Origin of the sequence: Kitasatospora sp. GP30 (genome assembly GCF_029892145.1) — a bacterium.
GTDB classification, from domain to species: domain Bacteria; phylum Actinomycetota; class Actinomycetes; order Streptomycetales; family Streptomycetaceae; genus Kitasatospora; species Kitasatospora acidiphila.
The window spans coordinates 226607-426527 of record NZ_JARZAH010000004.1; the positions used below are offsets into that span (position 1 = coordinate 226607).

177 protein-coding genes, 4 pseudogenes and 2 CRISPR repeat arrays (1 of these 183 only partly in view) are annotated in these 199921 nt (G+C 71.2%); of the genes and pseudogenes, 111 read left to right on the forward strand and 70 right to left on the reverse strand.

Translation table 11 applies throughout. From position 1 onward, the window contains the following. Together P3T35_RS09095 and P3T35_RS09100 are read left to right on the forward strand one after the other, a co-directional pair. Positions 1 to 19: the 3' portion of an AzlC family ABC transporter permease gene (locus P3T35_RS09095; RefSeq protein ID WP_280705160.1), read on the forward strand. 626 nt of this gene lie to the left of the window's left edge; only the last 19 of its 645 coding nucleotides appear in the window; its start codon lies off the left edge, out of view; its stop codon occupies positions 17 to 19. Further along, positions 12 to 344 carry an AzlD domain-containing protein gene (locus P3T35_RS09100; RefSeq protein WP_101383802.1) on the forward strand — a complete coding sequence of 111 codons (333 nt, stop codon included), beginning with the start codon at positions 12 to 14 and terminating at the stop codon, positions 342 to 344. Before P3T35_RS09095 ends, P3T35_RS09100 begins: the two co-directional genes overlap by 8 nt. Here P3T35_RS09100 and P3T35_RS09105 read toward each other — a convergent pair. The 3 genes from P3T35_RS09105 to P3T35_RS09115 form a co-directional block, all read right to left on the reverse strand. Further along, the gene (locus tag P3T35_RS09105) at positions 341 to 1300 is read right to left on the reverse strand and encodes an alpha/beta hydrolase-fold protein (RefSeq protein WP_101383803.1); all 960 of its coding nucleotides are present in this window, start codon (positions 1298 to 1300) and stop codon (positions 341 to 343) included. The genes P3T35_RS09100 and P3T35_RS09105 overlap by 4 nt on opposite strands. 90 nt (positions 1301 to 1390) lie before the next feature. Continuing rightward, positions 1391 to 2668, reverse strand: a complete 1278-nt coding sequence (locus P3T35_RS09110; RefSeq protein WP_280704940.1) for an MFS transporter — start codon at positions 2666 to 2668, stop codon at positions 1391 to 1393. Between the two features lie 104 nt (positions 2669 to 2772). Then, positions 2773 to 3234 (reverse strand): MarR family winged helix-turn-helix transcriptional regulator, encoded by a 462-nt coding sequence (locus P3T35_RS09115; RefSeq protein WP_101383804.1) that lies wholly within the window; start codon positions 3232 to 3234, stop codon positions 2773 to 2775. Positions 3235 to 3311: 77 nt separating this feature from the next. Here P3T35_RS09115 and P3T35_RS09120 point away from each other — a divergent pair, with 77 nt between their 5' ends. Further along, positions 3312 to 4244, forward strand: coding sequence for a zinc-binding dehydrogenase (locus P3T35_RS09120; RefSeq protein ID WP_101383805.1), 933 nt, complete (start codon positions 3312 to 3314; stop codon positions 4242 to 4244). Here the strand turns inward: P3T35_RS09120 and P3T35_RS09125 are convergent. Then, the gene (locus P3T35_RS09125) at positions 4230 to 5636 is read right to left on the reverse strand and encodes a lipase maturation factor family protein (protein ID WP_101383806.1); all 1407 of its coding nucleotides are present in this window, start codon (positions 5634 to 5636) and stop codon (positions 4230 to 4232) included. The genes P3T35_RS09120 and P3T35_RS09125 overlap by 15 nt on opposite strands. 122 nt (positions 5637 to 5758) lie before the next feature. Between P3T35_RS09125 and P3T35_RS09130 the strand changes: the two genes are divergently transcribed. From P3T35_RS09130 to P3T35_RS09145, 4 genes are all read left to right on the forward strand, one after another. Beyond that, positions 5759 to 6865 carry an aminopeptidase P family protein gene (locus P3T35_RS09130; protein ID WP_101383807.1) on the forward strand — a complete coding sequence of 369 codons (1107 nt, stop codon included), beginning with the start codon at positions 5759 to 5761 and terminating at the stop codon, positions 6863 to 6865. Between the two features lie 76 nt (positions 6866 to 6941). Further along, entirely contained in the window at positions 6942 to 7508 is a 567-nt protein-coding gene (efp, locus tag P3T35_RS09135; RefSeq protein WP_101383808.1) for an elongation factor P, read from the forward strand. 2 nt (positions 7509 to 7510) lie between these two features. Beyond that, entirely contained in the window at positions 7511 to 7948 is a 438-nt protein-coding gene (gene nusB / locus P3T35_RS09140) for a transcription antitermination factor NusB (RefSeq protein ID WP_101383809.1), read from the forward strand. Between the two features lie 132 nt (positions 7949 to 8080). Next, complete coding sequence (locus tag P3T35_RS09145) at positions 8081 to 8926, forward strand: thioesterase family protein (protein WP_101383810.1); 846 nt, start codon at positions 8081 to 8083, stop codon at positions 8924 to 8926. A 127-nt stretch (positions 8927 to 9053) separates the two neighbouring features. Here P3T35_RS09145 and P3T35_RS09150 read toward each other — a convergent pair whose 3' ends face one another. After that, positions 9054 to 9557, reverse strand: coding sequence for a transcriptional regulator (locus P3T35_RS09150; RefSeq protein WP_030056198.1), 504 nt, complete (start codon positions 9555 to 9557; stop codon positions 9054 to 9056). A 326-nt stretch (positions 9558 to 9883) separates the two neighbouring features. On the opposite strand from P3T35_RS09150, the gene pyrR reads away from it, so the two are divergent. The 14 genes from pyrR (at position 9884) to P3T35_RS09220 (ending at position 26467) form a co-directional block, all read left to right on the forward strand. Next, positions 9884 to 10516: a bifunctional pyr operon transcriptional regulator/uracil phosphoribosyltransferase PyrR gene (gene pyrR, locus P3T35_RS09155; protein ID WP_101383811.1), complete on the forward strand. Its 633-nt coding sequence runs from the start codon at positions 9884 to 9886 to the stop codon at positions 10514 to 10516. Between the two features lie 9 nt (positions 10517 to 10525). Then, positions 10526 to 11527, forward strand: a complete 1002-nt coding sequence (locus tag P3T35_RS09160; RefSeq protein WP_101383812.1) for an aspartate carbamoyltransferase catalytic subunit — start codon at positions 10526 to 10528, stop codon at positions 11525 to 11527. A gap of 86 nt (positions 11528 to 11613) precedes the next feature. Next, a complete protein-coding gene (locus tag P3T35_RS09165; RefSeq protein ID WP_101385482.1) occupies positions 11614 to 12906 on the forward strand; it encodes a dihydroorotase in 1293 nt (430 codons plus the stop codon). A 32-nt stretch (positions 12907 to 12938) separates the two neighbouring features. After that, positions 12939 to 13478, forward strand: a complete 540-nt coding sequence (locus P3T35_RS09170; protein ID WP_280705164.1) for a hypothetical protein — start codon at positions 12939 to 12941, stop codon at positions 13476 to 13478. Beyond that, on the forward strand, positions 13475 to 14632 hold the full coding sequence (gene carA, locus P3T35_RS09175; protein WP_101383813.1) for a glutamine-hydrolyzing carbamoyl-phosphate synthase small subunit: 1158 nt from the start codon (positions 13475 to 13477) through the stop codon (positions 14630 to 14632). The genes P3T35_RS09170 and carA overlap by 4 nt, the downstream gene beginning before the upstream one ends. Next, the gene (gene carB / locus P3T35_RS09180; RefSeq protein WP_101383814.1) at positions 14625 to 17933 is read left to right on the forward strand and encodes a carbamoyl-phosphate synthase large subunit; all 3309 of its coding nucleotides are present in this window, start codon (positions 14625 to 14627) and stop codon (positions 17931 to 17933) included. The genes carA and carB overlap by 8 nt, the downstream gene beginning before the upstream one ends. Before the next feature lie 59 nt (positions 17934 to 17992). Next, on the forward strand, positions 17993 to 19087 hold the full coding sequence (locus P3T35_RS09185) for a quinone-dependent dihydroorotate dehydrogenase (protein ID WP_101383815.1): 1095 nt from the start codon (positions 17993 to 17995) through the stop codon (positions 19085 to 19087). Between the two features lie 48 nt (positions 19088 to 19135). After that, the gene (gene pyrF, locus P3T35_RS09190; RefSeq protein WP_101383816.1) at positions 19136 to 19984 is read left to right on the forward strand and encodes an orotidine-5'-phosphate decarboxylase; all 849 of its coding nucleotides are present in this window, start codon (positions 19136 to 19138) and stop codon (positions 19982 to 19984) included. Between the two features lie 291 nt (positions 19985 to 20275). After that, positions 20276 to 20602, forward strand: a complete 327-nt coding sequence (mihF, locus tag P3T35_RS09195) for an integration host factor, actinobacterial type (RefSeq protein ID WP_035840782.1) — start codon at positions 20276 to 20278, stop codon at positions 20600 to 20602. Between the two features lie 105 nt (positions 20603 to 20707). Then, positions 20708 to 21265 (forward strand): guanylate kinase, encoded by a 558-nt coding sequence (gmk, locus tag P3T35_RS09200; protein WP_101383817.1) that lies wholly within the window; start codon positions 20708 to 20710, stop codon positions 21263 to 21265. Positions 21266 to 21299: 34 nt separating this feature from the next. Then, positions 21300 to 21566: a DNA-directed RNA polymerase subunit omega gene (gene rpoZ / locus P3T35_RS09205; RefSeq protein ID WP_035840778.1), complete on the forward strand. Its 267-nt coding sequence runs from the start codon at positions 21300 to 21302 to the stop codon at positions 21564 to 21566. 80 nt (positions 21567 to 21646) lie between these two features. After that, a complete protein-coding gene (gene coaBC / locus P3T35_RS09210) occupies positions 21647 to 22867 on the forward strand; it encodes a bifunctional phosphopantothenoylcysteine decarboxylase/phosphopantothenate--cysteine ligase CoaBC (RefSeq protein WP_180356746.1) in 1221 nt (406 codons plus the stop codon). A 226-nt stretch (positions 22868 to 23093) separates the two neighbouring features. After that, positions 23094 to 24290 (forward strand): methionine adenosyltransferase, encoded by a 1197-nt coding sequence (gene metK, locus P3T35_RS09215; protein ID WP_101383819.1) that lies wholly within the window; start codon positions 23094 to 23096, stop codon positions 24288 to 24290. A gap of 95 nt (positions 24291 to 24385) precedes the next feature. Next, positions 24386 to 26467, forward strand: coding sequence for a primosomal protein N' (locus P3T35_RS09220; RefSeq protein ID WP_101383820.1), 2082 nt, complete (start codon positions 24386 to 24388; stop codon positions 26465 to 26467). Positions 26468 to 26576: 109 nt separating this feature from the next. Here P3T35_RS09220 and P3T35_RS09225 read toward each other — a convergent pair whose 3' ends face one another. Continuing rightward, positions 26577 to 27107 (reverse strand): hypothetical protein, encoded by a 531-nt coding sequence (locus P3T35_RS09225; protein ID WP_101383821.1) that lies wholly within the window; start codon positions 27105 to 27107, stop codon positions 26577 to 26579. Positions 27108 to 27241: 134 nt separating this feature from the next. Between P3T35_RS09225 and def the strand changes: the two genes are divergently transcribed. From def to P3T35_RS09245, 4 genes are read left to right on the forward strand one after another with little or no spacing between them, the layout of a single operon-like run. Beyond that, the gene (def, locus tag P3T35_RS09230; RefSeq protein ID WP_101383822.1) at positions 27242 to 27787 is read left to right on the forward strand and encodes a peptide deformylase; all 546 of its coding nucleotides are present in this window, start codon (positions 27242 to 27244) and stop codon (positions 27785 to 27787) included. A gap of 55 nt (positions 27788 to 27842) precedes the next feature. After that, the gene (gene fmt, locus P3T35_RS09235) at positions 27843 to 28778 is read left to right on the forward strand and encodes a methionyl-tRNA formyltransferase (RefSeq protein WP_101383823.1); all 936 of its coding nucleotides are present in this window, start codon (positions 27843 to 27845) and stop codon (positions 28776 to 28778) included. 52 nt (positions 28779 to 28830) lie between these two features. Continuing rightward, a complete protein-coding gene (locus tag P3T35_RS09240) occupies positions 28831 to 30261 on the forward strand; it encodes a transcription antitermination factor NusB (protein WP_101383824.1) in 1431 nt (476 codons plus the stop codon). Between the two features lie 47 nt (positions 30262 to 30308). Next, positions 30309 to 31073: a nucleotidyltransferase domain-containing protein gene (locus P3T35_RS09245; RefSeq protein WP_280704953.1), complete on the forward strand. Its 765-nt coding sequence runs from the start codon at positions 30309 to 30311 to the stop codon at positions 31071 to 31073. Between the two features lie 7 nt (positions 31074 to 31080). On the opposite strand, the gene P3T35_RS09250 is transcribed toward P3T35_RS09245, so the two are convergent. Next, the gene (locus tag P3T35_RS09250) at positions 31081 to 31467 is read right to left on the reverse strand and encodes a RidA family protein (RefSeq protein ID WP_101383825.1); all 387 of its coding nucleotides are present in this window, start codon (positions 31465 to 31467) and stop codon (positions 31081 to 31083) included. Between the two features lie 136 nt (positions 31468 to 31603). Then, positions 31604 to 32359, reverse strand: a complete 756-nt coding sequence (locus tag P3T35_RS09255; protein WP_101383826.1) for a TetR/AcrR family transcriptional regulator — start codon at positions 32357 to 32359, stop codon at positions 31604 to 31606. 129 nt (positions 32360 to 32488) lie between these two features. Between P3T35_RS09255 and P3T35_RS09260 the strand changes: the two genes are divergently transcribed. The 3 genes from P3T35_RS09260 (at position 32489) to P3T35_RS09270 (ending at position 35409) form a co-directional block, all read left to right on the forward strand. Then, positions 32489 to 33520, forward strand: coding sequence for an ATP-binding cassette domain-containing protein (locus P3T35_RS09260; protein WP_101383827.1), 1032 nt, complete (start codon positions 32489 to 32491; stop codon positions 33518 to 33520). Then, positions 33520 to 34311, forward strand: coding sequence for an ABC transporter permease (locus P3T35_RS09265; RefSeq protein ID WP_101383828.1), 792 nt, complete (start codon positions 33520 to 33522; stop codon positions 34309 to 34311). The genes P3T35_RS09260 and P3T35_RS09265 overlap by 1 nt, the downstream gene beginning before the upstream one ends. Before the next feature lie 126 nt (positions 34312 to 34437). Beyond that, positions 34438 to 35409, forward strand: coding sequence for an aldo/keto reductase (locus P3T35_RS09270; RefSeq protein ID WP_101383829.1), 972 nt, complete (start codon positions 34438 to 34440; stop codon positions 35407 to 35409). 129 nt (positions 35410 to 35538) lie between these two features. Here P3T35_RS09270 and P3T35_RS09275 read toward each other — a convergent pair whose 3' ends face one another. After that, on the reverse strand, positions 35539 to 36393 hold the full coding sequence (locus P3T35_RS09275) for an SDR family NAD(P)-dependent oxidoreductase (RefSeq protein ID WP_101383830.1): 855 nt from the start codon (positions 36391 to 36393) through the stop codon (positions 35539 to 35541). 80 nt (positions 36394 to 36473) lie between these two features. Between P3T35_RS09275 and P3T35_RS09280 the strand changes: the two genes are divergently transcribed. From P3T35_RS09280 to P3T35_RS09300, 5 genes and pseudogenes are all read left to right on the forward strand, one after another. Continuing rightward, positions 36474 to 37298 (forward strand): class I SAM-dependent methyltransferase, encoded by an 825-nt coding sequence (locus P3T35_RS09280; protein ID WP_101383831.1) that lies wholly within the window; start codon positions 36474 to 36476, stop codon positions 37296 to 37298. 121 nt (positions 37299 to 37419) lie between these two features. After that, positions 37420 to 38103, forward strand: coding sequence for a ribulose-phosphate 3-epimerase (gene rpe / locus P3T35_RS09285; protein ID WP_101383832.1), 684 nt, complete (start codon positions 37420 to 37422; stop codon positions 38101 to 38103). 69 nt (positions 38104 to 38172) lie between these two features. Continuing rightward, a complete protein-coding gene (locus tag P3T35_RS09290) occupies positions 38173 to 39135 on the forward strand; it encodes a pirin family protein (protein ID WP_101383833.1) in 963 nt (320 codons plus the stop codon). 422 nt (positions 39136 to 39557) lie between these two features. Further along, positions 39558 to 39869: pseudogene (locus tag P3T35_RS09295) on the forward strand (uracil-DNA glycosylase); the annotation flags it as partial. Positions 39870 to 40465: 596 nt separating this feature from the next. Further along, on the forward strand, positions 40466 to 41791 hold the full coding sequence (locus P3T35_RS09300) for a hypothetical protein (RefSeq protein WP_143676994.1): 1326 nt from the start codon (positions 40466 to 40468) through the stop codon (positions 41789 to 41791). A gap of 377 nt (positions 41792 to 42168) precedes the next feature. Here P3T35_RS09300 and P3T35_RS09305 read toward each other — a convergent pair whose 3' ends face one another. The 3 genes from P3T35_RS09305 to P3T35_RS09315 form a co-directional block, all read right to left on the reverse strand. Next, positions 42169 to 43224: a DUF4365 domain-containing protein gene (locus P3T35_RS09305; protein ID WP_101383834.1), complete on the reverse strand. Its 1056-nt coding sequence runs from the start codon at positions 43222 to 43224 to the stop codon at positions 42169 to 42171. A 112-nt stretch (positions 43225 to 43336) separates the two neighbouring features. Then, positions 43337 to 44044: an HNH endonuclease signature motif containing protein gene (locus P3T35_RS09310; RefSeq protein WP_101383835.1), complete on the reverse strand. Its 708-nt coding sequence runs from the start codon at positions 44042 to 44044 to the stop codon at positions 43337 to 43339. A 139-nt stretch (positions 44045 to 44183) separates the two neighbouring features. Further along, positions 44184 to 44765, reverse strand: coding sequence for a hypothetical protein (locus tag P3T35_RS09315; RefSeq protein ID WP_280704963.1), 582 nt, complete (start codon positions 44763 to 44765; stop codon positions 44184 to 44186). Positions 44766 to 44852: 87 nt separating this feature from the next. On the opposite strand from P3T35_RS09315, the pseudogene P3T35_RS09320 reads away from it, so the two are divergent. Next, positions 44853 to 45246, forward strand: a pseudogene (locus P3T35_RS09320) (aminotransferase class I/II-fold pyridoxal phosphate-dependent enzyme); the annotation flags it as partial. 443 nt (positions 45247 to 45689) lie between these two features. Further along, entirely contained in the window at positions 45690 to 47096 is a 1407-nt protein-coding gene (locus P3T35_RS09325; RefSeq protein ID WP_143676995.1) for a hypothetical protein, read from the forward strand. Positions 47097 to 47202: 106 nt separating this feature from the next. Here the strand turns inward: P3T35_RS09325 and P3T35_RS09330 are convergent, their stop codons facing one another. Further along, the gene (locus tag P3T35_RS09330; RefSeq protein WP_101383838.1) at positions 47203 to 47970 is read right to left on the reverse strand and encodes a hypothetical protein; all 768 of its coding nucleotides are present in this window, start codon (positions 47968 to 47970) and stop codon (positions 47203 to 47205) included. Positions 47971 to 48003: 33 nt separating this feature from the next. After that, positions 48004 to 50174: direct repeats of the CRISPR family, unit length 28 nt; unit sequence GGAACACCCCCACGTCGGTGGGGAGGAC. Between the two features lie 176 nt (positions 50175 to 50350). Here P3T35_RS09330 and cas3 point away from each other — a divergent pair. Continuing rightward, positions 50351 to 53215 (forward strand): CRISPR-associated helicase Cas3', encoded by a 2865-nt coding sequence (cas3, locus tag P3T35_RS09335; RefSeq protein WP_101383839.1) that lies wholly within the window; start codon positions 50351 to 50353, stop codon positions 53213 to 53215. Between the two features lie 188 nt (positions 53216 to 53403). On the opposite strand, the gene P3T35_RS09340 is transcribed toward cas3, so the two are convergent. Beyond that, a complete protein-coding gene (locus P3T35_RS09340) occupies positions 53404 to 53586 on the reverse strand; it encodes a hypothetical protein (RefSeq protein ID WP_101383840.1) in 183 nt (60 codons plus the stop codon). Between the two features lie 320 nt (positions 53587 to 53906). Here P3T35_RS09340 and casA point away from each other — a divergent pair, with 320 nt between their 5' ends. The 8 genes from casA to P3T35_RS09380 all read left to right on the forward strand — a co-directional run bounded on the left by casA (position 53907) and on the right by P3T35_RS09380 (position 61844). Beyond that, entirely contained in the window at positions 53907 to 55490 is a 1584-nt protein-coding gene (gene casA / locus P3T35_RS09345; RefSeq protein ID WP_101383841.1) for a type I-E CRISPR-associated protein Cse1/CasA, read from the forward strand. Between the two features lie 170 nt (positions 55491 to 55660). Then, positions 55661 to 56842: a type I-E CRISPR-associated protein Cse2/CasB gene (casB, locus tag P3T35_RS09350; RefSeq protein WP_180356748.1), complete on the forward strand. Its 1182-nt coding sequence runs from the start codon at positions 55661 to 55663 to the stop codon at positions 56840 to 56842. A 40-nt stretch (positions 56843 to 56882) separates the two neighbouring features. After that, positions 56883 to 58016 carry a type I-E CRISPR-associated protein Cas7/Cse4/CasC gene (gene cas7e, locus P3T35_RS09355; RefSeq protein WP_101383843.1) on the forward strand — a complete coding sequence of 378 codons (1134 nt, stop codon included), beginning with the start codon at positions 56883 to 56885 and terminating at the stop codon, positions 58014 to 58016. Continuing rightward, entirely contained in the window at positions 58013 to 58792 is a 780-nt protein-coding gene (cas5e, locus tag P3T35_RS09360) for a type I-E CRISPR-associated protein Cas5/CasD (RefSeq protein ID WP_101383844.1), read from the forward strand. The genes cas7e and cas5e overlap by 4 nt, the downstream gene beginning before the upstream one ends. Further along, a complete protein-coding gene (gene cas6e, locus P3T35_RS09365) occupies positions 58789 to 59442 on the forward strand; it encodes a type I-E CRISPR-associated protein Cas6/Cse3/CasE (protein ID WP_101383845.1) in 654 nt (217 codons plus the stop codon). The genes cas5e and cas6e overlap by 4 nt, the downstream gene beginning before the upstream one ends. Before the next feature lie 56 nt (positions 59443 to 59498). Then, positions 59499 to 60431, forward strand: a complete 933-nt coding sequence (gene cas1e / locus P3T35_RS09370; protein WP_101383846.1) for a type I-E CRISPR-associated endonuclease Cas1e — start codon at positions 59499 to 59501, stop codon at positions 60429 to 60431. Position 60432: 1 nt separating this feature from the next. Next, on the forward strand, positions 60433 to 60759 hold the full coding sequence (gene cas2e / locus P3T35_RS09375; protein WP_101383847.1) for a type I-E CRISPR-associated endoribonuclease Cas2e: 327 nt from the start codon (positions 60433 to 60435) through the stop codon (positions 60757 to 60759). A gap of 17 nt (positions 60760 to 60776) precedes the next feature. Continuing rightward, positions 60777 to 61536: a CRISPR direct-repeat array (repeat unit 29 nt; unit sequence ATGGTCCCCGCCGACGCGGGGGTGTTCCG). A gap of 116 nt (positions 61537 to 61652) precedes the next feature. Continuing rightward, entirely contained in the window at positions 61653 to 61844 is a 192-nt protein-coding gene (locus P3T35_RS09380; protein WP_101383848.1) for a helix-turn-helix domain-containing protein, read from the forward strand. Between the two features lie 54 nt (positions 61845 to 61898). Here the strand turns inward: P3T35_RS09380 and P3T35_RS09385 are convergent, their stop codons facing one another. After that, a complete protein-coding gene (locus P3T35_RS09385) occupies positions 61899 to 63053 on the reverse strand; it encodes a tyrosine-type recombinase/integrase (RefSeq protein WP_280704972.1) in 1155 nt (384 codons plus the stop codon). A gap of 95 nt (positions 63054 to 63148) precedes the next feature. Between P3T35_RS09385 and P3T35_RS09390 the strand changes: the two are divergent. After that, positions 63149 to 63313, forward strand: a pseudogene (locus tag P3T35_RS09390) (pirin-like C-terminal cupin domain-containing protein); the annotation flags it as partial. 616 nt (positions 63314 to 63929) lie between these two features. Here P3T35_RS09390 and P3T35_RS09395 read toward each other — a convergent pair. The 6 genes from P3T35_RS09395 to P3T35_RS09420 all read right to left on the reverse strand — a co-directional run bounded on the left by P3T35_RS09395 (position 63930) and on the right by P3T35_RS09420 (position 69546). Then, entirely contained in the window at positions 63930 to 64262 is a 333-nt protein-coding gene (locus P3T35_RS09395) for a nuclear transport factor 2 family protein (protein ID WP_101383850.1), read from the reverse strand. A 309-nt stretch (positions 64263 to 64571) separates the two neighbouring features. Continuing rightward, a complete protein-coding gene (locus P3T35_RS09400; protein ID WP_101383851.1) occupies positions 64572 to 65132 on the reverse strand; it encodes a hypothetical protein in 561 nt (186 codons plus the stop codon). Between the two features lie 270 nt (positions 65133 to 65402). Beyond that, positions 65403 to 65978, reverse strand: coding sequence for a DUF6529 family protein (locus P3T35_RS09405; RefSeq protein WP_280704974.1), 576 nt, complete (start codon positions 65976 to 65978; stop codon positions 65403 to 65405). Beyond that, positions 65975 to 66550 (reverse strand): isoprenylcysteine carboxylmethyltransferase family protein, encoded by a 576-nt coding sequence (locus P3T35_RS09410; protein WP_101383852.1) that lies wholly within the window; start codon positions 66548 to 66550, stop codon positions 65975 to 65977. Before P3T35_RS09410 ends, P3T35_RS09405 begins: the two co-directional genes overlap by 4 nt. A 6-nt stretch (positions 66551 to 66556) precedes the next feature. Beyond that, positions 66557 to 67048, reverse strand: coding sequence for a 3-oxoacyl-[acyl-carrier-protein] synthase III C-terminal domain-containing protein (locus P3T35_RS09415; protein WP_280704976.1), 492 nt, complete (start codon positions 67046 to 67048; stop codon positions 66557 to 66559). 1217 nt (positions 67049 to 68265) lie between these two features. After that, positions 68266 to 69546 (reverse strand): ROK family transcriptional regulator, encoded by a 1281-nt coding sequence (locus P3T35_RS09420; RefSeq protein WP_218976738.1) that lies wholly within the window; start codon positions 69544 to 69546, stop codon positions 68266 to 68268. 182 nt (positions 69547 to 69728) lie between these two features. On the opposite strand from P3T35_RS09420, the gene P3T35_RS09425 reads away from it, so the two are divergent. The 11 genes from P3T35_RS09425 (at position 69729) to P3T35_RS09475 (ending at position 81783) form a co-directional block, all read left to right on the forward strand. Then, positions 69729 to 71039 carry a sugar ABC transporter substrate-binding protein gene (locus P3T35_RS09425; RefSeq protein ID WP_280704977.1) on the forward strand — a complete coding sequence of 437 codons (1311 nt, stop codon included), beginning with the start codon at positions 69729 to 69731 and terminating at the stop codon, positions 71037 to 71039. Positions 71040 to 71180: 141 nt separating this feature from the next. Next, a complete protein-coding gene (locus P3T35_RS09430) occupies positions 71181 to 72134 on the forward strand; it encodes a sugar ABC transporter permease (RefSeq protein ID WP_101383855.1) in 954 nt (317 codons plus the stop codon). Beyond that, positions 72131 to 73024: a carbohydrate ABC transporter permease gene (locus P3T35_RS09435; protein WP_101383856.1), complete on the forward strand. Its 894-nt coding sequence runs from the start codon at positions 72131 to 72133 to the stop codon at positions 73022 to 73024. The genes P3T35_RS09430 and P3T35_RS09435 overlap by 4 nt, the downstream gene beginning before the upstream one ends. 11 nt (positions 73025 to 73035) lie before the next feature. Continuing rightward, positions 73036 to 75030: a hypothetical protein gene (locus tag P3T35_RS09440; protein WP_101383857.1), complete on the forward strand. Its 1995-nt coding sequence runs from the start codon at positions 73036 to 73038 to the stop codon at positions 75028 to 75030. A 330-nt stretch (positions 75031 to 75360) separates the two neighbouring features. After that, complete coding sequence (locus P3T35_RS09445; protein ID WP_101385487.1) at positions 75361 to 76239, forward strand: SIS domain-containing protein; 879 nt, start codon at positions 75361 to 75363, stop codon at positions 76237 to 76239. Then, positions 76236 to 77162, forward strand: a complete 927-nt coding sequence (locus P3T35_RS09450) for an ROK family protein (RefSeq protein ID WP_280704978.1) — start codon at positions 76236 to 76238, stop codon at positions 77160 to 77162. The genes P3T35_RS09445 and P3T35_RS09450 overlap by 4 nt, the downstream gene beginning before the upstream one ends. Beyond that, positions 77159 to 78091 carry a 1-phosphofructokinase family hexose kinase gene (locus tag P3T35_RS09455; RefSeq protein ID WP_101383858.1) on the forward strand — a complete coding sequence of 311 codons (933 nt, stop codon included), beginning with the start codon at positions 77159 to 77161 and terminating at the stop codon, positions 78089 to 78091. Before P3T35_RS09450 ends, P3T35_RS09455 begins: the two co-directional genes overlap by 4 nt. Further along, positions 78091 to 78936, forward strand: coding sequence for a class II fructose-bisphosphate aldolase (locus P3T35_RS09460; protein ID WP_101383859.1), 846 nt, complete (start codon positions 78091 to 78093; stop codon positions 78934 to 78936). Before P3T35_RS09455 ends, P3T35_RS09460 begins: the two co-directional genes overlap by 1 nt. A gap of 302 nt (positions 78937 to 79238) precedes the next feature. After that, positions 79239 to 79526 carry a hypothetical protein gene (locus P3T35_RS09465; protein WP_101383860.1) on the forward strand — a complete coding sequence of 96 codons (288 nt, stop codon included), beginning with the start codon at positions 79239 to 79241 and terminating at the stop codon, positions 79524 to 79526. Further along, positions 79519 to 80571, forward strand: a complete 1053-nt coding sequence (locus P3T35_RS09470) for a polyprenyl synthetase family protein (RefSeq protein ID WP_101383861.1) — start codon at positions 79519 to 79521, stop codon at positions 80569 to 80571. The genes P3T35_RS09465 and P3T35_RS09470 overlap by 8 nt, the downstream gene beginning before the upstream one ends. 42 nt (positions 80572 to 80613) lie before the next feature. After that, the gene (locus P3T35_RS09475) at positions 80614 to 81783 is read left to right on the forward strand and encodes an oxygenase MpaB family protein (protein ID WP_101383862.1); all 1170 of its coding nucleotides are present in this window, start codon (positions 80614 to 80616) and stop codon (positions 81781 to 81783) included. A 197-nt stretch (positions 81784 to 81980) separates the two neighbouring features. Here the strand turns inward: P3T35_RS09475 and P3T35_RS09480 are convergent, their stop codons facing one another. Beyond that, positions 81981 to 82985 carry a pyridoxal-phosphate dependent enzyme gene (locus P3T35_RS09480; protein WP_101383863.1) on the reverse strand — a complete coding sequence of 335 codons (1005 nt, stop codon included), beginning with the start codon at positions 82983 to 82985 and terminating at the stop codon, positions 81981 to 81983. 616 nt (positions 82986 to 83601) lie between these two features. On the opposite strand from P3T35_RS09480, the gene P3T35_RS09485 reads away from it, so the two are divergent. Continuing rightward, the gene (locus tag P3T35_RS09485) at positions 83602 to 84684 is read left to right on the forward strand and encodes a serine hydrolase domain-containing protein (RefSeq protein ID WP_280704980.1); all 1083 of its coding nucleotides are present in this window, start codon (positions 83602 to 83604) and stop codon (positions 84682 to 84684) included. Between the two features lie 70 nt (positions 84685 to 84754). On the opposite strand, the gene P3T35_RS09490 is transcribed toward P3T35_RS09485, so the two are convergent. Continuing rightward, positions 84755 to 85378 (reverse strand): TetR/AcrR family transcriptional regulator, encoded by a 624-nt coding sequence (locus P3T35_RS09490; RefSeq protein WP_101383865.1) that lies wholly within the window; start codon positions 85376 to 85378, stop codon positions 84755 to 84757. Positions 85379 to 85479: 101 nt separating this feature from the next. Between P3T35_RS09490 and P3T35_RS09495 the strand changes: the two are divergent. Both P3T35_RS09495 and P3T35_RS09500 read left to right on the forward strand, forming a co-directional pair. Next, positions 85480 to 85884 (forward strand): annotated as a pseudogene (locus P3T35_RS09495) (cupin domain-containing protein); the annotation flags it as partial. Between the two features lie 99 nt (positions 85885 to 85983). Beyond that, complete coding sequence (locus tag P3T35_RS09500; protein ID WP_218976824.1) at positions 85984 to 86805, forward strand: alpha/beta hydrolase; 822 nt, start codon at positions 85984 to 85986, stop codon at positions 86803 to 86805. 144 nt (positions 86806 to 86949) lie between these two features. Here the strand turns inward: P3T35_RS09500 and P3T35_RS09505 are convergent, their stop codons facing one another. Continuing rightward, on the reverse strand, positions 86950 to 87276 hold the full coding sequence (locus tag P3T35_RS09505; RefSeq protein ID WP_101383867.1) for an antibiotic biosynthesis monooxygenase family protein: 327 nt from the start codon (positions 87274 to 87276) through the stop codon (positions 86950 to 86952). 91 nt (positions 87277 to 87367) lie between these two features. Then, positions 87368 to 87742, reverse strand: coding sequence for a nuclear transport factor 2 family protein (locus P3T35_RS09510; RefSeq protein ID WP_101383868.1), 375 nt, complete (start codon positions 87740 to 87742; stop codon positions 87368 to 87370). Between the two features lie 136 nt (positions 87743 to 87878). On the opposite strand from P3T35_RS09510, the gene P3T35_RS09515 reads away from it, so the two are divergent. The 3 genes from P3T35_RS09515 to P3T35_RS09525 all read left to right on the forward strand — a co-directional run bounded on the left by P3T35_RS09515 (position 87879) and on the right by P3T35_RS09525 (position 91684). Then, positions 87879 to 88697: a MerR family transcriptional regulator gene (locus P3T35_RS09515; RefSeq protein ID WP_101383869.1), complete on the forward strand. Its 819-nt coding sequence runs from the start codon at positions 87879 to 87881 to the stop codon at positions 88695 to 88697. A 108-nt stretch (positions 88698 to 88805) separates the two neighbouring features. After that, positions 88806 to 89219, forward strand: coding sequence for a hypothetical protein (locus P3T35_RS09520; protein ID WP_280704984.1), 414 nt, complete (start codon positions 88806 to 88808; stop codon positions 89217 to 89219). A 2-nt stretch (positions 89220 to 89221) separates the two neighbouring features. Further along, positions 89222 to 91684 (forward strand): DUF4132 domain-containing protein, encoded by a 2463-nt coding sequence (locus P3T35_RS09525; protein ID WP_101383870.1) that lies wholly within the window; start codon positions 89222 to 89224, stop codon positions 91682 to 91684. A gap of 70 nt (positions 91685 to 91754) precedes the next feature. On the opposite strand, the gene P3T35_RS09530 is transcribed toward P3T35_RS09525, so the two are convergent. Then, a complete protein-coding gene (locus P3T35_RS09530) occupies positions 91755 to 92804 on the reverse strand; it encodes an NlpC/P60 family protein (protein ID WP_101383871.1) in 1050 nt (349 codons plus the stop codon). 238 nt (positions 92805 to 93042) lie between these two features. Between P3T35_RS09530 and P3T35_RS09535 the strand changes: the two genes are divergently transcribed. Next, positions 93043 to 93822 (forward strand): polysaccharide deacetylase family protein, encoded by a 780-nt coding sequence (locus P3T35_RS09535; protein WP_143676997.1) that lies wholly within the window; start codon positions 93043 to 93045, stop codon positions 93820 to 93822. A gap of 139 nt (positions 93823 to 93961) precedes the next feature. Beyond that, on the forward strand, positions 93962 to 94996 hold the full coding sequence (locus P3T35_RS09540) for a GntG family PLP-dependent aldolase (RefSeq protein WP_101383873.1): 1035 nt from the start codon (positions 93962 to 93964) through the stop codon (positions 94994 to 94996). A gap of 30 nt (positions 94997 to 95026) precedes the next feature. Here the strand turns inward: P3T35_RS09540 and P3T35_RS09545 are convergent, their stop codons facing one another. The 15 genes from P3T35_RS09545 to P3T35_RS09615 form a co-directional block, all read right to left on the reverse strand. Next, a complete protein-coding gene (locus P3T35_RS09545; RefSeq protein ID WP_101383874.1) occupies positions 95027 to 98347 on the reverse strand; it encodes a non-ribosomal peptide synthetase in 3321 nt (1106 codons plus the stop codon). A 37-nt stretch (positions 98348 to 98384) separates the two neighbouring features. Continuing rightward, positions 98385 to 99893 (reverse strand): MFS transporter, encoded by a 1509-nt coding sequence (locus tag P3T35_RS09550; protein WP_101383875.1) that lies wholly within the window; start codon positions 99891 to 99893, stop codon positions 98385 to 98387. Positions 99894 to 99967: 74 nt separating this feature from the next. Beyond that, complete coding sequence (locus P3T35_RS09555) at positions 99968 to 102400, reverse strand: amino acid adenylation domain-containing protein (protein WP_143676998.1); 2433 nt, start codon at positions 102398 to 102400, stop codon at positions 99968 to 99970. Further along, complete coding sequence (locus tag P3T35_RS09560) at positions 102397 to 105585, reverse strand: alpha/beta fold hydrolase (RefSeq protein WP_101383876.1); 3189 nt, start codon at positions 105583 to 105585, stop codon at positions 102397 to 102399. Before P3T35_RS09560 ends, P3T35_RS09555 begins: the two co-directional genes overlap by 4 nt. A gap of 99 nt (positions 105586 to 105684) precedes the next feature. Continuing rightward, positions 105685 to 106767, reverse strand: coding sequence for a winged helix DNA-binding domain-containing protein (locus tag P3T35_RS09565; RefSeq protein WP_101383877.1), 1083 nt, complete (start codon positions 106765 to 106767; stop codon positions 105685 to 105687). A gap of 79 nt (positions 106768 to 106846) precedes the next feature. Further along, positions 106847 to 107497, reverse strand: coding sequence for a 4'-phosphopantetheinyl transferase superfamily protein (locus P3T35_RS09570; RefSeq protein ID WP_101383878.1), 651 nt, complete (start codon positions 107495 to 107497; stop codon positions 106847 to 106849). A 47-nt stretch (positions 107498 to 107544) separates the two neighbouring features. Beyond that, complete coding sequence (locus P3T35_RS09575) at positions 107545 to 111570, reverse strand: non-ribosomal peptide synthetase (protein ID WP_101383879.1); 4026 nt, start codon at positions 111568 to 111570, stop codon at positions 107545 to 107547. Between the two features lie 70 nt (positions 111571 to 111640). After that, complete coding sequence (locus P3T35_RS09580; RefSeq protein ID WP_101383880.1) at positions 111641 to 112156, reverse strand: flavin reductase family protein; 516 nt, start codon at positions 112154 to 112156, stop codon at positions 111641 to 111643. Beyond that, entirely contained in the window at positions 112153 to 113745 is a 1593-nt protein-coding gene (locus tag P3T35_RS09585) for a tryptophan halogenase family protein (protein ID WP_101383881.1), read from the reverse strand. The genes P3T35_RS09580 and P3T35_RS09585 overlap by 4 nt, the downstream gene beginning before the upstream one ends. Positions 113746 to 113808: 63 nt before the next feature. Continuing rightward, positions 113809 to 115017, reverse strand: a complete 1209-nt coding sequence (locus P3T35_RS09590) for a cytochrome P450 (RefSeq protein WP_101383882.1) — start codon at positions 115015 to 115017, stop codon at positions 113809 to 113811. A 2-nt stretch (positions 115018 to 115019) separates the two neighbouring features. After that, the gene (locus tag P3T35_RS09595) at positions 115020 to 115220 is read right to left on the reverse strand and encodes an MbtH family NRPS accessory protein (RefSeq protein ID WP_101383883.1); all 201 of its coding nucleotides are present in this window, start codon (positions 115218 to 115220) and stop codon (positions 115020 to 115022) included. Further along, positions 115217 to 115987, reverse strand: a complete 771-nt coding sequence (locus P3T35_RS09600; RefSeq protein ID WP_143676999.1) for an alpha/beta fold hydrolase — start codon at positions 115985 to 115987, stop codon at positions 115217 to 115219. Before P3T35_RS09600 ends, P3T35_RS09595 begins: the two co-directional genes overlap by 4 nt. Beyond that, entirely contained in the window at positions 115977 to 117743 is a 1767-nt protein-coding gene (locus tag P3T35_RS09605) for a non-ribosomal peptide synthetase (protein WP_101383885.1), read from the reverse strand. Before P3T35_RS09605 ends, P3T35_RS09600 begins: the two co-directional genes overlap by 11 nt. Beyond that, positions 117740 to 119263 (reverse strand): aldehyde dehydrogenase family protein, encoded by a 1524-nt coding sequence (locus P3T35_RS09610; RefSeq protein WP_101383886.1) that lies wholly within the window; start codon positions 119261 to 119263, stop codon positions 117740 to 117742. The genes P3T35_RS09605 and P3T35_RS09610 overlap by 4 nt, the downstream gene beginning before the upstream one ends. Before the next feature lie 11 nt (positions 119264 to 119274). Beyond that, a complete protein-coding gene (locus P3T35_RS09615) occupies positions 119275 to 120078 on the reverse strand; it encodes a BTAD domain-containing putative transcriptional regulator (RefSeq protein WP_101383887.1) in 804 nt (267 codons plus the stop codon). Positions 120079 to 120374: 296 nt separating this feature from the next. Here P3T35_RS09615 and P3T35_RS09620 point away from each other — a divergent pair, with 296 nt between their 5' ends. Then, positions 120375 to 123530 carry a non-ribosomal peptide synthetase gene (locus tag P3T35_RS09620; protein WP_143677000.1) on the forward strand — a complete coding sequence of 1052 codons (3156 nt, stop codon included), beginning with the start codon at positions 120375 to 120377 and terminating at the stop codon, positions 123528 to 123530. A gap of 86 nt (positions 123531 to 123616) precedes the next feature. Further along, entirely contained in the window at positions 123617 to 124981 is a 1365-nt protein-coding gene (glyA, locus tag P3T35_RS09625) for a serine hydroxymethyltransferase (RefSeq protein WP_101383889.1), read from the forward strand. A gap of 21 nt (positions 124982 to 125002) precedes the next feature. On the opposite strand, the gene P3T35_RS09630 is transcribed toward glyA, so the two are convergent. Continuing rightward, complete coding sequence (locus P3T35_RS09630) at positions 125003 to 126004, reverse strand: helix-turn-helix transcriptional regulator (protein WP_180356749.1); 1002 nt, start codon at positions 126002 to 126004, stop codon at positions 125003 to 125005. A gap of 392 nt (positions 126005 to 126396) precedes the next feature. On the opposite strand from P3T35_RS09630, the gene P3T35_RS09635 reads away from it, so the two are divergent. Both P3T35_RS09635 and P3T35_RS09640 read left to right on the forward strand, forming a co-directional pair. Beyond that, positions 126397 to 126591, forward strand: a complete 195-nt coding sequence (locus P3T35_RS09635) for a hypothetical protein (protein ID WP_101383891.1) — start codon at positions 126397 to 126399, stop codon at positions 126589 to 126591. Between the two features lie 30 nt (positions 126592 to 126621). Continuing rightward, a complete protein-coding gene (locus P3T35_RS09640; protein WP_280704999.1) occupies positions 126622 to 128076 on the forward strand; it encodes a cation:proton antiporter in 1455 nt (484 codons plus the stop codon). 108 nt (positions 128077 to 128184) lie between these two features. Here the strand turns inward: P3T35_RS09640 and P3T35_RS09645 are convergent, their stop codons facing one another. Both P3T35_RS09645 and P3T35_RS09650 read right to left on the reverse strand, forming a co-directional pair. Then, positions 128185 to 129216: a helix-turn-helix transcriptional regulator gene (locus P3T35_RS09645; protein WP_101383892.1), complete on the reverse strand. Its 1032-nt coding sequence runs from the start codon at positions 129214 to 129216 to the stop codon at positions 128185 to 128187. 144 nt (positions 129217 to 129360) lie between these two features. Further along, positions 129361 to 130095 carry an alpha/beta fold hydrolase gene (locus tag P3T35_RS09650; RefSeq protein ID WP_101383893.1) on the reverse strand — a complete coding sequence of 245 codons (735 nt, stop codon included), beginning with the start codon at positions 130093 to 130095 and terminating at the stop codon, positions 129361 to 129363. 95 nt (positions 130096 to 130190) lie between these two features. Here P3T35_RS09650 and P3T35_RS09655 point away from each other — a divergent pair, with 95 nt between their 5' ends. Beyond that, on the forward strand, positions 130191 to 131153 hold the full coding sequence (locus P3T35_RS09655) for a YafY family protein (RefSeq protein ID WP_280705005.1): 963 nt from the start codon (positions 130191 to 130193) through the stop codon (positions 131151 to 131153). Between the two features lie 66 nt (positions 131154 to 131219). On the opposite strand, the gene P3T35_RS09660 is transcribed toward P3T35_RS09655, so the two are convergent. Beyond that, entirely contained in the window at positions 131220 to 132176 is a 957-nt protein-coding gene (locus tag P3T35_RS09660) for a YihY/virulence factor BrkB family protein (protein WP_101383895.1), read from the reverse strand. Between the two features lie 244 nt (positions 132177 to 132420). Here P3T35_RS09660 and P3T35_RS09665 point away from each other — a divergent pair, with 244 nt between their 5' ends. From P3T35_RS09665 to P3T35_RS09715, 11 genes are all read left to right on the forward strand, one after another. Continuing rightward, on the forward strand, positions 132421 to 134193 hold the full coding sequence (locus P3T35_RS09665) for a hypothetical protein (RefSeq protein WP_143677001.1): 1773 nt from the start codon (positions 132421 to 132423) through the stop codon (positions 134191 to 134193). A 41-nt stretch (positions 134194 to 134234) separates the two neighbouring features. Beyond that, positions 134235 to 135899 (forward strand): AMP-binding protein, encoded by a 1665-nt coding sequence (locus P3T35_RS09670; RefSeq protein WP_180356750.1) that lies wholly within the window; start codon positions 134235 to 134237, stop codon positions 135897 to 135899. Further along, positions 135896 to 136501, forward strand: coding sequence for a GNAT family protein (locus tag P3T35_RS09675; RefSeq protein ID WP_101383898.1), 606 nt, complete (start codon positions 135896 to 135898; stop codon positions 136499 to 136501). Before P3T35_RS09670 ends, P3T35_RS09675 begins: the two co-directional genes overlap by 4 nt. A 73-nt stretch (positions 136502 to 136574) precedes the next feature. Continuing rightward, positions 136575 to 137294, forward strand: a complete 720-nt coding sequence (locus P3T35_RS09680) for an alpha/beta hydrolase (protein ID WP_101383899.1) — start codon at positions 136575 to 136577, stop codon at positions 137292 to 137294. Positions 137295 to 137299: 5 nt separating this feature from the next. Beyond that, the gene (locus P3T35_RS09685; RefSeq protein WP_101383900.1) at positions 137300 to 138256 is read left to right on the forward strand and encodes a cupin-like domain-containing protein; all 957 of its coding nucleotides are present in this window, start codon (positions 137300 to 137302) and stop codon (positions 138254 to 138256) included. Next, the gene (locus tag P3T35_RS09690) at positions 138253 to 139455 is read left to right on the forward strand and encodes an ATP-grasp domain-containing protein (protein ID WP_280705008.1); all 1203 of its coding nucleotides are present in this window, start codon (positions 138253 to 138255) and stop codon (positions 139453 to 139455) included. The genes P3T35_RS09685 and P3T35_RS09690 overlap by 4 nt, the downstream gene beginning before the upstream one ends. Next, positions 139452 to 140669, forward strand: coding sequence for an MFS transporter (locus P3T35_RS09695; RefSeq protein WP_101383901.1), 1218 nt, complete (start codon positions 139452 to 139454; stop codon positions 140667 to 140669). Before P3T35_RS09690 ends, P3T35_RS09695 begins: the two co-directional genes overlap by 4 nt. Before the next feature lie 152 nt (positions 140670 to 140821). Beyond that, positions 140822 to 142054 (forward strand): ATP-grasp domain-containing protein, encoded by a 1233-nt coding sequence (locus P3T35_RS09700; RefSeq protein WP_101383902.1) that lies wholly within the window; start codon positions 140822 to 140824, stop codon positions 142052 to 142054. Positions 142055 to 142218: 164 nt separating this feature from the next. Beyond that, positions 142219 to 142485 (forward strand): metal-sensitive transcriptional regulator, encoded by a 267-nt coding sequence (locus P3T35_RS09705; protein ID WP_101383903.1) that lies wholly within the window; start codon positions 142219 to 142221, stop codon positions 142483 to 142485. Between the two features lie 198 nt (positions 142486 to 142683). Next, positions 142684 to 143331 carry a hemerythrin domain-containing protein gene (locus P3T35_RS09710; protein ID WP_143677003.1) on the forward strand — a complete coding sequence of 216 codons (648 nt, stop codon included), beginning with the start codon at positions 142684 to 142686 and terminating at the stop codon, positions 143329 to 143331. Between the two features lie 184 nt (positions 143332 to 143515). Beyond that, positions 143516 to 145561, forward strand: a complete 2046-nt coding sequence (locus tag P3T35_RS09715) for a transglycosylase domain-containing protein (protein WP_280705012.1) — start codon at positions 143516 to 143518, stop codon at positions 145559 to 145561. Between the two features lie 69 nt (positions 145562 to 145630). On the opposite strand, the gene P3T35_RS09720 is transcribed toward P3T35_RS09715, so the two are convergent. The 5 genes from P3T35_RS09720 to P3T35_RS09740 form a co-directional block, all read right to left on the reverse strand. After that, positions 145631 to 146902: a hypothetical protein gene (locus tag P3T35_RS09720; RefSeq protein ID WP_101383905.1), complete on the reverse strand. Its 1272-nt coding sequence runs from the start codon at positions 146900 to 146902 to the stop codon at positions 145631 to 145633. A 143-nt stretch (positions 146903 to 147045) separates the two neighbouring features. Then, on the reverse strand, positions 147046 to 147783 hold the full coding sequence (locus P3T35_RS09725; RefSeq protein ID WP_101383906.1) for a TIGR03943 family protein: 738 nt from the start codon (positions 147781 to 147783) through the stop codon (positions 147046 to 147048). Further along, positions 147780 to 148820, reverse strand: coding sequence for a permease (locus P3T35_RS09730; RefSeq protein WP_280705015.1), 1041 nt, complete (start codon positions 148818 to 148820; stop codon positions 147780 to 147782). The genes P3T35_RS09725 and P3T35_RS09730 overlap by 4 nt, the downstream gene beginning before the upstream one ends. 250 nt (positions 148821 to 149070) lie before the next feature. After that, positions 149071 to 150717 carry an APC family permease gene (locus P3T35_RS09735; RefSeq protein ID WP_101383907.1) on the reverse strand — a complete coding sequence of 549 codons (1647 nt, stop codon included), beginning with the start codon at positions 150715 to 150717 and terminating at the stop codon, positions 149071 to 149073. A gap of 253 nt (positions 150718 to 150970) precedes the next feature. Then, positions 150971 to 151867: a LysR family transcriptional regulator gene (locus tag P3T35_RS09740; RefSeq protein ID WP_280705018.1), complete on the reverse strand. Its 897-nt coding sequence runs from the start codon at positions 151865 to 151867 to the stop codon at positions 150971 to 150973. 223 nt (positions 151868 to 152090) lie between these two features. On the opposite strand from P3T35_RS09740, the gene P3T35_RS09745 reads away from it, so the two are divergent. Both P3T35_RS09745 and P3T35_RS09750 read left to right on the forward strand, forming a co-directional pair. Then, a complete protein-coding gene (locus P3T35_RS09745; RefSeq protein ID WP_280705020.1) occupies positions 152091 to 153491 on the forward strand; it encodes an MFS transporter in 1401 nt (466 codons plus the stop codon). Between the two features lie 262 nt (positions 153492 to 153753). After that, positions 153754 to 155214 carry a N,N-dimethylformamidase beta subunit family domain-containing protein gene (locus P3T35_RS09750; RefSeq protein ID WP_180356751.1) on the forward strand — a complete coding sequence of 487 codons (1461 nt, stop codon included), beginning with the start codon at positions 153754 to 153756 and terminating at the stop codon, positions 155212 to 155214. A gap of 11 nt (positions 155215 to 155225) precedes the next feature. Here the strand turns inward: P3T35_RS09750 and P3T35_RS09755 are convergent, their stop codons facing one another. Further along, positions 155226 to 155933, reverse strand: coding sequence for an HAD family hydrolase (locus tag P3T35_RS09755; RefSeq protein ID WP_101383910.1), 708 nt, complete (start codon positions 155931 to 155933; stop codon positions 155226 to 155228). A 34-nt stretch (positions 155934 to 155967) separates the two neighbouring features. Between P3T35_RS09755 and P3T35_RS09760 the strand changes: the two genes are divergently transcribed. Further along, positions 155968 to 156924 carry a phosphotransferase gene (locus tag P3T35_RS09760; RefSeq protein WP_101383911.1) on the forward strand — a complete coding sequence of 319 codons (957 nt, stop codon included), beginning with the start codon at positions 155968 to 155970 and terminating at the stop codon, positions 156922 to 156924. Here the strand turns inward: P3T35_RS09760 and P3T35_RS09765 are convergent. The 5 genes from P3T35_RS09765 to P3T35_RS09785 form a co-directional block, all read right to left on the reverse strand. Further along, positions 156921 to 157658, reverse strand: coding sequence for a GNAT family N-acetyltransferase (locus P3T35_RS09765; RefSeq protein WP_101383912.1), 738 nt, complete (start codon positions 157656 to 157658; stop codon positions 156921 to 156923). The two genes, P3T35_RS09760 and P3T35_RS09765, sit on opposite strands and share 4 nt — an antisense overlap. Positions 157659 to 157706: 48 nt before the next feature. Continuing rightward, on the reverse strand, positions 157707 to 158549 hold the full coding sequence (locus tag P3T35_RS09770) for a class I SAM-dependent methyltransferase (RefSeq protein WP_101383913.1): 843 nt from the start codon (positions 158547 to 158549) through the stop codon (positions 157707 to 157709). A 2-nt stretch (positions 158550 to 158551) separates the two neighbouring features. Continuing rightward, positions 158552 to 159685, reverse strand: a complete 1134-nt coding sequence (locus P3T35_RS09775) for a serine/threonine protein kinase (protein WP_101383914.1) — start codon at positions 159683 to 159685, stop codon at positions 158552 to 158554. 24 nt (positions 159686 to 159709) lie between these two features. Continuing rightward, complete coding sequence (locus tag P3T35_RS09780) at positions 159710 to 161398, reverse strand: carbamoyltransferase C-terminal domain-containing protein (protein ID WP_180356752.1); 1689 nt, start codon at positions 161396 to 161398, stop codon at positions 159710 to 159712. Positions 161399 to 161756: 358 nt separating this feature from the next. Next, positions 161757 to 162869: a hypothetical protein gene (locus P3T35_RS09785; RefSeq protein ID WP_101383916.1), complete on the reverse strand. Its 1113-nt coding sequence runs from the start codon at positions 162867 to 162869 to the stop codon at positions 161757 to 161759. 238 nt (positions 162870 to 163107) lie between these two features. Between P3T35_RS09785 and P3T35_RS09790 the strand changes: the two genes are divergently transcribed. Genes P3T35_RS09790 through P3T35_RS09800 form a run of 3 tightly spaced genes read left to right on the forward strand, consistent with a single transcriptional unit; the run spans position 163108 to position 165117 of the window. Beyond that, positions 163108 to 163728, forward strand: a complete 621-nt coding sequence (locus P3T35_RS09790) for a glycosyltransferase (RefSeq protein WP_101383917.1) — start codon at positions 163108 to 163110, stop codon at positions 163726 to 163728. Then, positions 163722 to 164027, forward strand: a complete 306-nt coding sequence (locus P3T35_RS09795) for a galactosyltransferase-related protein (protein WP_101383918.1) — start codon at positions 163722 to 163724, stop codon at positions 164025 to 164027. Before P3T35_RS09790 ends, P3T35_RS09795 begins: the two co-directional genes overlap by 7 nt. Further along, positions 164017 to 165117 (forward strand): radical SAM protein, encoded by a 1101-nt coding sequence (locus P3T35_RS09800; protein ID WP_101383919.1) that lies wholly within the window; start codon positions 164017 to 164019, stop codon positions 165115 to 165117. The genes P3T35_RS09795 and P3T35_RS09800 overlap by 11 nt, the downstream gene beginning before the upstream one ends. A 29-nt stretch (positions 165118 to 165146) precedes the next feature. Here P3T35_RS09800 and P3T35_RS09805 read toward each other — a convergent pair whose 3' ends face one another. The 3 genes from P3T35_RS09805 to P3T35_RS09815 are packed head-to-tail and all read right to left on the reverse strand — an operon-like array spanning position 165147 to position 167733. Beyond that, positions 165147 to 166202 carry a galactokinase gene (locus tag P3T35_RS09805; RefSeq protein ID WP_101383920.1) on the reverse strand — a complete coding sequence of 352 codons (1056 nt, stop codon included), beginning with the start codon at positions 166200 to 166202 and terminating at the stop codon, positions 165147 to 165149. After that, positions 166199 to 166693 (reverse strand): NUDIX domain-containing protein, encoded by a 495-nt coding sequence (locus P3T35_RS09810; protein WP_101383921.1) that lies wholly within the window; start codon positions 166691 to 166693, stop codon positions 166199 to 166201. Before P3T35_RS09810 ends, P3T35_RS09805 begins: the two co-directional genes overlap by 4 nt. A gap of 44 nt (positions 166694 to 166737) precedes the next feature. Beyond that, positions 166738 to 167733, reverse strand: a complete 996-nt coding sequence (locus P3T35_RS09815) for an NAD-dependent epimerase/dehydratase family protein (protein WP_348533404.1) — start codon at positions 167731 to 167733, stop codon at positions 166738 to 166740. A 356-nt stretch (positions 167734 to 168089) separates the two neighbouring features. On the opposite strand from P3T35_RS09815, the gene P3T35_RS09820 reads away from it, so the two are divergent. After that, the gene (locus tag P3T35_RS09820) at positions 168090 to 170084 is read left to right on the forward strand and encodes a hypothetical protein (RefSeq protein ID WP_143677004.1); all 1995 of its coding nucleotides are present in this window, start codon (positions 168090 to 168092) and stop codon (positions 170082 to 170084) included. A gap of 36 nt (positions 170085 to 170120) precedes the next feature. On the opposite strand, the gene P3T35_RS09825 is transcribed toward P3T35_RS09820, so the two are convergent. Then, positions 170121 to 170960 (reverse strand): SAM-dependent methyltransferase, encoded by an 840-nt coding sequence (locus tag P3T35_RS09825; RefSeq protein WP_101383923.1) that lies wholly within the window; start codon positions 170958 to 170960, stop codon positions 170121 to 170123. Positions 170961 to 171387: 427 nt separating this feature from the next. Between P3T35_RS09825 and P3T35_RS09830 the strand changes: the two genes are divergently transcribed. From P3T35_RS09830 to P3T35_RS09850, 5 genes are all read left to right on the forward strand, one after another. Next, the gene (locus P3T35_RS09830) at positions 171388 to 171549 is read left to right on the forward strand and encodes a hypothetical protein (RefSeq protein WP_180356753.1); all 162 of its coding nucleotides are present in this window, start codon (positions 171388 to 171390) and stop codon (positions 171547 to 171549) included. A gap of 93 nt (positions 171550 to 171642) precedes the next feature. Further along, positions 171643 to 173622 carry a RiPP maturation radical SAM C-methyltransferase gene (locus tag P3T35_RS09835; protein WP_280705061.1) on the forward strand — a complete coding sequence of 660 codons (1980 nt, stop codon included), beginning with the start codon at positions 171643 to 171645 and terminating at the stop codon, positions 173620 to 173622. After that, entirely contained in the window at positions 173619 to 174194 is a 576-nt protein-coding gene (locus P3T35_RS09840) for a DUF5825 family protein (RefSeq protein ID WP_101383925.1), read from the forward strand. Before P3T35_RS09835 ends, P3T35_RS09840 begins: the two co-directional genes overlap by 4 nt. Before the next feature lie 152 nt (positions 174195 to 174346). Further along, positions 174347 to 175330, forward strand: coding sequence for an aminoglycoside phosphotransferase family protein (locus P3T35_RS09845; protein WP_101383926.1), 984 nt, complete (start codon positions 174347 to 174349; stop codon positions 175328 to 175330). Between the two features lie 90 nt (positions 175331 to 175420). Then, positions 175421 to 176041: a TOPRIM nucleotidyl transferase/hydrolase domain-containing protein gene (locus P3T35_RS09850; RefSeq protein WP_101383927.1), complete on the forward strand. Its 621-nt coding sequence runs from the start codon at positions 175421 to 175423 to the stop codon at positions 176039 to 176041. Between the two features lie 121 nt (positions 176042 to 176162). Here the strand turns inward: P3T35_RS09850 and P3T35_RS09855 are convergent, their stop codons facing one another. Both P3T35_RS09855 and P3T35_RS09860 read right to left on the reverse strand, forming a co-directional pair. Beyond that, the gene (locus tag P3T35_RS09855) at positions 176163 to 176381 is read right to left on the reverse strand and encodes a DUF397 domain-containing protein (protein WP_101383928.1); all 219 of its coding nucleotides are present in this window, start codon (positions 176379 to 176381) and stop codon (positions 176163 to 176165) included. Further along, positions 176378 to 177271, reverse strand: a complete 894-nt coding sequence (locus P3T35_RS09860) for a helix-turn-helix transcriptional regulator (protein WP_101383929.1) — start codon at positions 177269 to 177271, stop codon at positions 176378 to 176380. Before P3T35_RS09860 ends, P3T35_RS09855 begins: the two co-directional genes overlap by 4 nt. 320 nt (positions 177272 to 177591) lie before the next feature. On the opposite strand from P3T35_RS09860, the gene P3T35_RS09865 reads away from it, so the two are divergent. The 4 genes from P3T35_RS09865 to P3T35_RS09880 all read left to right on the forward strand — a co-directional run bounded on the left by P3T35_RS09865 (position 177592) and on the right by P3T35_RS09880 (position 179760). Continuing rightward, the gene (locus P3T35_RS09865) at positions 177592 to 178161 is read left to right on the forward strand and encodes an ATP-binding protein (RefSeq protein WP_180356754.1); all 570 of its coding nucleotides are present in this window, start codon (positions 177592 to 177594) and stop codon (positions 178159 to 178161) included. A gap of 220 nt (positions 178162 to 178381) precedes the next feature. Then, positions 178382 to 178888: a hypothetical protein gene (locus tag P3T35_RS09870; protein ID WP_101383931.1), complete on the forward strand. Its 507-nt coding sequence runs from the start codon at positions 178382 to 178384 to the stop codon at positions 178886 to 178888. A gap of 92 nt (positions 178889 to 178980) precedes the next feature. After that, the gene (locus tag P3T35_RS09875; RefSeq protein WP_180356755.1) at positions 178981 to 179433 is read left to right on the forward strand and encodes a GNAT family N-acetyltransferase; all 453 of its coding nucleotides are present in this window, start codon (positions 178981 to 178983) and stop codon (positions 179431 to 179433) included. A 63-nt stretch (positions 179434 to 179496) separates the two neighbouring features. Continuing rightward, a complete protein-coding gene (locus tag P3T35_RS09880) occupies positions 179497 to 179760 on the forward strand; it encodes a DUF397 domain-containing protein (RefSeq protein WP_101383933.1) in 264 nt (87 codons plus the stop codon). Between the two features lie 174 nt (positions 179761 to 179934). Here the strand turns inward: P3T35_RS09880 and P3T35_RS09885 are convergent, their stop codons facing one another. Next, the gene (locus P3T35_RS09885) at positions 179935 to 180996 is read right to left on the reverse strand and encodes a hypothetical protein (RefSeq protein ID WP_180356756.1); all 1062 of its coding nucleotides are present in this window, start codon (positions 180994 to 180996) and stop codon (positions 179935 to 179937) included. 162 nt (positions 180997 to 181158) lie between these two features. Between P3T35_RS09885 and P3T35_RS09890 the strand changes: the two genes are divergently transcribed. Together P3T35_RS09890 and P3T35_RS09895 are read left to right on the forward strand one after the other, a co-directional pair. After that, positions 181159 to 182034: an NAD-dependent epimerase/dehydratase family protein gene (locus P3T35_RS09890; RefSeq protein ID WP_101383935.1), complete on the forward strand. Its 876-nt coding sequence runs from the start codon at positions 181159 to 181161 to the stop codon at positions 182032 to 182034. A gap of 86 nt (positions 182035 to 182120) precedes the next feature. Beyond that, entirely contained in the window at positions 182121 to 183644 is a 1524-nt protein-coding gene (locus tag P3T35_RS09895; protein ID WP_101383936.1) for a S53 family peptidase, read from the forward strand. Between the two features lie 60 nt (positions 183645 to 183704). Here P3T35_RS09895 and P3T35_RS09900 read toward each other — a convergent pair whose 3' ends face one another. Both P3T35_RS09900 and P3T35_RS09905 read right to left on the reverse strand, forming a co-directional pair. Further along, a complete protein-coding gene (locus tag P3T35_RS09900; protein ID WP_101383937.1) occupies positions 183705 to 184466 on the reverse strand; it encodes an SDR family NAD(P)-dependent oxidoreductase in 762 nt (253 codons plus the stop codon). A gap of 51 nt (positions 184467 to 184517) precedes the next feature. Then, positions 184518 to 185657, reverse strand: a complete 1140-nt coding sequence (locus P3T35_RS09905) for an acyl-CoA dehydrogenase family protein (RefSeq protein WP_101383938.1) — start codon at positions 185655 to 185657, stop codon at positions 184518 to 184520. Between the two features lie 107 nt (positions 185658 to 185764). Here P3T35_RS09905 and P3T35_RS09910 point away from each other — a divergent pair, with 107 nt between their 5' ends. Then, positions 185765 to 186367, forward strand: a complete 603-nt coding sequence (locus tag P3T35_RS09910) for a TetR family transcriptional regulator (RefSeq protein WP_101383939.1) — start codon at positions 185765 to 185767, stop codon at positions 186365 to 186367. 63 nt (positions 186368 to 186430) lie between these two features. Here the strand turns inward: P3T35_RS09910 and P3T35_RS09915 are convergent, their stop codons facing one another. The 5 genes from P3T35_RS09915 to P3T35_RS09935 form a co-directional block, all read right to left on the reverse strand. Next, the gene (locus P3T35_RS09915; protein ID WP_101383940.1) at positions 186431 to 186865 is read right to left on the reverse strand and encodes a nuclear transport factor 2 family protein; all 435 of its coding nucleotides are present in this window, start codon (positions 186863 to 186865) and stop codon (positions 186431 to 186433) included. A gap of 25 nt (positions 186866 to 186890) precedes the next feature. Next, positions 186891 to 187172, reverse strand: coding sequence for a metal-sensitive transcriptional regulator (locus P3T35_RS09920; RefSeq protein ID WP_101383941.1), 282 nt, complete (start codon positions 187170 to 187172; stop codon positions 186891 to 186893). A 176-nt stretch (positions 187173 to 187348) separates the two neighbouring features. Further along, complete coding sequence (locus tag P3T35_RS09925; protein ID WP_101383942.1) at positions 187349 to 187675, reverse strand: cation transporter; 327 nt, start codon at positions 187673 to 187675, stop codon at positions 187349 to 187351. 127 nt (positions 187676 to 187802) lie between these two features. Next, the gene (locus P3T35_RS09930) at positions 187803 to 188690 is read right to left on the reverse strand and encodes a M56 family metallopeptidase (RefSeq protein ID WP_280705097.1); all 888 of its coding nucleotides are present in this window, start codon (positions 188688 to 188690) and stop codon (positions 187803 to 187805) included. Beyond that, complete coding sequence (locus P3T35_RS09935) at positions 188687 to 189055, reverse strand: BlaI/MecI/CopY family transcriptional regulator (RefSeq protein WP_101383943.1); 369 nt, start codon at positions 189053 to 189055, stop codon at positions 188687 to 188689. The genes P3T35_RS09930 and P3T35_RS09935 overlap by 4 nt, the downstream gene beginning before the upstream one ends. A 202-nt stretch (positions 189056 to 189257) precedes the next feature. Here P3T35_RS09935 and P3T35_RS09940 point away from each other — a divergent pair, with 202 nt between their 5' ends. The 12 genes from P3T35_RS09940 to P3T35_RS09995 all read left to right on the forward strand — a co-directional run. Continuing rightward, positions 189258 to 190532, forward strand: a complete 1275-nt coding sequence (locus P3T35_RS09940) for an aminotransferase class I/II-fold pyridoxal phosphate-dependent enzyme (protein ID WP_101385498.1) — start codon at positions 189258 to 189260, stop codon at positions 190530 to 190532. 122 nt (positions 190533 to 190654) lie between these two features. After that, on the forward strand, positions 190655 to 191158 hold the full coding sequence (locus tag P3T35_RS09945) for a MaoC family dehydratase (RefSeq protein ID WP_101383944.1): 504 nt from the start codon (positions 190655 to 190657) through the stop codon (positions 191156 to 191158). 50 nt (positions 191159 to 191208) lie between these two features. Beyond that, positions 191209 to 192030 carry an SAM-dependent methyltransferase gene (locus P3T35_RS09950; RefSeq protein WP_101383945.1) on the forward strand — a complete coding sequence of 274 codons (822 nt, stop codon included), beginning with the start codon at positions 191209 to 191211 and terminating at the stop codon, positions 192028 to 192030. 33 nt (positions 192031 to 192063) lie between these two features. Further along, positions 192064 to 193104 (forward strand): class I SAM-dependent methyltransferase, encoded by a 1041-nt coding sequence (locus P3T35_RS09955; protein ID WP_101383946.1) that lies wholly within the window; start codon positions 192064 to 192066, stop codon positions 193102 to 193104. A 59-nt stretch (positions 193105 to 193163) separates the two neighbouring features. After that, positions 193164 to 194063: a diiron oxygenase gene (locus tag P3T35_RS09960; protein WP_101383947.1), complete on the forward strand. Its 900-nt coding sequence runs from the start codon at positions 193164 to 193166 to the stop codon at positions 194061 to 194063. An 87-nt stretch (positions 194064 to 194150) separates the two neighbouring features. Continuing rightward, the gene (locus P3T35_RS09965) at positions 194151 to 195005 is read left to right on the forward strand and encodes a hypothetical protein (RefSeq protein ID WP_101383948.1); all 855 of its coding nucleotides are present in this window, start codon (positions 194151 to 194153) and stop codon (positions 195003 to 195005) included. A 1-nt stretch (position 195006) separates the two neighbouring features. Continuing rightward, the gene (acpS, locus tag P3T35_RS09970; RefSeq protein ID WP_101383949.1) at positions 195007 to 195423 is read left to right on the forward strand and encodes a holo-ACP synthase; all 417 of its coding nucleotides are present in this window, start codon (positions 195007 to 195009) and stop codon (positions 195421 to 195423) included. Positions 195424 to 195485: 62 nt separating this feature from the next. Further along, complete coding sequence (locus P3T35_RS09975; protein WP_101383950.1) at positions 195486 to 195728, forward strand: acyl carrier protein; 243 nt, start codon at positions 195486 to 195488, stop codon at positions 195726 to 195728. 107 nt (positions 195729 to 195835) lie between these two features. Then, positions 195836 to 197029 carry a methionine adenosyltransferase gene (gene metK / locus P3T35_RS09980; protein WP_101383951.1) on the forward strand — a complete coding sequence of 398 codons (1194 nt, stop codon included), beginning with the start codon at positions 195836 to 195838 and terminating at the stop codon, positions 197027 to 197029. 53 nt (positions 197030 to 197082) lie between these two features. Then, positions 197083 to 198066, forward strand: coding sequence for a carbohydrate kinase family protein (locus P3T35_RS09985; RefSeq protein WP_101383952.1), 984 nt, complete (start codon positions 197083 to 197085; stop codon positions 198064 to 198066). Continuing rightward, on the forward strand, positions 198063 to 198986 hold the full coding sequence (metF, locus tag P3T35_RS09990; protein ID WP_101383953.1) for a methylenetetrahydrofolate reductase [NAD(P)H]: 924 nt from the start codon (positions 198063 to 198065) through the stop codon (positions 198984 to 198986). The genes P3T35_RS09985 and metF overlap by 4 nt, the downstream gene beginning before the upstream one ends. Positions 198987 to 199007: 21 nt before the next feature. Beyond that, positions 199008 to 199921, forward strand: a 914-nt coding sequence (locus P3T35_RS09995) for an adenosylhomocysteinase (protein WP_280705129.1), incomplete at its 3' end; no start/stop codon positions are given.

Here is a 199921-nt window from a genome sequence, read left to right on the forward strand (position 1 = left end):
GAGGCCCTCCGATGCCTGACACCCGCTACCTGCTGCTGGCCGTCGCCGTCCCGGCCGCCATCACCTGGGCGCTGCGGGCGCTGCCCTTCACCGCCCTGGCACCCTTGCGCGCCAGCGCGATCGTCCGGTACCTCAGCGCCCGCATGCCCGCCGGTGTCATGGTGATCCTCTTCGTCTACTGCCTGCGGGACGTTCCGCTGTCCCGGCCGCACGCCGCCGCCGCGCCGCTGGCGGCCCTGGCCGTCACCGTCGCGCTGCACCTGTGGCGCCGCAACGCCCTGCTGAGCATCGCCGGCGGCACCGCTGTCAGCGTGGCCCTGGCCAGCACCCTCTTCGCCCCCTAGGCAGCGGCGAGGGCGTGCCCCAGCAGCGCCAGCGCGTCGGGCAGCACCCGCCGCCAGAAGCCGTCCGTGTGCTCCCCGTCGGGGAAGTGCCCCTCGCGCGCCCGCGCCTGCCGCGCGACCTCGCGGGCGGCCGGGCAGAACGGGTCCTCCTGGCCGCACCACACGCCGAGCGAACCGGTCCGCATCCCGTCGAGGCGGAGCGTCGGCTCATGGGCCCGCCAGTCCGCCTCGTCGGCGTACCCGCCGGTGGTGCGGGCGTCCGCCCAGGTGCGGAAGACGGCCGGGCTGAGCAGTGCCACGGCGTCCAGGTTGCGGCCGCCCCCGGTGCGCCCGATGGCGTACTGCAGGGCGCCCGAGCCGCCCATGGAGATGCCCAACGCGGCGCGCGGCGTGGGCAGTTGACGGGCGTGCAGCCAGCCGGGGAGCTCCTCGCGGAGCATCGCCTGCGGGTCGTCGCCGTCGCCCGGGGAGCGCTGGTGCCAGTAGCCGGCGTCCCCACCGTCCACCGCGACGACGGCGAACGGCGGCACGCCGGCCTTGACCGCGGCCGCCAGGAACCGCGGCGTCCCCAGCGCCACCATGCCCCGCGCGTCGTTCCCGCGCCCGTGCAGCATCACGCAGACCGGCAGCCCGGCGCTCGCCGCGGTGCCGGGCGGCAGCATGGTCACCAACGTGACCTCCCGACTCCGGGCCGCCGAGCGCACCTGCTCGATGCGCACCGGCCCCGGCGCCACGTCCGGCACCGTGCCGTCCGTCCCGGTCAGTCCCAGCACCCTCTTCAGCGCCACCCCGCCGGGCAGCCACCCGGCGAGCATCCCGCCCCCGGCGGCAGCCCCGAGCAGCACACCGCCGCCCACCACCCCGCCCCCGAGCCGCAGCGCCCGCCGCCGCGACACCGCGCGATCGGCGGGCTCCGCCGACGCCTGCTCGGTGGCGCTGTCCATACCTGTGGTCATGCCTGTCGGCCTCTCCCCGTCGCTACCGTGGCCAGCAGTGTTCGATCATGCAGCATCCGGGTTGCCCGCCGCACCCGCGCAAGTCCGCCGCTACGCCTTCACCGCTACCGGCCCGCCCACCGTCACCCCGGCCATCGCGCCCAACCGCCGCAAGCAGACCCGCCGTTGCACCATGCCCAGCCCCGCGAGCGCACCGCCCAGTGCCAGCCAGCCCACCGGGCCGCCGGCGAAGACGGCGCCGGTCAGCAGCAGCGGACCGGCGGCCTTCTCGATGGACTGGGACATGCCCGCGACGCCGAGGTAGGAGGCGCGGGCCTGGGTGGGAGCGAGGGAGACGGCCAACTCCCAGGAGCTGATGGAGCGGAGGAGTTCGGCGAGGGTGGTGAGGACGGCGGCCGCCGACAGGGCGATGACGGCGGTCCAGGCGCGGGCGCCCGTGGTGAGGGCGATGAGGGCGCAACAGACCAGCATGGCAAGGCCGATGAGGGCGACGGAGGTGGCCGGGCGGCGCGCGGTGCGGGACGCCCAGGTGGAGAAGCGGAGTTGGAGGACGACCACCAGGACGGTGTTGATGATGAGGAACGCCGGGACGAAGGCGTGCGGGGCGCGGGTGTGGTGGATCAGCCAGAGCGGGAGGCCGACGTTGAGCACCGCGTCGTCCAGGTTCATGGCGATGTCCAGCAGGACGAAGAGCAGGTAGCCGCGGTCGCGCCAGGGGTTGGGGCCCTGCGTCGGCTCGTCAGCGGGTGCGGCGTGGGCGGAGACCCCCGGCACGGGGCTGGTGAGTCGGACGAGCAGCGCCGCCGCCACGAACGAGAGCGCGTCGAAGAGGATCAGTGCCCGGTAGGCGTCAACCGTCCCGATCGCCAGCCCGATTGCCGCGATGCCCGCGCCCACCGCGTAGCCCGCGTTGGCGACGCTGCGGAACAGCGCCTGGTACACGGCCCGCTGCTCGCCCGCGACTTGGGTGGCGAAGAGCATCTCCAGGGTCTTCGCCGAGCGCTCACCCAGGCTGGTGATCGCCACCAGGGCGAGCAGGGCGCCGAAGCTGTGGGCGACCAGCATGAGCGCCACGGTGGCCAGCCGCAGCAGGTGGCTGGCCATCAACAGCCGCCGCACGGGCTGGCGTTCGGCCAGGCGCCCGGCGATGGGGGAGCCGGCTATGCCCGCCACCGCGGCGACGCCGAGGAGCAGGCCGACCTGGCGGGCGTCCAGGTGGGCGACGAAGGTGAAGTAGAGCACCGAGGCGGCCGCCCAGACGCCGGTGCCGGTGCGGTCCACGCCTTGTGCGGTCAGCATCAGCCGGGCGTCCCGTCCGCCCGGTGGCCGGCGCAGTTGGGCCAGCAGTCCTTCGTTCTTCGCGTGCATGGCTACCCCCGATCAGATCGTTCGCGGAGCAGCCTGCCGAAATATATTCTTGATGTCAAGATACTTGATGTCGAGAGAGGCTCATCTCGGGGCCTCGGGTCATCTCACCCCGTGCGCCCCTCGATCACCCTGGCCACCAGCGCCAGCAGCGTCTGCTGCTCCGCCGGGGCGAGCGGTGCCAGCAGCTCCTCGTTCGCCGCGTCCGTCCGTGACCGCAGTCGCGCCAGCAGCTCCGCGCCCTCCGGCGCCAGGGTGATGGCGTTCTTGCGCGCGTCGCGCGGGTCCTTGCCGCGCACGATCAGGCCCCGGGCCTGCAGGTCGTTGATGATGCCGACCATGTCCTTGGGGTCGATCCGCACCGTGCGGGACAACTCCGCCTGGGCGAGCGGCTCGAACTCGGCGACGGCGCAGAGCACGGCGTGGTGGCCGAGTTTGAGCTCCTCCTCGGCGAGGGCGTCGGCGACCAGGTGGTGGCCGAGTGCGCCGGCCCGGCCGAGCAGCCAGCTGGGGAGGGTCTGGAGGCGGGTGAACGGGGTGTCGGTCGCGGGGGCGGCGGGGTCAACCATGGGGTCATCCTAAAACCGTTGGAGGTCCCAATGAATCCTGCTATCGTTGGGATCACCAACGAAAGGGGGAGCGCACCATGCGCAAGGTCAGGTTTCACCAGTACGGCGGGGCCGAGGTGCTGCGGCTGGACGAGGTGGCCGAGCCGCAACCCGGGCCCGGCGAGGTGCTGGTCCGCACCGAGGTGGCAGGCGTCAGCCTGATGCTCCTCAAGATGCTCGACGCGGCCGGCGGCGCCCCGCTGCCCGGTTCGCCGGGCGGGGGCTTCGTAGGGCGGATCGAGGCGGTCGGCAGCGAGGTGGCCGGCTACCGGGTGGGCCGGCGGGTCGGCGGGATCGCGGCCGACGTGTTCGCGGACCGGCTGGTGGCGATGCCGGCGACCATCACCCCCGTGCCCGAAGAAGCCGACGCCGCCGAGGCGCTGGGGCTGGTGCACGGCGGCTTGGTGGCCCTCGCCGCGCTGCGGACCGGGGAGCTCAAGGAGGGCCAGGAGGTGCTGGTGACCAACGCCGCCGGCGGGGTCGGCCATCTGATCGTGCAGCTGGCCAAGGCGCTCGGCGCCGGCCGGGTGGTGGCCGCGACGTCGGCCCCCGAGCGCAAGGCCGACTTCCTGCGCAGCCTGGGCGCCGACGAGGTGGTCGGGTACGAGCAGCAGGGTTGGGGAGCGCCGGTCGATCTGGTGCTGGAGGGTGCCGGCGGCGCGGTGCTGCCCAAGGCGCTTGCCGCGCTGCGCCCGTTCGGCCGACTGGTCACCCTGGCCGGATACGGCGGCACCCTGGACGCGGGTGCGGTGCTCGGTTCGATGGCCACCGTCACCGGGCTGTCCATGGGGCAACTCGCTCGAAACAAGCCGGAGTTGGTCGCCGAGATGCGCGCCGAGCTGTGGCAGCTCCTCGCCGCGGGCAAGGTCCGTCCGGTCTGCGTGGAGTTCCCCCTGGAGCGCGCCGCCGAGGCGGTGGCCCTGCTGGAGCAGCGGGCGGTGCTCGGCAAGCCGGTGCTACGAGTCCAGTGACCCCATCGGCGCCAGATACGTGCGCAGCGGCTCCCGGTGCCACCAGGCCCCGCTGGCCCGTCGCTCGGCGCGCGTGGTGAACCGGTAGCGGTAGAGCACCGCGCGGACCCAGCGCGGCGGGTGGTCAGGGAACGGGTTGTGCCGCAGCAGCCGCAGCGTCGCCGGGTCCCCGGCGAGCAGCCGGTCGGCGAAAGTGCGCAGCCAGGGGCGGGCGTAGGAGGGGGAGATGCCGGCGAACCACATCAGCCAGTCGAGCCGCAGGTGGTACGGCGCGTACTGGCGCGGGCGCCGGCGTACATCCCCCGGCTTGCCCTTGAACCCGTACTCCCGCCAGACGCTGTCGGCCGTCGGCACGGCGTCCTCGGTGCCCTCCAGCACCACCTCGAACCGGATCCGGTTGATGCTGCCGAACGCGCCGTAGGTGTTCACCAGGTGCAGCCGGTTGAACGAGAAGTTCATCAGCTGCTCGCGGGAGAGCAGATTGCGGGCCGGCCACCAGCTCAGCACCACCACCAGTGCGGTGAACAGCAGCACCAGCACCTCGAACCAGATCGGCGCCGACCGGCTCCCCGAGGTCCCGCCCGGCAGCCGCAACGCGCTGAAGGCCAGCGTGATGGTCAGCCAGTTCAACCAGGCGAAGTTCCCGGAGACCACCAGCCAGAGCTGGGTCGCCACCATGGCCCCGGCCGCGACCGAGGCCACCGGCTGCGGGGTGAACAGCAGCACCGGGAAGCCCAGCTGCGCGACATGGTTGGCGGCCACCTCGACCTTGTGCAGCGGCAGCGGCAGATGGTGGAAGTACCAGCTGAACGGGCCGGGCATCGGCTGGGTCTCGTGGTGGTACTTGAGGCAGGTGAGGTCGCGCCAGCAGCGGTCGCCGCGCAGCTTGATCAGCCCGGCCCCGAACTCCACCCGGAACAGCAGCCAGCGGAACAGCAGCAGCACCGTGAACGGCGGCGCCACCTTGGCATTGCCGAGGAACACCGCCAGCGAGCCGGCCTCCAGCAGCAGCGACTCCCACCCGAACGAGTACCAGGTCTGCCCGACGTTGACGATCGACAGGTAGAGGACCCAGAGCAGCGCCCACAACAGCATCGAGGCCCACAGCGGCACCAGGTCGGCCAGCCCGGCGCAGATCGCGGCGGACAGCGCCGCGCCGCCCCAGGACACGGCGGCGAAGAACCGGTCCGAGTAGTGCCACTGGAACAGGGTCGGCGCGTCCCGCCAGCCGCGGTAGCGCAGGTAGCGGGGGATCGGCAGCAGGCCGTGCTCGCCCAGCAGGGCCCGGAACTGCCGGGCCGCCGCCAGGAAGCCGACCAGGTAGACGGCGGCCAGCAGCCGCAGCAGCACCAGCCGGCTGAGCGCGTACCCGGGCGCGGTGAACCACTCCACGCGCCCATCCCACCACCCTGCGCCGCGCCGCCCGGGCCACCGCGCCCGGCGTCCCCGGAACAGCCGCCCGCCCGGCGCACCACAACAGGCGCCGGTGCGGCGCGCTTCGTAGGCTGAAAGACATGTCCGATGCGCACGCGGTCCGCCGGGATCGGCTCCTGGAGCACTGCAGTGCCGCCGGGATGGACGCGGCGCTGATCACCAGCCCGGCCAACGTCCGGTATCTGACCGGCTGCACCCCCTGCGGCGCCAGCCTGCTGGTCACCCGGGAGCGGGCGCTGCTGGCCCTCCCCGCCGACCTGCCGCCGGAGGACAACGGCGAGTTCGTCTACCCGGTGGACCTGCCGCTGCAGAGCGCGGCCGCCGACCAGGACACCGCCGAACTGGCCGCGATGGCGGCCGCCGGCGACCGGGTGGGCGAGCTGGCGGTGGAGGAGCACGATCTGACGGTGCGCCGGTACCGGGAGGTCGCCGACCGGGCCCCGGGGGTGCGGCTGCACGACCTGGGCCGCACCGTGGAGCGGCTGCGGGTGGTCAAGGACGAGCAGGAGATCGCCGACCTGCGGATCGCCGCCGAGATCGGTGACCAGGCGCTGGGCGAGCTGCTGGAGTCGATCCTGGTGGGCCGCACCGAGCGGCACCTGGCGATGGAGCTGGAGCGCCGGATGGTGGACCACGGCGCGGACCGGGCCGGCTTCCCGGTCTCGGTCGGCACCGGCAGCCACTCCGGGCAGGCCGACCACCGGCCCACCGACCGACGGGTCGAGGAGGGCGACTTCCTGACCGTCTCGCTCGGCGCGCAGTACCGCGGCTACACCGTGCGCAGCACCCGGACCTTCGTGATCGGCGCGGCGCCGGCGGGCTGGCAGGTGGAGCTGCACCGGCTGGTCTTCGAGGCCCAGCGGGCGGCCCGGGAGGTGCTGGCCCCGGGGGTGCCGTGCAGCACGCCGGACCGGGCGGCGCGCGAGCTGCTGGGGGAGGCGGGCTACCGGGAGGACCGGCCCAGGCCGTTCGGACACGGTATCGGCCTGGAAGTCCGGGAGGCGCCGCAACTGGGCCCCAGCGAGACGGGTAAACTGGACAATCGCGTGCCGGTCACCGTTGGTCCCGGGGTTCACCTTCCGGGCCGCGGCGGGGTCCGGATCGAGGACACGCTCGTCGTGCGCCCCGTTGCCGAGGGCGGGCCCGAGCTGCTCACCATCACCACCAAGGAGCTCCTCGCCCTGTGACCGCCGGGTCTCCCGGTCGGGACAGGCGCGCACCCCTTGGTTCCTTGACAAGCTATATCCAGGAGTAAGTGCGCCCGTGGCTTCCACGAACGATCTCAAGAACGGCATGGTCCTCAAGCTCGACAACGACCAGCTCTGGTCCGTCGTCGAGTTCCAGCACGTCAAGCCGGGCAAGGGCCCCGCGTTCGTGCGCACCAAGCTCAAGCACGTGCTGAGCGGCAAGGTCGTCGACAAGACGTTCAACGCGGGCACCAAGGTCGAGACCGCCAACGTCGACAAGCGCGACATGCAGTACTCGTACAAGGACGGCGAGCAGTTCGTGTTCATGGACATGGACACCTACGACCAGCTGATGATCAGCCCCGAGGTCGTCGGCGACGCCGCCAAGTACCTGCTGGAGGGCTTCAACGCCCTGGTCGCCGTCTACGAGGGCAACCCGCTCTACATCGAGCTGCCGGCCGCCGTCGAGCTGGTGATCGAGTTCACCGAGCCCGGCCTGCAGGGCGACCGCTCCACCGGTGGCTCGAAGCCGGCCCGTCTGGAGACCGGCGCCGAGATCCAGGTGCCGCTCTTCATCAACCAGGGTGAGAAGATCAAGGTCGACACCCGCGACGGCAGCTACCTCGGCCGGGTGAACAAGTAACCGTGGCGTCTGCACGCACCAAGGCGCGCACGCACGCCTTCCAGATCCTCTTCGAGGCGGACCACCGGGACGTCGACCCGCTCTCGGTGCTCGCCGACTGGGTGGCCCGGGGCCGCGAGGCCAAGCCGGGCGAGAGCGTCCCGAAGGTCGCCGAGTACACCATGCAGCTGGTCGAGGGCTACACCCGGCACGCCCGCCGGATCGACGAGCTGATCGCGACCTACGCGGTGGGCTGGACGCTGGACCGGATGCCGCTGGTGGACCGCAACGTCCTGCGGCTCGGGGCCTACGAGCTGATCTGGGAGGACGGCGTCCCGGACGCGGTCGTCCTGGACGAGGCGGTGGAGATCGCCAAGGAGTACTCCACGGACGAGTCCCCGGGCTTCGTCAACGGAATGCTGGCCCGGTTCCAGGAGAACAAGGCGTCGATCCGCCGCTGAGGCAGCCTTCGGCAGTGGCCGCCGGACCCCGCACGGGGTTCGGCGGCCGTTGCGTTTCCGGGGGCATTGCGCGCTCGGGGGGCTGGCGTAAGCTGCCTACTGGCCGGTAACTTATTCGAAGGGCGGCACCCCATGACCACCGTGACCAGCAGCGAGTTCGACCGGGCGATCGCCCTCGGCCCCGACGGCCCCGACGCCCCCGGTCGCTACAGGGGGGAGCTGGGCGCCGGCTGGCAGATCGGCGGCGGGATCAACGGCGGGCTGCTGCTGGCCGTGGCCGCCAACGCGCTGCGCCAGGAGCTGCCCGGACACCCCGACCCGGTCTCGATCAGCGGCTACTACCTCTCCACCTCGCGGCCCGGCCCGCTGAGCGTGCAGACCGAGGTGATCCGGCGCGGGCGGGGCCTGTCCAACGCCACCGCCTCGCTCAGCCAGCTCGACGAGGACGGCCACCCGGCGGAGCGGCTCAGAGTGGTCGCCGGCTACACCGACCTGGCCGCCCTGGACGGCGAGGTGCGCACCTCGGCGGTGCCGCCGCAGCTGCCGCCGCCGGAGCAGTGCGTCGGGCGGGAGCACATGCCGATGCCGATCACCCCGGACCTGGCGCTGCTGGAGCGCTTCGAACTGCGCCTCGACCCGGCCACGGTCGGCTGGGCGGTCGGCCAGCCGTCGATGAACGGGCGGCTCCAGGGCTGGTTCCGGCTGGCCGACGGCCGCGAGCCGGACCCGCTGTCGCTGCTGCTGGTCGCCGACGCGCTGCCGCCGGTCACCTACGACCTCGGGTTCCCCGGCTGGGCGCCGACCGTGGAGCTGACGGTGCACCTGCGGGCGGTGCCGGCCAAGGGCTGGCTGCGGGTCAGCCACGGCACCCGCAACCTGGCCGGCGGCTACTTCGAGGAGGACTGCGAGATCTGGGACGAGGCGGGCCGGCTGGTCGCCCAGTCCCGCCAGCTGGCCCGGGTGCCCCGGCAGGCGTAACGCACCCCGGGCGCACCGGTGCGCCCGCTGCGCACCACGTGCGCCCGGCGCACGGGGAACGACAACGGCGCGGCCCCTCAGGACCGCGCCGTGACGTTTCTTCAGAAGCGTGCGAACCGACGCCAGGTCAGCTCGCGTCCTCCTCGCGCACCGCGCGGCGCGCGTCGGGGTTGAGCACGCCCCAGCTGATCAGCTGCTCGGTGAGGATCGAGGGGGACTGGTCGTAGATCACGGCCAGGGTGCGCAGGTCGTCCTGGCGGATCGACAGCACCTTGCCGTTGTAGTCCCCGCGCTGGGACTGGATGGTGGCCGCGTAGCGCTGCAGCGGGCCGGCCTTCTCGCTCGGAACCTGGGTCAGTCTCTCCAGGTCGAGGACCAGGCGCGGCGGCGGCTCGGCCGCACCGCCCGGGGTGCCGCCGGGCAGCAGCTCCTGCACGGGGACGCCGTAGAACTCGGCGAGCTCCGCCAGGCGCTGCACGGTCACAGCACGGTCGCCGCGCTCGTACGAGCCGACGACAACCGCCTTCCAGCGGCCCTGGGACTTCTCTTCGACGCCGTGCAGGGAGAGCCCCTGCTGAGTGCGGATCGCGCGGAGTTTTCCTCCGAGCTGCTTCGCGTAGTCGCTGGACATTGATCTCCCCGGCCGAATGTTGCTGGTTGCATGGTGGTCACGGAGGAGTGAGGAATGCCCTGACTGCCCGGGTGTCCTACCGGCCGGTACGACGCCCGTTCCGTAACTCACTGTGAGGTTACGTAGAGTGAGGTCGGTGCGTCAAGCCGAATGGGGCAGTCGTGCGAACCGGCCGCTACCTCTGCGTGAACACGACACGAAGCGTGGCGGGCTCGGCACGATCTCCCTGGTAGAATGACTGAGGCGTCCGCCACGTAACCGGACGGCCACCATCAGACATCCTTTAAGGCCCGTCCCGTGAGGCGGGGAAGGAGGTCCGCTTCGGCATGACCACAAACGATTCACCGCGTCCGCCGCACCAGGTGCTGGACGGCGCGGACATCTCCCGGGTGATCACCCGGATCGCGCACGAGATCGTCGAGCGCGCCAAGGGCGCCGAGGACGTCGTGCTGCTGGGCATCCACACCCGCGGCGTGCACCTGTCCCGCCGCCTGCAGGCCAAGCTGACCCAGATCACCGGCCGCGAGATCCCGCTGGGCACCCTCGACATCACCATGTACCGCGACGACCTGCGGCTGAAGCCGGCCCGCGCGCTGGAGCACACCGAGATCCCCGCCGGCGGTGTCGACGGCAAGCTGGTGATCCTGGTCGACGACGTGCTGTTCTCCGGCCGCACCGTGCGCGCCGCCCTCGACGCCCTCGGTGACATCGGCCGCCCCCGCGCCGTGCAGCTCGCCGTGCTGGTCGACCGCGGCCACCGCGAGCTCCCGATCCGCGCCGACTACGTGGGCAAGAACCTGCCCACCTCACTGCGCGAGGCCGTGCAGGTCCGGCTCGCCGACAGCGACGGCCAGGACGCCGTGCTGGTCGGCGACCGCGACTATCCGCCCGCGTCGCGCTCCGCGCGCCAGGAGAGCACAGCCCAGGCACTCGCCGCCGATCCGACCCGCCCGGAGTAGAAAACCCCCGTGAAGCGTCACCTCGTCTCCGCCGCCGACCTCAGCCGCGACGACGCGCTGCTGATCCTGGACACCGCCGAGGAGCTCGCCCAGCTCTCCGGACGGGCCGTCAAGAAGCTCCCCACGCTGCGCGGCCGCACCGTCGTCAACCTGTTCTTCGAGGACTCCACCCGTACCAAGACCTCCTTCGAGGTCGCCGAGAAGCGCCTCTCGGCCGACGTGATCAACTTCGCCGCCAAGGGCTCCTCGGTCTCCAAGGGCGAGAGCCTCAAGGACACCGCGCTCACCCTGCAGGCGATGGGCGCCGACGCCGTGGTGATCCGCCACCACGCCTCCGGCGCGCCGGCCCGGCTCGCCCAGTCCGACTGGCTGCACGGCAGCGTGATCAACGCCGGCGACGGCACCCACGAGCACCCCACCCAGGCCCTGCTGGACGCCTTCACGCTGCGTCGGCACCTCAACCCGGGCCTCGGCAACGACCTCAGCGGCCGCCGGGTGACCATCGTGGGCGACGTCCTGCACAGCCGGGTCGCCCGCTCCAACGTGCTGCTGCTCAACACCCTGGGCGCCGAGGTCACCTTCGTGGCCCCGCCCACCCTGATCCCGATCGGCATCGAACCCAATTCCAAGACCGGCGGAGCCGGGTGGCCGTGCGAGGTCTCCTACGACCTGGACGCCGCACTCGCCAAGACCGACGCGCTGATGATGCTCCGCGTCCAGCGCGAGCGGATGAACGCCGCCTTCTTCCCGACCGAGCGCGAGTACGCGCGCCGCTACGGGATGAACGGCCGGCGCCTGGCCCGCCTGCCCGAGCACGCCGTGGTGATGCACCCGGGCCCGATGGTCCGCGGCATGGAGATCACCGCCGAGGTCGCCGACTCGCCGCGCTGCACCGCGGTCGAGCAGGTCGCCAACGGCGTCTCGATCCGGATGGCCGTCCTGTACCTCCTGCTCGGCGGAGCCACCCTCGCCGACATCCCCAGCACCAACCAGAGTGAGGCCGCAAAGTGAGCGAGCGCAGCGAGCGAACCAATGAGAGCAGCGACCCCAGCGGAGCGGCCGCCGAGCTCCAGCGAGGTGGCCGGTCCACTTCGTACCTGATCCGCAACGCACAGATCCTCGGCGGCCCGGCGCAGGACATCCTGATCGCCGACGGCACCTTCCAGCAGATCGGCACCGGCCTGACCGCCGAGGCCGACGTGGAGATCGACGCCACCGGCCTGGTCGCGCTGCCCGGCCTGGTCGACCTGCACACCCACCTGCGCGAGCCCGGCCGCGAGGACGCCGAGACCGTGCTGACCGGCACCCAGGCGGCCGCCAAGGGCGGCTACACCGCCGTGCACGCGATGGCCAACACCTTCCCGGTGGCCGACACCGCCGGTGTGGTCGAGCAGGTCTGGCGGCTCGGCAAGGAGTCCGGCTACTGCGACGTGCAGCCGGTCGGTGCCGTCACCGTCGGCCTGGAGGGCAAGAAGCTCGCCGAGCTCGGCGCCATGCACGACTCGGCCGCCGGCGTGCGGGTCTTCTCCGATGACGGCAAGTGCGTGGACGACGCGGTGATCATGCGCCGCGCGCTGGAGTACGTGAAGGCCTTCGACGGCGTCGTCGCCCAGCACGCCCAGGAGCCGCGGCTCACCGAGGGTGCCCAGATGAACGAGGGGCAGGTCTCCGGTGAGCTCGGGCTCGGCGGCTGGCCGCCCGTCGCCGAGGAGTCGATCATCGCCCGCGACGTGCTGCTGGCCGCGCACGTCGGCTCCCGGCTGCACGTCTGCCACGTCTCCACCGCCGGCTCGGTGGAGATCATCCGCTGGGCCAAGGCCAAGGGCTGGGACGTCACCGCCGAGGTGACCCCGCACCACCTGCTGCTCACCGACGAGCTGGTCCGCAGCTACGACCCGGTCTACAAGGTCAACCCGCCGCTGCGCACCGCCGAGGACGTGCAGGCGCTGCGCAAGGCGCTGGCCGACGGCACCATCGACGCGGTGGCCACCGACCACGCGCCGCACCCGGCCGAGGACAAGGACTGCGAGTGGGCCGTGGCCGCGATGGGCATGGTCGGCCTGGAGACCGCGCTCTCCGTGGTGCAGCAGGCGATGGTGGACACCGGCCTGCTGAACTGGGAGGGCGTCGCCGACCGGATGTCGCACCGCCCGGCCCGGATCGGCCGTCTCGCCGGCCACGGCCGTCCCGTCTCGCTCGGTGAGCCGGCCAACCTGGTGCTCTTCGATCCCGCGTACCGTGGCACCGTGAACCCCGAGAGCTTCGCCACCCGCAGCCGTAACACCCCCTACCGCGGCCTTGACCTGCCCGGTCGCGTGCACGCCACCTTCCTGCGCGGCACCGCCACGGTGCTGGCCGGCGAGCTGGTCGAGCCGGGCGAGCCGGCGTGAGCGGCACGCTCCTAGCCGGCACGCCGCTGATGATGCACAAGGCGCAGGTGCACAACTGGCCCGCGTACATCGGCTGGTCGGTCGGCCTGCTGATCCTGGTGGCGCTGATCTACTGGCTGATGCGCCAGGGCTGGAACTGGCGGCGCACCCTGCAGTCCGACCTGCCGGAGCTGCCCACCGTGCCGGCCGAGCCCGGCGCCACCATCCTGGAGAGCAAGGGCCGCTACCACGGCACCACCACGGCCGGGAACTGGCTGGACCGGGTGGTGGCGCACGGCCTGGGCACCCGCAGCCTGGCCGAGCTGACCCTGACCGAGCGCGGGCTGCTGGTCCGCCGCCCGGGTGACGTCGACCTCTGGCTGCCCGCCGAGGAGCTGACGGGCGCTCGGACCGACTCCGGCCACGCCGGCAAGGTGGTCCCGGCCGGCCTGCTGGTGGTCGGCTGGCGGCTCCAGGGCAAGGAGCTGGAGTCCGGTCTGCGGCTGGACCACCCCGACCAGCACGCGGCCTGGGTCACGGCCATCGAACAACTCGCACCACGTACGAAGAAGACGGAAGGCGTAACACCATGACCGCACCTGCCCCCACCAAGCCGCGCTCCTGGCGGGAGCGTGTGCCTGCCGTGCTGGTCCTGGAGGACGGTCGCACCTTCCGCGGTGAGGCGTACGGCGCGATCGGCGAGACTTTCGGCGAGGCGGTCTTCAACACCGGCATGTCCGGCTACCAGGAGACCCTGACCGACCCGTCCTACCACCGCCAGGTGGTGGTCATGACGGCCCCGCAGATCGGCAACACCGGCTGGAACGACGAGGACGACGAGTCCAAGCAGATCTGGGTGGCCGGCTACGTGGTCCGCGACCCCGCCCGGGTGGCCTCCAACTGGCGGGCCAAGCGCTCGCTGGACGAGGAGCTGACCAACCAGGGCGTGGTCGGGATCAGCGGCATCGACACCCGGGCCCTCACCCGCCACCTGCGCGAGCGCGGGGCGATGCGGGTCGGCATCTTCTCCGGCGAGCGGCTGGCCGAGCCGGCCGAGCTGCTGGCGCGGGTGCAGCAGGCGCCCGAGATGAAGGGCGCCGACCTGTGCGCCGAGGTCGCCACCACCGAGACCTACGTGGTCCCGGCGATCGGTGCGAAGAAGTTCACCGTCGCCGCCGTCGACCTCGGGATCAAGGGCATGACCCCGCACCGGATGGCCGAGCGCGGCATCGAGGTGCACGTGCTGCCCGCGAACGCCACCGCCGAGGACATCTACGCGGTCAACCCGGACGGCGTCTTCTTCTCCAACGGCCCGGGCGACCCGGCCACCGCCGACCACCAGGTCGCGGTGCTGCGCGAGGTGCTCGGCCGCGGGACCCCGTTCTTCGGGATCTGCTTCGGCAACCAGATCCTCGGTCGCGCCCTGGGCTTCGGCACCTACAAGCTCAAGTACGGCCACCGCGGCATCAACCAGCCGGTGCAGGACCGCACCACCGGCAAGGTCGAGGTCACCGCGCACAACCACGGCTTCGCCGTGGAGGCCCCGCTGGACAAGGTGAGCGACACCCCGTTCGGCCGCGCCGAGGTCTCCCACGTCTGCCTCAACGACGACGTGGTGGAGGGCCTGCAGTGCCTGGACACCCCCGCATTCAGCGTTCAGTACCACCCCGAGGCCGCCGCCGGTCCGCACGACGCCGCGTACCTGTTCGACCGCTTCGCCCAGCTCATGGAGGGCCAGCGTGCCTAAGCGCACCGACATCAAGTCCGTTCTGGTCATCGGCTCCGGCCCGATCGTGATCGGCCAGGCGGCCGAGTTCGACTACTCCGGCACCCAGGCGTGCCGCGTGCTGCGGGCCGAGGGCCTGCGGGTGATCCTGGTCAACTCCAACCCGGCCACGATCATGACCGACCCGGAGATCGCCGACGCCACCTACGTCGAGCCGATCACTCCCGAGTTCGTCGAGAAGATCATCGCCAAGGAGCGCCCCGACGTGCTCCTGCCGACCCTGGGCGGGCAGACCGCGCTCAACACCGCGATCGCCCTGCACAAGGCCGGCACGCTGGAGAAGTACGGCGTCGAGCTGATCGGCGCCAATGTCGAGGCGATCAACAAGGGCGAGGACCGCGAGCTGTTCAAGCAGGTCGTGGAGGCCGTCAAGGCCAAGATCGGGCACGGCGAGTCGGCCCGCTCGGTGATCTGCCACTCGATGGACGACGTGCTGGCCGGGGTCGAGACCCTCGGCGGCTACCCGGTCGTGGTCCGCCCGTCCTTCACCATGGGCGGCGCCGGCTCCGGCTTCGCGCACGACGAGGAGGACCTGCGCCGGATCGCCGGCCAGGGCCTGGCGCTCTCGCCGACCACCGAGGTGCTCCTGGAGGAGTCCATCCTCGGCTGGAAGGAGTACGAGCTCGAGCTGATGCGCGACAAGAACGACAACGTCGTGGTCGTCTGCTCGATCGAGAACTTCGACCCGATGGGCGTGCACACCGGCGACTCGATCACGGTCGCGCCGGCCATGACGCTCACCGACCGCGAGTACCAGATCCTGCGCGACATCGGCATCGCGGTGATCCGCGAGGTCGGCGTCGACACCGGTGGCTGCAACATCCAGTTCGCCGTCAACCCCGACGACGGCCGGGTCATCGTCATCGAGATGAACCCGCGCGTCTCCCGCTCCTCGGCGCTCGCCTCCAAGGCCACCGGCTTCCCGATCGCCAAGATCGCCGCCAAGCTGGCCGTCGGCTACACCCTGGACGAGATCCCCAACGACATCACCGAGCAGACCCCGGCCTCCTTCGAGCCGACCCTCGACTACGTGGTGGTCAAGGTCCCGCGGTTCGCCTTCGAGAAGTTCCCGAGCGCCGACGCCACCCTCACCACCACCATGAAGTCGGTCGGCGAGGCCATGGCGATGGGCCGCAACTTCCCCGAGGCGCTCAACAAGGCGCTGCGCTCGCTGGAGAAGAAGGGCTCGCAGTTCACCTGGGTCGGCGAGACCGGCGACAAGGCCGAGCTGCTGACCAAGGCCAAGGTGCCGACCGACGGCCGGATCAACACCGTGATGCAGGCGATCCGGGCCGGTGCCACGCCGGGCGAGGTCTTCGACGCTACCAAGATCGACCCCTGGTTCGTCGACCAGCTGTTCCTGCTCAACGAGATCGCCGAGGAGCTGGCCGCCGCCGAGCTGCTCGACCCGCAGCTGCTGCGGCACGCCAAGCGGCACGGCTTCTCCGACCAGCAGATCGGCGAGATCCGCGGCCTCAAGCCGGACGTGGTCCGCGAGGTGCGGCACGCGCTCGGAATCCGCCCGGTTTTCAAGACCGTTGACACCTGCGCCGCCGAATTCGCCGCCAGGACCCCGTACTTCTACTCGTCCTACGACGAGGAGAGCGAGGTCGCACCGCGCACCAAGCCCGCGGTGATCATCCTGGGCTCCGGTCCGAACCGGATCGGCCAGGGCATCGAGTTCGACTACTCCTGCGTGCACGCCTCCTTCGCGCTGGCCGACGCCGGGTACGAGACCGTGATGGTCAACTGCAACCCCGAGACCGTCTCCACCGACTACGACACCTCCGACCGGCTGTACTTCGAGCCGCTCACCCTGGAGGACGTGCTGGAGATCGTGCACGCCGAGGAGCAGGCCGGACCGGTCGCCGGCGTCATCGTCCAGCTCGGCGGCCAGACCCCGCTCGGCCTGGCCCAGGCGCTCAAGGAGAACGGCGTGCCGATCGTCGGCACCCAGCCCGAGGCGATCGACCTGGCCGAGGAGCGCGGCGCGTTCGGCCGGGTGCTGCGGGACGCCGGCCTGCCGGCTCCCAAGCACGGCACCGCCTTCTCCTTCGAAGAAGCCAAGGCCATCGCCGACGAGATCGGCTACCCGGTGCTGGCCCGCCCCTCGTACGTGCTCGGCGGGCGCGGCATGGAGATCGTCTACGACGAGGCCAGCCTCGCCTCCTACCTGGAGCGGCACGCCGGCCTGATCTCCGAGCACCCGGTGCTGATCGACCGCTTCCTGGACGACGCGGTGGAGATCGACGTCGACGCGCTCTACGACGGCACCGAGCTCTACCTCGGCGGCGTCATGGAGCACATCGAGGAGGCCGGCATCCACTCCGGCGACTCCGCCTGCGCGCTGCCCCCGATCACCCTGGGCGGCTTCGACATCAAGCGGCTGCGGGCCTCCACCGAGGCCATCGCCAAGGGCGTTGGCGTGCGCGGCCTGATCAACATCCAGTTCGCGCTGGCCGGTGACATCCTCTACGTGCTGGAGGCCAACCCGCGCGCCTCCCGCACCGTGCCGTTCACCTCCAAGGCCACCGCGGTGCCGCTGGCCAAGGCCGCCGCCCGGATCTCGCTGGGCGCCACCGTCGCCGAGCTGCGCGCCGAGGGCCTGCTCCCGGCCGAGGGCGACGGCGGCACGCTGCCCGCCGACTGCCCGATCTCGGTCAAGGAGGCCGTGATGCCGTGGTCGCGGTTCCGCGACGTGCACGGCCGCGGCGTGGACACCGTGCTCGGCCCGGAGATGCGCTCCACCGGTGAGGTCATGGGCATCGACAAGGTGTTCGGCACCTCCTACGCCAAGGCCCAGGCCGGCGCCTACGGCTCGCTGCCGACCAAGGGCCGGGTGTTCGTCTCGGTCGCCAACCGCGACAAGCGCAACCTGGTCTTCCCGGCCCGGGCGCTGGTCGAGCTGGGCTTCGAGGTGCTCGCCACCGCCGGCACCGCCGAGGTGCTGCAGCGCGCCGGCATCCCCTCCACCCAGGTGCGCAAGCACAGCGAGGGCGTCGGCCCGAACGGCGAGCGGACCGTCGTGCAGCTGATCCACGACGGCGATGTCGACCTGATCATCAACACCCCCTACGGCACCGGCGGCCGCATGGACGGCTACGAGATCCGCACCGCCGCCGTGGCCCGCGGCGTGCCGTGCCTGACCACCGTCCAGGCGATGGGCGCGGCGGTCCAGGGCATCGACGCGCTGACCCGCGGCGACGTCGGGGTGATGTCGCTCCAGGAGCACGCGGCGCTGATCAACTCCGCCCGCAAGTAGCCCGATCCTGAATGGGGGGCACCGAGTGTGGTGCCCCCCATTCCCATGCGAGGAGCCCTGTGTACAAGCTTCTGTTCAACCTGGTCTTCCGGAAGATGGACCCCGAGAAGGCACACCACCTGGCGTTCTTCTGGATCCGGCTGGCCGCCTCGGTGCCCGGCCTGCGGCAGCTGGTCACGCTGGTGCTGGCCCCCAAGGACAAGGCGCTGCGCACCAATGCGCTCGGCCTCGACCTGCCCGGCCCGTTCGGTCTCGGCGCCGGCTTCGACAAGAACGCGATCGGCATCGACGGGCTGGCGATGCTCGGCTTCGACTACGTCGAGATCGGCACCGTGACCGGCGAGCCGCAGCCCGGCAACCCGGCGCCGCGGATGTTCCGGCTGGTCGAGGACCGGGCGCTGATCAACCGGATGGGCTTCAACAACCAGGGCTCGGCACGGATCGCGGCCCGGCTGGCGCAGCGCCAGCGCGGCTCGATGTCGCCGGTGGTCGGCGTCAACATCGGCAAGACCAAGGTGGTCGAGGAGGCCGACGCCGTCTCGGACTACGTCAAGAGCACCGAGCGGCTGGCCGGGCACGCCGACTACCTGGTGGTCAACGTCTCCTCCCCGAACACCCCGGGGCTGCGCAACCTGCAGGCCGTCTCGCACCTGCGCCCGCTGCTGACGGCGGTGCGGGAGGCCGCCGACGAGGCGACCGCCCACCATGTGCCGCTGCTGGTGAAGATCGCCCCCGACCTGGCCGACGAGGACGTGGACGCGGTGGCCGACCTGGCGCTGGAGCTGGGCCTGGACGGCATCATCGCCACCAACACCACGATCGGGCGCGAGGGGCTGCGGGCCTCGGCCGCCGAGGTCGAGGCGATCGGCATGGGCGGGCTCTCCGGCGCGCCGCTCAAGGACCGTTCGGTGGAGGTGCTGCGGCGGCTGCGGGGGCGCACCGACGGCCGGCTGGTGCTGGTCTCGGTCGGCGGCATCGAGACGGCCGAGGACGCCTGGCAGCGGATCCTGGCGGGCGCCGACCTGGTGCAGGGCTTCAGCGCCTTCATCTACGAGGGCCCGTTCTGGATGCGCCGGATCCACAAGGGCCTCTCCTCCCGGCTGCGCAGGCACGGCTACCAGAGCATCACCGAGGCGGTCGGCGCCGGAGCCTGACGGCCCGAGATCGCACCCATCCCCTACAACCCCACCGTGAAGGACGCCATGACCACCCCCTTCGACTCCAACTCCTTCGGCGGGCGCCTGCGCCACGCCATGGACGAGCGCGGCCAGCTCTGCGTCGGCATCGACCCGCACGCCGCCCTGCTCTCCGCCTGGGGCCTGGGCGACGACCTGGCCGGCCTGGAGACCTTCAGCCGCACCGTGGTCGAGGCGCTGGCCGACCGGGTGGCGGTGCTGAAGCCGCAGGCCGCGTTCTTCGAGCGGTTCGGCAGCAAGGGTGTCGCCGTGCTGGAGCGCGCCGTGGCCGACGCCCGGGCGGCCGGCGCCCTGGTGCTGATGGACGCCAAGCGCGGCGACATCGGCTCCACCATGGCGGCCTACGCCGAGGCGTTCCTGAGCCCCGGCAGCCCGCTCTTCTCGGACGCCGTCACGGTCAGCCCCTACCTGGGCTTCGGCTCGCTGCAGCCCGCGCTGGACCTGGCCCGGGCGAACGGCTGCGGCGTCTTCGCGCTGGCCCTGACCTCCAACCCGGAGGGCTTCGAGGTGCAGCGGGCCACCGGCCCGGACGGCGTGAGCGTGGCGCAGCAGGTGCTGAACCGGCTGGCCGCCGAGAACGCCGGTGCCACCCCGCTGGGTTCGTTCGGCGCGGTGGTCGGTGCCACGCTGGCCGACGCCGGGGTGGACCTGGCGATCAACGGCCCGCTGCTGGCCCCCGGGATCGGCGCGCAGGGGGCCACGATGGCCGACCTGCCCCGGGTCTTCGGCGCCGAGGTTCCGGCCGTGGTGCCCAGCGTCAGCCGGGACGTGCTCAAGCACGGGCCGTCGGTCACCGGCCTGCGGGACGCCGCCCAGCGCTTCATCGACGAGATCCGGGCCGTATCGGCGATGTGAGGGCTGTCACACTCGGCTGGCAAAGTCGGTTCAAACCGGGCCGTTTTCTCCCGAAAAGTCCTGGCCTACCTGTGCTGACCAGGACTTTTCGGCTTCTTTTCCTGACGTGGGCGCACAATGCGGGTAGTGTCCGGCGGTAGATGCCCTCGGCGGGGCGAAATCTCGCTGCTCTCGCAGGTCAGAGCGGCTGGATCGCCCTGCGGTCATCGCCCATGACGGGCGGTGGCAGGCATCTGGTTCAACCCCAATGTCCTAGCACTTCAATTCCTTCCAGACCCTGAGGTGAACGGCGTGGCTCTTCCGCCCCTTACCCCTGAACAGCGCTCCGCCGCGCTGGCCAAGGCCGCCGAGGCTCGCCGGGAGCGCGCCGAGGTGAAGAACCGGCTCAAGCACTCGGGCGCATCCCTGCACGAGGTCATCAAGGCCGGCAAGGCCGACAACGAGGTCATCGGCAAGATGAAGGTCTCCGCACTGCTGGAGAGCCTTCCCGGTGTCGGCAAGGTCCGTGCCAAGCAGATCATGGAGCGCCTGGGCATCTCCGAGAGCCGGCGTGTCCGTGGTCTCGGTACCAACCAGATCGCTTCGCTGGAGCGGGAGTTCGGCGGCACCGCGTCCTGACGTCGGTGTCCTGAACGTCCTGATGTCGGCGTCCTGAGCGTTCTGACGTCGGTGTACTGAACCCCGGTGTTCTCCGGATCGTCCAGGATCCGGGATAATCGGTGCATGAGTGAGCGTCCGCGGCTGACCGTGCTCTCCGGCCCCTCCGGGGTCGGCAAGAGCACGGTCGTCGCCCATTTGAGGCAGCAGTTCCCCGAGGTGTGGCTCTCGGTCTCCGCGACCACCCGGCGCCCGAGGCCCGGCGAGCAGGACGGGGTCCAGTACCACTTCGTCGACAACGACGAGTTCGACAAGCTGATCGCCAACGGCGAACTGCTGGAGTGGGCCGTCTTCGCGGGGAACCGGTACGGCACCCCCCGGGCCGCCGTCGAGGCCAAGCTGGACCGCGGTGAGCCGGTCCTGCTGGAGATCGAGCTGCAGGGGGCCCGGCAGGTGCGGCAGTCGATGCCGGAGGCACAGCTGGTCTTCCTGGCTCCGCCGAGCTGGGAGGAGCTGGTGCGCCGGCTGACCGGCCGCGGCACCGAGCCGCAGGACGTCATCGACGAGCGGCTGGCCGCCGCCCGCGTCGAGCTGGCCGCCGAGCCGGAGTTCGACACCACGCTGGTCAACACCTCGGTCGAGCAGGTGACGGCCGAGCTGCTAGCCTTGCTCGGTGTAGTCTGACCTTTTGTTTTCCACCCTTTCGGAAGGTTTTCGCGTGTCCTCTTCCATGACCGCGCCCGAGGGCATCATCAACCCGCCGATCGACGAGCTGCTTGAGGCCACGGACTCGAAGTACAGCCTGGTGATCTACGCGGCCAAGCGCGCTCGCCAGATCAACGCGTACTACTCCCAGCTCGGCGAGGGCCTGCTGGAGTACGTCGGCCCGCTGGTCGACACCCACGTGCACGAGAAGCCGCTGTCGATCGCGCTGCGCGAGATCAACGCCGGCATGCTGACCGCCGAGGCGGTCGACGCGGCCTGACGGCCTTTCAAGGGGCCCACCGGATCCGTCCGGTGGGCCCCTTGCTGTTTCCCGCCCGGGGCGGGCTCTATGGTGAAGGCGTGAGCGAGACTTCTCCCCAGAGCCAGCCCCGTGTCGTCCTCGGCGTGAGCGGCGGGATCGCCGCCTACAAGGCCTGTGAGCTGCTGCGCCGGTTCACCGAGTCGGGCCACCAGGTGACCGTGGTGCCGACCGCGGCCGCACTGCACTTCGTCGGCGAGGCGACCTGGGCCGCGCTGTCCGGGCGCCCGGCGGCCACCGAGACCTGGGAGCGGGTGCACGAGGTCCCGCACGTGCGGATCGGGCAGAACGCCGACCTGGTGGTCGTCGCCCCCGCCACCGCCGACCTGATGGCCAAGGCGGCCCACGGCATGGCGGACGACCTGCTCACCAACACCCTGCTCACGGCCCGCTGTCCGGTGGTCTTCGCGCCGGCGATGCACACCGAGATGTGGGAGCACCCGGCCACCCAGGAGAACGTCGCCACGCTGCGCCGGCGTGGTGCCGTGGTGCTGGAGCCGGCGGTCGGCCGGCTGACGGGCAAGGACACCGGCAAGGGCCGGCTGCCGGACCCGGACGCCATCTTCGCGGCCTGCCGCCGGGTGCTGGTCCGCGGCGTCGGGGAGGCCGACCTGGCCGGGCGGCACGTGCTGGTCTCGGCCGGCGGCACCCGCGAGCCGCTGGACCCGGTGCGGTTCCTGGGCAACCGCTCCTCCGGCAAGCAGGGTTACGCGCTGGCCGCCGCCGCGGCCGCCCGCGGGGCCCGGGTCACCCTGCTGTCCGCCAATGTGTCGCTGCCCGCGCCGGCCGGGGTCGACGTGATCCCGGTCGCCACGGCCCTGGAGCTGCGGGAGGCGGCTGTCAAGGCGGCGCCCGAGGCGGACGTGGTGGTGATGGCGGCCGCGGTCGCCGACTTCCGACCTGCCGCATATGCCACTGGGAAGATCAAGAAGGTCGAGGGCGAGGAGCCGGCGCCCGTCGCCCTCGTCCGCAATCCGGACATCCTGGCCGAGCTGTCCGCCGACCGCACCCGTCCGGGGCAGCTGGTGGTGGGCTTCGCCGCCGAGACCGACCAGGTGCTGGCCCATGGCCGGGCCAAGCTGGCCCGCAAGGGCTGCGACCTGCTGGTGGTCAATGAGGTCGGCGACGGCAAGGCCTTCGGTACGGATACCAACGAAGCGGTCATCCTGGGTGCGGACGGCAGTGAGACGCCAGTGCCGCCCGGCCCCAAGGAGGAGCTCGCGGACGCGATCTGGGACCAGGTGGTGGCCCGGCTCGGCTGAGCGGGGGAGCGGTGGATGCCGGGGCGGCCGACGGTTCCCGGGTGTGCGGGGCCGCCCCGGGTGATCGTTTTCACGACCACTGGCTGAGACGACCGCGTGAACTGGCCGGTAGTGAGTATTGAACGCCGATAGCTGACCGTTACACTCCAAGGCATCAAGTCTTTCCGGATGCCCCGGTCCCGACCGGGGCATTCAGTCAGCAGCCGCTGCAACCCCAGGGAGCGCTGTGTCTCGCCGCCTGTTCACCTCGGAGTCCGTCACCGAGGGGCACCCCGACAAGATCGCTGACCAGATCAGCGACACCATTCTCGACGCCCTGCTGAAGGACGACCCGACCTCCCGGGTCGCCGTCGAGACCCTCATCACCACCGGCCAGGTGCACGTCGCCGGTGAGGTCACCACCAAGGCCTACGCGCCGATCGCGCAGCTGGTCCGGGAGAAGATCCTGGAGATCGGCTACGACAGCTCGAAGAAGGGCTTCGACGGCGCCTCCTGCGGCGTCTCGGTCTCGATCGGCTCGCAGTCGCCGGACATCGCCCAGGGTGTCGACACGGCGCACGAGCACCGCGTCGAGGGCGACGTCGACGACGAGCTGGACCGCCAGGGCGCCGGTGACCAGGGCCTGATGTTCGGGTACGCGTGCGACGACACCCCCGAGCTGATGCCGCTGCCGATCACCCTGGCGCACCGCCTGGCCCGCAAGCTGACCGAGGTGCGCAAGAACGGGACCATCCCGTACCTGCGCCCGGACGGCAAGACCCAGGTCACCATCGAGTACGACGGCGACCGGGCCGTGCGCGTGGATACCGTGGTCGTCTCCACCCAGCACGCGTCCGACATCGACCTGGACTCGCTGCTGGCGCCCGACATCCGCGAGTTCGTGGTGGAGCCGGTGCTGCGCGAGGTCGGCATCGACACCTCCGACTACCGGCTGCTGGTCAACCCGACCGGCCGCTTCGAGATCGGCGGCCCGATGGGCGACGCCGGCCTGACCGGCCGCAAGATCATCATCGACACCTACGGCGGCATGGCCCGCCACGGTGGCGGCGCGTTCTCCGGCAAGGACCCGTCCAAGGTCGACCGCTCGGCCGCCTACGCGATGCGCTGGGTCGCCAAGAACATCGTCGCCGCGGGCCTGGCCCGCCGCGCCGAGGTCCAGGTGGCCTACGCGATCGGCAAGGCCGAGCCGGTGGGTCTGTTCGTGGAGACCTTCGGCACCGAGACCGTCCCGGTGGCGACGATCCAGGCGGCCGTCACCAAGGTCTTCGACCTGCGCCCGGCCGCGATCATCCGCGACCTCGACCTGCTGCGGCCGATCTACGCCCAGACCGCCGCCTACGGCCACTTCGGCCGCGAGCTGCCGGACTTCACCTGGGAGCGGACCGACCGCGCCGAGGCGCTGAAGGCCGCCGTCGCGGGCTGAGCCCCCGTCCGAGCCGTACCGTGGTGGCCGTCCCCTGCCGAGGGGGCGGCCACCGCCGTTGTCTGTCCGACCGCTGTGGTACCACTGAGACCGAGATGAGCAGCGAGAACGCCCCCGAGAACGGGCAGCCGGAGCAGTTGGCGCTGATCCGCGAAACGGTCCGCCGGGCCAAGCCGCGCACCTGGCGGGGGGCGCATCTGGCCGAGGAGCTGCCGGTCGCCCGGGTCGTGGTGGACAAGGGCCTGCTCCACCTCGACCGGTACTACGACTACGCCGTCCCGGTGGCCATGGCCGAGGCCGCGCAGCCCGGGGTGCGGGTGCGGGTGCGGTTCGGGGCCCGCATGACCTCCGCCGGGCGGCGCGAGGGCGGCGAGCTGCACGACGGGTTCATCGTGGCCAGGCTGCCCGCCAGCGACTACCCCGGGGTGCTGGCACCGCTGGCGCAGGTGCTGTCGCCGGAGCGGGTGCTGACACCCGCGCTGCTGGGGCTCAGCCGGACCATCGCCGACCGCTACGCCGGCACCCTGGCCGACGTGCTGCAACTAGCCGTGCCGCCACGGCACGCCAAGGCCGAGGCCGAGCCGTCACCGGCGCCGCTGCCGCCGCCCCCGGTGCCCGACCCGGGCAGCTGGCGGCGCTACCAGCAGGGCCCGGAGTTCCTGGCCGCACTGGCCGGCGGGCACGCGCCGCGCGCGGTCTGGACGGCGCTGCCCGGGCCGACCTGGCCCGAGGAGATCGCCCGCGCGGTGGCCGGCACCCTGGCCGGCGGGCGCGGCGCCCTGGTCGTCCTGCCGGACGGGCGGGCGGTGGCGCGCGTCGACAAGGCGCTGGTTCGATTGCTGGGCGACTCGGACCGCCACGTCGTCCTCACCGCCGACCTCGGGCCGCGCGAGCGCTACCGGAACTGGCTCGCCGTCGGCCGGGGCTCGGTGCACGCCGTGATCGGCACCCGGGCGACCGTCTTCGCGCCCGTGCACGACCTCGGCCTGCTGGTGGTCTGGTCGGACGGCGACAGCAGCCACAGCGACCCGCGCGCCCCGCACCCGCACGTCCGCGAGGTGGCGCTGCTCCGTGCGGCCGAGGAGGGTGCGGCCGTGCTGGTCGGCGGCCTGTCGGCGACCGTCGAGGGCGCCCAGCTGCTGGCCACCGGCTGGGCCCGCCCGCTGGTCGCCGAACGGGCCGTGGTGCGCGCCACCGCCCCCCAGGTGCGCACCGTGACCGACACCGACCAGGCCCGGGACGCGGCCGCCCAGGCCGCCCGGCTGCCCACGGTGGCCTGGCAGGCCGCCCGCGAGGCGCTGCGCTCCGGCCCGGTCCTGGTGCAGGTGCCCCGGCGCGGCTATGTGCCCCGGCTGGCCTGCGAGCGCTGCCGCGAACCCGCCCGCTGTGCGCACTGCGCCGGACCGCTGGAGGCCGTGAGCGCCGGGCAGGCATTGCGCTGCGCCTGGTGCGGGGTCGAGGAGGCCGACTGGCACTGCGTGGAGTGCGGGTCCTTCCGGCTGCGGGCGCAGGTGGTGGGGGCGCGGCGGACGGCGGAGGAGCTGGGCAAGGCGTTCCCCGGGATCCCGGTGCGGACCTCGGGGCGGGAGGCGGTGCTGGCCGAGGTGTCGGGGGAGCCGGCGCTGGTGATCTCCACGCCGGGGGCCGAGCCGGTGGCCGAGGGCGGCTACGCGGCCGCCCTGCTGCTGGACGGCTGGGCGCTGCTGAACCGCCCCGATCTGCGCGCCGCCGAGGAGGCGATGCGGCTCTGGCTGGCGGCGGCCGCGCTGGTGCGGTCGGCGGAGGAGGGCGGAACGGTGGTGGTCGTGGCCGAGCCGACGGCCCGCCCGGTGCAGGCGCTGGTCCGCTGGGACCCGCTCGGGCACGCCGAGTCGGAGCTGGCGGAGCGGGCGCAGCTGGGTTTCCCGCCGGTCTCCCGGATGGCCTCGGTCACCGGCACGCCGAGCGCGGTCGAGGATCTGCTGGGCGTGGCCCGGCTGCCGGAGGGGGCCGATGTGCTGGGCCCGGTGCCGCTGCCGCCGCTGCGGGGTGAGGAGCAGGAGCGTGCGCTGCTTCGGGTGCGCCCCGGGCAGGGCGGTGTGCTGGCGGCCGCGTTGAAGGCGGCGCAGATCGCGCGGCTGGCGCTGCGGGGGTCGGAGCCGGTCAAGGTGCGGATCGATCCGCCGGACATCGGGTGACGCCTGCGCGGGGAGTCGACGGCTAGCGAGCGGGTGTCGCCTGCGCGGGAAGTCGGGTGAGCCGACTTCCCGCGCAACTCTCGTCAGGCCAACGGGAACTGACGCCTCGTCAGCTGTGCACCCCGTGCCGGTCCAGCCCGCCCTGCCGGGCCGCCGGGACGGTGCGCGCCAGGCCGCCGGGTGCCGGCTGCGGCGCCTCGTCGTCACGCGGGGCGCTGGTGGGGGGCAGCGGCGCCCCCGCGCCCGGGCCACCCGGCAGCGCGCCACCGGCCGCGCCCAGCAACTCGGAGGCCGAGCGCCGCATCCCGTACCGCCGGTGCACCGCCTGCTTGGTCACCCCGAGCGCCGACCCCACCGAGTCCCAGGAGAACCCCAGCGCCCGGTCGAACTCCACCGCCGCCGCGACCAGCGTCTCCACGCTCTCCCGCAGCTCCTGGGCCAGCCGGACGGTCGGCGCGGGCGCCCGCCCGTAGACCACGAAGCCGCCGGAGCTGCTGGGGCGGCGCGGGCGGTAGACATTGCCCAGCTGGGCGGTGAGGGTGCGTAGGGCGTCCACCTGGCGGCGGACGCGTTCGATGTCACGCACCAGCAGGTGCAGGCTGGCCCGCGCCCGGGTGTCGTGGTTGATCTGCTCGGCCATTGTGCTCAGGCCACCTTCCGGAGTGACTCTCCTTGTTGGTCAATCTCACTTGACCAACGCGGGACCATGCCCCGGGGTCACGCGTACCGCACCAACTAGACTGACAAGCTGTGCCGTCTGAAAGGGAGCTGCCCGTGGCGATCCAGCCGATCCGGATCTTCGGCGACCCGGTGCTGCGCGCCAAGGCGCAGCCGGTGACCACCTTCGACAAGGAGCTGCGCACCCTGGTCAAGGACCTCACCGACACCATGCTCGATGCCCCGGGTGCCGGCCTGGCAGCCCCTCAACTGGGCATCTCGCTACGGGTGTTCACCTATCACGTGGACGGCGTCACGGGGCATCTGATCAACCCCGACCTCAGCCTCAGCGAGGACGAGCAGGAGGGCCCCGAGGGCTGCCTCTCGCTGCCCGGTCTGCGGTTCGACACCCGGCGCGCCCACGGCGTGGTGGCCCGCGGCTTCAACGAGTACGGCGACCCGGTGGCCATCGAGGGCACCCAGCTGCTGGCCCGCTGCATCCAGCACGAGACCGACCACCTGGACGGGATCATCTTCATCGACCGCCTCGACCGGGAGCTCCGCAAGGAGGCGCTGCGCGCCATCCGCGAGGCCGACTGGGGCGGGCAGCCGGCCCCCGAGGTGCGGATATCCCCGCACAGCACCTTCGGCCCGATCAGCTGAACCCTTCCTGACCCACCCCTGCTACTGCTTCTGCCACCTCTGAAAGGCCGTCATCTTGCGTCTCGTCTTCGCCGGCACCCCCGACGTCGCCGTCCCCGCCCTGGAGGCCCTGCTGGCCTCCGACCGGCACGAGGTGGTCGCGGTGGTCACCCGGCCCGACGCCCCCGCCGGGCGCGGGCGCAAGCTGGTGGCCAGCCCCGTCGGGCAGCGGGCGGCCGAGGCCGGGATCGAGGTGCTCAAGCCGGCGAAGCCCAGCGACCCGGAGTTCCTCGCCCGGCTGACCGAGCTGGCGCCCGACTGCTGCCCGGTGGTCGCCTACGGCGCACTGCTGCGCGAGCCGGCCCTCGCCATCCCCAAGCACGGCTGGGTCAACCTGCACTTCTCGCTGCTGCCCGCCTGGCGCGGCGCGGCGCCCGTGCAGCACGCCGTGCTGGCCGGCGACCAGGTGACCGGCGCATCGACCTTCCTGATCGAGCGCGGTCTCGACTCCGGCCCGGTCTACGGCGTGATCACCGAGGAGGTCCGGCCCACCGACACCAGCGGCGGGCTCCTCGACCGGCTCGCCCGGTCCGGCGCCGGCCTGCTGGCCGCCACCATGGACGGCATCGGGGACGGCACCCTGATCGCCCGCCCGCAGCCCGTCGACGGCATCACCCTGGCCCCGAAGATCACCGTCGAGGACGCCCGGATCGACTGGTCCCACCCCGCCCTGCGGATCGACCGGGTGGTGCGCGGCTGCGCCCCGGCGCCCGGCGCCTGGACCACCTTCCGCGGCGAGCGGCTGAAGGTCGCGGGCCCGGTCAAGCTGCTCCCCGGCCAGACCGAGCTGGCCGCCGGCGTGCTGGCGGTCGGCAAGAACAGCGTCCGGGTCGGCACCGGCAGCCACGAGATCGAGCTCGGCGAGGTGCAGCCGCAGGGCAAGAAGGCGATGCGGGCGGCCGACTGGGCGCGCGGGGCCCGCATCGAGAGCGGTGAGCAGCTCGGGGACTGATCGTCGCCGTACAGTTGACCTCGATAGCGCCGCAGCACATTAAGGCATCACCGTGAGCACACCCAGCGCCAAGCGCCCCGCCCGCCCGCACCGCCGCCCCAAGAAGGACCCGGCCCGGATCACCGCCTTCAAGGCCCTGCGCGCCGTCGACGAGCGCGACGCCTACGCCAACCTGGTGCTGCCGCCGCTGCTGCGCGAGGCCGAGAAGCAGGGCATGGAGCGGCGCGACGCCGCACTGGCCACCGAACTGGTCTACGGGACGCTGCGCCAGCAGGGCAGCTATGACGCGATCATCGCCGCGTGCATCGACCGCCCGCTGCGGGAGGTCGACCCGCCGGTGCTCGACGTGCTGGCGCTCGGCGCCCACCAGCTGCTCGCCACCCGGATCCCGACCCATGCGGCGGTCTCCGCGACCGTCGAGCTGGCCCGGGTGGTGCTGGGCGACGGGCGGGCCAAGTTCGTCAACGCGGTGCTGCGCCGGATCAGCGCACAGGACCTGGACGGTTGGATCGCCCAGGTCGCCCCGCCGTACGAGGAGGACGCCGAGGACCACCTCGCCGTGGTCCACTCGCACCCGCGCTGGGTGGTCGCCGCGCTCTGGGACGCGCTCGGTCGCTGGCAGCCGGACACCGCCGGGCGGGCCGCGATCGAGGAGCTGCTGCGGGCCGACAACGAGCGCCCCGAGGTCACGCTGGTGGCGCGGCCGGGGCGGATCGCGGTCGAGGAGCTGGCCGAGCAGGTGGAGGCCGGTTCCGCGGGCCGCTGGTCGCCGTACGCGCTGCGCCTGGCCGAGGGCGGGGACCCGGCCGAGCTGACGGCCGTGCAGCAGAACCTGGCCGGCGTGCAGGATGAGGGCAGCCAGCTGGTCGCGCTCGCCCTGGCCAACGCACCGGTGGAGGGCGGCGACCGGCTGTGGCTGGACGCCTGCGCCGGCCCCGGCGGCAAGGCCGCGCTGCTCGGCGCGCTGGCCGCCGGGCGCGGCGCCGCCCTGGTGGCCTCGGAGCGGCAGCCGCACCGGGCCCGGCTGGTGGCCCGCGCCCTGGACGGCAACCCCGGCCCCTACCAGGTGATCACCGCCGACGGGACCAAGCCCGCCTGGCGGCCCGGCAGTTTCGACCGGGTGCTGGTCGACGTGCCGTGCTCCGGGCTGGGTGCGCTGCGCCGCCGTCCCGAGGCCCGCTGGCGCCGGCGCCCCGAGGACATCGCCGGATTCGGCCCGCTGCAGCGGGAGTTGCTGCGCTCGGCGCTGGCGGCGGTGCGGGTCGGCGGCGTGGTCGGCTATGCCACCTGCTCGCCGCACCTGGCGGAGACCCGCAGCGTGGTGGACGACGTGCTGCGGGACCGGGGCGACGTCGAGTGGGTGGACGCCCGCCCGCTGCTGCCGGGCGTGCCAAGCCTCGGCGACGGGCCGGACGTTCAGCTCTGGCCGCATCTGCACGGCACCGACGCCATGTATCTGGCGCTGTTGCGACGAACCTCCTGACGCAGCCTCACCCCCTCCCGTAAGGTGAGCCGGGAGGGGGTTCTTTCGTGGACAGTCGATCGGATGCCGCGACGGATCGGCTGGTCCGCCGGTTCGCCGAACTGCTGGGCGCGGCGCTGCCGTTGACGGCGCTGTGGGCGCACGGGTCGCTGGCGCTCGGCGACTACCAGCCCGGGCGCAGCGACCTGGACCTGCTCGCGGTGCTGGAGCGGGCGCCGGACGCCGCCGAGCGGGCCCGACTGGTCGAGCTGCACCGGCAGTTGGAGCGGGAGTCACCGCTGGCCGAGAAGCTGCACTGCTCCTATCTGCTGCCGGACCGGCTGGCCGACCCGGCGCTGAAGCATCTCACCTGGGCGCACCGGGAGTTGTTGGAGCGGCCGGTGACACCGGTGACCCGGCGCGAGCTGGAACTCGGCGGCCGCTGCTATCTCGGCCCGGCACCGGGGGAGTTGCTGCCCCCGGTGGGGGAGGCGGAGCTGTCCCGGTCCATCCGGGCCGACCTCACGGAGTTCTGGCTCCCCGCCACCGCGTACTGGCTCCGCTGGCGGCGTGACGACTGGGTGGACGTCGGGCTCTTCACGTTGGCCCGGGCGAGCGTCACCCTGCGGGACGGCAGGTTGCTGACGAAGAGTCAGGCACTCGAAGTACTACCGGAGTTCGGCGTCTCGACGGAGCTGCTGGCGGATGTGCGCCGACGCCGGCACGGGCAGCCGGTGGCGACCGGGTGGCGCTGGCAGTCGCGGCGGGCGGCCGAGACGCGGCGGGTGATGCGGCGCGGGATCGGCCAGGTCATGGCCGATCACCGCTCCTGACCGCGGATCAGCCGCGACGGCGGGCGTAGACCTCGATCTCGATCTTCATCCGGGGGTCGGCCAGCCCGCAGACCATCATGGTGGCAGCCGGCTTCACCTCGCCGAAGGCCTCGCGCAGCACCGGCCAGCAGGGCTCGAAGTCGGCGCGCTCGGGCAGCAGGTAGCGGACCCGGACCACATCCCGGAAGTCGCAGCCGGCCTCGGTCAGGGCCGCGCCGATGTTGCGCAGGCACTGCTCCGCCTGCTCGGTGACGTCGGGGGATATGGTCATGGTGGCGTAGTCGAACCCGGTGGTGCCGGAGACGTGCACCCAGTCGCCGTCCACCACGGCGCGGGCGTAGCCGATCTGCTCCTCGAAGGTGGAACCGCTGAGAATTGCGCGTCGCTCAGTCATGATCACGACGCTAGGGGAGGGGCGGGCGCGCGGTCCAGCGTTCTCGGTGTTGCGCGCCTAACAGTCGTTCAACAGTTGCACGACAGCCGCACGAAAGGCGCACGAACGGCGCGCGAAAGGCGCACGCCCATGACGGTCAGGCCTGGAACAGTACGGTGAGCAGCCGGTCGAGGAAGCGCTCGAACGAGGCGCCGGCGTCGGGCGGTGGACCGCCCGAGCCCAGTGCGGCCGTCAGGTTGGGGTAGCCGCCACCGGCTGCCACCTGGCCGAGGTAGCCGGCCAGTTCGAGCTGCCAGCGCTGCGGACTGGTGGCGGCGGCCGTGGTGGCGCGCTCGAAGTCGGCGAACTGGCAGACCGACCCGTTGAGCATGGCCAGCGCCTCCATCTTGGCGCCGCCGCTCAGCTCGAACCCGGCCACCGCGCCGAGGAAGAACTCGGTGACGCGCAGGCTGTTCGGTCCGATCGACGGCCGCTGGCGGATGACGGTGGTCACCCAGCGGTGCCGGCGCAGGATGTCCATCTGCTGGTGGGCCAGCATCCGCAGGTCGGCCCGCCAGTCGCCGCTCGGTGCGTCCGGCAGCTGGTACTCGGCGACCACCGCATCCAGCATCAGGTCGAACAACTGCTCCTTCTTGGGCACGTAGTTGTAGAGAGACATGGTGCCCGCGCCCAGCTCGGCGGCGATCCGACGCATCGTCACCGCCTCCAGTCCCTCGGCGTCGGCCAGGGCGACCGCCGCCGCCGCAATGGAGGCGCGGCTGTGCGCGGGGCGCGGCCCGCGGCCGGCCCGCTCGGGGCGCAGCCAGATCAGTTCGGGGCCCGCGTCGGAGCGGGTGGGGTGGGCCGAGTCCGCTGGTTCTGCGGAGTCGGCTGGGGTCTTGCGGGACGGCACGGACGATCACCTCGGGCCCCATCTTACGAAGTCGATCGCCATGCGCGGGGTTAACCCCGTACCACGTACGTAGTACGATGCTTGCACAAGCGCTTCTACGTACGATGTACTTAGAGAGAGGGCAGAGCCATGACCCACGAACCCGCCGCAGCCGCCGACCTCGCCGTCCGGGCCCAGGGCCTGGTCAAGCGGTACGGCAGCACCACCGCGCTGGACGGCCTGGACCTCGCCATCCCGGCCGGCACCGTCTACGGCCTGCTCGGACCCAACGGCGCGGGCAAGACCACCGCGGTGCGGATCCTCGCCACCCTCGCTACTCCGGACGAAGGAAGCGCCACCGTGGCCGGCTACGACGTGGTCCGGCAGGCCGAGCGGGTCCGCGGCAGCATCGGCCTGGCCGGCCAGCACGCCGCCGTGGACGAGGGCCTCACCGGCCGCGACAACCTCCACCTGGTCGGCCGGTTCCACCACCTCGGCGCCCGCGAGGCCCGCCGCCGCAGCGCCGAACTGCTGGAGCGGTTCGACCTCGCCCACGTCGCCGACCGGCTGGTGCGCGGCTACTCCGGTGGCCTGCGCCGCCGCCTGGACCTGGTCGCCTGCCTGGTGACCCGCCCGCCCGTACTCTTCCTGGACGAGCCCACCACCGGCCTCGACCCGCGCAGTCGCGGCGAGATCTGGGACGCCGTACGGGAGTTGACCGAGACCGGCACCACCGTGCTGCTCACCACCCAGTACCTGGACGAGGCCGACCGGCTCGCCGACCAGGTACTGGTGATCGGCCAGGGCCGGGCGATCGCCGACGGACCACCAGAGCGGCTCAAGGCCTCGATCGGCGCCCGGGTCGAGGTGGCCGTTGGCAACGCCGCCGAACTACCGGAAGCCCAACGGGTGTTGGCTGCGCTGACCGAAGGCGAGCCGATCGCCGATCCGCACCGCCTGCTGGTCGAGGTGATCTCCCGCCCCGGCGTCGAGGTCTCGCTGCCCACCGTGGTGCGGGAGTTGGACGCGGCCGGCGTCACGGCCCGTGACGTCGCGCTGCGCACGCCCACCCTGGACGACGTCTTCCTGGCGCTCACCGGCGCCGACAGTGCCGTGGCGGGCGCCGCCGACGGCGACACCGACGGCGCTGCTCACAGCCGTGCGGCGGAGGTGGCGGCCTGATGAGCAGCCTCGTCCTGCGCCCCACCGTCGACGCCGCCACCTCGGCCCGCCGGATCCTGCTGCACTACCGCCACTCGCCCGGCCTGGTCGCCGCCTCGCTCGCCGTGCCGGTGGTGATGGTGGTGGTCTTCGGCTATGTCTTCGGCAGCGCGATGACCGTGCCCGGCGGCAACTACCGCGAGTTCCTGATGCCCGGTCTGCTGGCGATGACCGCCGTCAACGGTCTGATGCCCACCATGGTCGGCACCGCGCGCGACCTGGACCGGGGCGCGGCCGACCGGATCCGCTCGATGCCGGTCTCGCGCGGCGGCGTGCTGCTCGGCACCGCGCTCGCCGACCTCATGGTCAGCGTGGTGGTGATGGCGCTGCTCGCCGCCGTCGGCCTGGCCACCGGCTGGCGGGCGCACCGCGGCATCGACCACGCGCTGGCCGGGTTCGGCCTGCTGCTGCTCTTCCGCTTCGTGATGACCTGGTTGGGTACCTGCCTGGGCTTGCTGGCCGGCCGGGAGGAGGTGGCCGGTCAACTCTCCATCCTCACCTTCCCGGTGGCGATGGTGACCAATACGTTCGTGCCCACCGCCGGGATGCCCGGCTGGCTGCGGGTGGTCGCCGAGTGGAACCCGGTCAGCTCGCTGGTCGCCGCCTGCCGTGAACAGTTCGGCAATCCCGGTGGTGCGGCCACCGGTTGGCCGCTCCACCACCCGCTGGTGGCCTGCCTGGGCTGGACCGTGCTGCTGCTGGTGGTCTGCACGCCGCTGGCCGTCCGGGCCTACAGCCGGCACGGCCGCTGACCACTGAGAGGCCATCAGGGACCGGCTCGTCAAAGCCCGGTCCATGAAGGACCCGTTCGGCAAAGACCGGTTCATCGACGAGCAAGTCCCCTGGACAAAGCGGTCGGTGCGCCCGAGGCTTGGATCATGGAATACACCTACCTCGGCCGCACCGGCCTCAGCGTCTCCCGGCTCTGCCTCGGCACCATGAACTTCGGTCCGCAGACCGAGGAGGCCGACGCCCACCAGATCATGGATGCTGCCCATGGGCTGGGCATCAACTTCTTCGACACCGCCAACGTCTACGGCGCGGTTCGCGGCGAGGGCATCACCGAGCAGATCATCGGTCGCTGGTTCGCCCAGGGCGGCGGCCGGCGCGAGAAGACCGTGCTCGCCACCAAGCTCTACGGCCCCACGGGCGACTGGCCCAACCAGCGCGGCGTCTCGGCCCTGGCCATCCGCCGCGAGGTGGAGGCCAGCCTGCGCCGCCTGCAGACCGACCACATCGACATCTACCAGATGCACCACATCGACCGTCAGACTCCGTGGGAGGAGGTCTGGCAGGCGATGGAGACCCTGGTCGCCCAGGGCAAGATCCTCTACGTGGGCTCCAGCAACTTCGCCGGCTGGCACCTCGCCCGCGCCCAGGAGGCCGCACGGGCCCGGAACTTCCTCGGCCTGGTCAGCGAGCAGTCGCACTACAACCTGCTGAACCGCGCGGTCGAGCTGGAGGTGGCGCCGGCCGCCGAGTACTACGGCATCGGGCTGATCCCGTGGTCCCCGCTGGGCGGCGGGCTGCTCGGCGGGATGCTGGGCAAGGAGCAGCAGGGGAAGCGCCGGCAGGGCGAGCGCGCGGTGGAGCAGTTGGAGAAGCACCGCCACAAGATCCAGGCGTACGAGGACCTCGCCGCGGAGCTCGGCCACCAGCCCGCCGACCTCGCGCTCGCCTGGCTGCTCAGCCGCCCGGCCGTGACCGCACCGATCATCGGCCCGCGCACCATCGAGCAGTTGAACGGCATGCTGGGTGCCCTCGATCTGACGCTGGACCAGAAGACCCTGGACCGGCTGGACGAGATCTTCCCCGGCCACAAGACGGCGCCGGAGGACTACGCCTGGTGAGCCGGATGCGGGGCTCGGCCGCTGGGCCCGGCCGCTGGGCGCGGCCGGGGGTGCGGCCGGGGTGCGGGTCCGGGATGCGGGCGGGCGGCCCGGCCGTTGCCAGGGTCGGGTCAGCCGTGCTGCGGGAGGCTAGAAAGCGAGCGCTTTGGCGACCAACTCCGCCGAGAGCGCCCGCAACTGCTGCCTGGCCCCGGGGTCGTAGGCCTGGGCATGGGCGCGGGTCGGCTGGGTGCCGTTGAAGTAGCGGCCGCCGACCGCACCGGCCTCGCCGGTCACCAGGCGCATGGTCGCGTCGACCCCCTCGTCGACCGTGCTCCACGGCTCGACCCCGGCCTCGCGGACCATGGTGGTGGCCATGTAGCTGGCCGGGTGCAGCGCGTTGACGCTGACCGCGGACCCCTCGGCGGCCAGCCGCTCGGCCAGATCGAAGGTGAAGAGGATCTGGGCCAGTTTGGCGCGGCAGTAGGCGGTGCCGCCATTGAAGTCGCGGGTCAGCTGCGGGTCGGCGAAGTCGATCGGCGCCTGTCCGGCTGACGAGACGTTGACGATCCCCGCCCGGCTTTCGCCCGAGGGGATCCTCGTCGCCGGCGCGGCCCTGAGGCGGTCCAGCAGGCGGTTGGTCAGGTGGTAGCCCGCCAGGTAGTTGACGGCGAACAGCAACTCATAGCCATCTGAGCTGAGTTGGCGCTCGGCGCCGGGTGCGCCGCCACCGATGCCGGCGTTGTTGACCAGGACGTCCAGCCGGTCGAAGTCGCGCAGCACGGTATCGGCGAGCCGGTCGACCTGGCGCAGCTCGGCGAGGTCGGCCAGCCGGATCTCGGCGGCGCCGCCCTTGGCGCGGACCTGGCGGGCGACCTCGGCGGCCCGCTGCTCGGAACGGCCGTGCAGGATCAGCAGGGTGTCCGGCGCGGCCAGGCGCAGAGCCAGGCCGCGGCCCAGTCCGTCGGTGGCGCCGGTGATCAGGATGGTGCGGGGGGATGACACGGTTTCAGCTCCCGGAAGCACACAGTTTCGAGTCAGTATGTATCGTAAGGCTACAGCCAAGGGACGTGGTGGGGATTTTCATGGACATCGCACACGCCGACCCGCGACTCGCCGCCGCCTATGAGCGCGGCAACGACCTGCCGGGCGCCTCACTGCGCGCCTGGGCCCACCTGATAACCAGTCAACTCGTCGATGCAGACCGCATCCTGGAGGTCGGCGCCGGCACCGGAATCTTCTGCGCCGCACTGGCCGAGCAGGTGCCGCAGGCCGAGATCGTCGGCGTCGACCCGAGCGAGCCGATGCTCGCCGAGGCCGCCCGGCACCACGGCCACCCCCGGGTCCACTACCGGCTCGGCACCGCCGACGCCCTGCCGCTGGACGCCGGCAGCTGCGACGCGGCGCTGCTCTCCCGCGTGGTGCACCACCTGCCCGACCGGCCCGCCGCCGCTCGCGAGCTGGCCCGAGTGCTGCGCCCCGGCGGGCGCGTGGTGATCCGCACCACCGTGCGCGAACGCCTCGACTCCCCGGTCTACCGCTACTGGCCCGAACTGCTCACCCACGACGCCCGGCGCTTCCCCGCCGAGGCCGAGCTGCTCGCCGACTTCACCGGCGGCGGCCGGTTCGCGGTGACCCGGGTGTTCTCGTTCGCCCAGCCGATCGCCCGCAACCTGGCCGAGCTGCGCGACCGGTACGCGCTGCGCGCGGAGTCCAAGTTCGGCGTGCTGAGCGAGGCCGAGTTCGCGGCCGGCCTGGCCCGCCTGGACGCGGCGGTCTCGGCGGCGCCCGTTGCTGGAGCCGATGGAGCCGATGGAGCCGATGGAGCTGGTGGACCTGCTGAACGTGAGGGAGAAGTACTCGAACGATATGACGTTGTGGTGCTGGAACGGGCCGCTGAGCCGGCCTGACCGGACCCGTTCGCGGCCGCCGGCCCGGTTCGGGAGATGATGGGACCGGGCCGGCCGACCCGGCGGGCCCAGTCGCCGAGATCCCGCCGACACCGTGCAGACATCGTGAGGTTCAACCGCCATGGCCCAGATCAGCCCCAGCATCCTGTCCGCGGACTTCGCCCGCCTCGCCCAGGAGGCCGAGGCGGTGCGGGGTGCCGACTGGCTGCACGTCGATGTGATGGACAACCACTTCGTCCCCAACCTCACCCTGGGCGTCCCGGTGGTCGAGTCGCTGGCCCGCGCCACCGACACCCCGCTGGACTGCCACCTGATGATCGAGCAGCCCGACCGCTGGGCCCCGCAGTACGTCGAGGCCGGCGCCGGCTCGGTCACCTTCCACGTCGAGGCCGCCGCCGCACCCGTCCGCCTGGCCCGTGAGATCCGCGCCATGGGCGCCCGTGCTTCGATGGCGCTCAAGCCCGCCACCCCGATCGAGCCCTACGAGGACCTGCTCCCCGAGCTCGACATGCTGCTGATCATGACCGTGGAGCCCGGCTTCGGCGGCCAGGCCTTCCTGGACATCATGCTGCCCAAGATCCGCCGCACCCGGGAGCTGATCAGCAAGCACGGCCTCAGCCTCTGGCTCCAGGTGGACGGCGGGGTCTCGGCCGGCACCATCGAGCAGTGCGCCGAGGCCGGTGCCGACGTCTTCGTCGCCGGCTCCGCCGTCTACGGTGCCGCCGACCCGGCCGAGGCCGTCCGCGCCCTGCGGGCCCAGGCCGAGACGGCCACCGCGTCCGCGCCCTGGGCCTGCGCGCACTGATTCCCCGCCCCGCTCCTCAACGCTGCCGTCATCCCGGCTGATCAGCCGTCAGCTGGTTACCGTAGTACGGTGAGCAACCTCGATCTCAAGCCCACGACCACCCTGTGCGGCGGCGACGCGAGCGCCGGTCCGACCCGCGATCTGCTGACCGGTCGGACCGTGCAGCTCGGCGAGAGCACCCAGGTGCGCCGCCTGCTGCCCACCCTGGGCCGCCGAATGGTGGGCGCCTGGTGCTTCGTCGACCACTACGGCCCCGACGACATCGCCGACGAGCCGGGGATGCAGGTCCCACCCCATCCCCACCTGGGACTTCAGACCGTCAGCTGGCTGCACGACGGCGAGGTGCTGCACCGCGACAGCCTGGGCAGCCTGCAGACGATCCGCCCGCGTGAGCTCGGCCTGATGACCTCGGGCCGGGCCATCTCGCACTCCGAGGAGTCGCCGCGCGAGCACCCGCGCCTGCTGCACGGCGCCCAGCTGTGGGTGGCCCTGCCCGACGCCCACCGGCACACCGCCCCCGCCTTCGAGCACCACCCCGAGCTTCCCACCGTCGACATCGCCGGCCTGCACGGCACCGTGATCCTCGGCTCCGTCGAGGGCGCCGCCTCACCCGGCACCACCTACACCCCGCTGGTCGGCGTCGACTTGGCCCTCACCGAGTCCGCCACCCCTCGACTGCTGCCCCTGGAGCCCGAGTTCGAGTACGCCGCCCTCGCGATCAGCGGCAGCGCCGACGTCGACGGCGTCCGCCTGGAGCCCGGCTCCCTCCTCTACCTCGGCTGCGGCCGCCGCCAACTCCCGCTCCTGGCCCGCACCGACGCCGCCCTGCTGCTGCTCGGCGGCGAGCCGTTCGAGGAGCAGCTGCTGATGTGGTGGAACTTCGTCGCACGCTCCGGTGAGGAGATCGTACAGGCACGAATGGACTGGGAGAAGGGGGTCAGGTTCGGCGAGGTGCACGGGTACGCGGGGGAGCGGCTGCCAGCTCCGGGGCTGCCGTCGACTCCGCTGAAGCCTCGCGGAAGAGCGCGCTGACCATGGGAAATGCCGCATCGACGGGTGCGCTGAGGCAAGCGTCCGACCGGCGATGCTGTTGTCATCCAGGGCTGCCGCACGGTGTGCGTGTGACTCCGTGATGAGCCAGGAGCCAGGTGTCTGCGGAAGTTGAATTGTTCTCAGGTTTACTCGCGTAGAGCAGGGTTTGCTCGTACTGATGCTGACTTTTTGCTGACTTTCCTGATGGGGCATCAGGTTATTGGGCTGGACCTCTAAGGGATTCACGGTCAACGCCGGAGCGGCCTGCTTGGAGGGCCGGCTGAGCCGCCGCGCTCTCCAAGGAAGGACATCGCCGGTGGTGGCGATAGGGGGCTCGATCCGCGGTTCCCGGCCAGGGTGCAGAACCAGGACGTGGCCCGGAGGGACGCGCTCGATGCCGCTGAAAAGGGGTCTACGGCTGGGTGCTGTTGCTGAACCGGGCGCTGACCACGGCGCCCGGCAGACCGGCGGCGTACCGGGGTAAGGGGTGGGAGGAGGTCACCGAGCAGGCTATCCGCGCCCTCGTGGCCCGAGGCGGCCCGCTGGTGGCGATCCTGTGGGGCCGCGACGCCCGCAATTTGCGCCCGCTGCTGGGCCAGGTGCCGGCGATCGAGTCGGCGCACCCGAGCCCGATGTCGGCGGACCGCGGCTTCTTCGGCTCGCGCCCGTTCAGCCGCGCCAACGACCTGCTGGGCAAGCAGGGCGCGCAGCCCGTGGACTGGCGTTTGCAGTAGATCGTGGACAGCAGCAGACGGGGCCTGGCCCGCTGGCAAGTCGAGAGGGCCCGGACTTCCCGTCCGCGAACCACCACCTTCTCCACGTTGATGAGCCCACTTTGATCACTGGCGGGTCACCGTCCGCCGCCGCAGTAGCGGTGGCGAAGTTCCTTCCACGTGGGCTGGCGGTTCTTTTGGCGCAGCCATCGTCCGACCGTCTCCGACACTGATGGAGCCCGCGTAGATGACGCGGGCTCCATCGAGTCTGGACATGCTGGCCCGGGTCGTGTGGCCACCACGTGGGGCCTACTTGCCGCCTCGGCGCTTCAGCGCCTTCGCAGCAGCTGCCATGCAGCCGATGATGGCTGAACCCAGAAGCTCAGCGGGCAGGTGAGTGAGGAGACCCTCGTACACGAGAGCGAGTCCGTGGTGCATCTGACGAGACCTCCGTGGTCCGTCGCCTTCAGGTCGAGCACCACCATGGCCCTGGCTCCTGTGGGGTTGAACGCTCCAGGACGGGGGTCAACATCTTTGGATAGCTCCCCACGACCTTGGACAAGATGGCAAGCTGAGCGGACAAGACTGGACGGTCGTGGACAGCGGGGGAAGTAGCGGTGGGAAAACCGGGGCATCTGAAGAGGCCGGCGCTGGTCGCTGGGCCGCTCAAGGTCCTGAATGACGCGCTCCACGAGTTGCACCTCAAGGCCGGCAAGCCGTCGCTGACTGAGATGGTTCGCTTGGTATCAGTGAGTCGCTCGCGTAGCGGCATCCACGGCGCCTTTTCCGGGGATACTTTGCCACGTCGCGACACGGTCGATGCGCTGGTAGGACTGCTCTGCCAACGGGCGCGTGGCTTGGACGTTGAGGCAGAGCTCAACCGATTTGATCACCTGTGGCAAGCCGCAGCTCAGTCGGCGTCAAATGCTGAATCCGCAGCGGAGAGTGGTTCCCGTCAGGTAAGTGAGAGCCGACCCAGGCGAGCGCCCGTGGTGCCCAGTGTGCGCGAGGTAGAGATTCTGGCAGAAAGGCTGACAACTCTCATTAGCGAACATGCCGGTCTTGGCATTGATGACTTTGCGAATATTGTTCAATTGAGTGATGTGGTGACCAGGGAGTATGTCAGCGGAGATCGCATTCCGCCGCAGAGCTTCCTCGACTCGCTGCTCTCTGTGCTCCGCCTCACCAGTAATCTTGATATTTGGACCGTTCAGAAGGACCTGCAGGCTCTGCGCCTTGGGGCAATTAGGGCCAAATATTCACGCGGTGATATCCACTCGTTTCAGCAGCGCATAGCTGAAGTCGATCCAAGCTCCGACACTAGGCGCGAACTTGAGGGACTGATTCAGGCTATCCAGGGTCCTGTCATACCTGCACCGCCTGCGCTCGCGGTGGTAGCGGTGGTCGAGTTGTCGATGCTCTCGTCTTTGGCGAGAGTTGAGCAGGTAGCCGCCATGCAGGCGCTGCGAGGCATCGTGTTCCAATCCTTGATCCAATATCGGCTTGGAAGTGACTTCGAACTGCAGAGTCGCGGTGACGGGTTCCTGGTCGTTTTCAGTGGCGCAGTTTCATCCAGGGAGCTGGCCTCATCGTGGGTGAACCAAATCTGGCAAGAGCTTGAGAATGTGAATGTTTCGCTCAGTCGTCCGATCTCAGTGAGGGCTGCGCTCGTAGAGGGCGCTGTCGAGCGCGGCGATCACGGCGCGTTTGGTAGTGCAGTGGTAGGCGCTTCCCGCCTCGTGAACACGGAACCTCTGAGAGACATGAGCGCACAGGAAGGCTGTGAACTGGCAGTAGCCGTTACAGACGACCTCTATCAACTGATGAGCGAGCCGGGATCGTCTGAGGGGTATATCCGGGTAGGGGTCGCAGCTAAGGAATGGGCCGCTAGTGTCTGGCTACGCTCGTTCGAGCGGCTTGGTCCGCGTCCTGGCCAAGGCTGAGCGGTCCCCACCTGTAGGGGTGGAGTCGCAGATGAAGCTATCCCTTCCCGAGAAGCTGATGTGCTGTCAGTACCTGTTGCTAGCCTGGACAACGGCATTGTCCGAAGGAGGGTGAGTGTGGGCAGCGGGCACCATGTGCGACGGCAGCTCGACCACGAGTTCTTTCAGCGCGTGCTGGGCAGCCGGGTAGCCGGAGCACCATCCAACGTGGTGGTGGATTGAGATTCCCCCGAGGTGCGGAAGGTGCTGACATGCATTCTGTTTGTCAACTATGCGAGCCGCCATGGACAGGCGGCGCGTAGCGCGAGCGCGCATCCCTCAAAGATAATTGAGCGGCCCGATCTGCGCGACCTACGGGCACTGATGCCCGCGCAGAATTAGTCAGCACCCTCTGGAAGGCCCTTTGGGTAGGCCTTACGCAACCTTCTCCTTCGAGCAGCTTCCTTTTCGGCATAGAACGCACCGAGATAGAGGATCAGCGCTTGAGCGATCACAGGCATCATCCAGACAAATACTTCACAGAATATTGAATTGACTGGCCATACCGTAATTTCTTCTCCCACTCCCACGTACCAGCCGCATGCTAGTAGGAGGTGGGCCGACCACGAGATCAGTCGGCCCCGTTTCCTTTCGGGGTCCGTGATGCCCGCCCTGTAGAGGTAGGAAACGGTCCCATAGAATGCGACCAGCCAGATCAATCCATTGCTTAGCCAGTCATCGCTCTCGCGGGCTGCGGCCTTGTATAGACCTGGACCAGCCATGGCAAATGCACAGAGCAGGACAACGCCGAAAGACACTTTGGCCGCTTGGCTGTCGAATCGGGGGTGACGTTCGTGAAAGTCGACGGAGGCAACCCCTAGCTCATACGGAATCCCCCCGATCGGTGCCTGGGAAACCGCCCTGTGACTGCCAAGCCGTCGCAGCACAATTCCGACTGACTGTCGCAAGCTCCTCGGAACATCGGTCCTTGCCCCATCACGCACCTCTATAAAGCGTGACACGCTGGCTACAAAATGATCCACAGTGGCCGCGTCAAGGATTTCATCCTCACCAATCGGGACGCTCTTAGGAGTCTCGCCCCGGCCAACCCGATCCAGGAGGTACTCGGTCATATTCACCCAGAAGAGCTTGCGAAGCTCTGGGTCATAGACCACGCCGATTACTGGAATTCGGCTCAGGGTCCAGTCTCTGAGGTGATGACGGCATGGGATTCCATACCCGGCAGGGCGCCTGTAAGCCTTACCGCTCTTCACCTGGACAGCTACGATTTCGCCGGTCCGCTCTCCGAGCCTGGTGAAGCTCAGGTAGCAGTCCTCACCCTGGTCGTTTCCACCGTCGATTTCTTGAACGATGTGACCGGCAGACTCCATCAACGAGCGAAACTCGTTTACCCCAGCCCTTTCAGTCACCCTTGTGGTGCGTACCTTGGTCATCGTGGCTCCCCCACGGCTAGTGCTCCGGCTGGCCTCATAGTATGGGCAATGGCTGACACGGGGTGGGGGTTTCTATTGGAGCGCGCGCATTGACGGATATTGTGATGATTGATCAATAGAGTTTCCCAGTCCCTCCGAGCGAAAGGGGAGAGCCCTTGGCCTTCCGATCAATCCGCTGCGGCAAGTCATCGACCTGCAGCCCGAGCTGGCCGCAGACAACGCGGTGGAGTTCCTGCTCGATCTCAGCGAGCTCACCGACGTCATGCTGTGTGGCGCCGGCATGGGTGCTCGGCCAACGTCCGTCCACCACATCGTCTGCCCAGTACTTAACCCAGTGGCAGAGGACCCCTGCTTGCCACGAAACCTCCTCTGCAGTGACCTCGCGGAGGCCGGTCAAGGCGTGCTGAACTTGCCCAGCGTTGAGACCGCAGGCGGCAACGAGTTCGGACCGCAGTAGATCTGGGTCCTCTGCGACGTCGGCCAACTCGATCGCAGTCACAGAGGTGACCCAAAGGTCGATCGCCGTCTGAAGGCTTCGATAGGCATCCAGCAGCTGAATCCGCTCCATCGATCTTCGCAGGCCAGCCTTGTAGTCGCGCATCGCCGGCCGGTCGATCTGACCTCGGTCGAAGCGCGCGTGACAGGTCGGACAAAGTGCAATCATGTTGCTGAAATCGTGCATCCGTACCTTTGCCCATGGAACTATGTGGGCCAGCTCCACGGGCGCCGCCCGACAAGTAGGTATCGCGCAGCGATGCCCGGCTTCCACCAGGAGCGCACGCTGCAGCTCACGCGGCACAGCAGTTCTTCTGGCAGGCATGCAGAGATGCTACTCAAGTGGACTGACATTCAAGGATCTTGGCCAGGCGTCAGCAACTCAATCTGGCCATTCCCCAGGCCGAAGGGCGACGTGGGCGCAGGCTCGCCCTGTTGCGGGCTGACAGCCTCCTCGGGCAGCGTCAGGAGTCAGCGCTCTGCGAACCCATCCGGCGAGCGAGGCGCGCGGCCGTCTCCGGCGCCACCAGTTCTACTCGACGCCGGAACACCCCCTTGACCACGAAGAAGCACGAGAGCTTGCTGCGCGGGCCGATCTCGCGGCACTCGTACAGGCCCTTGCCGTTGAGCTGCCAGCCGTGCGGCGGACCGCTCCGGTTGAGGAACGTGCGCGCGTACACGTACCGCTCGTTCGTGCCGCGGATCTTGGCCACCCAGCCGCCCATGGCGTCGCAAGTGACGCGCTCGGGCGTGATGGACACCTCGGGGAACGGGGCTGAGGGATCAGCGGTGGCGATGTCGAGGGGCCGGTCGAGCAGCGCGGTGGAAGCTGCGGTCTGTTCGGCGGTGGCGTGCCGGGTGCACACTCCGGGGTGCGGGCCGACGCCGTACCAGGGCATCTGCGGAAGGCGGCAGCGATTTCCCGCCTTCGTCATCGCCGTGCACTGGCCCACGCCCTCCCCCAAGCTCTTCCGCCCCACCAGTCGTTGAACGACTGCGGCCCTGTGAGCTCGCTGATCGATCGAGGGACACCAGAGCTTGTCCATCGCTCTTCAGGCATCAGAGGAGGCCTGACCACGAGACATGGGAGCCGCAACGGGCGCGAGGCGCTGTTGAACCGCCGGCTGACGGGCATGGGGACGACGATCTTCGTGGAGATGTCCGCCCTGGCTACGGCCACCCGGTCGATCAACCTCGGGCAGGGCTTCCCGGACACCGATTGGCCGGGCGCCGTCGCCGAGGCCGCAGCCCAGGCCGTGCTGGAGGGCCACGGCAACCAGTACCCGCCGGGGCTTGGGAACCCCGAGTTGCGGGCGGCCATCCGAACACCAGCAGCTGCACTATGGGTTGGCGTACGACCCCGACGGCGAGGTGCTGGTCACCGCCGGCGCCACCGAGGCGATCGTGGCCTTGCCGCTGGCGCTGATGGAGCCCAGCGACAGGGTGATCGCCTTCGAGCCTTTCTGCGACTCCTACGCCGCCTGCAGCGCCGACGCCGTGCGGGTGCCGCTGACCGTGCGTCGCCCATTGAGGCAGCGAGCTGCCTGGTAGCTCTGACTGGCTCCGGCGAGACCGCTCTGAGCGGTCTCGCCGGGCGTTGCTCAGGACCGCATGTACTGGCCGCAAGGCAGCGTTGCACCGCACTGGCAAGGCCGCTGCCTTGGACGTTCCCGATGCAGCACGGTGGCCCATTTGATCAGGCCGTCACCAGCGAAGCAGCCACTCACCGAGTGCACGAGCCAAGCCTGCACATGCGCCGCGGAGCGCGGCCGACATCAACGGGCGGCGCTCAACATGCCCACACGAATCCTGGACCGACATCGAACCTCCTTGAAGTAGCCTCCGGTTGAGGCAGTAACTACGTTGGTGGCCCCCAGAAGTGATGGAGCAACTTCTTACAGTTCTTGACGACGGCAGACACCAAACCTGCGGTGCGGGACCGCGGGGACGATCTTCACGATAGGAGCGACGTGCCTGGCATTCAGATGCCCGGAGAGAGTGAACTTCCTGCTGGGCCGCGGCGTACGTTGGTGGCTGCCCTGCATGAGCTGTACGGCGCGGCCGGCAAGCCGTCGACGCGGTGGATCGCGGCTACCTTGCGGAGCCGCGACGATCTTCCTGGAACTCTCAGCCACGCAGCTGTCAGTGAAGTCCTGCGGGGCGCAGGCGGGTTGCCCGCCTGGCCCAGGTTCGAATCCCTGGTGACGATTCTGGCGGAGAGCTCCGTCAGGCACGTTGAAGTCAGGGAAACCGTGCTGAATTTTCAGCGGCTGTGGTTGGCAGCCGATACGGATCAAGGCCCGGGGAAGCCGAGCGGTACTACCATCGCGGTCGGTTCGGTGATCGATGGCCCCGACTTGCCGCTATTGTTTGGCAGACTGGAAGCTATCGCCACGGATTTCCTTGAGCTTCTTCAGGGTGACGACCCTTGGTTTTCAACCCTCCAGACAGAAGGAGTGGCGGCGCTTGCCCAAAGACTGGCCGCCGAATGCGACGACGAGGGCGCGGAAGTACTACTGGAAGCCGAACAGCTACCTCTCGAGTCGCTATGGAAGGGTGCTGATGAGCAGCCCATGGCGTTGGATCTGTTCATCCTCGCCGCTGCCGCCCTGCGCCCGTCTCAGGACCTGATCGAGGCTACGATCCGTTTTGGTGATGCGGGGCGCTCATCATGGAGCATGAATGCGACTTTCGCAATGGCGGGGTGGTCCATGCCTACCAAAGAGGTAGCCCTCCTTATGCGGCGCCTTAAATCTCGGGATGCTACTGCTCTCCTCCTTATGGCCAGTGTCGGCTGTTGCCTTCGGTCCACGGTAGGGCTGGCAGAAGTTATCGACCTTCTCTACAAGATGGGCCCTGGTGGTGCTTCTGACTTTGTGCGCCGGATCATCCTGATGAAGCCCATTGATCTTCTCTTGCCGCTGGTACGGGAGCTTCGCGAGATTGGTAACGGAAAGATTGCTGACTCGCTTCTCTGGGAAGCCTCAAGAAAACCGTCGGAAGAAGTTGCCGCCTTGCTGGCGATCCTGAGAGATGAATATCGGCAGCATGATTCCCGATGCTTGATTGAGTCGGCTGCTTGGCGCTCGCCGACAGATATCTGCACCCTTGTTGACGTCTTCCGTGCAGCTGGACGAAAGCAGGCGGCTGAAGACCTCCTTGGAGCTGTGCTCCGCACCGGACCGGTTTACGCCGTGGGGGCGATCGAGTACTTCCGTGAAGTCGGCCGCAATACGGACCTGCGTCACATTCTCTCTGGGGTTATTCACCAGTTTGCACAGGCTGAGATGGTAACAGCGCTTGAGCTAATTGGATTCTCGGAAGAAGCGGAAATTATCCAGGCCTCGCAAAACTATGTGCATCGAGTCACCGTATAGCGGACTACAGTGACGCCTCGAATCTATGAGTGACCGCACGGTGTAGGTGTCACGGAGATGGCCGGACCGTTATTCGTGCGCCAAGTCTCGGGCCGCTATATACACTTCAGGCTGCGATGTCGGTCCAGCGGCGACAGACGTCAGCGATAGTGACGAGGCTCTGATACTCGGCATCGTTGCTGTCGAGCACTGGCTGTTGATCGGAGACGCGCTTGTTCAGCCAGTCGATGAGTTGCTCACGACCGACTTGGGAGACGACGGGTGTCCCCCAGAGGTGGTAACCGGTCTGGACGGGGGTCCGCAGGGCGGCGTCCAGATCCTTGATGACCTTACGGGCGCTGGCCACGGAGGCGGGTGTTTCAAGGACGGCAAGGGCCGTTTGAGTCTGAGCCACCCGGTCTGCGATGAGGGTGCAGACCTTCCTGACTCGCTGGTGCACCTTGAAGATGAAGGCCGTAGTAGCGACGATCACTCCGGCCGGCCAGGCAAACGGCACGCGCTGGCCACCCGAGTGCTCGATGGACGCCACGATGACCATCACCCCGAACGCGAAGACGGGCATGAACCCCGCGTGGATGAGCGCTGCGCGCCGCAGTCGCCAAAGCAGTTGGCGCTCCTCGACGGCGGTGACGTTGGGCTCGGTCAGCGAGGCCCCGGAGCGCATGGCCAAGGCGAGACCGAACGCCAAGGTGCCCATGTTGTAGCTCTCTCCTTCAGCTCCTGCCACGACGATGCTGAGGCCCACCGCGAGGACGAAGGCGATGTAGGCCCACGCGGGCACTCGATCCCTCAACCACTCCAACGCGGTGCTCCACCACGCGGGAACCGTCAACAGCAGCATCGTGCCCTGGGCGAGGAAGATCGCGGAGGCCATGCAACTTACAACCGTGAGCAGGGGTGTTGCGTGAGGAACACCCCCACGTCGGTGGGGAGGACCCTGTCGGGAGCCCGGCCGCGTACTCGACGAACTGGAACACCCCCACGTCGGTGGGGAGGACAGACCAGGGGTGCCGTGGATGACGTCCATGGACGGAACACCCCCACGTCGGTGGGGAGGACGACGCTGCCGGGGTACTCACGCATACCCCGACGGGAACACCCCTACGTCGGTGGGGAGGACCCTCATCCAGACCGGTCATCAGCGCCGCGAACCGGAACACCCCCACGTCGGTGGGGAGGACCCGTTAAGGGCGTACAGAGCCTGCGGGTCTACCGGAACACCCCCACGTCGGTGGGGAGGACCACACCGAGGTGCCCACCCCGGTGCACACCGCCGGAACACCCCCACGTCGGTGGGGAGGACCTCGGGCCGCCACAGCGCCGCAGGTCCCCACTCGGAACACCCCCACGTCGGTGGGGAGGACGCCAGCTGGTCACCCCAGCCCTCGGGCGCCGCCGGAACACCCCCACGTCGGTGGGGAGGACTCCGGTGCTCGGCATGGTCCGCCTGTGGGCGGCCAAGACCGGAACACCCCCACGTCGGTGGGGAGGACCTGGTAGCTGGTGGCCAGCTGCTCGTGTTCGGCGGAACACCCCCACGTCGGTGGGGAGGACTAGGCGATCGTCGGGCCGTACCACTCGATCAGCGGAACACCCCCACGTCGGTGGGGAGGACTAGTCGTCGTCCTCGCACTCGCGCTTGCGCTTCGGCACACCCCCACGTCGGTGGGGAGGACGATCGTCTTCGGTCACACCTCATGCACTTGAGTGGAACACCCCCACGTCGGTGGGGAGGACCGTGGCAAGCCCCTCGGACGCCGATGACACCTCGGAACACCCCCACGTCGGTGGGGAGGACGGCGCTGAAGCAGGGCGTCGCGCGGGCCGAGGAGGAACACCCCCACGTCGGTGGGGAGGACGTCTTCGTGAACACCCTGATGCTCCAGGCCGTCGGAACACCCCCACGTCGGTGGGGAGGACGCGCTGCTCTCGAATCCCCGGACCAGCGGCATCGGAACACCCCCACGTCGGTGGGGAGGACACGGTGGAAGGTGCGGGCCGGCTCGCCGAACACGGAACACCCCCACGTCGGTGGGGAGGACAGGCGGTCGGTAGCGACGCCTGGCTGCTCCAGCGGAACACCCCCACGTCGGTGGGGAGGACCCCACTGCTGCGGCCAGCGCCGCGGGCGGCTGCGGAACACCCCCACGTCGGTGGGGAGGACTCCTACTCGGCGATCGCGGCCGGCACCGGGAACGGAACACCCCCACGTCGGTGGGGAGGACTCGGCTATGGAAGAGAAACCGAGCGATCTCGAAGGAACACCCCCACGTCGGTGGGGAGGACCCTGTGCTACGGCTCCGGCTCGGACCACGTGGAGGAACACCCCCACGTCGGTGGGGAGGACCCCCAGAGAAGAGAAGTGATCCTGCGGTACTCCGGAACACCCCCACGTCGGTGGGGAGGACCCAAGAGGCAGGGGCAGTCGCGGGGCGGGTGCGGAACACCCCCACGTCGGTGGGGAGGACTGACGTGTTGCTCGCTGCGATCGTTCAGCGGCCGGAACACCCCCACGTCGGTGGGGAGGACTCTCGGAGGCTGGCCGACACGCGGTCGCCCGACGGAACACCCCCACGTCGGTGGGGAGGACCACCTTGGTTATCTTGGCCGAGGCCCATCTGCCGGAACACCCCCACGTCGGTGGGGAGGACTCGCTGGGCAAGCCGAGGAATTCGAGGCCGCGCGGAACACCCCCACGTCGGTGGGGAGGACCCGTAGAACTCGGCTCCGACCACCCTCGTTGGCGGAACACCCCCACGTCGGTGGGGAGGACGGTCATCAGCCCGTTGGCTGACAGACCGGGTACGGAACACCCCCACGTCGGTGGGGAGGACGCCGTCGATGCAAGCCCCCAGGGCCTCGCCGGCGGAACACCCCCACGTCGGTGGGGAGGACGACTGCTCCAGCCGCAGGACGTCGGCGCTCACCGGAACACCCCCACGTCGGTGGGGAGGACGAACGGCTGCCGCTGTCCGACGGCGCGGGCGGCGGAACACCCCCACGTCGGTGGGGAGGACTCCCGGGGGCACTTGCTCTGGTGCTCGGTCCGCGGAACACCCCCACGTCGGTGGGGAGGACACTTCCTGACCTGCGGCTTAGCGAGGGCTTTGCTTGTTCTTTGCTTACCTTCGCTTGGGCCTGGGGCGGGGAGGTGGCGGGTGCACCAGGTCAACTTACCGGTTCTGTCCCGGCGGTTGTCGGTAGCAAGTGCTTGGATTCGTGCCGGTGGGTTGGACGCCTGTGGGGGGTGCTCGATGACTCGTGGGGAGCATGAGCTTCTGGATGAGTCGGCGTGGGCGAAGGCGAAGGGGCTGGATCCCGCGTATCCGTGCTATCCGTTGGCGCGGCACTTGTTGGATGCCGCGGCGATGGCTCTGTGGCTGTGGGATCACTACCTGTCGGAGAACCAGCGGCGTTGCATCGCTGAGGGGCTCGGATTGGCGGGCGATTTGGCGCACGCTCGGACTGTCACCGCGTTGTGTGCGGGGTTGCATGACATCGGGAAGTTGTCCGGGTTCCAGTTCTGTGCGGCTCGTGGCCGCGATGGGCTGAGCGGGGAACTGGCGCAGGACGTGGGCCTGATCGGTGATGAGCGGCTCGGCCATGACGAGGTGGGGATGCTGTGCACCGGGGCGGTGCTGTCGGCTCTGGGGTTCGAGGATGATGGTGAGTTCGGTGCTGTTCAGCGGATCGCGGAGGTCATCGGCGGGCATCACGGTCGGTTCCGCAGGTACGTGACCGCCGGTTCTCGTCGGCAGTTGCTGGCGGGGGGTGCTGCATACGTGCGGCAGCGTGCGGCGCACGCCCGAGTGGTCCATGAGCTGCTCGGGTCGCCGAAACAGCCGACGGAGTTCACCGCATCCGCGGCGGTGTTGGTGACGGGGGTAGTGATCCTCGCTGACTGGCTGGTCAGCCAGGAGGACTACCTGAGGGGCCGTCAGCGTTCGCTGGATGTGTCGTTGGCGCGGCATTTCGCGCGGTCCTGCCAGGATGCCAAGGAGCTCGCTCGAACGGCCGGGCTGGTTCCGGTCGAGCTGACGCGTGTGGGGTTCGCACGGGCCTACGGCATCAACGGTGAGCCGAATCCTTTGCAGCGCTCGGTGATGCAGGAGCTTGCGCAAGTCGTCGCCGCCGGTGTGGGGAGTGGCAAGGCGGGGATCCTGTTGGTGACGGCGGCGCCAGGCGACGGCAAGAGTGAGGCGGCGCTGGAGGCTGAGCGGGTGCTGTCCGCTGCCTTCGGTACGCGGGGGTTCGCGTTCCTACTGCCGACGATGGCGACGAGCGACCAGATGCATGGCCGTGTCGCAAAGGCGCTTGTCCGCCAGGGCGGTGGCGATGGCGGTGGGCTGACGCTGACCCACAGCATGGCATGGCTGAGTGCCGCCTATATGGACGAGGAACTGGACGCCGGGGGAGCAGTCCTCGTCGGCGATGACACCCACGTGGAGGGCGCGCGTGCCTCCCGGGAGCAGGTGGCAATGCGTCCGCGCCAGTGGTTGCGCGGAGCGAAGCGGGCGCTGCTGGCCCAGTACGCGGTTGGCACGGTCGACCAGGCACTGATGAGCGTCCTGCCGGTGCGGCACAACGCGCTTCGCCTGCTGGCACTGTCTGGCAAGACGTTCATCGTGGATGAAGCTCACGCCTACGACCCTTACATGCAGGTGTTGTTGGGGCGGTTGCTGAACTGGCTGGGTGCGTACGGCGTGCCGGTCGTCCTGCTGTCGGCGACCTTGCCGGCCTCGATCAGTGACCGGCTGATCAAGGAGTACCTGCGAGGTGCCGGGCGGCGGCCGAGCACGCTGAAGACGCGTTCGTTCCGCGCGCCGTACCCGGGTTGGCTGTATGTGGACGCTGCCAGCGGCGAGAGCACCGCAATCTCCGATGGCTGTCGCCAGGAGCAGGCCCAAGAGCGACCGATGGACCTGGCCGTGCACGTGGAGAGCGTGGTTCATGGTGCAGACAGCGCACGTGGGCGGCTGAAGGTCATCGCGAGGCACCTGGACCCGCTGGTGGCGAGCACGGGATGTGCGCTGGTGGTCTGCAACACCGTGCCCGACGCGCAGGAGACCTACGCCTGGCTCACGGAACGCTACGCCAGCCACGGCTTGGCGCAGGAGGACCTGTTGCTGCTGCACGCCCGCTTCCCGGGCGACGTGCGTGAGGAGCGCACCAAGAAGGTCACTGATGGCATGGGCCGGCCCGGGCCACGCCCCAGTCGGCGAATCATCGTGGCCACCCAGGTCGTCGAACAGTCCCTCGATCTCGACGCCGACTTGGTGATTAGCGACCTGGCCCCGCTGGCGCTGCTGCTGCAACGGGCTGGGCGCTGCTGGCGGCACGAGGCCCACTGGTCGAAGCACGGTTACCCCTTGGGCACGCCGCGCCCGGATTGGGCGCAGAACGCCGGGCCGCGCCTGGTGGTGCTCGATCCGCTGGCCGACTGCGGGGCGGTTCCAGTGCAGTGGGGCGAGGTGTACTCGGAGTACCTGCTGCGCGCGACGTCGCTCACCCTGGCGAAGGCCGGCCGGGAGTCCTTTGCGATTCCGGGCGATGTCCAGGACTTGGTCGAAGAGGTGCACGGTGACGACCAGGACCGCTTTAGCTGGGACCATCCGCGGCAGCCGGCAGCGTGGTCCGCTCATACCGGAAAGAGGATGGCGGAGCAGGGCATGGGGGAGATGGTCGCCATCCCACGTGCACAAGGCGTCGGCGACCTGGCGGAGTTGCACCACTTGGAGGGTACGGAAGACGAGTGGGAGGCATCGACCCGCCTGGGTGCGGATGCGGTGCGGCTGCTCTGCGTCTACCAGCACGAGAACGGGGCTGACCTCACCCTCGATAGTGCCGGAAAGCAACCGCTGCCCAAGCCCGACAGCCAGGGCCGCATGGCGCTGTCCGATGTGCGCAAGCTGATGAGCCGGACCATCCCCGTGCGGGCGGACTGGTTCAAGGGCTGCGCGGACGAGCACCAGGTGCCCAAGGGCTGGTTGGAACACCCCATGCTCAGTGAGCTTTTGATGCTGCGCCAGCCAGTGCAGGCAGGTGGTGTGGTCCAGCCGGTGCTGGTCGGGGCCAAGCGCCTGTGGCTGGACGAGCAGCTCGGGTTGGTTCGCCGATGAGGTCCGGGGTCGCCGGAATCCCGGCGACCCCGAGGCGTGTGACCTCGACCTGGACGGCTGAGACCAGACGCCTGGTCCCCCACTTCGGTGGGGAGAGCGACAGCGCGCTGGCGCACCCGCGTCCGTCGAGTGAAACACCCCCACAGCGGCGGGGATGAATGACCGGATGGTGAACTGTCCGGTTGAGGCTATCGCACCCGTCGGAACGCCTCGGCGAGGCCGAGGAGGACGGCGCCGCACGTGGTTCCAACCGCAGGCGCGGGCTGCACCACGATGATCACGATGGCCACCAACGCGACTACGAGCAGCGCGATGATGGCAGGCGGCCACGGGTGGTCGAGCGATTGCATGAACGATGAGGACGGCTGCATGGCGCGGGCTCCTGTCGGTCGGCTCAGCCAGGACTGAGCATCTACATGACGGTCCGTCACAGAGGTGAAGTTATGGCACCGTGAGCTCCCAAGTCGAGTCGATCATCTCCCCCGCCCTACGGGCCCACCCCCATCCGTCGAGCTTCTTCATCCCCTGACCTGCGGGAATTCCTCGCCTGCTCGGTAGATTTGAGTGAACGGAGGACGACTGTCAGTCAGGTGTGGTTCCCTAGCGACACTGCCGGGGCGACCGCCGTTGGGAGTGGCAGCGGCATGCCTGCGTGCAGGTGGCTGCTGGTGGTTCGGGAGGACAGCGCGAGATGCCTGACGGGTTTGATCTGCGGGATGAGCCGTGGATTCCGGTGCGGTTGGGGAGTTCATCGGTTGAGGTGGGGCTGCGGGAGTTGTTCCTGCGGGCCCACGAGATCGAAGACCTTGAACTTCCGATTCCGCCAGCAGCGTCTGGGCTGTTACGGCTCCTGGCCGCGATGACGGTGCGGATCGCCTCGCACGACGGGGTGTTCCTGGACGACGAGGACCTGGCTGAGGATGCCGTGCAGTGGCGTCGGCTGCGGGGACGGGTTCTTGCGCTGGGCCGATTCGATCCCGAGGCGGTGAACTGCTACTTCGATCGCAAGGAACTGGCTGGCCGGTTCGACCTGTTCGACTCCGAAGGGCGGCCCTTCCTGCAGGACCCGCGCCTGCGTGCCGAGTGCGTGGATGCGAAGGGCAAGCCGAACCCCTCGGGCGTGAACAAGCTGATCCTCGGCCGCCCCACCGGGGTCAACGGCGCGGTGCTGTTTGGGCACTTCACCGATACCGCACCGGTGCCGGTTCGCGCGGCGGAGGCGGCTTGGCACCTGATCGCGCAGCTGTACTACGGCCCGTCTGGGCAGTGCACACCGCGCCGGATCACCGCGGACAAGCCTGGCAACGGAGACGCGGGGCCGCTGCGCAAGACGGTGTCCTTTCACCCGTGGGCGCCGCGGTTGTTCACCACGCTGGTGCTGGGGGTGCCAGCCCGCGGCCCGGGGATGGAGGCCGCCGATCTCGACTTCTGCCCATGGGAGGACGAACTCTCCGATCCGCTGGGCGTGTTGCCGCCTCCCGGGTGGCCGGTGCGGCTGTTGACCGGGAGGGCCAGGCACGCCGTGCTGCTCGAGCCCACCGAGGACCGCACCCACGTGCGGGATGCCTACATCACGTGGGCCACGCACCAGCCTGCCGTGGCGGCGAGGGATCCGTACGTGATCCTGGACATGCCCAAGGCCGGCGGCGCACCGTTCCCGCGTGCCGCCGACGCGCAGCGGGCGCTGTGGCGGGACTTGGATGCTCTGTTGCTGCGCACCACCGACGGTGAAAGCAGCAGGCCGTGGATTCTGGACAGCCTGCCGCGCGATCTCATTCAGCAACTGCGGGTGCGCGCTTACGGGTTCGACCAGGACGGGCAGCAGCGCGATCGCGGCTGGTTCGAGGCGACCACCCCGCCGGTGCTCGACTGGCAGGAGGAAGTCAACGACGAGATGGCCTATCGGGTGAACCGCTGCCACCGCGTGGCCGAGGAGGTTGGGGGCCGTCTCGACTTCGCGGCGAGGCTGGCCTGGAAGCTGGCCACCGAACCCGGTGACGACCCGTCGGCGAAGGTAAAGCTGAACCCGAAGAAGCCCGGACCGTGGGCCAAGGCCGCCACGCGCGGCTTCTGGCCGGCCGCAGAGCGGGTCTTCTGGCAGCTGGCGAGCCCGGAGCAAGTGGAGGAGGAACCACACCGGCTGTTCGTGGATGCGGCGCTGACCGCGCTGGACGACGCCATCGGGACGACCCGCAGTGACCTTCGGGTGGCTCGCGCCCGCAACCGTGCCCGATCCCTGCTGCTCGCGCTGCTTCCTCCCGATACGTCGCAGTGACTGCGAAGTCCACCCGCTGGACGACGCCATCGGGACGACCCGCAGTGACCTTCGGGTGGCTCGCGCCCGCAACCGTGCCCGATCCCTGCTGCTCGCGCTGCTTCCTCCCGATACGTCGCAGTGACTGCGAAGTCCACCTTCAACTCTCCCGTATGTCTTGGAGTCCCGGGATGACGTCCACCTCCACCAATCCGTCGTCGAGCACGCACCATCCGCCCGCCCCTCGCCGCCCTGAGGACCGCTTCGTCGATGACATCCTCGACCTGTGCGAGGGCACGCGGGCACGCGCGGACCTGCGCAGCGGCCTGGGGCGCCCGCTGGAGCGCTGTGGGCGCATGGACCGTTACCTGGCGCGGCGCCTGAGCACCGCGATGAGTCCCGAGGCCGTGCGAGCCCGCTACGTGCTCGCCGCGCTGATCGCAGCCCGGCCACGTTCTGCCCGTGAGGCGAAGACGACCGCACCCTCCGGTACAGTCCTGATGCTGGACTGGCCGGCCCGCAGGGCGCGTGCGAATCTGGGGGCGTCGCTCGCAAAAGCTGTTAACGACGGCGTCGTGAAGCCAGGTTCGGTCGAGGACGACCTGCTTGCGATGGCCTACATCAGCCTGGATGGGGTCTACCAGCGGCTACCCGGACTCACCGAGCGCCTCCAGACGAAGGACATCGCCATCGACTGGGCCGTGCTCCTACGCGACTTGACGTTCTGGGCCAGCGACCGGGACGCGGTCGTGACCAGCTGGCAGACGGCGTATTACCAGGCATGCAGTCGCACCGAGCCGGCTGAGTCGCAACCCGTCAAGCGCCAGCCTGCGGACTTCGTCGACCGAGTGATCGACTTGTGCGCGGGGAGTACCGCCGCACGGTCCGACCTGGAGACGGGACTTGGTTTGCCGGTGGAGCGCTGCCATCGGATGCACCGCCACCTCATCCCGCTCCTGCCCGAACGCCTGCATCCGGATGACCGGCGCGCCCACTACGCGACCGCCGCGTTGATTGCCTCACGCCCGCCCGCCGCTCGCCGTCCGACAGCAGCCGAAGAGGCGACAGCGCCGGCGCACCGGCGCCGCCTTGATCTGGGGGCCTGCCTGGCCCACGCCGTGCGCGATGGTGTCTTCAAACCCGAGTCCGCAGAGCGGGACCTGCATCTGCTGTCCCGCCAGAACCTCCCCGCCCTCCACGAACGCCTTCCCGCTCTGGCCCGCCGCCTGCAGGGCAAGCGCATCCGCGTCGACTGGGACCGCCTCTTGGACGACCTCGCGTGGTGGAGCCGTGACTACGAACAAATCGCCGCGCGCTGGATGGACAGCTACTTCCTCATCCGCAGCCGCGACGAGCGCAAGAACGCCCAGTAGCAGCAGTAGTAGGACGAACAGCCGTATAGGAGAACCATCAATGTCCCTGTTCCTCGACCTGAGTGCCATCCAGTCGGTGCCCGCCGCCAACCTCAACCGTGATGATCTTGGTTCACCCAAAACCGTCCAGTACGGCGGCGCGACCCGTATCCGGGTTTCCAGCCAGTCCTGGAAGCGGGTCATCCGCCATGGCGTCGAGGCGGACCTGGGGGAGCGCGCGGCCCGTACCCGCCTGGTCCCGGTCAAGGTCAAGCAGGCTCTGGAGAAGGCAGGATGGCCCACCGAGCTGGCCGAGTTCGCCGGCTCCCAGGTTGCCGCGAGCGCCGGCAAGAAGGGGCTGGGCACCGAGCAGGCCGGCCACACCTCCGTCCTGCTGTTCCTCCCCGAGGCCGGCATCACGGAACTGATCGCCCTGTGCGAGGAACACCGCGCGGCGCTCGAGCAGGGCCGCGGCAAGTCCAAGCCCGGTCAACTTCTGCCCACCGCCCAGGTGGAGGAGATCCTCAAGCGGCGCACCGCCTCCATCAGCCTGCTCGGCCGCATGCTCGCCGAACTGCCCGGAGCGAACGTCGACGGAGCCGCTGGCGTCGCCCACGCCTTCACCACCCACGCCAGCGAACCCCAGCGGGACTACTTCACCGCTGTCGACGACTGGCTCGGCCAGGACGACACCGGCAGCGGCCACTTGGACACCAGCGAGTTCAGCGCCGGCGTCTTCTACCGCTACGCCACCGTCAACATCACCGACCTGCTCACCAACCTCGACGGTGACCGCAAGGCCGCCCGCACCGTCCTGGCCTCGTTCACCGAACAGTTCCTGATGTCCTTGCCGCAGGCGAAGAAGAACAGCACTGCCCCGCACACCATCCCCGACCTCGCCTACCTGGCCGTGCGCACGCACCGCCCGCTGTCTCTCGCAGGCGCCTTCGAAGCCCCGGTCAAGGCCGACACCAGCGGCGGGTACTCCGCCCCCTCCCGTGCGAAGCTGGCCGAGTACGCCACCCACCTCAACCGCCTCACCGCAGGCCGCAACCGCCGCTTCCACGGACACGCCTCCATCGACCCCGACCCGCTGCCGGGCCTAGGTCACGCTCACCCGTCCTACCCCGAACTGATCGAGGGGGCCGTCGACGCTGCCCTGCCCGAGACCCCGCAGAGCGGCGAGCAGCAGTGACCGGCCTGCTGCTCCGCCTGGCTGGCCCCCTGCAGTCCTGGGGCGAGCGCTCCGCCTTCAACCCGATCCGCGACAGCGCCCCCTTCCCCACCCGCTCCGGCCTGATCGGTATGTTCGCCGCCGCCGCAGGCCTGCACCGCGGCGCCGACCTACACCGATACCGCGACCTCGAATTCACCGTACGCATCGACCGCCCCGGCACCCCGCTCACCGACTTCCACACCGCCGGTGGCGGCCTGCCCAAGGACCAGACCGCAGCCACCAGCGGCGGCGACCACAAGGGCGACGCCGTGGTCACTCACCGCCACTACCTGGCAGACGCCGTCTTCACCGTTGCCGTCACCGGCCCAGGCGACACCATCGCTGACATCGCCACCGCGCTCCAACGCCCCCACTGGGCCCCCTACCTCGGGCGACGCTCCTGCGTCCCCGACGAGCCCCTGCTGCTGCGTCCCCACGTCGACAACCCCGTCGAGGAACTCCTCGAACGCGTCCCGCTCAGCACTCACCCCACCCGCCAACCGCGCCACGACCAGGACACCATCCCAGTCGAGTTCATCTGGGAGAACCACCCCGACCCCCTGCCCCAGAACGCCGTCGCGCTCACCATCTACGACAACCCCACCACCTTCGCCCAACACAACCGCGCCCACGCCAAACGCCAACTGCACCGCACCGCCTGCCACTTGCCCGCCCGCCTAGCCGCGGACACCACCACCCCCGTCTTCCAGCGACTGTTCGCCTACATGCACCACGAAGAGGAAGTACCGGCATGACCCCCGCCGCATCCCTGGCGCGCATCCAACTCAACACCCGCAGCCGCGACGTCCAACGCGACCTGCGCGACGCCACCCAGATGCACAAGACCCTCATGCGCCTGGTCCCCGACCACCTCGGCGACACCGCACGGCGCACCGCCGGCCTCCTCTTCCGCGTCGAGGAATCAGAACGCGAGGTCACCCTCCTCGTTCAGGCCACCACCCCCCTGGACGCCTCCCGCCTGCCCGACGGATACGGCCACACCCAGATCAAAGACCTCGCACCGATGTTCCGCGCCCTGCGCCAGGGAACCGCCGTGCGCTACCGCGCCGTCACCAACCCCGTCAAACGCGAACGCCTCTCCCTGGATCAGAAGGGCCAACGAGGCCGCATCACACCCCTGACCGGCCCCGAAGCCGACCAGTGGTGGGCCCGCCGCGCCACCGAGGCCGGCCTGCACCTGCACACCCTCCAGGCCACACCGCTCAACCCCGTTCGCCCCAACGACAAGAGCGCACCACCCATGCGGCACAGCCTCATCCGCTACGACGGCACCGCCACCGTGACCGACCCCCACACCCTCGCCACCACGATCCTCACCGGCATCGGACGCGGCAAGTCCTACGGCGCCGGCCTGCTCAGCCTCGCCCCGGCCACCACCGCGTGAGCGCACCCCGACGCGGCGGCGAGGCCCGACGACGCCTCGCCGCCCCCACCCTCGCCATGCTCCCACGCGTCGCCGACTCCCTGTCCTTCCTCTACCTCGACATGGTCCGCATCGTCCAGGACGACACCGGCGTCTGCGCCCAGATCAACGTCAACGACGACCGCACCGACACCGTCTACATCCCCACCGCCGCCATCTCCTGCCTCCTGCTCGGCCCCGGCGTCTCCATCACCACCCGCGCCCTGACCACCCTCGCCCGCCACAACACCAGCGTCATCTGCACCGGCGCCGGAGGCGTGCGAGCCTACGCCGGCATCCTGCCCGACTCCCTCACCACCCACTGGCTCGAACAACAAGTCACCGCCTGGGCCGACCCCGACAAGCGCCTCGACGTCGCCACCCGCATGTACCGCAAACGCTTCCACGAAGAAGTGCCCCAGGGCACCACCCTCGCCCAACTGCGCGGCCTCGAAGGCCAACGCATGAAAGCCCTCTACCGCCTCCTCGCCCAACAACACGGCATCGGACGCTTCCGCCGCAACTACCACCCCGACCAGTGGCACACCCAAGACCCCGTCAACCTCGCCCTGTCAGCCGCCAACACCTGCCTCTACGGGATCGTCCACGCCGCCCTCCTCGCCGTCGGCTGCTCGCCCGCTCTCGGCTTCGTCCACACCGGCACCCAGCACGCCTTCGTCTACGACATCGCTGACCTATACAAGGCAGAGACCACCCTCCCCGTCGCTTTCGCCCTCCACGACTCCGCCCAGCCTGAACAGGACGCTCGCCGCAAGTTCCGCGAAGAACTACGCCTCCTGCGTCTGCTGCCCCGCATCGTCCAGGACATCCAGGCCCTCCTGAGCCCGGCGGCCGACACCGAGGAGGACACCCGCTCGGAGCGACACGACGTCCGCCTCGTTCACCTCTGGGACCCCGACGAGGGAGTCCTTCCGGCCGGCGTCAACTACGCTAATGAAAGCGGACTTTGACATGGCCTCCATGGTCGTCATCGCCACCACAGCTGTTCCGGACCACCTTCGCGGAGCACTCAGCCGCTGGACCATCGAGGTCGTTCCCGGCATCTTCGTCGGCACCGTCTCAGCCCGCGTCCGCGACGAACTCTGGCGCGCCGTCACCGACACCGTCGGCGACGGCGCTGCACTCCTCGTCCACCCCGCCCCTACTGAACAGGGCTATGCGATCCAGACCGCAGGCGCCCGCCGCCGCATCCCCATCGACTTCGATGGCCTGACACTCATACGGATGACCGGCACAACGCCACCCATCCAGGTCAAGAAAGAGCAAAGCGCTCGCTAAACCGCAGGTCACGAAGTATGGTCCCCGCCGACGCGGGGGTGTTCCGCCGCCTCCCTGGGGAAGGGGAGACGGCTTCTGATGGTCCCCGCCGACGCGGGGGTGTTCCGGTGACCGGGGTCAGGAAGCTCGGCCCGTGGCTATGGTCCCCGCCGACGCGGGGGTGTTCCGGCGGCCAAGTTGGTGGTGATCGTGGCGTGGAGATGGTCCCCGCCGACGCGGGGGTGTTCCAATCAAATACGACGTCAGCCTCACCGCCACCTTATGGTCCCCGCCGACGCGGGGGTGTTCCGTCCGCCTAACGCAGTTCGGCCGGGCCCCCTGATGGTCCCCGCCGACGCGGGGGTGTTCCGTCGGCTGGGCCGTTGTCGCCCGGACCGGAGCGATGGTCCCCGCCGACGCGGGGGTGTTCCGAGTGCGGCGTTGGGGCCGCGTTGGCGCAGGGTATGGTCCCCGCCGACGCGGGGGTGTTCCGAATCCCCGACCCATGCCGCCTTAAGGTCGGGAATGGTCCCCGCCGACGCGGGGGTGTTCCGCGTTGAGGAGTGGAAGGGCGCCGGGGAAGCCCATGGTCCCCGCCGACGCGGGGGTGTTCCGAACACCGATCTCTCCACGGTCGTGCAGCAACTGTGGCCCCCGCCGACGCGGAGGTGTTCCGTCGCTCTCCTCGTCACCGGCCGCGTGGGCGAGGTGGTCCCCGCCGACGCGGGGGTGTTCCGTGGGCCGCGCTCCTGGTCGGCCTGGTCGTGCTGTGGTCCCCGCCGACGCGGGGTGTTCCGCTAAGCGGCCGGTCGGGTCTCGGGCTTGGATGACTGGATATCACAGTAATTCAGCACTACCAAGTCTCTGATCCGCACCGAAGATCCTCGGCACATACCAGCGCCGAGGAGCCCCCGTTGCCTGAGCAGTTCATGAGCGTCAAGCAGACCGCCGAGTACCTGAATATGTCCGTGGCCTGGGTTTACCGTGAAGCCGCCAGCGTCGGCCTGATGCCGTACCGGTTCGGGGCAGGACGGAACGCCAAGCTGCAGTTCAAGATCTCGGAAGTTCAGGCGTGGGTGAAGCAGCAGAGGCTGCCCGCTGCGTGAGTCAGTGACAGCAAGGCGGAGGGCCAACCCATCAGGGCTGGCCCTCCGCATTGGTCAGGCAGCGAGCCCGAGGTCGAGGACCTGGGCCGCGCGGCCGATCGAGCCGGGCATCAGGTGGCGGTAGATCTTGAAGGTGACGTCGATGCTGCGGTGGCCCATCCACTCGGCGACGTCGGTGATCGGGATGTTGTTGCCGAGGCAGTTCGAGGCGAAGAAGTGGCGCAGGCCGTACATGACCATGCCCTCGGGGAGGTCGACCAGGCCGGAGTCCTTGATCCTCCGCCACTGGTTCTCGATGGTCCACCACTGCATGGGCCGTGAGATGTCAGTAGGGCGGCGGAGGAGGTACCCGTCGACGGTCCCGTAGATGTCGGCGTACCACTCGATGGTCTGCCTGGTGTAGGCGGGCAGCGGGACATCGCGGTACTCGCCGTCCTTGCGGTGCTTCAGTCGCGCGAAGGTGTGGGTGGTGTGGTTGACCTGTTCGTGGACCCGGTATATGTCGTCCGCGACAATGTTCTTGACGTTGACGGCATACGCCTCGCCGTTGCGGAGGCCGCATCCGCTCATGAGGTCGGCCACCACGCGGAACGCGTCGTCACCTGCGGTGCGGAGCTCCTTCACCTGGTCGACCGACGGGATCACTGCCCGCTTGGGGTCGTACTGGGGCGGCTTGACGCCGTCGAGGGGGTTGTCCTCGTAGAGGCCGAGTCGGTGTGCGTCCAGCAGGATGGCCTTCAGCTTGTCGAAGGTGTTGGCCTGCGTGGCAAGGCCGGTGCCGTTGCGCTCCATGGTTCGGATGAACGCCTCGACGACCTTGTGGTCGAACGTTCCCATCCGACGACTTCCGAACTCCGGGAGCAGATGATGCGTCAGGAGCGAGTCGAGGTGCTGCAGCGAGCTCGGGCTCAGGTGCCGCTGGCCCTTCTTCCAGTCCGCGACGTACTCCGAGAACGGCATGCTGCCGTACTTCTGGATGCGCTCGGCCTTGCGCTGGCTCAGCGGTGAGTTCTTCCGGCCCTGGTACACCTCGGCGAGTCGGGTCTTCGCCTTGGTCTGGTCGCTGAAGCCGCCCTCCTCGGTCTGGCGGCCGGCTGCGTTGCGGTAGCGGATCTTGTACTCGTGCGGGCACTTGCTCCACCGCGACTCGGGGTGCTCGCACTCCTTGAAGAACGTGCCCATGCCGCGGATGAGGTTGGTGGTTGCCATGATCGGTTCGAACTCCCCGGAGTCTTGCTGACACTTTGCTGACTCCGGAGGGTGCGTCAAGCCCCTGACCTGGGATAAACCGCCAATCCCGTGGTATGTGGTGGAACTTCGTCGCCCGCTCCGGTGAGGAGATCGCCCAGGCGCGGGAGGAGTGGGAGCGGGGGGACCGGTTCGGGGATGTCCACGGGTACGCGGGGGAGCGGCTGCGGGCGCCGGAGCTGCCGGCGGTGGGGCTGAAGCCGCGAGGGAGAGTGCGCTGACCTGCGAAAAAATGTGTGATGGGGCGGCTGGCATGGGGCGGTGAGCGGCGGGTGGGTGGTTGCCGTTGAGGAGTGTCAGCGGGGCGCCCGGGACCCGTTCGCCTCGCCCGGCTGGCTCATCTGGTCAGGCCTGACTAGAACCAGAGACATGAGCACTGCCGACAAGGTCGAATCAGGCGACGAACCCGCAGGCCGGAGAGCGGCCCTCCGATGCGACCTGTGCGGAGCCCCTCCCACGAACGATCCTGAGATCTTCGCCCTGGTCCTGGATTCCTCGTTCATTCACAGCACCGACCAGAGGTTCGACGGGCAACGCTTCCTGACGTCCTGTGGCCGCGTGCACCTCGCCACCCTCGTGGAGCGATACAAGCGACGGCCGTTCATCGAGGAAGAGCTGTGGGCCGGCCAGGTCACGAGGGCGGCCGACTGGCTCAGTCACCTGCGCACCCCCTACGACCTCGAGTTCCTTGCGGAGGTCGCGTGCGTGACGCGGGACGAACTCCTCCGTGCCGCCCGCTGGACCATCGACCAGCGGGAGCGGCAACCCGCAGCCGCCGGTGCAAGCCTTCCTGGACCTACGAAGAGCGGCGCGATCCCTGGCGAGTCGGTGCGCGGGTCAGGCCCAGAAGTCGTTGCCGATGTCCAAGTCCTCGACGCATTCGTCCAGGTCGGTGACCTTCTCACCGACGATCTCGAACATGATGCCGCCGTCGGCGTCCAGCTTCTTCCCGCCCCGCTCGGCGGTGGCGTGGTGCACGGACATCACGTGGCCCCGGCCGTCGGCGAACAACTGCCGCACCTCGACCCTGAAGGATCCGGCAGTCTCGACGCCGAGCTGCTGGTAGTACCCCAGAACTGCGGTCAGCCCCTTGTGGTCGCCGGCGAGGGGGTGGCTGCCGGGGACGTGGTGGGTGACGTCCTTGGCGAGGATCTCGGATAGTGCAGTCATGTCCCCCGGGAGAAGGCGTCGTACCTCCAGCTTGTGACTGCGGCGGCGGGCCCAACGATCCGGAGCGCGAGCACTGGGCCCAGGCGCGGTGCCGATTTGCGGAGCGTTGCGGTCAGCCTGTTGCCATGCAGCAGGCCAGGGACTGGAAGGCGGTGATCTCGGAATGGACGCGGTGGGCGAGCAGGCTCACACCCTGCACCATGTGAACGAGCATCCGGTGATCGCGCAAGAGCAGGGGTGTCCCGCTGGGGCCCGTGCAGGTCAGCGGAGGGAGCCGAGTTCCGAGCCCCAGAGGTTCAGGATCGGGCCTCAGTAGCCGCCACCGCCGCCGCTGGAGCTGGCAGATGGTGAGGCCGACGCGGAGGCCGTGCTGGTGACCGCGTTGCCGCTGGGACTGACCACGTACCACAGGGCACCGAAGGCATTGACGCCCTGACCGTTGGTTTCTCCGGGCTTCGTGTCCTCGAAGAAGTAGTACAGCGGGTGGCCGTTGTAGGTCACCTGGGTCGTGTTGTCCGTTCGGGTGGTCGTTCCGACCAAGGACGCGGTCACTCCGCTGTTGTTGGGTGTCCCGGCCGTGATCTGCGGCGGCCAGTTCTGCGTACAGGGGCCGTAGCAGGTCGAGGTCGTCCCGGTATCGGCCTTGAACAAGTACAGCGTCCTGCCGGAGCCGTCGACCAGGATCTGTCCGAGTGGCGAATTCGCCGTCTTCACCGTGGCGGCTCTGCCGCTGGGAGCGGCAGAGCCGGCGGTGGTTGCCGGGGTGGTCGCGGTCGGGGTCGAGGAAGACTTGGTACCGGAACTGCTGCACCCGGAGACGCAGGCCGCAACGGCGGCCATACCGACGGCGAGGGTGATGACACGATTCATTGGCAGACCTCTTGGGCTCTGGGGATGCGGTGACGCTGGTCGACCGGACCGCCGGCGGCGAGTCTCCGAATTACGTTACGCAGCGACGCCCGACTCGCTTTCATGCGCGATCCGGCCCGCGCCGACCTTCACTCGTGCGGGTGACCAAAAAGGCAGCAGCAGCGTTCGACTGTTCAACTCGGGCGTCTATGGGTCCTGGGAGGACAGCGCTGCGGACAGGACCGATCGGCTGGATTCTGATCACACCGAAGGGCCTGCGGGCCTTCGATTTCAGAACCCTGGCACGTGGAAGCCGTCGAAGAACCACAGCGCGCTCGTGTACCAGACGACGACAACAGTCACCACCAGCGTGCCGCCTGCCAGTGGCAGCAGCCAGCCCGCCAACCGCCGAGAGCGGACGAATACCATCTTGGCCGCGAACGCTCCGTAGAAGAAGCACGCGCAGAGGGAGTGGATCGCGGCGCGAACGGGGGTGAGCTCGACTCCGTAGGTCTGAATGCAGTGGGCGGTGATGGGGAGCGTGCCCACGAACGCAAGTGCCCCGATAGCCCGGTGGGTGCGCGGGACGGCCGTTGGGACTGCCGGAACGCTCGCTGTGCCAGGAAGCCGACGGTACATCCACAGCGCCAGCACGAGCTGGACGATCGCCAGTGCGAGGATCGCCGTAGCCAGCCGGGCCTTGAGCCGGACCGCGTCCGTCAGGTGCTGCCCGAACAGCCCTGCCGCGTAATTCGGCGTGACATTGCGGCCGATCAGGAACAAGGCCAGTGTCACGGCGACAGCCAGACCGACCGCCAGCCCCAGTGCGGTGATCTGCCGGGTCCTTCGCTTCGCGTTCCCGTTCACGCCACGCCCCCCAACCGGTCGGCCGTGCGCTCGGTGGCCGTCGCTGAGGAGGATGCGAACTCGGCGTGGGCGGACTTCAGGGCGGCGTTCTCCCAGCGCAGCCGGGTGGCGAGCAGTGGCAGGTCCAGCAGGGTGAAGGCGGTGGCGGTGAGCCAGGCGCCGTGGACGAGGGGCAGGGCGGCGCCTTCGACGACGACGGCGAGGTAGTTGGGGTGGCTGAGCAGCCGGTAGGGCCCCGAGGTGACCAGGGGGAGTCCGGGGACCGCGATGACCCGCGTGTTCCAGCGCGGCCCGAGGGCGGTGATGCACCACCAGCGCAGCGCCTGGGCGCCGAGCGTCAGGGCGAGCATCGGCCAGCCGAGGGCGGCCAGGAACGGGCGGTCGGCGAGGCGGACTTCGGCCAGGCAGCCGGCCAGCAGTCCGGCGTGGAGCAGGACCATCACGGGGTAGTGGCCGCGGCCGTACTCGACACCGCCGCGCGCACGGCTCCAGGCCGCGTTGCGGCGCGCGACGGCGAGTTCGGCGAGGCGTTCGGCGGCCACCAGGAGGATCAGCAGGGTGTAGGGGAGCATCCGGGCCTACCAGCGGAGCGGGACGAGTTCGGAGCAGAAGCCCGCTCCCATGGCGAGGAGCAGACCGGGAGTGCCGGGCGGTGCCGGGCGCAGCGCGAGGGTGTCGCGCAGGATGTGCAGGAGCGAGGCGGAGAAGAGGTTGCCGACCCGGGCCAGTGAACGCCGTGTCAGTTCCAGTGCCTGGGAGTCGAGTCCGAGTGATTCGCGCAGGGCGTCCAGGGCCTTGGGCCCGCCAGGGTGGGCGACCCAGCCGGTGACGTCCGGCGGCTTCAGGTCGTGCTCGGTGAGGAAGGAGCGGACGTCCTCGCCGACGGGCAGGCGGACCAGCTCGGGCAGTTCGGCGCCGAGTGCGATCGTGAAGCCGGCGTCGCCGATGTCCCAGCCCAGCGCCCGTTCCCCGTCGGGGGGCAGGCAGATCGCCGCGAGGGCCTCGGTGATCTGGCCTTGCTCGTACCGGTACGGCGGGAGCACTCCGTGGACGGCGGCGACCCTGGTCATCGGGCAAGCATAGGCTTGATCTGAGCATTCATCATGAATAGTCTGCATTCGGCAGTTTGCCCGATATGGCATGAGGGGCGTGCACACCGCAGGGCCCGGTACGCGCCCGAAGCCCCAGCCGTGGTGTCGCGTCCAGGGGCGGGTGGGCGGGTGGGCCGGTCTGCGGACTGCCGGCCGCCTCCCGTGCCGTGTGGCTCCCGATGTCGACTCCAGGTTGTGCGACACGCAAGGGACTCGCCGGCCCTTGCTCGATGTCTGCGGCGAGAGCCCGGTCGGGCCGTCCAGGCGGATCGTGGTCACGCGCCGGCCGCAGCATCGATGACCGAGCCGACGCACCGTAGCTCCCCGGTGGTCCGGTCTGCGCTCAGCGGTGCCGCCTCTGCGGACGGGCTCCGGTGCCTCCCCGTGCGGGTGCCCGTCGATCCTCCTGGTCAGTAGCCGCCGCCCTGGCGATGGGTATGCCGATCGAGCGTTCGGTCGGCGCATGGTAGCCATGTGTAGAGGTGTCATGTACGCTGCGTTTCTGCTGGCGCGGAATGACGCGCGGGTTCGGCCGCCGCCCCGTGGGGGGAGCGTCGGCCGGACCCTGCAGCCCAGTTGGGGCCCGGTTGCCATTCTGTGGGGGAGTGGGACCGGGCCCACTGGCTGGCTTCGCTGAGCGACGTGCCGGTGCGTGGGGAGGTGGGATGCGGCTTTTGGATGGCGCGAGCGCGAGCGCGTCCGCCGGCCGTGGAGGCCGCAGCCGACCTGGCACCGGGGAGGCCGAGCCCATCCGGGGGATCGAGATGGACCGGGTGGACGTGCCGCGCGCCAGGGCCGCCGCGGGCGCGGGCGGCTGGTTCCGCGAGGTGGGTTCGTGGCCGCACAAGAGATCCTCATCGGGGGTCCGCGTGCTCGCGGGTGGCCGGGGACATCCCTGCGCCGACGGGTGACGGTCGGAAAATGCCGACCGGCAGCCGCGAGTGCCGAGGTCGGACAACGGAGCGTGATCCGCGGTGCGCCGGGTGCCGAGTCCTCATCGGGCCTGAGTGGGGGATCCTTCCGGTTGCGCGCTGCCGGGGGAGGGGGCGAGCGCGTCCGACAATTAGTTCCGCCAGAATCCGAACTTATCGGTCTCGATGTCAACTCTCGTGCCGAGAATTGGCCCCACGGTGATCCGATGGTGATCAAGGGCGGCCGGTTGCCGTATGACCGGCGATCCGGCCGGGGATCGCACGTCAGTGCTGAGCCGGCGTCATGACCCGGATGGGATCCTGGTAGACGGCGTCCAGGGCGAGCAGGGCGCCGCCCCGGGTCGTGCCGGTCAGGCCGGTGCTCGACAGGACGATCTCGCAGCCTTGGACGTTCGGGGCCATCGCACGCTCGCTGACCTGGGCAGTCACGCTCTCGATCAGGTAGTCGCCGAAGAACGCGAAGTGGCCGCCGAGAACCACCAGCCGGGGGTTGAGGATGTCGGCCAGCAGGGCGAGTCCCGGAGCGAGGTTGTCGGCGATCCGCTGCAGCGCCTCCAGCGTGCGGGCGTCCCCGGCGCCCGCCCGGCGGCGCAGCTCGGCCAGCCGCTGCTCCAGGTCGATCATCGGGTCCCAGAGCGGATCGCCGGGGTCGGCGGCGTACCGCAGCAGGGCACCGCGGCCGATGGTGGTCTCCCAGCAGCCGCGCCGGCCGCAGGCGCACAGCTGCTCGGACGGCACCAGCGGCAGGTGGCCGACCTCCCCGGCGTACCCGCCGGCGCCCCGCAGCAGTTGCCCGCCCGCGATGATGCCGACGCCGACCCCGGTCTGGCCGGTGACGAAGACGAGGTCGCGGACGTTGTCGGCGGAGGCCGTCACGTACTCGGCCAGGGCGCCGAGCTTCGCGTCGTTCTCCAGGTGCATCTCGGGGGCGCCCGGGCCCAGGCGCTCGCGCAGGCCGGCGATCGCGGGCACGTCGCGCCAGCCGATGTTGGAGGCGTAGGCGACGGTGCCGGTGTCCAGGTCGGTGGCGCCGGGGGTGGCCAGGGTGACGCCGACCACGCGCCCGCCGTCGACGCGCAGTTCCTCGATGCCCTGGGCGATGAGCCGGGCGGTGGTGTCCAGGGTGAGGTCGGGGCCGGCGGCCCGGACGTCGAAGGGGATCCGCTGCTCGGCGGTGGTCTCGCCCTTGAGGTTGAGGGCGAGCAGGCTGACGTAGTCCACGTTGATCTCGGCGCCGACGCCGTGGACGCTGCTGCCGTCGATCTCCACGGCCTGCCCGGGTCGGCCGACCGTGCCGCGGTCCCGCTCGGCCCGGCCCTCGCGGATCAGGCCGCCCTCCAGCAGTTCGGCGGTCAGGTTGGAAACCGTCGCCTTGGGCAGGCCGGTGTCCTCGGAGATGCGGGCGCGCGAGCGGGGGCCGTCGTCGCGCAGGAGGCGCAGCACCATGCCGAGGTTGGCCCGGCGCGCCGAGGAGCGGTCCCGGGCGACGGCGGGCCCCGCCATGGCCAGATTGCGTACGCCCGACCCCTGCGGTGCTGCCTTCACGGACTGCTCCTTTCGTGCGTCCACCCCCGAGATCGGCGGGGTGAGGGCTTCGTGACCTGTGGCCGAGCCCACTGGAGGCCCCCTGCCCCCGCCTCTTGACTTTAGCAGCTTTAGTTCAAACAATAACCGAACGAATTTGTCTGGGTTCCCGCTACCCCCCACCCGGGTCCGAGGAGACACACGTGAAGGCAAGACCAGTTTCGATGGCCGCCGCACTCGCGGTCGTGACGGCGGCGGCCCTCGTCGCCGGCTGTTCGTCCAGCTCCAAGGGCGGGTCCAGCGCCGCGTCGGGTCCGGTCAAGCTCGATTTCTGGGGCTGGGCGCCGGGCTACGACCAGGTGGTGGCCCAGTTCAACAAGAGCCACCCGGACATCCAGGTCACCTTCGACAAGACCGCCTCCGGCACCAAGGGCGGTTACACCAAGATGCTCACCGCTGCCAAGGCCGGCAACGCCCCGTGCCTGGCCCAGGTCGGCTACGAGACCCTGCCGAGCTTCGCCGCCGCCGGCGCCCTGGAGGACGTGACCAAGTACGCCTCCGACGCCAAGTCCCAGTTCGCCGAGTGGACCTGGAACCAGGTCAGCGTCGAGGGCCACACCTACGGGATACCGGTGGACACGGCGCCGATGGCGCTGATGTACCGCAAGGACCTGTTCGCCAAGTACGGCATTGACAAGCCGCCGGCCACCTGGGACGAGTACGCGGCCGACGCCGCCAAGGTGCACCAGGCCGACCCGAGCGTCTACCTCGGTGACTTCGGGAACGACGCCTACAACTACGCGGGCCTGGCCTGGCAGACCGGGGCCAAGTGGTTCGGCACCGGCAACGACCAGTGGCAGGTGTCCCTGAACAGCGCCGACAACCAGAAGGTCGCCACCTACTGGCAGGGCCTGCTGGACAAGAAGCTGCTCAAGACCGACCCCAGCTACGACCCCTCGCTCTACAAGGACATGGCGGACGGCAAGATCCTCTCCGACGTCAACGCCGTCTGGGACGCCCCGATCATCGCCAGCAGCGTGAAGGGCGGTGCCGGCCAGTGGGCGGTTGCGCCGATGCCCGTCTGGGGCGCGGCCAACCCGGCCTACGGCAACGACGGCGGCTCGGCCACCGCGATCCTCAAGGGCTGCGCCCACGCCAAGGAGGCCACCGAGTTCGCCACCTGGATGAGCACCGACGCCGACAGCGTCAGCAACCTCATCAAGGTCACCGGCATCTACCCGGCCGCCACCTCGGGCCTGTCCAACCCCGCGCTGTCCGCGCCGGACGCGTTCTACGGCAACCAGGTCATCTACGACGTCTTCAAGGCCGAGGCCCCCCATGTCGCCACCAGTTGGCAGTGGGGTCCGACCATGACCCAGACCGCCACGGACCTCGGCGACGGCCTCGGCAAGGCGGGCACCGGCGGCACCACCCTGCCGAACGTGCTCGCCGACGTGCAGGGCAAGACCTTGGCCGGCATGAAGCAGCAGGGTCTGACCGTCGCCGGCGGCTGACGGCCCATCGACCGGCCTCGCACCATCCCTGACCCCGACCGGTGCGGGGCCCACCTCCCACCAGCTCCACGCCGCCTGCTCCCCCGGACGGCGTGGGCTGGTCGGGCCCGGCTCGTCCGATCAACGAGAGGCAAGACCCGCATGACAACCGCCCTTGCCGGGCGGACGGCACCGCAGGACACGGGTGGCAAGCCGGCCCGGCCGACCCGGCGCGCGCGGCGCCAGGCCCGGACCGTCGCGCTGTTCCTGACCCCCTTCCTGGTGCTGTTCGCGGCGATGTACCTGGCGCCGATCGGCTACACCGTCTACCAGAGCCTCTACCGGATGCACCGCTCCGGCCTCGGCCTGTCCGCGCCCACCCAGAGCTTCGCCGGGCTCGCCAACTACGCCACCGCGCTGGGCGACAAGGACTTCCGCGGCTCGCTGCTGCGAGTGCTGCTGATCGGCGTGGTCCAGGTGCCGCTGATGCTGCTGCTGGCCCTGGCACTGGCGCTGCTGCTGGACGCCAAGTCGACGCTGTTCAAGCGCTTCTTCCGCCTCGCGTTCTTCCTGCCCTACGCCCTGCCCGGCGTGGTCGGCGCGATCATGTGGTCCTACCTGGTCGCCCCCGGCCTGAGCCCGATCACCGCCGCAGCCCACCACCTGGGCCTGCACCTGAACCTGACCTCGGACAGCATGCTCGGCCCCGTCATCGGCAACATGCTCACCTGGGGCTGGACCGGCTACAACATGCTGATCATCTACTCGGCGCTTCAGTCCATCCCGGCCGAGCTCAGCGAGGCGGCCACCATGGACGGCTGCTCGGCCCTCGCGATCGCCTGGCGCATCAAGGTGCCCATGGTCCGCCCGGCCCTGGTGCTCACCACGGTGTTCTCCATCATCGGCACCGCCCAGCTCTACAACGAGCCCGCCATCCTGCACAACGTCGCCCCCAACCTGCCCAGCACCTACACCCCGATCTACGCCGCCTACGACGCCGTGGACGCCAACAACTTCAACGCGGCCGCCGCCGAGTCGGTCATCCTCGCGCTGCTCGCGTTCGTGCTCTCCTTCGGCTTCCTCAAGCTCGTCCAGCGCCGCGGAGCCGCCCTGTGAGCACCACGACACCCACCCGGCCAAGCGTCTCGGGCACGTCCCGGACGAACCGTCAGCCCGTCTCGCGCTGGCTGGTGCTCGGCGTGCTGCTGCTCGCCTCGGTCTACTTCCTCGCACCCGTCTGGTGGCTGCTGGTCTCCTCCACGAAGACCAGTAGCGACCTCTTCAGCGGCAACGGCTTCTGGTTCGGCCACTTCGCCCTGTTCGGCAACCTGCACGAGGTGTTCACCCACGACGGCGGCATCTACTGGCAGTGGCTGGGCAACAGCGCGATCTACGCCGTCGGGGGAGCGGGCGTCAGCACCCTGATCTCCGCCATGGCGGGCTACGCGCTGGCCAAGTACACGTTCCGCGGGCGGGAGTTCACCTTCAGCACGGTCCTCGCGGCCGTGCTCGTTCCGCAGCCGCTGCTCGCCGTACCGCTCTACCTGATGTTCTCCCAGCTGCACCTGGTCAACACCTACTGGGCGGTCCTGCTGCCCAGCATGGTCAGCCCGTTCGGCGTCTACCTGGCGCGCATCTACGCCGCGTCCTCGGTGCCCGACGAGATCATCGAGGCAGGCCGGATCGACGGCGCGGGCGAACTGCGCATCTTCGCCACCATCTCGCTGCGGGTGATGGGCCCCGCGTTGGTCACCATCTTCCTGTTCCAGTTCGTGTCGATCTGGACCAACTACCTGCTGCCCGTACTGATGCTCGCCGACGACCACCTCCAGCCGGTCACCGTCGGCGTGGTCGGCTGGCAGGCCCAGCGCGCCATCGGCCCCTCGGCCGTGCCGTTCAACATCGTGATCACCGCGGCCATGGTCTCCGCCATCCCGCTGGTCATCCTGTTCCTGTCCCTGCAACGCTTCTGGCGCTCCGGCCTGACCGCCGGCAGCGTCAAATGAGGAGGCCAGGCGTGCCCGCCCGGTACCATCTGCGATTCCAGCTCCACCCCGGCCCGGACACCGCCGAACACGCCGCCGAACTCGCCGCGTTCTGCCGGGAGGCGGGCATCGACGAGGCCGTCCTGCTGCTGGGGGCCGAGGAGTTGTACGCGGGCCATCCCTTCGGCACGGCCGAGGACCGCCTGTACGACACGGCGGCGACGGCCGCCAAGATCCTGGGCGACGCCGGGCTCGGCATCAGTCTCAACCCCTGGGTCACCGCAGGTCACGCCGACCGTGGCCGCACCGACCGCCTCGGCTTCGCGCCCGTGGTCGGCCCGGACGGCACGGTCGCCGCCAGCCAGGCCTCCTTCGCCTGCCCGCGCTGGCGCGCCTGGATCGCCGCCCACTACGCGCGGTACGCCGACCTGGGTTTCCGGGTGCTGTGGCTGGAGGACGACTTCCGCTACCACAACCACGCGCCGCTCCCGTGGGGCGGCGGCTTCGAGCCGCTGATGCTGGAGCGGTTCGCACGGCTTGCCGGGGAGGAGGTGACCCGAGAGCAGCTGGTCGCCGCCATCACCGCGCCTGGGGAGCCGCACCCGTGGCGGGCGCTGCTGCAACGGGTCTGGCGGACCGCCCAGTTGGAGGCCGCCGCAGAGGTGGCCGCAGCCGTTGCGGAGCGCTCGGGCGGGCGCACGCAGCTGGGCCTGATGAGCTCCGAACCGGGGGTGCACTCGGTGGAGGGCCGCGACTGGCGGGCCCTGTTCGAGGCACTCGGCATCGACCGGCAGGTCTCGCACCGGCCGCACTTCGCCCGCTACGGCGACGCTCCCGGGCGTGAACTCAGCTTCTCCGTCTGGATGCTGGAGCTCCAGCGGGCGCTGCGGCCGCGCCACGTGCGCAGCGAGCCGGAGATCGAGAACTGGCCGCACACCGCCTGGTCCAAGTCCGACACGCAGACCTGGTCGGAACTGGTCGCCGCCCAACTCGCCGGCTCGCACGCGATGTTCCTCAACGTCCACCCGATGCAGTCCGGCCGCGCCCAGCGCTTCCCCCGGGTCGCCGACATGCTGCGGCGCTCCCGACCGGCGCTCGACTGGCTCGCCGAGCGGCAGCCGGGCGAACCGCACACCCACGGCGTCGGTTTGGCCGTGCACCAGGGCGCCGCCGCCCAGGTGCGCACGACGCGCGGCGGCGACCTCGCCGAACTGGCCGTCGACCCGGGCCCCGCCGCGGACTTCCTGCTGCGCTACGGCGTCCCGGTCACCGCCGAGGACGCCCCGGTCCGGGTGCTGTTCGGGCAGCTCGCCTGGGCCTTCGACGACGACGAGCTGCGCCGGATGCTCGCCGGTGGCCTGCTGCTGGACGGCACCGCCGCGCACATCCTCACCCAGCGCGGGTTCGCCGAGCTGATCGGCGCCACCGTCGCCGAGCTCGCCGGCCGGGAGGAACCCTCCGCGTCGGGCCCGTACGCGCTGGAGCAGGTGGTCCGGCCGTCCGACGAGGGCCGGGGAGCCTTCCTCAGCGTCAACGTCCAGCCCGCTCTGGCCCGCCTGCTGCCCGCCACCGACGCCGAGGTATGGACCGAGATCCTCACCCCGGACCGACAGACGTGGGGCGCGGGTCGGTATGTCTTCACCAATGAACTCGGGGGCCGAGTCGGCGTGTTGGCGGCTACTGCCGTCGAGCTGCTGCCGTTCGACGACGACGGGCAGCGCCTGGTGCATGCCATGGTCCGCTATCTGGAAGGCGAGACGCCGACCCTGCCGCTGGTCACCGGTGGACCGCACCTGATCCCGCATCTGACCCGCACCGACGACGGCTGGAGTCTGGCGGTCGCCAACGGCAGCGCCGACCCGGCACGGCCGCGCGTGGTCCTGCCCGGCGGGTGGGACAGCACCGTCTCCACGCTGCTCGCCCCGCTCGCCGAGCCCGTTGCCGCGCTCGCGACCGTCGACGGTCCGACGCTGGAGCTCGGCCAGGACCTGCCGCACCGCGGTTGGCTGGTCGTCGACTGGCATTAGCGGCTCCGGGACTTCTCGTCGAGGAGCCTCCCGAGCGGGTTCCCTGTCAGGCCCGCCGTGGAGCCTGGCAGGCCTGGCCGCACCCTGGTCGTCGGGGTGCGGCCAGGCCCGCTGTGCGATGTCGATCCATCCGCCGGGCTACCCGCGGCGCACGTCGATCTGGATGACGTCGATGCGGTCCCGCTGGCTCAGGAGGTCGAGCAAGTGCGGCAACCGCTGAGCCTTGAGCCTGGCGAGCTCCTCTGCGGATTGATCACAAGTGCTTGATTGGGCTATAAAACGAGCATCAATGAACGTGTGATGCGCACTATGCGCCAGAAGGAGACCGAGATGAGCCACGTCGAGCAGGAGATCGCCAGCCAGCCGGAGTGCTGGCGCCGGGCACTGGAACTGGCGCCCGCCGGTCTGCCGGAGAAGGGCGAGCGGGTCGCCGTCATCGGCTGCGGCACCTCGCTGTACATCGCCCAGGCCTACGCGTCGCTGCGCGAGCGCGCCGGCCTCGGGGAGACCGACCCGTTCGCCGCCTCCGAGTTCCCGGCGGACCGCCGCTACGACCGGGTGGTGGCCATCACCCGCTCCGGCACCACCACCGAGGTGCTCGCCGCCCTCGCGCAGGCCCGGGCGGCCGGCATCGCCACCACGGCGATCACCGGTGACCTCGCCACGCCGATCAGCTCGGCCGCCGACACGGTGATCGACCTCGAGTTCGCGGATGAGAAGTCCGTCGTGCAGACCCGGTTCGCCACCACCGCCCTGGTGCTGCTGCGCGCCCACCTGGGTCTGGTGCCGGCCGACCTGCCCGAGCAGGCCGAGCGCGCGGTGACCGCAGAGCTGCCCGAAGGCGCCGCCGAGGCAGGCCAGTTCACCTTCCTCGGCACCGGCTGGACCGTCGGTGTCGCCAACGAGGCGGCCCTCAAGATCCGTGAGGCGTCGGGTAGTTGGACCGAGTCCTACCCGGCCATGGAGTACCGGCACGGCCCGATCAGCGTCACCGGCCCGAACAGTGTCACCTGGTTCTTCGGCGAGCCACCGACCGGCCTGCTCGACCAGGTCCTGGCGACCGGCGCCATCGCGTCCGTCTCCGACCTCGACCCGCTGGCCGACCTGATCCGCGCCCAGCGCCTGGCCGTCGAGTTGGCCAAGGGCCGCGGCCTGGACCCCGACCAGCCGCGCAATCTCACCCGCTCGATCGTGCTGCCCCAGCCGTGACAGCCACCGCCACGACCATCGCCCTCGACATCGGCGGCACCTACATCAAGGGTGGCGTCGCCGGGCCCGACGGCATCCTGCGGCACACCGAGCGCTGGTTCACCGGCGCCGACCGTGGCCCGGACGCCGTCCTGGAGACCGTGATCGCGGCGGCCGCCCAACTCGTGCGGGAGCACCGCCCGTCGGCGGCGGGCATCGCCGCGCCGGGCATCGTCGACGAACTCGCCGGCGTGTCGGTCCTCGCCGCCAACCTCGGTTGGCGGCATCTGCCGGTGCGCGGCTGGCTCACCGACGAGCTGGGCCTGCCGGTAGCGCTCGGACACGATGTGCGGGCCGGCGGCCTGGCCGAGGCCCGGCTCGGCGCCGGACGCGGCAGCCGCAACTTCCTGTTCGTCCCCGTCGGCACCGGCATCGCCGCGGCCCACATGGTCGACGGGTACGCACAGATCGGCAGCCACAGCCGGGCCGGCGAACTCGGCCACCTGGTGGTCCGGCCCGGCGGCGAAGCCTGCCCGTGCGGTGGCCGCGGCTGCCTGGAGACCATCGCCTCCGCCGCCGCCATCGCCCGCCGCTACGCCCACGCCACCGGGGAGACGGACGCCACCGCCAAGGACGTCGGCGAACGCGCCGCCGCCGGCGATCCGGCCGCCGCCACCGTCTGGCGCGAGGCCATCGAGGCCCTCGCCGACGGACTGGCGGCCGCCATCACGCTGCTCGACCCCGAACGCATCGTCATCGGTGGCGGCCTCGCCCGCGCCGGCGAGCCGTACTTCGCCCCGCTGCGCGCGGCCGTGGCCGAGCGGCTCAGCTTCCAGACGATGCCGCAGATCGTGCCGGCCGAACTCGGCCACCAGGCCGGCTGCCAGGGTGCCGCCCTGCTCGCCCACGACCTGCTGGACGAAGACGGAACGGCCGCCCCGTGATCCTGACCGTCACACTCAACGCCGCCCTCGACATCACCTACCACGTCGACCGGTTGCGCCCGCAGGGCAGCAACCGGGTGCACACGGTGGCCGAGCGGGCGGGCGGCAAAGGCGTCAACGTCTCCCGGGTGCTGCATGCGCTCGGCCACCGGACCGTCGTCACAGGCCTCGCCGGCGGCGCGGCCGGGAGCGCGCTGCGGCGCGAACTCGCCACCGCCCGGCTGCCCGAACAGCTGCTGCTGATCGACGGCGAGAGCCGCCGCACGGTGGCCGTGGTCGACGAGAGCGCAGGCGACACCACGATCCTGCTCGAACCCGGCCCAGTGGTCCGGCCCGACGAGTGGGAGCGGCTGCTGGAGCACCTCGACCGGCTGCTGCAGGGTGCCGCGGCCGTCGTGTTCTCCGGCAGCCTGCCACGCGGCGTACCCGAGGACGCGTACGCCCAACTCGTCCGTCTCGCAGCCGGGCACCGGGTGCCGGCGGTGCTGGACGCCGACGGCGCCGCCCTGCGTTCGGCGCTGCCGGCCGGCCCCGCACTGATCAAACCCAACGCCGACGAGCTCGCCGCCACCACCGGGCTCGCCGACCCGGTCGCCGCGGCGCAGGCCCTGTTGGCCGCCGGGGCCGAGGCGGTCGTCGCCTCCCTCGGCCCGGACGGCCTCATCGCCGTGACCCCGCAAGGGAGTTGGCAGGCCAGGCCGCCCGAGCGGCTGGCCGGCAACCCCACCGGAGCAGGCGACGCCGCCGTGGCGGCACTCACCGTCGGCCTGGTCGCCGGTGCGGCCTGGCCCGAACGGCTGGCCGACGCCGTGGCGCTGTCCGCGGCCACCGTCGCCGCTCCCCTGGCCGGCGACTTCGACCTCGACGTCCTCCGCCGGCTGCGGCCACTGGTCGACGTCGGCCCGCTCAGCGAACCAAGGAGCCCGTGATGCCCCTGACCGGAACCGGCGCCATCGTCACCCCCGCGGCGAGCGCCGCGCGCGGTGTCGGCGCGTTCAACGTCATCCAGCTCGAACACGCCCAGGCCATCGTGGCCGGCGCCGAAGCCGCCGGCGCCCCGGTGATTCTGCAGCTGAGCGAGAACGCCGTCCGCTACCACGGCGGCCTCGCACCGATAGCCGCCGCGACGCTGGCCACCGCCCGCGCCGCCGCCGTTCCCGTCGCGGTCCACCTCGACCACGCCACCAGCGCCGACCTGGTCGGCGAGGCCGTCGAACTCGGCTTCTCCTCCGTCATGTTCGACGCCTCCGCCCTCGACTACGAGGACAACGTGCGCACCACCGCCGAGGTCACCGCGCGCTGCCACGCGGCCGGCGTCTGGGTGGAGGCCGAGCTCGGCAAGGTCGGCGGCAAGGACGGCGTTCACGCCCCCGGTGCCCGTACCGACCCCGGGGAGGCGGCCGCGTTCGTCGCCGCCACCGGCGTGGACGCGCTCGCCGTGGCGGTGGGCACCTCGCACGCGATGCTGACCCGCGACGCCGCCCTCGACTTCGACCTCATCACCGCGCTGCGCGACGCCGTCCCCGTGCCGCTGGTCCTGCACGGCTCGTCCGGCGTGGCCGACGAGCACCTGACCCGGGCGGTCGACCACGGCATGACCAAGGTGAACATCGCCACCCACCTCAACCAGGTCTTCACCTCGGCCGTCCGCCAAACCCTCGATGACAACGCCAAGTTGGTGGACACCCGCCGCTACCTTGGCGCCGGCCGCACCGCCATGGCCGCCGAAGTCACCCGCCTGCTCGGTGTGTTGAAGGCCGGCGTGACAGGCTGACAGCCGCCGCGCGGGTGGCAGCCCAGTGGGCCGCGGCGGCGAAGGCTGAGCTCGACCACCCGTGAGCGCCCGTGTCCATCAGGCAGACGCAGATTCAGGGGGACCGCGGGTCGCGCAGGGCCGCTCTGTCCGCTGCGGCCATATCACATAGCGTTCCTCGTTGGCGTGCTTTGCCTGGGACATAACTGGTTCGGATGACTCCCTGGGTGATCGGTTCCCTGTCGGGGCATCGTCACTGATGCTTGCGGGTGCCGTGCGGCGGTAAGCCGCCGTAGCCGTGCCTTCGGGGAGGTGGGGGAGTCGTGTCAGCAGACGAGAGTGCGGGAACGCGCGCCGAACGGGGGACCGAGGCGGTCCAACTCCTGGCCGGTGTCATCGATGTGGGACTGGAACAGGCCGAGGGGCTGCTGCGCCGGATGCGCGGCCTGCTCGGCCGCTCCGACCTGCACGAGGTGGCAGCGGACGGGCAGGAGGAGTTGCGGGCACGCGGCGAACTGCTGCTGGGCCGTCTCGCCCCCGCCTCCGAGTCCCACCTGGAGGCCGTGGCACGGCGCGCGGCAGCCTCCCGCCGAAGCTCTCCCGATGCCTGAGCTGCCACCGGGCCCGGCGCTCAAGTCGCGGGTCGACGAGGTCCTTGGCCGCTTCGTCCGGGAGGAGACCGAGCTGCTGGTCGCCATCGACGCCCAGCTGAAGCCGGTGGCAGAGCAGTTACGCGCGGCCGTGGCGGAGGGCAAGCGGTTGCGCGCCGCGTTCGCCTACTGGGGCTGGCGGGCCTCGGGCCAACCGGACAGCACCGCGATGGTGCGGGCCGCGGCGGCGATGGAGCTGGTGCACGCGGCGGCCGTGGTCCACGACGACCTGATCGACGACAGCCCGATCCGCCGCGGCGTACCCACCGCGCACCTGGCCCTGCGCCACGCGGTCGCTGACGCGCCGGGGCGCGAGGCCCAGGGCAGGTCACTGGCGATGCTGGTCGGCGATCTGCTGATGTCCTGGGCCGGGCAGCTGTTCGCCACCTGCGGGCTGCCCGCCGCCTACCTGGCACGGGCCCGCCCCCTGTGGGCCACACTCGCCCGCGAACTGATCGCCGGGGAGTGCATGGAGATCCTGCGCACCCGGTCAACGCCCAGCGCGGAGAGCTCACTTGAGGTCATCCGCTACAAGACCGCGAAGTACACCGTGGAACACCCCCTGCACCTGGGCGGCCGCCTCGCCGGCGCACCGCCCGCACTACTGGAGGCCTTCACCGCCTACGGGGTGCCGCTGGGCGAGGCGTTCCAGCTTCGCGACGACCTGCTCGGCGTCTTCGGCGACCCGCAGCGCACCGGTAAGTCCAACCTGGACGACCTCGTCGGCGCCAAACCCACCGCATTGCTCGCCCACGCCCTCACCGGTGCGACACCCTCCGACCGCGCACACCTGCGGGCCAGGCTGGGCCGAGACGACCTCAAGTCGGCGGAACTGGACCAGCTGCGGGAGATCATGGAGCGCTCCGGGGCGCGTGCCCGCGTCGAGGAGATGATCGCCCAACGAGCGCTGGCCGCCCGCACCGCACTTGAGCGGGCAGCCCTCCCGCCGCAGGCAGCCGGCGCCCTGTCCGACCTGATCGCCGCGGCGACCGCCCGAACGTCCTGACACCGCAGAGACCGAGCAGACACCGAACGAGGGGGCACACCCATGACCGTGACACCCGAAGCGATGGACGCCCTGCGCCTGACGGGTGACCCGCTGGCCGATGCCGTGGTGGACGAGCTGTTCGAGCGCGGTGACACCGGCAAGTTCAACACCCTGATGCGCTGGTTCGCCCAGAGCGGCCAGCCGCTGCCCGACGACGTCCCCGAGGAGGCCCGCGACTACCTGCACACCACCGCCACCCCACCCGACTGGGTCGACTGGGACCGGATGGAGAAGGCCAGGCTGTTCTTCATCCGCAACAACGTCCACATCTCCACCGCGCTGTCCTTCGCCTCGATGCCCGCCTGCTACGTCGTCCCGCACGTCGCCCGCCTGCTCAGCGCCACCCACTCACTCGACTACCCCTCCAAGCGGATGGCCGAGACCGGCCAGTTCACCCTCTACCTGATGCGGCCCGACGCCTTCGAAGCCGGCGGCAGGTTCATCCCGGCCGCCCAGAAGGTCCGCCTGCTGCACGCCTCCATCCGCCACCACCTGCGCCGCGAGAACCTCTGGGACGAAGCCGCCCTCGGCGTGCCGATCTGCCAGGAGGACATGATCGGCGGGCAGATGATGTTCTCCATCCAGGTGCTGGACGCCCTGCACCGGATGGGCATCCACATCTCCAACGAGGGCGCCGAGGCCTACTTCTACGCCTGGCGCGTGGTCGGCGCGATCCTCGGTGTCGACCCGCAGGCCGCCCCCGCCGACCTGGCCGAGGCGCGCGACTTCTCCGACCTCTACATGGCCCGCCACATGGGCCCGTCCGACGAAGGCGTCAAGCTCACCCGCCAACTCATCGACCTGTACGAGCAGGTCGTCCCCGGCACCCTGCTCGACCCGGTCGTCCCCGCCCTGATCCGCTACCTGGTCGGTGACACCTGCGCCGACTGGCTCCAAGTACCGCGCTCCACCTGGGACAAGGCCATCACCCTCGCCCCCACCCTGCTCGGCATCCTCGAACGCATCGAGGACTCCTCCCCCCTCGGAGCCTGGGCACTGGACCGCCTCGGCGACCTCACCACCCGCTTCGAACTCAGCTCCCTCACCCGCGGCCGCGTCATGCAGTACGCCATCCCCGAGCACCTCCACGACGAACACGGCGTCACCTCCACCAAACACCGCACCGACCCCTGGACCCCACCCCCGCTCTCCACCCGACTCCGTGGCTGAGCGGCCCCGGCGATCATCCAACTCTCATGGACGGCTGTGCGGTCGATACAGCTGTACCGCCCGAAGTGCAGGGGGCAGGCGGTCGCGTTGTACCGGAGCGACGATCGGCGATCCCCCGTTCGCAGTTGGCGTTCATCCAGGAAGCGCCGGATCGGCCGGGGCCCCGCACTCGCGGGCTTCGGCCGGTCCGGTGCCTGCTATCTGGGGCCGAAGGTGTTGAGGAAGAGCACCGGCTCGTCGCCGAAGCGCCCGGAGGCGTCGAGGTCGAGGAGCGCCGCTAGGGCCTTGGCGGTGTAGGTGTGTTCGAGTGCCAGCCCCGCGTCGGAGGCGGCGCGGTTGAGTGCTGCGGTGGCTTCGGCGGTGGGGTGGGCGTAGCCGGGACCGAGCCAGCCGCGGTCGAGTCGGATGTCGTCCGAGCCGAGGCCGAGTGGCGGCAGGGCGGCGCCCCGACCGCGGAGCAGCGCCTCGGCCTTGCGGGCCAGCGCGTTGAGCGCTGTGCCGTCCAGGCGCAGGGTGTCGTTGACGACGATCCCGAGGACGCGGGTGCGCAGGCCGGCCAACCGCAGCCCCAGGGCCAGGCCGGCGGCGGTGCCTCCCGAGCCGACCGCGGTCACGACCCAGCCGGGCTCGGGCAGCAGCCCGTTCGACACCTGCGCGGCCAGCTCCAGCGCGGTTTCGACGTACCCGAGCGTGCCGAGCGGCGAGGATCCGCCGGCCGGGAGGAAGTACGGGAGGGTGGGGCCTCGCATCGAGGAATGGCGTACGAAGAGCCAGGGGGCGGCGAGGATCAGGCGGGTCTTGGTGTGCAGGAAGTGCAGGGTGGCGCCGGATGCGCGAAGGCGCCGGAGCTGGGCCCGGGTGTGATCGTCGACCGGATGGTCGATCAGGGCGAGGGCGACGGTGAGGCCCTGCTCGGGGGCGTAGAGTGCCGCCGCCAGACCCCAGTTGGTGCCGAGGCCGCCGACGGTGAGGAGGGTCCGGGCACCGCGCCGGTGGGCTTCGGGTAGCAGCCATTCCAGCTTGCGGACCTTGTTGCCGCCCCATCCGCCGTGCCCGTACCCGCTCTCGTCCTTCAGCCAGAGCGGAGACCGGCAGCCGAGCCCGGCCAGAGGCCGCACCGGCGTCGGCACGTCGCCCAGCGGGAGGTGCGGCAGCGACTCGGCCAGTTCAGGCCAACGCTGGTGCAGCAGCGGACGCGTCATAGGACCGACGATACGGGAGGAGCGGCCCGCCGAGGAGAGTGGTCTGTCGCCCCAGGGTGGCACGGGCCTGCCGGGTAAGCGGGGGAGATCTTCACCTGGACCGGCGATCCGCCCTTGCCCTGTGGCCCGGTGCGCTTGCACCGGGGCACACGGTCGGTTGCCGGGGCGACGCAGGAAGGGTGCGCCGACCTCGGCAGCGTGGCCTCGCCGCCCAGGTGTCCGGCGGGCGGTCAGGGGGTCGGCAGCTCGAACCCGAGGGCGGTCAAGGCCTCTTGGGCGGCCTGCTGGTCCTGCTGGTAGCTGCCGCCGGAGATTCCCGCCCATCCCTTCTGGCCGGGGGTTATCCCCCTTGTCAGAAGGGGGACTTGCCCCAGTCCCCTCCGTCCGGCCGGGCGGGAGACTGGCGTTCGACACCGAGGACGCCAACTCAGAGGGGCAGTAGTCATGTTCGAGCAATTTCGGGTAGCGCGCCGCCGGTCGGCCGCGGTGCTCGCACTCGCCGGCCTGCTCGGCGGCTCCCTGGCGGTGGGGGGGGGGGGGGGGCCGGGGCCCCCCCCCCCCCCCCCCCCCCACCGCCGCGGACCCCACGGGCCTGGCGGCCCTCGCGCAGCAGGTCGTGGACGCGGGCGCGCCGGGCGTCGTCGTGCGCGTCGAGGACGGACACGGCCGGGTGACCGAGATCGTCCGCCAGGCGGCCTGGGCCCGCGCCGACGCCGGGCTCGCGGTGGCGGACCAGTTCCGGATGGGCTCCAACACCAAGACCATGGTGGCCACCCTGGTCCTGCAACTGGTCGCCGAACACCGCGTCAACCTGACCGACACCGTGGAGAAGTGGCTGCCGGGCCAAGTCCCGGGCGGCCGCGCGATCACCGTGCGGATGCTGCTCGACCACACCAGCGGCCTGTTCGACATCACCCACGACCCCGCGGTGCTGGCCGCCTTCCTCGGGCAGGACGCGCACCAGTGGACCCCGCGCGAGCTCCTGGCCGCAGGTGTGCGGCACGCGCCGCTCTTCCCGCCCGGGCGTCAGTTCTCCTACAGCAACACCAACTACATCGCGCTCGGCCTGATCCTGGAACGGGCCACCGGCCGGTCCCTCGGCACGCTCGTCCAGCAGCGCATCGCGCGCCCGCTCGGCCTGACCCACACGTACCTGGCCGACAGCCCGGCCACCAGCTCCCGCCAGGCCCACGGGTACGAACCCGACGCGGCCCACCTCGCCCTGTACCTGCCGCCCGGGGTGCCGGCCGGGACCTCGTTCGCGGGCCCGGCGCGCGGTGCGTGGGTCGACACCACGGCGATCAACCACAGCACGCTGTGGGCGGCCGGCGGCATCGTGTCCACCGCCGCCGACTGGGCCCGCTTCGACCGGGCCCTGCTGTCCGGCAGGCTGCTGCCCGCCGCTCAGCTCGAAGAGATGAAGGCCACGGTGCCCGAGGACCCGAAGGACCCGTCCGGGAACGGCTACGGGCTCGGGCTGCGCAAGGTCGTCTTCCCCTGCGGCACGGTGTGGGGCCACGACGGCCAGGCGGCCGGATACAGCAGTGTCGCCTACACCGACGCGGCGGGGCGGGGCACGGTGACGATCCTGGTCCCCACCATCTTCGGGCTGGCCGCCCCCGCGGCAGGCGCCGCCGAACAGGCCCTGGAACAGGCGGCGGTCTGCACGGTGCTCGGCGAACCGGGCCCTCGGGCGTAGCCGCGCACCGGGTCCGTCGATGCTGCGGTGACCGATGGGCGGCGCGGCGGGGCCGGGCCGGGGCGGTGGGTCAGGTCGGGTCGGTGCCGAGGGTCGCGCGGGTGAGCGTGGTGGCGGTGTGGACCGCGCTGGCGATGGCCTCCTCCGCGTCGAGGCGGAGCAGGTCGGTGAGGGTGAACAGGGTCTCGGCGCTCATCACGACGGCGAGGTCCCGCTTCAGCTGAGCCAGCGCGGCGGGGTCGGCGCCGGGGGCCTCCGCGACGGGGGCGAGTGCGTGGTCGATGAGCCCGATCCGCAGGGCGGGGCGGGCGGCGGCGGCCTCGGGGCGGGTGATGGTGGCCGCGATCATGGCACGGGTGGCGCCCTGGTAGGCCAGAACGTGCCGCAGCAGGTGCTCCGTCGCGGCGGCGACGCGCGCCACCGGGTCGGTGGAGTCGGCAACGGCGCGGAGCGCCTGCTCCGGGGTGGGCCATTCGTCCGCCATCGACTCCCGGAGCAGGCTGGCCAGATCGGGGAAGTAGCGGTAGGCGGTGGCCTCGGAGACCAGGGCCGCCTTCGCGACCTCGGGCATGGTCACCTCGTGCCCGGTGCGCATCAGCTCGGCCGCGGCCGACACGATCGCCGCGCGGGTTCGCAGCTTCTGGTTGGTGCGGCCCTTCGCGCCCTGACGTGTCTTCGGTTCCGTCTCCTGCATGGCGCCACTCTAGCAAGTGGACTCCAATGATGAGAGAGCACTTGCACGATGGAATGCGACAGTCCTACAGTCATGAGAGTCAGCTCTCACGAAGGATGGCCATGACACCAGACGTCTCCGTCGTCGCTCCCGGCGGCGGCGAGGTGATCGACCTCGGGCAGGCCCGGATCCGCATTCTGGAAGACGGCACCACGACCGCACACCGGCTCGGGATCGCCGAGATCACGATCCCCGCGCACACCCAAGGGCCGCCCCAGCACCGCCACGCCCAGCACGACGAGGGCTTCTACGTGGTCTCCGGCGCCGCCCGCTTCACCGTCGGCCGCGATGTGCACGAGGCGCCGGCCGGAACGATGGTCATGGTCCCCCCGGGCGCTCCGCACACCTTCGCCAACCCGGGCGACCAGCCGCTGGTCATGATCAACACCTTCACCCCGGACCTGTACGTCCAGTACTTCCGCGACCTGCGGGACATGATCACCGGCGGCCGGGCCATGACCCCGCAGAACATGGCCGAAGTGATGGACCGCTACGCCACGACCGCCGTACCCGATGCCGGCGGCCCGCTCGCCGCACCCACGATCGAGCAGAAGGAAGCCGACCCGATGACCGTCTCCGCCCCGACCAGCACCACCCGCACCATCGAGCTGCACCACGGCCCGAGCGTCACCGTCCAGGAGTTCGGCGAGCACCGCGCCGGCACCGGCGTGCTGATGCTGCACGGCGGCGCCGGCCCGCGCTCGATGGCCGGCTTCGCCGCCGGCATGTCCCAGCGCGCCCACGTGGTCGTCCCGACCCACCCCGGCTTCGACGGCACACCCCGCCCGGAGGGAACCGACACCGTCGCCGACCTGGCCTGCGCCTACCTCGACCTGCTCGACGAACTCGGCCTGGACGAGGTGATGGTCGTCGGCAGCTCGGTCGGTGGCTGGATCGCGGCCGAGATGGCACTGCGCGACAACCGCGGCAGGATCAGCTCGCTGGTCCTGCTCGGCGCCACCGGCATCACCCCCGAACCCCCGCTGGCCATCGCCGACCCCGCCGACCTCGGCCCGGTCCGCACCGGCGAACTGGCCTTCCACAACCCCGACTTGCGCCCCAACCCGGCCGCGCTCGGCGACGAGCAGAAGGCCGCCATGGCCGCCAACCAGCACACCCTGGCCGTGTACGCCGGTGACCCGTTCTGCCACGACCCGAAGCTGCGCGGCCGCCTGCACCGCGTCGGCGTCCCGGTCCTGGTGCTCGCCGGCGAGCAGGACGGCATCGTCCCGCTGGAGTACGAGCGCGCCCTGGCCGACTCCTTCCCGCGCGCCACCTTCCGCCCGATCCCCGAGGCCGGGCACTTCCCCCACCTCGAGCAGCCGGACGCGGTTTCCAGCGCCATCGGCGACTTCGTCGCCACCGAGCTCAAGCCCGAAGGCGACTGACGGTCAACCGTCGCGGCCGGCTGCCGCACGCTCCGTGCGCCAGACCGGCCGGGTCCGACCCGCGGCGCCGCGGGCCGTCCCGGCGCGTTCGCGGCCGGCAGTGCATCCTCGCACGCAGGCCGGACCCTCCGGGCGAGCCGGCTGTCAATGGTCCTCCGTACGGGCCGCGATGCCGTGGCCGTGGTAGACCTCGTCGTAGTAGTGGAGCACCAGGGGGCGGGTGAGCATCGCCTCGAAGGTGGCGGTGAAGCCGTGCTCGGTGCGCCAGGCGAGGTAGTCGGTGTAGTTGTGCCGCTCGGTCCACCGGGTCAGGCCCGCGACGTGGTCGGGGTCGTCCTGGTCGCGCAGGATGCGGATGTCTTCGCAGCCCTCGTGCTTGAGGCTCTCGCCCAGGATGTCCAGCAGCAGCTTCGCGACGTCGTCGCCGCGGCCGGGCTGGGAGAAGAACTCGGCGATGACCAGTGTGCTCATGGGTGCTCCCTGGAAGGAGTGGGTGCCGGCCGGCCGCCGGGGGAGCAGCCGGCCTTCGGCTGACCGGGGCCGGGTCGGCGCGGGCTTGCCCTCAGTAGGGAGCCGGCGCGTTGTGCAGGATGATCAGGGAGCTGATCTTGCCGTCGACGACCGTGAGGTAGCTGGTCAGGATCAGCTCATCGGGGAGGTTCGTCTTGTCGTACTCGCCGTCGTACCGTGCGCGCACGATCGTCAGGGACCCGTGGGGCACGACCTCGGTCACGTCCATGGTGACCTTGTCGTCGACCAGTTCGCGGCGCGCCCAGGCGCGGATCGACGCGGGGCCGGCGAATTCGCGGTGCACGTCGTTGACCAGGGCGTCGTCGGAGAAGGTCGCCATGATCGCATCCACGTCGAAGGCGTTGACCGCGGTGATGTAGGCGGCGACGACCTCGGGCAGCGTGTCGACCGGGTGGGTGGTGTTCATGGGGTGCTCCCTCGTTGACGTGTTGACTTCGGAGCGATGGGGTCCGTACTGCCCATGCTGGGCGCTACCCGCGCGGGAGGGTCAACGGTCGTCGTGTGCTGGACCCTCCGGTAGGGGGAGGGTCGATACTGGCGCCATGCACACAGGCCTGACGGTCGGCGAGTTCTCCCGCGTGACCCATCTGAGCATCAAGACCTTGAGGCACTACCACGAGGTGGGGTTGCTCGCGCCGGCCGACGTCGACCGGGGCACCGGCTACCGGTACTACTCCCTTGAGCAGGTGCCGACCGCGCAGGTGATCCTTCGTCTGCGCGACCTCGACATGCCCGTGGCGGACGTGAAGGCCGTGCTGGCCGCACCGGACGTGAGTACGCGCAACGAACTGATCAGTGCCCATCTCGCGCGGTTGGAGGACCGGCTCGTCCAGGCCCAGAGCGCCGTCGAGTCGCTGCGCGAGCTGCTGGCCCGGCCGGACGACGCGCTCAGTGTCGAGTACCGCACAGTCCGCGAGCAGCCGGCGATCGGGATTCGCGAGGTCGTCGACCGACGGGACGTGGTGAGCTGGTGGCAGGGCGCCCTCGGCGAACTGCACGGCTTCGTCACCGCCCAGCGCCTGCGCCGCACCGGGCCGATCGGCGGGCTGTTCGCGAGCGAGCTGTACCAGGACGAGCGCGGTGAGGCGATGGTGTTCGTCCCGGTCGACGCGGACGCGCACCTGGTCGGCCGCATCGACTCGCTGCTCGTGCCCGGTGCGGAGCTCGCGATCGCCGTCCACCGCGGGTCCCTGAACAGCATCGACCTCACCTTCGGTGACCTGGGCGTCTACGCCGCGCGCCACGAGATCGGCGTCGACGGCCCGCTGCGCGAGTACTACCTGCGCAGTCCCCTCGACGGGTCCGACGAGGACGATCTGGTCACCGAGGTCGGCTGGCCCATCTTCCGCTCCAACGGCTAGCGTCCGTGCCGCGGCGGCGGCCAGGACGTCGCGGGCGCGGCAGGGCCTGACCACCCGCGACGGCGTGGCCCTGGAGAACGGCAGGCCACGGCGGTCGCGTTGTCACTGGTGGCCCGTACTGTCGGCGGCATGGCAATCGTGATGTTCGTCGACGAGACGACTGCGGGGGACCGCAGCGACGGCTGGGACCTGGAGATCGCCGAGGAGCGGCTCACCGTGGGTGAGTTGATCCGGCGTCGGGTGTTCCAGGAGGTCGCCGAGTACAACGCGCGCACACCGCAGGTGTTCCAGGGGCTCGTGCAGCCCGACGACGCCGAGCGCGTGCTCAACGGGTACGTGCTGCGCACCCCCCGTCGGATCGATCCCGAGGCGCAGACCGAGCTGGCGCTCAAGGCGTTCGCGGGCAATGGATTCCTCGTCCTGGTGGGGGACCGTCAGGTCACCGACCCGGCCGAGGAGATCGAGCTCGCGCTCGGCACGGAAGTCACGTTCCTGAAGCTCGTGGCGCTGGTGGGGGGATGACGATGGGGGAGGCCGAAAAGCTCAGGATGCTGATCCGGCAGCGCGCCGCCGCGGGGGAGTCGACCGAGCTCGCCGTCGAGCTGCTCAAGGCCGCGGCCGTCAACCGGGGCAGCTGGACCGGGGTGCTGGCCGACGTGCCCGACGAGCTGCGCGCGTTGCCGCCCGAGGCCCGCAGGGCGCTCGCCGATGCCCTGGTGGCGCAGTACCACTCGGCCGAGGCGGGCCCGGTCGCCCGCGGCAACGCCCTGACCCTGGTCGGTGTCGTCGCGCGTGGCCTGCCCGGCGACCGGCTCTCGGTGGAGCGTCTGGAGGCGCTCGACGAACTCGGCCGCCAGAACTCCTTCTGGTACGGCAGGCGCTACGAGGTCCTCGCCGAGGCCGAACTCGCCGCCGGGCGCGCCCTCGCGCCCGCCGTCGTGGCCGCCTTCCGGCGCTCGGCCCTGGACGCGTACCGGGACGAGTCGGTCACCGCGCTGGCCCGGAAGCTCACCGAGCCCGTGCTCAACGTCGGCGAGGAGTGGGCCGAGCAGGCCATGCGGGACACCCGGGGCGCCCCCGGCTGGCAGGCCCTGCTGCGGCACGCGACGACCGCCACCGCGGCCAAGCCCACCCGCACCTGGGAGCAGCAGGCCCGCGCCCTGATCGAGCCCCTCGGCGCCGACCTGGTCCGCTCCACCGTGCTGCCCTGGCTCACCCTGGTCGGCCGCCGCACGTTCGCGCTGGAGCGGCGGCAGTACGAGGCCGACATCAACAACGCCTACGACCCCTGCAACGCCAACACCCTGCGCGGACTGAGCTGGCTGCTCGCCCTGCTGCCGCCGCACCCGGACACCGCCCGTGCGCTCGGAGCGCTGGTCGAGACCTCGCTCAAGAAGGTCGCCGGGCTGGGCCCGCGCAACCCGAAGGTCGCCAACGCCGGTGTCACCGCGCTCTCCCGCATCGACGGCGGACCCGCCCTCGCCGAACTCGCCCGCCTGGCCGCCCGGGTGACCTACAAGGGCACGGCGAAGCTGCTCGACACCGCCTTGGAGAGCCGGGCCGAGGCGCTGGGTCTGTCCCGCGAGGAGATCGAGGAACTGGCCGTCCCCGCCTACGGATTGACCGAGGTAGGCCGCGCCGAGCGGCAACTGGGCGAGGCCACCGCCGTCCTGGAGGTCCAGAGCGGCAGGGCGGTCGTCGGCTGGCGCAACGCGGCGGGCAAGACGACCAAGAGCGTGCCCGCCGCCGTGAAGCGCGACCACGCCGAGGAGCTCAAGGAGTTGAAGGCGGCGGTCAAGGACATCGACAAGATGCTCGCCGCCCAGAGCGAGCGCCTCGACCGGCAGTTCCTCGCCCGCCGCAGCTGGCCGTTCGCCGCCTGGCGCGAGCGCTACCTCGACCACCCCCTGATCGGCACCCTGGTCCGCCGGCTGCTGTGGACGGTCGACGGCACGACCGTCGGATTCGCCGACGGCGAGCTGCGCACCCTCACCGACGACCCGGTGCGCGAAGGGGCCGAGGTCCGGCTCTGGCACCCGGTGGGCCACGAGCCCGCCGCGATCGTGGCCTGGCGCGACTGGCTGGAGCGGCACGGGATCACCCAGCCGTTCAAGCAGGCCCACCGCGAGGTGTACCTGCTGACCGACGCCGAGCGCACGACGGGCAGCTACTCCAACCGCTTCGCCGCCCACATCCTGCGCCAGCACCAGTTCAACTCACTGGCCGCGATCCGGGGTTGGCGCAACAAGCTGCGGCTGATGGTCGACGACTCGGCCCCGCCCGCCACCCGCGAGCTGCCGCAGTGGGGGCTGCGCGCCGAGTACTGGATCCACGGGGAGGGCGACGGCTACGGCGAGGACACCACCGAATCCGGCAGCTATCTGCGCCTGAGCACCGACCAGGTCCGCTTCTACCCGATCGACGCCCCGGAGAACTCGGCGCACTGCTACGGCGGCGAGTACCAGATGTGGCTGGGCAACGGTGCCGACCCGGTGGACTCCCTCCCGCTCGCCGACATCCCGCCCCTGGTGCTGTCCGAAGTCCTGCGCGACGTCGACCTGTTCGTGGGTGTGGCCAGCGTCGGCAACGACCCGACCTGGCAGGACGGCGGACCCGAGGGGCGCTTCCAGGAGTACTGGACGCGCTACGGCTTCGGGGAGCTCAACCAGAGCGCCGAGACCCGCCGCGTGCTGCTGGAGCGGCTGATACCCAGGCTGGCTATCGGCGACCGCTGCACCATCGAGGGCCGCTTCCTGCACGTGACGGGCGAGCGCCACACGTACAAGATCCACCTCGGCTCTGGCAACATCCTGATGACGCCGGACGACCGGTACCTGTGCATCGTTCCAAAGGCCAACCCGGGCGCCGCGCAGACCGGGTACCTCCCCTTCGAGGGCGACCGGACGCTGGCGGTGATCCTCAGCAAGGCGATGCTGCTGGCCGATGACACGAAGATCACGGACCCGACGATCCTGAGCCAGCTGTAGCGGGCCGCGGCGGCCGTCGCGGGCCGGCGGCGGTGGGACGCCGGCGGCCCCCAGGTCCGGTGCCGAGCGGTCAGATCCGGCGGATGGTGGCGATCGGCATCGCGTCGGCCGGCATGATCCGCACCACGGCGCCGGCGTGCGGCGCGTGCACCACTTCGCCGTTGCCGATGTACATGCCCACGTGGCCCTCGGGGCCGTCCTCGGCGTTGTAGATCACCAGGTCGCCGGGCTGGGCCTGGGCGAGGCTCGGCACCGCCGTGCCCACCGTGGCCTGCTCCTGCGAGGTGCGCGGCAGCGAGACGCCGGCCTGCGCATAGGACCACTGCATCAGGCCCGAGCAGTCGAAGGTGGTCGGGCCGGTGTGACCCCAGACGTAGGCGTCGCCGAGCCGGGTCAGCGCTTGCTGCACCGCGACTCCCGCCTGGCCGGAGGCCGGCGGCAGGTTGGCGAGGTCGGCCCGACTGCTGCTGCGGGACGCCGTGCCGCCGTCGGCCTGGTCCTGGGCCGCCTGCAGGGCGGCCCGCTGGCTCGCGGTGAGGGAGTCGAGCAGCGTCTGGGACTGCTGGAGCTTGGTCTGCACCTGGGCCTTGGCGTTGTTCAGCGCGGTGGTGTTGGTGTCCAGCTGGGCGAGCGTGCTCGCGGCGTCCTGCTTCTGCTGGTCCAGGGTGCGCTCGGCCTGCTGCAGGGCCTTCAGTGCCTCGGCCTCGCTGATGTTCGCCTGGCGCTGGGTGGTGGCCTGGTCGAGGTAGCCGTCCGGGTTGGAGCTGAACATCAGCTCGACCGACGGGTCGAGCCCGTCCTGCATGTACTGCTGACCGGCCACCGCGCCCAGCCCCTCCTCCAGCTGGGTCACCTGGGCCTGGGTGCGGGCCACCTGGTCCTGGAGCTGGGAGGCCTGCTGGCGCAGCGCGTCCGCCTTCTCCTTGGCGCCGTCGTACTGCTCGGTGGCGTGCTCCGCCTGCGCGTTCAGGCCGTCTATCTGCGTCTTGACGTCGTCGACGGACGGCTTCGGATCGGCCCAGGCGCTCTGCGCGGACAGGGCGACCGTGGCAGCGGCCGCAGCAGTGAGCACCAGGACCCGGGCCTGGCTCGGCTGCTTCGGACGGCGGTGGGACGCCACAGCGGCTCCTTCTTCCCGAGGGGTCGCTCGGTCGAGTGAGTCGGCCGGACGAGCGGTTTGACGTCAGACCATACTGCTCCTGTGATGATCGGGCCAGCTCGCCCCCGGGGAACTCACCGGTCGAACGAGTCCGCTGAGTTCGCGTCAGCAGCCGCCGGATTGAGCTGTCCGGGCGGATCAGCCGGACCTCGCGGTGTGCCTGCTCATCGGGGCACGCTTCTGGACCAACACTGGGCCGATGCGAGAGATCCGCCTGCCGTTGTCCCGCCGCCGCTTCCTTGCCGTGGGTACCACGGCCCTGCTGGGCCTCGGCGGTCCGCCGGGCCGGGCCGCCGCCAGGACCGTCCAGGTCCCGCAGCCGGAGTACGAGGTCCACGCCGGCCCGAACGTGATGGCCCTCACCTTCGACGACGGCCCCAGCCCGCAGTACACCCCGCAGGTGCTGGACGTGCTGCGCGACCACGGCGTCAAAGCGACGTTCTTCGTGTGCGGCGACAACGTCGTGGAGTATCCCGCCGTCATCCGCCGGATGGCCGCCGAGGGACACACGATCGGCAACCACACCTGGTCCCACCCCGACCTCCCGGGCCTGTCCGCCGACGACATCCGCGACCAGATCCAGCGCACCCAGGACGCCATCACCGAGGCCTGCAGCCGGAGACCGGTGCTGTTCCGCGCTCCCTACGGCGACTTCTCCGACACCACGCTGGCCGTCTGCGCCGACATGGGCCTGCGCCCGATCTCCTGGTCGGTGGACCCCGAGGACTGGGCCAACCCCGGCACCGACACCATCGTCGACCGGGTCCTCGCCGGCGCCGCGACGGGTGCCATCGTGCTGGACCACGACGGCACCGAGGGCGGCGACTCCGATCCCGCCCCCGGCAGCGGGGGCGACCGCTCCCAGACCGTGGCCGCCTTGGGCACCTACCTGCCCAAGCTGCTCGCGGCCGGCTACACGTTCACCACACCCGACGCCCACCCACCGCTCCCGATCAAGCTCCAGCACCGCAGCGCCTGAACCGCGCCTCGCCGAGCAGCCGTAAACCTGACGGAGTCCCTGGGTGCGGGCGGTGCGGGGGGATCGGCGAGGCGGGCTTCCGGAGACAATGCCGTGCGGGTGAGCGGCAGGGTGCCGGGAGAAGGGGAGCTGGTGCGAGATGGGCTGGTCGGGGGAGCTGGTCGACCTTCGGAGTGACACCGTCACCAAGCCGTCGCCGGGCATGCGGGCGGCGATGGCCGAGGCGGAGGTGGGGGAGGACGTCTACGGCGAAGACCCCACCGTCAACGCGCTGCTGGCGGAGGTCAAGGAGCTGTTCGGCTTCTCCGGGGCGCTCTTCATGCCGTCCGGGATCATGGCCAACCAGATCGCCGTGCGTCTGCTGGTGCAGCCCGGGCAGGAGCTGGTCTGCGACTCCGAGGCGCACCTCGTCTCCCACGAGGGCGCCGGGCTGGCCTGGCACGGCGGGATCCAGACCCGCACGGTCTTCGCCGAGCGCGGCCTGATCGAGCCCGGAGAGCTCCGCAAGGTGCTGCGGGTCGGCAACCCCTACACCGTCGGAACCACGGCGGTCGCGCTGGAGCAGACCCACAACCGGGGCGGCGGCTCGGTCTACCCGCTCGACACCCTGCGCCGGATCCGGGCGGCCGCCGGCGAGGTCGGGGCCGCCGTGCACATCGACGGCGCCCGGATCTGGAACGCCCACATCGCCAACGGCGTGCCGCTCGCGGAGTACGGCGCGCTGGCGGACACCATGTCCGTCAGCTTCTCCAAGGCGCTGGGCGCGCCGATCGGTTCGGTGCTCCTCGCCGATGCCGACCGCATCGACACCGCGCGGTGGCTGCGGCAGCGGCTGGGCGGCGGGATGCACCAGTCCGGGCTGCTCGCCGCCGCCGCCCGGTACGCCCTCGCCCACCACCTGCCGAGCATCGCCACCGATCACGCCAACGCGGCGCTGCTGGCGGACCGTCTGGCCGGGGCGGGCTGCCGGGTCCGTCCGGTGGAGACCAACATCGTGCTGCTGGACGTCCCCGGCGCGCCCGAGCTGGCGGCCCGGGCCGCCGAACACGGGGTCCTGGTCTCGGCGTTCGGACCGGAGCTGATCCGCCTGGTGACGCATCGCGACGTCCGGCAGCGGGCCTGCGAGCGGGCCGCCGAGGTGCTGCTGGCCGCCGGCGCCGCCGGCCCCGAGTAGCGGGACCGCGCGCACCGGCGGTTCAGCGCCTCAGTGCTCGTCGAGCAACTCGGCCAGCAGGTCGGCGACTTCCTGGTCGGTCAGCTCCGCCACCTGCCTGCCGAGGTCGGCCAGCTCCTCGGGCGGCAGGGCGGTGTCGACCAGCTCCGCCAGCCCGGCGATGGTCGGGGCGGCGAAGAACGCGTCGAGCGGGACCTCCACCCCGAACTCGTCCCGTACCCGGTGGAGCAGCCGTACCGCGAGCAGCGAGTGGCCGCCGGCGGTGAAGAAGTCCTCCCGCACCCCGATCCGGCTGCGGCCCAGCAGGTCGTGCCACGCGGTGGCCAGCTGCGCCTGGGTGGGTGTGGCCGGGGCCTCGTAGCGCTCGCCGGGATCGTCCTCGGTGAGCGGCAGGGCGTCCAGTGCCTTGCGGTCCACCTTGCCGCTGCCGTTCAGCGGGAAGTCGCGCAGCAGGACCACCCGGGACGGCATCAGGTACTCGGGCAGCAGGCCCCGGGCCGCCGACTTGAGTTCGGCCTCGGTCACGTCCGCGCCGCAGCGCACATAGGCCACCAGCCGCCGGTCGTCCTCGGCGAAGGTCTTGGGCAGCACCACCGCCTCCCGGACGGCGGGGTGGCGGGTCAGGACGCTCTCGATCTCGCCCGGCTCGATCCGGTGGCCGCGCAGCTTGACCTGGTGGTCGACCCGGCCGTGGAAGGTGAGGGTGCCGTCGGTCCGCTCGCGGAACAGGTCCCCGGTGCGGTACAGCCGCTCGCCGGTCACGGGATGGGTGACGAACCGGGCGGCGGTCAGCTCGGGCAGGTTCAGGTAGCCCTGGGCGAGCCCGGCGCCGCCGATGTGGAGCTCACCGAGTACGCCCGGGGGTACCGGGCGGAGCCGCTCGTCGAGCACCTGCACGGTGGTGCCCGCGATCGGCCGGCCGATCAGCGGGGTGTCATCGGCCGTCAGCCGTCGGGCCAGCGAGTACACGGTGGTCTCGGCCGGGCCGTAGAGGTTCCACACCTCGGGGATCCGGGCCCGCAACTCCCGGGCGAGGCCCGGCGGTAGGGCCTCGCCGCCGGACAGCGCCGCACGCAGCCCCGGATCCGCCCCGGTGTCCAGCAGCAGCCGCCAGGTGGACGGCGTGCCGTGCAGCACGGTCACCCGGTGGTCGGTGAGCAGCTTGAGCAGCCTGGCACCGTCCCGGGCGTCGGCGCGCCGGCCGACCACCACGGCGGCGCCGACGGCGAGGGGGAGGAACAGCTCGATCACCGAACCGTCGAACGGCAGGCTGGCGAGTGCCAGGGTGGTGTCCCCGTCCCGCATGACCCGCAGCTCGGCCATCGAGGCCAGGAAGTTGCCGAGGGCATGGTGCTGCACCGCGACGCCCTTGGGTCGTCCGGTCGACCCGGAGGTGTACATCACATAGGCCAGCCGGTCGAGATCCGGCCGGGCCGGTACCGATCCGGCCGGACCGTCCTCGGGGCCACCGAGCTCCGCCACGGACAGGGTGGCCGGCAGCAGTGCGGTGAGCTCCGGCTGCGGTTCGCTGCCGGTGATCAGCAGCTCGGCGCCGCTGTCGGCCATCATGTAGGCCAACCGGTCCGCCGGGTATTCGAGTTCGAGTGGCAGGTAGACGCCGCCGGCCTTGAGGATGCCGACGATCGCGGGTAGCAGGTCGATGGTCCGGCCGGTGCCGACCGCGACCACCGGGGCCGGTGAGTCGGTTTGGGCCAGTACGGCGTGGGCGATCCGGTCCGCCAGGGTGTCCAACTGCCGGTAGGTCAGCCGCCGTCCGTCGCAGTGGACGGCGACCGCGTCCGGGTGGTCGCGGACCTGGCGGGCGAAGAGGTCGAGGAAACCGGTGCGGATCGCGGGCCGCCCCGGGCGGGCCGACGCCGCCAGGGTGCGCAGCTGCTCGTCCTCGGCCAGCAGCGGGTACCGGGAGACCGGCAGCTCGGGATCGGCGGCGATGGCTGCGAGCAGCACGGCGAACTGGTCGATCAGGCGCTGGGCCGTGCGCCGCTCGTAGAGGTCGGTGTTGTAGTCGAGCCGCCCGGCGAGGCTCGCGCCGGTCAGCTCCATGGTGAACTCCAGGTCCAGCCGGGACGTGCCGTTGGGCAGGCCGACCGGCACCAGCGTGAGCCCGGGCGCGAGTTGCGTCTCGCCGGAGCCGCGGGGCAGGCTGCCCATGCTGAACAGCACCTGGTAGAGCGGGTTGCGGCTGGTGTCCCGGCCGACACCGAGTTCCTTGACCAGGTGGCCGAACGGCAGCTCCTGATCGGTCATCCCGTCCAGCACCGTGTCCCGTACCTGGGCCAGCAGGTCGGGAAAGGCGGGGTCGGCGGAGGCGTCGATCCGCAGGGGCAGGGTGTTCGCGAACGGGCCGATCAGGGGCTCCGTCTCGCGCCGCGCCCGGCCGGCCAGCACCGCGCCGGTGACCGCGTCCGGCTCGCCGCCGTGCCGGGCCACCAGCACGTGCAGCGCGGCCAGCAGCACCGGGTAGAGCGTGGCACCGTACCGGCGGCCGAGCGTGGTCAGGGCGGCCGTGGTCGAGTCCGGGAGCGTGAAGTCCAGGGACTCGCCGCGGAAGGTCTGCACCGGTGGGCGCGGGTGGTCGGTGGGCACGGCCGCTGCCGGAGCACCCGCCAGTCGGGCCCGCCAGCGGCCGATCAGCTCGGCCGCCCCGGGGCCTTCGAGCCGCTCCCGCTGCCACTGCGCGAAATCCGCGAACTGGATCGGCAGGTCCGGCAGTTCGGCGGCGGTACCGGCGAGCTCGGCCCGGTACGCGGCGGACAGCTCCTCGATCAGCACACCGACCGACCAGCCGTCGGCCACGGCGTGGTGGGCGATCCAGAGCAGGACGTGGTCCTGCGGACCGAGCACCAGGAGCCGGGTGCGCAGCAGCGGGCCGGTGCGCAGGTCGAACTTGGCCCGGGCCTGCGCCACCGCGTACCGCAGCGCGGCCTGCTCCCGCCCGGCCGGCGTCGCACCGTCGACGGCCTGCACGGTGAGCTCGAACGCACGCCCCTGGTGGGTGAGTTGCTGCAGGACGCCGTCCTCGAAGCCGAAGGTGGCGCCCAGCACCTGGTGCCGCTCGACCACCGTGCGCATCGCCGCGGCCAGCGCGTCGGTGCGCAGCGGCCCGCGCAGGCGGAGCGTGAACGGCACCAGGTAGGCGGCGTCCCCCGACCAGAGCTGGTCCAGGAACCAGTGCTGCTCCTGCCCGTATGAGGCGACCGAGCGACCGTCCGGGCGCTCGTGGGCCGTCGGACCCTCGGGGCCGGCGGCCGGCGCGGTCCGCGTCCGAGCCAGGAAAGCGGCGCGCTCCTGGTCCGACATGGCGGCCAGCTTGGCCAGTACCTCGCGCATGAGTGTGCTCCTCCGGTTCGGGGGACGCTTCTGCCGGTCAGACGGTGCTCGGCTCGGCCGACTCGGCGACCGGGGCGGGCTTGCGGAGCAGTGCCAGGCAGGCGACCGAGCCGACCAGCAGCACCACGGTGGCGATTTCCAGGGCGAGTTGGCGCCCCTGGGTGTTGGCCGACGCCGCCGAGATCCCGGCCTTGAGCAGGGAGCGCTGGTGGCTGAACCCGATCGCCACGATGGCCGACAGGCCGAGCGCCTGGCTGACCTGCTGGACGGTGGTCAGCACACCGGAGCCGAGACCCGCGTCCGCGTCCGAGACCCCGTGCAGGGCCACCACCTGCATGGCCGGTGCGACGACGCCGCTGCCGAAGGCGGCCAGCGCCATCGCGGGCAGCAGTCCGGTCAGGAACGAGCTGTCCGGACCCAGCCGGCTGAACAGGAACATGCCCGCCGCGATCACGGCGAGGCCGATCGCCAGTTCACCGCGGTAGCCGAGCTTCGGCATCGTCTTGGTGGAGAACACCAGGCCGGGCATGAACGCCACCGTGAACGGCAGCCAGGACAGCCCGCTGCGCAGCGGCGAGTAGTGCAGGGTGTCCTGCATGTAGAGCACGATCAGGAAGAACATCGCGGCGGTCGCGGTGGCCATGAACAGCTGGGCCGCGTAACCGGTGGCCCGGGTACGGCTGGTGAAGAAGCCGAGCGGGATCAGCGGCGCGGCGGACCGCGCCTGGATGGCCAGGAAGACCGCGAGCGCGACCACCCCGGCCGCCACCGGGCCGAGCACCGCGGCGCTGGTCCAGGCGTGGTCGGTGGCGCCGAGCAGGCCGTCGATCACCGCGACCAGTCCGGCCGTCAGCAGCAGCGCGCTCCCCAGGCTGCGCCGCCTGGACTCCGGCACCCGGCTCTCCGGCACCAGCCGGAAGACGAGCAGGACCGAGGCGACGCACGGCGGGATGCCGATGAAGAACACCCAGTGCCAGCTGAGGAGATCGGTGAGCACCCCGGACAGCAGCACGCCCGCGGCCGCGCCCAGGCCGGCCAGGCCGCCCCAGATGCCGAAAGCCTTGGCCCGCTCCTTCTCATCGGTGAACAGCAGGGCCACCATCGACATCGCGGCCGGCGCCGCCAGCGCCTCTCCGGTGCCCTGGGCGAAGCGGCTGGCGATCAGCATCGCCGGATTCTGCGCCATCGCGGCGGTGAGCGACGCCACCGCGAACAGAGCGGCACCGAGGCTGAACATCCGGCGCCGACCGAGCAGGTCGGAGAGCCGGCCGCCGAGCAGCAGCAGACCGCCGGCGGCCAGCAGGTAGCCGTTGACGACCCAGGCCAGCCCGCCCTCGGAGAACCCCAGGTCGCGCCTGATCGACGGAAGCGCGACGTTCACGATGGTCGCGTCCAGGAAGATGACGAACTGCACCAGGGCCAGCGCGCCCAGCGCCTTCCAGCGCCTCGGGTCGGGTGCGGCAGCACCGGCCGCCGCACCGTCCGGTGGGGCGGCGGCCGAGTCCGGGTCAGCCTCGCTGTCCCGCTGCACGATGATCTCGGACATGAAGGTCGACGCTCCTCATTCGATCTGGGACGGGGAATCTGGTGCGACGTTAGAAGCGGGCGGTTATGCGCCGGTTACCCTGCGGCCTGGAGTTCTTCCAGCAGCGCGGCCAGTCTGCGCACGGTGGAGTGGACGTACGTCTGACGCAGGCTCGGCTTCGGCAGGCCCAACTCGGGCAGCCGCCTGACCAGGCGGCCGACCAGCATGGAGTTGCCGCCGGTGTCGAAGAAGTTGTCGTCCAGGCCGATCGGTCTGCCGACGATCGACTGCCAGGCGTGGTGCACCCGTTCCTGCACCGTGCGGCCGGCCGGGGCGTGCGGCGCCAGGGCCGGCTGGGGCAGCAGGCTTCGATCCAGCTTGCCGTTCACGGTCAGCGGCAGGGCGGGCAGCGCGGTCACCGTCGAGGGCATCATGTACCCCGGCAGCAGGCGTGCGGCCCGCTCGCGCACCGTCGTCGGATCGCCGTCGCCGAGCACCACGTACGCGTCCAGCCGGTCGGTGGCCGGATCACCCGGATCGGGCCGGTTCAGCACCACCGCGGCGGCGAGCACCGCGGGGTCCTCCAGCAGCACGGCCCGGACCTCGTCCAACTCGATCCGGTAGCCGCGCAGTTTCACCTGACCGTCCAGCCGGCCGAGGTGCTCCAGCCGGCCGCTCGGCAGCAGCCGGCCTTGGTCGCCGCTGCGGTACATCCGGCCGCCCCGGTCCGGGTCGGGCAGGAAGCGCTCGGCGTTGAGCTCGGGCCGGTTGAGGTAGCCCGCGGCCACGCCCGCGCCGCCGACGTAGATCTCACCGGCCACGCCCGGCGGGAGCAGCCTGCCGTGCGGGTCTCGGATGTACAGGTGCTCGCCCGGCAGGGCGGTGCCCACCGAGCGGGAGGCCGCCAGGGCCTCCGCCCGGCCGACGACCTGCCAGGTGCTGTGCACGGTGGTCTCGGTGATCCCGTAGAGGTTGACCATGCGGCAGACCGTCTCCGGGTGGTGGTCGAACCAGGGCAGCAGCATCCGGGTGTCCAGCGGTTCGCCGCCGAAGGACACCAACCGCAGGGCCAGCGCCCGGGGTTCGGCCTGGTCGGCCTCGATCAGCTGGGCGAAGGCCGACGGGGTCTGGTTGAGCACGGTCACCCGCTCGGCTGCCAGCAGGGCGTGGAACTCTCCGGGGGCGCGGCAGACCAGGGAGGGGACGACGACCAGCCGCCCGCCCGTGGTGAGCGCGCCCCAGATCTCCCAGACGGACATGTCGAAGGCGACCGAGTGGAAGAGCGTCCAGACGTCCGCCGGGCCGAACCGGAAGTCCTGGGAGGTCCCGGCGATCAGCGAGGTGACGTTGCGGTGGGTCACCACTACGCCCTTGGGGCGCCCGGTCGAGCCTGAGGTGTAGATGACGTACGCGGGGTCGTCCGGGCTGCCGTGCCGCGGTACCGGGTCGGCGTCGAGGCGGTCGGCCAGGGCGGCCAGCTCGGCCGGGTGGAGCAGCCGCGCCCGGCCGGCCGGGAAGTCGGCCAACTCGGTCACCACCAGCGCCAGGCCGGCGTCGGCGGCGGTGTGGGCGAGCCGCTCGGCCGGGTAGCCGGGCTCCATGGGGACGTACATCCCGCCGGCCCGCAGCACGCCGAGCAGCAGGGTGATCAGCTCGGCCGAGCGCTCCAGGCAGACTCCGACCCGGTCCCCGGGCCGCAGGCCGTGCCGGCCCAGGGCCCTGGCGAGTTGATTCGCCCTGGCATCGAGGTGACGGTACGTCAGCTCCTGATCGCCGCAGCGGACCGCGACCGCCGACGGGCGTTCGGCGGCCCGGGCGCCGACCAACTGGTCGATGCGGTCCCGCTGCTCGGGCACGGACCGTCCGGGGGCGCCCAGTGCCACCACCCGGGCGCGCTCGGACTCGTCCAGCAAGGCGATCGCGGACAGTGGCGCGTCCGGGCGGGCGGCGGCGAGCTGCCTGCTCACCCGGGCCAGGTGGCGGGCGAACTGGGCCACCATGACGGGGGAGAAGGCCTCCCGCCGGTAGTCGCAGCGCAGTCGGCCGGGCTCCACGGTGACGGTCAGCGGGAACCGCCCGTTCCCCACCGCCCGCCCCGCCCGGCCGTGGGTGGGAAGGCGGAGCTGGACGGACACCGCGCCACCGCCGTCGGCCCGAGCCAGCCGCGCGGCCAGTTCGGGGGTGTCGGCGGGGCCGGGGCGGGTCAGTCGGTCTTCGGCGGCCCGCAGCAGCTCGGCCACCGGCTGATCCTCGCCGACCGGGAGGGCGGCCAGGCTGTCCGGAGCGCCGTCTCGGGCCAGGCCGAGCACCGCCAGCCGGTCGAGGTGGTCGTACCGGGACAGCACCACGGCAGCCCCGGCCAGGACCGCCGCGGGTTCGGCGCCGTCCAGCGGCTCCCGGTGGACTCCGACACCCGAGCCGTCGCCCAGGCCCCAGTCGGGCCGGACGTACTCGGCGGCCAGCAGGTCGGCGATCCGTGCCTCCCGTTCAGCCGGGGAGAGCGCGGTCTGCGGCACGGCGACGGTCACGACAGCTCCCGTGAGATCAGGTCCAGCACCTCGTCGGTACGGTCGGTCAGGTACATGTGGCCGCCGGGGAACTCGCGCGAGCCGAGCGGAGCGGCGGTGGCGGCCTGCCACTGGGCCACCTCGGCGGCGCTCACCAGCGCGTCCTGTGCGCCGCGCAGCGTGGTGATCGGCACGTCCAGCGGAGCGGACTCGGTGCGGCGGTAGCCCTCGTACATCTCCTGGTCCGCCCGCAGCACCGGGAGCAGCAGCTCGACCATGTCCGGGTCGGCCAGGGCCGGGTGCCGGTAGCCGGCCAACTCCTCCAGCCGGGCCAGGAATTCGTCGTCCGGCAGGCCGGTGGCCTTGCGCGCCCTGGGTACCAGCGGGCCGGGCGCACCGCTGACCAGGATCCGGACCACCTCGATGTCGGTGCTGGTGGCCAGCCGGTGCGCCAGCTCGTACGCCAGCACCCCGCCCAGGCAGTGCCCGAAGAGCACCACGCGCTTCGCGGTGCCCGCGGCCCGCAGCGCCTGCGGCAGCAGGTCGTCGACGGCGGCCGCCACGGTGCGGCAGGGCTCCTCGGCGATCCGCTTCTCCCGGCCGGGCAGCTCCAGCGGCACCGGGAGGAACCGGTCGCCGGCCGCCTCCAGCCAGGGGTGGAAGAAGGACGCGCCCGCGCCGGTGTGCGGCAGGCAGAGCACCGGGATCCGGTCGTCGGTGAGGCCGGTGCGGCTCTCGATGATCGCCGCCAACTCGCCGGCCCGGTCCCGGAGGAAGTAGTGACCGGCGCCCGGCAGCACGTCCAGGGAGACCGATTCGGCGAACACCTGCCAGCCCAGGTACCGCGTGTCGAACTCCGGGGTGGCCGGGTCGGCGTCGCCGAGCACGCAGTGCACTGGCGCGCGCAGCGGGCGTGGCGGGGCGGCGTGGCGGTCCCGCTGGAACCGGGTCGCGTCCACCATGTCGTGCCGGAGCACCCGCAGCACCTGCCGCAGGTCCGCCTCGTCCAGCGCGCCGTCGAAGCCGCCGATCGCCTTGATGTAGCCGTACAGCTCGTCATCGGGGCTGTCGGCGGCCCGGGACAGGTTGGCGGCCGCATCCGGATCGGTCAGGCTGGCGCCGATGAAGACGGCCCGGACGGGCACTCCCCGGTCCTCCAACTCCCGGGCCAGGTCGACGGCCTGGGAGGCGCCCGCGCAGTGGCCGTACACCACCACCGGCCCGCTGACCCGCTCCTGGAGCTCGTCGGCCAGCCGCCGGGTGGCCTCGGGCAGCGGGAGCAGGTCCGCCGGGGCTCCACCGCCCTCGTGGCCCGGCAGGCTCGCCGCCCAGAGCGCGATCCGGGACGGCAGCCGCTCGGCCAGCGGCTGGTAGGCGGCGGCGTTCCCGCCCGCGTACGGAACGCAGATCAGCGACACCTCGGCGGACCGGCCGGGCGTGGTCAACTCGCTCCACAGTCCCGCCGGTTCGGCGGCACCATCGGGCAAACCACCGAGGTGGGCGGCGAGTTGGTGGATGGTGCGGAAGCGGAACAGGTCGACCATCGGCACCCGGCCGCCGAGCAGCCGGCGCACCTTGATGGCGGCGAAGGAGTTGCCGCCCAGATCGAAGAAGTCCTCGTGCGGGCCGAAGTCCTCGCGACCGAGTGCGGCTTGCCAGGCCTGGCGCACCTGCGCGGTCAACTCCTCGCTCACCGCCTGCTGTTGCGTCCCCGCCCTGGTGCTCGGTGCCGGCTGCGGCATGGCCGGGCGCGGCAGTTCGGGGATCGGCAGCTCCGCGATGCCGCGGTCGGGCTCGGCGACCAGGGCGGCCAGCACGGTCCGCAGCTGCGCCACCAGGCGGTCAGCCGTGGCGGCGTCGAACAGGTCGGTGCTGTACACCAGGTCGACCAGCCCACCGTCCGCCGCCGAGCGCAGGGTGAAGCTCAGGTCGAACTTGGCGGTGACGAACTCGGGGACCAGGCCCTCGGCCGACAGCCCCTGGTAGGCGGGGAGTTCCTCATAGGCGGACAGCGTGCCCGCGGCCTCCTCGACCTGGAAGTGGACCCGGAAGAACGGCGTGCGGTTGCCGACCCGGAGCGGCTGCAGACGGTCGACCAGCAGATCGAACGGCAGGCCGGCGTGGGCGTAGTCGCCGACCGCCTGCTCCCTGGTGCGCTGCAGCAGTTCGCGGAAGCCCGGGTCGCCGGAGAGGTCGGTGCGGAGCACGAAGGTGTTGGTGAAGAAGCCGATGACGGAGTGCAGTTCGGACCGGTCGCGGTCGGCGTAGGTGGTGCCGAAGCAGATGTCCTGCCCGCCGGTGTGACGGGAGAACATCACGCCGAGCGCGGCGGCCATCGCCATGAACAGCGACGCGCCCTGGCTGCGCGCCAACTCCGCGAGTTCGGACATGAGTTCGCGTGGGATGGCGACCCTGCTGGTGCCGCCGCGGGTCGACCTGACCTCCTGCACCGGGCGGTCGGTGGGAAGCTCCAGCTCCACGGCGCCGGCCAGCCGCTCGGACCAGTAGTCGAGCAGCCGGTCCAGCCGGGACCCGCTCAACTGCCGCCGCTGCCACGCCGAGTAGTCCGCGTACTGCAGCTCGGGCGCGGGCAGCCGCGGCAGCTCCCCCCGCACCCGGGCGTTGTAGCCGGCCGCCAGCTCCCGGTGGAACAGCGGGACCGACCAGCCGTCGAAGCCGATGTGGTGGGCACTGGCCAGCAGCACGTGGTGGTCCGGGGCGAGCCGGAGCAGCCGCGCCCGCAGCAGGCGGCCCTCGGCCAGGTCGAAGGGCGCGGCCTGGTCCTCGGCCAGTTGGTCCCGGACGGCGGCCTGCTGCTCCGGCTCGGACAGGCCGGCCAGGTCGGTGACCGGCAGCGCGATCGGCTGCGGCGGCCGGACCACCTGCAGCAGCCCGTCGGCGTCGTCCTCCCGGAAGGCGGTGCGCAGCGCCTCGTGCCGGCCGATCAGGTCGGTGAGGGAACCGGCCAGCGCATCGATGTCGAGCACACCGCGCAACCGCACCGGAAGCGGCACCTGGTAGGCCGAGGCGCCCTGTTCCAGCTGGTCCACCAGCCACAGCCGGGCCTGGGCGAAGGAGGCCCGCAGCGGGCCGCTGCCGTCGCGGCGCGCGATCCGCACCGGTGCGGCCCGCCTGCGGGCGAGTTCACCGAGCAGCGCCCGGCGCTGCGGGGAGAGTCGGGAGCCGAGTTCCTCGAGCTGGGTCATCTGTGATCGCTCCTCGGTCGTCCGGGCCGGCGCCAGGCCGGGGCCGTGGCGCAGCAGCGTCGTCGTCGAGAAGCCAATGACGGCTCGGTTAGGGCCCGGTTACGTGTTCGAACCCAGGAACCTCATGACGTCGGCCTCCTCGGCGGCGATCCCCGCCCTGACCTCGGGGGAGAGCTCATGGAACGCCGCCACGGCCACCGTCCGGCCGCCCGCCTTCCGGCTCCAGGTGGCGCAGGCCAGCCCGTCGGCCGTCACCGTGGCGCGGATCTGGCCGCCGCCGGGCCAGACCTGGCGCTCGTCGGAGGCGGCCACCGACAGGGCTCGGGTGCGGTAGCCCACCAGGTAGTTGTCATAGGCGGGCAGCAGCCGGACATCCGGCTCGCCGGGAGCAGCGACCGGCGGCCGGTCGGCGGGCAGCAGGCAGGGCTGTCCGGCCACCTCGTACTCGACGGCCTCGCCGCCCTCGACCAGGGCCCGCCAGGCCCCGCGCGCCACGGTGACCGGAAGCCCGGACCAGGTGGCGAAGTCCTCCAGCGCGGCGGGGCCGTGGGCGGACAGGTAGCGCCGGGCCAACTCGGTGGCGGCGTCGGCCTGATCGAGGGTGCGCCCGGCCGGCAGCCAGTCGTCGAGCAGCACGAAGCAGGGCTCCTTGTCCCGGGTCGGCCCGTGGCAGATCCGGCCGAGCAGCGCACAGCGCCGCAGCACGTGGAACGGGACCTGGCCGCTCGGATCCAGACCGGCCCCCGCCAGCCGCTCGGCCAACTCGGTGCGGGTGAGCGGGCCTTCGGCAGCCAGCGCACTCGTGACCGCCTGCTCGGCGCGGGCCAGGGCGGCCGCGTCCAGACCCAGCTCCCGGTACCGGCGGGCGCTGAGTTTGAGGAAGACCGGGCCGAGCAGGCCGGTCAACCAGCGCAGGTCGGCGGCCGGCACCAGGTACAGCGTGCCGCGCATGAACCAGCCGCGCACGATGCTGCGGTCCGTCTCCAGCGCGCGCACCACGTCGGCCGCCGTCAGTCCGGCGGCGCGGACCCGGAGCCCGAGCGCGGCGGCCGACTGGTCCTGGGCCTGCACGGCGAAGGCGCGGTCGAGGGCAGCGGCGGCGGAGGCGGCGCGCACGCCGCCGCCGATGCCCTGGGCACCGGCACGAAGCCGCCGGGCTGTGGCGGTGTCAAGGCTCTGCATGTCCGGTCATCCTAGGTCGCGGTGGCCGGGGGCGCGGCGCTGCGCCGAACCGGACGCAGCGCCTGGTGCCCTGGGCCGCTCAGCCGAGCAGTTCGACGGTCGCCGCGTGCCGGGACGCGACGCAGCCGATGGCCCGGCCGTCGGGGTCGTACCAGTGCGCCAGCCGCCAGCCGTGCCAGTCGATCGGCGAGCGGTCCGCGATCGGGAGGTCGACCGAGGCCATCTCGTCCAGGGTGGTGGCCCCGACCTTCACCAGCGCCTCCTTGCGCACCCATTGCCGCAGGAACGAGCGCTGCGGCCGCTCGGCCCGCCGCAGCGCGGCGAACTCCGCCGCCGAGGCGGCGAGTTCGACGACCCGCCAGTCCAGCGGCTGGTCGCCGGTCGCCTCGACGTCCACGCCGATCGGACCGGCGCTCGCGGCCGCCGCCACCAGCCCCCGGGTGTGCGACAGGCTGACCGTCAGCGACGGCGCCTCCAGCAACGACGGGACGCCGTGCGGGCGGGTGCACGAGTCGCAGTGCTGCACCAGGGTCAGTGCGCCCGGCGGCACCCCGAGGAGCCGCCCGGCGCAGACCCGGACCAGCGCGTGCGCGGCCACGAAGTCGGCCCGGTCCGCCTCGCCCCGGATCGCGGCGGCGCGGTCGAGCTCGGTGGCGCTCAGCAGTGCGTGAGCGCCCTCGATCCGGTCGAGCAGCAGCGACGTCGGGCCGCTCAGGACCAGGCCGCCCATCGACCCGCCCTTCTCAGCCGGCGGCTTCTCACCTGCCCGGGGTCCGCTCACTTGCCGCGGGTCCGCCGCAGGACGGCGAGGTGGCCGGGCAGCCGCAGCGCTCCGGCGTCGGTCCGCGGGTCGATGGCGTGCAGCGTGACCTCCTCGTCGGCCAGCACCTCCCAGCGGTCGTCGGGGAAGAACCGCCGCAGCTCCGCCGAGGCGAACTTGGCGGAGTGCCGCACTCCGGCCGCCTCCAGCGGACCGACCAGGTCGGCTGCCCGGCCCTTGCTGCCGCCGACGAAGCCGACGTAACCGAAGGAGCCGGCCGAGTAGTCGGGCTCGTGCACGATCAGCACCCCGTCCGGCCCGAGCAGTTCCTCGACCACCTCGGCCAGGGCCGCCCGTCCGGCGTCGTCCAGGATGTGGAGGACACCGCGCACGAAGATGTTGTACGGCCCGGAGCCCAGTGCCGCCGCCTGCCGGCGGTCCGTCATGTCGAGGGCGTGGTAGGAGACGTTGTCCAGGCCGGCGCCCTCGGCGATCGCGTGCTCGATCGCGCTCCGCGACACGTCCACGCCGACCACCCGCGGGTAGCTCTCGGCGAGCGCCCGGCTGTAGCGGCCGTTGCCGCAGCCCAGGTCGATGACTGGCAGACCCGGCCGGAAGTAGCGCTCCGCCACCGCGGCGCACCAGGCCAGCTCCTCGGGATCGTCCGCGTCCCAGAGCACGTCGCCGCCGCGCCCGGTCCGCTCGATGCCGGCCCAGTACGCCTCCCAGGCGTCGGAGGTGTCACGCTCGGCGGGCGGCCCGGCAACCGGCGCGGTGGTGGCGAGCAGGGCGCCCGCGCCGACCGCCGACGGCCGCAGCCCGAACTCCTCGCGCTGCCAGGCGCGCGGATCGGCCAGGCGCTCCAGCACCGAGACGAAGGCGTCGAACATCTCCTCGATCAGGCCGTCGGGGTAGAGCGAGGGGAGGTAGTCCCAGTTGAAGGCCAGCCCGCCGGAGCGCTCGAAGACCTGGAAGTCCAGCGACACCTGCGGGGTCTGCGAGATGCCGTACACCGGTACGCCTAGCGCGGTCTCGGTGAGCCCGGCCGGATGGCCGGCCAGGCTGGTCATCACGATCGGCATCGCCGGAGCCAGGCTGCCGCGCAGCTTGGTGAGCTCCCGCAGCACCTGGACGCCGCTGAAGTAGCGGTGCTCCAGGTCCGCCCAGAGCCGGCGCTGCAGCTCCTGCGCCCGTCCCGCGAAGGTCGGCTCGGTGCGTTCCACGGCCAGCAGCAGTGTCGTGGTGGTGTCTCCGAGTAGCGAGTTGACCTGCGGATGCAGCGGAAGCCGATTGAACAGCGGGAAGTTGATGGTGAACCGGGACTGGCCGCTCCAGGCGCTCAGCACCTCCGCGAACGCCGCGGTCAGGGCACCGGACGGGGTGACCTCCAGCTCGTTGGCGTGCTGCTGGATCAGCCGCCACCGCTCCGGCTCCAGGACGTGGCTGCGGCGTTGGAACCGGGCCGGCCCGCCGTCCGGGCCGGCCGCGCGTTCCGGCAGCGCCGGTGCCGGCGGCAGGGTGGCGAGGCGGTCCTTCCAGTACCACTGCGAGCGGCGGTAGAGCTCGGTCTCCCGGATGCCGACCTGGGTGCCCAGCACATAGTCGCGGAAGGTCAGCTCCAACGGCGGCAGTTCGACGTCCGGGTCCTCGTAGAGGGCGATCAGATCCGGGATCAGCACCTGGAAGTAGCTCCAGGCGTCGGCGATCAGAAAGTCCAGGCTCAGGTGGATCCGGGCCCGCAGCGCGCCCTCGGCGACCGGGGGCAGCAGGCTCACCCGGACGTCGAACAGCGGCCACCGGTCGCTGTCCAGCACCTGGTGCGAGAGCCGCTCGCGCAGCGCGGCGAGCCGCTGCCCGGCGTCCTCCTCACTGTGCCCGGTGAGGTCGAGCGATTCGATCGCGTAGTCCGGCGGGCTGACCAGCACCTGCTGGGTGCCGTCGGGGTTGATCACGGTGCGCAGCGCATCGTGCCGCTCGACCAGCCGCCGCCACGCCAGGGCGAACCGGTCCGGCCGGAAGTCCTGGCTCTCCCACTCGAAGTAGCCGTGGCAGCCCACGTTTCCGAGCTCGACCAGGCCGCCGCGCCCGATCCACATCGCCTGCTGGCTCTCCGTCAGCGGGAATGGGTCGAAGCGGTGCTCCGGGTCGGGCGTGATCGGCGGCAGACCGGCGAAGGCCGCGGTGCCGGTCCGCCGCCCGGAGGCGATCAGCGCGGCCAGCTCGGCCACGGTCGGGTGCGCGGACAGGTCCGGCAGGCTCAGCTCGGTCGCATAGCCGCGGCGGACGGCGTCGATCAGCTGGAAGGCGAGCAGCGAATGCCCGCCCAGCTCGAAGAAGTTGTCGTGGATGCCGATCTGCGGCGCGTGGAACAGTGCGGACCAGACCCGGCACAGCCCGTCCTCGAGTTCGTCGCGCGGCGCGGCATAGCCGGTCTGCACGGCCTCCCGGGCCTGCGGTGGCGGCGGCAGCTGCTTGCGGTCCACCTTGCCGTTGGCCAGCCTGGGCAGCGCCGCCACCACCAGCACGGCGCTGGGCACCATGTAGTACGGCAGGTGGCGGGCCACCCGGGCCCGGATGTTACCGGGCTCCAGTGCGCCGTCCGGCTCGGCGGCGACGTACGCGATCAGCCGCAGGTCGCCCGGCGCCTCCTCATGGGCCAGCACCACGGCCTCGCGCACCCCGGCCAGCCGGGCGACCACGGTCTCCACCTCGCCGAGCTCCACCCGGAAGCCGCGGACCTTGACCTGGGCGTCGCCCCGCCCGAGCAGTTCCACCGCGCCGTCCGGCCGGTAGCGGGCCAGGTCCCCGGTGTCGTAGAGGACCTCCTCGCCCAGCTCCGGGGCCGGGTTGCGGCGGAACTTCGCCGCGGTGAGCTCGGGTCGGCCGTGGTAGCCGAGCGCCAGCCCGGCACCGGCCACGTGCAGCCGGCCGACCTCCCCCACCGGCACCGGGCGGTCCTGCTCGTCCAGCAGGTGGACCCGCAGGTTGGCGATCGGACGGCCGACCGGAACGGGACGCTCGGCGCGCACCGCCGGGTCGGTGGCTCGGGCGGTGAAGTCGATGCCCGCGCCGAGGTCCAGGCAGGACAGCACATTGGTGGTCTCGGTGGTGCCGTAGGTCATCACCACGGTGAACGGCCGGTCGTCGGGCGGCCAGCTGTGCACCCGCTCGGCGGTGGTGACCATGATCCGCAGCGCCGTGTGGGCCGGCCAGTCGAGCCCCCAGGCGCGCTCGGCCAGGGCCGCGACCAGCATGGTGTGCGTGATGCCCGCGCCGACCAGCCAGTCCCGGATCTGCTCGGGCGTCTGCGCCTGGCCCGCCTCGGGGATGTGCACCGCGGCACCGATCGCCAGGTAGGGCAGCCACTCCATGATCTGCACCGCGAACCCGGGCGTGGACAGCCAGGAGGCGCGGTCGCCCGGCCGGACCCCGTACGCCCGCCTGGTCCAGTGCACCAGGTTGACGATCGCGCCGTGCCGCTCCAGCACGGCCTTCGGGGTGCCGGTCGAGCCGGAGGTGTAGATCAGGTGGCTCACCGTGTCGGCGGTCAGCGGGACGGGCGCGGGCCTGGTCCCCGGTGCCGCCAGGTCCGTGCCCACCTCCAGCACCGGGCCGCCGCCGGGCAGCCGGTCCGCCACCGGGGCGGGCGCCAGCACGGCCAGCGGTGCCGCGTCCCGCAGCATGAAGGCGAGCCGCTCGTCCGGGTTCACCGGGTCGAGGGCCACGATGGCGGCGCCGGTCTTGAGGATGGCGACCGCGCCGATCAGGTAGTCGGCGCCGCGGGGGTAGCAGAGCCCGATCCGGTGGCCCGGCGCCGCGCCCATGGTCTGCAGCAGCGCGGCCAACCGGTCGGTCTCGGCGGTGAGTTCCCGGTAGTCGAGGACGCGCCCGCCCTGCACCACGGCGGGCGCGTCCGGGGTGCGGGCGGTCTGCTCGGCGAGGAGTTCGGGGTAGTTGGCGGTGGGCCAGACGGCCTCGGTGCGGTTCCACTCCGCGGCCGGCCGCACGGCGGAGTCCGGGCTGGGGAGCACGGTATCGGTCACGGTATGACCTCCTTGGCGGTCTTCGGACGTGGGCCGGCCACCTCTCGGCGGAGTGCCCGGCCCACGGGGGTCAGATGGCGGTGGCGACCGGACGGGCGAGCCAGGTCCCGTAGGACCGGTGGCGGTGGAGCAGCGGGAAGCCGCCGCCGCCCTGCAGACGGGTCACCCGGCCCAGGACGACGGTGTGGTCACCGACCTCGGCGGTACCGGCCACCTCGCACTCGGCGTAGCCGAACGCTTCACCGGCCAGCTGCGGCAGGCCGGTGGCCGAAGGGCGCCAGTCCACCTCGGCGAAGCGATCGGCGACCGGGGAGGCGAACAGCTCGGCCGCCCGCTGGGCGTCGTCGTGCAGCAGGTTGACCGCGAACGCCCCGCGCCGCTCGATCACCCGCCAGGTCAGCGCGTCGGTGCGCAGGCAGACGGCGAGGGTCGGCGGCTCCAGGGCGACACTGGTGAGCGAGGAGCAGGTCATGCCGTACGGCGTCCCGGCGCGGTCCGCGGTGGTGACCACCGTGACCCCGGTCGGGTACCAGCTCATCCAGGATCTGAACGCCTCGGGCGTGGCCGCGGCCTGGTCCCAGCTCACGGCCGGGTCCCGTGCAGCTGCTTGAGGTACTCGAGGTTGGTCGGCAGGGTCTCGGTCAGCTCCCGCTGCCGCTGCTTCACCTGGTCGAAGAGCCGCTGGCTGCCCTGGACCGACTCCGGGCGGTAGGTCAGCGCGGGCAGCGGGTGGTCCGGGCGCAGGCCGAGGCCGCTGAAGATGCAGTAGTAGCTGCCGTTGGTCCAGAAGTTGCGGAACTCGGCGTCGAAGTTGCCGTAGTAGTTGGACTCGTCGGTGGCCGGCGGGTTGATCGGCACCCCGGCCCGGAACATGGCGATCTTCTCCCGGATGTTGTCCGGCAGGGCCAACTCCTTGTTGGCGCGCCAGAATTCCGAGTCGGTCCGGGGCGCGAGGTAGAAGTGCGCCTGCAGGAAGTCCCGGGTGTCGTCGAACATCTCCTGGATCTCGCGGTTGAAGCGGTCCACCAGGGTCTGGTCGAAGCCCCGGTCCGGGAAGTGCTTGGCGAGCTGGTGGATCGCGGCGTAGGTGAAGTAGATCCCGGTGGACTCCAGCGGCTCCAGGAAGCAGGAGGCGAGGCCCACGCTGACGCAGTTCTTCACCCAGGCCCGCCGGTTGCGGCCGACCCGGAACCGGATGTGGTTGAACTTGGCGTCCGAGTCGAGGCCCCACATCCGGCAGAACTCCTCGGTGGCCTCACCCTGTTCGGTGAACTTGCTGGAGTACACGTAGCCGCTGCCGAACCGGCCGGGCATCGGGATCTTCCAGCTCCAGCCGTGGCGCATCGCGATCGACGAGGTGTACGGCTCCACCCCGTTGGCCTCGTCGTCGTGCGGGACGGCGGTGGCCACCGCGCTGTCGCACAGCAGGTGGTCGCTCATGTCGAGGAACGGCTCGGCCATCGCCTGGTTGATCAGCAGGCCCCGGAAGCCGGAGCAGTCCACGAACAGGTCGCCCTCGACCAGCCGGCCCGCCTTGGTGCGCAGCCCGGTGATGAACCCCCGGCCGTCCTTGAGCACTTCGGTCATCTCGTCGGAGAGGTGGTGCACGCCCTGCTTGTCCGTCGCGAACCGGCGCAGGTAGTCGGCGACCAGGGCGGCGTCGAAGTGCCAGGCGTAGTTGACGGCCTTGCGGCCGTCCGGGTACCGGGGGGCGAGGTTGCCGTCCATCACCGCGATGTCGGTGAAGCAGGCGTAGTCGAAGGGCTCGTCGGTCTCGCCCTGGAGCCGGCGGTACTCCCAGTAGTGCGACAGCGGCACGTTGTCGTGCGAGGGCAGCAGCCCGAACGGGTGGAAGAAGTGGTCGGGACGGCCCTGGTAGCTGCGAGCGGTGGCCTGGCCGGCGCCGGGGGTACGCCAGTTGAGGAACTTGACCGCCACCTTGAAGCTGGCGTTGCACTCGCGCATCCACTCGTCCTCGGGAATGCCGAGGAAGTCGAAGAACGCGCGCTGCAGGTTGGGTACGGTGGCCTCGCCGACCCCGATCCGGGGGATCGACGGGGCCTCCAGCACCGTGATGTCCACGGTGCCCTGCAGGGCCTTGCCGAGGTAGGCCGCGGTCATCCAGCCCGCGGTGCCGCCGCCCAGAATGACGACCTTGTTGATGCGGTTGCTCACGTCAGTCCTCCAACTGGCTTGTGGCTCTTGTGGATTGGCGTTAACGAGTCAAGCAGTGCGCAGTCATGCCCCGGTTACGGCGGGCGCGCGGAGCAGCCGGACGGGCAGGCTGCGGACTCCCCAGGTGAAATTGGACGCGTTGAACAGCGCCGGGCCGGTCAGCTCGAACCCGTCGAGGTGGGCGAGCAGTTCGCCGAGCAGGGCCGAGAGCTCCAGCCGGGCCAGCCGGGCGCCCAGGCACAGGTGCCGGCCGTGGCCGAAGGCGATGTGGCGGTTGGGATGCCGGTCCACCCGGAACTGCTCGGGGTGGTCGAAGAGTTCCTCGTCCCGGTTGGCCGAGACGTTCCACAGCGTCACCTGGTCGCCGGCCGCGACGGCGACGCCCGCGATCTCGGTGTCGCGGGTCGCGGTGCGCAGCGCGTGCACGCCCGGCGTGGTCCAGCGCAGGATCTCCTCCACCGCCGAATCGATCCCGGCCGGGCCGGTTCGGCGCAGCAGCGCCCACTGGTCGGGCAGCCGGGCGAACATGTTGACCGCGCCGGCGGCCGAGTAGCGGGTGGTCTCGTTGGCCCCGGAGAGGATGCCGTTGCAGTTGAAGACGATCTCCTCGTCGGTGAGCATCCGTTCGGTGCCGGACTCCTGCACCGGGACGTCGAAGGCGATCTGGCTGATCAGGTCGTCGCCCGGGTCGGCGCGGCGCTGCCGCAGCAGTTCGATGAAGTACAGGAAGATCTCGGAGTGCGCGTGGCTGCGGACCGCCTCGTCCGGTGAGTCGAAGGCCTCGGTGGTGAGGTCGCCGATCCAGGACCAGTCGCCGCGCGGAATGCCCATCATGGCGCACACCACCCGGTTGGGCAGCTGCTTGGCGAGCTCGATGAAGTCGAACTCGGCGCGGTCCACCGCCTCGGCCACCAGGTCGCCCACCACCTCGGCCACCATCTGTTCCAGCTTCGGCAGTTGGGCCGGCCCGAAGGCCTTGCTGAGCGCTCGTTTGACATTGGTGTGCTCGGGCGGGTCGGAGACGATCAGCATCTGCTGCGCGACCGAGGCCACCGCGGCCGGATCGCTGCCGAGCCGCATCCCGTGCCGGGAGCTGAAGGTGTCGCTGTCGCCGTACACCTGGACGATGTCCCGGTACCGGCTCAGCACCCAGAAGCCGGGGCCATCCGGCTCCGCGTGCCGGTAGACCGGGGCGTTCGCCCGCAGCCAGGCGAAGACGGGCCAGAACTCGTTGCGGCTGAACGGACCCGGGTCCAGCAGGTCGATGTGCATGGTCACCCCTCCAGGGCTCGCCGCAGGCTCAGCGGACGCAGGTCGGTCCACCGCGCGTCGACGTGGTCGATGCATTCGGCTTCGGTACCGAGGAATCCGGTGTCGGACCACCGGGCCGGGACGGGCACGGTGGCCGGGAGCAGGGCGTGCTGCCCCTCGTGGTTGGTCAGGACGCGGTACCGCGGTGCGTCAGTGCTGGTCATGGCCGTCCTCCATCGGTCGATACGGCTGCGAGCAGTTCGGCGAGCAGCGGCAGCACCAACTCGGGGGTGCGCAAGGCGAAGTGGTGACCGCCGGGGAACTGCCGCCGGTGGCAGGCGAGTTCGCTGTAATGGGGCCAGCCGTCCAGCTGCTCCGGGGTGACGGTGTCGTCCCCGTCGCCACCCCAGGCGTGGATCGGGACGTCCAGCACCGGGGTGGCGGCATGGCGGTAGCCGAGCGACAACCGGGCGTCCCGCCTGAGCACCTCAAGCAGCAGCGCGCGGGTGTCCGGGTCCAGGGCGGCCACATCCGGGCCGCCGGTGTCGAACAGGCGGCCCAGCGCGGCCTCGTCCTCGGCGATGCCGCGTCCGGCCCCGTGCCAGTGCGCGGGCGGGCGGCAGGCGCTCACCACCAAGGCGGTGACCCGGGCGGTGCGCTCGGCCCGGAGGGTGCGGGCCAGCTCGTAGCCGAGCAGTCCGCCGAAGCTGTGGCCGAAGACCACCACCGGGCGGGTCGGGCCGACGCACTCGGCGACCTGGGCCGACAGCTCCGCGACGGCCTCGGCCACGCTCCCGGGCATCGGGTCGAGCCAGCGGTTCTCCCGCCCGGGCGGCTGGACGCCGATCACCTGGGCGAGGCCCGCCAGGCCCTGCTGCCAGGACCGGAACCGTCCGCAGCCGGCCCCGGCCGGCGGCACGCACAGCAGCACGGGGACGGCCGGCGGGGCGGGCCAGTCCATCAGCCAGGAGCCGCCCATCTCAGCGCACACCCACCGACTCGGCGGTGGCCAGCGCGTCGAGTTCCGCCGCCAGCGCCGCCACCGTGGGGTTGGCCAGCAGCATCCCGAGGCTGACCGGCAGACCGGTCCGCCGGCGCAGCTCGGCCACCATCCGGGCGGCGAGCAGCGAGTGGCCGCCGAGCTCGAAGAAGTCGGCTGACACACCGTCGATCTGACGGTCCAGCAGCTCGCTCCAGAGCGCGAGCAGGTCACGCTCCCGCTCGGTGGCGGGCGGACGTCCGGTGCCGACCGCCCCGGGCGCCGACGCCGACTCACTCGCCAGTGCGGCCCGGTCGGCCTTGCCGGTGGCCAGGGTGGGGATGCTGTCCCGGACCTGGACGGTCTGCGGCACCGCGGCGGCCGGCAGCAGCGTCGCGCAGTGCGCCGCCACCCGCTCGGCCAGGCCCGCCGCGGCCGCGCCGGGCGCCGGCACCACGGCCAGCCCGAGGGCGTCGCCGGAGCCGACCACGAACGCCGCGGACGCCGCGATCTCCGGGAGTTCCCGGGCGGCCCGCTCCACCTCGCCCAGCTCGACCCGGAACCCCCGGACCTTCACCTGGTCGTCCCGGCGGCCCCGGTACTCCAGCTCCCCGTTGGGGAGTTCGCGCACCACGTCTCCGGTCCGGTACATCCGCGAGCCGTCCGCCCGGAACACATCGGGGATGAACCGGGCCGCCGTGAGCCCGGCTCGCCCGCGGTAGCCGCGGGCCAGCGCCGGACCGCCGAGGAACAGCTCGCCCTCGGTCCCCGGCGGCACCGGGCGCAGCTCCGCGTCCAGGACGTAGGCCCGGTAGCCGGGCAGCGGACGGCCGATGGTGTGCACGTCGTCGCCCCGGACGCTGTCCGACCAGGTGGCCGCGATGGTCGCCTCGGTCGGCCCGTACACGTTGAGGAAGCGCCGACCAGGGGCGAACCGGTCCGCCAGCGCGGGTGGGCAGGGCTCCCCGGCGACCACGATGACCTCCGCGCCGGTCACCTGGTCGCCGTGGGCGGCGAGCAGCGACGGTGTCAGCGAGACGGTGCGCACGGCGGCGGCCCGGATCGGCTCCGGGCCCTGGTGCGCGGGCGCCTCCAGGGTCAGGTCGACCATCGCCACGCCCTGGCCGTGCAGCAGGTAGAGCAGCGAACACCAGAGCCAGCCGTCGAAGGCCGGCGAGACGGCGTTCAGGCCGAGCCCGGTGCTGGGCAGACCGATCCCGCCGAGCGCGTCGGCGAAGGCCGCGAGGCCGCCGTAGGTGACTTCGACTCCCTTGGGGCGTCCGGTGGTTCCGGAGGTGTAGATCAGGTAGGCGGCGCCGTCCGGGTGCGGCCGCACCGGGCCGGCGGCCGGGGCGGCCGGGGCGGGCTGCTCGGGATGCAGGGTGGCCGGCTCGGGCGGGAGCCAGCCCGGGGCCTGTGCGGTGACCACCAGCTCCACGCCGCCGTCCCGCAGGATGTACCGCAGGCGCTCCGCGGGGTGCCCCGGGTCCAGCGGCACGGCGGTGGCACCCAGCCACCACACCGCCAGCAGGGCGGCCAGGCTGTCGCGCGAACGGCCGAGCAGCAGCGCCACCCGGCGCTCGGGACCGATCCCGCGGGCGGCCATGGCGGCGGCCAGGCGGCGGGTGCGATCGACCAGTTGAACGTAGTCGAAGGCACCGTCCGGCGCGCTGACCGCGGTGCTCAGCGGCAGCTCTTCGGCCCAGCGGAGCAGGGCGGCGAGCACCGGGCCGGCGGTCCGCGCGTCGGTTGTGGCGCTGGTACTCATCGTGAGGTCCTCTCCTCGGTCCGAGGTGCGGTGTCCTTGAGCCGGGGCCCGAGCGGGCCGCCGGAATCCTGCGGAAACTGCAGGGACTTGACTTCCAGGAACGCCTCCAGGCCGGCCGTGCCGCACTCGCGGCCGAGGCCGGACTGCTTGAAGCCGCCGAACGGCGCCGCGGGGTTGAACGGTCCGCCGTTGAGGTCGACCAGGCCGGTCCGCAGCCGCCGGGCGAACCGCTCGGCCCGTCGGTCCCGCCCGGCCCAGACCGAGCTGTGCAGCCCGTACTTGGTGCCGTTGGCGATCCGCACCGCGTCCTCCTCGTCCTGGTACGGGAGTACGCAGAGCACCGGCCCGAAGACCTCCTCCTGCGCGAGGGCCGCATCGGGGGAGACCCCGGCGAACACGGTCGGCCGCACGAAGTAGCCCCGGTCCAGGCCGTCCGGCCGTCCGGGCCCGCCCGCCACCAGCCGGGCGCCGTCCGCCAGGCCCCGGCTGATGTGGCCGGTGACGCGTGCCATGGCCGCCGCGCTGACCAGCGGGCCGAGGTCGGTCGACTCCTCCCGGGGATCGCCGACCCGGTAGTCGGCGATCGCCTCGACCGCTAGCGCCAGCGCCTCGTCCTCGAGTCGGGCGGGGACCAGGAGGCGACTCCACTGCAGGCACGACTGCCCCGAGTTGAAGCAGACCTGGTCCACGGTGGCCCGGACTGCGTCCTCCAGGCTCTCCTCGTCGAGCACGACGCTGGCGCCCTTGCCCCCGAGCTCCAGGTGCACCCGCTTGACGGTCGCGGCGCCCCGGGCGGCCACGTCCCGCCCGGCTCTGGTCGACCCGGTCAGTGAGACGGTGTCCACCAGCGGGTGGCCGGCGAGGGCCGCGCCCGCCTCGGGGCCCGTTCCCACCACCAGGTTGAACACCCCCGGCGGCAGGTCGGCCTCGGCGATCAGCTCGGTGAGCAGGTAGGCGTGCAGCGGTGTGATCTCACTGGGCTTCAGGACCACCGTGCAGCCGGCGGCCAGGGCGGGCAGCACCTTCTGCACGGTCAGCAGCAGCGGCATGTTCCACGGAGTGATGCAGGCCGCCACCCCGGCCGGCTCGTGCACCACCAGCGAGTTGCCGATCCGGCGCTCGAACGCGAAGCCGTCCAGCAGGTCGAGGCTGTGCGCCGCCATGCCGATCGCCAGGCCCACCTGGGTGCGGCGGGCGACCCGGACCGGCGCACCCACCTCCGCCGTGATCAGCTCGGCGAAACGATCCGCACGCCGGGTCAGGCCTTCGACGATCCGCCGCAGGGCCTTGGCCCGGACGGGCACCGGGGTCGCCGCCCAGCCGTCGAAGGCGGCGGCCGCGGCCCGGGCCGCCCGATCGGCGTCGGCCGCGGTGCCGGCCGGCACGGTGGCGATGCGCAGTTCGGTGCTCGGGTCGACCACCTCGATCGCGGCCTCCGCGGTGGACGCCTGCCAGCGTCCGCCGATCCACTGGTCTGTCAACTGCTGCTCCGGCACCGGCGGCCGGCTGCGAGCGGTCATGGGTCTGCCTCCTAGCCGGCCAGTCGCACCGGGGCGAGCCTGGTGCGCGGAATGATCCTCTGAAGGGTGCGTTCGGTCTCCCGGTCCGGCGCCACCGCGAGGTCCTCCATGAGCCGACGGGAGCACAGCTCGTACCAGCTGCGCGCCCGGTCGAACTCGCCACGGCGGCCGTGCGCCGCCATCAGCACCCGGTAGGTCTCCTCGTGGTACCGGTCGATGCCGAGGGTCTGCCGACACACCTGGATCAGGTCGTCGAAGTCGTCCCGGGTCACCGCGGCCGCCCGCACCACATCGAGGGCGCGCATGGCCAGCGACTTGAGGTACTCGCGCTGCTCGACCACCCACGCGGCCGACTCGCCGGGCAGGAACTCACCCGAGTAGAGCCCGAGTGCCGCCCGCAGGCTCCGGTCGGTGCGCTCCGCGTCCCCCGCCCGGTGCGCGCGCAGGCCGTCGGACACCAGCCGCTGGAACTCCTCGACGTCTGACCCGAAGTCCTCGATGTGGATCGAGTAGCCGAAGTCGCGGTAGACGATGCTGATTCCGGTGTCACCCGGCCGGTCCGGATGGGCCTGCAGCACCCGGCGCAGCGCATGGGCCGCGACCTTGAGCGAACTGCCGCCCGGGAACTCGGACTCGGGCCAGAGCGCGTCGTACAGCTGGTCCCGGGTGACGAGTTGGTCCTTGTTCAGCACCAGGTACTGGAAGAGGTTGCGGGCCTTGCCCGCCCGCCACTGCCGGATCGGCGAGCCGTTGACAGTGAGTGAGAAGCACCCAAGGAACCGGACTTCCACGGAGTGCCGTGCCCCGTCATCCAACGGACCACTCCTTTGACGTGGGTGGGATGGGATTCCTCATCGAGCGTGCCACCGGGCCGACTGCGGACCGGCCCGGCCAAGGTGTCGTGTTGTCGCCGCTGCGCCATACGACGGCCGCACAAAACCGACGAACTTGTTGAAGTAGGACATAGTGCACCGGCCATAACCCCCGGGTAACCCCCGCTGCGGAGCCTTCAACTGCCGAGGTGGCCACCCAGCGAGCGGAGAAGGACGTGACTGATCTCTTGCAACGGACGCTCAGCGTCGATCCGAACGGCCGGTATCACCCCTTCCCGATGACCGAGACCCAGCAGGCGCTGATGATCGGCCGGGGCGACGCCGTCGAGTTCGGCAACATCGGCTGCCACGGCTACTTCGAGTGGGAGCGCGACGACCTCGACGCCGAACGGTTCGCCACGGCCTGGCGCCGACTGGTGGACCGCCACGACATGCTGCGCACCGTGGCGCGGCCGGACGGCACCCAGCAGGTCCTGGCCGATCCCGGCGACTACCGGATCCCGGTGCGCCGACTCGCAGCCCTGCCGCCGGACCGGCAGCTGAACGAACTCGCCGCTATCCGCGCCGAGATGAGCCACGCGGTGTTCCCGGTCGGCAGCTGGCCGCTGTTCGACCTGCGGATCACCGAACTCGCCGACGGGGTCTCCCGGATCCACCTCGGGATCGACCTGCAAGTCCTCGACGCCTCCAGCGCGTTCCAGGTGCTCTTCCCCGACCTCGTCGACCTGTACGAACACCCGGAGACCGAACTCGCGGACCCCGGCCTGGGCTTCCGCGACTACGCGATCTGGCGGCGGCAGGAACTCCCGCACACCGAGGCGTATCAGCGGGCCCGGGCCTACTGGCTGGACCGGGTACCGCAGTTGCCCCCGGCCCCCGGGCTGCCGGCCGGGACATCGCAACCGGGCCCGGTCCGCTTCGACCGCCGGGAACGCCGACTGCCGCAGCAGCACACGGCCTGCCTGGCCGAGCTCGCGGCCGAACACGGGCTCACCCTGTCCACCCTGCTCACCGCGGCCTTCGCCGAGGTGGTGCGGGACTGGTCGGACACCCCCGACTTCACCATCAACTACCCGGTGTTCCACCGCCCTGGGGTCCATCCGGGCATCGGACGGGTCCTCGGCGACTTCACCAACGCCGTGCTGCTCACCGCGCGTTCGACCGGTGACACCTTCCTGGACCGCGCCCGCGCCCTCCACCGGCAGATCGAACTCGACACGGAACACGGCGAGTTCAACGGAATCGAGGTGCTGCGCGAGCTGACCCGGGTGCACGGCGCCGGCATGCAGGCCGCCATGCCGGTGGTGGTCACCAGCCTGCTCGACTACCCGACCCGCCGACCGGTGTCCGACCTCGGCCGCGAGGTGTACTCGATCTCGCAGACCCCGCAGGTCTCCCTGGACGTCCAACTGCGGGAGTTGGACGACGAGTTGCGCGTCATCTGGGACTTCGTCGACGGCGCCTTCGCGCCGGGCCTGCTGGACGCCATGTTCGCCGCCTACGGCGCGCTCCTCGACCTCCTCGCCGAAGACCGGGACGTCTGGCACACCGACCGCTTCAACCTGATCCCGGCCGACCAGCAGGCGCTGCGGCTCTCGGTGAACGCGACCGACGGCGAAGTCCGGGACGCGCTGCTGCACGAGCTGCTGTCCGCGCAGATCACCCGCACCCCCGAGGCCGAGGCCGTGGTGGACAGCCGACGGCGGCTCAGCTACGCCGAGTTGGGCGGGTACGCCAACCGGATCGCCCGGCGGCTGCGCGCCGCCGGCGCCCGTCCGGGAGAACTGGTGGCCGTGGTGATGGAGAAGGGCTGGGAGCAGTACGCGGCGGTCTACGGCATCCTCGCCTCGGGCGCGGCCTACCTCCCGCTGGACGCCACCGTCCCCGCGGAACGGCTGCACCGGCTGCTGGCCGGCGGGCAGGTCCGCACCGTCCTCACCCAGGCCCGACTGGACCAGAAGCTCGACTGGCCGGCCGGCGTCGTCCGCCACCGGGTGGACGAGGACTTCGAAACCGGTGACACCACCGCGCTGCCCACCGTCCAGCGGCAGACCGATCCGGCCTACGTGATCTACACCTCCGGCTCCACCGGGGAACCCAAGGGCGTGGTGGTGGACCACCGCGGCGTGGTGAACCTCATCGACGACGTCAACAGCCGCTTCCAAGTCACCGCGGCGGACCGGCTGCTGGCCATTTCCGGGCTGCACTTCGACGCCTCGGTCTACGACGTGTTCGGGGTCCTGGCCGTCGGTGGCACGGTGGTGCTGCCCGACCAGTTCGAGCAGGCCGAGCCGGACGCCTGGGCGGACCGGGTGGCGGCCGAGTCGATCACGGTCTGGAACTCCGTCCCGGTGCTGATGGAACTGCTGGTCGGCGAGGCCGAGACCCGCACCGACCGCCCGCTCGCCTCGCTGCGCCTGGCGGTGCTGTCCGGTGACTGGATCCCGCTCACCCTGCCCGCCCGGATGCGGGCGCAGAGCACCCGGCTGCGGGTGGTCGGATCCGGTGGGCCCACCGAGACCATCTGCTGGTCGCTGTTCCAGCCGATCGGCGAGGTCGACCCGGCATGGGCGAGCATCCCGTACGGCACGCCGATCACCAACCAGGCCTACCACATCCTCGACGAGGAGCTGCGGGAGCGTCCGATCGGTGTGCCGGGCCAGATGGTGGTCGCCTCCGAGGTCGGCCTGGCCCACGGGTACTGGCGGGATCCGGAGCGGACGGCCGCCAAGTTCGTCCGGCTGCCCGGGAGCGGGCGGCGGGCCTATCTGACCGGCGACCTCGGCCGCTACCTGCCGGGCGGCAGCATCGAGATCCTGGGCCGGGACGACTTCCAGGTGAAGATCCAGGGCCAGCGGGTGGAACTGGGCGAGATCGAGGCGGCCCTGCGACAGGACCCCGGCGTGCGAGCGGCCGTCGTGGTGGCGCCGCGCAGCGAGCACGGCGTCCGCCGGCTGCACGGCTTCCTGGTGACCGCGGACGGCTGCTCGGCCGACGAGATCCGATCCCGGCTGGCGCAGCGGCTTCCCAAGCACCTGGTCCCCTCCGGGTGGACCGTGCTCGACACGCTGCCGCTCACCCGCAACGGCAAGGTGGACCGGCTGGCGCTGGTCGAGTCGGCCGGCCGCCAGCCCGACCGGGCGCCCGCGCCGACCGAGGGCGGGCCGCTGGAGCAGGTGGTCTGCGCGGCCGCCGCCCAGATCCTCGGACTGGACGACGCGGTGCCCGCCGACAACTTCTTCCGGCTCGGCGGCGACTCGCTCAGCGGCACCCGACTGGCCTCGCTGCTGCGCGAACTGCTCGGCGTGCCGATCCCGATCAGGACCGTCTTCGGCCACCCGGTGCTCGGCGAACTGGCTGCCCGGCTGGCGGCCGACGAAGCGATCGGCGGCCAGGCGGTGAGCGCCGCCGAGGCCCTCAGTCGACTCGCCTGAGCCACCCGGTGGAGCCGGCCCGGCCGCACCCCGGCCCCCGGCCCCGCCTCGGCCCCACCCGGTTCCGCAACCCCAGGGAGCGTCAGATGACCATCGCGATCCAGCCGGAGACCTGGTCGCCGGCCAAGGGCGGTCTGATCGGTTTCGCCGCCCATGCGGCGGCCCGGCTGCAGCAGACCGATCCCGACCTGTACGACCTGCTCGAACAGGAGAACACCCGCCAGGACGAGACGCTGATGATGGTGGCGGCCTCCAGCATCGCGGACCCGTCCGTGCTGGCCTGCGCGGGAACCGCGCTCGGCAACCTCACCGCCGAGGGCTTCCCCGGTGCCCGCTACCACGGCGGCTGCTCGGTCGCCGACGAGATCGAGCGGCTCGCCATCGCCCGGGCGTGCGCGGCCTTCGGGGCCCGGGACGCGATCGTCCAGCCGCACTCCGGAACCTCCGCCAACCTGGCCGTCCTCAGCGCGCTGCTGAAGCCGGGAGACACCCTGCTCGGGCTGGACCTGGACTGCGGCGGCCACCTCACCCACGGGTCGCCGGCGTCCATCACCGGACGGTGGTTCAGATCGGTCGGCTACCGGGTGACGCCCGACGGCTACCTGGACTACCGGCAGATCCGCCGACTGGCCAGGGAACACCGGCCCAAGGTGCTGATCTGCGGCGCCAGCGCGTATCCACGGACGATCGACTTCCGACGGTTCCGCGACATCGCCGACGAAGTCGGCGCGTACATGGTCGCGGACATCTCGCACATCGCCGGCCTGGTCGCGGCCGGCCTGCACCCCAGCCCGATCGACCACGCGCACGCCGTCACCACCAGCACCTACAAGCAGTTGTACGGCCCGCGCGGCGGACTGATCCTGCTGGGCAAGGACGCCGACACGGCCGGCCCCAACGGCGGCTCGCTGGCCGGGGTGCTGCGCCGCGCGGTCTTCCCGGCCACCCAGGGCACGCCCGATCTCGCATCGGTGGCGGCCAAGGCCCGAGCCCTCGGCTTCGTCGCGGGAGGAGAGTTCGCCGAGCTGGCGAAGCGCCTGGTCGACGTCGCGGCGAGCCTGGCGACCACGCTGGACCTGCGGGGGCTGCGCCTCGTCACCGGCGGCACCGACACCCACATGGTGCTGCTGGACCTGCGCGGCACCGGTCTCACCGGGGACCTCGCGGAACGGGCCCTGGAGTCCTGCGGGATCGTGGTGAACCGCAACCGGGTGCCCGGCGACACCACGCCCGCCCGGGTGACCAGCGGGCTGCGGCTCGGCAGCAACACCCTGGCCGCCCGCGGCCTCGGGCCGGCCGAGGCGGCCGAATGCGCCCACCTGGTGGCCGACGTCATCGGCGCCGTCCGGCCGGACGCCGACCAGCCGCTCGATCCGGCGCTGCGTTCGGCGGTCCGTCGCCAGGTGGCGGAGATCTGCCGCCGGCACCCCTTGCCGGGGTACGGCTTCTGACCTGCTTGCGGGGTGCCGCTGCTAGCGGATGCCGCGCTGGTGGGCGAGGTATCCGGCCTGCATCCTGGTCCTGGCGCCGAGCCGGTCCAGGATGTCGGCGATGTGGCGCTGGCAGGTCCGCTCGGAGATGCCCAACTGCTGGGCGATCTCCCGGTCCTTGCCGCCGGCGATCAGAGCCCTGAGGATGGTGACCTTCAACTCCTCCGTCACCTCGGAGAGTTCGGGTCGGCTGACGCCGCCGTCGAACGGCGTCGCCAGCCCCCAGTCGCGGTCGAACAGGTCGGCGAGGAAGGCCACCAGCGTCGGGTCGCGCACCAGCAGGCCCCCGATCGCCGGATCCTGATGGGGGATCAGCGCGGCCCGCTGGTCGAAGACAGCGAACTCCGGCAGCGCGTTCGGCAGCGTGCGGACCACGGCCCCGAGCGGTGTCAGCTGCTCCGCCAGCGCACCGGCCGCCGGGGTGAACCTGGCCGCGTAGGGATACAGCACGCGCATCTCGGCTTCCCGCGCGAGCAGTTGGGAGACCCAGGGCAGCGGCCAGGCCGTGTCGGCGGTTCCGAGCAGGACGGCCGGCCGGCACAGCAGGACCTCCGACCGGGCTTGGCTGCCCAGTTCGGCGGCGGACCGCCGCAGTGACTCCGGGCCGGGCAGCCGGACCACCGGCCGGACCCGGTCGGTCCTGGACTCGTACAGCGGCAGCAGGCCGTCGAACTCGGCACGCACCCGGTCCACTTCGTCCCGGAGCTGGTCGATCTCCCGGACCACCGGACCGAGGAGGAGGTCCCGGGCGGTCTGAGGAGGGATCACCCGGTACCGGTCCGACGCCCCCGGGACGGCCTCCAACAGGCCCAGCCCGAGGAGTTCGGCGATGCCGTCCCGGACCGACCGCTCCGGCAGGCCCGCCCTGCCGCTGAGTTCGGTGACGGACACCGCCTCACGTTGGACCGCGTGCGTGTAGACCAGCAGACCACCGGTGCCGAGGCTGGGCAGGCGGGCCGGCCCGGGGGCGTCCGAAGCGTCCAAGGCAGTTCTCCTCCCGGTCGGTACCACGATGGCGGACGGGAGCGCCGGCCCGGGGCCGCCCGGGGGTTCGGCATCGCGCCGGGCGGGAACACGCCAGCGGACCAAAACCTGTGAAAGCGGGACGGATGCCATGGACCCGATGAAATGGTCCACCGTGCGCGGCAGTTGAACGCGCCACCGGAGCCATTGGTTCAGCTGGATTCGATCCGGTTTTCACCCTTGTGTCCCCAGGTCGTCAAGTCGCCAGGCGGCTTTACGAGGCCCAGGGCTCCTATGTCGCCCCCCGGCCGCGGCGCATCGTGGAGAGCGCCCCCGGGAGGTCGGCCGAGCGGACGAACTCCCAGCCGTCCTCGCGATCCGCAAGCCTCGCGACTCACCTACAGGAGCCAAAGGTGACACGTACCAGGATCGTCATCGCCCTCGCCGCCACCGCGCTCGCCGCCGCGATGTCCGCCGGACCGGTCGGCATCCTCGCCGGCCCCTCGGACACCGGCTGGGGAGGCCCGGCCCCGGCCCCGGTGGCCGCGGCGCAGAGCACCTCCTCCCCGACCGGCACCGTCCTCGCCGGCGACACCGGCTGGGGCTGACCCCCAACAGCATCCACCTGGAAGGCTGCCATGCGCGGAAGCAACAGCCCGGACCGGCGCCCCGGGACCGGACGCGCCCCCACCCTGCTCGCCCATCTGGCCCTGGTGGCCGTCACCGCTGCGGCGATCGCCCTGCTGCTCCACGCGATCGGCGGCGACGGCGGCCCCCGGGCACCCGGCGGGGCCGCGAAGTCGACCAGCGTGTTCGGTACCTTCCTGGTCGCCATGCCGCTGATCCTGCTCTGTGCCCAACTGGCCGGCCGGTGCTGCCGAAGGCTCGGCCAGCCGGCGGTGATCGGCGAGATCCTGGCCGGCATCCTGCTCGGCCCCTCGCTGCTCGGACGGCTGTCGCCGGGGACCGAGCGCTGGCTCTTCACGGCGCACCTCGCCCCCGTCCTCGACACGCTCTCCCAACTCGGCCTGGTGGCCTTCATGTTCCTGATCGGCTACGAACTGGACCTCGGCCGGCTGCGCCGCCACCGGTCGTCGGCCGTGCTGATCAGCCACGCCGGTATCGCCCTGCCCGCGCTGGCCGGCATCCTGCTGGCCGTCCCGATGTACACCCGGTTCGCCGAACCCGGCGTCGGTTTCCCGGTGTTCGCGCTCTTCATCGGGGTGGCGATGAGCGTCACCGCCTTCCCGGTACTGGCCCGGGTGCTGACCGACCGCGGCCTGGACCGCACCCCGCTCGGCGCGTTGGCCCTCGCCAGCGCGGCGGTGGGCGACGTGATCGCCTGGTGCCTGCTCGCCCTGGTCACCGCGCTGGCCGGACACCACGGCCCGGCGCGGGTGCTGGTGACGATCGGACTGTCGGGGGCCTTCTTCCTCGTCATGCGGTACGGCGTGCGACCCCTGCTGCTACGGGTCGGCCGCGCGGATGCGTCCAGGACCGTCCCCGTGGCAGCGGTCCTGCCGCTGCTCCTCGGCGGCGTCCTGCTCAGCTCGTACGCCACCGACCGGATCGGCGTCCATCCGATCTTCGGCGCCTTCCTGTTCGGTGCGGTCATGCCCCGGAACCTGCCGCCCGTCAACGCGGCGGTCGAGCACCTGCGCGGCGTCGCCGGCCTGCTGCTCCCGCTGTTCTTCGTCTCCGCCGGACTGAACATCCGGCTGGACCTGCTGGGATCCGATCCCACCAGATGGGCCTGGTGCCTGCTGATCACGGCCGTCGCGATGCTCGCCAAGTGGGGAGCGAGCTCGGCCGCGGCCCGGGTCGGCGGTATCGAATGGCCGCAGGCGCTGTCGCTGGGCGCGCTGATGAACTGCCGGGGGCTGACCGAGCTGGTCATCCTGAGCATCGGCTACCAGCTCGGTGTCATCAGCTCCCTGGTCTACTCGCTGCTGGTGGTGATGACGCTGATCAGCACGGCGGTCACCGCGCCCGCCCTGTCCGGCATCGCCCGGGTGTTCGCCGGGCGGCGTCCGGCACCCGTGCCGCCCCCCGAGCGGGCCACGGTGTCGAGCACCAGCGGCACGGCGATCTGAGCCGGCCTGCCCGGTCTACCCGGTCTACCCGGCCCGCCCGCCCGCCCGGCCCGCCCGGCCCGCCCGGCCCGCCCGCCCGGCCCGCCCGGCCTGTCCGGTCTACCTGGTCTACCCGGGCACGTCGGCGGTCGGCGGGTCCTGCGGTCGGCGGGATTCCTCCAGCAGCCCCTGCTGGGCGATCAGATAGCCGGCCTGCAAGCGGCTGCGCGCGCCCAGGCCCTCCATGATCGTGGAGATGTGGCGCTGGCAGGTCCGCAGGGCCATGCCGAGCCTGCGGGAGATCGCCCGATCGTCCAGGCCCGCCACCAGCAACTGGACGATGTCCTTGCGGATCTCGGCGGAGAGGGCCTGAACTTCGCGCTGGGAGTAGCTGGTCGGGTAGGGGGCCGCCTCGACCCAGGCCCGCTCGAACGAGGTCAGCATGAAGTCGAGCAAGCTGGCATCGTGCACCAGCACCGCGCCGTACGGCTCGTCGTGCAGCGAGACCACGCCGACCCGGCGGTCGAACACGATCATCCGGGCGAACCCGTCGCTCAGCGTGCGGACTTCGGCGCCGAGCCTGGTCACCCGCTCCACGTAGGCCGCGGTCGGCGGGTCGTAGCGAGCGGTGTGCTGGTAGAGCGTCCGGATCCGGACGCCCCGGCGCAGCATCTCCTCGTCGCGGCCGATCGCCTCCTCCAGCACGGGCGTGGCCCGCCCGCCGCCCGGCTGCGAGGTCAGCACCTCCTCGACGCAGGAGTCGGCGAGTTGACGCAGCATCGAGCGGACCGCGTCCAGGCCGGGCAGGATCTCGATCGCGGCCGCTCCCCGGCACTGCTTGCGGTGCTCCGTGTAGAACTGTTCGAGCTCCTCCAGCTCCGCCCGGGCCCGAGCCAGCTCCTGCTGGCGCTTGCGCAGGTCCCGTTCCTCCGGGAACAGCGTCTGCGCCACCGCCACGGCCGGGTTCACGGCCACCAGCCGCTGCTCGTCGTCCGGCGCCGTGCGCACCAGGCCGAGGGTGCTCAGCTCGTCGACCAGCGCCCGGGCTGTCTCCTCGGTCAGCCCCAGGGCCGCGGCTGCGTCGGCGACGCGGGATCGGGGCTCGGACAGCAACTGCCGGTAGAGCGCGACCGTCTGACTGGTGAGTGCTGGTAAGTCCACCCGTCCTCCTCCACGGCGGTTATTCCGAGAAGCACGACGATAGCCCCGGCACTCGCCACCCCACCCTCCTCACGCGGACGTTCCCACGGCACTTCCACAGCTTGCCGCCGCCGGTGCGGTGTCCCGGCAGCGGTCAGGCAGCGGTCAGGCGACCGCGGCGTGCAGGACGCCGGCCAGCTCGGCGGGCACCGAGAGCATCGGCCAGTGCCCCGTGTGCAGGTCGAAGCGCCGCCACGGCGGCTGGTTCAGGAAGGCCAGCATGGGCACCTCGGCGTCCATGAGCGCCCTGAAGTCGTTGCAGGCGACCAGCACCCGGTCCACGCCGGGGTCGGCCTGATCCGGGCCGGTGAGCCGCTGCACGAAGGTGCCGAACGGCTGGGGTGCGGCCAGGGCGCGCACCCGGCCGCGCTGCTCCTCGCCGAGCCCGTCGAGGCTGCCGAAGGAGCCGAGGGCCTCGAAGGGCGGCATCGACAGGCGCCACCCCTCCCCGTGGTCGGCGACCTGCCGGCTCAGCTGCTCCGCCACGTCCGACGGCATGAGGTCCAGCATCCGCATGCCCTCGGCGAACGGGGCACTGTCGAGGTAGACCAGGCGCTTCAGCCGTGCTCCCAGCCGGCCGGCGGCCGCGGTGACGGGGGCCGCGGCGTAACTGTGCGCCACCAGCGTGACTTCGCGCAGGTCCGCCTGCTCGACGGAGGCGACGATGTCGTCGACGTGGGTGTCCAGGTCGGTGTCCCGGGTCGCCTGGTCGGCGCGCTCGCCCAGGCCGGTGAGCGTCAGGGCCAGCACCGTGTGGCCGAGCTCCTGCAGGGCACGGGCGGTCTCCTCCCAAGCCCAGGCTCCCAGCCAGGCACCGGGAACGAGTACGAAAGTAGCCATTGCGGATCTTCTCCCTTTCGAGGTGACAAAGGGAGCGTAGGATCAATGCAGGACAGATTCCGCCCTGGTATCACGAGTTGACGATGTCTCACCCCTTGACGCGCGTACTGGCCCTGCTCGAACTGCTCCAGACGGACGCCGGGCTCACCGGCACCCAGCTGGCCGACCGCCTGGGCACCGATGTCCGTACCATCCGCCGGTACATGGCGCGGTTACGCGAGCTGGGCATTCCCGTGGAGTCCGAAGGCGGCCGCTACGGCGGCTACTGGCTGGCCCACGGCTACCAGATGCCGCCGCTGGTGCTCACCAACGACGAGGCCCTGGCGGTCGTCCTCGGCCTGATCGCCGGCGAACGGCTGGGCCTGAGCAGTACCGCGACGGCCCGGGCCAGCGCCCTGGCCAAGATCGAACGAGTCCTGCCCAAACCCCTGCGGGAACCGCTGGCCGCCATGCGCGACACCCTCTCCTTCACCGCCGGCACCGTGATCGCGCAAGCACCCGAGACGGGCGTCCTGCTGTCCCTGGCCCAGGCGTCCCGCTCCGGTCGCACCGTCGACCTGCGCTACCGGTCCTGGCGCCAGGAGCAGAGCGAACGCGCCCTCGACCCGTACGGTGTGGTCTTCCACGCCGGGCGCTGGTACGTGATCGGCCACGACCACCTCCGCGGCGGTCTGCGCACCTTCCGCATCGACCGCATCGCCTCGGTCGAGCCCCGGGCGGAGAGCTTCACCACCCCGGCCGGCTTCGACCCGGTCGGCCACCTCACCGCCGCGCTCGCGCAGGCCCCCTACCGCTGGCAGGTCGAGGTCCTCATCGACGGGCCCATCGAGGAGATCGCGCGCCGTCTGCCGGACTCCGCCGCCGTCCTCACCGCCCACCCCGGCGGGGTGCTGATGCGCACCCGGGCCGAACGACTCGACGGCGTGGCCCGCCTCCTGGCCTCCCTGGAATGGCCCTTCACCATCCACAGCCCCGACGAACTGCGCGACAGCCTCAGGGTGCTCGCGGGTCGGCTCACCACGGCCGCCGAACGGCTGCCGGAGGGCCTGCCGGGGTGACCGGTGGACGATCGAGCCTGAGGCCGGGGGAGCCGGGTGGGGCCGCGCCGACGAAGGCAGCACCGCTCACAGGTCCTTGAAGCGCACGCGGATGTCCTGTTCCGGGCGCCGTTCCTCCTGGCGGGCGATGGCCGTGAGCACCTTGCGGTCCGCACCGGTCAGGGGCGGCTGGATGAGGCTGCGCGGCCACAGGCGCCGGGCCAGGACGACGTTGGTCTCGGCGGCGTAGACGGTCAGCACGGCGCCGAGGTAGAGCCAGGACAGCAGGCCGATGACCGTGCCGAAGAAGCCGTAGATCTGGTCCGCGTGCCGTAGTTGGTGCGCCACCAGGGCGCCGCCGAGGGCCTGGAGCACGGTCCACCCCGGCCCGGCGAACAGGCAGCCGGGCACCAGGCGGCGCCAGGTCACGTCGCGTGGGGTGAGGGTCCGGAAGCAGACCAGGTAGAGGCCGGTGTTGAGCAGCGCGGACAGCAGCAGCCCGCCGACGCCCGCGGCCGGTCCGCCGACCGTGGCGACGGTCAGCTGGGCGGCGGCGGTGCTCACCGCGAGGCCGCTGCCCAGGATCACGAAGAGCAGCAGGCCCCGGCCGAGTCGGGGCAGATAGCCGGGGCGGCGCCGGCCGGGGACGTTCCAGACCTGTGCCATGGCGAACTGGAGGGTCTGGCTGACGCCGAGTGCGCCGTACAGCAGGCCGAGTACGCCGATGGCCAGGGCGAGCCCGTTGCCCTGGACGGAGTGCACGTTCTGGCGCAACTGGCTGCCGATGATCGGGAAGTCGGCGAGCGCCGAGTTGAGCACGGCCCGCTGGGCGGCTGGGTGTCCGTGCAGCGCGAAGCCCAGCACGGTGCTGAGCAGGAGCAGCAGCGGGATCAGCGACATGAATCCGAAGTACGTGATGAGCACCGCGAGTTGGCCGCCGCGGTCGTCGCCGTACTTCTTCACCACAGCGACCGCGAAGGCGGGCGCTGTCCGGCGCTGCTGGGCTCGGTCAAGCGTTCGCAAGGCTCGTTCGACGACGTTCACGGGGCGTTCACCTCCACAGCCAGTGTGTCTACCCGGATTATCGGGTCCGTAAAAGGGTCCTGGTGTCGGTGGGGTGTGAGGCGATTATCGGCGCGGTTGTTGTCATCGAGATTCCGCTCGCGGTAGAAAATCCGATAGTCTCGCTTGTCGGGTCCAATTCAGGTAGCCTCGCTTGCCGAGGCCGCCCGCGCGGGAACGGCGGTGCGCGTGGTGCTGCCATTCGGCTTGCGGACCAGGGGCTTCCATGATTCTTTCGAGTTCCACCGGTACCGTCCCGGACCCGGCGGAAACGTCACGCCGACTGCTCGGCGAGCTCACCAATAGCGGACGCGTTTCGTTCCGGCAGGCCTGTTCCAGGTTGACGGTCTGGGAATCCCTGCTGATGCAGCACCTGCTCGGTCGCGATGATATCGATTTCATCGAGCAGCCGGCGCCCGGCGAGGAACTGATCCGGGTCACCAGGTCGGCGCTGTCCGGGCCGGCCTTCTGGCGGCCGGGGGAGGTGGCGGACCCGCGGGCCGAGTCGCTCGGCTGGTTGCGGGTGCCGCCCCAGGTCGTGGACATGGTGGCCGAGGAGGCGGCGGCGCTGGAGGCCAGGGAGGCCGCGGAGCTCCTGGAGGTCGAGGCCGTGCTCCGGGCCTGGGCGCGGGGCGGCGAACTCGACCACCGGCTGGTGCAGCTCGCCGACTGGGTGGAGCGGGTGGAGACGGTCTACGTCTTCGTCGGCCGCGACGTGTTCTCGAAATCCGACGCCGGCAGCAACACCCTGACCCGCGACGGATTATTGGCGAGCCTGCGGGAACGTGCGGTGGAAACCTGGCGGCCGGCCGACCGGCTGTTCGTCGTGCTGGCGTACTGCCTGTTCCTCAGTGGCCGTTCGGTGCGCTTCGAGGAGTTCAATGGGAGGCAGCTCTCGGCCACCCGGCTCCGCGATTACCTGATGGACCGCTATGTCGGTTACTGTGCGGCGGTGGGGCGGATTCCGGAGAATCCGCACGGCATTCCGCTGCTCGAATTGGCGGGCCGGGTCAGAAATCTCCTGGCCGAGGTCGACCGCTCCGAAATGATGCGATACCGCCGAATCAACGGGCTGACCTTCGCCAAGAACGAGTACCTCACCGACTTCCCGCTGCCCCGCGATCCCGAGACGATGCCGGAGCTGGTGGCCGAGTTCGGCCGGACCGTCCTTGGCGTGGCCGGGTCGGGGAAGGTCCGCAGGGATCTGCGGGCCATGACGCTGGCCGCCGCCGAACTCGACGCGAAGGCGGGCCCGGACGGCACCGCAGCCGGCACCGGGGAGCAAGGCGCCATCGGTGAACTGCTCGGTGCGATCGTCCTGTCGGCGATCCTGGCAACCGATTCCGACTACGGCATGAGCAGTTCGATCAGAGACCTGGCGTCGTTGCGCGGTGCCAGTCCGGGAGGCCCCGAGGGCGTCCTGGCGCTCAAGAAGGGTGACTTCTTCTGCTGCTGCCTGCCGCACACCACGCGGATGGCCGCAACCGGTGACGAGACCGTGCCGATCCTCTGGCGGGCGGCGCAACGGATGATGTTCAACCGCTGGCACTTCGTCCCCGGCGAATTCGACCGGGCCGAGATCCCCGCGAACCGCCACTACTTCTTCCCGCCGCAGATTCCCGACATCGCGGAACACGCCGAGCACCACCACGGCGGCCACGTCGCCTCGCGGGTGCGCTACACGATCCGCGCCCCCGGAGCCCAGGTGTGGCACCCCCCGTTCACCGCCTTCGGGCACGGCTTCCGCGGCTGCTACGACATCCGGCTGGTCCGTATGGAGGGCCCGCCGTACACCCGGGCGGAGCTGGTCGACGCGGTCCGTCACTGCTCCCTGGTGGACGAGATGTGGCGAACGCTGGTCGAGGGGCTGGAGTCCGGCACGCTGTCGGTCGCTCCGGTGCGCGGATTCGGCCGGGACTGGTACGAGTCGCGAGCGTGGGAGCGGCTGCGCCCGTACACCATGGCGACCGGCGCGCCGGCGGAAGCCGCACCCGCATGACCACAACTCCCAGTTCGCACACCGAGGAGGGCACACACCCCGTGGCTGACCAGATCCCGGACCCCACCCGCAGTCCCGTCGTGCCGGTCGCCGACGCGATCAACACGATCGCCCTGACGAAGTGTCAGGACACCGAGCACCGGATCCACTTCCGGCGCGCGGAGCGCGTCGAGTCGCTGACCCTGGCCGAACTCGACGGCCGTGCCCGCCGGGTGGCCGGCCGGCTGTACGAGCTGGGCGTGCGGGCCCGCGACCGGGTCGGCATCATGGCGCCCAACCGGATCGAGTGGGTGCTGCTCGACCTCGCCGTGCTCAAGCTCGGGGCGGTGACGGCCGGCATCGAACCCGGTCGCTACCGACCGGAGCGGATCCTCGACGAGTTCGGCCTCACCCTCCTCTTCGTCGAGGGCGGGGCGCTGGGGCAGGTCCGCGACATCGCCGAGGTCATCACCTGGGCCGAGGAGACGGGCCTTGAGGGCAGCGGGACGGAGGGGTTCGAGGGCGGCGGGTTCGATGGGCCCGCTCTCGGCGAGGGCTACGACCCGGCGGACATCTGCGCGATCAAGCAGACCTCGGGAAGTACCGGCGTCCCCAAGGGGATCGAGGCCACCACCGCGAGCGTCAACCAGTCCATCGCCGCCGTCCAGGAGATGTTCGACCACCGCGACGGGGACAACCTGATGGTCTTCCTCCCGGTGCGGTTCCTCCAGCAGCGGTACTGGATCTACTCGGCGCTGGTGCACGGCCACGACGTCACGCTGGCCGACCGGATCACCGTGCTGGAAGTCGCCAAGGCCACCGCGCCGACCGTGGTGATGGGCGTACCCGGCTTCTACGAGCAGCTCAAGGCACGCGTCGAGGCGGCCGGCCCGGTGGCGGACCCGGCAGCGCGGTGCGCGGCGGTCCAGACGGAACTGGGCGGCCGGATCCGGTACTTGTGGACCGGCTCGGCCCCGGCCGGGCGGGCCATGCTCGACTTCTTCAACGACTGCGGCGTACCGCTGTACGAGGGCTACGGGCTCAACGAGACCTGCATCGTCTCGAAGAACCACCCCGGTGCCGCCCGGGTCGGCAGCGTCGGCAAGGTCCTGCCGCACAAGCGGATCCGCTTCGACAAGGACGGGATCCTGATCGTCGGCACCACCCACCCGGTCAACACCCGCTACACCTGGTGCGGACCCGGGGCCAACGAGAAGACCTACCTGCCGACCGGCGAGGTCAGGACCTTCGACATCGGCCATGTCGACGAGGACGGCTTCCTCTACATCGACGGCCGGGTCGACGACATCGTGACGCTGAGCGGCGCCCTCAACATCCTGGTGCCGCTGGTGGAGGAGCGCCTGCGCGAGTTGCCCGGGATCCACGACTGCGCGGTGTTCGGTGACGGGAAGCCGTACCTGACGGCCGTCGTGTCACCCGCGGCCCCCGGCACCGACCAGCAGGCGCTGGCCCGCAGCGTGTCCGAGCTGAACGACCGACTCCGGTACGAGCAGCGGATCTACGGCGTCGTGGTGGCATCCGAGCAGTTCTCCATCGAGAACGGTCTGCTGAACGCGCAGTACAAGCTGGTCCGGTCGCAGATAGCCAAGCGCTACGGCGACGACCTGGACCTCATCCACCAGAAGCACAGGGTCTACAACGACGGCACCGTCACCGGCGTGGACGTCCTGGTGACCGCGGCGGCCGAAGGCACGGAGGAAGCATGAGCTGGGAGAAACTGCCGCAACTCGAACTCGCCAACGACCGGGTCACCCTGCGTCGGATCCGGATCTCGGACATCGGGGGATTCCGGGAGATCGCCTTCGAACCGGACACGTGGCGCTACTTCGTGAGCAGCATCGCGACCGAGCAGGACCTTGAGGAGTTCATCGAGACGGCCGTCCGGGACACCCTCACCGGCACCCGGATCGTGTTCGCCATCATCGACAACGGCAGCGGCCGGATCGTCGGCAGCTCCGCCTACGGCAACCTGGCCAAGACCGAGCGCCGCTTGGAGATCGGGTGGTCCTGGGTGTGCGAGGCGGCCCGGCGCACCGGGATCAACCGGGCCGCCAAGCTGGCGCTGCTCGACCACGCCTTCGCCGAACTCGACTGCGAGCGTGTCGAGTTCAAGACCGATGTGCTGAACACCGGTGCCCGCGAAGGGCTGCGCGGCATCGGGGCGCGGGAGGAGGGGGTGCTGCGCAGCTTCAACTACATGCCGGGCGGGCGCCGTCGCGACGTCGTCTACTACAGCATCCTGCGCGGCGAGTGGCCGACCGTGCGGCAGCAGCGCTTCGGACCGCTCACGGCGGGGGAGCGCGGCTGAGCCGCGCGATGCACCAACGCCGAAAGCCCGCACACCACCTGAGGCCCGCACACCACCTGAGGGGAGCGAACACATGCGACACGAGGACTTCTCGTTCGACGTGGACGGTGAGCGGCTGGCCGCGACCAGAACGGTGACCGCCGAGCAGCCGGAGCCGAGCATCCTGGCCCTGCACGGCTTCGGCACCACCTCGACCCGGCACCGGATCAGCTACCTGCTGGACGGCTTCGCCGAGCACGGCCACGCCTCGTTGACCTTCGAGTTCTCCGGCAACGGCGACAGCACCGGGGCGCTCACCGACTCCACCCTGCGGCGGCGCCGGAACGAGGCCCTCGCCGCGGCCGACCGGCTCGGCCGAGCCGTGGCGCCCGTGCTGCTCGGCACCAGCATGGGCGCGCACCTGGCCGCGTCCATCGTCCCCGAGGTACGGCCACGTGCGCTGGTGCTCTTCTGCCCGGCCGCCTACCCGGAGCACGCCGCCGACCTCCCGTTCGACGGCAGCCTCCCCAAACCGGGCAACTACCCGGACTCGCCCGCCTATGCGGGCCTGCGCGACTTCGACGGGGACCTCCTCATCATCGGCGCCGGGCAGGACCAGGTCGTCCACCCGGCGGTGATCGACGGGTACCTGGACAGCGCCGGCCGGGCCCGCTCGGCCGAGGTCCTCTGGCTCAAGGACAGCGACCACTTCGTCCACCGCTGGCTGCCCGGGCAGCAGGCCCGGCTCGCCGAGGTCCAAGGCGCGATCCTGCGCCTGCTGCCCACCGCGCCGGCCGCACCGCCCAGGAGCTGACCGACATGGCCATCGAGCAGAACTACCTGAAACGACGCGACCTCGACAGCCTCAAGGCCGTGGAGGCGGCCTTCCAGGCCGGACCGCTCGCCGACGCGCTGGATGCGGCCCCGGACATCGAGCGCCGCCGCGGCCTGAGCCTGGCGGAGTTCGAGCGCGACTACCGGAGCCAGGGGCGTCCCGTCGTCCTGGAGGGCCATGCCGCCGACTGGCCGGCCGTGCGCACCTGGTCGTTCGAGGCGCTCGCCGAGCGCTGCGGCACGGTGCCCGTGGTCGTCGACAGCTACAGCAGCAGGGCGGCCCGCAAGACCACGTTCGGCGAGTTCGTGACCGCGCTGCGGCAGACCGCCGGAACCGGTGCCCCGCCGATCTGCCTCCAGGAGTGGTACTACAAGACGGTGAGCCCCGAGCTCGCCGACGACCTGCCCGAACTCGACATCGCCCACTACGACTTCCGGCGCGACCTGTACGGCGACGCGGCCGCCACCAACCACCAGCTGTGGTTGGGCCAGTGCGGCGGGATCACCCGGCTGCACCAGGACTCGTACTCCGTCGATGTGATGCACATCCAGATCGTCGGCGAGAAGCGCTGGTCCATCATGGGCCCGGATGCCGAGCTGTTGGCCGACCCCACCGGGCAGTTGGAGCTGGACGCCCTGCTGGCCTCCCCGGACACCCGGCTGACCCGGTTCGTGCTGCGCCCCGGCGACGTGCTCTACCTGCCGGCCTGGTGGTTCCACCGCATCGAGCTGCTGACCGACTCGATCGGCCTCGGCCGCAAGGCACTTGACCAGGTCAACCTGCGTCGGCACGTCCACCAGCGGATCGGCGAGCTGCTGGCGCTGGCCCTCAACCCGGACGAACTCCGGCGGACCCACTCGGAGTTGTTCGACGTGGTGATGACCCGCGGCCGGGCCCTGGCGCACCAGATGGACGTCGACCTGTCCAGGCTGCGCCAGTGAGCGGGCCGTCGCACATCCTGTTCATCGGCGGGCGCGGCCACGAGCTGCCCAAGGCGCAGCGCCTCGGCCTGCGTTACTCGATGATCCAGATCCCGGAACGGGTCGACGAGCAGCAGGCCGCCGGCGCGCGGCACTACGCCGTCCTGGACTACACCCGGCTGGACCTGATCCTCCCGGTGGTGCGCGCCTGGCACGCCGCGGATCCGTTCGACGCGGTGGTCTCGTTCACCGAGTACGGCTTGGAACCGGCGTCGAGATGCGCCATCGAGCTCGGGCTGCCGGGCGACAACCTCACCGCCGTGCTCCGCACCCGCGACAAGACCAGGACCAGGGAGCTGCTGAACCGCCGCGGCCTCTCGGCAGTGCGCCATCGGATCTGCGAACAGCCTTCGGAAGCAAGGGAGTTCATGGCCGATCTGGCAGGTGCCCCGGTGGTGCTCAAGCCGCCCGCGGGCGGCCTGAGCGAGGGGGTGTTCCTCGTCGAGACCGAGGCCCAGCTGACCGAACGCTGGTCCTGGACCCGCCGGTTCGCCGACGGCCCGCTACTGGTCGAGGAGTTCCTGACCGGTCCCGAGTACAGCGTCGAGTCCATCTCGCGGGACGGCAAGCACGAGGTGGCCATGGTCACCGAGAAGCTGACCACCACGACTCCGGGCTTCGTCGAGCTCGGACACCAGCAGCCGGCCCGGCTCACACCCGCCGACCGCGCCAGGATCAACGAACTGACGCACGCCTTCCTGGACTTGATCGAGCAGCGAACCGGCCCGGTGCACACCGAACTGCGGCTGACCCCGTCCGGCCCCCGGCTGATCGAGGCCCAGACCAGGGTCGGCGGCGACCAGATCTGGGAGCTGTGCGAGCGGGTGAGCGGCATCGACATGATCGCCGAAACCCTCGCCCACCTGCTAGACCTGCCTGCCCCGGCCCGCACTCCCGTGGCGCCCGCCGCGGCGATCCGCTTCTTCTGCTACGAGAACGCCATGGTCCGCGGCGTTCGGGGCCGGGCGGAGGCCGGGCGGGCGCCGGGCGTCGTCAGGTTGCAGTGCACCCTGCGGCCCGGGCAGCGGCTCGGCCCGCTCGCCTCCTCCAACTCCCGCCAGGGATACGTGATCTGCGACGGCACCGACACCGAGGACGCCGTCCGGAACGCCGAGACGGCGCGCGACCTGGTGCGCGTGGACCGGGAGCCGCTCGGTTGACCGCCACCACAGCTGAGAGGCCCGGCCGCACGGCCCACTACATCACCCTGCACTACCTCCTCACCAACATGGGCCTGTTCGGCCTGCTGTCCACGCTGGCCGTCTCGCTCACGGCGGCCGGCTTCAACGGCGCCCAGACCGGCCTGCTGATCCTCGTCTTCACGATCGCCAACAAGACCGCCAAGGTGCCGCTGGCCCGCTGGCTGGACCGGATCCCGGCGGCCTCCTCGGTGCTCCTCGGGTGCTTCACGGCGGCCGTCGGCTTCGCGGTGCTGCGGGCGGTCGGCGGCCTGCTGCCCACGGCGGCGGCGCTGGCGCTGGCTGGTCTTGGAGTCTCCGTCAACGCGCTGGCCAGCAAGCAGCTCGCCGCCGACGCCAGCGACCGGACCGGCAACCGCGCCAAGCTGTTCTCGGTGATCAACATCGCGGTGAACACGGCCTCCGCCGTGGCCTCGCCGGTGGCCCTGTTCTTCGTCAACCGCCACCAGCACGGCGACGTGCTCACCGGCGTCGCCGTGCTCTACTGCGTGGCCGGCCTGGTGACCTACCTGAACTACTCGCGCAGCGGCAGCCGGGTCCGGGCGGTCGACTCGTCCCTGCGCGACTACCTCACCATCCTGCGGCTGCCCGGCATGCGGTCGTTCATGCTGATCAACCTGCTGGGCTGGTGCTGCTACGGCCAGCTCTTCAACGCCCTTGCCCTGCACGTCTCCTCGACGCTCAAGGCGCCGGACCGGCTCGGCCTGCTCTACACGCTGAACGCGCTGCTGATCGTGGTGGCGCAACTCGGCGTCACCCGGCTCACCGAAACGCTGACCGGCGGCCGGCACGTGGTCACGGCGATCACGGCCTACCTGGCCTTCGCGCTCGCCTTCGCCTCGATCTTCCTGGTGCCCGGCTACCCGGGCGCGGTGGTCGGCGTCGTGCTGTTCACGGTGGCCGAGATGATGTTCGTACCGACCATGGACGTGCTGCTGCTGGGACTGCTCGGCGGCCAGAGCCGGGCCATCGGGTACGGGATGTTCTCGATCGGCAACGCCATCGGGGAGGGCCTGGGCGGGGCGGTCGGCGTCGCCACCTACCGCTGGCTGGCCGGCCGCGGTGACGGACCCGTCTTCTGGCTGTGCGCGGCGGGCCTCGCCCTGGTCTCCGCGGTTCTCACCCACCGGCTGCGGGCCGGCAGCGCCGCGCTGCGCGGCCTGGCGGCCCAGTGACTCGCTTCTGGAACATGCCGGGCGCGCGACACCGGAGCACGCGCGCCCCCCCGAGTCGCGCGCCCCGCGGCGCCAGCCGCAGGTGTCACAGCCGACGCGATCCATAAGAGAGGCCCTGATCGGGCCGCCCCCGTCGACCTGGAGGACGGAAGATGCGAGTACTGGTCGTCGGCACCAACCGGATGTGCCATGACCGGCTGCGAGACCTCGGCCACGAGATGGTGCTCTTCGTCCCGCGCGGCCGGGCCAGACGCGAGGACGCCGTCGGCCCCTACCGGCACGTGGTGGTCCTGGACGACCAGGCGGCCCCCGAGGACTGGGTCGGGATCGCCCGGGTCCTGCACCGCGGCGCGCCCTTCGACGCCGTGGTCGCGTACAACGAGCACACCTACCGGATCGTGCGGGCGGTCAGCGACGCCCTGGACGTCCCGACCGTGGTGGACGTCGAGCTCTTCGGCCGGGTGCTCGACAAGGCCCGGATGCGCGAACTGCTGGAGAAGCACGGCATTCCCAGCTGCCGCCACCGGTACGCGCGGGGCCGGGACGCCGTGCTCGCGGCCGTCGAGGAGATCGGGCTGCCCTGCATCGTCAAGCCGGTGGACGGTGAGGCCAGCGAAGGCGTGGCCAGGATCGAGTCCGCGGCCGAGCTGGATGCCGCGCTGCTGCGGGTGGGCGCCCGGCACCTCGACCGCGGCGTGCTGGTCGAGGAGTTCCTGGTCGGGCCGGAGTACAGCGTGGAGGCGCTGTCGGTGGGCAGCCGCCACCACGTCGTGGCCGTCACCAGGAAGTTCAGCGACCACCGGACCTTCGTGGAGCGCGGCCACCTCGTCCCGGCCCCGCTGGACGCGACCGACCAGCAGGCCGTCGTGGCGTACACCACCCGGGTGCTGGACGCCTTCGGCTTCCATGACTGCCCGTCACACACCGAACTCGTGCTGACCGAACGCGGCCCGCGGATCATCGAGACCCACAACCGGATCGGCGGCGACTCCATCATGGACCTGGTGCGGCTGGCCACCGGCGTCGACATGTACGACCTGGTCGCCCGGCAGAGCCTGGGCCAGGACGTGACCGCGCTGCTGCCCGACCCGGTCGCCCACCGCCAGAGCGCCGCGGTCTGGTTCGCCGACCCGGACGGCCCGACCAGCAGCACCCTGCTGGAGGTGCGGGGTGTCGACGGGGTCCGCGGACTCCCGCACGTGCACCGGCTGGAACTCCTCAAGGAGCCGGGCTCCCCGCTGACCCCGGTCCGGCAGAGCTCCGACCGCTCCGCCCTGGCGATCACCGTGGGAGCGACCCCAAAGGAGGCGCTCGCCCGGGCCCGCGAAGCGATCGGGTCGCTGCGCTTCGTCTACGCCTGGACACCCGCGGAGCCGCTGGGCTGACAGCGCGCACCAGCCGCCGGCCCCGTCGTTCGTATACCCTGGGGGGTGTCGAAAGGCGGGCGCCACCGAGCAGCGGCCGGGGCCGGCGGGGAGCCGGGAGCGCCCGTGCTCCCCGCCTGCCCGGATACCCGCCGGGGTACAGTGGCTGGTCGAAGGAGGCAGACATGCAGGTGGATGAGGCGGCCGTGACGCCCGTGCTGAACCGGCTGCGCCGGGCGCAGGGTCAGCTGGCCGGGGTCATCGCGATGATCGAAGCCGGCCGTGACTGCAAGGACGTGGTGACCCAGCTCGCCGCCGTCTCCCGGGCGCTGGACCGGGCCGGATTCAAGATCGTGGCCAGCGGCATGCGGCAGTGCCTGGCCGAGTCGGAGGAGGGCGCCGCTCCGATGAGCGAGGAGGAGCTGGAGAAGCTGTTCCTCGCGCTCGCCTGAGCCTGCGCGTGGGGCTGTGCATGCGCGTGGGGCTGTGCATGCGCGTGGGGCTGTGCCTGCGCTTGAGTCCGTGCCCGCCGCGCTTGAGCCTGCACCCCGGTGTCCGACTTGTCGCGTCCGTCCTGGTATCCGAATCGGCGTGTCTGGGTATCCGAAGGGAAGGAGCGACGCTCTGCCGGGGGAGTAAGGAGTGACCCGGTGCCTCACAACGACCTCATGGACCGGTTGGCCGCACAGCACGAGCGCCTGCGGAACCAGGCCAGCGGACTCACCGGCCTGCAACTGGGCGACGAACGCCGCCGCACGGCGCTGGACGAGCTGTCCGCCGAGCTGATGCGGCACTTGCGGACCGAGGAGGAGACCCTCTACCCGCTGGTCCGGCGCCTGCCGGGCGGTGTGGAACTGGCGGACCTCGAACTGTCCGCACACGCCTCGCTGGAGGCGCTGATCGGCAGCCTGGCGCGGCTCCCGGTGACATCGCCGGAGTTCCACCGCCAGGTGGCGCAACTGGTGGAACTGATCACCGGGCATCTCGGCGAGGAGGAGGCCAAGGTCTTCTCGCTCGTCCGGGCGGCTGCCCCGGAGCGCGAGTTGGCGGCGCTGGGGCCACGGGCCGACTGGCTGCACGAGCACGCCTCCACGGTGCCCAAGGCGGTTGGCCGCGGGCTACTGCCGCCGGACGACCTGATGCCGCCCGAGCGCGGACCGGCCAAGCGGGTGCGTGAGTTCTTCCACCGGCCGAGCGAGGGCTACCGGCAGCCCGACTCCATGATCCCGGCACCGCACGGCGGGCCGATCCAGCGCATCCGCAAGCAGTTCAGCCGCGCCGGCGATCAGCGGCAGTGAGCGAGGGCCTCTCGATGAGAGGCCCTGGGGGGCGCCGACCGGGCCGAGCAGCGCGAGGATCGCCAGCTCAGCGACGGATTTCCGACGATCGAGTGCAACCGGATCACCCCGCCGTCGCGTTCATAAGAAAGGAGTTCAATAAGACAGGTTTAAGATCAGACGCGTTCAGAACGTGGGGGGATGCATGCCGGCGACCAGTCGGAGCCTGGCCAGTGGCGGGGGCCTGCTCAGGGCGGCCGGACTGCGGATGCGGCGCCTGACGCTGCTCCGGGTCAGCCCCGCGCTGCACAAGCGCAAGCGGCGGCCGAAGGGCTACCCGCGCCCCGACCGCACCGGCCTGCGCCGCTGGCTGCCGTCCTGGCGGCACCTGCTGCGGATCGCGCTGCTCGGCACCGCCTGCCTGGTCGGCCTCGTCGGCTACGCCTACTCGCAGACCAAGATCCCCACCGACCTCAAGGCCTTCGCCACCCAGCAGAACAACGTCTACTTCTGGGCCGACGGCACCGAGATGGCCCGCACCGGAGAGGTCAACCGGGAGGACATCCCGCTCGACCAGATCCCCCAGGGCGCGCAGTGGGCGGCACTCGCCGCCGAGAACGAGAGCTTCTACACCGACCACGGCGTCTCGCCGCGCGGCATGCTCCGCGCTGTCTACAACATGGCCTCCGGCGGGGATACCCAGGGCGGTTCCACCATCACCCAGCAGTATGTGAAGAACGCCTACCTGAACCAGCAGCAGACCATGAGCCGCAAGCTCACCGAGATCTTCATGGCGGTCAAGCTCGACCAGAAGCTGAGCAAGCAGCAGATCCTGGAGGGCTACCTCAACACCAGTTGGTACGGCCGCGGCGCCTACGGCATCGAGCGCGCCGCGCAGGCCTACTACGGCGAGGACGCCTCCCAACTCAACCCCAGCCAGGGCGCCTTCCTGGCCGCGCTGCTCAAGGGCGCCGGCATGTACGACCCGGCCGGCGGCCCGGAGAACCACCAGCGGGCGGTGGAACGGTGGAGCTGGATCCTGGACCGGATGGTCGTGATCGGCAAGCTCACCCCGGCCCAGCGCGCCACCTACACCACCTTCCCCGAGCCGCTGGCCCCGCCGAAGCAGGCCGGACTCACCGGCCAGACCGGCTACCTGGTGGACATGGCCAGGGGGTACGCGACCGCGCACACCGGCATCACCGACGCCCAGTTCGACCTCGGCGGCTACCAGATCTACACCACCTTCGAGAAGCCGAAGGAGCAGGCGCTGACCGCCTCGGTGCAGGCCGCGGCCGGCCGGCTGAAGGCCGACGACCAACTGCGGGTGGGAGCGACCTCAGTGGCCACCGACGGCCGGGTGCTCGCCGTCTACGGCGGCCCCGACTACCTCAAACAGGGCTATGACAACGCCAACGCGGCGATCGTTCCGGCCGGTTCGGCCTTCACACCGTTCGTCTACGCCGCCGCGCTCAGTCAGGGCGTGCAGAAGCAGCTGAACGCCGGCCGCGCCCAGGTCTCACCCGGCAGCACCTACAACGGCAACGACCAGGCGCCGATGATGACCCCGGAGGGCCCGTACTGGGACCGCAACGGGAAGATCGTCAAGAGCGTCAACGACGGCGGCAAGTCCTGGGGGACGATCAGCCTGCAACAGGCGGTGGCGCAGTCGGTGAACAGCCCGATGGAGCAACTCGGCCTGGACGTCGGCCTGGACCAGGTCCGGCAGACGGCGATCGGCCTGGGGCTGCTCCCCGAGAGCATGGGGGCGCAGGTGCCGGCCTTCTCACTCGGCAACTCCACCCCGAGCGCGGTCCGGATGGCCGACGCCTATGCTGCGTTCGACGCCGGCGGCATGCACACCGATCCCTACTCCGTGGTGCGGATCACCCGGGACGGCGCCAAGGTCGGCGTGGCCAGGCCGGCCGCCGTCCGGGTGCTGAGCGCCCCGGTGGCGCACCAGGTGGACGCGGCGCTGACCGACGCGGTGCAGCACGGCAACGCGCAGGCGGCCCAGCTGCCGGGCCGGTCGGCGGCTGGCAAGACCGGCACCACGCAGGACAACACGGCGGGCTGGTTCGTCGGCTACAGCGGCCAGGTCTCCACGGCCGTCACGGTGTTCCGGCTCGACGCGAAGAGCGTGCAGACCCTGCCGCTGGACGGCCAGGGCGACCCGGCCAAGTCGGCGGCCGCCACCGCGTATCCGCTGGACATCTGGAGCAGCTACCTGAAGAGCCTGCCGACCGAGTGAACTCGGTCGGCAGGCAGGCCGGTTGACGACTCAGGTCACAGAACGACTCAGGTCACGGGACGAGACTGGTCACTTGATGACGGTCGACCAGTCCGGGGCCTGCCCCGGGTCGAGCTGGCGCAACTGGGCGAGCACGTTGGGGTCCTGGGCGTCCAGCCAGTCGGCGAGCTCCTTGAAGGAGACGCACTGCACCTGCGGCTTGGTGCAGACGTTGCGCATCACGTCCTCGATGGCCTTCATGTAGATGCCGCCGTTCCAGGTCTCGAAGTGGTTCCCGATGAACAGCGGTGCCCGGCTGCCGTTGTAGGCGCGCTCGAAGCCGTTCAGGTAGCCGTCCCGGGTGGTCTTCTCCCACTGCGCGTACTTGGACGGATCGCCGTTCGGGTCGCTGTTGGACTGGTTCGCCAGGAAGTTGAAGTCCATCGAGAGGACCTGGAAGTTCTGCCCGGGGTAGGGGATTTCCTGCAGCGGGAAGTTCCAGATCCCGTTGGTCTTGGCCGGCCAGATCTGGAAGTCGCCGGGGGAACTGGCGTCGTAGCGCCAGCCGAGCTGCTTCTCGACCGGCAGCAGGGTCTTCTGCCCCTCCAGGCACGGCGCCCGGCCGCCGACCAGCTCCTTCTGGTAGTCGAAGGGCAGCGGCGGGATGTCCTTGTAGCCGGTGTTGGTCTTCCAGTTCTCCACGAAGGAGTAGGCCTGCTGGGTCTCGCTGAGCCAGTCGGCGCTGCTCCAGTCGTTGCCGCCGCCGGGTCCGCAGAAGTGGCCGTTGAAGTGGGTGCCGATCTCGTCGCCGTCCGCCCAGGCCTGCCGCAACTGCTCCAGGGTGTCCTTGATGTGCTGGTCGGTCGCGAGGTCGATGGCCGAGGTGCCCACGGGGTGCTGGGGCGGGTGGTAGAGGTAGCGCTTGGAGTTGGGCAGCAGGTAGATGCCGGTCAGGAAGAACGTCATCTGGGCGTTGCTCTCCTTGGCCACCTCGCGGAAGTGCGAGAACAGGTGCTCGTCGCCCTCCAGCCCGCCGTCCCAGGAGAACACCACGAACTGCGGCGGCTTCTCGCCCGGCTTGAGCTTCTGCGGCACCAACTGCTTGGGCTCCGGGCCGGTTTCGGAGGTCGAGCCGTCGCCGATCACCTTGACCTTGCCATCCCAGGGCGTCGGAGAGCTCGACGGCGCGCCGACCGGCGGGCTGCTGCTCGCGGTCGCGGCGGCGCCCGGCGAGTCGCTCGGCGCGGACGCCGTCGCCACCTTGCCGCCACCGCTCGGTGCCATGGGGATGAGCGCGAGTGCGGCGGCGACTCCCATGCCTCCGGTCAGCAGCACGGTCGTACGCCGAGTGGCTTTCACCATCAACCTCGTTCTCGTTTAAGAAGCACGCCGCACACGGCTGGGCCTGGGCTGTGCGGCTGGGTGACAAAGCGTCTGATTTCCCCCCGTAGAGACAGACGTGCGGGATGGCCGGATCCGTTGCTCCGCACGGTCGGTGACGATGATCACTCGTAGGGATCGCGCGGCTGGGGAACCGGCACGACCTGGGACGCGTTGAGGGCCGGCACCGCGTCGGACTGTGCGGCGTTCCCGTCGGGCTGCCAGACCCCGGTCACCGTCACCCAGCTGTTCGCGGGCGGCATCTGCGCGCCCCGGACCTCGACCTTGTAGGTCACCGCGTCGGCCGCGCAGCAGCTGATCACCAGTCGGGTGACGTACCAGCCGCCGCCGCTCTTCGGCGTGACGAAGCCGAGCAGCTTGACCCGGCGGCCGAGCAGCGGCTTGGCGGTGTCCCAGTCGGCCCGCACCTCGAACTCGGCCAGCGGCAGCGGCAGCGGATCGCCGGCGGGCAGCGCCGGGAAGCCGGCCGCGGTGTCCGGCTTCGCCACGGTGTTCCCGGCGTGCTGCGCGGTGTACGACCCGAGCGCGGGCGGCGCGACCAGCAGGATGACGACCGCCGGGAGCGCCAGCAGCCAGGCGATCCGCGGGCCGTGGGCATGGCTGTGGCCGTGCCCGCCGTCGTGCTCGTCGTCGTGCTCGTCGTCGTGTTCCGCCGGCTGCCGGCCGCGCAGTGCGGCCACCGCGGTCAGCACGCCGAGCGCCACGACCAGCACCCCGGCGGTGATCAGATACGGCCGCAACGCCGCCCGGACGTACCGCAGATAGGTGTCGCTGAACAGCGAGATCCGCAGCACTGCGGACCCCAGCAGCACCAGCAGGATCGCCTGGACCTCGCGCCTCATCGCAGCCACCACCCCGCCACCGCCGAGGCCGCCACCGCGACCGTGAGGGTGGTGGCGGAGAACCGCCAGGCGAAGGACCAGCCGAAGGTGCCGGCCTGCATCGCCACCAGCTTCACGTCCACCATCGGACCGACCACCATGAAGGCCAGCCGGGCCGCGAGCGGAAAGGTGCTGAGACTGGCCGCCACGAACGCGTCCGCCTCCGAGCAGACCGCCAGCACCACCGCCAGCAGCGCCAGCACCAGCACCGAGACACCCGGCAGCCCCGCGAGGTGGCCGAGCCACTGCCGCGGCACCACCACGTTCAACGTGGCCGCGGTGATCCCGCCGATCACCAGGAACCCGGCGGCGTGCAGGAACTCGTGCACGAAGGCGCCCCGGAACGCCGTCCACCGCCCCTCGCCGGCCGGCCGCTCCCGCCGCGCCGAGGGCCGCAGCCACTCGGGCCGCCCGAACCGCGCCCACAGCCAGCCCACCACCACGGCGGTCACCAGCGAGGCGGCGAACCGGGCCAGCACCACCTCCGGGCGGCCGGGAAAGGCGACCGCCGTCGCCGTGAGCACCACCGGGTTGATCGCCGGCGCGGAGAGCAGGAACGCCAGCGCGGCGGCGGGCGCCACCCCGCGCGCCATCAGCCCGTCCGCCACCGGCACCGACGCGCACTCGCACCCCGGCAGCACCGCACCGGCCAGCCCCGCCGCCGGCACCGCGAGCGCCGTCCGCCGGGGCAGCGCCCGCTGCAGGAAGGAGGCCGGCACCAGCGCGGTGATGGCCGCGGACAGCAGCGTGCCCAGCACCAGGAACGGGACCGCCTGCACGCAGATCGCCACGAAGACCGTGGCCCAGGCCTGCACGCCGGGCGCCGTGAACCAGCCGGCCAGCCACTGCCGCCCCGCCATCAGCAGCACCAGGCCGGCCACCAGCAGTTCGAGCGACCCGATCCGCCTTCGCCCTGCCCGTGGTGGCCCCGCACCTTCCGCCGGCCCGGCGTGGGCGGGCCGGTCCGCGGTGATGGTGCTCTGGCTCTGCTCCGCCATGACTGTCCGCCGCCCCCTGATATCACCGATCGATACTCATCTTCTGATCGGACGATAAACCGTCAGTTCGACTGGCATGACAGGAGGTGGGTGGCTGACGCGGTCGACGCCCCGCCGGCCCGGCCGACGCCGCCACGTGCGGCCGACGTCCCGGCATGCGACTGCCGGCCCGGCCGTCGGAGGCAGTGCTCCGTCGGCCGGGCCGGCAGTGTTCGGGTGCGGGCCCGCCGCCTGGCAGCGGGCCGGCGGGTCACGCCTTGGTGAGCTCCGCCTCGTCGGCCGGCTCCGCTGCGGCGGCCTCGGCCAGCTCGGCCTTCACCTGGTCGAGCGAGGGGTTCGCCCAGGCGCTGCGCACGCCCCAGAAGTAGAAGGCCAGGCCGAGCAGCGCGACGATGATCAGGTCCAGCGGCTCCGGCAGGTAGCCGTGGCCGCCGTAGCTCTTGCTGCCCGCCCAGGAGACGCCCGCCATCACCACCAGGTAGGCGATCATCCAGACGCCCGCCTTCAGGTGCGGCTTGAGCACCTCCCACGGCTTGCGCAGCTCGTACCAGGCCCAGATCGGCAGGCCGGCGGCCATCAGCACGATCACCTTGCCGGTGAGCGGCCACTTGGCCCAGTAGAGCACCAGCGAGCCGAACATCATGGCCACTGGGGCGATCACCGGCATGGCGCGCAGCCGGACCGGCCGCGGCAGCTCGGGGGCGAGCCGGCGCAGCGCCATCACGGCGACCGGGCCGGTGATGTACGAGATCACGGTGGCCACCGAGACGATCGAGGCCAGCGAGCCCCAGCCGCGGAAGACGGCCAGGAACAGGAACGCGATGAACAGGTTGAGCAGCAGCGCCGGGCGCGGCACACCGGTCTTCTTGTCCACCCGGCCGAAGATCGACGGCAGGTGGCCGTTCTCCTGGACACCGTGGATCATGCGCGAGGTGGTCGCGGCGTAGATCATGCCGGTGCCGCTCGGCGAGATGAAGGCGTCCGAGTAGAGCAGCAGCGCCAGCCAGTTCAGGCCCCAGGCGGTGGCCAGGTCGGCCAGCGGGGACTTGTAGCTGAGCGAACTCCAGCCGTGCGCCAGGGCGTCGTGCGGCAGCGCGCCGAGGAAGGCGGTCTGCAGGGCCAGGTAGATCACCAGCGCGATCAGGATCGAGCTGATCACCGCCTTGGGCAGCGACTTGCCCGGGTTGCGCGCCTCGCCGGCCAGGTTCAGCGGCGACTGGAAACCGTTGTAGGCCCAGACGATGCCGGAGGTGGCGACGGCGGTGAAGACCGCGTTCCAGCCGTGCGGGGCGAACCCGCCCTGGGCGGTCAGGTTGTGCTTGTCGAAGTGCGACAGCAGCAGGGCGCTGGCGGTGAGAACCGGGACGACCACCTTGAACACCGTGATCGCGGTGTTCGTCTTCGCGAAGAGCGTGATGGCGAACCAGTTGAGCACGAAGTAGATGACCAGCAGCACGCTGGCCAGCGCCACACCGCTGCCGGTGAGTTGCTCACCGTTGTACAGCCCGTGGGCCCAGCCGAAGTTCCAGGAGCTCATGTACTGCACCGAGGCGGTCGCCTCGCCGGGGATCACGGAGACGATCGCGATCCAGTTGGCCCAGGCGGCCAGGTAGCCGGCCAGCGAGCCGTGCGAGTACTGGCCGTAGCGGACCATGCCGCCGGCCTTCGGGAACATCGAGCCGAGCTCGCTGTAGGTCAGCGCGATGACCAGGGCCACCGCCGCACCGATCACCCAGGCAAGCAGCGCCGCGGGGCCGGCCAGCTTGGCGGCGCGCTCGGCGCCGAACAGCCAGCCGGAGCCGATGATCGAACCGAGACCGACGGCGGTCAGGCTGATCGTGCCGAGCGTGCGGCGGTAGTTGTGATGCGAAGCCGTTGTCGACTCAGGCGCACTCAACGTGTCTAGTCCTCTCTTCCGGGTCGTCCCGGCCCGATCGCGGGGCCTGGCGGCCGCCACGGCCGGGGCCAAGGCAATCCGGGGTGCAGACTAGGCCCCGAAATGGGGCATAAACCTCAGAAGAAGCTCAGATCGTTCGATTGTTGTACGTTCGTGTCCGGATTTCACGATCTTTTGTGTTGCTTCTAACGAGGGTGAGGAGATACCTGAGACCGGCATCACAAGGCTCCACACCGCGCTCACCAGGACTTGCTCAGTCGGCGAACTGTTCGCGCAGCACCGACTGGAAGGCGAGCAGATTCGGGTTCGCGGAGTTGCGGTCGAGCCAGGTCATGGTCACCTTGGTGCGCAGCTCGGTGTCCCCGACCTCGACCACGGCCACCTCGCCCCGGTCGGCCTGGGCCCGCACCGAGACCAGTGGCAGCAGCGCGAAGCCCATTCCTGCCGCGACCAGCGCGCCGAGCGTGCCGATGCTGGACACCTCAGCGACCGGCTCCTTCCCACCCGCGAAGACGGTGTCGAACATCTCGCGGAAGCCGCAGCCCGGTTCGGTGGTCAGGAAGGCCTCCGGGGCGAGCTCCGCCAGCTGGGCCCGGCCGCTCCCGGCCAGCGGGTGCTCCGGCGGCACGATCACCACCAGCGGCTCCTCGATCAGCGTCTCCGAACGCAGCGCCGGATCGGCCGGTGCGTTGCCGAACGCCAGGCAGAGATCCAGGTCGGCCCGGAGCACCGCGCGGTACAGCTCGCCGCGGTCCTTCAGCCCCACCCGCACCCGCGCCTGCGGATGCTCCGCCCGGTACTGCCGGAGCACCGGCGGCAGCAGATGCCGGCTCACCGTCTCCTGGGCACCGACCGCCAGCTCCATGCCGGGCCGGGTGACCGCGAACCGCGCCTCCTCGAGCAGCTTGAAGACGCGCTCGGCGTATTCGGCGAGGACCACTCCCTCCGGGGTCAACCGCACCCCGCGCTGCGAGCGGTTGAGCAGGCTCACTCCGAGTTCGCGTTCCAGCGACTGGATTTGGTCGCTCACGCTTGATTGCGCGTAATGCAGTTCCTTGGCGGCCTGCGTCACGCTGAGCGTCCGCGCGACCGTCTCGAACGCCCTGAGCTGCCTCAACTCCACCAATCCCCGCCCTTCTTGAGTAGCCATCGGCTGAACCGATGGCAGCCATCGGCTATTCCCGTGGTCGGCAGGCCCAATTCGGCTTCCGGCGGCGGTTGAATGGATTGCACCGCCGCCCGAGAAACCGGATGCCAGGCGGTGAGCGCGTTTCCCGAATCCGCTCCGATGTCCGCCGATCCCCTCCGATCTCCTCCGATCCTCTCGACTCCTCATGAGTCCTCTCGAACCCCTTCGCAACCAGGAGAACTCCATGGCAACGCAGACGGCGCCACAGCCCGTCGTCGAACCGACCAGTGGGAGCAGGCCGTCCCGCATGCTGCTGATCGGGCTCTCGCTGGGCTACTTCATGGTCCTGCTGGACATGACGATCGTCTCGGTGGCGCTCCCCGCCATCTCCACGTCGCTGCACGTCGGCCTGAGCGGGCTGCAGTGGGTCACCAACGGATACACCATCACCTTCGCCGCGCTGCTGCTCACCGCGGGCTGGCTGTCGGACCGCTTCGGCGGACGCCGCGTCTTCCTCTGGGGACTGGTCGCGTTCGGGGTGCTCTCCGGCCTGTCGGCCGCCGCCGACGGCCTCACCATGCTGGTGGTGCTGCGGCTGGCGCTGGGCATCCCCGGCGCGCTGCTGCTCCCGTCCTCGCTCGCCGTGATCACCAACGCCTGCACCGACCCCGCCGAGCGGGCCCGGGCGGTCGGCTCCTGGGCGGCGATCACGGGCGCGGCGCTGGCCGCCGGCCCGGTGGTGGGCGGTGTGCTCACCGAGACCGTCGGCTGGCGGGCGATCTTCCTGGTCAATGTGCCGCTGGCCCTGATCAGCCTGGTCATCACGGCTCGCCGGGCGCCGGAGACCGCGCGCAAGCCGCGCCGCGGGCTCGACCTGACCGGCCAGCTCAGCAGCGTCGTGTCGCTGGCCGCCCTGGTCTATGCCCTGATCGAGGGGCCGACCAACGGCTGGGGCGCCGTTGACGTGGTGGTCGCGTTCGCGGTGGCGGTGGTCGCGGCGGTGGTGTTCGTCGCGGCCGAACGGCGCGCCGGGGACGCGGCGATGCTGCCGCCGCGGATGTTCGGCAACCGCGGGTTCTCGGCCGCTCTGATGGCCGGGCTGCTGGCCAACTTCGGGTTGTCCGGACTGCTGTTCGTGCTGTCGCTGTTCTTCCAGGACGGCCGCCACTACTCCTCGTTCGGCGCCGGCCTGGCGTTCCTGCCGCTGACCCTGCCCACCGCCATCAACCCGATCTTCACCGGACGGCTGGTCGGCCGGATCGGACCGCGTCGCCCGGCCACCATCGGCTTCGCCCTGATGGCCGCCGGTGCGCTGCTGCAGGCGCCGTTCACCGGCAACTCGGGCCTGGCGCCGGCTGCCACCGTGGTGGGCCTGGCGCTCTTCGGGTTCGGTGTCTCGTTCGCGATGCCGGCCCTGGTCGCCGGGATGGCCGGCTCGGTCCCGGCCGAGTTCGCCGGCATCGGCGCCGGCACCCTCAACTCGGCCCGCCAGGTGGGTGCTTCGCTCGGCGTCGCGGTGCTCGGTGTGGTGCTCGGCCAGGCCTCCAGCAACCCCGGCGGCACCCGGATCGCGCTGATCATCGCCGGAGTGGCGCTGCTGGCCGGGGTCCTGGTCTCCAGCACCTCGCTGCGCGGGCGCAACTGAGCGTGCGGCAAGCGGGGGCCCGGACCGCGTGCCGCGCACCGGACGGGGCGATCAAGGCCTGCACCGGGGAGTGGCCACATCACCGCATCCCGCACGGTCGTTATCCCGCACGGTCGTTGGACGGCTTGCGGGCTTGCGGGCTTGCGGGCTTTCGGGGTCCCGGCGGACGGGTAGGGGAGGCGAGTGCGGGCCTCGCGCGGGACGCAACGCGCCGCGGGAACCGTGAACGCAGGCGCCGCCGCACAGGAGGAGGACAGCCAACTTGATCGAGGGTTATCTCGGCCGCGAGACGGTCTTCGCCGGAGGCTCGCTGCGCTTGCACGTGTCGACTGACGCCAGGGGGTTTCGAGTCGACTTCTACCGGCTCGGCGAGGAGACCACGCTCGTCGGCAGCTCGGACTGGCGGCCCGGAGCGGCAGCGGCCGCGCCGCCCCACCCCGACGGCGATCCGACGCACGCCTCCCCGGCCGTGGACTGGAACTGGCCCGAGTACACCTTCCCCGTCCCGAGCTTCTGGCGTCCCGGCATCTATCTGGCCTGCCTCGTGGCGGAGGGCACCGACCGGGCGGCCGTGGCCCCGGAGCGGCGGCTCAGAAGCGTGAGCGGACCGGAGCGGGAGTTCTTCATCGTGCGCTCATCCAACCCCGGTTCGGTGTCGCGCATCCTCTACAAGAAGTCCACCTTCACCCGGCACGCCTACAACCGGTCGGACCACCGGCAGCGTGTGCGTGCCTCCAGCCTCTACGAGAACACCGTGTACGTCGACTCGCCCCCGACAGGACCCCGCGGTCACAAGGTGAGCATGCGCCGGCCGGGAGGCATCACCGACCTGGGGTACTGGGATGCGCCGTTCATCGCCTGGCTGGAGCGCAACGGGTACGTGGTGGAGTACTGCGGCGACCTCGACCTGCATCGCGAACCCGGGCTGCTCGACAACTACCGGTTGCTGTTGAGCGTCGGTCATGACGAGTACTGGTCCGAGGTGATGCGTTCGCACGTCGAGAGCTTCGTGGCCAACGGCGGCAACGTGGCCTTCCTCAGCGCGAACACCTGCTGGTGGCGGGTCCATCTGACCGACGACGACACGGCGTTCGTCGCCGACACGGAGCGTCCGGTCGGGCCTGATCGTCCGGTCGGGCCTGCCACCGACCTGTGGTGGGCACCCGTGCCGCATGGCGTGGGCCGGCCGGAGAACACCCTGACCGGCGTCAGCTTCCGCAACGGCGGTATGTGGCCCGGCGATTGGCCCGGTGATCGGCCGCGCCCGGGCTTCACGGTCCAGCACGCCGACCACTGGGTGTACCAGGGCACCGGCCTCAAGGACGGCAGCGGCGGCGGCGAGCCGGACGTCTTCGCCGCCGGTGTCCCGCTGATCGGCTACGAGTGCGACGGTGCGGCCTTCCGCTACGACGCGGACGGCGTGGCCAGGGCGACCGGCGAGGACGGAACACCGGAGTCCTTCCTCATACTGGGCATCGCACTGCTGGAGCCGGCGAGTCAGGAGGAGCCCCGCTTGCGGCCCGGCCGCTGGACGGTCGAGCCGCGGGAGCGGCGGATCGACAGCCCGCGGGCCGCGACCATGGGCATCCGCACCGCCAACGGCACCGTGTTCACAGCCGCGACAACCGATTGGCCGAGGGTCGTCGGCAAGGGGCAGGATCCGGTCGTCGACCGCATCACCCGCAACGTGCTGGACCGGCTCGGCTCCGGTGGCTCCGGGTGAGGAAGGCGGCGTCAGAGCAGCGGCAGGAGTCCGCGGAGGTCGGCGATCCGTGGCACCTCGGGGCATCCGGGCGGCACCGCCCGGCCCCGCACCGCCGGCTCGTCGCGGCACAGGTGGACGGCACGGATGCCGAGCGACCTCGGGCCGACGACGTCCGGCCCCCAGCTGTCGCCGACGAAGAGGGCCTCCGACGCCCGCAGCCCGCAGCGGGCGAGGCTGACCTGGTAGATCAGCGGATGCGGCTTGCGCGCCCCCGCCTGCGCGGAGCCGACCGCCACGTCGAACGCGTCCGCCAGCCCCACGCGGGCCAGAGCCTGTTCCAGCTCCCAGCCCCAGTTGGAGCAGACGGCCACCACCAGGTCTCGGCGCCGCAGCTCGGCGAGCACCTCGGCGACCTCCTGGTACGCGGCGAATGCCGCCGTGTCCGGTACCTGGTACAGATCGCGCACCAGGGCTTCGATCCGTTCCTCGCTCACCCCGGCCGCCCTCGTCCGGATCCGCAGGCGCTCCAACTCCCAGGCGTGGTATGCCTCCCGGCTCACCGAGTGGACCAGGTGCAGCTCGCCGTCGCCAGGCCCCACCGCCCACTGGTCGCCCCAGGCGGCATGCTCCCGGAGCAGGCCGTGCCGGGCGAACACGGCCCGATGCGTCTCGGGGTGGACCACCCAACGGATCAACGTGCCGTAGAGATCGAACAGCACACCGCGCACGCGGGACATCGTGGAACCGGATCCTTTCGAGGAGAGAACGAGGATGGCGAACTGGCATCAGCGGGCGGTCGAGGTGCTGCGCCGGGACTGGGGGCTGGCCGCGGAGCCGACCGTGCCGGAGACCGGCTGGACCAATCTCACCTGGCAGGCCGGCCACTTCTGGTTGACCTGCCGCCCCGCCGGCCAGGCGGATCGGTTGCGCCGGGAGATCGAGCTGTTCGCCAGGATCAACCGGGAGTCGCCGCACTCCGGCGTGTGCGCACCCGTCACCGTGCCGACCAGCGACGGGCGGTGCTACGCCGAGGCGTACGACCATGTCTGGCGGCTGACGGAGACGCTGGCCGGCGTCGAACCGCCGTCCAGCAGGCTCGCGCACTACCCCGTGATCGGCGCTGCCGTGGCACGCCTGCACGCGGTGCTGGCCGGGTTCGACGGTCGGCCCGCCGTGCTAGATGAGGGGGTGCTGAGCCGTGTGCTCGGCCTGATCACGGAGGAGCCGCCGGCCGCGATCACCGCCTTGCAGTTCGCCGACCAGGCCTGCCTGGACCATGGACTGAAGGCGGTGGAGGCCGGGTACGACCGCCTGGCGAGCGCCGACCGGCAGCTGTTGCACGGTGACCCGGGCCCGTCGAACATCCGGACCGACCCGCGCACCATGGCGCTGGTCGGCGCGCTGGACCTGGATGGCGCGGGGGTCGGGCCCGTGGCGTTCGACCTGGCCGCCGTCGGCATCGGGGCGTTCTCCTGGTGGCATGCGCCGGGCTTCGACCCGGTGGCGGCCCTGGCCGGTGCTCTGGACGAGTACCGGCGGCGCGGCGGCCGGCCCGTCGATCCGGCGGCGGTCTACCTGTGCATGCTGGCGAAGGAGATCCGGCTGCTCCGGTCGATGCTCGTCGGCGCGATCCCGAGGAAGCCCGATGGACCATGGGTCGACTGGCATCTGGCCCGGTACCGGCGCATCCTGCGGGCCTGGTCGGAGCAACCGTGGCGGTCGGCTTAGCCATCGGCTTGGTGCACCACCCAGATGGCGGGCTCCCAGTAGGTGGTGAGGTCGGTTGTCCGGTCGACCCGCAGTGGTGACAGCCCGCCGGGGAAGACGTACGTTCCGTCCTCGGGGAAGGCCATCCCCGTCCAGGACTCCCACTCCTCGACCCGTCCGGTGATCAGTGAGGACCGCTCACTGGAGCCCGTGATCACACCCCCGAGGTTGACATGGGTGCGCAGCCAGGGATCGAACGGGGAGCCGTCCTTCCCGGTCCAGGCCGCGTAGTGTCCGATCGGGGTGAGTGGGTACCGGTCCTTCCAGGTCGGCCGGATCGGCACGGCGACGCGGCTGAAGCCGTGGGCGGCGGCGAGCGCGGTCAGCTCTCGCAGCAGGAGTTTGGACAGCCCCTTGCCCTGGTGCCGGGGCGCCACCTCGATCCCCAGCGCGTACAGCACGTTGGGATCGGGTTCCGTGAAGGCCGCCTCGATGCAGGCGTCCAGCCCGGAGTTGAGGCCCTGCGGGGTGCCGTCCCAGCGGCCCGGCAGTGCCCTCGCGACGGCAAGTACGTCGTCCAGCTCGTCGTCGTGGAGGGCGAGTTGGAACTGTGGGAACTCCTTGAACCAGCGCCGCCAGTAGACCCTGCCCACGTCACCGTGGATGTTGAACTCGGGGATGAGTCCGGCGAACAGCTCCGGGATCCGCTCCCACAGCTCGGGTCGGTCAGCGAACCGTACGGTCACCACTGCCATCCGGCGATGCTCCTCTCAGCTCTCCGTGAAGCTCGCCTCCCGTGGAGTTCACGGCAGGCGGGTGAGCTCCCAGACGACGGCGGACGGGACCCCCTGCCACGCGGCCCGCGCCGCGTCGGCGATCCGTTCCTCGAAGCCGCCGGGCGGGAACTCACCGTTGAAGCGCGGCTCCTGGCACGAGTCGACCCCGAGGCCCGCGGCAGCGAAGGCGGCGAGGTAGTCCGCGTGGAGGTGGACGTGGTTGTGCATGACCGCCAGCCGCCGCGGGCCGTGGGCGAAGCAGGCGCCGCCCTGGCCCTGGAGCAGGACCATCATCGGATGGACATCGGAGATCACGACCTTCCCCCCAGGGCGGACGACGCGCGCCAATTCGGCGACGGCCGACCCGAGTTCGCTCAGGTGGGTGAGCGCCAGCGCGCAGATGGCGAGATCGGCCGACGCGTCGTCCAGCGGCAGCTTCTCCAGCGAGCCCACCCGGAAGTCGCCGGCCGGGGCCTTCTGTTCGGCCACGGCGAGCATCTCGGCGGACTGGTCGACGCCGATCGTCCGGTGGCCGCGGGCCAGCAGCGCAGCGGCATGCCTGCCGGTGCCGCAGGCGGCGTCCACGGCCATCCCGGTCGGCACCCGGTCGATGATCCGGTGGACCAGTGGCTCCTCGACCTGGATCACGGAGCTGGGCAGGCTGTCGTAACTCGCGGCCCACGCCGCGTATCCGGTCGCGACATCCAGCTCCACCACGTCGGACGACGAGGCCTGCCTGCCGGGCTCGAGCAGCGAGCGGATCTCCCGGAGCCTGGCCTCGACGAACTGGTCATCGGCGCTGGCGGCCTCCCGGAGCAGCGCCAACCCCTCGATGCCCAGCATGAGTTCGCGGGTGCGAAGCTTCGCCATGGTCAGAACCTCCCATACCGGTGCGGAAAGTAGTCCTCCAGCACGCCATCCCGCTCGATGTCGACGGTGGCGCAGTGCAGCCCGCCGCCGAACGGTCCCACCGCCCGGAACGGCACGGGCACCACCTCGAAGCCGTACTTCACCAGTTGGTCGGCCAGGTGAACCTCGGTCTCCTCCACACAGACCGTCTGGGGATCGAGGTTGAGGATGTTGACGGCCAGCCACGGGCTGCAGAAGGAGAGTCGTTGGTAGTGCTTCCAACTGGCCGGCTGGACGGCCTCCACCACCTCCCAGTCGTTGATCTCGTAGTACTTCATCAGTTCGGGCTCGGCCGGCCGCTCGCCGCAGTGCAGCACCAGCCCGGGCCGCAGCGGCACCCAGGTCGCGTCGATGTGCAGCGGGTGGGTGTTGGTGAAGGTCACCGCGTGCACCCGGTGGTCCGGGAAGTGCCGCTTCAGCCAGCGGTATCCGCTGCGGTTGGTGACCAGCGACAGCTGGACGAACAGGTCCTTGCCGCAGCGGGCGATGTCGGCCGCATCGAACAGCGGCTCCGCCTCGGTGAGGACCAGGTCGTGGTTGCGGACCCGTTCGAGCTTCTCGGCCAGGGGCACCTTGTTGTACGTTTCCCAGAAGCCGGGCCGGTAGGAGGCGTCCGTCAACCGCGGCTTGGGGGCGGCCTCCCAGCGCATGTTCGGGTCGGCGTCGAACAGCTGCTGCAGGACCGGCCGGTAGGCGAGGTACTCGAACCAGCGGCTGCGGTAGCACATGGTGGCTTCGAGGATCTCGTTGCCGACCGTCAGGAGCACGTCGCGCGGCGGCATGCAGCCGAACATCGACTCCTGGGTCCAGTCCGGCGTGGCCACCTGCTGACTGAAGTCGAGCGCGGTCGGCCGGTCCACCCGGATGCCGCGCCGCTGCAGGATCCCGGCGAAGTCGTCCAGTTGCTCGTTGGCCTCGGCGGTCATCTCCGCAGGCATGGGCCCGTAGCTGCCGAGGGGGAATCCGTCGTCCGGGAAGTCCCGCTGCACAGCCGGCTCGGGCGCCTGCACCATGGTGCCGTCGGCGCGGCCGACCAGGACGTGGCGCAGCGGGTCCCACCCGTTCCAGGAGTTGACTCGCAGGGTTCGGTCGTTCACGTGGTATCCCTTTCGTAGCTCGGTTCAGGAGCGGCGCACCAGGTAGGGCCCCAGCACCAGCAGGTCGACGTCAGGGCATTCGGCCATCAGGTCGATGGCCTGCTCGGGACCCAGCACCATGGGATCGCCCTTGGTGTTGAGCGAGGTGTTGATGACGCCGGCCAGGCCCGAGTCCTCGCCGACGGCGGTGAGCAGGGCGCCGAAGCCGTCGTCGGCGGCGGCCACGTACTGCCCGCGGGTGGTGCGGTCCACGTGTACTCCGGCGACCGCCTCGGTGGACCGCTCCTCGTCCACCTTGTGCATGCAGAGCATGTAGTCGCTCAGGCCGGCGACCGGTGCCTCCATGCCCAACCGGCGGAAGCCGTCGGCCGTGAGGGACAGCGCGGCGGGGCGCCAGGCTTCGCGGCCCTTCACCCGGTTCAACTTGTCCAGGGTGGTGCGGTGCCGCGGCGAGGCGAGCAGGCTGCGCGCGCCCAGCGCCCGCGGGCCGAACTCGTTGCGTCCGTCGAACCAGGCGACCACCTGACCCTGGGCGAGGGCCCGCACGGTCTCGGCGCGCAGCCGCTCCGGATCCAGGGCCCGCGCCGTGACCCCTCGGGCGGCCAGAGCGGACTCGATCGAGGCCGTGTCCACCGGCGGCCCGAGGAAGATCGGCGGCGGCCCGTCGGCGGGCAGCACCTCGGGCGCCTTGCCGAACAGCGCCTCGGCCAGCATCGCCGCGCCGAAGACGGTGCCTCCGTCGTTCGGTGCGACGGTGCCGCAGACCCTGGCATACCCGCTCTCCAGCGCGATCCGGCGGTTCATGGGCGCATTGAGGGCCACTCCGCCGGACAGCAGCAGGGTGTCCTCGCCGGAGAGCCGGCGGAGCCTGGCGGTGATGTCGAGGCCCAGCTGCTCGACCGTCGCCTGGACGTCGGCCGCGAACGGCGCGTAGTCGAAGACGTTCGCGGAATCGGGCGTGTAGGGGAAGGAACTCGCCTCGAAGGTATCCAGCCACTGCCGGCCGAGCCGGTCCCAGTTCCGGCCGCCGGTCAAGGAGCCGCGCAACCGCCGGTCCAGCCGGAACGAGGCGTCGGCGGGGTCGAAGCTGAAGTACCTGAGGTCGCTGGTCCGCCCGTACGAGCTCAGGCCCATCAACTTGCCCGCGCCCCAGGTGCCGAGCCGGGCGTATGCGGAGGCGGCACCGTAGAACATCCCCAGCGACCAGGTGCGGTCGTAGCGCTCCAGCAGGCGGAAGCAGCCGTCGGCCACATGGAAGAGGGAGGTGGAACCGTCACCGCCCCAGCCGTCGGCGACCAGCACGTCCGCGGTCGGGTGCGGGTTCAAGTAGTAGGCCTGCGCGGCGTGGCAGAGATGGTGGTCGAAGAACGCGATGTCCCTGGTGCCCAGTTCACCGGCCAGCGTGGGCAGGATCGTCTCGGTGAGCCGGTCGGTGACGCGCACTCCGCACGGGATCCCGGTCTCCGGTGCGAGCGCGCCCTCGGGCGCGTCCGCCCAGGCGTAGCCGATCGCCTGGATCTCCGAGGGGTGCACCCCGAATGCGTCGAGCAGCGCGCGGACGGCGCCCTCCGGCCCCTCACCCTTGGCGTGGCGGCGCCGGCTGATCCGCTCCTGCTCGAGAGCGCCGACCACCTTTCCGTCGATCACCAGACAGGCCGCCGCGTCATGGCAGAGCCGGACGTCGGGACGCCCGACCAAGCCGAGAACGATCATCTGTGCCTCCAACTGCAATGCGGTTCGCCCAGCACGTCCTTGTGCCGGGCTCAGCCGTCGAGCCGATGGGAGAGGGGTGGACCGGCCGGACCGGCGCGAGAGCCGGCACATCGCGGTGCCGGCCCGCCGGGCGGCCCGGGGTGCGCTGCCGGGGGAGGAGAACGACTCGCGTGTCGCCGTTCGGCCGTCGAGCACCAACAGTAGCCCGGCGACTACCGGCGGGATCCGTCCGCGGTGCGACGGGTCGACCTCGATCAAGCGCTTTTGGACATCTATGCAATGGACATGACGGTGCATCAGGTGATCCTGCGCTACGCCGTGCGCCCTTGTGGGGCGGAGCCGACGAGGTTTCCGCCGGTCACTGCCCGGTCGCGGTGCCGGTGCGGGCGCGCAGCAGCGGGCCGAGCCGGATCGCGCTCCAGGCGTAGCGGGTGAGCAGGCTCACCTGGCCCGCGGTGACGGTGGCACGGCTCTCCGGTGGGAGGCCGGCGATCCCGATGGTGGCCACCGCGGCGGCCCGCAACCGCCGTCCCAGCGCGTCGAAGCCGCCCTCGGCGGGCCGGGCCAGCCGGGGGGCCTGCAGGCCGACCAGCAGGCAATGGATCCACAGCTCGGTGGCGAACGCCGCTCCGAACAGCCGGCTCACCTCGGCGCCGAGCGCCACCGGCCGCCGCTCGTCGACCAGTTGGAGCACCCGGTCCGGTTCGATGCCCAGGTGCGGCAGCGCCTCCCACCAGAGTGAGTGACCGCGGCGCTGCGGCTCGGCGGCCAGCGCGTCGACGCGCAGATGGGCATGGCCGAGGCGGAGGTAGGGCAGCCCGTCGACGGCGTCGAGGACCGGCCCTGACTCCAGCCACCCGGCGACCTCCGGCGCGTCGACCAGGCAGGCGGCTCGGCGCAGCCCCTGCGAGACGTCGTGGCCGGTGAGGCTGGCCGTGCCGACGTGCTGCACCAGGTTCGGTACGGCGAGCAGGCTCATCCGCCCGGTTCGGCGGAGCACCTGGGAGAGGACCTCGTCGTCGTGCCGGTCCGCGCTCGCGACGGCATGGCGGCCGAACTCATCAGCCGTGGCGGTCGGCAGGCTCACGGCCAGGGTGGGCGTGAACTCCTCCGGGACCGCCCGCACCCAGCTCGCACCGGCCAGCGCGGCCAGCCGGACGGCCGCACCGTTGCGGCTGTTCCAGTGCGTGTAGAAGGCGAGCGCCTCGTCCGGGTGCCGGGCCGCCGAGCGTCGCACCAGCTCGGTCAGTCCGGCCGGCCCGGCCAGATCGTCCTGCACCACCAGATGGTGGCTGGCGCCCGGGCGCACCGAGGCCCAGGCGGCGATGGCCGTGCGCAGCGCCGAGGGGGCGTCGTCCGGGGCCGGGTCCACCACCACGGCGTCGAGGCCGAGCTCGGCGGCGATGCGCTCCGCCTGCTCCAACCGACGGGGGTGGGTCATGACGGCGGAACTGACCAGGGTGAATGCCATTCGTCCACATCCTTAGGGCCGCACGCGGTGGTCCGATGGTGGCAGACCCTTAATCAAGTCCCGTGCGGCGCAGAGAACATGGCCGGAAATCACACCTGTCATGTTCCGCTTCCGGGCGGCTGGGTATGGACGATCGACGCACTCGCCGGAAGAGTCCGAAAGGCGCCCCCATTTCCCACCTCTTTCGTCTCACCTCATTCGTCGCAGCTTTTTCGTTTCGGCGGTTTGGAGATCATGAATGCCTGCCCTGAGCGTGCTCATTCCGCTTTACGGCGACCCGCCAGGCCCGAGCCGCCTGCGGGAAGTGACCGCGGCCTGGCTGGCTCAGGACATCCCCTGCGAGGTCGTCATCGCCGTGGCGGGTGAGCTGCCGGTGCGGCTCGCCGCCGACCTGGACCAGCGACCCGGAGTACGCGTCCTCTCCGCGCCCGCCACCACCACCGCGCCGGGGCTGCTCCGCAACCTGGCGGCGGACCATGCCCGGGCCGAGCTGCTCCACCTGTCCGACGCGGACGTGGTGCCGCTCGGGCGCGACTTCCTGAGCCGGGGGCTGGCGCTGGCCGGGGGCAGGCCGGTTGCCCAGCCCTGGATGCACCGGCTGTCCGACCCGGCGGGGGAGCTCGCCGGGCAACCCGTGGTGGACTACCGGCCGGCCGGCCGCGACCCGTTCTGCTACGTGACTCCCGGGCCCGGCAGGTCCCTCCAGGCGCGTGGTGACGAGGAGATCGCCTTCAGCACCCGGGTGTACGGCTCGGCCACCCTCCCGACGCCCAAGGTCTTGCCCCCGCGGACGCGCGAGGCCACGCACCGACTCCGCAGCAGGAGTGGCGAGCGCCCTACCACTGGGGAGGCATGCTGATCTCGCGCCGGCTCTTCGAGTCGGTGGGTGGGTACTGCCCGCAGTACTTCGGCTGGGGCAACGAGGACGACGACCTGCTGGTCAAGGCCGAAGCCCGCACCGGCGTCAGCCGCGGCTGGCAGATCGACCGCTCGTGGCGCTGCCTGCACTTCGAGCACCCGACCGCGCACGAGTGGACACCGCAGCGCGCCGCGAACGCGGAGCGTTTCGCCGACCGGCTCGCCCTCGGGCCCGACGCCATGATCGAGCAGGATCTCGCCGTGCACATCGCAGCGAAAGGTGGAGCAAGTGCCCGTTGAACGCCTCGACCTGGTCTCCAAGCTCTACCAGGCATCACTCTGGCCCCGGGTCGCCGACGTGGCGGCCGGCGCCAAATCCGCCGCACCGCTGGTCGTCGACCTCGACCCCACCACCTTCTGCGACCTGGCCTGCCCCGAGTGCATCAGCGGAAAGCTCCTCAACCAGAGCCGGTTCAGCCCCGAACGGCTGCTGGCCCTGGCCGAGGAGCTGGTGGCCATGGACGTCCGGGCGGTCATCCTGATCGGCGGCGGCGAACCGCTGGCCCATCGCGGCACCCGCAAGGTGCTGCGCACCCTGGGCGAGGCCGGCATCGCCATCGGCGTCGTGACCAACGGCACCATGATCCGGCAGAACCTGGACGAACTGGCCCGCTACGCCAGCTGGGTGAGGGTTTCGATGGACGCCGGCAGCAGTGCGACCTACGGCCTGTTCCGGCCCGACCGCAAGGGCGCCAGCGTCTTCGACAAGGTGGTCGCCAACATGCGGCTGCTCGCCGGGGCGAAGACCGGCTCGCTGGGCTACTCGTTCCTGCTGATGACCCGCCGGAACGCCGATGGAAGCACCGTCAGCAACCACCACGAGGTGCTGCGGGCAGCCGAGTTGGCCCGTGACATCGGCTGCGACTACTTCGAGCTGAAGGCCATGTTCGACGACGAGCACCACGTGCTGGACATCCCCGCCGACCTCCTCGGCTCGGTCGAGGAGCAACTGCGGCAGGCCGGCCGCCTGACGAGCGACACCTTCGAGATCGTCAACTCCTCCACGATCAACGCGGTACGAGCCCTCGAAGGCCCGGTGCAGCCCAAGGAGTACCAGCGCTGCCGGGTCGCGGAACTCCGCACCCTGGTCACCCCGTCGGGGGTCTACATCTGCCCGTACCACCGGGGCAATCCGAAGGCGCGGCTCGGCGACGCGGTCACCGACAGCTTCGCCGACATCTGGAAGCAGTCCGATCGCGCGATCGTGGATCCTCGGACGGACTGCACCTTCCACTGCGCCCGCCACCGCTCGAACCTCGAAATAGAGGCGATCGGTGAGGACGGAGTTCCATCGCGCGGGCTGATCGAGGATCAGGATCCGTTCATCTGACCCGGCTCCGGGCGGCGGCGGGCGCCCGGTCACAGAACAGGCGCCGCTGCCGCCTCCCCGGCAGAGCGGATCGCGGCCGGACCGGCCTCCCCGGCAGAGCGGATTGCGGCCGGACCGGCCTCCCCGGTAGAGCGGATTGCGGCCGGACCGGCCTCCAGCACCCGGGCGTCCGGGCACTCGTACCGGTAGGCCCGCCGGAGCGCGTCGGCGAGCTGCGCGGAGACCGCCGCATCGCAGACGCCGACCAGCGCCCCGCCACCGCCTGCCCCGCTCAGCTTGAGCTCGAAGCCGGCGCTGCTCCGGGCGAGCCGGCGAAGGCGCTCCAGGAACGGCGTCGACATCCCCTGGTGGTCCCGCATCGCCCGGTGAGCCTGGCGCATGGCCTCGGTGAGACCGGCCAGGTCCCGCGTGCGGATGTTCTCCCAGACCGCGCCGGCCGCCGCGTCGGCACTCGCCAGGTAGGCGGCGAGCCGCGGGTCGCGAGCCGCTGCCTGGGCTCGAACCGTACGGATGTGGTCTTGGGTCGACTTCGCGGTCCGGGAGTCGACCACGATCAGGGACCACCGGCCGGGGAACGCGAGCTGCTCGCACAGCTCGGGCAGGCCGGCCGGCCGCCCCCGGGTGAGCACAGCGCCGCCCAGCGACACCGCGAGCTGATCCATGCCGCCGCCGCGGCAGACCTCGAACTCGCACAGGTAGGCCCACTCGGTCAGCGTCGCCCGGGACGGCCGCCGCGCTGCGGGCAGCAGCGCGCTGAAGGCCTCGAACAGCGCGACGATCAGCGCGGTGGAGGAGGACAGGCCACTGGCGACCGGAGCGTCGCTGCTCACCTCGGTCTCCGGAGGCAGCGGGCCGAGGTCGGGCAGCCGGGCGCGCAGGAAGTCCCACACGGCCGCGCCCCAGTGCCCCGCCGCCGTCGGCGCGCCCGGCGCCCCGGCCCCGTCGGCCCGCGGTCGCGCCACCACGGTCGTCGGCAAGTCCAGGGCGACACACACCGACCGGCCGCCGAGCCAGTCGAGATCCTCCCCGGCAAGACATGCCCTGGTCGGTACGGTGGCGCGTGCCGCGCCCGTGGAGACCGTCATCGTGCCTGGAACCTCCCGGTCGAGATGAACTCCTCGTACAACCGCAACACCACGGCGGTGGGCGGATGGAGCGGCTGCGGCGGCGCCTTCAGATCGAAGAACGCCGCCGCGGTGACCTCCGCCGCCTCCGGGCGCAACTCACCCGACCAGCGCCGGGCGGTGAAGCAGAGCGCGAAGCAGTGCACCCGATCGCCGTTCGGGTAGGCCAAGGTGTGGATCCCGGGATCGGAGAGGCTGGCGAACGGCACCAGGTCGGCTTCCCGGACTCGTAGCCCGGTCTCCTCGGCCAGCTCCCGCACAGCGGTGTCGGCGAAGCCGCCGTCTTCCTCGCAGGAGCCGGCCGGCAGCTCCCAGACCCCGTTGTCGCGCCGGCGCTGGAACAGGCCGTGCCCCGCCCCGTCCACCAGCAGGACCTGCGCCCCGGGGACGAGCAGCAGCCGGCTGCCCACCTGCTTCCGGAGCGACCAGATGTAAGAGCCGACATATCCCATGGCCGATCCCTTGCCCTCGCACGCACTGACGGACTGACGCTGCGTCAGTTCAACGCCGAACTCCCGGCCGTGAGCCAGTCGGGCACCGCGTGCGGCGTCTCGGTCAGCCAGCGGACGTAGCGTGCCACGCCGCCCCGCACATCGAACCGGGGCCGCCAACGCAGCAGCCGGTCGGCCCGGGTGGTATCGGCGTAGCCGCCCAGCGGATCGCCGGCCGGCCGCGGCGTCTCCACGAAGGTCGCCTCCGGGTAGTGCGCCGCCACCAGTTCGGCCACCCGGCGTACCGAAGTCGGCTTCCCGGTACCCACATTGATGGTCTGACCGGCGGCAGCCGGTTCGACCAGGGCCAGCACGGTCGCTTCCGCCACGTCCTCGACGTGCACCAGGTCCCGCACCTGTCCGCCACCGCCGTTCAGCCGGAGCGGGAGGCCGACGCGGGCGTGCATCGCGAGCCAGGCCACCATCCAGGAATGACTCCCGACCTTCGGGACCTGGGGATCACCGTAGACCGAGAAGTACCGCAGCACGGTGTACTCGGGGCCGCCGGGAGCCCCCAGCAGCAGCCTGATCTGGTGCTCGGCCCAGAGTTTGGAGTTGGCGTAGACCGAGATCGGGACCAGTGGCTGCTCCTCGGAGAACCGCTGGGGCCCGCTCGACTCCAGCCCGCCGGAGCCGTAGACGGCGGCGGAGGAGGCGAAGACCAGGCGCCGCGCCCGGGACGCGGCCACCTCCTCCAGTACGGTCTGGGTGCCGCGGACGTTGGCGGCGAAGGCGATGCCCGGGTGACGGGTGCAAGCAGCCACGTCCGCGTAGGCGGCGGCGTGGACGACGTAGTCCGCGCCACCGAGCACCCGTCGGAGCAGCGCCCGCTCGCAGATGTCGCCGACGACCAACTCCACGTCGAGTGAGTCGAGTCCGAAGAGCTTGTGGACGGGGTCCGGGTAGGCGTCGAGACGGTCCAGGACGGTCACCCGCGCCTCGACCCGGCTCAGCAGCCGGGCGATCCGGCTGCCGATCAGGCCTCCGCCACCGGTGATCACGACTTTGGCCCCGCGTAATTGTTTGAGCCGGGACAGCTGTGAACCACTGGGATCTGGTGAACTACTGGGATCTGGTGAACTATTGGGGTCTGGCAGAACTCCTGGCACGGAAAAGGACAAGGTGTACCTCCGTGAGGTTGAATGCCTGGGACAAGAATGCCCAGCGGCTACCGTGCCCGCCAGAGTGCGAACTTCAGCCGCTTCGGTCCCAAGCGGCGCAATGGCCGATAATCGTCCTGCCGGAAGGCTGATCAATTCCCTAGGATCCCCGAGGTTCTGCACCACGGAGAAACAGAATGGGTGTGGTCGAAATGCGGTCGAAAGCCTCGCGTGACCTCAGGCTCAGCGGTTCCGTCATGACCCATCCGAAGCGCCTGGAGGCCGCCGAGAGGCTCGCCGCCAACGCCCCGGAGGGCGCGCTCTCCGTCGTCATGGACCCCGACCCGACCGGCACTCCGTCGGTCCTGCGCACCGCGCTCGCGGCCTGGCGGTCGATCGCGCCGGACGCCACCCACCACCTGCTCCTCCAGGACGACATGATCCTGTCCGACAGCTTCTTCGAACGCGTGCACAGGGCCGTCGAGGAGATGCCGGACGCCGCGCTGAGCCTGTTCTGCCTCTGGGACTCGCGCAACGGCGCCGCGGTGCGCCTCGGCGCCCTGGCCGGGGCGCGCTGGGTGGAGGCCGTCAACGAGTACACCCCGACCGTCGCCATCGTGCTGCCCAGGCGGGCGGCCGTCGGCTTCGCCGAATACGGCGCGCGGCGGCTCGGCAGCTGGCCGGACGACATCCTGATGCGCGGCTACCTGCGGGCCGAGGGGATCCGCTCCTTCGTCGCGGTGCCGAACCTCACCGAGCACGACGACAAACCGAGTCTGTCGGGAAGCGCGTTCCGGGGCCCGCGCCGGTCGGTGTGCTTCCTGCCGGGCGACCCGGCCCGGGACGAGCACCGTCGGCTGGCCGGCCTCTCCGTGGCCCCCTTCTTCAAGAACGGCGTGGCACGCTGCTCGGTACGGATCCCGGGCTCCGCGCCGACCCGTTGGCAGGACATCGATGCCGAGCAGTACCTGGCCGGGCAGGGTGTGGACCTCGACCGGCTCCGCTCCCGGCTGCGCGGGATCGCCATCGACCCCCGCACACCAGGGCTGTGGGGCACCTGGCTGACCTCGTTCGTCACCGGGCTGGTCGATGGCAAGCACCAGACCGTCCAGCAGCCGGACCAGCGGCGGGACTCGGCCGCCGTCTCCGAGGCACTCGCGTCGATCGGTCCGGGCGGGCTGAGCCACAACCGGTCCGAGCAGGATCTCGACGCCGCGCGCGGCGAACTGCGGCGCGTCAGCGAACTCGGCGTGGCCGCGGGCGTGGAGGCAGCCGCCTTGGCGGTACCTGGCCGGCCCCGGCGCCGGCGACCCGGGCGGGCACCTGAGGCGGTGGCCGTGCTGGGAGGGAACACGCCGCTCGGCGAGTTCGTGGTCCGGGGCCTGCGCGACCGGGGGCATCAGGTCAGGGTGCTCGATCTCCGCACGCCGGACGGCACCCTGCCGGATGTCGACTACGGGGTCATCGGGCGGTCCGGTGACGCGCGGCCGGCCAGGGAACTCGCCAGTGCGGATGCGGTCGTCGACCTCAGCGAGCTCCGCCACGACCGGCCGCCGACCGCGCCTGGGACGGACGCGACGGAGACGACGGAGACGGCGGAGAGGATGGACGCGAGGGATAGGACGGAGAGGATGGACGCGAGGGGTAGGACGGAGAGGACGGACGCGAGGGATAGGACGGAGACGGCCGACGCGGGGGACGCGACGGACGCGACGGACGTGTCGTCTGCGCGGCGGCTGCGTGACGCGGCCGCGGCCAGGAGCGCGCACGCCCTGCTCATCCGGGTGAGCCCGTTCCCGGTTGCCGAACACCCGGGCCCACTCGAGTACTTCCTGCACCCGGGCGACCTCTACGGGCCCGGCTGCGCCCGGGACTCCGTGATCGGGCGGATGGTCTGGCAGGCCCTGCTCAGCAGGCCCATCGTGCCGGCGCTCCGACCGGAGGAGAGCCTGCACCCGCTTCACGTGGACGACCTGGTCAACGCCGTGTCGGTCGCGATCAGGACCCGTCCCACCGCGCGCGCCTTGGCGCTCGGCACACCATGCTCGGTGGCGGACGTCGCTGCCGCCATCCAGCGGGTGGTGCGTCCGGTCCCCGTCGAGCCGTGGCACGCCGCTCTCGCGGGCCCGGGTCAGTCGGCCGCCCCTGGCGACCGTCTCCCTGGTTGGCGCGCCGGGGTGGACCTCGCCTACGGCCTGCACACCTTCGCGCAGTGGCTGGCCTACGAGGGCGAGCACGGGGAAACCGACTGACCGTCAGCCCTGTTCGTCAGCGAGTGCCGGTACCGTTCAGCGCAGGAAGGCGACCCCGCCGTAGCAGGAAGCCTCGGCGTCGGTGACCGGGTCGCCGTCCGACTCCGGTTTCGGGCGCCAGCGGGGGGTGGCGACGATACCGGGCTCCACCAGCTCCCAGCCGTCGAAGAGCGCGGCGATCTCCTCAAGGGTGCGGGCCTGGAGGTCGGTTCCGGACGACTGGTACACCTGCTCCAGCCGCTGCGCCTCCGCGGCGGCGAAGTCAGGCGTGAGATGGCTTATGGCCAGCGAACTGCCGCTCGGAAGCTGGGACTTGAATGCCTCGGCAATGTCGGCCGCGGTCCGGTCGGGCTTGTCGGCGATGAAGTGGAGCAGCGCGTTCATGCTGAGCCCGACGGGCCGCGAGAAGTCGAGCACTTCGCGCGCTCCGGCAAGCACCTTCTCGGGGTCGCGGACGTCCCCCTGCACATACGCGGTGCGGCCCTCGGGGGTGCTGCGCAGCAGTGCTTCGGCGTGGGTGAGGACGATCGGGTCGTTGTCGGCGTAGACGATCCGGGCGGCCGGATTCACCCCCTGCGCGACCTCGTGCAGGTTCGGCGAGGTCGGAATGCCGGTGCCGATGTCGAGGAACTGGTCGATGCCCTGCTGGGCGAGGAACCTGATCGAACGGTGCATGAACGCCCGGTTGGCGCGCGCCGCGGCCCTGGCGAACGGGAACACCGCCAACGCCCGGCCGGCAGCCTCCCGGTCGGCCGGGAAGTTGGTGACACCGCCGAGGTAGTAGTCGTACATGCGGGCGGAGTGCGGTATGTGGATGTCGAGATTGATGCTGAACTCGTCGCTCGCCTCGCCCGCGTGGGCATCCTCTGCGCTCATCGCGTCCCCCTGGTTCCGGTGCTGGTTCCCGTGTCCTGGTGCCCGTTGACCCCGGGCGGGACCCCGGAGCGGCAACCCATCAGATCATGCCCGGCATGTGGCTGGAAGCGACCGATCCACCGATTGGTGGGCATCGAAGCCCATCCGGTTCCGAATGGGGGCGACCACCGGCGCGCATGTTCGTCACGCGCCCCAGCAGTGCTACCAGTGCCGCCAGGCACGCGCCACTGGCGCGCCGAATCGTCGGCCGCCGACCCCGGTCGCCCTCAACGGGCGTGACGGCGGGGGCGCATGAGGTCATCTCAGTCGGCGCTGTCCGAACTATTCGCCGGTAGCCGTTTGTCGATTACAGTGACCTGACATGCTCGCCCGGAAGCAGCGGGCGTGCACGTACGGGCCACTGCGCGCACCGCCTTCAGGAGAGGAGGTGACCACGATGCAGATCACCAAGACCGTGATGAGCAGCGGGACTTCGAGCTCGACTCCGCGGATCGACGCCCCGCCGGCGTACCGTATCGACGCCCCGCCGGCGTACCGTATCGACGCTCCGCCGTCCCGGGTTGACTCGCACGCCGAGCGGGACAGCTGAGCCGATGCCGAGGCAGACCTATCGACGGTCGGGGCCCCACCCTCGGGGTCCCGACCCGACGCGGGAGCGGATTTGAGGCTGAGCCTGGTGTCGATGCCGTGGCAGCTGCTGGAGCTGCCCTCGTTGGCGATCGGCATTCTGCGCCGCCGCGTGGCACAGACCCGGCCGGAAGCCGAGGTCCGCGAGGTGCACGCGGCGATGGACTGGGCCGGATTCCTACTCGCCGAGAGCGGTGGGGCGCTCACCCCGCACGACTACACGCACGTCGCGGAGACCGGCCTGCACCACGGGCTGGGGGACTGGGTGTTCGCCGGTGTGCTCTACGACGACGACCGCTGGCGCGAGTTCGAGCTCAACCGCTATGCGAAGGCCAACGACGTCGACATCGACGTGGTACGCCGGATGCGCCCATACGCGCGCCCCTTCGTCGAGCGAGTCGTCGACGAGATCCTCAGCCAGGACCCGGACGTCGTGGGGTTCACCACCACGTTCATGCAGAACGTGCCGAGCCTCGCGGTCGCCCGGCTGCTCAAGCAGCGGCGACCCGGAGTGCGGACCGTCATGGGCGGGGCGAACTGCGACGGGCCGATGGGCGCGGCGCTGCACCGCAACCACCGCTTCGTCGACTTCGCCGTCCGAGGCGAGGGCGAACTCGCCTTCCCCGCGCTGCTGGAGCACCTCGAGGCGGCCACACCGCCACTGGACGTGCCCGGGCTGTGCTGGTGGGACGGCGACCGGCCGGTGGCGAACCCCGAGAGCGCCGCACAGGTCCCGCCCGGCCTGATCCCCGCCCCCGACTACACCGACTGGCAGCGCGCCCTGGAGGCGTCCCCGACACGTACCTTCGTCGAACCCAAGCTCGCCGTCGAGGGCGCCCGCGGCTGCTGGTGGGGCGAGAAGCACCAGTGCACCTTCTGCGGGCTCAACGGCTCAGCCATCGCCTTCCGCAGCAAGGACGCCGACGCCGTGTGGCAGGAGGTGTCCGGCCTGATCGAGCGGCACCGCATCCTGGACCTGGTGATGGTGGACAACATCCTGGACATGGGCTACTTCGGCAGCCTGCTGCCCCGGATGGCCGCCAGTGGTTGGGACTTGCGGGTGCACTACGAGGTGAAGTCCAATCTCCGCCCCGACCAGCTGGATCTGCTCGCGGCGGCCGGAGTGGTGCACATCCAGCCCGGCATCGAGAGCCTCAACGCCCGGGTGCTCGACCTCATGGACAAGGGCGTCGGCGGCGCCCGGAACGTGAGCCTGCTGAGAGACTGCCACGAGCGCGGCCTGACGGTGAGTTGGAACTACCTCTACGGCTTCCCCGGGGAACGCGACGCGGACTACGGGACCGTGATCGACCAGATGCCCGCACTGGTGCACCTGCAGCCGCCGGGCGGCACCATACGCATAGCCCTGGAACGGTTCAGCCCGAACTTCGAACGCCCGGAGCTCGGGTTCGCCGAGCGTGCTCCGTCCCGTATCTACGACCACATCTACGACCTGCCGCCCGAGGAACTGGCGGATCTGGTCTACCTCTTCGACACACCGCCGCAGGGCATCCGCGGCGAGATCGAGGCCCGGCTCCACCGCGCGGTCGACGCCTGGCGGGCCGCGCACACCACCTCGTCCCTGGTGATGGTGGCCGACAGCGACAGCGACAGCGACAGCGACAGCGACAGCGACAGCGACAGCGACAGCGACAGCGACAGCAACAGCAACAGCAACAGCGACGGCGACGGCGACGGAGAGGTGCGGATCGCCGACCGCAGGCACGGCTGGCCGTCGCGCGACCACCTGCTGCACGGTCTGGACGCCGCCGTGTACCGGCTCACCGAGCGGGTCCGCACCGTGCCGTCCGTCCTCCGGGCGCTCGCCGAACAGGGCCGGCAGGCGTCCCAGGACCAGGTGGCTGCGGCGCTGGCCGGCCTGCGCGAGCTCGGACTCGTCTACTGCGACGGGGAGCAGTTCGTGGCACTGGCGGTGCGCGACCTCCCGGTGCGCGTCTCCCCGCAGCGGATGAGCCTGACGCCTCTCACGCCGGCGGGTGGGATCCCGGACCCGTTCCCGGAGGGAGCCGAGTGACCGCGGTGTTCGGCGATCGGGCGGCTGACCTGTTCCGCAGGCACGACCCCGGCTACGGCGCCACGGTGGAGCGCGGCATCATCGTCGTGCACGACGAGGTCGACCTCGGCGGGAACCCGCTTGCCACGCTGACGTTCCTCGCGTTCCTGCGGGTCTGCCTGGAGGAGGGCGTGGCGGTTCGTTGGTCGGCCACCGCCTGCGGCGAGCTCGACACCGCACCGCTGCACCATCTGTGGCCGCCGAGCGGGATCGCCGGGCTGCCCACCGATCGCTGGCGGGCCTGGCACAACGCGTTCAGGTACGGGCTGTGCCACTTCAGGCGGGGGCCGGGCTTCATCACGGTCAAGGATGGCCGGGCGGAGCATGACGTCCATCTGATGCTCGACCACTCGGACCTGATCGCCGCCTTCCTGGCCGGACGCACTCCGCTGCCCGCCGACTCCCTCACCGCGACGCAGCGCCTGGCGGTGGACCTGCTCACCGCGGAGAGCCTGATGTACTGTCTCGGCGATCTGCTGCTGACCCTGCCCGCACACATGCGCCGCTGGCCCGTACCGTTCAGCGCGGTCTGAGCCATAGGCACGGAAACGCAGCAGGCAGCACCCCCGTCGAGCCGCTGGGCGCGGGGGACTGCGGAGCGGATGCGGGTGGCGGAGACACCAACGGCGCGGGCTGCGCGGGTGGTTGTTTCGTGACCCGACCGCCGTGCGGATAGCCTCGCCCCATGGCCATAGGTGATGACAGCGAGCGTGGCGGTGGCGATCTCGGGGCGCCAGGCTGGGCCGCCACGCGAGCGTGGGTGGGGAAGCAACTCGGCGCCGGGGAGCGCTTGGTGGGCGCCGAGCGGCTGCGAGGCGGTTGGACCTCTCGGATGCGCCGCCTGCACATCTCGGGCCCGGACGGCCGACGTGCCCTGGTGCTGCGGTCGTTCGTGAAGCCCTTCTACGTCCAGCACGCGGATGGCCTGTTGTCACGCGAAGCCGCGGTTATGTGCCTGCTCGGCGGCACGGACGTGCCGGCGGCCGTGTTCGTGGACGTGGACTCGACTGCGATGTACTGCGACCACCCGTCGTTGCTGATGTCGCTGCTGCCCGGCACCGTCCGCGTGCACGACCACGGTGCTGAGCAGCGTGCCGATCTGCTGGCCGCGCAGTTGCTGAGCATCCATCAGGTCGAAGTCAACGCGGAGACAAGGCCACGGACTTGGCAGGCCTGGACGTCGCCGGAGCGGGTGCGGCTGCCCGAGTCCACGGCACGGCCGGACCTCTGGCAGCGGGCCGTCGACGTCATCCGGCAGGATCCGCCCGCCTACCAAACCTGTTTCCTGCACCGGGACTTCCACCCGGGCAACGTCCTCTTCGAGGGCGACGAGGACGAAGTCCGGATCAGCGGCGTCGTCGACTGGGTGGAGACCTCTTGGGGACCGGCCGACCTGGATGTAGCCCACTGCTCAACAGCTCTGGCGCTGCTGCATGGTGTGCCCCTGGGGATGAGTTTCGCGGACCGCTACCTCGCCGCCGGAGGGCGACTCGCCGAGCAGCGCGCGGCGCAGCTGTACTGGCGGCTGATCGACGCCCTGGCGTTCGCTCCCGACGCGGAGAAGGTCGCCGTCCCGTGGCGTGAACTCGGCCGCACTGATCTGACACCTGCCCTCCTGACCAGCCGACTTGAGGAATACCTGCTGGCCATCCTCAAGCGCTACTCGTAGGTTGGACACTCATAGGTCGGACCCGATCGATCCCCGCCTCCTCGGCCCGCTCGGATCGGCACCTCGTCGCTCGCCCCGAGATGGAGTGTTATGCCTGACATGAGAGCCTTCCGTGAGGCGGTCACGGCGTGGGTGGCAGGTGGCCCCGGCCGAGACCTGGCGCACGAGTTGGCCGAGCGGCTGCCGGTCCGGACGATCGTGCTGCTCGAAGGGCCGAGCGATGTCGCCGCCGTCGACGCCCTCGCCGCGGCCTGCGGCCGGGACCTGTCGGCCGAGGGGATCTGCGTGCTGCCGATGGGCGGCGCGATGAGCGTCGGCCGCTTCGCCGAGCTTCTCGGACCAACCGGCCTGGGTCTGCACCTGACGGGACTGTGCGACGTGCAGGAGCGCGACTACTACGTGCGCGGCTGGGCGCGGGCCGGTGCCGACCCGCAGGACTTCCTCGTGTGCGAGGCGGACCTGGAGGACGAGTTGATCCGGGCGCTGGGCGTGGACCTGGTGCGGGAACTCATCCGGGCGGAGGGCGACCTGCGCGCCCTGGAGGTCTTCCTGCAGCAGCCCGCTCAGCGGAGCCGCACCGCGCAGCAGCAGTTGCGGCGCTTCTTCGGCACCAAGAAGGGACGCAAGATCCACTATGGCCGCGTCCTCGCCGAGGCCCTCACACCCGAGCGGATACCCGCGCCACTCTCCGGCCTGTTCGCCGTCCTCTGAGCCGGGCGATGCGCTGCACTGGGCGGAAACCCCGTGCACGAGGAGGAGGTTACTGAGGGTTGGGGGAGGGCATGGCCTGGCGCTGTACCGCCGGGCCATGCCCTACTCATGCTGATCGCTGTCAGTTCACCGCAACCAGGGTGTTGTTACCCACGGCAGCGGTGAACTCGGCGAAGGCGTAAGGGCTGTAAACGTGCGCCGGGCCGGTCGGATTCTTGCTGTCGCGCACCGCGACGTGGCCTGGCAGGCTGGCAGCTTCGACGCAGTTGCTGGACTGGTTGCTCTGAGTGGCCTTCGTCCAGGTGGCGCCCAGGGCGGCTGCGTTGGGGTGGAACGTCATGTCAGTTTGTCTCTCTGTTCGGTGATGAGCGCAATGGAGTCGTCCGGACCAAGAGCGACTGCCCTGATCAGATCGAACTTCTTTGCATACAGCGCCACGTCGGCAGCATCCTCGACCCAGAGGCTGGTCTGCGGCCCGTCGATGAGGACCACGTCGAGGTCGTTCCTTTGCGGAAAACCGAGGATGGTGAAGCTGCCGTTCATCCCGTGGTGAGCCGGGGCGCCGATCGGCATCACCTGAATGTTGACGTTGGGGCGCTTCGCCCGTTCGATCAGCAGGCTCAGCTGCTCTGCCATGATGGCGGGGCCACCAACACCTGAGCGGATTGCCTGCTCGTCTATGACGGCCCAGAGATCCAGCGGGCTGGTGCGAGTGAGTACACCTTGGCGTGCGAGCCGTACGTCCACAATGGCATCGACGTTGACGTCCTGCCGCAGTTCCAGCTTTGAAACGATCTCGCGAGCGTACGCCGGAGTCTGGAGTAGGCCAGGGACAAAAGCGACTTGGTAGTCCTTCATGGAGTCGGCATCTGCCTCCAGGGGGATCAGGTCTCCCAATGCGTCGCTGAGGTATGGACTGTAGGACTGCCACCACATGCCGCGCTTGGCCCCATTGCGAGCCATTTCGACCAGGGCATCGATCAGCGCGGTGTCGTCGCACTGGTAGAGCGCGAGCAACTGGCGGACGTCATCCGGCTTGACTGCGCCGCGACCGTTCTCAATGCGGCTCAACTTCGGCTGACTCATTCCGACGAGTTGCCCAGCAACCTCGTCGTGCCCCAGGCCGGCTTCTTCGCGGCGGCGACGCAACTGGGTGCCGAGTTGGCGCCGCCGAACCGTTGGGCCGTCGTTGCTGCGCCGCCGGGTCGTCGGCTCAGCTTCTCCTGCCATCCCCTGCCCCTCCTGACCTGTCAGTGGTCCAGTTTGCCTTGTTGCTTGTTGCGTGCGCTACCAGCAACTGACGTGCTGGGAGCCCGAATCCAGGTTCGAATTGGATATATCCAAGTTTTGGTGATCGGCTTGCATTCGCAGGCTATCAGCCTCCATGCTGACTGTGACGAGCTGAAAGCCCTCGGTGATCAGACATCGATGGCTCGTGCTGCCTTGTTCGTCAACGTTCACCTTGGCAGCACGTTGACCGACCGTCAGACCCGGCCTGCCCCTTGCCTGCGTCCCCTCGTGGTCGCAGCGCCCAGGGCTTGCACCGCGCCGTGACGATCGCCGCGACCGTCACGGCCGCTTACCTCTTACCTCAGCCGTTTACGCACATCTCCGGCCAGGAGGAAGCAGTGGACCCTGTTCGCATCGAAACTGCCGCCAACTACCAGGCAGTTGGCAAGGCAAGACGCGAGATCATCGCCAGGCTGGCCGAGGCCGGCCTGCAATTGGACGCCGAGACCGCAGACGCGGTGAAGCTCGGCCTGAGCGAGGTGCTGACCAACGCGCTCCTCCACGGGTGTGGTGGTGAGCAGCCCGAGGACTCCTCGCTCCGGCTCGTCATCGAAGCCGTGGTCGTGGGGGAGAAGCGGCTGCGCGTCTCCGTGTTGGACCCCAACCTGGCTGAACTGCCCAGCCAGCGGCGGCCGTCCCAGCTGGCGACCAACGGCCGGGGCCTGCTCCTCCTGGAGTTCGTCGCCGACGCTTACGGGCACCACGCCGACCCCGACGGGTGCGGGAAATGGGTGTGGTTCGAGCTGGTGATCGAACCCGACGGCGTTTGTATCAAGGGGGAAGAGGCGGCCAGGACGGAAGTTGGCGAACGAGCCAGGGCCCGTACGTAGGAGTGCGTTCCTGCACATGCGCCTGGCGCGCGTGCCCACGCCACCTGATCGCGTAGCGCTGGCGGCTCACCGTGGACGGCGACTGCGCCGACTATGATGCGGGTGTACGGGCCCGGGGACAGCCCGCCACGTGAGGGCCGCCACTCGAACGCCCAAAGGTGAAGTGATGACGGCCCGTCATTCGGACAGGTCGAGTCGGCTACGACATCCGGAGTGCGGAATGCAGTTCAGTCACGAGGACCCGCCGGCCCGTCCCGAACGGACGATGGCGTGGGCACGCGAAGAGTTGGGGAGCCGCATCGCGGTCCTGGCCAGCCAGCCGGTGGGACTGATCGGCTACGCGTCGGGGAGTCTGCCGGATGGTCTGCAGGAGACGTGGGAGATCAGCGTCAACTACCCGGAGCTGGTGGTGAAGACGCTTCGCTGGCCGGCGCGGACCCGCCCGGGAGTCACTGTGGTCGACCTGTTGAACGAGGCTCTCACGAACTTTGTGGGGGTGCCCGACGACGTCATGGCAGGTGACCTTGAGGGGTGGCTGGCCTTCCGGGCCGCCCGCCCGCAGGCGCCCGCCGATCCGGTGCCCGAAGCCGTGGTGATCGCCGATGCCGTCCACTCGGGTGTGCAGGCCGTGCGGGATGGCGTCACCGCCCGCCTGGTGGAGTTCGGCGGGATCGCGGTCATCGTCGTCGGCGCAGGCCTCGGGATGGTTGGCCTCACCTGGGTCTGAACTGCCTGAGATAGAACCCGTGCAGGCCGCTCCTCGATGTCCTAAGGTCGATCTTCATGACGAAGCCGATTCGGACTGTTCGCCTGGAACCGATGACCGAGGACGAGTTCAGCCCCTGGGCAGAGCCGCAGATCGCGCGTTATGCGCAGGCCAAGGCCGGGGCGGGGGCCTGGTCTGCGGAGGAGGCGCTGGCGAACTCCCGTGAGAACTTCGACCAGTTGCTGCCGAAGGGGCTCGCAACGCCGGGGAACCATGTGTGGGTGGCGCGTGACGAGGAGACGGGCGAGCGGGTCGGGACGCTGTGGATCCAAGTGCGCTCGTCTGGGGGCCGCTCGGAGGCCTTTGTCTGCTTCGTCGAGGTGGACGAGGCGCAGCGGGGCAAGGGCTACGGCCGCGCCATCATGGACGCCGGGTCAGCGGCTGCTCGGCGGCTCGGGGCGGCGTCGATGGCCTTGAACGTCTTCGAGGACAACACCACGGCCCAGAGCCTCTACAGCAGTCTCGGCTACCGCACCGCGAATCGGACCATGCGACTGGAGCTCTGAGGAGCCCGGCGACGCCCGGGATCCGGCGCCAGCGGGTGCACGGCATACGGAAGAGGGACGCAGATGTCACGGTCGAAGCGTGCTTTCAGCGCACAGGAGTTGGCGGCCGCGCAGTGGTACGCGGCTCCAGGAGACACAGACGGGCCGCAGGTCGCCTTCATGGCGGACGGCTATGTCGTGTGGCGCCATGGCGGCGATCCGCAGGCGCCTGTGCTGCTGTTCGACCGGGGGGAATGGGAGGCGTTCCAAGCGGGCGCCGCCGCAGGGGAGTTCCAGGATTTGGTGGGCCATAGCCTGGCCGCTGAGGTGACCAATTCTCAGGATTGATGGCCACTGGGTGGTGGGTGGTCACTTGGACGTATAGGTGACCATAGGGCCTGCGAGCCTGGGTGCTTTACGGCTCGTCTGTCCCTGGCGTCGACGGGGTACCTGACACGGCAGGTGCCCCCTGGCGCAGAATGCCAGGGGGGCACCTGACCGGGTCGGTCGGCGCGCTGTGCGTTACCAGGCGATGACCATCAGCCCGGGGCCGCCGGCGGTGCCGGGCTGGCCTGCCTCGCCGGCACCGCCGGTGTAGCCGCCCTGGAAGCCGCTGCCGCCGTATCCGCCCGCGCCGCCGTTTCCGCCCAGGCCGCCGTTGCCTCCGACGCCGACGTTGGCGGGGACCGTGTAGGTGCCGTCGGGGAGCTTCAGGGTGGTGGGGCCGACGGCCTTGGCGCCCGTCCCGCTGGTGGTGGGCCAGCCGCCGCGGCCCGCGTAGTGGTGGGACTGGTCCGCGCCCCGGATGCCGGGGGCGCCCTGACCGCCGACCTGGCCGACGGTCGGAGTCACCTCACTGTTGCCGCAGAGCAGTTGATCGGCCGCCCCGCCCGCCCCGCCGGGGCTGGCGCCGGAGGGCTCCCCGCCGGTGGCCCCGCTCTCGGTGCCGCCGGCTCCGCCTCCGGCGCCCCCGGTGCTCGTGCCGCCCGATCCCGGGTTCACGTAGATCGGTGGCATCTGGTCGGTGATCCCCGTCAGACTGGTCTGAAGGGGGCCGGAGTTGCCGTTGCCGCCGCCCTGCCCGTTCCAGCCGTTCGACCCGTTGCCCCGGAAGGTCCAACCGCCCGCGCCGCCGGCGACCGAGCCGCCGCCCTGCCCGCCGGCGCCGCCGCCGCCGACCTGGACGGAGAAGAGGGCCCCGGGACTGACGCCCATCGTGCACTGCACGAAGGCGCCGGACCCGCCGCCCGCGCCGCTCGTGCCGCCCGCACCGCCCGCACCTCCGCCGCCGGTGTAGTTCCCGGTGACCCCGCCGCCGCTCTCGCCGCCCTCACCGCCGCCGCCACCACCACCGCTCGCCCCGCCGGCACCACCGCCGCCACCGCTCCACAGGTACACGGTGATCGAGTTGATCCCGTCCGGGACGACCCACTGCTGCTCCTGCTCATCCAGGAACTGCTCGTGCCCGTGATAGGGGTTCCCCTGCGGGGTGGCGGCGTGGGCCGTGGCGGGCATGGCGGTCAGCGTGGCAGCTGCCAGCGCGGTGAGCGCGGCGATGCGGAGCACGGAAGCATGAGTTGTCATGCACTCAGATTATGGAGCCGTCAGCACAAATGAGAGTGCGTCATTCCGGATCACTCGAAAGAGTGAATGGGCTGGCGACCCAGAAATGGGACTGACGATCAGTCAAGTAAGCGAGTGGCGTAGCGTAATCGGACCAGACGACTACAGATGGAGGGGACACCCATGAAGATCCTGGTGCTCGGCGCCACCGGCTACATCGGCGCGGCAACGGTCGCACGGCTCACGCAGGACGGTCACGAGATCGTCCGCCTGGTGCGCGACGCCTCCCGCGTCGCGCCCGAACTCCCGCACCGGGTGGGCGACCTGAGCGACCCCGAATCGCTGAGCGCCGCCGTGACCGATGACATCGACGCGGTGGTGCACATCGCCAGCCCCATCGGGGACGAGGCGGCGGACACCGCGGCCGTCGACGCGCTGCTGGCACCGTTGCGGGGTACCGGGCGGGCGTTCGTGTACACCAGCGGTGTCTGGGTGCTCGGTGCCACCGATGACGCGCCGGTTGACGAGGAGACGGCCACCAACCCGATCCCGCTCGTCGGCTACCGCCCGCTGATCGAGCAGCGGGTGCTGGCCGCAGCGGCGGACGGGGTGCGGGCGACGGTGCTGCGCCCCGGCATCGTGTACGGGAACGGCGGCGGCATCCCGGCGATGATGGTCGGCTGGGCCCGCGAGCACGGCACCGGCCGGTACGTGGGTGCCGCCGACACCCGCTGGCCGATGGTGCACCTGGCGGACCTCGCCGACCTGTACGCGCTGGCACTGGGCAAGGACGCGCCCGGCGGCGTGCTGCACGCCGTGGCGCTGGCGGAGGTGCCGGTAGCCGGGTTGGCCGCGGTCGCGGATGTCGCCGCGGGCGGTACCGGTCGCGCCGAGCCGTGGTCGGGCGAGGCCGCCGCCGCGGCCTTCGGCGCCCTGTTCGCCGAGGCCCTGGGGCTGAACCAGGTGGTCTCGGCCCGCCGGACCGTCGCCGAACTGGGTTGGCAGCCGAGTCGTCCGCACCCCTTCAGGGCCCTGCTGTCGGACGTGCGCGGAAGCTGAGCGTTTCACCCGCGTTCTGTCGGATCCATTGAGTGGTGGTTGGCCGCGCCCGTACACTCGCGCCGCAAGTCCCCCAACCATCCCTCATGGAGGACTACTTGAAGGCCATCACCGTACGCCGGCTGCTGCTCGCGGGAGTCAGCAGCCTGGCCCTCGCCGCGACCGGCGTGCTCGCCGGCCCGGGCGGCAGCGCCACCGCGTCCGCCGCCTACCCGGCAGTGCACCCCACGGTCGCCGACTACCTCCAGCTGTCGGCCGGCACCACACCGCCCACCCAGGCCCAGTGCGCGGCGGCCGGCCGGCGCTGCTTCAGCCCGCAGGCGGTTCGCGCTGCCTACAACCTCGGCCCGCTGTACGCCAACGGGAACGACGGTCGCGGTCAGACCATCGCGATCATCGACTCCTACGGCAGCGACACCATGGCGCACGACCTGCATGTCTTCGACCAGGCCTTCGGTGTCGCCGCGATGTGCGGTGAGGAGGGCGCGGCCTGCCAGCCCGGCATGCCGAGCTTCAGTGAGCTGCAACTGCAGGGTTCGCCCGCCACCGTCGCACCGCCGCCCACCAGCCAGGGCACCGGCCAGGAGGACAAGGCGGCTTGGGACCTGGAGGTCTCGCTCGACGTGGAGACCGCGCACGCGATGGCTCCCGGCGCCAACATCCTGCTGGTCACCACCCCCACCGCCGAGACCCTGGGCGTGCAGGGCCTGCCGCAGATGATGGACGCCGAGCAGTACGTGGTCGACCACCACCTGGCGAACGTCATCTCGCAGTCCTTCTCCAGCGACGAGGGGGCGTTCCACAGCGAGGCGTCCCTGGAGAACCTGCGGCACGCCTTCAAGTCGGCGGCGCAGAACGGCGTCACGATGCTCAGCTCGTCCGGTGACAGCGGCTCGGCCGGCGCCACCAAGACCCCGGTGAAGTCCGGCGGCATCACCCTGCCCTACCCGTCGGTGGGTTGGCCGGCCTCCGACCCGCTGGTCACCGCCGTCGGCGGCACCTTCCTGTGTACCGACCCGGGCGCGGTCAGCGGACGGACCACGGACAGCAGTGACAACCCGGCCGCCTGCCAGTCCAACCCCGGTGCGGCCGAGGTGGGTTGGACCGGCTCCGGGGGCGGGTACAGCCAGTACTTCGCCAAGCCCGACTACCAGTCGTCGCTGCCGGCCGGCTCCACCGCGATCGGTGCGATGCGCGGTGTCCCGGACGTCTCGCTGCAGGCCGCGCCCGGCACCGGTGCGCTGATCTACGTCTCGCTGCCGCCGGACGGCTCCTCGGGCCTCAAGTGCGGTGCCACGGCGTGCAGCTCGGGCTGGTACGACATCGGCGGCACCTCGCTGGCCTGCCCGGAGACGGCCGGCCTGGTGTCGATCGCCGACCAGCTGAACGGCGGCGGGCTGGGTCAGATCAACCCGGCGCTGTACAAGCTGAGCACCGACCCGGCCAAGTACGCCGCGGACTTCAACGACGTGACCCTCGGCAACAACACCACCGACCCGACCGTGCCGGGCTACCCCGCCACCACCGGCTGGGACCCGATCACCGGTCTCGGCACCCCCAACGCCGCCGCCCTGCTGCCCGACCTGGTCAGCGCGGTCCACGCGGGCTGAGTTCGGAACGGCCGAAGGCCCGCCCGAATCCTAGGGCGGGCCTTCGGCATCAGCGAAGTGTCAGCGAGCCGACATCCGCAGCGCGCCGTCCATCCGGATCGTCTCGCCGTTGAGGTAGTCGTGCTCGGCGACCATGGTGACCAGGCGGGCGTACTCCGTCGGGTCGGCCAGCCGCTGCGGGAAGGTGACGCTGGCGGCGAGCCCGGCCTTCACCTCGTCGCCGAAGCCGGCCATCATCGGAGTGTCCACGATGCCGGGCGCGATGGTGACGACTCGGATGCCGTACTGCGCCAGGTCGCGGGCGGCGGTGATGGTCATGCCGGCCACGCCCGCCTTGGAGGCGGCGTAGGCGATCTGGCCGACCTGGCCCTCGAAGGCCGCGATCGATGCGGTGTTGACGATCAGGCCGCGCTGGCCGTTGTCGTCCGGCTCGTGCTGGGCGATGGCCTCGGCGGCCAGCCGCATCACGTTGAAGGTGCCGATCAGGTTGACGTCGATCACCGTGCGGAACAGGTCGAGGTCGTGGGCGCCCTTGCGGCCGAGGATCCGGGCGGAGGGGGCGATGCCGGCGCAGTTGACGGCCACCCGCAGCTGGGCGCCGTCGGCGTCGATCCGGGCCAGCGCCTCGCGGACCGGCGCCTCGTGGGTGACGTCGGCGGCCAGCAGGGTGACGCCGTCGAGCTGGTCGCCGGCGGCCTCGATCGCCTTCTCGAGGTCGAGGCCGTAGACGGTGGCGCCGCGGGCCGCCAGGGCGGCGGCGGTGGCGGCGCCGAGGCCGGAGGCGGCGCCGGTGACCAGTGCAGCGGATCCGGTGAGGTCCATATCAGGTTCCTTGGGGGAGTTCCTTGGGCGAAGACTGGAGGTGACGGGCCGTCAGTGGGACAGCCCGCGGCTGATAACGAGCCGCTGAATCTGGTTGGTTCCCTCGAAGATCTGCGTGATCTTGGCTTCACGCATATAACGTTCAACCGGGAAGTCCCGGGTGTAGCCGTAGCCGCCGAGCACCTGGACGGCGTCGGTGGTGACCTTCATGGCGGCGTCGGTGGCGACCAGCTTGGCCACGCTGGCCTGGCGGCTGAACGGCCGGCCGGCGTCGCGGCGGCGGGCCGCGTCCAGGTAGGTGGCCCGGGCCGAGTCGACGGCGGCGGCCATGTCGGCCAGCATGAAGCCGAGCCCCTGGTGGTCGATGATCTTCTTGCCGAAGGTGGTGCGCTCGTTGGCGTAGTCGACCGCGGCGTCCAGGGCGGCCTGGGCCAGGCCGGTGGCGCAGGCGGCGATGCCGAGGCGGCCGCCGTCCAGGGCGCTGAACGCGATCTGCAGCCCCTGGCCCTCGGTGCCGATCAGCCGGTCGGTCTCCAGCACCGCGCCGTCCCAGTAGGCCGCGGTGGTGGGCACCGCCTGCAGGCCCATCTTCCGCTCGGGGGCGCCGAAGCTGAGGCCCTCGATGGCGCCGGGCGCCAGGAAGCAGGAGACGCCCTTGCTGCCGGGCGCGGTGCGGGCGAACAGCGAGTAGAAGTCGGCCCGGCCGCCGTGGGTGATCCAGGCCTTGGTGCCGGTGATCCGGTAGCCGTCCGCGGTGAGCTCTGCCTTGCAGTTGAGCGAGGCGGCGTCGGAGCCGGCCTGCGGTTCGGAGAGGCTGTAGCCGCCGACCATGGCGCCGCCCAGCAGGTCGGGCAGCCAGCGCTGCTTCTGCTCGTCGGTGCCGAACGTGTACAGCGGGTGGCAGGCCAGGGTGTGCACGCTGGTGGCGACCGCGATGGCGGCCCAGCGGGCGGCGAGCTCCTCCAGCACCTGGAGGTAGACCTCGTACGGCTGGCCGCCGCCGCCGAACTCCTCGGGGTAGGGGAGGCTCAGCAGACCGGCCTGGCCGAGGATGCCGAACAGGCCCTCGGGGTAGGTCTCGGTGCTCTCGTGCTCTTCGACTCGTGTGGCGAGCTCGCGATCGGCGATCTCGCGGACAAGGGCGATCAGATCCTCTGCGTCCTGGGTGGGGAGCATGCGGTCGACGGCCACGGCGACTCCAAAACGGTACTTTAGGAGGTACGTCAGTACCGCTTAGCGTAGCGCATGGGCTGACCTGCGGATACGCGGCCCAGCAGGCGGCCTGTAATACTGGCGGCATGATCGAGTCCTCCGCCGTGGGCGCCCCCAGGCTGACCGGCCGCGGTGCGGCCCGCCGGTCGGAGCTGTTCGACGAACTGGTGGCCCTGGTGATCGCCGAGGGCTTCGCCGGATTCACCCTGGACGAGCTGGCCGCCCGGCTGCACTGCTCCAAGCGCACCCTCTACGGGCTCGCGGGCAGTAAGGAGCAGCTGGTCCGGGGCGTGGTGGTGCACTTCTTCCGGCGCGCCACCGGCCGGGTGGAGGGCGCGCTGGCTGCCGAGAGCGACCCGGTCGCCCGGCTGGCGGCCTACCTGCGCGCGGTGGCGGATGAACTGGCGCCCGCCGCACCGGTCTTCTTCGACGACGTGGCCGCGTTCGGGCCGGCCGCCGAGGTCTATGAGCGCAACACCCGGGCGGCGGCGGGCCGGATCCAGCAGCTGATCGAGGAGGGCGTGGCGGCCGGCGTGTTCCGCGAGGTCCATGTCGCGTTCGCCGCCGAGGTCATCAGCTCGGTGATGGTCCGCATTCAGCAGCGCCAAGTCGCCGTCGCCACCGGCCTGGCCGACGCCGAGGCCTACGCGCAGCTCGCCGAACTGCTGCTGCGCGGGCTCACTCGCTGACGCAGAGCGGGCTGCTGCTGCGCGGGCTGACGTTGGGCGGGCGCACTCGCTGTTGACCGATGGTCAGCCGAGGAGGCGCCGGGCCTCCTCGGTGATGGCCTGATCGTTGATGCTCGCGTAGCGGCGCGACATCAGGCCGTTGCCGGCGAACTCCCACTGCTCGTTGCCGTAACTGCGCCACCACTGGCTGGCGTTGTCGTGCCACTCGTACTCGAAGCGCACCGAGATCCGGTTGCCGGTGAACGCCCACAGCTCCTTGCGGAGTCGGTAGTCCAGCTCGCGGGACCACTTCTCGCGCAGGAATGCGGTGATCTCGCCGCGGCCGTACAGGAACCGGTCACGGTTGCGCCACTCGCAGTCAGGTGTGTAGGCGAGGGCGACGCGTTCCGGATCCCTGGTGTTCCAAGCGTCCTCGGCGGCCTGCACCTTCAGGCGTGCCGACTCCGCGGTGAACGGCGGGAGCGGCGGCCGGTTGTAGGGGAACGACAGCTGGCTCATCGGGCCTCGCAAACGGGGAGCGGTGTCAGGAGCGGACCAGGCGGGCGATCGCGTCATTGGCCTCCTTGAGCTTGGCGGCGGCCTCCTCGCCGCCCTCCGCCATCGCGTCCCGCACGCAGCAGGCGATGTGCTCGTCGAGCAGCTGGAGCGCGAACGCCTGCAGGGCGCGGGTGGTGGCCGACACCTGGGTGAGGATGTCGATGCAGTAGGTGTCCTGCTCGACCATGCGCTGGAGGCCGCGGACCTGGCCCTCGACTCGGCGGAGCCGCTTGAGGACGTCATCCTTGTGAGTGCTGTAGCCGGCCATGTCCGTCTCCGGTTTCTGCTGTCCGGTTCGGGGGACCCGAGGGGGTGTGGGCTTGCTTCTACTGTACCCGGGGTGGGTATGGAATCCGAGGGGCCGCCGTGCGGCGACCCCTCGGGACTTCGGTCGGTGCTGCGGTGCTGTTCGAGTGCGGGGCGCCTGGTCGGCCCGCTGCGCGGTCAGCCGTCCAGGCGGGCGGTGAGGTCGTAGCCGGCCTCGTCGATGGCGGCCGCGACGTCGGTGTCGTTCAGCGGCGCGGTGCTGTCGACGGTGACCTTGCCGGTGGCCAGGTCGACGGCGACCTCGGTGACGCCGGCGATCTTCTTGAGCTCGGCGGTCACCGAGCTCACGCAGTGGCCGCAGGTCATGCCGGTCACCTCGAAGACGGCGCGGTTGGCGGCCTCGCCCTGGGGGGCGGCCGCGGCGCCGGTGCCGCAGGAGCCGCAGCAGGAGGAGGTGGCCGAATCGCCGGCGGTCGGCTCGGAGTTGATGGTGACGTCGGTCATGGCGGTGCTCCTGTCATCGATACCCGAAGTAAGGCCGACCCACGGATCGGCCCGACCACTTGAAAGTACCATACCCCCCTAGGGTAAGGAAATGAGCGCAGGGCGGACCGGCTCGACCGTGCTCCGGTCAGCGCGGAATCGGCCCGCAGGTCAGCAGATACGGCACCGTCGGCCCCAGCGCGATGGCGGCCAGCACCGCCAGCCGGACCGGCAGCCGCAGCGGCGGCGCCGGGCGCAGCAGGCGGCGGATCCGCAGCAGTGCCCCCGCGCCACCGGCCGCCAGCGCCGTCGCCGACGGGACGGCGGTGGCCACCTCGCAGACCGCGGCGGCCAAGTCCTCGGCCGAGCAGCGGCGGGCCGCCCGGTCGTCGGCCATCAACTCCAGCAGGGTGGCCGTCTGCTGGCGCAGTCCGTGCGCCAGCGGCAGCCGCCACAGCGCCCGGGACAGACCGGAGCTCACCGTCAGCAGCAGATGGTGACGACCCGTCAAATGGGCCCGCTCGTGCTCCAGTACGGCGTTCAGCTGCCCCGACGGCAGGCCAGCCAGCGCGCCGCTGCTGACCACCACGGGGCCGCGGGCCAGGCAGTAGGCCGCAGGCGTCGGATGGTCGAGCAGCACGGCGTCCAACGCGGCGTCGCGCCGCCCAGCTAGGGCGAGCCGGTCGAGGTGGTCCGCGCGCTCCCGCCGGGCGCGGCGGGCCGCGGCAGCGATCGCGCCGAGCGGCCACAGGGCGCCGAGGCCGACCGGCAGCAGCACGGTCGGGCCCTCGGCGGCTGACGGCGCGTCGGAGTCGAACAGCGCCAGCAGGCCGTGCGCGTGGGGGCCGGTGAGGGTGAGGTGGTAGGCCGCCAGCGAGCAGGCCACCGTGAACGTCGCCGCCAGCCCGTACCAGACCGCCAGCGCGAGCCTCGGTGCGCGCTGCGGCCAGTGCGCCCGGGCCAGCCGCCGCGGGGCGACCGTGCCGACCAGGACGGCGTAGAGCGCCAGGACCAGGGCCGCTGCCAGGGCCGTCACTCGCCGCGCCCGCGCAGCAGGCCTTCGAGCGCCTGGCGCAGGGCCTGCTGCTCGTCCGGTGAGATCTGCTCCGCGAAGTGCGCCAGCGCGGTGGACCGGTCCGGGCTGGAGGTGAGCGCGTCCGCCATCAGTGCGGCGGTGTACTCCTCCCGGCTGCGAACGGGCTCGTAGAGCCAGGCGCGGCCGAGCTTGCGCCGGCGCAGATGGCCCTTGTTGTGCAGGATGTCGGCCACCGTCATCACGGTGGTGTAGGCGATCGGGCGGACCAGGTTCAGATCGTCCACCAGTTCCCGGACCGTGGCCGGCCTGTTCCAGGACCACAGCCGGTCCATGATCTCGGCCTCGAGCTCACCCAGGCGCCGCATATGCCGGTTCTCCCCTCGCCGTCTCCGGTCGTCGCGTCCGCCATGGTAGGCGGTGTACGCGCGCTGCCGCAGCCCGCTACCCGGTGGGGGTGGGGGTATGTGATGTCTGTCTCTCAACTCTCCTGATCAGACGGTGCGGTGACTCTTCCTTAGTGACATACCCCTTGCCCCGACGGTGGGATACGACGGCATCCTGGGCGGCATGACGACTCATCCGGACGCCGCCGCCGCGGCGCACCCCACTGCAGCCGACTCCACCGCCACCACAGCCGACTCCACCGCCGCGGCGCACCCAGCCGCCCAACTCCACCCGCAGACCCGGGTCGTGCACGCCGCGACCGGGCACGCCCCCGGGCCCGGCCCGCTGAGCGTGCCGATCTACCAGACCTCCGGCTTCGCCTTCGACGACGCCGACTCGATCGCCGCTGCGATGGCCGCCCCGGACGGCGACTACGTGTACACCCGGCGGGGCAACCCGACGGTCCGGGCGCTGGAAACCGCGCTGACCGAGCTGGAGGGCGGCGCGGCGGCGATCGCGGCCGCCTCCGGCATGGGGGCGATCAGTGCCGTGCTGCTCTCGCTGCTGCAGCCGGGCGACCACGTGCTGGCGCAGAAGTGCCTGTACGGGGGCACCTTCTCGGTGCTGACCGACCTCGGCCGCAGGTTCGGGATCGAGACGACGTACCTGGACGCCGAGGACCCGGCCGAGATCGCGGCCGCTACTCGGTCGAACACCCGCTTGCTGCTGCTGGAGACCATCGCCAACCCGACCACCCGGGTCTGCGACCTGCCGGCCCTGCTGGCCGCCGGCCGGGCGCGCGGGCTGGTCGGCGTGGTAGACAACTCCCTTGCCTCGCCGGTGCTCTGCCGCCCGATCGAGCACGGCGCGGACATCGTGGTGCACTCCACCACCAAGTACCTGGCCGGCCACAGCGATGTGATCGGCGGTGCGGCGGTCTTCGCCGATCCCGCGCTGCACCGCGCCGTCTGGGCCCGCGCGGTCGAACTCGGCGCCACTCCGGACCCGTTCGCGGCCTGGCTGACCATTCGTGGCCTGCAGACGCTGGTGCTGCGGATGCGCCAGCACTGTTCGAATGCGGCGCTGCTGGCCGAGCGGCTGGCCGCGCATCCGGCCGTAATCGCCGTCAACTGGCCTGGCCTGCAAGGACATCCGGACCGCGAGGTGGCGCGCCGACTGCTGTCCGACTGCGGCGGCATGCTCTCCTTCGAGCTGGCGGGAGGCCGGGAGGCCGGGCGCCGGTTCATCGGCGCGGTCCGGCTGGCCAGGCTCGCGCTGTCGATCGGCGGCGTGGAGACGCTGGTGACCCATCCGGCCAGCACCTCGCACCGTGAACTCACCGAGGAGCAGCTGGAGTCGGCGGGCATCGGGCCCGGAACGGTCCGGCTGGCGGTCGGCATCGAGCACCCCGAGGACCTCTGGGCCGACCTTGACCAGGCACTTCACAGCGTTCGCTGACCGACTCGCTTTTTTGGGTTGACCAAATCATTGGCCCGTGCCTACATTGTGGATGTCTCAACGGCCCGCACCGAGACGAGAGCGAAGAACCGCCCCCGGTGCCGACGGCAGGAGAACCCCCCATGTACTACTTCGAGGACTTCGTCGCAGGCGCCGAATTCGAGCTCGGCACCGTGACGGTGACGGACAATCAGATCATCGAGTTCGGCCGGCAGTTCGACCCGCAGCCGTTCCACGTCGACCACGAACTCGCCGCCGCCTCCCCGTTCGGCGGGCTGATCGCCAGCGGCTGGCACACCGCCTCGCTGTTCATGCGCCGCTATGTCGACGGACTGCTGGCCGACAGCGCCTGCCTCGGCTCGCCGGGCGTCGACGAGATCCGCTACCACCGGCCGGTCCGGCCCGGCGACCGGCTGACCGCCCGGGTGCGGATCCTCGGTTCCCGGCCCTCGCTGGGCCGGCCGGACGCCGGGATCGTCCAGCCGAGCTGCGAACTGGTCGACAGCGAAGGTCAGTTGGTGTTCAGCATGATCCTGCACAGCATCTTCGGACGCCGTCCGGCCCGACCGGCCGCGCCGATGCCGTCCGTCGACCCGGTGCACCCGGTGCCGGCCCCCGCCAACTGAGGCACCACGCCACCGAGTTACCCCCCACCCGACTGGAAGGAACCCCCACTATGGAAGCCGTCTCCAAGACCGCCCAGTGGACGGCCGCCGCCCGGGCCCTGGAGTCCGAGCGCGCCGACGCCCTCTTCGTCGACCCGTACGCCCGCACCGTCGCCGCCGACACCGGCTTCAAGCTGCTCGACCGCTACGCCGGCGCCGGCACCGTCGAGTTCCTGGCGGTCCGCACCACCTACCTGGACCGCGCCATCGCCGCCGCCGTCGCCGGTGAGGGGATCCGCCAGGTCGTCTTCGTCGCCGCCGGCATGGACACCCGCCCGTTCCGGCTGGACTGCTGGGCCGACGGCACCACCGTCTTCGAGCTGGACCGGCCCGCCCTGCTGGCCGCCAAGGAGGAACTGCTCGACGGCGCCCAGCCGCCCGCCGGGATCACCCGCCACCCGGTGGCCGTCGACCTCGCGGGGGAGTGGGCCGACTCGCTTCGCCAGGCCGGCTTCCAGGCCGACCGGCCGACCCTGTGGGTGATCGAGGGCCTGACCTTCTTCCTCCCCGAGGACGCGGTGCGCCGGCTGCTGACCGGCGTGCGCTCCCTCTCGGCCCCCGGCACCGTGCTGCTCGGCGACTTCGCCAGTCACGCGTCGCTGGTCAACCCGCTGGCCCGGCCGTTCCTCAACGCCTTGGCCGAGGATGGCGCGGCCTGGCTGTTCGGCACCGACACCCCCGAGCAGTTCCTCGCCGAATGCGGCTGGCAGGCCCGCGAGGTGCGCCAGCCCGGCGAGGACGGCGCCACCTTCGGCCGCTGGCCCTTCCCGGTGCCGCCCCGCGAATTCCGCGGCGCGCCGCGGTCCTTCCTCTACACCGCCGACCTGGCGTAAACCCGCCCGCCCCCGAACCGGAGAGGAGGAACCATGACCGCATCGTTCCGCGACCAGGTGATCACCGACGCGGCGGCCGCCGTCCGCGGCCTGACCGTGGCACTCGGTGAGCGGCTCGGCCTCTACCGCGCACTGGCCGGCGCCGGACCGCTGACCGCCAAGGAACTCGCCACCCGCACCGGACTCGACGAGCGCTACACCACCGAGTGGCTGCACGCCCAGACCAGCGCCGGCTACCTGCAGCACGACCCGGCGCACGACACCTACCAACTGCCCGACACCCACGCCACCGTACTCGCCGACGAGGACGACCCGGCCTACGTCGCCCCCTTCTTCACCGCCCTCAAGGCGCTCTACGCCACCGAGGACCAGCTGGCCGCCGCCTACCGCAGCGGCGGTGGCGTCGAATGGTCCGACCACCACGACTCCCTGGACACCGGCATGGGCAGCTTCTTCCTGCCCGGCTACCGCGCCAACCTGGTCCAGCACTGGCTGCCCGCGCTGGACGGCGTGGTCGACCGCCTGCGGGCCGGCGGCAAGGTCGCCGACGTCGGCTGCGGGGTCGGCCACTCGACCCTGATCATGGCCCAGGCGTTCCCCCAAGCCACCTTCCACGGGTTCGACTACTCCGCCGCCGCCATCGAGCACGCCCGCGAACTGGCCCGCCAGGCCGGGCTGGCCGACCGGGTCACGTTCGAGGTCGCCCCGGCCGACGGCTTCCCCGGCCAAGGCTACGACCTGGTCAGCTACTTCAACGTGCTGCACGACCTGGGCCACCCGGTCCCCGCCGCCCGCTGGGCCCACCAGGCGCTGGCCGAGGAAGGTGTCTGGATGATCGTCGAGCCCAACGCCAAGGCCGCGCTCGCCGAGAACCAGCACGCCGCCGGAAGGCTGTTCATGAGCCTGTCCGCCGTGATGTGCCTGCCGGTCGCCGCCGCCCAGCACGGCCCGCACGCCCTCGGCAACCACGCCGGCGAGGCCGCGCTGCGCGCCATCGCCGAGGGGGCCGGCTTCACCCGCTGGCGCCGCGCCACCGAGACCGCCGTCAGCGCGGTCTACCAGGCCCGCCGCTGAATCCGCTGGTCGGCAGCGCACCCCCACAGGACCGCAGAGACCCCCACAGGAGCCCCGCCATGCCCACCGCCGAACTCGCCGTCACCGACCGGTTCCGCCAACTGCTCGACCGCCTCGCCCAGAAGTCCATCGAGGACTACTACAACCCCTACCAGCGCTTCGACTGGGCCGACTCGCTCGACGACGACCAGTGGTGGATGAGCCCCGAGCTCATCTCGCCGGTCGGCACCGCCGCGCTCGACCAACTCGACGAGGCCACCCGCAAGCGCCTCTCCAAGTGGGAGAGCATCAACTTCTACAGCCTCAACGTGCACGGCATCCGCGAGCTGCTGATCGAGGTGGTCAACCGGATCCACATGCCCGGCTTCGAAGTCCCCTCGGACTTCTTCCACCACTTCATCGGCGAGGAGAACGAACACATGTGGTTCTTCTCCGAGTTCTGCCTCCGCTACGGCGGCAAGATCTACCAGCCGCCGGTGTTCAAGCTGGGCGGCGCCACCGAGCGCCAGGAGCCCGAGGTGGAGAACTTCCTGGTCTTCGCCCGGATCCTGTTCTTCGAGGAGCTGGTCGACTACTACAACATGGCCATGGGCCAGGACGAGCGGCTCTGCCACACCATCCGCCAGGTCAACGCCATCCACCACCAGGACGAGTCCCGGCACATCGCCTTCGGCCGGGAGCTGGTCGCCCACCTCTACGGGCGGATGCGGGAGGCAGTGGGCGACGACCGGCTCCGCGAGGTCGAGGCCTACCTCAAGCGCTACATGGTCTACAGCCTCAACTCCTTCTACAACCCCGAGATCTACCGCGACGCCGGGATCGCCGACCCGCTCGCCCTGCGCGCCGCGATCATCGGCGACCCGGGCCGCCGCGCCGTCGAGCGCAGGGTGATCCGCAAGCCCATGGCCTTCTTCCGCAAGATCGGCCTGTTCGCCGACGACACGCTCCCCACCAGCTGACGCCTGCTCGATCCAACGGTCAATCCATTGCTCAATCCACGGGGCAATCCACTGGCCGACCCACCACCGAGACCCCGCGAGGTACCGATGAGTCCCACCATCTCGCCGCCCACGGGCGTGCAGCAGGGCGGCCTGTCCGCCCTCGGGCCGGAGGCCACCGCGCTGCTCCGACTGCTGGACGACACCTTCGCCGGCTGGGGCGCCGAGGCCGGCGCCGCCCAGATCATCACGCCGCCGCTGCTCCCCGCCGCCGACCTGGCCAAGCTCGACTACTACGACAACTTCCCGCACCAGGCGATCCTCGCCACCGCGCTCGACCTCGACCAGCGCGCCGAGCACCCGTTCGCACCCCAGACCGGCACCTTCCCGCAGCAGGCCCTGGAGCCCGCCGCCCTCGCCCTGCCCTCGGCCGCCTGCTACGGCGTCTACCTGCACCACGCCGGATCGGCCCTGCCCGACGGCACCCTGGTGACCGTGCTCGGCCGCTGCTTCCGCAAGGAGACCGAGTACCACGACCTGCGCCGCCTGCTCGGCTTCCACATGCGGGAGGTGGTCGCGATCGGCAGCCAGGACCACACCGAGCAGCACCTGCGGACCTTCACCGAGAAGATCACCGCGTTCGCCGCCGCGCTGGACCTGCCGCTGCGCAAGGAAGCCGCCACCGACCCGTTCTACGACCGCGGCGGGGCCCGGCTGCTGCTGCAGCAACTCTCCCCGGTGAAGTACGAGTTCCTCTACGAGGACCTGGCCATCGGCTCGGTCAACGTGCACCGGAACTTCTTCGGCGAGCGCTGCGGCATCACCGTCGGCGACACCGGCCAGGCCGCGTTCACCAGTTGCGCCGCCTTCGGCCTGGAGCGCTGGCTCTCCGCCCTGACCCGGCGGCACGGCAGCTGGGAGGCCGCCACCGAGGCTGTCCGCCAGGCGGGTTCGGCGGTCTGAGATGCCTGCCGCCGCGGAGGCCGGGCCCCCTCCCGGCTGGGCGAACCTCGGTCTGGACATCGTCGCCGCCGGCCGGGTCCGCGAACTGATCGACAACCATGGTGAGCGGTTCCTGCTCCGGATGCTCACCGAGCGGGAGTTGGCCGACTGCCGCACCGACGAGGGTCTGAACACCCTCGCGGTCTGCGGCCGGATCGCCGCCAAGGAAGCCGCCTTCAAGACCCTGCGGGTCGCCGACACCATCCTGCCCTGGCTGGACATCGAGGTCCACCGGGCCCCCGGCGGCTGGCCGCTGATCGAACTGCACGGCCGCGCGGCCCAGTTGGCCGAAGCCGCCGGAATCAGCGGCATCACCGTCAGCATCAGCCACGACGCGGGTTACGCCGCCGCCGTCGCCGCCCCGATCCCGGTCGGCTGAACAGTCGGCTGAACCCGCAATCGCCCCAACCCAGTTCACCCCACATCTGAAGGAGAACCGCCATGTCCGCCAGCATCGAGCCCATCAAGTCCTGGATCCTCGGCCGCCACCCGCAGCGCACCGACATCGCGCCCGACCTGGATCTGATCGAGAACCGCCTGATCGACTCGCTCTCCTTCGTCGAGTTCGTCTTCCTGCTGGAGCAGACCAGCGGACGGCCGATCGACATGGCGACCCTGGAGGTCGACCACCTGCGCACCCTCGCCAGCATCGAGGAGCACTTCTTCGCCGCCGCCGTGGCCTGAAACCCGGCCCGCCCGCAACGTGCGGCCGCCCCGACCCCCGAGGGGCGGCCGCATCCCCGCAAAGCCCCCCCGCAAGGCTGTGCCCCCACCACCCCCAGGAGCCGACCATGACCCGCCGTCTGTTCACCTCGGAGTCCGTCACCGAGGGCCACCCCGACAAGATCGCCGACCAGATCAGCGACACCATCCTGGACGCCCTGCTCGCCCAGGACCCGACCTCCCGGGTCGCCGTCGAGACCCTCATCACCACCGGCCAGGTGCACATCGCCGGCGAGGTCACCACCAAGGCGTACGCGCCGATCGCCCAGCTGGTCCGCGACACCATCCTGGAGATCGGCTACGACAGCTCCAAGAAGGGCTTCGACGGCGCCTCCTGCGGCGTCTCGGTGTCGATCGGCGCCCAGTCCCCGGACATCGCCCAGGGCGTCGACAGCGCCTACGAGCAGCGCCAGGGCGACCCCACCGACGCCCTCGACCAGCAGGGCGCGGGCGACCAGGGCCTGATGTTCGGCTACGCCTGCGACGACACCCCGGAGCTGATGCCGCTGCCGATCACCCTGGCGCACCGGCTCGCCGAGCGCCTCAGCTGCGTCCGCAAGGACGGCACCGTCCCGTACCTGCGCCCGGACGGCAAGACCCAGGTCACCATCGAGTACGACGGCGACCGGCCGGTGCGGCTGGACACCGTGGTGGTCTCCACCCAGCACGCCTCCGACGTCGACCTGGAGACGCTGCTGGCGCCCGACATCCGGCAGTTCGTGGTGGAGCCGGTGCTGCGCGAGGCCGGCATCGACACCACCGGCTACCGGCTGCTGGTCAACCCGACCGGCCGCTTCGAGATCGGCGGCCCGATGGGCGACGCGGGCCTGACCGGCCGCAAGATCATCGTGGACACCTACGGCGGCATGGCCCGGCACGGCGGCGGCGCCTTCTCCGGCAAGGACCCGTCCAAGGTCGACCGCTCGGCCGCCTATGCGATGCGGTGGGTGGCGAAGAACGTGGTCGCCGCCGGCTTGGCCAGGCGCTGCGAGGTCCAGGTGGCGTACGCGATCGGCAAGGCGGCACCGGTCGGCCTGTTCGTCGAGACCTTCGGCACCGAGACCGTGCCGGTCGGCCGGATCCAGCCGGCCGTGCTGGAGGTGTTCGACCTGCGCCCGGCCGCGATCATCCGCGACCTGGAGCTGCTGCGGCCGATCTACGCCGCCACCGCCGCCTACGGGCACTTCGGCCGCGAGTTGCCGGACTTCACCTGGGAGCGCACCGACCGCGCCGAGAAGCTTCGCCAGGCCGCCGGCCGCTGACGGCCCCCGTCCGTCGTTCGTCGTTCGTCGTCCGTCGTCCAGAGGAGACTCCCGTGCGCCTCGCCGTCACCGGCTCCATCGCCACCGACCATCTGATGACCTTTCCGGGCCGCTTCACCGACCAGCTGATCCCCGACCGGCTCAGCACCGTCTCGCTCTCCTTCCTCGCCGACGGCCTCGAAGTGCGGCGGGGCGGAGTGGCCGCCAACATCGCCTTCGGGCTGGGCCTGCTGGGCCACGCCCCCACCCTGGTGGGCGCGGCCGGCCCGGACTTCGACGACTACCGCCTCTGGCTCAAGCAGCACGGGGTGGACACCGACCACGTGCGGATCAGCGAGACCCGGCACACCGCCCGGTTCGTCTGCACCACCGACCAGCAGCAGAACCAGATCGCCACCTTCTACCCGGGCGCCATGTCGGAGGCCGCCGAGATCGACCTCGCGGCCGTCGCCGAGCAGGCCGGCGGCTTCGACCTGGTGCTGATCGCCCCGGACGACCCCGCCGCGATGCTGCGGCACACCGACGCCTGCCGCCGCACCGGCACCCCGTTCGCCGCCGACCCCTCCCAGCAGCTGGCCCGCCTCACCCAGCCAGAGGTGCGCCAACTGCTCGACGGCGCGAGCTACTTGTTCACCAATGAGTACGAGGCCGCGCTGCTGCTCAAGCTCAGCGGCTGGTCCCGGCGCGAGATCCTGGACCGGGTCGGCCACTGGATCACCACCCTCGGCGCCGACGGCGTGCGGGTGGAGAGCGCCGGCAGCGCGCCGGTGGCCGTGCCCGCCGTGCCGGTGGCGCGGGTCAGCGACCCCACCGGCGTGGGCGACGCGTTCCGGTCCGGCTTCCTGGCCGCCCGCAGCTGGGGCCTGCCGCTCGACCGCTCCGCCCAACTCGGCTGCGCCATCGCGGCGGTGGTGCTCGGCTGCACCGGCACCCAGGAGTACCGGCTGTGCCGCGGCGACCTGCTGCACAGCCTCGCCGAGGGCTACGGCCCGCAGGCCGCCGCCGACGTCGCGATCGCCTGGGCGGGCCCCGCATGACCAGCCGACCGTCCGCCGCCCGGTCGCCGCGCCGCCTGCGCGACCTCCTGGCGGCGGGCGAACCCAGCTACTCCTTCGAGTTCTTCCCGGCCAAGGACGCGGCCGGCGAGCGTGACCTGTGGGCGGCGATCCGCCGCGTCGAGGCGGTGCGGCCGACCTTCGTCTCCGTGACCTACGGCGCCGGCGGCTCCTCGCGCGACCGCACCATCGCCACCACCGAGCGGATCGCCGCCCACAGCACCCTGCTGCCCGTCGCCCACCTGACCGCCGTCGGCCATGCCAGGGCCGAACTGCGGGCGATCATCCGGCGGTACGCCGACGCCGGCATCCATGATGTGCTGGCGCTGCGCGGCGATCCGCCCGGTGACCCGCGCGGCGCCTGGCAGCCGCACCCGCAGGGCTGCCACCACGCCGCCGAGCTCGTGCAACTCCTCAAGGAGAGCGGCTCGTTCACAGTCGGCGTGGCCGCCTTCCCGGAGCGGCACCCGCGTTCACCGGACTGGGAGAGCGACATCCGGCACTTCGTCGCCAAGTGCCGAGCCGGTGCCGACTACGCCATCACCCAGATGTTCTTCCGAGTTGACGACTATCTGCGGCTGCGCGACAAGGTCGCGGCCGCGGGCTGCGCCACCCCCATCATCCCGGAGATCATGCCGGCCACCGCCTACGGCCAGATCCGCCGCTTCGCCGAACTGAGCAACGCCGCCTTCCCCGCCGAACTCGCCGCCCGGCTGGCCGATGCCCGGGGCGACGCGGCCGCCGGCCACCGCATCGGCGTCGAGCACGCGACCCGGATGGCCGACCGGCTGCTCCAGGAGGGCGCCCCCGGACTGCACTTCATCACCCTCAACCGATCAACCGCCGCTCTTGAGATCTACCGCAACCTCGGCCTCGACCAGCCGGTTGCATCCGCTGCCTGACCACTCATCGGAGGAATCCCCATGACTGCCGACTTCAAGGTCGCCGACCTCTCGCTGGCCGCGTTCGGCCGCAAGGAGATCCAGCTCGCCGAGCACGAGATGCCCGGTCTGATGTCGATCCGCAAGGAGTACGCCGCCGGCCAGCCGCTGGCCGGCGCCCGGATCACCGGTTCGCTGCACATGACCGTGCAGACCGCCGTGCTGATCGAGACCCTGGTGGCGCTGGGCGCCGAGGTGCGCTGGGCGTCCTGCAACATCTTCTCCACCCAGGACCACGCCGCTGCCGCGATCGCCGCCGCGGGCATCCCGGTCTTCGCCTGGAAGGGCGAGACGCTGGAGGAGTACTGGTGGTGCACCGAGCGGGCACTCAGCTGGCCGAACGGCCAGACCCCGAACATGATCCTGGACGACGGCGGTGACGCCACCCTGCTGATCCACCAGGGCGTCGACTACCAGAAGGCCGGTGCCGTCCCCGACCCGGCCACGGCGGAGAACGAGGAACTGGCCGTGGTGCTGGCGCTGTTGCGGCGCAGCACCATCGACTGGGCGCAGGTCGCCGCGACCATCAAGGGCGTGACCGAGGAGACCACGACCGGTGTGCACCGGCTGTACGAGATGCACCGGGACGGCAAGCTGCTGTTCCCGGCGATCAACGTCAACGACTCGGTGACCAAGTCGAAGTTCGACAACAAGTACGGTTGCCGGCACTCCCTGATCGACGGCATCAACCGGGCCACCGATGTGCTGATCGGCGGCAAGGTCGCGGTGGTGTGCGGCTACGGTGACGTGGGCAAGGGCTGCGCGGAGTCGCTGCGCGGCCAGGGTGCCCGGGTGATCGTGACGGAGGTCGACCCGATCTGCGCGCTGCAGGCGGCGATGGACGGCTACCAGGTGACCACGCTGGAGGACGTCGTCGAGATCGCCGACATCTTCAT

Bases quoted from the DNA above. Each gene is read 5' to 3' on its own strand.
- P3T35_RS09590 (WP_101383882.1), bottom strand. From the start codon at position 115,017: ATGCACATCGACCTGCTGGACCCGGGTCCGTTCAGCCGCAACGAGTTC.
- P3T35_RS09385 (WP_280704972.1), bottom strand. From the start codon at position 63,053: ATGGCAACCACCAACCTCATCCGCGGCATGGGCACGTTCTTCAAGGAG.
- P3T35_RS09965 (WP_101383948.1), top strand. From the start codon at position 194,151: ATGAGTCCCACCATCTCGCCGCCCACGGGCGTGCAGCAGGGCGGCCTG.
- P3T35_RS09790 (WP_101383917.1), top strand. From the start codon at position 163,108: ATGCCTGCCCTGAGCGTGCTCATTCCGCTTTACGGCGACCCGCCAGGC.
- P3T35_RS09785 (WP_101383916.1), bottom strand. From the start codon at position 162,869: ATGGCATTCACCCTGGTCAGTTCCGCCGTCATGACCCACCCCCGTCGG.
- cas7e (WP_101383843.1), top strand. From the start codon at position 56,883: ATGTCCCTGTTCCTCGACCTGAGTGCCATCCAGTCGGTGCCCGCCGCC.
- cas3 (WP_101383839.1), top strand. From the start codon at position 50,351: ATGACTCGTGGGGAGCATGAGCTTCTGGATGAGTCGGCGTGGGCGAAG.
- P3T35_RS09835 (WP_280705061.1), top strand. From the start codon at position 171,643: ATGCCGTGGCAGCTGCTGGAGCTGCCCTCGTTGGCGATCGGCATTCTG.
- pyrF (WP_101383816.1), top strand. From the start codon at position 19,136: ATGACCACCCCCTTCGACTCCAACTCCTTCGGCGGGCGCCTGCGCCAC.
- P3T35_RS09110 (WP_280704940.1), bottom strand. From the start codon at position 2,668: ATGCACGCGAAGAACGAAGGACTGCTGGCCCAACTGCGCCGGCCACCG.
- P3T35_RS09605 (WP_101383885.1), bottom strand. From the start codon at position 117,743: ATGAGTACCAGCGCCACAACCGACGCGCGGACCGCCGGCCCGGTGCTC.
- P3T35_RS09150 (WP_030056198.1), bottom strand. From the start codon at position 9,557: ATGTCCAGCGACTACGCGAAGCAGCTCGGAGGAAAACTCCGCGCGATC.
- P3T35_RS09400 (WP_101383851.1), bottom strand. From the start codon at position 65,132: ATGAATCGTGTCATCACCCTCGCCGTCGGTATGGCCGCCGTTGCGGCC.
- P3T35_RS09760 (WP_101383911.1), top strand. From the start codon at position 155,968: ATGGCGAACTGGCATCAGCGGGCGGTCGAGGTGCTGCGCCGGGACTGG.
- P3T35_RS09480 (WP_101383863.1), bottom strand. From the start codon at position 82,985: ATGACGCGTCCGCTGCTGCACCAGCGTTGGCCTGAACTGGCCGAGTCG.
- P3T35_RS09505 (WP_101383867.1), bottom strand. From the start codon at position 87,276: ATGAGCACACTGGTCATCGCCGAGTTCTTCTCCCAGCCCGGCCGCGGC.
- P3T35_RS09620 (WP_143677000.1), top strand. From the start codon at position 120,375: ATGACCGAGACCCAGCAGGCGCTGATGATCGGCCGGGGCGACGCCGTC.
- P3T35_RS09885 (WP_180356756.1), bottom strand. From the start codon at position 180,996: ATGACAACTCATGCTTCCGTGCTCCGCATCGCCGCGCTCACCGCGCTG.
- P3T35_RS09560 (WP_101383876.1), bottom strand. From the start codon at position 105,585: ATGACCCAGCTCGAGGAACTCGGCTCCCGACTCTCCCCGCAGCGCCGG.
- P3T35_RS09705 (WP_101383903.1), top strand. From the start codon at position 142,219: ATGCAGGTGGATGAGGCGGCCGTGACGCCCGTGCTGAACCGGCTGCGC.
- P3T35_RS09945 (WP_101383944.1), top strand. From the start codon at position 190,655: ATGTACTACTTCGAGGACTTCGTCGCAGGCGCCGAATTCGAGCTCGGC.
- P3T35_RS09960 (WP_101383947.1), top strand. From the start codon at position 193,164: ATGCCCACCGCCGAACTCGCCGTCACCGACCGGTTCCGCCAACTGCTC.
- P3T35_RS09550 (WP_101383875.1), bottom strand. From the start codon at position 99,893: ATGTCCGAGATCATCGTGCAGCGGGACAGCGAGGCTGACCCGGACTCG.
- P3T35_RS09545 (WP_101383874.1), bottom strand. From the start codon at position 98,347: ATGCGCGAGGTACTGGCCAAGCTGGCCGCCATGTCGGACCAGGAGCGC.
- P3T35_RS09595 (WP_101383883.1), bottom strand. From the start codon at position 115,220: ATGACCAGCACTGACGCACCGCGGTACCGCGTCCTGACCAACCACGAG.
- P3T35_RS09725 (WP_101383906.1), bottom strand. From the start codon at position 147,783: ATGAGGCGCGAGGTCCAGGCGATCCTGCTGGTGCTGCTGGGGTCCGCA.
- metF (WP_101383953.1), top strand. From the start codon at position 198,063: ATGACCAGCCGACCGTCCGCCGCCCGGTCGCCGCGCCGCCTGCGCGAC.
- carA (WP_101383813.1), top strand. From the start codon at position 13,475: ATGACCGCACCTGCCCCCACCAAGCCGCGCTCCTGGCGGGAGCGTGTG.
- P3T35_RS09805 (WP_101383920.1), bottom strand. From the start codon at position 166,202: ATGACGGTCTCCACGGGCGCGGCACGCGCCACCGTACCGACCAGGGCA.
- P3T35_RS09265 (WP_101383828.1), top strand. From the start codon at position 33,520: ATGAGCAGCCTCGTCCTGCGCCCCACCGTCGACGCCGCCACCTCGGCC.
- P3T35_RS09100 (WP_101383802.1), top strand. From the start codon at position 12: ATGCCTGACACCCGCTACCTGCTGCTGGCCGTCGCCGTCCCGGCCGCC.
- P3T35_RS09105 (WP_101383803.1), bottom strand. From the start codon at position 1,300: ATGACCACAGGTATGGACAGCGCCACCGAGCAGGCGTCGGCGGAGCCC.
- P3T35_RS09870 (WP_101383931.1), top strand. From the start codon at position 178,382: ATGCAGTTCAGTCACGAGGACCCGCCGGCCCGTCCCGAACGGACGATG.
- P3T35_RS09745 (WP_280705020.1), top strand. From the start codon at position 152,091: ATGGCAACGCAGACGGCGCCACAGCCCGTCGTCGAACCGACCAGTGGG.
- P3T35_RS09730 (WP_280705015.1), bottom strand. From the start codon at position 148,820: ATGGCGGAGCAGAGCCAGAGCACCATCACCGCGGACCGGCCCGCCCAC.
- P3T35_RS09700 (WP_101383902.1), top strand. From the start codon at position 140,822: ATGCGAGTACTGGTCGTCGGCACCAACCGGATGTGCCATGACCGGCTG.
- P3T35_RS09765 (WP_101383912.1), bottom strand. From the start codon at position 157,658: ATGGCAGTGGTGACCGTACGGTTCGCTGACCGACCCGAGCTGTGGGAG.
- P3T35_RS09910 (WP_101383939.1), top strand. From the start codon at position 185,765: ATGATCGAGTCCTCCGCCGTGGGCGCCCCCAGGCTGACCGGCCGCGGT.
- P3T35_RS09410 (WP_101383852.1), bottom strand. From the start codon at position 66,550: ATGCTCCCCTACACCCTGCTGATCCTCCTGGTGGCCGCCGAACGCCTC.
- P3T35_RS09740 (WP_280705018.1), bottom strand. From the start codon at position 151,867: ATGGCTACTCAAGAAGGGCGGGGATTGGTGGAGTTGAGGCAGCTCAGG.
- P3T35_RS09720 (WP_101383905.1), bottom strand. From the start codon at position 146,902: ATGGTGAAAGCCACTCGGCGTACGACCGTGCTGCTGACCGGAGGCATG.
- P3T35_RS09880 (WP_101383933.1), top strand. From the start codon at position 179,497: ATGTCACGGTCGAAGCGTGCTTTCAGCGCACAGGAGTTGGCGGCCGCG.
- casA (WP_101383841.1), top strand. From the start codon at position 53,907: ATGCCTGACGGGTTTGATCTGCGGGATGAGCCGTGGATTCCGGTGCGG.
- P3T35_RS09955 (WP_101383946.1), top strand. From the start codon at position 192,064: ATGACCGCATCGTTCCGCGACCAGGTGATCACCGACGCGGCGGCCGCC.
- P3T35_RS09860 (WP_101383929.1), bottom strand. From the start codon at position 177,271: ATGGCAGGAGAAGCTGAGCCGACGACCCGGCGGCGCAGCAACGACGGC.
- P3T35_RS09500 (WP_218976824.1), top strand. From the start codon at position 85,984: ATGACCGTCTCCGCCCCGACCAGCACCACCCGCACCATCGAGCTGCAC.
- P3T35_RS09570 (WP_101383878.1), bottom strand. From the start codon at position 107,497: ATGGGCGGCCTGGTCCTGAGCGGCCCGACGTCGCTGCTGCTCGACCGG.
- P3T35_RS09475 (WP_101383862.1), top strand. From the start codon at position 80,614: ATGACCGTGACACCCGAAGCGATGGACGCCCTGCGCCTGACGGGTGAC.
- P3T35_RS09145 (WP_101383810.1), top strand. From the start codon at position 8,081: ATGACCACCGTGACCAGCAGCGAGTTCGACCGGGCGATCGCCCTCGGC.
- P3T35_RS09895 (WP_101383936.1), top strand. From the start codon at position 182,121: ATGGAGGACTACTTGAAGGCCATCACCGTACGCCGGCTGCTGCTCGCG.
- P3T35_RS09610 (WP_101383886.1), bottom strand. From the start codon at position 119,263: ATGACCGCTCGCAGCCGGCCGCCGGTGCCGGAGCAGCAGTTGACAGAC.
- P3T35_RS09250 (WP_101383825.1), bottom strand. From the start codon at position 31,467: ATGACTGAGCGACGCGCAATTCTCAGCGGTTCCACCTTCGAGGAGCAG.
- P3T35_RS09170 (WP_280705164.1), top strand. From the start codon at position 12,939: ATGCACAAGGCGCAGGTGCACAACTGGCCCGCGTACATCGGCTGGTCG.
- P3T35_RS09685 (WP_101383900.1), top strand. From the start codon at position 137,300: ATGGCCATCGAGCAGAACTACCTGAAACGACGCGACCTCGACAGCCTC.
- P3T35_RS09115 (WP_101383804.1), bottom strand. From the start codon at position 3,234: ATGGTTGACCCCGCCGCCCCCGCGACCGACACCCCGTTCACCCGCCTC.
- P3T35_RS09920 (WP_101383941.1), bottom strand. From the start codon at position 187,172: ATGGCCGGCTACAGCACTCACAAGGATGACGTCCTCAAGCGGCTCCGC.
- P3T35_RS09430 (WP_101383855.1), top strand. From the start codon at position 71,181: ATGACAACCGCCCTTGCCGGGCGGACGGCACCGCAGGACACGGGTGGC.
- cas2e (WP_101383847.1), top strand. From the start codon at position 60,433: ATGGCCTCCATGGTCGTCATCGCCACCACAGCTGTTCCGGACCACCTT.
- P3T35_RS09900 (WP_101383937.1), bottom strand. From the start codon at position 184,466: ATGGACCTCACCGGATCCGCTGCACTGGTCACCGGCGCCGCCTCCGGC.
- rpe (WP_101383832.1), top strand. From the start codon at position 37,420: ATGGCCCAGATCAGCCCCAGCATCCTGTCCGCGGACTTCGCCCGCCTC.
- P3T35_RS09340 (WP_101383840.1), bottom strand. From the start codon at position 53,586: ATGCAGCCGTCCTCATCGTTCATGCAATCGCTCGACCACCCGTGGCCG.
- P3T35_RS09675 (WP_101383898.1), top strand. From the start codon at position 135,896: ATGAGCTGGGAGAAACTGCCGCAACTCGAACTCGCCAACGACCGGGTC.
- P3T35_RS09515 (WP_101383869.1), top strand. From the start codon at position 87,879: ATGCACACAGGCCTGACGGTCGGCGAGTTCTCCCGCGTGACCCATCTG.
- P3T35_RS09780 (WP_180356752.1), bottom strand. From the start codon at position 161,398: ATGATCGTTCTCGGCTTGGTCGGGCGTCCCGACGTCCGGCTCTGCCAT.
- P3T35_RS09120 (WP_101383805.1), top strand. From the start codon at position 3,312: ATGCGCAAGGTCAGGTTTCACCAGTACGGCGGGGCCGAGGTGCTGCGG.
- P3T35_RS09540 (WP_101383873.1), top strand. From the start codon at position 93,962: ATGGGCTGGTCGGGGGAGCTGGTCGACCTTCGGAGTGACACCGTCACC.
- pyrR (WP_101383811.1), top strand. From the start codon at position 9,884: ATGACCACAAACGATTCACCGCGTCCGCCGCACCAGGTGCTGGACGGC.
- P3T35_RS09130 (WP_101383807.1), top strand. From the start codon at position 5,759: ATGTCCGATGCGCACGCGGTCCGCCGGGATCGGCTCCTGGAGCACTGC.
- casB (WP_180356748.1), top strand. From the start codon at position 55,661: ATGACGTCCACCTCCACCAATCCGTCGTCGAGCACGCACCATCCGCCC.
- P3T35_RS09975 (WP_101383950.1), top strand. From the start codon at position 195,486: ATGTCCGCCAGCATCGAGCCCATCAAGTCCTGGATCCTCGGCCGCCAC.
- gmk (WP_101383817.1), top strand. From the start codon at position 20,708: ATGAGTGAGCGTCCGCGGCTGACCGTGCTCTCCGGCCCCTCCGGGGTC.
- P3T35_RS09850 (WP_101383927.1), top strand. From the start codon at position 175,421: ATGCCTGACATGAGAGCCTTCCGTGAGGCGGTCACGGCGTGGGTGGCA.
- P3T35_RS09795 (WP_101383918.1), top strand. From the start codon at position 163,722: ATGCTGATCTCGCGCCGGCTCTTCGAGTCGGTGGGTGGGTACTGCCCG.
- P3T35_RS09445 (WP_101385487.1), top strand. From the start codon at position 75,361: ATGAGCCACGTCGAGCAGGAGATCGCCAGCCAGCCGGAGTGCTGGCGC.
- P3T35_RS09890 (WP_101383935.1), top strand. From the start codon at position 181,159: ATGAAGATCCTGGTGCTCGGCGCCACCGGCTACATCGGCGCGGCAACG.
- P3T35_RS09270 (WP_101383829.1), top strand. From the start codon at position 34,438: ATGGAATACACCTACCTCGGCCGCACCGGCCTCAGCGTCTCCCGGCTC.
- P3T35_RS09525 (WP_101383870.1), top strand. From the start codon at position 89,222: ATGGGGGAGGCCGAAAAGCTCAGGATGCTGATCCGGCAGCGCGCCGCC.
- P3T35_RS09950 (WP_101383945.1), top strand. From the start codon at position 191,209: ATGGAAGCCGTCTCCAAGACCGCCCAGTGGACGGCCGCCGCCCGGGCC.
- P3T35_RS09820 (WP_143677004.1), top strand. From the start codon at position 168,090: ATGACCCATCCGAAGCGCCTGGAGGCCGCCGAGAGGCTCGCCGCCAAC.
- P3T35_RS09810 (WP_101383921.1), bottom strand. From the start codon at position 166,693: ATGGGATATGTCGGCTCTTACATCTGGTCGCTCCGGAAGCAGGTGGGC.
- P3T35_RS09640 (WP_280704999.1), top strand. From the start codon at position 126,622: ATGCGCGGAAGCAACAGCCCGGACCGGCGCCCCGGGACCGGACGCGCC.
- P3T35_RS09940 (WP_101385498.1), top strand. From the start codon at position 189,258: ATGACGACTCATCCGGACGCCGCCGCCGCGGCGCACCCCACTGCAGCC.
- P3T35_RS09535 (WP_143676997.1), top strand. From the start codon at position 93,043: ATGCGAGAGATCCGCCTGCCGTTGTCCCGCCGCCGCTTCCTTGCCGTG.
- P3T35_RS09510 (WP_101383868.1), bottom strand. From the start codon at position 87,742: ATGAACACCACCCACCCGGTCGACACGCTGCCCGAGGTCGTCGCCGCC.
- P3T35_RS09715 (WP_280705012.1), top strand. From the start codon at position 143,516: ATGCCGGCGACCAGTCGGAGCCTGGCCAGTGGCGGGGGCCTGCTCAGG.
- P3T35_RS09305 (WP_101383834.1), bottom strand. From the start codon at position 43,224: ATGACCAAGGTACGCACCACAAGGGTGACTGAAAGGGCTGGGGTAAAC.
- P3T35_RS09755 (WP_101383910.1), bottom strand. From the start codon at position 155,933: ATGTCCCGCGTGCGCGGTGTGCTGTTCGATCTCTACGGCACGTTGATC.
- P3T35_RS09395 (WP_101383850.1), bottom strand. From the start codon at position 64,262: ATGACTGCACTATCCGAGATCCTCGCCAAGGACGTCACCCACCACGTC.
- P3T35_RS09225 (WP_101383821.1), bottom strand. From the start codon at position 27,107: ATGGCCGAGCAGATCAACCACGACACCCGGGCGCGGGCCAGCCTGCAC.
- P3T35_RS09665 (WP_143677001.1), top strand. From the start codon at position 132,421: ATGATTCTTTCGAGTTCCACCGGTACCGTCCCGGACCCGGCGGAAACG.
- P3T35_RS09650 (WP_101383893.1), bottom strand. From the start codon at position 130,095: ATGGCTACTTTCGTACTCGTTCCCGGTGCCTGGCTGGGAGCCTGGGCT.
- P3T35_RS09470 (WP_101383861.1), top strand. From the start codon at position 79,519: ATGCCTGAGCTGCCACCGGGCCCGGCGCTCAAGTCGCGGGTCGACGAG.
- P3T35_RS09280 (WP_101383831.1), top strand. From the start codon at position 36,474: ATGGACATCGCACACGCCGACCCGCGACTCGCCGCCGCCTATGAGCGC.
- P3T35_RS09415 (WP_280704976.1), bottom strand. From the start codon at position 67,048: ATGACCAGGGTCGCCGCCGTCCACGGAGTGCTCCCGCCGTACCGGTAC.
- P3T35_RS09925 (WP_101383942.1), bottom strand. From the start codon at position 187,675: ATGACCGACGTCACCATCAACTCCGAGCCGACCGCCGGCGATTCGGCC.
- P3T35_RS09680 (WP_101383899.1), top strand. From the start codon at position 136,575: ATGCGACACGAGGACTTCTCGTTCGACGTGGACGGTGAGCGGCTGGCC.
- P3T35_RS09770 (WP_101383913.1), bottom strand. From the start codon at position 158,549: ATGGCGAAGCTTCGCACCCGCGAACTCATGCTGGGCATCGAGGGGTTG.
- P3T35_RS09935 (WP_101383943.1), bottom strand. From the start codon at position 189,055: ATGCGGCGCCTGGGTGAGCTCGAGGCCGAGATCATGGACCGGCTGTGG.
- P3T35_RS09825 (WP_101383923.1), bottom strand. From the start codon at position 170,960: ATGAGCGCAGAGGATGCCCACGCGGGCGAGGCGAGCGACGAGTTCAGC.
- P3T35_RS09855 (WP_101383928.1), bottom strand. From the start codon at position 176,381: ATGACGTTCCACCCCAACGCAGCCGCCCTGGGCGCCACCTGGACGAAG.
- P3T35_RS09875 (WP_180356755.1), top strand. From the start codon at position 178,981: ATGACCGAGGACGAGTTCAGCCCCTGGGCAGAGCCGCAGATCGCGCGT.
- metK (WP_101383951.1), top strand. From the start codon at position 195,836: ATGACCCGCCGTCTGTTCACCTCGGAGTCCGTCACCGAGGGCCACCCC.
- P3T35_RS09915 (WP_101383940.1), bottom strand. From the start codon at position 186,865: ATGAGCCAGCTGTCGTTCCCCTACAACCGGCCGCCGCTCCCGCCGTTC.
- cas1e (WP_101383846.1), top strand. From the start codon at position 59,499: ATGCTCCCACGCGTCGCCGACTCCCTGTCCTTCCTCTACCTCGACATG.
- P3T35_RS09565 (WP_101383877.1), bottom strand. From the start codon at position 106,767: ATGCAGAGCCTTGACACCGCCACAGCCCGGCGGCTTCGTGCCGGTGCC.
- P3T35_RS09220 (WP_101383820.1), top strand. From the start codon at position 24,386: ATGAGCAGCGAGAACGCCCCCGAGAACGGGCAGCCGGAGCAGTTGGCG.
- P3T35_RS09310 (WP_101383835.1), bottom strand. From the start codon at position 44,044: ATGCCTGCCAGAAGAACTGCTGTGCCGCGTGAGCTGCAGCGTGCGCTC.
- P3T35_RS09460 (WP_101383859.1), top strand. From the start codon at position 78,091: ATGCCCCTGACCGGAACCGGCGCCATCGTCACCCCCGCGGCGAGCGCC.
- P3T35_RS09330 (WP_101383838.1), bottom strand. From the start codon at position 47,970: ATGGCCTCCGCGATCTTCCTCGCCCAGGGCACGATGCTGCTGTTGACG.
- P3T35_RS09845 (WP_101383926.1), top strand. From the start codon at position 174,347: ATGGCCATAGGTGATGACAGCGAGCGTGGCGGTGGCGATCTCGGGGCG.
- glyA (WP_101383889.1), top strand. From the start codon at position 123,617: ATGACCATCGCGATCCAGCCGGAGACCTGGTCGCCGGCCAAGGGCGGT.
- cas6e (WP_101383845.1), top strand. From the start codon at position 58,789: ATGACCCCCGCCGCATCCCTGGCGCGCATCCAACTCAACACCCGCAGC.
- acpS (WP_101383949.1), top strand. From the start codon at position 195,007: ATGCCTGCCGCCGCGGAGGCCGGGCCCCCTCCCGGCTGGGCGAACCTC.
- P3T35_RS09260 (WP_101383827.1), top strand. From the start codon at position 32,489: ATGACCCACGAACCCGCCGCAGCCGCCGACCTCGCCGTCCGGGCCCAG.
- P3T35_RS09490 (WP_101383865.1), bottom strand. From the start codon at position 85,378: ATGCAGGAGACGGAACCGAAGACACGTCAGGGCGCGAAGGGCCGCACC.
- P3T35_RS09315 (WP_280704963.1), bottom strand. From the start codon at position 44,765: ATGGACAAGCTCTGGTGTCCCTCGATCGATCAGCGAGCTCACAGGGCC.